Annotated in this window: 208 protein-coding genes and 3 tRNA genes (2 of these 211 only partly in view); 73 read left to right on the top strand and 138 right to left on the bottom strand. The window is 66.1% G+C overall.

The genetic code is table 11. From position 1 onward, the window contains the following. Together V6U71_RS13950 and V6U71_RS13955 are read left to right on the top strand one after the other, a co-directional pair. Positions 1–51, top strand: partial view of a ketosteroid isomerase-related protein gene (locus V6U71_RS13950; RefSeq protein WP_411339015.1) — the 3' end only. 351 nt of this gene lie to the left of the window's left edge; 51 of the gene's 402 nt are visible here — the last part of the coding sequence; its start codon lies beyond the left edge, outside the window; its stop codon occupies positions 49–51. A 10-nt stretch (positions 52–61) separates the two neighbouring features. Then, positions 62–649: a GNAT family N-acetyltransferase gene (locus tag V6U71_RS13955; protein WP_411339016.1), complete on the top strand. Its 588-nt coding sequence runs from the start codon at positions 62–64 to the stop codon at positions 647–649. Between the two features lie 238 nt (positions 650–887). On the opposite strand, the gene tig is transcribed toward V6U71_RS13955, so the two are convergent. Further along, positions 888–2,507 carry a trigger factor gene (tig, locus tag V6U71_RS13960; RefSeq protein ID WP_411339017.1) on the bottom strand — a complete coding sequence of 540 codons (1,620 nt, stop codon included), beginning with the start codon at positions 2,505–2,507 and terminating at the stop codon, positions 888–890. 90 nt (positions 2,508–2,597) lie between these two features. Further along, positions 2,598–2,682, bottom strand: a tRNA-Leu gene (locus tag V6U71_RS13965). A gap of 179 nt (positions 2,683–2,861) precedes the next feature. Between V6U71_RS13965 and V6U71_RS13970 the strand changes: the two genes are divergently transcribed. From V6U71_RS13970 to V6U71_RS13980, 3 genes are all read left to right on the top strand, one after another. Then, a complete protein-coding gene (locus V6U71_RS13970; RefSeq protein WP_411339018.1) occupies positions 2,862–3,080 on the top strand; it encodes a hypothetical protein in 219 nt (72 codons plus the stop codon). Positions 3,081–3,168: 88 nt separating this feature from the next. Then, on the top strand, positions 3,169–4,854 hold the full coding sequence (locus tag V6U71_RS13975; RefSeq protein ID WP_411339019.1) for an amidohydrolase: 1,686 nt from the start codon (positions 3,169–3,171) through the stop codon (positions 4,852–4,854). Positions 4,855–4,894: 40 nt separating this feature from the next. Then, the gene (locus V6U71_RS13980) at positions 4,895–5,653 is read left to right on the top strand and encodes a hypothetical protein (protein WP_411339020.1); all 759 of its coding nucleotides are present in this window, start codon (positions 4,895–4,897) and stop codon (positions 5,651–5,653) included. On the opposite strand, the gene V6U71_RS13985 is transcribed toward V6U71_RS13980, so the two are convergent. The 6 genes from V6U71_RS13985 to V6U71_RS14010 form a co-directional block, all read right to left on the bottom strand. Beyond that, positions 5,650–7,017, bottom strand: coding sequence for an amidohydrolase family protein (locus V6U71_RS13985; RefSeq protein ID WP_411339021.1), 1,368 nt, complete (start codon positions 7,015–7,017; stop codon positions 5,650–5,652). The genes V6U71_RS13980 and V6U71_RS13985 overlap by 4 nt on opposite strands. Next, the gene (locus V6U71_RS13990; RefSeq protein ID WP_411339022.1) at positions 6,995–7,492 is read right to left on the bottom strand and encodes a hypothetical protein; all 498 of its coding nucleotides are present in this window, start codon (positions 7,490–7,492) and stop codon (positions 6,995–6,997) included. The genes V6U71_RS13985 and V6U71_RS13990 overlap by 23 nt, the downstream gene beginning before the upstream one ends. Before the next feature lie 66 nt (positions 7,493–7,558). Further along, the gene (gatB, locus tag V6U71_RS13995) at positions 7,559–9,025 is read right to left on the bottom strand and encodes an Asp-tRNA(Asn)/Glu-tRNA(Gln) amidotransferase subunit GatB (protein ID WP_411339023.1); all 1,467 of its coding nucleotides are present in this window, start codon (positions 9,023–9,025) and stop codon (positions 7,559–7,561) included. A 1-nt stretch (position 9,026) separates the two neighbouring features. Continuing rightward, a complete protein-coding gene (gene gatA / locus V6U71_RS14000) occupies positions 9,027–10,508 on the bottom strand; it encodes an Asp-tRNA(Asn)/Glu-tRNA(Gln) amidotransferase subunit GatA (RefSeq protein ID WP_411339024.1) in 1,482 nt (493 codons plus the stop codon). Next, positions 10,508–10,810, bottom strand: coding sequence for an Asp-tRNA(Asn)/Glu-tRNA(Gln) amidotransferase subunit GatC (gene gatC, locus V6U71_RS14005; RefSeq protein ID WP_411339026.1), 303 nt, complete (start codon positions 10,808–10,810; stop codon positions 10,508–10,510). Before gatC ends, gatA begins: the two co-directional genes overlap by 1 nt. Before the next feature lie 73 nt (positions 10,811–10,883). Then, a complete protein-coding gene (locus V6U71_RS14010) occupies positions 10,884–12,665 on the bottom strand; it encodes a DUF4153 domain-containing protein (protein ID WP_411339028.1) in 1,782 nt (593 codons plus the stop codon). Between the two features lie 72 nt (positions 12,666–12,737). Here V6U71_RS14010 and V6U71_RS14015 point away from each other — a divergent pair, with 72 nt between their 5' ends. The 5 genes from V6U71_RS14015 (at position 12,738) to V6U71_RS14035 (ending at position 17,119) form a co-directional block, all read left to right on the top strand. Next, positions 12,738–14,024: a DUF3089 domain-containing protein gene (locus V6U71_RS14015; RefSeq protein ID WP_411339029.1), complete on the top strand. Its 1,287-nt coding sequence runs from the start codon at positions 12,738–12,740 to the stop codon at positions 14,022–14,024. Positions 14,025–14,120: 96 nt separating this feature from the next. Beyond that, positions 14,121–14,582, top strand: coding sequence for a Holliday junction resolvase RuvX (gene ruvX / locus V6U71_RS14020; RefSeq protein ID WP_411339030.1), 462 nt, complete (start codon positions 14,121–14,123; stop codon positions 14,580–14,582). Then, complete coding sequence (locus V6U71_RS14025) at positions 14,579–14,896, top strand: DUF1294 domain-containing protein (protein WP_411339031.1); 318 nt, start codon at positions 14,579–14,581, stop codon at positions 14,894–14,896. Before ruvX ends, V6U71_RS14025 begins: the two co-directional genes overlap by 4 nt. Positions 14,897–14,909: 13 nt before the next feature. Beyond that, positions 14,910–15,905 carry an aspartate carbamoyltransferase catalytic subunit gene (locus V6U71_RS14030; RefSeq protein WP_411339032.1) on the top strand — a complete coding sequence of 332 codons (996 nt, stop codon included), beginning with the start codon at positions 14,910–14,912 and terminating at the stop codon, positions 15,903–15,905. Beyond that, on the top strand, positions 15,896–17,119 hold the full coding sequence (locus tag V6U71_RS14035) for a dihydroorotase (protein ID WP_411339033.1): 1,224 nt from the start codon (positions 15,896–15,898) through the stop codon (positions 17,117–17,119). The genes V6U71_RS14030 and V6U71_RS14035 overlap by 10 nt, the downstream gene beginning before the upstream one ends. Positions 17,120–17,300: 181 nt before the next feature. Here the strand turns inward: V6U71_RS14035 and V6U71_RS14040 are convergent, their stop codons facing one another. From V6U71_RS14040 to V6U71_RS14055, 4 genes are all read right to left on the bottom strand, one after another. Further along, the gene (locus tag V6U71_RS14040) at positions 17,301–17,534 is read right to left on the bottom strand and encodes a hypothetical protein (protein WP_411339034.1); all 234 of its coding nucleotides are present in this window, start codon (positions 17,532–17,534) and stop codon (positions 17,301–17,303) included. 200 nt (positions 17,535–17,734) lie between these two features. Further along, positions 17,735–19,102, bottom strand: coding sequence for an SPOR domain-containing protein (locus tag V6U71_RS14045; protein WP_411339035.1), 1,368 nt, complete (start codon positions 19,100–19,102; stop codon positions 17,735–17,737). A gap of 2 nt (positions 19,103–19,104) precedes the next feature. After that, a complete protein-coding gene (locus V6U71_RS14050; RefSeq protein ID WP_411339036.1) occupies positions 19,105–19,752 on the bottom strand; it encodes a hypothetical protein in 648 nt (215 codons plus the stop codon). Between the two features lie 15 nt (positions 19,753–19,767). Further along, a complete protein-coding gene (locus V6U71_RS14055) occupies positions 19,768–20,490 on the bottom strand; it encodes a ParA family protein (RefSeq protein WP_054587134.1) in 723 nt (240 codons plus the stop codon). A gap of 269 nt (positions 20,491–20,759) precedes the next feature. Between V6U71_RS14055 and V6U71_RS14060 the strand changes: the two genes are divergently transcribed. After that, positions 20,760–22,142 carry an SPOR domain-containing protein gene (locus tag V6U71_RS14060; RefSeq protein WP_411339037.1) on the top strand — a complete coding sequence of 461 codons (1,383 nt, stop codon included), beginning with the start codon at positions 20,760–20,762 and terminating at the stop codon, positions 22,140–22,142. 198 nt (positions 22,143–22,340) lie between these two features. Here the strand turns inward: V6U71_RS14060 and V6U71_RS14065 are convergent, their stop codons facing one another. From V6U71_RS14065 to V6U71_RS14075, 3 genes are all read right to left on the bottom strand, one after another. Continuing rightward, positions 22,341–22,910, bottom strand: coding sequence for a hypothetical protein (locus V6U71_RS14065; RefSeq protein ID WP_411339038.1), 570 nt, complete (start codon positions 22,908–22,910; stop codon positions 22,341–22,343). Positions 22,911–23,002: 92 nt separating this feature from the next. Then, on the bottom strand, positions 23,003–24,790 hold the full coding sequence (locus V6U71_RS14070) for a diguanylate cyclase (RefSeq protein WP_411339039.1): 1,788 nt from the start codon (positions 24,788–24,790) through the stop codon (positions 23,003–23,005). Between the two features lie 60 nt (positions 24,791–24,850). Continuing rightward, positions 24,851–25,453 carry a TetR/AcrR family transcriptional regulator gene (locus V6U71_RS14075; RefSeq protein WP_411339040.1) on the bottom strand — a complete coding sequence of 201 codons (603 nt, stop codon included), beginning with the start codon at positions 25,451–25,453 and terminating at the stop codon, positions 24,851–24,853. A gap of 115 nt (positions 25,454–25,568) precedes the next feature. Here V6U71_RS14075 and V6U71_RS14080 point away from each other — a divergent pair, with 115 nt between their 5' ends. Further along, complete coding sequence (locus tag V6U71_RS14080; protein ID WP_411339041.1) at positions 25,569–27,011, top strand: carotenoid oxygenase family protein; 1,443 nt, start codon at positions 25,569–25,571, stop codon at positions 27,009–27,011. Here V6U71_RS14080 and V6U71_RS14085 read toward each other — a convergent pair. After that, positions 26,932–27,792: an NTP transferase domain-containing protein gene (locus tag V6U71_RS14085; RefSeq protein WP_411339042.1), complete on the bottom strand. Its 861-nt coding sequence runs from the start codon at positions 27,790–27,792 to the stop codon at positions 26,932–26,934. The genes V6U71_RS14080 and V6U71_RS14085 overlap by 80 nt on opposite strands. Next, positions 27,789–28,817: a D-alanine--D-alanine ligase family protein gene (locus V6U71_RS14090; RefSeq protein WP_411339043.1), complete on the bottom strand. Its 1,029-nt coding sequence runs from the start codon at positions 28,815–28,817 to the stop codon at positions 27,789–27,791. Before V6U71_RS14090 ends, V6U71_RS14085 begins: the two co-directional genes overlap by 4 nt. A 134-nt stretch (positions 28,818–28,951) precedes the next feature. Between V6U71_RS14090 and V6U71_RS14095 the strand changes: the two genes are divergently transcribed. Together V6U71_RS14095 and V6U71_RS14100 are read left to right on the top strand one after the other, a co-directional pair. Continuing rightward, a complete protein-coding gene (locus V6U71_RS14095; RefSeq protein WP_411339044.1) occupies positions 28,952–30,466 on the top strand; it encodes a hypothetical protein in 1,515 nt (504 codons plus the stop codon). 164 nt (positions 30,467–30,630) lie between these two features. Then, entirely contained in the window at positions 30,631–31,614 is a 984-nt protein-coding gene (locus V6U71_RS14100) for a hypothetical protein (RefSeq protein ID WP_411339045.1), read from the top strand. Positions 31,615–31,711: 97 nt separating this feature from the next. Here the strand turns inward: V6U71_RS14100 and rplL are convergent, their stop codons facing one another. Both rplL and rplJ read right to left on the bottom strand, forming a co-directional pair. Continuing rightward, complete coding sequence (rplL, locus tag V6U71_RS14105; RefSeq protein WP_054587123.1) at positions 31,712–32,083, bottom strand: 50S ribosomal protein L7/L12; 372 nt, start codon at positions 32,081–32,083, stop codon at positions 31,712–31,714. A 59-nt stretch (positions 32,084–32,142) separates the two neighbouring features. Continuing rightward, positions 32,143–32,658: a 50S ribosomal protein L10 gene (rplJ, locus tag V6U71_RS14110; protein WP_054587122.1), complete on the bottom strand. Its 516-nt coding sequence runs from the start codon at positions 32,656–32,658 to the stop codon at positions 32,143–32,145. 352 nt (positions 32,659–33,010) lie between these two features. Between rplJ and V6U71_RS14115 the strand changes: the two genes are divergently transcribed. From V6U71_RS14115 to V6U71_RS14140, 6 genes are all read left to right on the top strand, one after another. Further along, positions 33,011–33,454, top strand: a complete 444-nt coding sequence (locus V6U71_RS14115) for an acetyltransferase (RefSeq protein ID WP_411339046.1) — start codon at positions 33,011–33,013, stop codon at positions 33,452–33,454. A gap of 112 nt (positions 33,455–33,566) precedes the next feature. After that, positions 33,567–34,172: a PadR family transcriptional regulator gene (locus V6U71_RS14120; protein ID WP_411339047.1), complete on the top strand. Its 606-nt coding sequence runs from the start codon at positions 33,567–33,569 to the stop codon at positions 34,170–34,172. Continuing rightward, entirely contained in the window at positions 34,172–34,492 is a 321-nt protein-coding gene (locus V6U71_RS14125; protein ID WP_411339048.1) for a DUF2218 domain-containing protein, read from the top strand. The genes V6U71_RS14120 and V6U71_RS14125 overlap by 1 nt, the downstream gene beginning before the upstream one ends. A gap of 174 nt (positions 34,493–34,666) precedes the next feature. Further along, entirely contained in the window at positions 34,667–35,194 is a 528-nt protein-coding gene (locus V6U71_RS14130) for a DUF2975 domain-containing protein (protein WP_411339049.1), read from the top strand. After that, a complete protein-coding gene (locus V6U71_RS14135) occupies positions 35,194–35,403 on the top strand; it encodes a helix-turn-helix domain-containing protein (RefSeq protein ID WP_054729982.1) in 210 nt (69 codons plus the stop codon). Before V6U71_RS14130 ends, V6U71_RS14135 begins: the two co-directional genes overlap by 1 nt. 135 nt (positions 35,404–35,538) lie before the next feature. Then, positions 35,539–35,841, top strand: coding sequence for a zf-TFIIB domain-containing protein (locus V6U71_RS14140; protein WP_411339050.1), 303 nt, complete (start codon positions 35,539–35,541; stop codon positions 35,839–35,841). A 3-nt stretch (positions 35,842–35,844) separates the two neighbouring features. Here the strand turns inward: V6U71_RS14140 and V6U71_RS14145 are convergent, their stop codons facing one another. The 3 genes from V6U71_RS14145 to V6U71_RS14155 are packed head-to-tail and all read right to left on the bottom strand — an operon-like array spanning position 35,845 to position 38,233. Further along, positions 35,845–37,242, bottom strand: coding sequence for an amino acid permease (locus tag V6U71_RS14145; RefSeq protein WP_411339051.1), 1,398 nt, complete (start codon positions 37,240–37,242; stop codon positions 35,845–35,847). Between the two features lie 57 nt (positions 37,243–37,299). Continuing rightward, a complete protein-coding gene (locus tag V6U71_RS14150; RefSeq protein ID WP_411339053.1) occupies positions 37,300–37,941 on the bottom strand; it encodes a YoaK family protein in 642 nt (213 codons plus the stop codon). 4 nt (positions 37,942–37,945) lie between these two features. Next, complete coding sequence (locus tag V6U71_RS14155; RefSeq protein ID WP_411339054.1) at positions 37,946–38,233, bottom strand: 4a-hydroxytetrahydrobiopterin dehydratase; 288 nt, start codon at positions 38,231–38,233, stop codon at positions 37,946–37,948. 51 nt (positions 38,234–38,284) lie between these two features. On the opposite strand from V6U71_RS14155, the gene V6U71_RS14160 reads away from it, so the two are divergent. From V6U71_RS14160 to V6U71_RS14175, 4 genes are read left to right on the top strand one after another with little or no spacing between them, the layout of a single operon-like run. Then, the gene (locus V6U71_RS14160; protein WP_411339055.1) at positions 38,285–38,713 is read left to right on the top strand and encodes a metallopeptidase family protein; all 429 of its coding nucleotides are present in this window, start codon (positions 38,285–38,287) and stop codon (positions 38,711–38,713) included. After that, positions 38,710–39,294, top strand: coding sequence for a heme ABC exporter ATP-binding protein CcmA (ccmA, locus tag V6U71_RS14165; RefSeq protein WP_411339056.1), 585 nt, complete (start codon positions 38,710–38,712; stop codon positions 39,292–39,294). Before V6U71_RS14160 ends, ccmA begins: the two co-directional genes overlap by 4 nt. Continuing rightward, positions 39,291–39,938 carry a heme exporter protein CcmB gene (locus tag V6U71_RS14170; protein WP_411339057.1) on the top strand — a complete coding sequence of 216 codons (648 nt, stop codon included), beginning with the start codon at positions 39,291–39,293 and terminating at the stop codon, positions 39,936–39,938. Before ccmA ends, V6U71_RS14170 begins: the two co-directional genes overlap by 4 nt. Then, on the top strand, positions 39,935–40,345 hold the full coding sequence (locus V6U71_RS14175; RefSeq protein ID WP_411339058.1) for a VOC family protein: 411 nt from the start codon (positions 39,935–39,937) through the stop codon (positions 40,343–40,345). The genes V6U71_RS14170 and V6U71_RS14175 overlap by 4 nt, the downstream gene beginning before the upstream one ends. A gap of 51 nt (positions 40,346–40,396) precedes the next feature. Here the strand turns inward: V6U71_RS14175 and rplA are convergent, their stop codons facing one another. The 10 genes from rplA to V6U71_RS14225 form a co-directional block, all read right to left on the bottom strand. Continuing rightward, positions 40,397–41,095, bottom strand: a complete 699-nt coding sequence (gene rplA / locus V6U71_RS14180) for a 50S ribosomal protein L1 (RefSeq protein WP_411339059.1) — start codon at positions 41,093–41,095, stop codon at positions 40,397–40,399. Between the two features lie 4 nt (positions 41,096–41,099). Beyond that, complete coding sequence (gene rplK / locus V6U71_RS14185) at positions 41,100–41,531, bottom strand: 50S ribosomal protein L11 (protein WP_136173998.1); 432 nt, start codon at positions 41,529–41,531, stop codon at positions 41,100–41,102. Between the two features lie 156 nt (positions 41,532–41,687). Continuing rightward, a complete protein-coding gene (locus V6U71_RS14190) occupies positions 41,688–42,614 on the bottom strand; it encodes an acyl-CoA thioesterase (RefSeq protein ID WP_411339060.1) in 927 nt (308 codons plus the stop codon). A 40-nt stretch (positions 42,615–42,654) separates the two neighbouring features. Next, on the bottom strand, positions 42,655–43,191 hold the full coding sequence (gene nusG, locus V6U71_RS14195; protein WP_054587106.1) for a transcription termination/antitermination protein NusG: 537 nt from the start codon (positions 43,189–43,191) through the stop codon (positions 42,655–42,657). Between the two features lie 44 nt (positions 43,192–43,235). Next, positions 43,236–43,433 carry a preprotein translocase subunit SecE gene (gene secE, locus V6U71_RS14200; protein ID WP_054730026.1) on the bottom strand — a complete coding sequence of 66 codons (198 nt, stop codon included), beginning with the start codon at positions 43,431–43,433 and terminating at the stop codon, positions 43,236–43,238. A 186-nt stretch (positions 43,434–43,619) separates the two neighbouring features. Then, on the bottom strand, positions 43,620–44,936 hold the full coding sequence (locus tag V6U71_RS14205; RefSeq protein ID WP_411339061.1) for an MFS transporter: 1,317 nt from the start codon (positions 44,934–44,936) through the stop codon (positions 43,620–43,622). 85 nt (positions 44,937–45,021) lie between these two features. Then, positions 45,022–45,342, bottom strand: a complete 321-nt coding sequence (locus V6U71_RS14210) for a DMT family transporter (RefSeq protein ID WP_411339062.1) — start codon at positions 45,340–45,342, stop codon at positions 45,022–45,024. Between the two features lie 149 nt (positions 45,343–45,491). Continuing rightward, positions 45,492–47,606 (bottom strand): TonB-dependent receptor, encoded by a 2,115-nt coding sequence (locus V6U71_RS14215; protein ID WP_411339063.1) that lies wholly within the window; start codon positions 47,604–47,606, stop codon positions 45,492–45,494. A 44-nt stretch (positions 47,607–47,650) separates the two neighbouring features. After that, positions 47,651–49,684: a prolyl oligopeptidase family serine peptidase gene (locus V6U71_RS14220; RefSeq protein ID WP_411339064.1), complete on the bottom strand. Its 2,034-nt coding sequence runs from the start codon at positions 49,682–49,684 to the stop codon at positions 47,651–47,653. 115 nt (positions 49,685–49,799) lie between these two features. After that, the gene (locus V6U71_RS14225) at positions 49,800–50,297 is read right to left on the bottom strand and encodes a hypothetical protein (RefSeq protein ID WP_411339065.1); all 498 of its coding nucleotides are present in this window, start codon (positions 50,295–50,297) and stop codon (positions 49,800–49,802) included. 170 nt (positions 50,298–50,467) lie between these two features. Here V6U71_RS14225 and V6U71_RS14230 point away from each other — a divergent pair, with 170 nt between their 5' ends. After that, positions 50,468–51,619: a helix-turn-helix transcriptional regulator gene (locus tag V6U71_RS14230; RefSeq protein WP_411339066.1), complete on the top strand. Its 1,152-nt coding sequence runs from the start codon at positions 50,468–50,470 to the stop codon at positions 51,617–51,619. Positions 51,620–51,736: 117 nt separating this feature from the next. Then, positions 51,737–52,627 (top strand): alpha/beta fold hydrolase, encoded by an 891-nt coding sequence (locus tag V6U71_RS14235; RefSeq protein WP_411339067.1) that lies wholly within the window; start codon positions 51,737–51,739, stop codon positions 52,625–52,627. 29 nt (positions 52,628–52,656) lie between these two features. On the opposite strand, the gene V6U71_RS14240 is transcribed toward V6U71_RS14235, so the two are convergent. Beyond that, the gene (locus V6U71_RS14240) at positions 52,657–53,832 is read right to left on the bottom strand and encodes a helix-turn-helix transcriptional regulator (RefSeq protein ID WP_411339068.1); all 1,176 of its coding nucleotides are present in this window, start codon (positions 53,830–53,832) and stop codon (positions 52,657–52,659) included. A gap of 120 nt (positions 53,833–53,952) precedes the next feature. Here V6U71_RS14240 and V6U71_RS14245 point away from each other — a divergent pair, with 120 nt between their 5' ends. From V6U71_RS14245 to V6U71_RS14260, 4 genes are all read left to right on the top strand, one after another. Then, entirely contained in the window at positions 53,953–55,647 is a 1,695-nt protein-coding gene (locus V6U71_RS14245; protein WP_411339069.1) for a DUF885 domain-containing protein, read from the top strand. 17 nt (positions 55,648–55,664) lie between these two features. After that, on the top strand, positions 55,665–57,731 hold the full coding sequence (locus V6U71_RS14250; RefSeq protein ID WP_411339070.1) for a prolyl oligopeptidase family serine peptidase: 2,067 nt from the start codon (positions 55,665–55,667) through the stop codon (positions 57,729–57,731). 150 nt (positions 57,732–57,881) lie between these two features. Then, positions 57,882–60,011: a TonB-dependent receptor gene (locus tag V6U71_RS14255; RefSeq protein WP_411339071.1), complete on the top strand. Its 2,130-nt coding sequence runs from the start codon at positions 57,882–57,884 to the stop codon at positions 60,009–60,011. A gap of 136 nt (positions 60,012–60,147) precedes the next feature. Beyond that, on the top strand, positions 60,148–61,506 hold the full coding sequence (locus V6U71_RS14260) for an MFS transporter (RefSeq protein ID WP_411339072.1): 1,359 nt from the start codon (positions 60,148–60,150) through the stop codon (positions 61,504–61,506). A gap of 17 nt (positions 61,507–61,523) precedes the next feature. Here the strand turns inward: V6U71_RS14260 and V6U71_RS14265 are convergent, their stop codons facing one another. From V6U71_RS14265 to V6U71_RS14335, 15 genes are all read right to left on the bottom strand, one after another. Next, positions 61,524–62,879, bottom strand: coding sequence for an HlyD family type I secretion periplasmic adaptor subunit (locus tag V6U71_RS14265; protein ID WP_411339073.1), 1,356 nt, complete (start codon positions 62,877–62,879; stop codon positions 61,524–61,526). After that, positions 62,876–64,633, bottom strand: a complete 1,758-nt coding sequence (locus V6U71_RS14270; RefSeq protein ID WP_411339074.1) for a type I secretion system permease/ATPase — start codon at positions 64,631–64,633, stop codon at positions 62,876–62,878. The genes V6U71_RS14265 and V6U71_RS14270 overlap by 4 nt, the downstream gene beginning before the upstream one ends. A 74-nt stretch (positions 64,634–64,707) precedes the next feature. Beyond that, positions 64,708–70,473, bottom strand: a complete 5,766-nt coding sequence (locus tag V6U71_RS14275; RefSeq protein WP_411339075.1) for a peroxidase family protein — start codon at positions 70,471–70,473, stop codon at positions 64,708–64,710. Positions 70,474–70,752: 279 nt separating this feature from the next. After that, complete coding sequence (locus V6U71_RS14280) at positions 70,753–71,163, bottom strand: response regulator (RefSeq protein WP_411339076.1); 411 nt, start codon at positions 71,161–71,163, stop codon at positions 70,753–70,755. 52 nt (positions 71,164–71,215) lie between these two features. Beyond that, positions 71,216–71,971, bottom strand: coding sequence for a LuxR C-terminal-related transcriptional regulator (locus tag V6U71_RS14285; protein WP_411339077.1), 756 nt, complete (start codon positions 71,969–71,971; stop codon positions 71,216–71,218). 188 nt (positions 71,972–72,159) lie between these two features. Then, positions 72,160–73,146, bottom strand: coding sequence for a sensor histidine kinase (locus V6U71_RS14290; RefSeq protein ID WP_411339078.1), 987 nt, complete (start codon positions 73,144–73,146; stop codon positions 72,160–72,162). 38 nt (positions 73,147–73,184) lie between these two features. After that, positions 73,185–73,862 (bottom strand): winged helix-turn-helix domain-containing protein, encoded by a 678-nt coding sequence (locus tag V6U71_RS14295; protein ID WP_411339079.1) that lies wholly within the window; start codon positions 73,860–73,862, stop codon positions 73,185–73,187. A gap of 261 nt (positions 73,863–74,123) precedes the next feature. Continuing rightward, positions 74,124–74,199, bottom strand: a tRNA-Phe gene (locus tag V6U71_RS14300). 95 nt (positions 74,200–74,294) lie between these two features. Continuing rightward, complete coding sequence (locus V6U71_RS14305; RefSeq protein WP_411339080.1) at positions 74,295–74,489, bottom strand: DNA gyrase inhibitor YacG; 195 nt, start codon at positions 74,487–74,489, stop codon at positions 74,295–74,297. Then, the gene (locus V6U71_RS14310; RefSeq protein ID WP_411339081.1) at positions 74,479–75,477 is read right to left on the bottom strand and encodes a ribonuclease; all 999 of its coding nucleotides are present in this window, start codon (positions 75,475–75,477) and stop codon (positions 74,479–74,481) included. The genes V6U71_RS14305 and V6U71_RS14310 overlap by 11 nt, the downstream gene beginning before the upstream one ends. After that, positions 75,470–76,060: a Maf family protein gene (locus V6U71_RS14315; RefSeq protein ID WP_411339082.1), complete on the bottom strand. Its 591-nt coding sequence runs from the start codon at positions 76,058–76,060 to the stop codon at positions 75,470–75,472. Before V6U71_RS14315 ends, V6U71_RS14310 begins: the two co-directional genes overlap by 8 nt. Next, positions 76,057–76,275: a translation initiation factor IF-1 gene (gene infA, locus V6U71_RS14320; protein WP_010162480.1), complete on the bottom strand. Its 219-nt coding sequence runs from the start codon at positions 76,273–76,275 to the stop codon at positions 76,057–76,059. Before infA ends, V6U71_RS14315 begins: the two co-directional genes overlap by 4 nt. Positions 76,276–76,380: 105 nt before the next feature. Continuing rightward, positions 76,381–77,247, bottom strand: coding sequence for a cupin-like domain-containing protein (locus tag V6U71_RS14325; protein WP_411339083.1), 867 nt, complete (start codon positions 77,245–77,247; stop codon positions 76,381–76,383). Further along, complete coding sequence (locus V6U71_RS14330) at positions 77,244–78,440, bottom strand: GNAT family N-acetyltransferase (protein ID WP_411339084.1); 1,197 nt, start codon at positions 78,438–78,440, stop codon at positions 77,244–77,246. Before V6U71_RS14330 ends, V6U71_RS14325 begins: the two co-directional genes overlap by 4 nt. A 252-nt stretch (positions 78,441–78,692) precedes the next feature. Then, complete coding sequence (locus V6U71_RS14335; protein WP_411339085.1) at positions 78,693–79,457, bottom strand: inositol monophosphatase family protein; 765 nt, start codon at positions 79,455–79,457, stop codon at positions 78,693–78,695. A gap of 143 nt (positions 79,458–79,600) precedes the next feature. On the opposite strand from V6U71_RS14335, the gene V6U71_RS14340 reads away from it, so the two are divergent. Then, positions 79,601–81,613: a phytase gene (locus V6U71_RS14340; protein WP_411339086.1), complete on the top strand. Its 2,013-nt coding sequence runs from the start codon at positions 79,601–79,603 to the stop codon at positions 81,611–81,613. 65 nt (positions 81,614–81,678) lie between these two features. On the opposite strand, the gene V6U71_RS14345 is transcribed toward V6U71_RS14340, so the two are convergent. From V6U71_RS14345 to V6U71_RS14405, 13 genes are all read right to left on the bottom strand, one after another. Beyond that, positions 81,679–83,079: a short-chain fatty acyl-CoA regulator family protein gene (locus V6U71_RS14345; RefSeq protein ID WP_411339087.1), complete on the bottom strand. Its 1,401-nt coding sequence runs from the start codon at positions 83,077–83,079 to the stop codon at positions 81,679–81,681. Positions 83,080–83,544: 465 nt separating this feature from the next. Continuing rightward, on the bottom strand, positions 83,545–85,440 hold the full coding sequence (locus V6U71_RS14350; RefSeq protein ID WP_411339088.1) for an XrtA/PEP-CTERM system amidotransferase: 1,896 nt from the start codon (positions 85,438–85,440) through the stop codon (positions 83,545–83,547). A gap of 11 nt (positions 85,441–85,451) precedes the next feature. Further along, positions 85,452–86,969, bottom strand: coding sequence for an exosortase A (gene xrtA / locus V6U71_RS14355; protein WP_411339089.1), 1,518 nt, complete (start codon positions 86,967–86,969; stop codon positions 85,452–85,454). Then, a complete protein-coding gene (locus tag V6U71_RS14360; RefSeq protein WP_411339091.1) occupies positions 86,966–88,171 on the bottom strand; it encodes a TIGR03087 family PEP-CTERM/XrtA system glycosyltransferase in 1,206 nt (401 codons plus the stop codon). Before V6U71_RS14360 ends, xrtA begins: the two co-directional genes overlap by 4 nt. A gap of 12 nt (positions 88,172–88,183) precedes the next feature. Then, positions 88,184–89,230, bottom strand: coding sequence for a FemAB family XrtA/PEP-CTERM system-associated protein (locus V6U71_RS14365; protein ID WP_411339092.1), 1,047 nt, complete (start codon positions 89,228–89,230; stop codon positions 88,184–88,186). Positions 89,231–89,247: 17 nt separating this feature from the next. Continuing rightward, positions 89,248–90,108 carry an XrtA system polysaccharide deacetylase gene (locus V6U71_RS14370; RefSeq protein ID WP_411339093.1) on the bottom strand — a complete coding sequence of 287 codons (861 nt, stop codon included), beginning with the start codon at positions 90,106–90,108 and terminating at the stop codon, positions 89,248–89,250. Positions 90,109–90,157: 49 nt separating this feature from the next. Then, positions 90,158–91,549: an XrtA/PEP-CTERM system-associated ATPase gene (locus tag V6U71_RS14375; RefSeq protein WP_411339094.1), complete on the bottom strand. Its 1,392-nt coding sequence runs from the start codon at positions 91,547–91,549 to the stop codon at positions 90,158–90,160. Positions 91,550–91,585: 36 nt separating this feature from the next. Next, positions 91,586–93,298 (bottom strand): hypothetical protein, encoded by a 1,713-nt coding sequence (locus V6U71_RS14380; protein WP_411342357.1) that lies wholly within the window; start codon positions 93,296–93,298, stop codon positions 91,586–91,588. After that, complete coding sequence (locus tag V6U71_RS14385) at positions 93,298–94,314, bottom strand: P-loop NTPase (RefSeq protein WP_411339095.1); 1,017 nt, start codon at positions 94,312–94,314, stop codon at positions 93,298–93,300. Before V6U71_RS14385 ends, V6U71_RS14380 begins: the two co-directional genes overlap by 1 nt. A 17-nt stretch (positions 94,315–94,331) precedes the next feature. Further along, positions 94,332–95,879, bottom strand: coding sequence for an XrtA system polysaccharide chain length determinant (locus V6U71_RS14390; protein ID WP_411339096.1), 1,548 nt, complete (start codon positions 95,877–95,879; stop codon positions 94,332–94,334). 49 nt (positions 95,880–95,928) lie between these two features. Continuing rightward, positions 95,929–96,585 (bottom strand): XrtA/PEP-CTERM system exopolysaccharide export protein, encoded by a 657-nt coding sequence (locus V6U71_RS14395; RefSeq protein ID WP_411339097.1) that lies wholly within the window; start codon positions 96,583–96,585, stop codon positions 95,929–95,931. 174 nt (positions 96,586–96,759) lie between these two features. Next, positions 96,760–97,989 (bottom strand): pyridoxal-dependent decarboxylase, exosortase A system-associated, encoded by a 1,230-nt coding sequence (locus V6U71_RS14400; protein WP_411339098.1) that lies wholly within the window; start codon positions 97,987–97,989, stop codon positions 96,760–96,762. Continuing rightward, entirely contained in the window at positions 97,986–99,518 is a 1,533-nt protein-coding gene (locus tag V6U71_RS14405; RefSeq protein ID WP_411339099.1) for an acyl-CoA ligase (AMP-forming), exosortase A system-associated, read from the bottom strand. The genes V6U71_RS14400 and V6U71_RS14405 overlap by 4 nt, the downstream gene beginning before the upstream one ends. 74 nt (positions 99,519–99,592) lie before the next feature. Here V6U71_RS14405 and V6U71_RS14410 point away from each other — a divergent pair, with 74 nt between their 5' ends. The 4 genes from V6U71_RS14410 to V6U71_RS14425 are packed head-to-tail and all read left to right on the top strand — an operon-like array spanning position 99,593 to position 102,292. Continuing rightward, positions 99,593–100,555 (top strand): GNAT family N-acetyltransferase, encoded by a 963-nt coding sequence (locus V6U71_RS14410; protein WP_411339100.1) that lies wholly within the window; start codon positions 99,593–99,595, stop codon positions 100,553–100,555. Then, positions 100,552–100,830, top strand: coding sequence for an acyl carrier protein (locus V6U71_RS14415; RefSeq protein ID WP_411339101.1), 279 nt, complete (start codon positions 100,552–100,554; stop codon positions 100,828–100,830). Before V6U71_RS14410 ends, V6U71_RS14415 begins: the two co-directional genes overlap by 4 nt. Positions 100,831–100,847: 17 nt before the next feature. After that, positions 100,848–101,516, top strand: coding sequence for a hypothetical protein (locus V6U71_RS14420; RefSeq protein WP_411339102.1), 669 nt, complete (start codon positions 100,848–100,850; stop codon positions 101,514–101,516). After that, entirely contained in the window at positions 101,501–102,292 is a 792-nt protein-coding gene (locus V6U71_RS14425; RefSeq protein ID WP_411339103.1) for a hydrolase 1, exosortase A system-associated, read from the top strand. The genes V6U71_RS14420 and V6U71_RS14425 overlap by 16 nt, the downstream gene beginning before the upstream one ends. On the opposite strand, the gene trxB is transcribed toward V6U71_RS14425, so the two are convergent. After that, a complete protein-coding gene (trxB, locus tag V6U71_RS14430; protein WP_411339104.1) occupies positions 102,289–103,254 on the bottom strand; it encodes a thioredoxin-disulfide reductase in 966 nt (321 codons plus the stop codon). The genes V6U71_RS14425 and trxB overlap by 4 nt on opposite strands. 95 nt (positions 103,255–103,349) lie before the next feature. On the opposite strand from trxB, the gene V6U71_RS14435 reads away from it, so the two are divergent. Further along, complete coding sequence (locus tag V6U71_RS14435) at positions 103,350–103,976, top strand: class I SAM-dependent methyltransferase (RefSeq protein ID WP_411339105.1); 627 nt, start codon at positions 103,350–103,352, stop codon at positions 103,974–103,976. A gap of 32 nt (positions 103,977–104,008) precedes the next feature. Here V6U71_RS14435 and V6U71_RS14440 read toward each other — a convergent pair whose 3' ends face one another. After that, positions 104,009–104,401: a RidA family protein gene (locus V6U71_RS14440; RefSeq protein WP_411339106.1), complete on the bottom strand. Its 393-nt coding sequence runs from the start codon at positions 104,399–104,401 to the stop codon at positions 104,009–104,011. 145 nt (positions 104,402–104,546) lie between these two features. Between V6U71_RS14440 and V6U71_RS14445 the strand changes: the two genes are divergently transcribed. Continuing rightward, the gene (locus V6U71_RS14445) at positions 104,547–105,143 is read left to right on the top strand and encodes a TetR/AcrR family transcriptional regulator (RefSeq protein WP_411339107.1); all 597 of its coding nucleotides are present in this window, start codon (positions 104,547–104,549) and stop codon (positions 105,141–105,143) included. 18 nt (positions 105,144–105,161) lie between these two features. On the opposite strand, the gene V6U71_RS14450 is transcribed toward V6U71_RS14445, so the two are convergent. From V6U71_RS14450 to V6U71_RS14495, 10 genes are all read right to left on the bottom strand, one after another. Beyond that, a complete protein-coding gene (locus tag V6U71_RS14450; RefSeq protein ID WP_411339108.1) occupies positions 105,162–105,902 on the bottom strand; it encodes a rhodanese-related sulfurtransferase in 741 nt (246 codons plus the stop codon). Positions 105,903–106,051: 149 nt separating this feature from the next. Continuing rightward, on the bottom strand, positions 106,052–108,067 hold the full coding sequence (locus V6U71_RS14455) for a GMC family oxidoreductase N-terminal domain-containing protein (protein ID WP_411339109.1): 2,016 nt from the start codon (positions 108,065–108,067) through the stop codon (positions 106,052–106,054). A 29-nt stretch (positions 108,068–108,096) separates the two neighbouring features. Beyond that, a complete protein-coding gene (locus V6U71_RS14460) occupies positions 108,097–108,903 on the bottom strand; it encodes an SDR family NAD(P)-dependent oxidoreductase (protein ID WP_411339110.1) in 807 nt (268 codons plus the stop codon). 20 nt (positions 108,904–108,923) lie between these two features. Next, complete coding sequence (dmeF, locus tag V6U71_RS14465; protein WP_411339111.1) at positions 108,924–109,856, bottom strand: CDF family Co(II)/Ni(II) efflux transporter DmeF; 933 nt, start codon at positions 109,854–109,856, stop codon at positions 108,924–108,926. A 10-nt stretch (positions 109,857–109,866) separates the two neighbouring features. After that, positions 109,867–110,139, bottom strand: coding sequence for a metal/formaldehyde-sensitive transcriptional repressor (locus tag V6U71_RS14470; protein WP_411339112.1), 273 nt, complete (start codon positions 110,137–110,139; stop codon positions 109,867–109,869). Positions 110,140–110,359: 220 nt separating this feature from the next. After that, positions 110,360–111,610 (bottom strand): N-succinylarginine dihydrolase, encoded by a 1,251-nt coding sequence (locus V6U71_RS14475; protein WP_411339114.1) that lies wholly within the window; start codon positions 111,608–111,610, stop codon positions 110,360–110,362. 3 nt (positions 111,611–111,613) lie between these two features. Continuing rightward, positions 111,614–112,627 (bottom strand): arginine N-succinyltransferase, encoded by a 1,014-nt coding sequence (locus V6U71_RS14480; RefSeq protein WP_411339115.1) that lies wholly within the window; start codon positions 112,625–112,627, stop codon positions 111,614–111,616. Beyond that, a complete protein-coding gene (locus V6U71_RS14485; RefSeq protein WP_411339116.1) occupies positions 112,624–113,835 on the bottom strand; it encodes a hydrolase in 1,212 nt (403 codons plus the stop codon). Before V6U71_RS14485 ends, V6U71_RS14480 begins: the two co-directional genes overlap by 4 nt. Positions 113,836–113,908: 73 nt before the next feature. Next, the gene (locus V6U71_RS14490; RefSeq protein WP_411339117.1) at positions 113,909–114,580 is read right to left on the bottom strand and encodes a spermidine synthase; all 672 of its coding nucleotides are present in this window, start codon (positions 114,578–114,580) and stop codon (positions 113,909–113,911) included. Between the two features lie 57 nt (positions 114,581–114,637). After that, positions 114,638–115,804 (bottom strand): hypothetical protein, encoded by a 1,167-nt coding sequence (locus V6U71_RS14495; protein WP_411339118.1) that lies wholly within the window; start codon positions 115,802–115,804, stop codon positions 114,638–114,640. 466 nt (positions 115,805–116,270) lie between these two features. Between V6U71_RS14495 and V6U71_RS14500 the strand changes: the two genes are divergently transcribed. Continuing rightward, on the top strand, positions 116,271–118,364 hold the full coding sequence (locus tag V6U71_RS14500; protein ID WP_411339119.1) for a malate synthase G: 2,094 nt from the start codon (positions 116,271–116,273) through the stop codon (positions 118,362–118,364). A gap of 18 nt (positions 118,365–118,382) precedes the next feature. On the opposite strand, the gene V6U71_RS14505 is transcribed toward V6U71_RS14500, so the two are convergent. Further along, positions 118,383–118,742, bottom strand: coding sequence for a hypothetical protein (locus tag V6U71_RS14505; RefSeq protein WP_411339120.1), 360 nt, complete (start codon positions 118,740–118,742; stop codon positions 118,383–118,385). A gap of 287 nt (positions 118,743–119,029) precedes the next feature. Here V6U71_RS14505 and V6U71_RS14510 point away from each other — a divergent pair, with 287 nt between their 5' ends. Beyond that, a complete protein-coding gene (locus V6U71_RS14510) occupies positions 119,030–119,278 on the top strand; it encodes a hypothetical protein (protein ID WP_411339121.1) in 249 nt (82 codons plus the stop codon). A gap of 41 nt (positions 119,279–119,319) precedes the next feature. After that, positions 119,320–120,090: an alpha/beta fold hydrolase gene (locus V6U71_RS14515; protein ID WP_411339122.1), complete on the top strand. Its 771-nt coding sequence runs from the start codon at positions 119,320–119,322 to the stop codon at positions 120,088–120,090. Here the strand turns inward: V6U71_RS14515 and V6U71_RS14520 are convergent. The 3 genes from V6U71_RS14520 to V6U71_RS14530 all read right to left on the bottom strand — a co-directional run bounded on the left by V6U71_RS14520 (position 120,026) and on the right by V6U71_RS14530 (position 124,322). After that, a complete protein-coding gene (locus V6U71_RS14520) occupies positions 120,026–121,078 on the bottom strand; it encodes an alpha/beta fold hydrolase (protein WP_411339123.1) in 1,053 nt (350 codons plus the stop codon). The two genes, V6U71_RS14515 and V6U71_RS14520, sit on opposite strands and share 65 nt — an antisense overlap. Before the next feature lie 82 nt (positions 121,079–121,160). Next, positions 121,161–122,828: an MFS transporter gene (locus V6U71_RS14525; RefSeq protein ID WP_411339124.1), complete on the bottom strand. Its 1,668-nt coding sequence runs from the start codon at positions 122,826–122,828 to the stop codon at positions 121,161–121,163. 114 nt (positions 122,829–122,942) lie between these two features. Continuing rightward, the gene (locus V6U71_RS14530; protein WP_411339125.1) at positions 122,943–124,322 is read right to left on the bottom strand and encodes a DEAD/DEAH box helicase; all 1,380 of its coding nucleotides are present in this window, start codon (positions 124,320–124,322) and stop codon (positions 122,943–122,945) included. Between the two features lie 308 nt (positions 124,323–124,630). On the opposite strand from V6U71_RS14530, the gene V6U71_RS14535 reads away from it, so the two are divergent. Then, positions 124,631–126,103 (top strand): glycerol kinase, encoded by a 1,473-nt coding sequence (locus V6U71_RS14535; protein ID WP_411339126.1) that lies wholly within the window; start codon positions 124,631–124,633, stop codon positions 126,101–126,103. 14 nt (positions 126,104–126,117) lie between these two features. Here V6U71_RS14535 and rpmE read toward each other — a convergent pair whose 3' ends face one another. From rpmE to rpsB, 12 genes are all read right to left on the bottom strand, one after another. Continuing rightward, positions 126,118–126,345, bottom strand: coding sequence for a 50S ribosomal protein L31 (gene rpmE / locus V6U71_RS14540; RefSeq protein WP_054587052.1), 228 nt, complete (start codon positions 126,343–126,345; stop codon positions 126,118–126,120). 115 nt (positions 126,346–126,460) lie between these two features. Beyond that, complete coding sequence (fabZ, locus tag V6U71_RS14545; protein WP_411339127.1) at positions 126,461–126,940, bottom strand: 3-hydroxyacyl-ACP dehydratase FabZ; 480 nt, start codon at positions 126,938–126,940, stop codon at positions 126,461–126,463. 5 nt (positions 126,941–126,945) lie between these two features. Beyond that, positions 126,946–127,635 (bottom strand): OmpH family outer membrane protein, encoded by a 690-nt coding sequence (locus V6U71_RS14550; RefSeq protein WP_054587050.1) that lies wholly within the window; start codon positions 127,633–127,635, stop codon positions 126,946–126,948. Continuing rightward, a complete protein-coding gene (gene bamA / locus V6U71_RS14555) occupies positions 127,635–130,337 on the bottom strand; it encodes an outer membrane protein assembly factor BamA (RefSeq protein WP_411339128.1) in 2,703 nt (900 codons plus the stop codon). The genes V6U71_RS14550 and bamA overlap by 1 nt, the downstream gene beginning before the upstream one ends. A 72-nt stretch (positions 130,338–130,409) precedes the next feature. Next, positions 130,410–131,543: an RIP metalloprotease RseP gene (rseP, locus tag V6U71_RS14560; RefSeq protein ID WP_411339129.1), complete on the bottom strand. Its 1,134-nt coding sequence runs from the start codon at positions 131,541–131,543 to the stop codon at positions 130,410–130,412. Beyond that, on the bottom strand, positions 131,536–132,699 hold the full coding sequence (locus V6U71_RS14565) for a 1-deoxy-D-xylulose-5-phosphate reductoisomerase (RefSeq protein WP_411339130.1): 1,164 nt from the start codon (positions 132,697–132,699) through the stop codon (positions 131,536–131,538). The genes rseP and V6U71_RS14565 overlap by 8 nt, the downstream gene beginning before the upstream one ends. A 1-nt stretch (position 132,700) precedes the next feature. Then, positions 132,701–133,375 (bottom strand): phosphatidate cytidylyltransferase, encoded by a 675-nt coding sequence (locus tag V6U71_RS14570; RefSeq protein WP_411339131.1) that lies wholly within the window; start codon positions 133,373–133,375, stop codon positions 132,701–132,703. A gap of 2 nt (positions 133,376–133,377) precedes the next feature. Beyond that, positions 133,378–134,022: a polyprenyl diphosphate synthase gene (gene uppS, locus V6U71_RS14575; RefSeq protein WP_411342358.1), complete on the bottom strand. Its 645-nt coding sequence runs from the start codon at positions 134,020–134,022 to the stop codon at positions 133,378–133,380. A gap of 165 nt (positions 134,023–134,187) precedes the next feature. After that, positions 134,188–134,742 carry a ribosome recycling factor gene (frr, locus tag V6U71_RS14580; protein WP_054587044.1) on the bottom strand — a complete coding sequence of 185 codons (555 nt, stop codon included), beginning with the start codon at positions 134,740–134,742 and terminating at the stop codon, positions 134,188–134,190. A gap of 23 nt (positions 134,743–134,765) precedes the next feature. Next, positions 134,766–135,488, bottom strand: coding sequence for a UMP kinase (gene pyrH / locus V6U71_RS14585; RefSeq protein WP_411339132.1), 723 nt, complete (start codon positions 135,486–135,488; stop codon positions 134,766–134,768). A 381-nt stretch (positions 135,489–135,869) separates the two neighbouring features. Further along, entirely contained in the window at positions 135,870–136,796 is a 927-nt protein-coding gene (gene tsf, locus V6U71_RS14590; protein ID WP_054587042.1) for a translation elongation factor Ts, read from the bottom strand. Between the two features lie 134 nt (positions 136,797–136,930). Beyond that, positions 136,931–137,782 carry a 30S ribosomal protein S2 gene (rpsB, locus tag V6U71_RS14595; RefSeq protein ID WP_054730202.1) on the bottom strand — a complete coding sequence of 284 codons (852 nt, stop codon included), beginning with the start codon at positions 137,780–137,782 and terminating at the stop codon, positions 136,931–136,933. Between the two features lie 309 nt (positions 137,783–138,091). Between rpsB and V6U71_RS14600 the strand changes: the two genes are divergently transcribed. After that, positions 138,092–138,352, top strand: coding sequence for a hypothetical protein (locus tag V6U71_RS14600; RefSeq protein WP_411339133.1), 261 nt, complete (start codon positions 138,092–138,094; stop codon positions 138,350–138,352). Here V6U71_RS14600 and V6U71_RS14605 read toward each other — a convergent pair. Together V6U71_RS14605 and V6U71_RS14610 are read right to left on the bottom strand one after the other, a co-directional pair. Next, positions 138,336–139,118 (bottom strand): CDP-alcohol phosphatidyltransferase family protein, encoded by a 783-nt coding sequence (locus V6U71_RS14605; RefSeq protein WP_411339134.1) that lies wholly within the window; start codon positions 139,116–139,118, stop codon positions 138,336–138,338. The two genes, V6U71_RS14600 and V6U71_RS14605, sit on opposite strands and share 17 nt — an antisense overlap. A 1-nt stretch (position 139,119) precedes the next feature. Further along, positions 139,120–139,854, bottom strand: a complete 735-nt coding sequence (locus V6U71_RS14610; protein WP_411339135.1) for a phosphatidylserine decarboxylase — start codon at positions 139,852–139,854, stop codon at positions 139,120–139,122. Positions 139,855–139,994: 140 nt separating this feature from the next. Between V6U71_RS14610 and V6U71_RS14615 the strand changes: the two genes are divergently transcribed. Continuing rightward, entirely contained in the window at positions 139,995–141,209 is a 1,215-nt protein-coding gene (locus V6U71_RS14615; protein WP_411339136.1) for an NADP-dependent isocitrate dehydrogenase, read from the top strand. Between the two features lie 147 nt (positions 141,210–141,356). Further along, positions 141,357–143,138 (top strand): cation:proton antiporter, encoded by a 1,782-nt coding sequence (locus tag V6U71_RS14620; RefSeq protein WP_411339137.1) that lies wholly within the window; start codon positions 141,357–141,359, stop codon positions 143,136–143,138. 21 nt (positions 143,139–143,159) lie between these two features. On the opposite strand, the gene V6U71_RS14625 is transcribed toward V6U71_RS14620, so the two are convergent. Further along, positions 143,160–146,132, bottom strand: a complete 2,973-nt coding sequence (locus V6U71_RS14625; RefSeq protein ID WP_411339138.1) for a M16 family metallopeptidase — start codon at positions 146,130–146,132, stop codon at positions 143,160–143,162. Positions 146,133–146,229: 97 nt separating this feature from the next. Here V6U71_RS14625 and V6U71_RS14630 point away from each other — a divergent pair, with 97 nt between their 5' ends. Then, the gene (locus tag V6U71_RS14630) at positions 146,230–147,087 is read left to right on the top strand and encodes a carbon-nitrogen hydrolase family protein (RefSeq protein ID WP_411339139.1); all 858 of its coding nucleotides are present in this window, start codon (positions 146,230–146,232) and stop codon (positions 147,085–147,087) included. Between the two features lie 125 nt (positions 147,088–147,212). On the opposite strand, the gene V6U71_RS14635 is transcribed toward V6U71_RS14630, so the two are convergent. Continuing rightward, positions 147,213–147,446: a hypothetical protein gene (locus V6U71_RS14635; RefSeq protein ID WP_054587033.1), complete on the bottom strand. Its 234-nt coding sequence runs from the start codon at positions 147,444–147,446 to the stop codon at positions 147,213–147,215. Between the two features lie 174 nt (positions 147,447–147,620). Continuing rightward, positions 147,621–148,418: an NUDIX hydrolase gene (locus V6U71_RS14640; protein ID WP_411339140.1), complete on the bottom strand. Its 798-nt coding sequence runs from the start codon at positions 148,416–148,418 to the stop codon at positions 147,621–147,623. Positions 148,419–148,522: 104 nt separating this feature from the next. On the opposite strand from V6U71_RS14640, the gene V6U71_RS14645 reads away from it, so the two are divergent. Both V6U71_RS14645 and V6U71_RS14650 read left to right on the top strand, forming a co-directional pair. Continuing rightward, the gene (locus V6U71_RS14645) at positions 148,523–149,179 is read left to right on the top strand and encodes a DUF4126 domain-containing protein (protein ID WP_411339141.1); all 657 of its coding nucleotides are present in this window, start codon (positions 148,523–148,525) and stop codon (positions 149,177–149,179) included. Positions 149,180–149,381: 202 nt separating this feature from the next. Further along, positions 149,382–152,114, top strand: a complete 2,733-nt coding sequence (locus tag V6U71_RS14650; RefSeq protein WP_411339142.1) for an autotransporter outer membrane beta-barrel domain-containing protein — start codon at positions 149,382–149,384, stop codon at positions 152,112–152,114. Between the two features lie 3 nt (positions 152,115–152,117). On the opposite strand, the gene V6U71_RS14655 is transcribed toward V6U71_RS14650, so the two are convergent. The 11 genes from V6U71_RS14655 to V6U71_RS14705 all read right to left on the bottom strand — a co-directional run bounded on the left by V6U71_RS14655 (position 152,118) and on the right by V6U71_RS14705 (position 165,965). After that, positions 152,118–153,344 (bottom strand): NAD(P)/FAD-dependent oxidoreductase, encoded by a 1,227-nt coding sequence (locus V6U71_RS14655; RefSeq protein WP_411339143.1) that lies wholly within the window; start codon positions 153,342–153,344, stop codon positions 152,118–152,120. A gap of 137 nt (positions 153,345–153,481) precedes the next feature. Further along, entirely contained in the window at positions 153,482–154,075 is a 594-nt protein-coding gene (locus V6U71_RS14660; RefSeq protein WP_411339144.1) for a methylated-DNA--[protein]-cysteine S-methyltransferase, read from the bottom strand. 68 nt (positions 154,076–154,143) lie between these two features. Beyond that, complete coding sequence (fahA, locus tag V6U71_RS14665) at positions 154,144–155,454, bottom strand: fumarylacetoacetase (RefSeq protein ID WP_411339145.1); 1,311 nt, start codon at positions 155,452–155,454, stop codon at positions 154,144–154,146. 99 nt (positions 155,455–155,553) lie between these two features. Then, complete coding sequence (locus tag V6U71_RS14670; protein ID WP_411339146.1) at positions 155,554–156,444, bottom strand: ROK family protein; 891 nt, start codon at positions 156,442–156,444, stop codon at positions 155,554–155,556. 161 nt (positions 156,445–156,605) lie between these two features. Then, positions 156,606–157,550: an alpha/beta hydrolase fold domain-containing protein gene (locus V6U71_RS14675; RefSeq protein WP_411339147.1), complete on the bottom strand. Its 945-nt coding sequence runs from the start codon at positions 157,548–157,550 to the stop codon at positions 156,606–156,608. A gap of 4 nt (positions 157,551–157,554) precedes the next feature. Beyond that, on the bottom strand, positions 157,555–160,782 hold the full coding sequence (locus V6U71_RS14680; RefSeq protein ID WP_411339148.1) for an amidohydrolase family protein: 3,228 nt from the start codon (positions 160,780–160,782) through the stop codon (positions 157,555–157,557). 19 nt (positions 160,783–160,801) lie between these two features. Continuing rightward, positions 160,802–161,851, bottom strand: coding sequence for a YncE family protein (locus V6U71_RS14685; RefSeq protein WP_411339149.1), 1,050 nt, complete (start codon positions 161,849–161,851; stop codon positions 160,802–160,804). A gap of 79 nt (positions 161,852–161,930) precedes the next feature. Further along, positions 161,931–162,707, bottom strand: coding sequence for a pyrroline-5-carboxylate reductase (proC, locus tag V6U71_RS14690; protein WP_411339150.1), 777 nt, complete (start codon positions 162,705–162,707; stop codon positions 161,931–161,933). Further along, complete coding sequence (locus tag V6U71_RS14695) at positions 162,707–163,981, bottom strand: amidohydrolase family protein (protein WP_411339151.1); 1,275 nt, start codon at positions 163,979–163,981, stop codon at positions 162,707–162,709. The genes proC and V6U71_RS14695 overlap by 1 nt, the downstream gene beginning before the upstream one ends. Beyond that, positions 163,978–165,357: an amidohydrolase family protein gene (locus tag V6U71_RS14700; RefSeq protein WP_411339152.1), complete on the bottom strand. Its 1,380-nt coding sequence runs from the start codon at positions 165,355–165,357 to the stop codon at positions 163,978–163,980. The genes V6U71_RS14695 and V6U71_RS14700 overlap by 4 nt, the downstream gene beginning before the upstream one ends. Positions 165,358–165,362: 5 nt before the next feature. After that, the gene (locus tag V6U71_RS14705) at positions 165,363–165,965 is read right to left on the bottom strand and encodes an FMN-binding negative transcriptional regulator (protein WP_411339153.1); all 603 of its coding nucleotides are present in this window, start codon (positions 165,963–165,965) and stop codon (positions 165,363–165,365) included. Positions 165,966–166,194: 229 nt separating this feature from the next. On the opposite strand from V6U71_RS14705, the gene V6U71_RS14710 reads away from it, so the two are divergent. The 7 genes from V6U71_RS14710 (at position 166,195) to V6U71_RS14740 (ending at position 175,990) form a co-directional block, all read left to right on the top strand. Then, positions 166,195–167,637, top strand: a complete 1,443-nt coding sequence (locus tag V6U71_RS14710) for a PLP-dependent aminotransferase family protein (protein ID WP_411339154.1) — start codon at positions 166,195–166,197, stop codon at positions 167,635–167,637. Positions 167,638–167,731: 94 nt separating this feature from the next. After that, positions 167,732–168,229 (top strand): hypothetical protein, encoded by a 498-nt coding sequence (locus V6U71_RS14715; protein ID WP_411339155.1) that lies wholly within the window; start codon positions 167,732–167,734, stop codon positions 168,227–168,229. Then, positions 168,229–169,893 (top strand): amidohydrolase, encoded by a 1,665-nt coding sequence (locus V6U71_RS14720; protein WP_411339156.1) that lies wholly within the window; start codon positions 168,229–168,231, stop codon positions 169,891–169,893. The genes V6U71_RS14715 and V6U71_RS14720 overlap by 1 nt, the downstream gene beginning before the upstream one ends. 165 nt (positions 169,894–170,058) lie before the next feature. Then, complete coding sequence (locus V6U71_RS14725; RefSeq protein WP_411339157.1) at positions 170,059–172,233, top strand: TonB-dependent receptor; 2,175 nt, start codon at positions 170,059–170,061, stop codon at positions 172,231–172,233. A gap of 150 nt (positions 172,234–172,383) precedes the next feature. Next, positions 172,384–173,475 (top strand): PepSY-associated TM helix domain-containing protein, encoded by a 1,092-nt coding sequence (locus V6U71_RS14730; RefSeq protein ID WP_411339158.1) that lies wholly within the window; start codon positions 172,384–172,386, stop codon positions 173,473–173,475. 2 nt (positions 173,476–173,477) lie between these two features. Then, positions 173,478–174,788, top strand: a complete 1,311-nt coding sequence (locus V6U71_RS14735; RefSeq protein ID WP_411339159.1) for a putative porin — start codon at positions 173,478–173,480, stop codon at positions 174,786–174,788. Further along, positions 174,788–175,990, top strand: coding sequence for a carbohydrate porin (locus V6U71_RS14740; RefSeq protein ID WP_411339160.1), 1,203 nt, complete (start codon positions 174,788–174,790; stop codon positions 175,988–175,990). Before V6U71_RS14735 ends, V6U71_RS14740 begins: the two co-directional genes overlap by 1 nt. Before the next feature lie 6 nt (positions 175,991–175,996). Here V6U71_RS14740 and V6U71_RS14745 read toward each other — a convergent pair whose 3' ends face one another. From V6U71_RS14745 to V6U71_RS14760, 4 genes are all read right to left on the bottom strand, one after another. After that, the gene (locus tag V6U71_RS14745; protein ID WP_411339161.1) at positions 175,997–178,030 is read right to left on the bottom strand and encodes a TonB-dependent receptor plug domain-containing protein; all 2,034 of its coding nucleotides are present in this window, start codon (positions 178,028–178,030) and stop codon (positions 175,997–175,999) included. 131 nt (positions 178,031–178,161) lie between these two features. Then, positions 178,162–179,268: an HlyD family secretion protein gene (locus V6U71_RS14750; RefSeq protein WP_411339162.1), complete on the bottom strand. Its 1,107-nt coding sequence runs from the start codon at positions 179,266–179,268 to the stop codon at positions 178,162–178,164. After that, positions 179,265–179,681, bottom strand: coding sequence for a PaaI family thioesterase (locus tag V6U71_RS14755; protein ID WP_411339163.1), 417 nt, complete (start codon positions 179,679–179,681; stop codon positions 179,265–179,267). Before V6U71_RS14755 ends, V6U71_RS14750 begins: the two co-directional genes overlap by 4 nt. Continuing rightward, positions 179,678–180,265, bottom strand: coding sequence for a TetR/AcrR family transcriptional regulator (locus tag V6U71_RS14760; RefSeq protein WP_411339164.1), 588 nt, complete (start codon positions 180,263–180,265; stop codon positions 179,678–179,680). Before V6U71_RS14760 ends, V6U71_RS14755 begins: the two co-directional genes overlap by 4 nt. A gap of 55 nt (positions 180,266–180,320) precedes the next feature. Here V6U71_RS14760 and V6U71_RS14765 point away from each other — a divergent pair, with 55 nt between their 5' ends. Both V6U71_RS14765 and V6U71_RS14770 read left to right on the top strand, forming a co-directional pair. Beyond that, positions 180,321–181,934 (top strand): DHA2 family efflux MFS transporter permease subunit, encoded by a 1,614-nt coding sequence (locus V6U71_RS14765; protein ID WP_411339165.1) that lies wholly within the window; start codon positions 180,321–180,323, stop codon positions 181,932–181,934. A 98-nt stretch (positions 181,935–182,032) separates the two neighbouring features. After that, positions 182,033–183,805, top strand: coding sequence for a hypothetical protein (locus tag V6U71_RS14770; protein WP_411339166.1), 1,773 nt, complete (start codon positions 182,033–182,035; stop codon positions 183,803–183,805). 427 nt (positions 183,806–184,232) lie between these two features. Here V6U71_RS14770 and katG read toward each other — a convergent pair whose 3' ends face one another. Then, positions 184,233–186,401 carry a catalase/peroxidase HPI gene (katG, locus tag V6U71_RS14775; protein WP_411339167.1) on the bottom strand — a complete coding sequence of 723 codons (2,169 nt, stop codon included), beginning with the start codon at positions 186,399–186,401 and terminating at the stop codon, positions 184,233–184,235. Positions 186,402–186,753: 352 nt separating this feature from the next. Here katG and V6U71_RS14780 point away from each other — a divergent pair, with 352 nt between their 5' ends. Continuing rightward, positions 186,754–186,909 carry a hypothetical protein gene (locus V6U71_RS14780; RefSeq protein ID WP_411339168.1) on the top strand — a complete coding sequence of 52 codons (156 nt, stop codon included), beginning with the start codon at positions 186,754–186,756 and terminating at the stop codon, positions 186,907–186,909. Positions 186,910–186,980: 71 nt separating this feature from the next. Here V6U71_RS14780 and V6U71_RS14785 read toward each other — a convergent pair whose 3' ends face one another. Then, positions 186,981–189,521 carry a TonB-dependent receptor gene (locus V6U71_RS14785; protein WP_411339169.1) on the bottom strand — a complete coding sequence of 847 codons (2,541 nt, stop codon included), beginning with the start codon at positions 189,519–189,521 and terminating at the stop codon, positions 186,981–186,983. 96 nt (positions 189,522–189,617) lie between these two features. After that, complete coding sequence (locus V6U71_RS14790) at positions 189,618–189,788, bottom strand: YezD family protein (RefSeq protein ID WP_084758162.1); 171 nt, start codon at positions 189,786–189,788, stop codon at positions 189,618–189,620. Positions 189,789–189,978: 190 nt separating this feature from the next. Between V6U71_RS14790 and V6U71_RS14795 the strand changes: the two genes are divergently transcribed. The 4 genes from V6U71_RS14795 to V6U71_RS14810 all read left to right on the top strand — a co-directional run bounded on the left by V6U71_RS14795 (position 189,979) and on the right by V6U71_RS14810 (position 194,619). Continuing rightward, positions 189,979–190,983, top strand: coding sequence for an NAD(P)H-dependent flavin oxidoreductase (locus tag V6U71_RS14795; protein WP_411339170.1), 1,005 nt, complete (start codon positions 189,979–189,981; stop codon positions 190,981–190,983). Positions 190,984–191,015: 32 nt separating this feature from the next. Beyond that, positions 191,016–191,768, top strand: a complete 753-nt coding sequence (locus V6U71_RS14800; protein WP_411339171.1) for a hypothetical protein — start codon at positions 191,016–191,018, stop codon at positions 191,766–191,768. 65 nt (positions 191,769–191,833) lie between these two features. Further along, on the top strand, positions 191,834–194,128 hold the full coding sequence (gene ptsP, locus V6U71_RS14805; protein WP_411339172.1) for a phosphoenolpyruvate--protein phosphotransferase: 2,295 nt from the start codon (positions 191,834–191,836) through the stop codon (positions 194,126–194,128). An 80-nt stretch (positions 194,129–194,208) separates the two neighbouring features. After that, positions 194,209–194,619: a GFA family protein gene (locus tag V6U71_RS14810; protein ID WP_411339173.1), complete on the top strand. Its 411-nt coding sequence runs from the start codon at positions 194,209–194,211 to the stop codon at positions 194,617–194,619. Positions 194,620–194,640: 21 nt separating this feature from the next. Here V6U71_RS14810 and V6U71_RS14815 read toward each other — a convergent pair whose 3' ends face one another. From V6U71_RS14815 to V6U71_RS14875, 13 genes are all read right to left on the bottom strand, one after another. Then, positions 194,641–194,994 carry an MmcQ/YjbR family DNA-binding protein gene (locus tag V6U71_RS14815; protein WP_411339174.1) on the bottom strand — a complete coding sequence of 118 codons (354 nt, stop codon included), beginning with the start codon at positions 194,992–194,994 and terminating at the stop codon, positions 194,641–194,643. Further along, positions 194,994–196,316, bottom strand: coding sequence for a replication-associated recombination protein A (locus tag V6U71_RS14820; RefSeq protein ID WP_411339175.1), 1,323 nt, complete (start codon positions 196,314–196,316; stop codon positions 194,994–194,996). The genes V6U71_RS14815 and V6U71_RS14820 overlap by 1 nt, the downstream gene beginning before the upstream one ends. Positions 196,317–196,323: 7 nt before the next feature. Then, positions 196,324–197,481 (bottom strand): glycosyltransferase family 4 protein, encoded by a 1,158-nt coding sequence (locus V6U71_RS14825; RefSeq protein WP_411339176.1) that lies wholly within the window; start codon positions 197,479–197,481, stop codon positions 196,324–196,326. A gap of 63 nt (positions 197,482–197,544) precedes the next feature. Further along, on the bottom strand, positions 197,545–198,489 hold the full coding sequence (locus tag V6U71_RS14830) for a hemolysin family protein (RefSeq protein ID WP_411339177.1): 945 nt from the start codon (positions 198,487–198,489) through the stop codon (positions 197,545–197,547). 17 nt (positions 198,490–198,506) lie between these two features. Beyond that, positions 198,507–199,013, bottom strand: coding sequence for an rRNA maturation RNase YbeY (gene ybeY, locus V6U71_RS14835; RefSeq protein ID WP_411339178.1), 507 nt, complete (start codon positions 199,011–199,013; stop codon positions 198,507–198,509). Between the two features lie 196 nt (positions 199,014–199,209). Then, positions 199,210–200,433 (bottom strand): thiolase family protein, encoded by a 1,224-nt coding sequence (locus V6U71_RS14840; RefSeq protein WP_411339179.1) that lies wholly within the window; start codon positions 200,431–200,433, stop codon positions 199,210–199,212. Then, on the bottom strand, positions 200,433–201,977 hold the full coding sequence (locus V6U71_RS14845; protein ID WP_411339180.1) for an AMP-binding protein: 1,545 nt from the start codon (positions 201,975–201,977) through the stop codon (positions 200,433–200,435). Before V6U71_RS14845 ends, V6U71_RS14840 begins: the two co-directional genes overlap by 1 nt. Positions 201,978–201,989: 12 nt before the next feature. Next, positions 201,990–203,444: a pyruvate carboxylase gene (locus V6U71_RS14850; protein ID WP_054724515.1), complete on the bottom strand. Its 1,455-nt coding sequence runs from the start codon at positions 203,442–203,444 to the stop codon at positions 201,990–201,992. A 3-nt stretch (positions 203,445–203,447) separates the two neighbouring features. Further along, complete coding sequence (locus V6U71_RS14855; RefSeq protein ID WP_411339181.1) at positions 203,448–204,815, bottom strand: acetyl-CoA carboxylase biotin carboxylase subunit; 1,368 nt, start codon at positions 204,813–204,815, stop codon at positions 203,448–203,450. Positions 204,816–204,818: 3 nt separating this feature from the next. Continuing rightward, positions 204,819–205,313 (bottom strand): acetyl-CoA carboxylase biotin carboxyl carrier protein, encoded by a 495-nt coding sequence (locus V6U71_RS14860; RefSeq protein ID WP_411339182.1) that lies wholly within the window; start codon positions 205,311–205,313, stop codon positions 204,819–204,821. Next, the gene (locus tag V6U71_RS14865; RefSeq protein ID WP_411339183.1) at positions 205,310–206,857 is read right to left on the bottom strand and encodes a hypothetical protein; all 1,548 of its coding nucleotides are present in this window, start codon (positions 206,855–206,857) and stop codon (positions 205,310–205,312) included. Before V6U71_RS14865 ends, V6U71_RS14860 begins: the two co-directional genes overlap by 4 nt. A 285-nt stretch (positions 206,858–207,142) precedes the next feature. After that, entirely contained in the window at positions 207,143–208,018 is an 876-nt protein-coding gene (locus tag V6U71_RS14870) for a sigma-70 family RNA polymerase sigma factor (RefSeq protein ID WP_411339184.1), read from the bottom strand. Beyond that, positions 208,018–208,476, bottom strand: a complete 459-nt coding sequence (locus V6U71_RS14875) for a carboxymuconolactone decarboxylase family protein (RefSeq protein ID WP_411339185.1) — start codon at positions 208,474–208,476, stop codon at positions 208,018–208,020. Before V6U71_RS14875 ends, V6U71_RS14870 begins: the two co-directional genes overlap by 1 nt. A gap of 138 nt (positions 208,477–208,614) precedes the next feature. Between V6U71_RS14875 and V6U71_RS14880 the strand changes: the two genes are divergently transcribed. Further along, positions 208,615–208,992 (top strand): DoxX family protein, encoded by a 378-nt coding sequence (locus tag V6U71_RS14880; RefSeq protein ID WP_411339186.1) that lies wholly within the window; start codon positions 208,615–208,617, stop codon positions 208,990–208,992. Between the two features lie 206 nt (positions 208,993–209,198). Here the strand turns inward: V6U71_RS14880 and V6U71_RS14885 are convergent, their stop codons facing one another. Together V6U71_RS14885 and V6U71_RS14890 are read right to left on the bottom strand one after the other, a co-directional pair. Further along, a complete protein-coding gene (locus V6U71_RS14885) occupies positions 209,199–210,173 on the bottom strand; it encodes a DUF6607 family protein (RefSeq protein ID WP_411339187.1) in 975 nt (324 codons plus the stop codon). Positions 210,174–210,193: 20 nt separating this feature from the next. Next, positions 210,194–212,437: a TonB-dependent hemoglobin/transferrin/lactoferrin family receptor gene (locus V6U71_RS14890; RefSeq protein WP_411339188.1), complete on the bottom strand. Its 2,244-nt coding sequence runs from the start codon at positions 212,435–212,437 to the stop codon at positions 210,194–210,196. 177 nt (positions 212,438–212,614) lie between these two features. Between V6U71_RS14890 and V6U71_RS14895 the strand changes: the two genes are divergently transcribed. Genes V6U71_RS14895 through V6U71_RS14905 form a run of 3 tightly spaced genes read left to right on the top strand, consistent with a single transcriptional unit; the run spans position 212,615 to position 215,334 of the window. Next, the gene (locus V6U71_RS14895) at positions 212,615–213,595 is read left to right on the top strand and encodes a toll/interleukin-1 receptor domain-containing protein (RefSeq protein WP_411339189.1); all 981 of its coding nucleotides are present in this window, start codon (positions 212,615–212,617) and stop codon (positions 213,593–213,595) included. Beyond that, on the top strand, positions 213,596–214,474 hold the full coding sequence (locus V6U71_RS14900) for a hypothetical protein (RefSeq protein ID WP_411339190.1): 879 nt from the start codon (positions 213,596–213,598) through the stop codon (positions 214,472–214,474). 2 nt (positions 214,475–214,476) lie between these two features. Beyond that, on the top strand, positions 214,477–215,334 hold the full coding sequence (locus tag V6U71_RS14905; RefSeq protein WP_411339191.1) for a hypothetical protein: 858 nt from the start codon (positions 214,477–214,479) through the stop codon (positions 215,332–215,334). A gap of 21 nt (positions 215,335–215,355) precedes the next feature. On the opposite strand, the gene V6U71_RS14910 is transcribed toward V6U71_RS14905, so the two are convergent. The 10 genes from V6U71_RS14910 to V6U71_RS14955 all read right to left on the bottom strand — a co-directional run bounded on the left by V6U71_RS14910 (position 215,356) and on the right by V6U71_RS14955 (position 222,329). Then, positions 215,356–215,670 (bottom strand): hypothetical protein, encoded by a 315-nt coding sequence (locus tag V6U71_RS14910; RefSeq protein WP_411339192.1) that lies wholly within the window; start codon positions 215,668–215,670, stop codon positions 215,356–215,358. Next, positions 215,651–216,658, bottom strand: coding sequence for a PhoH family protein (locus tag V6U71_RS14915; RefSeq protein ID WP_411339193.1), 1,008 nt, complete (start codon positions 216,656–216,658; stop codon positions 215,651–215,653). Before V6U71_RS14915 ends, V6U71_RS14910 begins: the two co-directional genes overlap by 20 nt. A gap of 130 nt (positions 216,659–216,788) precedes the next feature. Then, positions 216,789–218,075, bottom strand: a complete 1,287-nt coding sequence (gene miaB / locus V6U71_RS14920) for a tRNA (N6-isopentenyl adenosine(37)-C2)-methylthiotransferase MiaB (protein WP_411339194.1) — start codon at positions 218,073–218,075, stop codon at positions 216,789–216,791. Between the two features lie 70 nt (positions 218,076–218,145). Next, positions 218,146–218,940: a lysophospholipid acyltransferase family protein gene (locus tag V6U71_RS14925; RefSeq protein ID WP_411339195.1), complete on the bottom strand. Its 795-nt coding sequence runs from the start codon at positions 218,938–218,940 to the stop codon at positions 218,146–218,148. After that, positions 218,912–219,337: a Fur family transcriptional regulator gene (locus tag V6U71_RS14930; RefSeq protein ID WP_054586989.1), complete on the bottom strand. Its 426-nt coding sequence runs from the start codon at positions 219,335–219,337 to the stop codon at positions 218,912–218,914. Before V6U71_RS14930 ends, V6U71_RS14925 begins: the two co-directional genes overlap by 29 nt. Before the next feature lie 133 nt (positions 219,338–219,470). Then, a complete protein-coding gene (locus V6U71_RS14935) occupies positions 219,471–219,902 on the bottom strand; it encodes a MucR family transcriptional regulator (protein ID WP_411339196.1) in 432 nt (143 codons plus the stop codon). Between the two features lie 115 nt (positions 219,903–220,017). Further along, positions 220,018–220,488 (bottom strand): GNAT family N-acetyltransferase, encoded by a 471-nt coding sequence (locus tag V6U71_RS14940; RefSeq protein WP_411339197.1) that lies wholly within the window; start codon positions 220,486–220,488, stop codon positions 220,018–220,020. Beyond that, positions 220,485–221,102 carry a tRNA (adenosine(37)-N6)-threonylcarbamoyltransferase complex dimerization subunit type 1 TsaB gene (gene tsaB, locus V6U71_RS14945; protein ID WP_411339198.1) on the bottom strand — a complete coding sequence of 206 codons (618 nt, stop codon included), beginning with the start codon at positions 221,100–221,102 and terminating at the stop codon, positions 220,485–220,487. The genes V6U71_RS14940 and tsaB overlap by 4 nt, the downstream gene beginning before the upstream one ends. A gap of 20 nt (positions 221,103–221,122) precedes the next feature. Continuing rightward, positions 221,123–221,716, bottom strand: coding sequence for a malonic semialdehyde reductase (locus tag V6U71_RS14950; protein WP_411339199.1), 594 nt, complete (start codon positions 221,714–221,716; stop codon positions 221,123–221,125). Positions 221,717–221,753: 37 nt separating this feature from the next. Beyond that, positions 221,754–222,329, bottom strand: coding sequence for a NifU family protein (locus V6U71_RS14955; protein WP_411339200.1), 576 nt, complete (start codon positions 222,327–222,329; stop codon positions 221,754–221,756). Positions 222,330–222,408: 79 nt separating this feature from the next. On the opposite strand from V6U71_RS14955, the gene V6U71_RS14960 reads away from it, so the two are divergent. Further along, positions 222,409–223,281 carry a hypothetical protein gene (locus V6U71_RS14960; protein ID WP_411339201.1) on the top strand — a complete coding sequence of 291 codons (873 nt, stop codon included), beginning with the start codon at positions 222,409–222,411 and terminating at the stop codon, positions 223,279–223,281. A gap of 81 nt (positions 223,282–223,362) precedes the next feature. Then, positions 223,363–223,438: transfer RNA gene (locus V6U71_RS14965), tRNA-Thr, on the top strand. 34 nt (positions 223,439–223,472) lie between these two features. Here the strand turns inward: V6U71_RS14965 and V6U71_RS14970 are convergent. Next, positions 223,473–224,264: a DUF2569 domain-containing protein gene (locus V6U71_RS14970; protein ID WP_411339202.1), complete on the bottom strand. Its 792-nt coding sequence runs from the start codon at positions 224,262–224,264 to the stop codon at positions 223,473–223,475. Positions 224,265–224,765: 501 nt separating this feature from the next. On the opposite strand from V6U71_RS14970, the gene V6U71_RS14975 reads away from it, so the two are divergent. The 6 genes from V6U71_RS14975 to V6U71_RS15000 form a co-directional block, all read left to right on the top strand. Further along, positions 224,766–224,957: a Flp family type IVb pilin gene (locus tag V6U71_RS14975; protein WP_411339203.1), complete on the top strand. Its 192-nt coding sequence runs from the start codon at positions 224,766–224,768 to the stop codon at positions 224,955–224,957. Positions 224,958–225,033: 76 nt separating this feature from the next. Beyond that, the gene (gene cpaB / locus V6U71_RS14980) at positions 225,034–225,984 is read left to right on the top strand and encodes a Flp pilus assembly protein CpaB (RefSeq protein ID WP_411339204.1); all 951 of its coding nucleotides are present in this window, start codon (positions 225,034–225,036) and stop codon (positions 225,982–225,984) included. Further along, a complete protein-coding gene (locus tag V6U71_RS14985; RefSeq protein ID WP_411339205.1) occupies positions 225,974–227,428 on the top strand; it encodes a type II and III secretion system protein family protein in 1,455 nt (484 codons plus the stop codon). Before cpaB ends, V6U71_RS14985 begins: the two co-directional genes overlap by 11 nt. Beyond that, complete coding sequence (locus V6U71_RS14990; protein WP_411339206.1) at positions 227,418–227,681, top strand: hypothetical protein; 264 nt, start codon at positions 227,418–227,420, stop codon at positions 227,679–227,681. Before V6U71_RS14985 ends, V6U71_RS14990 begins: the two co-directional genes overlap by 11 nt. A 16-nt stretch (positions 227,682–227,697) precedes the next feature. Continuing rightward, positions 227,698–228,885 (top strand): AAA family ATPase, encoded by a 1,188-nt coding sequence (locus V6U71_RS14995; protein WP_411339207.1) that lies wholly within the window; start codon positions 227,698–227,700, stop codon positions 228,883–228,885. A gap of 4 nt (positions 228,886–228,889) precedes the next feature. Further along, positions 228,890–229,685, top strand: the 5' portion of a protein-coding gene (locus tag V6U71_RS15000) for a CpaF family protein (RefSeq protein ID WP_411339208.1). It continues 572 nt past the right edge of the window; the window shows 796 of its 1,368 coding nt (coding positions 1–796); it begins with the start codon at positions 228,890–228,892; the stop codon falls past the right edge of the window.

The following is a 229,685-nucleotide window of genomic DNA, read 5'->3' on the forward strand; positions in this document are numbered from 1 at the left end:
GTCACCACCTATTACAACCTCACCGACTGGATGCGGCAGGTCGGCGCATGAGGATCGGCGCATGACCGTCGCGGTCGCGCCGGTGACGGGGGCGGGACTGGCCGAGGTCATCCCCGCGCTCGCCCGGCTGCGCATTACGGTGTTTCGCGACTTTCCCTATCTCTATGACGGCAACGCCGCCTACGAGGCCGATTATCTCGCCGACTTTGCCGCCGCCGACGGTGCCGTCGTGGTGGTCGCCCGCGATGGCGCCGAAATCGTCGGGGCCGCCACCGCCGCACCGCTGGCCGCCCAGGACGCCGCATGGCAGGCTCCGCTCGCGGCGGCTGGTTTCGACATCGCCCGCACTTTCTATTTCGGCGAATCGGTACTGCTCGGGGATTACCGCGGTCAGGGCATCGGCCACGCCTTTTTCGATCACCGCGAAGCGCAGGCGCGTGCCGAGGGCGCCGCGCACGCCGCCTTTTGCAGCGTCATCCGCGCTACCGACCACCCCCAGCGCCCCGCCGGCTATCGTCCCCTCGATGCCTTCTGGCGCGGCCGCGGCTACGCCCCGCTGGAAGGCGTGACGGCATGGTTCGACTGGAAGAGCGTCGGCGGTGCGGCGGAAGAGCGGCACCAGCTTCAATACTGGACGCGGAGGCTCTGACCTCCGACAAAGGCTGAGGCCGCGCGTCTCCGACCGGCCGAAAGCAGTCATGCCCCTTTTCGTCACCCCGGGCTTGACCCCGGGCCTGCCTTGTCTTTCGAGCGTGCCAAGAAAGGCGGGTCCCGGGTCAAGCCCGGGATGACGACTTAACAAGCGACAGTTCCTCACCCCACAGCCGACACTAAAAAAGCCGGATGGATCGCTCCACCCGGCCTTTTTGATTCTTCAGGCGCGAAGCTTATTTCTTCGCGGCGGCCTTCTTGGCCGGAGCCTTCTTGGCGGCAGGCTCTGCTTTTTCAGCAGCAGCTTTCGGCGCCGCGGCCTTCTTCGCCGCAGGCTTTTCCTCGCTCTTGGCGGGAGCCGCTTCGGCCTTCTTCGCCGGCGCCTTCTTGGCCGGAGCAGCAGCCTCGGCGGCTTCTTCCTTCACCGCGTCCTTCTTGGCGGCGGGCTTCTTCGCCGCCGCCTTCTTGGCCGGCTTGTGGTCGTGATCATGGTCGTGACCGCAGCCCGGGCCGTGGACATGGCCATCGTCGTCGGCCTCGATCGCCCCTTCGATCTCTTCGCGCGTCACTTCGCGGTCTGTGATCTCGGCCTTGTCGAACAGGAAGTCGACGACCTTGTCCTCATAGAGCGGGGCGCGGATCTGCGCGGCGGCGAGTGCGTCCTGCTGGACATATTCGACGAAGCGCTGGCGGTCTTCGGGGCGATACTGCTGCGCCGCCTGCATGATCAGCCGCTGCATTTCCTGCGCCGAAACCTGCACGCCATGCGCCTGCCCGATTTCCGAGAGGAGCAGGCCAAGGCGGACGCGACGCACCGCGATCCCGCGATAATCGTCGCGATCCTTTTCGAGTTCGGCCTTCGCCGCCTCGGGATCTTCCTCGTGGCTGACTTCATGCTCGAGCTGCTGCCAGATCTGGTTGAACTCGGCCTCGACCATCGTCGGCGGCACGTCGAAATCGTGGGCGGCGGCGAGCTGGTCGAGCAGCTTGCGCTTCATATAGGTGCGCGTCAGGCCGTTGAGTTCCTGCTCGACCTGATCCTTCATCAGCTCTTTCAGCTTGTCGAGGCTTTCGAGGCCGAGCGACTTGGCGAACTCGTCATCGATCTTCGACGCCGCGGGAACCTTCACTTCCTTCACCTTGACGGCGAATTCGGCGGGCTGGCCCTTGAGGTTCTCGACCGGATATTCGTCGGGGAAGGTGACCTTCAGCACCTTCTCGTCGCCGACCTTGACGCCGACAAGCTGGTCCTCGAAGCCGGGGATGAGCTGGCCCGAGCCGATCTCGACCGCCATGTCCTCGCCCGTGCCGCCGTCGAAGGCTACGCCGTCGACCGAGCCGGCGAAATCGATGATCACCTGATCGCCGGTCGCGGCCTTCTTCGTCTTCGGCGCTTCCTCGAAACGCTTCATCTGGGCGGCGAATTCCTCGATCTTCGCCATCACCGCCTTGTCGTCGGCGGGAACGGTCAGACGCTCGAGCTTCAGCCCGTCGATCGACGGCGCCGCGATGTCGGGCAGCACTTCCAGCGCGACGGTCAGCTCGGCATCCTTGCCGCGCTCATATCCATCGGCGAGGGTAACGGCGGGCTGCAGCGCCGGGCGCAGCTTTTCCTTGGCCATCAGGTCCTTGACGCCCTGGTCGATCGCCTTGTTCAGCGCGTCGGCCGACAGCGCCTCGCCATGCATCTTGCGAATGAGGTTCGGCGGCACCTTGCCGGGGCGAAAGCCGGGCATGCGCACGGTCGGTGCGACCGCCTTCACTTCGTCCTCGACGCGCGCGTCGATGTCCTTGGCGGTGATGGTCAGGCTATATTCGCGCTTCAGGCCTTCGTTCAGCGTTTCGACGGTCTTCATTGCCTTGATCTTATCCTTGCTCAAAATCTCGTATCGACAACCCAGCCGAAATGGCGGAGTTCCCCTGTCCCGGCTTGCTGCTCGCGAAGGTGGTGCGGGCGAAGGGACTCGAACCCCCACATCTTGCGATACTGGTACCTAAAACCAGCGCGTCTACCAATTCCGCCACGCCCGCTTGAGAAGCCTCGGCCGGGTGCACGAAATCGCGCGCTGCCGCGCACGCCCGTGCGGGCCGCGCGGGGCTATAGCAGACGCGTGGCCAAGGGCAAGGGCGGAAAGCCCCCTTTACCTAGGCGCATCCCGCTGTCGGAACATGGCGGCCGGCCGTTCGTTGGTAAAGCAAGGAGAGCCACCATGAGCTTCAAGTCCAACCTTTACGTCCATGCCGCCGATCCGCTTCCCAAGCCGAAGCCCGACGTCATCGATCCGATCGCCCCGCCCGAACAGCCGGTCCAGCCGACGCCGCTCGAGGATCCCGCCGGTCAGCCGCAGGAAATCCCCGGCAGCCCGGGCGGCGGCGATATCGACCAGCCCGGCCGCGGCCCCAGCGAAGTGCCGCCGCAGCAGGTCTGACGCATTGCGCACCGCCGCAGTTCGATAGCATACGAAGCACTTGACCCGTCCCTCCCGCCCCATCACGATGGCGGCGGGGGAGAGACATATGAAATTGACCGCCGCACTCGCCGCGCTGTTGCTGACCGCCGCTGCGCCCGCCGCCGCGCGGGACACGATCCTGTATCGCGGCGGCGCGATCGTCACGATGGACGGCGACACGCCGCAGACCGTCGAGGCCGTTGTCACCCGCGGCGACCGCATCGCCTTTGCCGGTAGCGAAAAGGAGGCGCGCCGCGCTGCCGGCAAGGGCGCGACCGTCCGCGACCTTGCCGGCGCCACCATGCTGCCGGGCTTCATCGACGCCCATTCGCACTTCACGGTGGCGACGATGAGCGCGGGCGGACTCGACCTGCGCGACGGCGCGCATGCGGCCGTCACCGATATCCCCGGGCTGCAGCGGGCGATTGCCGACCATATCGCCGCCAAGGCGATCCCGCCCGGCGGCTGGGTCGTCGTCTGGCAATATGATCAGGAAAATCTCGCCGAAAAGCGCCACATCACCCGCGCCGAACTCGACGCGGTCGCCGCCGACCGGCCGATCGTCGTCCTGCACGTCTCGCTCCACGGCCTTGTCGCCAACAGCGCCGCGCTGGCCGCCGCGAAGCTGACCGATGCCAGCCAGCCGCCGCCCGGCGGCATGCTGCTGCGCGACACCGCGGGCCGCCTCAACGGCGTGCTCCTCGAAAAGGCGACCTTCCTGATGCTCGCCGCGATGCCGCAACCGACCGCGGACCAGAAGCTCGCCGCGCTCGACGCGGCACAAAATGCCTATTTCGCTGAGGGTTATACCCATGCGCAGGACGGCGCGACGCTGCCGCCCGACATCGCCTTTCTCACCTCCCCGCAGGCCCGCGAACGGCTGAAGATCGATCTCGCCCTCCTCCCGTTCTCGCCCGGCCTCGACGCGCTGCTTGCGAACCCCGACATCCGGTTCGGCGAATATCAGGGCCATGTAAAACTGCAGGGGATCAAGTTCGTCCTCGACGGATCGGTGCAGGCGCGCACCGGCTATTTCACCCGCGATTACAAGCGCGGCAGCCCCGAGGGGCACCATCCCTGGCACGGCGAGCCCGTCCTTTCCGAAGCGGCGTTCATCGCACAGGCAAGGAAGGTGCACGAACGCGGCTGGCAGCTGTTCGTCCATGCCAACGGCGACGCCGCGATCGACATGGCGATCCGCGGCTTCGACGCGCTCGGTATCGAGGCGACCGACAACCGCCGCCCGATCGTCATCCATTCGCAGTTCCAGCGCCCCGACCAGCTACCGGCCTACCGGCGGATCGGCGTCGGGCCGTCCTATTTCTCCAACCACAGCTGGTATTGGGGCGACGTCCACCGCACCAACTTCCCCGCCGAGGTCGTCGACTTCATCAGCCCCCTTCGCTCGGCGCGCGCCGCGGGGCTGATCGCATCGAACCACAGCGATTACAGCGTCACCCCGCTCGACACGCGCTTCATGCTCTGGACCTCGATGGCACGCGTCTCGCCCACCGGCGTCGTCAGCGGCCCCGCCGAGCGCCTGAACGCCTACGAAGCCCTGCAGGCGCTGACCACCGGCCCCGCCTGGCAAGTGTTCGAGGAAGACCGCAAGGGCCGCATCAAGCCCGGCCTGCTCGCCGACTTCGTCATTCTCGACAAGAACCCGCTGACCACCCCGGTCGACGGCATCAAGGCCATCAAGGTCCGCGAAACGATCAAGGAAGGGCGTAGCGTCTGGCGCGCGACGCCCTGAGCCGATATCCTCGCGCCGCATCCACAACAGGGGTCTCATCATGCGTCACAGCCTTGCCCTTTTGGTCGCCGCCATCGCCCTCCCCGCGCCGGCGCTTGCGCAGCCCGCATCCGACGTCGCCGATCTCGCCGGCGCCCGTGCGGCGGGCGGCGAAACGCAGCTTCTCGCGCGCGGCTATGTCGCGCGCTTCTCGAACACCGTCGGCGAACAGCGTTACACCTTCTGGTGGAATGCGCGCACCGGCCGCTGCATCTCGGTATCGACCGTCGACGGACGCTATGGCGTGCTGATCGTTGTCCCGGCCGAAAATTGCCGCGACGTCGATGCCGACGCCCCCACCCTCGATCACCATCAACCCGCCGCCGATCCGGGCTATCGCGATCCCGGTTCGCTGGTTCTCGTCTGCTACGGCGCCGGGACGCGGCCGACGGTCCAGAACAATCCGCGCTACAGCTGGAACCCGCACGCCCACAAATGGGAATGGAGCAACGAGCTCAGCAACAGCGCGCAAGGATTTAACAGCGATATCCAGCTCGAACTCTACGGCGATCATGGCCGCATCCACCTCGGCCCGAAACTGGTGCCGCCGATCCATTCGGGCGGCGACAACGGCTGGTGGGATCTCGACAATCTGGTCGTCACCCCCGACCGCATCACCGCCAGCTATCGCCTCAATGGCCTCAACAAACCGAAGCTGACCGTCGATCGCCGCTCGGGCCGCATCACCATCGCAGCGCAGACCAATTTCTCGGGCCAGTGCGATATCGGCGACTGGGGCGCCGGACAAAGGCGCTTTTAGGGAACGGACCGCCGCGCCGCCACTTCGGCCAGCATCGTCTTCAGCGCCGCCGCATCATGCCAGCGGCCGCCCGTCATCACGCCCAGCGGTGCGCGTAACGTCGCGGGTTTTTCCAGCGGATTGTCGGCGACCAGCAGCAGGTCGGCGCGATAGCCCGGCGCCACGATGCCGAACTTCGCCGCGCCCGGCACCGTCTTCGCGATGAACTCCCCCGGGGTGCGCGTCGCCGCGGACAGCGCCTGCCAGGGCGTCAGCCCGGCGCCGCGCATCGCATCGATCTCGTCATGCAGCGCAAAGCCGGGCACCAGCCCCGCAATCGTCGGCGCGTCGCCGCCCGCGATCAGCGGCACCCCCGCATCGGCCATCGCCTTGACGAAGCGCGCCTCGAACGCCACTCGCCGCGACAGGTCGACCGCCTTTTTCTGATAGCCCGACCGCGCCCAGTCGATCCGGTCGCCGGGCGACACATAGCGCGCCTCGGGCGCCGCGAGATAGGCTTTCACGGCCTCGGGCTTGCCGAACTGCGCCGCGATCGTGCGATAGGTGAGCAGGTCGGACGTGACGAATGCACCATGCCCCTTCACCAGCGCGATCGCGTCGGCGATCCGCGCCTCGTCGGGCGGCGCCTGCTGGTCGCCCGCGGGCGGTTCGGGAAAGAAGCCGGTGAAAAATTCCTCGACATGCGCGACCATGACCTGTCCGGCGGCGAGCTGTTTCGCGAGGCCGACCGCCGCGACATTATGCCCGACGACGCCGATCCCCTGCACGCGCGCTTCGTCGGCCAGCGCCGCGAACGCCTCGGCCGACAGGTTCGTATAGACCTTCATGAAGCTGTAGCCGTTCGCCTTCGCCAGCCGCACAATGGCGCGCGCCTCGTCGGGGGTGCGGACGATGAAATGGCCATATTGCGGGTCGCCGTCGACGACGAAGGCGGTGAAGATATAGGGTCCGGGAACGTCGCCGCGGTTCACCGCGATCCGCGTCCGTCCGGCAAAGGCGTTGGTCGCCTCGCCCATGTTGAGCATCGTCGTCACGCCATTGGCGAGCAGCAGCGTCAGGTCGTCGCGCTGCGTCACATGATTGTGCATGTCGGCAAGGCCCGGCATCAGCCACGCGCCCTTGCCGTCGATCACCGGCGTTCCGGCGGGCAGCTTCGCCTGGATCCCGATGCTCGCGATCGCCCCGTCGGTGACGATCACGGTGGTGCGTGGAATCACGCGTTCGCGGTCCATCGGCACGACATTGACGTTTGCGAAGACGATCGTCTCGGCCCGCGCCAGCGCGGCGCAGGCGAACATCATCGACAGCGCCAGCAGCGCGCGCAGCATCCGCCGCGCCGCGTCAGCCGGCGCAGAAAGCGACAAAGCGCGCGATCGCCTGCTTGCCCGCCGGCGTCGCCGCCATATCGGTCGCGGCGCCGTCGGCCGTCATGCGCAGCCAGCCGTTCGCGGCAAAGGCGCGGATGAAGGGTGCATCGCCGGCGATTTCGTCGGTCGACGAGAAATAGGGCATTTCCTCGGCCTCGGTCGTGCCGGCCAGCCGCAATGCCTGGTCGCCCGATACCAGATCGATCGCGGCAAGATCGGGCGAGCCGCCCGAGATCCCGGCAAAGATGCGGTTGCCGCCCTCTTCGCAGGTGAAATTCAGCGGCTGGTCGTCGGTGTCGGCGACTTCATAGGCAAGGATCGCGCTGTCCGCCCGATCTTCGTCATTGACGCGCATCGTCCAGTCATACCCGTCGTTCACTGCGGGCGCGCTCGCAGCGGCCCCCGACACGATCGCCAGAGCACCCCCAACCGAAACCAGAAACCGCTTCATCATCATTCTACCCTTCGTCATCATTATGCATTGATTTCAATGCTTATGACCGCGAAGCGGCTGAATTGCCTGTGAACTGGATCACCGTCAAGCGAGCGCTTTTTTGAGCAGCTCGTTGACGACCTGCGGGTTCGCCTTGCCCTGCATCGCCTTCATCGTCTGACCGACGAAGAAGCCGAACAGCGCTTCCTTGCCGCCCTTATACTGCTCGACCTTGTCGGCATTGGCGGCGAGGACCTTGGCGATCTCGGCCTCGATCGCGCCGGTGTCGCTGGTCTGCTTCAGCCCCTCGCGATCGACGATGGCGGCCGCGCCGTCACCGCTTTCGAGCATCTTCTCGAACACCTGCTTCGCGATCGTGCCCGAAATCGTGCCGTCGGCGACGAGCCCGAGCAGTTCGCCCGCCTGCGCCGGGGTGACCGGGCAATCCTCGAAGCTCTTGCCGAGGCGGTTGAGTGCCCCGAACAGCTCGCTCGATACCCAGTTCGCCGCCGCAGCCGGCTTCGCGCCGGTTTCCAGCAGCGTATCGAACCACAAGGCGCTCTCGACCTCGGCGGTCAGCACATCGGCGTTATACGCCGAAATTCCGGCTGCCAGATAGCGCGCGCGCTTGGCATCGGGCAGTTCGGGCAAGCTCTCGCGGCACTCGGCCAGAAACGCATCGTCGAGTTCGAGCGGCAGCAGGTCGGGATCCGGGAAGTAGCGGTAATCATGCGCATCTTCCTTCGACCGCATCGAGCGCGTCTCGTTGCGGTCGGGGTCGTAGAGCCGCGTTTCCTGCACCACGGAGCCGCCGCTTTCGATCAGCTCGACCTGGCGCCTCGCCTCGCCCTCGATCACCGCCATCACGAAGCGCACCGAATTGACATTCTTCGTCTCGGTGCGCGTCCCGAATTCGTCGCCCGGCTTGCGGACCGACACGTTGACGTCGGCGCGCATCGAGCCTTCTTCCATATTGCCGTCGCACGATCCGACATAGCGCAGGATCGACCGCAGCTTGCGCACATAGGCCCCGGCCTCGGCGGGCGAGCGCATGTCGGGGCGCGAGACGATCTCCATCAGCGCGACGCCCGAGCGGTTGAGATCGACATAGGACATCGTCGGATGCTGGTCGTGCATCAGCTTGCCGGCGTCCTGCTCGACATGGATGCGCTCGATCCCGATCCGCTTGGGCTCGGGAATCCCGGCCTTCTCATCCTCCTCGATCATCAGCGAACCTTCGCCGACAAGCGGATGATAAAGCTGTGAAATCTGGTAGCCCTGCGGCAGGTCGGCGTAGAAATAATTCTTGCGGTCGAACCGCGACCATTTGTTGATCTCGGCCTCGATCGCCATCCCCGTGCGCACCGCCTGGCGGATGCATTCGCGGTTCGGCACCGGCAGCATGCCGGGCATCGCAGCGTCGACGAGCGACACCTGCGTATTGGGCTCGGCCCCGAACGCCGTCGCGGCGCCCGAGAACAGCTTGGCGTTGGAGGTGACCTGCGCATGGACCTCGAGGCCGATCACGACCTCCCACTCGCCGGTTTCGCCCTTGATGCGATAATCGCTCATCTTACCACCACTTCTCGGCGCGCGCGTTGAAGCCCGCCCGCTCTTCAATTGCCAGACCGGCGTTGAGCACGCCCTGTTCGTCGAATGCCTTGCCGATGATCTGCAGGCCCAGCGGCAGTCCTTCGCGGTTCAGCGCCGCGGGGACCGACATCGCGGGCAGGCCCGCGAGGCTCGCGGGCACCGCGAACACGTCGTTCAGATACATCGCCAGCGGATCGGAGGTCTTCTCGCCCAGCCCGAACGCCGCCGACGGCGCGGTCGGCGCGAGGATGACGTCGCAGCTTGCAAAAGCCGTCTCGAAATCGCGCGCGATCAGCGTCCGCACCTTCTGCGCCTGCGTATAATAGGCGTCGTAGAAGCCCGCCGACAGCACATAAGTGCCGATCATGATGCGGCGCTTGACCTCGGGCCCGAAGCCGTCGGCGCGCGTCGCGGCGTACATGTCCTGCAAGCCCGCCTTTTCGGGCAGGTCGCGCAGGCCGTAACGCACCCCGTCATAGCGCGCGAGGTTCGACGACGCCTCGGCGGGCGCGATGATATAGTAAGCTGGAAGCGCATATTTGGTGTGCGGCAGGCTGATCTCGACCACGTCCGCGCCCGCATCCTTCAGCATCGCGATGCCCGCGTCCCACATTGCGTCGATGTCGGGATCGATGCCCTCCAATCGATATTCCTTGGGAATACCGACTTTCTTACCCTTGAGATCGCTTGACAAAGCGGCTTCCCAATTGGGTACGGGCAGATTCAGGCTCGTCGCGTCCTTCGGATCGAAGCCCGCCATATTTTCGAGCATGATCGCGCAATCCTTGACGTCGCGCGCCATCGGCCCCGCCTGATCGAGCGAGCTTGCGAACGCGACGATGCCCCAGCGCGAGCAGCGGCCATAGGTCGGCTTGATCCCGCTGATCCCGACGAAGGCCGCGGGCTGGCGGATCGAGCCGCCGGTGTCGGTCCCGGTCGCCGCGGGGCACAGCCGCGCCGCGATCGCCGACGACGAACCGCCTGACGAACCGCCCGGCGCGAGCGCGGCATTGCCGCCGTCGTTGCGCTTCCACGGGCTGATCACATTGCCGAAATAGCTTGTCTCGTTTGACGACCCCATCGCGAACTGGTCGAGATTGAGCTTGCCGAGCATACCGCAGCCCGCGTCCCACAATTTCTGCGACACGGTCGATTCGTACCGCGGCACGAAACCTTCGAGCATATGGCTCGCCGCCGTCGTCTGGACGCCGTTCGTCGCGAACAAATCCTTCATCCCGATCGGCACGCCCGACAGCGGCTTCAGCGTCCCCGCCGCGCGGTCGGCGTCGGCCTCCTTCGCCGCGGCGAGCGCATGCTCGGGGGTCTCGACGATGAACGCATTGAGCGCCTTGGCGCCCGCGACATTGGCATTGAACGCCTCGGCGACCTCGACGGCGCTGAAATCGCCCGCGCGGTGCCCGTCGCGGATTTCGGCGACGGTCAGGTTCGTAAGCTCGGTCATTATTCGATTACCTTGGGAACGCCGAAAAAGCCGTGCTGCGGCGCGGGCGCATTGGCGAGAATATCGTCGCGGCGGTTGCCGCCGGTCAGCGGGTCGGCGTCGACGACATCGTCGCGCAGCCGCAGCACATTCGGGATCACCGCGGTCATCGGTTCGACCCCGGTCACATCGACCTCGCCGAGTTGCTCGACCCAGCCCAAAATGCCGTTCAATTCGCCTTCCATCGCGGCGGCTTCCGCATCGCTGATCGCGATGCGCGCCAGCGACGCGATTTTCCTTACCGTTGCCTGATCGATTGCCATTCTAGTCGCCTTATCGGGAGAAGCTGCGCCGCTAGCATCCTCCCCCGCGCGCTTCAAGGCAGGCGCGCGATTCTCACTCGAAATCCTCGCCCAGCGGCTTGCCATTGACGAAGAGCTGCCGCCGCTGGACCGGCCGCACCTCGATCACCGCCTTTTCGAGCTCGTCGATCGTCAAACCCTCCGCGATGGCGCCGCCGCGAAACCCTTCATAATCCTCGGCCCATTCGCCGGTCTTCGCATCGCGCGCGAACAGTACGACATTGTTGCCGCGTCCGGCCACGACGATGCGGTCGGGACCCAGCACATAGGCGGCGCACGGCACAGTCTTGCACTGATCGCGCGTATCGAGCGCCGCATAGGCCTCAGGCGGCAACACCTGCCCCGCCGGCAGCACGCGCACCTTGTCGCGGATCGGCTTCGCGCCATAGGTGACGTCGGCGGCATCGACGGCCTCGCCCGCTACATTCAGGTCCCAGCGATTCTTCGCGGCGAGCGCCCATTTCGCCAGATCGGCCCTAGCCTTGTCGGGCGACTTCGCCAGATCGGCGAGCGCGCGCCGCCCCGCAGGCCCGAAATCGAATGCCAGCGCCGCCCAGTCGAATTTCTCGGCCTTTGTCGTGCCGGTTTTCAACCGCGCCAACTGGTCGCGCGTCGAAATCGCGCCGAAATCCATGAGCGGCAGCGCGAGGAACAGCGCCAGCAGCATTAGCCCGATCGCCAGCTTCTGTTGCAACGGCCGCAGCAGATCGTCGAAATCGCGGCGTCCCTTCGCGACCGACCATAGCCCCGCCGCGCCATAAGCGAGCGCGATGATCGCCGCGATCACCCCCCAGATGCGCTCGGGGGTCCAGCCGTACTGAATGACGCGCAAATGCATCGAATAAAAGGCAATGACCGCGAGCGGCAGCACCGCCGCGACCAGCATCGCCGCCGCAATCTGCAGGAAACGGTTCGCGGACCTGTCGTCGCGCCCGTTGCCGATCACCGCATTGGCGAGCAGCACTGCGAACGCCGCTGCCGCCATCATCAGCGCCGCAGTCGAAAACCCCGATTCCCAGAGCGGCGTCAGCCCGGTGCCAAGCAGCGACAGCAGGAACAGCGCCAGCGCGGCCGCCAGCACCGGCGCCAGCACACCGAGCACGATCATCACCAGCCGCTGCAAGGTCGCGACCAGCTTGTCGCGCTCGCGCAGCAGCCCAACCGCGCCGCCGAATGCCGCGCCCGCGAGCATCCAGCCGAACCATTCGCCGTTCAGCAGGCGCTCGATCAGGTCGATCCCGATCAGCTTGAACATCTGCCCGATCAGCACGACGAGCAGGAAGGTAATGCCGACGAAGACCAGCCCCGCCGCGCCGATCACCGCGTCGGTCCACGCGTGGCTGTGCAGCCGTTCGTACGGCATCTGCCACAGTTTCCAGAAACGCCAGTCGGGCGCGACGTCGCGGCGCGTCTGGAACAGCGGCGTCGCGACGAGCACCGCCAGGATTCCCGACCAGAACGGCCATTCGATCGGCGACCCGTTGAGATTGTAACCCGCCGAATAACCGCTGATCAGCCCCATCACCGCGCCCCACAGCAGCGCGAAACCCAGCGCCCAGTGCCAGCGGCGGATTTCGACGCCGAGCAGGAAAACCACCGTCGAAACCGCGATAAAGGCCGCAAGCGCGTCGAGCAGCGGCGCCGGTTCGGCGACATATTGGCGGTCGACAAGCATGTGGAACAACAGCCCCGCGAGCGCCCCGATCGCCGCCATGATCCACGGGCGCAGCGGCCATGGTGCATCATTCTCGTCGAGGCGTACCGAGGCGAGCCGGGGCGAATCGGGGGCGGGCGTGCTTGCGGGGGCGTCGGTCATGCCTAACATCTGGGCTTGTTTAACGCGCCTTCGCAAGCCAGATAGCGCTCAACCTCTCCCCATGGAGCCCCGATGGCCCGCAAATTCCTCTATATCATCGCCGCGATCATCATTCTCGTCCTCGGCGTCGGCATCGCCTGGCAACTCGCACCCGGCTGGTTCGGCCGCGTCGCCTTCGTGCCGTCGACCGAATTCAAGCCGCAGGCGGCGATCGCCCCCAATGCCTATGACGATCCTGCGATGTGGATTTCGCGGCCGGGGATCGAGAACGATCCGTCGGCATGGCGCCCGCCCGCCGACGGCGCCGCGACGCCCAAGACCGGGGACGGCGACAAGCTGATTCCGCCCGCCCGCGCGGCAACCACCGCGCCCCCCGCCGACGGCGCCGCGGCCAAGGGCGACGCCGCGATCTTTTTCGTCCACCCGACCAGCTATTACAGCAAGTCGAGCTGGAACGCGCCGCTCGAGGACCGCGACGCCAATTACCGCACCACCCTGTTCATGCAGGGCATGGCAAGCGCCTTCGGCGACGCCGGCGAGCTCTGGGCGCCGCGCTACCGTCAGGCGACGCTCGGCGCCTTCCTCGCCGAGGATCGGGTGACGGCGGGCAAGGCGATCGACGCCGCCTATCGCGATGTCGAACAGGCGTTCGACGCTTTCCTCGCCGCGCAGCCGAAGAACCGGCCGATCATCCTCGCCGGGCACAGCCAGGGCGCGCTGCACATCGAAACGCTGATCAAGAACCGCATCGCCGGCACCCCGCTCGCGAAGCGCATCGTCGCCGCTTACGTGATCGGCTGGCCGATCAGCGTCGATACCGACATTGCGGCACTCGGCCTGCCGGCATGCCAGACCCCCGAGCAAAAGGGCTGCCTGATCAGTTGGGCGAGCTTCGCCGAGCCCGCCGACCCGATCATGGTCACCGACGCCTATGACGGCACGATCGGTTATGACGGCCGCCCGCGCGCGGGCACGCGCATGCTGTGCACCAACCCGCTCACAGGCATCCCCGACACCGCAGCGGGCCCGGAGGCCAACATCGGCACGCTCAAGCCCGCCGACGGCTTCAAGAAGGGGTCGCTGGTCGCGGGCAAGATCGGCGCGAAATGCGATGACACGCGCGGCCTGCTGATGATCGGCGATGCCGAGGTCGCCAAGAATTATGCACCGAGCTACGTGCTGCCGGGCAATAATTATCACGTCTTCGACATCACCCTGTTCTGGGCGAACGTCCGCGCCGACGTGCTGCGGCGCCTCGCGACGTTCGAAGGTAAACCCTCGCCGGTGCCGCCGCCTGCGGCGCCGATCGCGCCGGCGGTGGCTCCGACGGCCCCACTAGCTGCGGCACCGAAAACCTGATTCCGTTCGCATCGAGCGAAGTCGAGATGCCCCGAAGAAGCGCCCGCTCTCACGGTGTCTCGACTTCGCTCGACACGAACGGGTAGAGAGACGGTAATGATCACTACCGCCGCTCCCGACTTCGCCGCCGCGCTCCCGGACGGCGGCCGCCTGATGGGCCTCGACGTCGGCACCAAGACGATCGGCGTCGCCTTTTGCGACGCGGGCTGGAGCTTCGCGACCCCCGACAAGACGATCGTCCGCAAGAAATTCTCGGTCGACCTCGACGCGCTCAAGACGCTCGTCGCCGCCCATTCGATCACCGGCATCGTCGTCGGCCTCCCCCTCAACATGGACGGCAGCGACAGCCCGCGCACCCAAAGCACCCGCGCCTTCGCGCGTAACCTGGCCCCGCTCGCCCTCCCCCTCCTCCTCTGGGACGAACGCTGGTCGACCGCCGCGGTCGAGCGCGCGATGATCGCCGCCGACGTCAGCCGCGCCAAACGCGCCGAACGCGTCGACAGCGCGGCCGCGGCGTTCATCCTGCAAGGTGCAATCGACGCGCTCGTGCGGGGATGACCGAATATATCCTCTATTGGCTCGCCGCCGCGAACGGCATCGCCTTCGGCCTGATGGTCGCGGACAAGCGCCGCGCCGAAGCGGGCATGCGCCGGATTCCCGAGTCCACTCTGCTTCTCTGGGCCTTTCTCGGCGGCTCCCCCGGCACCGTCGCCGCATCGCGGCTCGTCCGCCACAAGACGCGCAAACAGCCGTTCGCAACATGGATGATGATCTGGCTGTGGCTCGACATCCTGCTGCTCGTCCTCTGGACGCTCGGGATATTGGAACCGTGGATCGCCTCGGCACTTGCCTATTTGCGCGCCGCCACCTAAACGCTCGGCTTTAATGACAAACGCAACCATCCGACCCGCCAGCGATTATCCGCCCGGCGGCGATGCCTTTCGCCATCGCCACCTTACCGGCATCGCCCAGCTCACGCCGTGGGAAATTTCCTACGTCCTCGACGCCGCCGAACAATGGGTCGAAATGAACCGCAGCGGCGCCGCCAAACATGACGACCGGCTCGCCGGGCTGACGATCATCAACGCCTTTTTCGAAAATTCGACGCGCACCCTGCTGTCGTTCGAAATCGCCGGAAAGCGCCTCGGCGCCGACGTCGTCAACATGCACGCGGCGCAATCGAGCGTGAAGAAGGGCGAGACGCTGATCGACACCGCGATGACGCTGAACGCGATGCGCGCCGACGCCATCGTCATCCGCCATCAAAGCTCGGGCGCGGTGCAACTGATCGCCGACAAGGTCGATTGCCCGGTGCTCAACGCCGGCGACGGCCGCCACGAACATCCGACGCAGGCGCTGCTCGACGCGCTGACCATCCGGCGCCGCAAGGGCCGGGTCGAGGGCCTCACCATCGCGATCTGCGGCGACGTCCTCCACAGCCGCGTCGCGCGCTCGAACATCCTCGCACTGACCCTGCTCGGCAACGAGGTGCGCATCGTCGCGCCGCCGACGCTCACCCCGCCGGCGATCGATCGCATGCACGTCACGACCTTCACCGACATGGACGAAGGCATCAACGACGCCGACGTCGTGATGATGCTCCGCCTCCAGAACGAGCGCATGGACGGCGCTTACCTGCCGTCGGCGCGCGAATATCATGCGCTCTACGGCCTGACACCGAAGCGGCTCGAAAAAGCGAAACCCGATGCGATCGTCATGCACCCCGGCCCGATGAACCGCGGGGTCGAGATCGACAGCAGCGTCGCCGACGATCCCGTCCGCTCGACGATCACCGAACAGGTCGAAATGGGGGTCGCGGTCCGCATGGCGTGCCTCGACATATTGACGCGGCGCAAGCGGGGAGTGCCGGGATGGAACTGAAACCGCTCCATATCACCGGCGCGCTGCTGATCGACGGCGACACGCCGCGTCCGGGCAGCCTGCTCGTCATCGATGGCCGCATCGCCGCGCTCGACCCGGCCGAAGTTCCCGAAGGCACCGAAACCGTCGACGCTCGCGGCCAGTGGCTCGCCCCCGGAATCATCGATCTCGGCGTCTTTGCCACCGACAAGCCCGCCTTCCATTTCGGCGGCATCACCCGCGCCGCGCTGATGCCCGACAGCGGGCCGCTCGACAGCGCCGGGCTCGTCGAGCGTGCGGCCAAGGGCGGCAAACCCGACCTCTGGGTCCACCCCCTCGCCGCCGCGACCAAGGGGCTCGAAGGCCGCGAACTCGCCGAAATCGGCCTGATGAAGCAGGCGGGAGCGCGCGCCATCGCGACCGGCCGCAACCGCATCCCCGACAGCGGCGTCATGCGGCGCGTGCTGACCTATGCCGCCTCGCTCGACCTCGTCACGATCATCCATGCCGAGGATGAAGGGCTGACCGCCGGCGCCGTCGCCACAGACGGCGAGATGGCGACGCGGCTCGGCCTGTCCTCTGCCCCCGCCATCGCCGAAGCGATAGCGATCGCGCGCGACCTTGCGCTGGTCGAGGAAACCGGCGCGCCCGTCCATTTCCGTCAGGTCACGACCGCGCGCGGGCTCGACCTGATCCGCGCCGCCAAGGCGAAGGGGCTGCCCGTCCTCTGCGGCATCACCCCCGCGCACCTGTTGCTCTCGGACACGGCGATCGGCGATTTCCGCACCTTCGCGCGGCTGTCGCCGCCGCTGCGATCGGAGGACGACCGTCAGGCGTGCCTCGCAGCCATCGCCGACGGCACGATCGACATCCTCGCCTCGGGCCACGATCCGCGCGGTCCCGAGGACAAGCGCCTCCCCTTCGCCGAGGCACTGCCCGGCATGGCGGGCGCCGAGACGCTGCTCGCACTCGCCCTCAATCTTGTCCGCGACGGCCATATTTCGCCGGGGCGCCTGTTCGAGCTGCTCGCGCGCACCCCCGCCTGCCTCCTCGGCGTCGACGCCGGCCGCCTTGCCGTGGACATGGAAGCCGACCTGATCCTCGTCAACGACGGGACACCGTGGCAGGTCGATGCCAAGAAAATGGCTGCCTGGGCGGGCAACACCCCCTTCGACGGCATGCCGGTGCAAGGCCGCGCGACCGCGATGTGGAAGGGCGGCCAGCGCATCCGCTAGAGTGCGTCCAGCGTCAGAAATCGGCCGGTTCCTGCCATTCTTCTTCCCTCCCTTCCAGGGAGGGGAAGGACTCAAACCCACCCCCAAAGCCGCAACGTCCCAGGGACATCCAGCCCATACGACCGGCACAAAAAAGGCCCCGTCTTTCGACGGAGCCTTTATCATCTGTCCGGCGAAAGGATCAGACGCTCGCCGGATTGTCCTTGTCGTCGAGGATCAGCACGAGGCCGATGATCGCGGCGAGCGCGATCAGACCATAGAGCCAGGTCGAATTGTCGAGTTCGTTCTGGCCTTCGACCGTCGAGGTCGCGCGCGTGCCTTCAACAGCCGCCACGGGCGCAGCCGAAGCCACAACCGGCGCCATAACCATCGAGGTTGCCGCGAGGGAGATCGCAGCCTTCTTCAAAATATTCATAATAAACTCCGTCCACTGTTAGCGGCTGCCGCCTAAGCATCATTTTGTTACTTATCAATATATTTCATCTCAATTCGGCACAAAATAAATTTGGTACTGTTGCGCAACCCTTCGCGCCGGCCGCCGCAATGGGCAAAGCGAAGGGGCGCAGCCTGCCGGCCACGCCCCTTCCTCGGTCCACTCCCCCCAGAGTGTCGAAACTATCGCGACGCGAGCCGCAGCGGGCTCGATTTCGCGGCCCACTGGATGTTTTCGGCGCCGCCCATCTGGCGGATGAAGCACACCTGCCCCTGCGCTTTCAGTTGGCGGCACATCTCGGTCGCGTCGCCGCGCGTTGCCAGGCCGTTGACCGTCAGGCGATAGAAGGTGCGCCCCTTCACGACCGCCGCATGGCTGGACGCCGGGAAGCTGGTGAGCATGCCGTTCCTCTTTTTCAGCACACCCCATTTTTCCCTGGCGATGCCAAGGCTGTCATAGGCGCCGAGCTGGACGGCCCAGCCGTTCGGCTTCTTGGAATTGAAGGCGGCGGGGACGATCCGCGTCGCCAGCTCCAGCGCCTGCGCCTGCGCGGGGCGCACGGTTTCGGCGGGTGCGCCGGGTGCGGCGCGATAGGGCGCTGCGTCGGCCATGATCACAGCCGGAGCCGCTGCCGGCTGCGGCAGTTCGGTCACCGGGACGACGCCATTCTCGTCGCGCTGCGGCATCGGCAGTTCGACCGTACGGATGCTGGTGTCGGCGCTCGCTATCACGGGCGGCGGCGGTGCGAAGCTCTCGACCGGCGCCGGGTCGGCGGCGGCGAGCACGACCTTGTCGTCCGCCGCGGCGGCCATCCGCACCTCGGGCGCATTGGCAAGCGCGAGACGGACCGGCATGCCGGCGTCGGCCTGGGCCTTCGTGCCGATCAGCGTCGCGACACGCAGGCGCGCGTCGGGCTGCGATGCAAGTTTCGACCATTCGCCCATGCGCGCGTCGAGCTTTGCGAGCGACAGATCCTGCGCGGCGAGCACGCGGGCCTGCGCCCAGCGGCCCGACAGCGCAAAAGCCAGCGCCAGATTCTGCCGCGTGCGAGCGCTCGCACCCTCGGCACGCGCCGCTTCGGTCAGGACATAGATCGCCGATTCGCTGTCGCCTGCCAGCGCCAGCGCCAGCCCGGCGTCGGGCGCGGGCACGGTCGCCTGATGAGCATTCAGCAGCGCGACGGCATCGGGCGTCTTGCCCTGCGCAATCTGCGCCAGCGTCAGCGCGAGGATGGTGTTCGCGTCGGTCGCACCGAGTTCCATCGCCTCGGTAAGCGCCGCCGCAGCCGAATCGAAACGGCCGTCGTTGAGATAGGCCTGGCCGAGCAGCGCGCGATAGCCGGCGTCGCGCGGGCTTGCGGCAACCGCGGCTTCGGCATGGCCGACCGCCTTGTTCGCCTTGCCCTTTTCGAGCGCGACGCGCGCCGCGCCCGCCGACTTTTCGGCGACCGTCGGCTTGTTCGAAGCCGAGGCGAGCGTGCCGTTCCCGAAGGTCGTCACGCCGAGGACGAAGCCCGAAATGGCCAGCTTCATCAGCATGTTGCGTTTCATGGTCAGTCCCCCTTGTGCATCGTCCGGCGCATCGGGCGCGCCGCCGGGAGGCGGCTTGCCATCGCGTCGATTTCGGGCAGCGTCGACAGATATTCGTCGAGCAAATCGGTCAGGATCACCTGCGAAGACCGGTTGGTCACCGCGCTCGCCAGCCGCAGCCGCAGATGGCGTTCGGCGTCGAGGCGCAGCGTGAACGCGGCCTTTTCGCGGGCACGCAGCGCGCGCGGCTTGCGCTCGACGGGGCGCTGTTCGACCTTGCGCGCCACCGCGGCGACGCGATCGACCAGCGATTCCTGCTGGCGGACGACCTCGGGGATCGCCGGCAGTTCGGCCAGATAGGCTTCCTCGTTCGCCAGCGCATCGGTGAGTTCGTGGCCGGCGCTTTCCTCGACCGCATGTTCGGCCTCGGCATTGTGCGCGAGCACCGATCCGGCCAGCATCGGCTTCAGGTCGACCATGTTCGTCGGTTCGGTCGACTGGTCGGGATCGACATCATATCCCATGTCGTTCCAGCCGAGGTCGTCGTAACCGGTGGTGTTCAGCGTCGCGGGGCCGCTGCCCAGCGGCTGGCGGCGCATGGCGGGGCGCGCGGCGCCCTTGCGCGCCAGCAGGCCGGCGCTCAGCGATGCGAGGGGTTTGGGTTCGCCCATCATTCCGGCTCCCCCTTACTGGCCCGCGATGCGGCGGCCGAAACCGCCGCCCATCGGACGGACCGCGCCGTAACCCGCCTGCGAAGGCAGCGGCGCCGAGAAGATGGTGCGGCGGAAATTCTTCTCCAGCCGGTCGTTCATATAGGACCAGAGCTGGCGGATTTCTTCGGCAGAACGGCCGTTGGGATCGACTTCCATCACCGTGCGGCCGTCGATCATCGACGCGGCATAGTCGGTGCGGTGATGCAGGGTGACCGGGGCGACGGTGCCATGCTGCGACAGCGCGACCGCGGCCTCGCTGGTGATCTTCGCTTTCGGCGTCGCGGCGTTGACGACGAACACCAGCGGCTTGCCCGCGCGCTCGCACAGGTCGACGGTGGCGCCGACGGCGCGCAGGTCGTGCGGGCTCGGGCGCGTCGGAACGACGATCAGTTCGGCGACGCCGATGACGCTCTGAATCGCCATGGTGATCGCCGGGGGCGTATCGATGACGGCCAGTTTAAAGCCTTGCTGGCGCAGGATTTCGAGGTCGGATGCCAGCCGCGCAACGGTGGTCTGCGCAAAGGCCGGCAGGTCGGTTTCGCGTTCGTTCCACCAGTCGGCGAGCGAACCCTGCGGATCGATATCGATCAGCACGACCGGTCCGGCGCCGGCAAGCTGCGCCTGCACCGCCAGATGTCCCGACAATGTCGTCTTGCCCGACCCGCCTTTTTGTGAAGCCAATGCCAAAACGCGCACGACTGTCCCCCTCAAAACCTCAATCGCGATGGGGAATGCCACGCAGGCCGCTAAAATTGGGTTAACGATGGCAAAAAGAGGGTGAACGACTTCTTCGCACCTATGGTAAACAAGGTCTTAGTGAATAACTGTCCCGGAACGGATCAGGATTCGCGCACCCCTTACCCGTCGCTAACGCGCTGTTAGCCATTTGGGGTTAGGGCAGCTTCGGGACTGCACACCGCCAAGGGATATCGCCCCTGCGCGACGCAAGTCATTGGAGAATATAGATGCGTTCATTCCGCACCGCCCTTTTGCTGGCGCTCCCGCTCGTTTCGGCGGCGATGCTCGCCGCCCCCGCGCACGCCGATGTCAAACAGGGCGTCGAGGCCTGGCAGGCCGGCGATTATCAGGCGGCGGTCGCCGAATGGCGCCCGCTCGCGCTGGCGGGCGATGCCGATGCGCAGTTCAATCTCGGTCAGGCCTACAAGCTCGGCCGCGGCGTGCCGACCGACCTCGCCCAGGCCGAAGCCTGGTACCGCAAGGCCGCCAAACAAGGGCATCTTCAGGCCGAGGATAATCTCGGCCTCATCCTCTTCACCGCCAATCGCCGCGACGAGGCGATGACCTATATCACCCGTTCGGCCGAACGCGGCGAACCGCGCGCGCAATATGTCCTCGGCACCGCGATGTTCAACGGCGACCTTGCCGCGCAGGACTGGCCGCGCGCCTATGCGCTGACCAAGCGCGCCAGCGATGCCGGGCTCGGCATTGCCTCGGCGCGGCTCGCGCAGCTCGACAATCTCATCCCGCTCGAACAGCGCCAGCGCGGCCTCGCGATGCTTCCCGAAATGGAAAAGAACGAACAGCGCGCGCGCCTCGCCGCAGTGAACGCCGCCGCGCCGGCGCCCGTCAAGCCCGCGCCGTCGCCGGTCAAGACCGCCAGCCTGCCCGCATCGCAGCCCGGCACCAGCTACACGCCGCCGCCGGTGATCACGCCGGCCCCTGCTCCGGCGCCTGTCCCGGCTCGCGCGCCCGCGCCCGTCGCCGCTGCACCGGTCGCGGTGCCCCCGGCGCCCGCGCCGCTTTCGTCGCCTGCGGCCGAAGCCGCTGCCGCCGCAGCCGTGCAGGCGACGGCCAACGCCGCCGCCGCGACCGCTGCCGCCCCCGTTCCCGTCCGCGCCGTGCCGGCGCCGATCCAGACCGCCGCGATCCCGCCGTCGCAGCCCGCCGCGGCGCCCGAGCAGCCCGGCACCACCTACGCCGCGCCGCCCGAGAGCGGCGAACTGCCGCCCGCTGCGGCACCGGCGCCCGCTGCGGCCCCAGCGCCCGTGCCTGAGCCCGTTGCGGCCTCACCCGCTCCGGTCGAGGCCGCACCGCCGCCGGACCCCGCTGCGGCGCCTGCCGCCGCGCCGGCACCCGCGCCGGTCCGCCACGCTGCCGCCAGCCCGTGGCGCGCGCAGCTCGGCGCCTTCGGGGTCGAGGGCAACGCCCGCAAGCTGTGGCTCAGCCTCGAAAAGAAGCATCCGTCGTTTGCGGCGCGCCAACCCTATCTGGTGCAGGGCAAGCTCACCCGCCTGCAGGTCGGCGATTTCGCCAGCAAGGGCGAAGCCGAAAGCTTCTGCGCCACCCTCCGCAAATCGGGCCAGGCCTGCCTCGTCGTCGACAAATAGGCGGTCGGGAAATCAATTTGGGGTAGAGAGCGGACATTCGTCTCTTTCTCTCGTCATCCCGGACTTGATCCGGGATCCACAGCCGCGCTGCTGTCATGGACCCCGGATCAAGTCCGGGGTGACGATAATGGATAGATAGCGACCGGTGGTCAGCGCTTATTACCGACGGATCGGCAGGAACCACCTAATTTGGTGTAGTTAACGGACATACGGCACACCGCATTCCAAGCAGTCACCCCACTGCCGGCTTTTTGGTGGGCGAGTTTGGAAACGCCCTTTCCGCTCAGATTCTTCAATGAGGAGGTCGAGTGCTCTCTCCATGGTGACGTTGCCACCCCAAAACTCGACCGACCATTTGTCGGTGACCTCTGCACCATTATCGGCGAATGCGGGCACGAGGACAAGCCGCTCGAAAGACTGGCCCAAGCCATATGTTCGTGGTTCGGGACATGATGAGGGCGGCAGTCGATTAGGGTCGCGCTTTTCATCGCGTCGCTTTCTCGCCTGTTCGAAAAACGACGGCGAACGATAGATCACGAAATCCCTCGGGCTTCCTTCGCCAATGAATATTTGATCGGCGCGGATAATCTCTGGTTGGTTCTTGTCTGGGTCAAACGCCTGAATAATCTGCCCGCTGATCAACATTCCTACACTAGCAACTTTGGCTATCGTTTCAGTCACAGGCGGCGCCCCTAAGGAGCAAGCTTGGGCTGGCATCGATAGCACCGCGCCAAAGGCAACGACCAAGATTGCAAAACTGTTAGCCATTGAGAGAACCTCATTTGGGCGCCTGCATCAGATGATTGCTGAAAATCGAAACTTCCGCAACCGGCCGAAACCCGCCTCCCGGAACGCCCCCCTCACGCCGCCATGCGCAACCGGTTCCGCCCCTCGCGCTTGGCGCGGTACAGCGCTTCGTCGGCGCGGTGCAGCAGGTCTTCGACGCTCGCTTCGCCGCCATAGACCGCCAGCCCGATGCTCACCGTCACGCGCGCCGGGCCGTCGCCCGCCCGATCCTCGGCCTCGATCGCCTTGCGCACCCGCTCGGCGACGATCTCCGCCGCCTGCGCGCTCGACCGCTGGAACACGCAGACGAATTCCTCGCCGCCGAAGCGGCCGACCATATCCTCTTCGCGCAGCGATGCCTTGGCGCGCTGCCCGACGCGGCGGATCACGACATCGCCGACCGCATGGCCGAAGTTGTCGTTGATCCGCTTGAAATGGTCGATGTCGAAGATCGCGACCGCCAGCGGCGCGCCATTATCGCGCGCGCCGACCAGCGCGCGTTCGAGGAAGGCGAGCGTGTGGCGCCGGTTCGGCAGTCCGGTCAGGAGGTCGGTGTTCGCCGCTTCTTCGGCCGAATTGCGCGCCGCCTCCAGCGCGCGGGCATTGTCGACCGTCTCGGTGATGTCCTGGATCGTTCCGAAGATGCCGACCGGCCGTCCCGAGCGGCTGAATTCGATCGAGCCGTGCGACACGATATCGCGGATCTCGTCGTCGTGCGGGCGGATCACCTGTCCGTGATATTCGAACGGCACCCCGTCCCGCACCGCATCCTCGAGCGTCTGACGGAGCCGCGTGCCGTCGCCGGGCATATAGAGGTCAAGGCTGCCCTCGATGCTCATTTCGGTGCCCGGATCGAGCCCGTGGATGCGGTATGCCTGATCGGACCAGTGGATCGTCCAGCGCACCAGATCGACGCGCCAGTGACCGACCAGCGCCGCGGCCTCGGCCTGCAGCAGCCAGCGGTTGCTCTGTTCGAGCCGCCGCGACAGCCGTTGCCGCACGACGAGCAGCGCCGCGAGCGGCAGCACCGTACCGAGCAGGGTCAGCAGGTAGAATTGCAGGAAGAAGACTTTCATCTTCGGCGCCGCGTCGATGCCCGCGATCGGGCCGTAACCCTGCCCGGTCAGCAGCGACGCGATGATCGCGACGACCAGCATGCCCGCCGCGGCGCCGAACGGGCCGAGCCGATAGGCGGCGGCGACGACCGCGACGCAGGGGACGAAGGTCACCGGAAATTGCGACTGCGAAAAGGACGCCGTCGTCACCAGCGCCGCGAGCGTCAGGATCACCATGGCCTCGACGCGCATCGCCAGCGGCATGTTGCGGAGCGCTTTCGATTCGGCGAGCCGGGCCAGCATGATGATCGGCGGCGTGACGATCAGCATGCCGAGCGCGACCGTCGTCAGCCATGACAGGAAGAAGTCAGCGCTGCCGCCGGTAAGCAGCGAGGCGATCGCGGCGCTCACCGTGCTTGCGGACAGCGCCGCGACACAGAAATTGCCGACCGAACGCGGTACCATGAACGACAGTTCGCCAGCCTCGCGGCGGCGCAGCACCCACAGCGCGATCGCGGCCTCGGCGCCGTTGGCGAGCGAGAAGGCGGCCGACGTCCAGAGCGGCGAACCGGCCATCATGTTGGCGGCAACGCTCGCCGCGGCCATCGCGGCAAAGGATGGTAGCCGGGCGTGCGACGGCATCAGCAACAGCAGCGCGAGGAAATAGCCGCTCGGCGGCCAGATCGCGGCGATATTGTCGGCGCCCTTCGTCGCGTACAACGACAGGCTCGCCAACAGATAATAGCCGAGCGCCGTGGCCGAAAACCAGAAAGCCGCCTCGACTCTTGGGGGGAGCGATCGCGTCATGCCCCCAAAATCGCCGAAACTGGCAAATAAATTGCTAAGATTACAAAGGGCGTGGCAGCGTCAGGCGACCCCGCCAAACGTCAGCGCGACGACATCGGCAACTTTCGCCTCGTCCCATTCGATGCGCCGGTCGAGGATCAGCATCGCAAGGCCGTGGACGAGCGACCAGGCGTGGAGCGCCGCGACGTCGGGGTCCTTCACCCCGGGCAAGGCCTCGCCGACCCCGGCGCGCAGCAGGTTGTACGCCGTCTCGCCGCCATCGCTGCCGGTCTCACGATAACGCTCGGGAATCTTGCGCGTGAAGCTCAGGCGGAACAGCGCCGGTTCCTCGTGCGCGAAGCGGACATAGGCGATGCCGGTCGCCTTGAACCCCGCGCTACCGCCGCCCGCTTTCAGCCACGCCTGCGCCTGCAATGCGCCGAGCCGCCGCAGCCCCTCGTCGGCAAGCGCGTCGAGCAGCGCCTCCTTGTCGGGAAAGTGGCGATAGAGCGCGGTCGCGCTCACCCCGACGTCGCGCGCCAGCGCGCGCAGCCCCAGCTCGCGCTCGTCGCCTGCGGCAAGCCGCTCCATCCCCGCCGCGATCACCGCCGCGCGCAGGTCGCCGTGATGATAAGCACCCTCGGCCTTCGGCTTCGCCTCCGGACGCGCCTTTGCATTTTTCATGTTGACACTGTTACCTTTGTTTGTCATATATGTTGTCACTGTAAACATATCGAGTCGTCCGCGCAAGCCCACGCTGTGCGGCACCTTCGCCAACTTCCGCTCGAGGAGCAACATCATGGCCAGCAGCGTCGAAACCCTGATCCGCAGCGCCGTCACCAAGGGCATCGTCAAAGTCGCGGACTTCAACCGCAAGCGCCTCCCCCGCCCCACCGACGCGCACCCCTATCTCACCGGCATCCACAAACCGATGACCGAGGAACTGACGCTCGAAGCGCTGCGCGTCGACGGTGAAATCCCCGCGGCGCTGAAGGGCCGCTATCTCCGCAACGGCCCCAATCCCGCCATCGCCCCCGACCCCGCCAGCTATCACTGGTTCACCGGCGCGGGCATGGTCCACGGTATCCGCATCGAAGGCGGCAAGGCCGACTGGTATCGCAACCGCTGGGTGCGCGGCAGCGAAGCCTGCTCCGCGCTCGGCGAGGAAATCCCGCCCGGACCGCGCAGCGACGGCAACGACGCGCCGAACACCAATGTCGTCGGTTTCGCCGGCCGCACCTTCGCGATCGTCGAGGCCGGCGGCAAGCCGGTCGAACTCAGCGATGCGCTCGAAACCATCGCACACAACCCGTTCGACGGCACGCTCGCCGGTTCCTACACCGCGCATCCGCACCACGACCCCTTCACGAACGAGACGCACGCAATCACCTATGCGGGGAACAATCCGAACCAGGTGTGGCACGTCGTCCTCGACGCCGACGCGCGGGTGATCCGAGAGGAAGCGATCGCCGTCGCCGACGGGCCGTCGATCCACGACTGTGCGATCACCGAAAATTACGTGCTCGTGTTCGACCTGCCCGTCACCTTTTCGATGAAGTCGCTGCTCGCCGGCTATCGTTTTCCCTATGAATGGAACGACGCGCACCCGGCGCGCGTCGGCCTGCTTCCCCGCCAGGGCCGCGGCGACGAGGTTATCTGGGTGCCGGTCGAGCCCTGCTATGTCTTCCACCCCGCCAATGCCCATGAGACCGCCGACGGCAAGGTGATCGTCGACGTCGTCGCGCACGAAACGATGTTCGCGCGCTCGAAACGCGGCCCCGACAGCGAGCGGTCGCGGATGGAACGCTGGACGATCGACCCCGTCGCGGGAACGACGGTGCGCACCGTCATCCACGACCATGGCCAGGAATTTCCGCGCTACGACGAGCGACTGATGACGCGCCCCTATCGCTATGTTTACAGTGTTTCCTTGCCCGAGGGCGAGGCGGTCGAGATGATGATCGCCGACACGCGGCTATTCCGCCACGACCTTGAACGCGGAACCACCGACACGCGCGATTTCGGTCCCGGGCGTCATCCCGGCGAGTTCGTCTTCGTGCCGCGCAGCGCCGAAGGCGCCGAGGATGATGGCTGGCTGATCGGGCTGGTCGTCGACATGAACGACGAGACCACCGATCTCGTCATCCTCAACGCCGACGATTTCAATGGGCCGGCACAAGCCGTAGTTCATCTGCCGCACCGCGTTCCGCCGGGGTTTCACGGCAACTGGGTCGCGGACTGACGAGACCGCGGCGCCACATCAGCATTTCGGTCACCGCCAGCGACCGCGCATTGTCGACATCGATCGCCGTCGCCCCGTCGCTCACCAGCAACGGGGCGATATCGACCTTCAGGTGGCGCGAGATGCGCCGGAAGATATGGTGGACCGGCCCCAGCCCGAAGCGAAAGCGGAGCAGGTTGATCAGCCCGAACGCCTGCATCACGCGGATCGGCTTCTTGACGAACTGCCCGCCACCGCGAAACGCCTCGGCGGCGCGCAGCGCGCCGCGATCACCGATCCAATAGGCGTTGCAGTTCGATACCGCGACGTCGGAAAACTTATAGAAGCGCCGCTGCCCCTCGGGATGCGCGGCCAGCACATCCTCGCGCCGCGCGAGCGCCACCCCGGCGCCGGCGCCCAGCCGCGCCGCCTCGCTGCCGATCTCGGCAATCGTCGCGGGCGTGAGCAGGCAATTGTCGGCGGTCGTGATGAACAACGGAAATTCTGCTCGGTCGGCGACGGCCAGGACCGAGTCCGCCAGATTGTCGGCGGCCGGAACAATGACGAGCCGTTCGCCGAGCCGCTCGACAACGGGGTCGGCCAGATCATCGAGCAAGCTTTCATGATGGGTCGAGACGAATATCCGCGCCGCATCGGTCTGTAGCGCGCTGTCGAGCACATGCGCAATCATCGCCCGGCCTGCCACGGGGACAAGGCATTTGTCGCCGACCCCATGCGCCTCGGCGAGTGCGTCGACGGCACCCGGACGGCGACCGGCAAGGATCAGGATCGAACCGCTCATGCCGCATCCCTCCGCGCAAAACCGACAAGCTGGCGGATCATGCTTTCGGACACGATCGTCTCGATCAGGTCGGCCTGCGTAAAGCCCGCCGCGACCGCCGCGCGGCCGAAGACCTTCTCCGACCACAGGTTGCAGTTGAGATTGACTTCGAGCAGCCGGATCTCGCCGGTCGCAAAATCGACGCGAAATTCGAACCTTCCATAATCGAAAGGCCAGAATATCTCGGCCATCTCCGTCGTATAGCGGGTCAGCCGCGCGCCGATCTCGGCATCGTCGAACAGCTTCAGGCTGTATTTCTGGCTGCGGTCGACCAGATCGCGCTTTTCCTGATAGGTGCGTAAATGGCTCGGGTCGGCCTGCTCGAAGATCATCATCGGCAGCATGGCGGGTGCGCCGTCGATCGTGACGACCGGCACCTCGACGTCGCTGCCGTCGATGAAAGGCTCGACGATCGCATCATGATCGAGCGCCTGCACCTCGGCGATCGCCTGCGCCAGTTCGCCCCGGTCGTGCGCATCGCGAATGCCCCACGACGCCGAACTGTTGTTCGGCTTGATCACCCAGCGCCGCGCCGGCGGACAGCGCGACACGTCGACCGGCGCCCCACGACGAAACAATGCCCAAGGGGCCGTCGGGACGCCCCGCGCTGCGGCTTCGAGCTTGGTGAGATGCTTGTCGTCCGAAAGCCCGCGAACGATCGGCGAGGCACCCACATAGGGCAGCCCCAGCCGGTTGCAGAGCAAGGGCAGCAACATCTCGCTGTTATAGAAGCCGCCACGATTCAGCAGCGGAAAGACGAAATCGGCATCGGGGCGCGCGAAGAGGTCGGCGTAATTGTCGGCAACGACCAACGGCATGCCGAGCCCTTCGAGTATCTCGCGCGTCTCGCGATGGTAAAGCGCGTGATTGCCGTCCTCGCTATGGAGTCCGCCGGTCCATTTCGCATGTTTGGCGATGAAAAGAAGCCGCTGGGTATCGCGCAGGCGATCCGGCAGCCGGGTCGGGGTGAGATCGGTGGTTCGCATATGACGCTCTGACCATAGTCAGGTTTCATGCCGATGACTTTTCGATGACTACCCTGAAACCAAAACGCCAAATCTCTGTCATCTTGGACCGGTAATTCGGAAGGATAGACCCCAATCCGATCGGATCCATCCGCATGCTTTTGAACCCGAAAAGTTTCGACAAAGACGGCTCGCGGTCGCACGGCGAATATGCCGCGCGGCTCGCTTCGGCGCTCGTCAGCGGAGGGGACGGGCGCATCCGGCTCGATGCGCAGGGCCGCAACCAATATTATGCCAGCGCCGCACCCAGCGACGCGCTGGCCTATGGCTCATCGACGATCAGCAGCATTTCGGACCATGCTTTCGAGACGCTGGTCGGCCGGTGGCATGACCGCCTCCACCGGCCGGTCGCGGCCGCCGACTATGCCGCAAAGCTGGACGCAATCCGTTACCGGCTGGGCGCATATTTCGGCCTTGGCGGCGAAGACGCGATCGTCTTCGCCGCGTCGGGAACCGATCTCGAATATGTCGGCCTGGCCGCCGCCTATGATGGCCGTCCGATCACGGCGGTCCTGCTCGGCCGCGACGAGGTGGGCAGCGGCTGCGTCCACAGCGCGGCGGGCCGTTTCTTCGCCGAAGAAACCGCCACCGGCGCCCGCGTCGTTGCCCAATCGGCAATCGACCAGGTCTTTGCCGGGATCGAACTTGTCGATGTCGCGGTCCGCGATGCCGCGGGTCGCCCGCGCGCATCGGCCGCTGTCGCTGCCGAACTGTCGCTGCATATCGAGCGCGCCGCCGCGAACGGCCGGCGCGCCGTCGTCCATGTCGTCCATGGATCGAAGTCGGGGCTGACCCTCCCCGCGCTCGCCGATGTCGAGCGGCTCGTCGCAACGCATGGCGACGCGATGACCGTCGTCGTCGACGCCTGCCAGCTTCGCATCGCACCGCATGTCGTTCGCCGCTATGCCGATCTCGGCTGCGTGGTGCTGATGACGGGCTCGAAGTTTGCCGGAGGCCCTCCCTTCAGTGGTTTCGCGCTCGTTCCCGCTGCGCTGCGCGACCGCGCGCAGCCGCTGCCGCAAGGCTTCCGCCGCCTCGCCAACCGCGCCGAATGGCCCGCCGACTGGCCGGGCGCCGACGGCCTGCCTGCGAACGGCAATTTCGGGCTGTTACTCCGGCTGCAGGCGGCGCTGATCGAAATCGAACGCTTTGCGGCCTTGCCGACAGATCGCGTAACTCACGTCGCGGCGCGGTTCAGCCATCATGTGATGCGCATCGTCAAACGCCTCGAACTTGCCGAAGTCCCGGGCGCCGGCGCAAGCTGCCTCGCCACCGAAACGCTGCGCACCCTCGACCTCTCGGCGCGCTGGCCGCAATGCGATTTCGACACGGCAAAGGCGATGCACGGTCACATTGCCCGTCAGTCCCGCCAATGGTTCGGCCAAGAAATCCGTCTCGGCCAGCCGGTGAAGACACATCCGCTGCTCGATGGCCGTATGGCGGGCACATTGCGCTTGTCGCTGTCGATGCCGCTGATCGTCGAGATGGCTGCGATGGACGATATGGGGCTCGATCAAAGGCTGGATCGCGACATGTCGCTCCTCGGCGCCGCAATTTCTACAGCGGGGGCGATGACGCTCGATGCGCCTCAGCCTGCCCCCATCGGCTGACCGCAAAACAGGTCTCACAACGCGACAAACAGTCCCGAATTCTTCGCCACGCCGTCCCGGCCGCACGGCTCATCGTGGAATCCGTCCTATTTTCGCAGCGCTTTCCGGTCGTGGACCGTTTCCTCTTCACTATGACCCAGAAACTTCCCCTCTCCCGCCCCGCCATGAGCGCGATTGCCGCGTTCCTGGCCCTGTCCACGCCGGCCGCCTTTGCGCAGGAAGCCCCGGTCGTCCCTATGACGCCGCCGGTGGCATCGCCGCCTGTCGCCTCGCCGCCGACCGTAGCGCAGCCGAGCACGACGGCGCCTGTCGCCGCACCGCAGACGGCGCAGCCGCCCACACCCAAGCCGGTAATCCGCGTACCGCTCGATCTTCCTGCAGTTGAAGCTGAGCCGGCTCCCAAGGCCGCCGAACCCAAAGCGGCTGCGGCACCGCAACGCGCCGAACGGCCGGCGCCGCGTCCGGCCGCACGCGCCGCGGCCGAGCCGGCAGCGCCTGAATCTGCAGCCCCGGCCGTTACCGAAACCGCCCCGCTGACGAGCGAAGCAACCCCGGTCGTCGCGCCCGTGATGGCGCCCGCCGAACCCGTTGCCGAACCCGCCGTGCGTCCGGTCGAGACGGCAGCCACGGGCGATAGCCTCCCTTGGGAGCTCGCTGGCGGAGCCGCCGCGCTGCTGATCGTCGGCGGTGCAGGCTTGGCGTTCGCGCGCCGTCGTCGTCGCAGCGAAGTCGACGCTGTCGAGGAGGGCATGAGCTATGAGGCGATGAAAGCCGCTGAGGCGGTGCCTTATAATCCGCCGCGCGAGGAATTGGCGGCTTCGCGCCCTGCGCTCGCCAGTACGCCGTCGTTCGCGGCCGCGCCGAGCGGCAGCATGGGCCGTCACGAAGCGATGGCGCTTGCCGGTCCGACGCCCGACAATCCCTTCGCCACGCTCAAGAAGCGGCTTGCTCGCGCGCGCTTCCTCGATAGCCAGGAACGCGCCGAATATGACGCAACGCTCGCGGCGCAGAAGGATATAGGCCGCAAGCCGGTCAGCGCTTGGGAAATCGCCCAGCGTCCGGCGCCGGCCCCCGCCGAGCAGGAAGTGCGCCGCCCCGAACCGGCTCGCGTCCGCACCAGCTTCCGTCCGGGCTATTCGAAGAACTGACCTCTGACGTTCGCTCAAACAAAAAGGGCGGTGCCTCGCGGCACCGCCCTTTTTTTATCGCAAGCGCGGCGGGCAAGCCCGCCGGCCCCGAACCGAATTACTTCAGTTCGACGGTCGCGCCGGCGGCGAGCAGCTTGGCCTTCAGCTCTTCGGCTTCGGCCTTGTTGACGCCTTCCTTGACGGCCTTCGGCGCGCCTTCGACGAGCGCCTTGGCTTCGCCCAAGCCCAGGCCGGTGATCGCACGGACTTCCTTAATCACGTTGATCTTGTTGCCGCCGTCACCCGTCAGGATGACGTCGAATTCGGTCTGCTCTTCAGCGGCCGGGCCAGCAGCGGCAGCAGCCGGAGCAGCAGCAACGGCAGCGGCAGCCGAAACGCCCCACTTTTCTTCGAGCAGCTTCGAAAGCTCGGCAGCTTCCAGAACGGTCAGCGCCGAAAGGTCTTCAACGATCTTTGCGAGATCAGCCATGTTCATTCTCCATCAGAACCGGGATATCCCGGCAGTAAGTTTCAAGGGTTAGTTCGAAATCACGCTGCTTCTTTGGCGGCATATGCGCCAAAAACCCGCGCCAGCTGGCCCGCCGGGGCTGCGGCAATCTGCGCAACCTTGGTGGCCGGAGCCTGCACCAGACCGATGATCTTGGCGCGGAGCTCGTCGAGCGAGGGAAGCGAAGCCAGCGCTTTGACGCCATTCACGTCGAGGACCACGTCGCCCATGCCGCCGCCAACGATTTCAAGCTTGTCGTTGGTCTTGGCAAATTCCACGGCGATCTTCGCAGCCGAGACCGGATCGGTCGAGGTTGCGAGGGCCGTGGGACCGGTCAGCAGTTCGCCGATACCGGTGTAGGACGTGCCATCGAGCGCGATTTTGGCAAGACGGTTCTTCGTGACGCGAAAGTCGGCCCCTGCATCGCGCATCTGCTGGCGCAGCACCGTCGACTGGGCGACGGTCATGCCAAGGTTGCGGACGACCACAACCGAGGCAGCTGACGACAGCGTAGCGTTCAGCGAGGATACGGCTTCGGCCTTTTCCGTACGATCCATGCCTATACTCCACTCATCTGCCCGAATGCGCGGGCGCCAAAGACGCTCGCGCCGCCGGGCGGCTAACACACGCAAATACGGACGCGAGCCATGGCTCACCCGTCTTTGCGCAACGATGTCCGATGGGGTCGGTCAAGACGCGTCGCCTGATCGAACAGGCGGGCGACCGAAAAAGACTGTTCCCCGTCTCGGCTGGAAATTAAGAAGGGCAAATCCCCTTCACCAACTGTCTCGGACGGAATTGCCACGGCCGAGACCGGGGCAACACGGGGGCGCTAATAGCGCTCGCGTGCGCAAAGTCAAGCCAGCGGGACGCTTGGCGGATGCCACGCGGTGTCATAAGGGCGAAGGCATGCTGGCCATCCGCAAATCCACTTCAGCCGACGCGGTGCGCGTGATCGAGATCTGGCGCGACGCCGTCGATGCCACGCACGACTTCCTCACCCGCGAAGACAGGACGGCAATCGAGGAAGAGGTCCGGTCTTTCCTCCCTGCCGCTCCCCTTTGGATCGCCGTCGATCGCGGCGACCGGCCGCTGGGCTTCATGCTGCTCGACGGGTCCAGCATGGAAGCGCTGTTCATCGATCCCGCGCATCGCGGCCGCGGGGTCGGCCGCATGCTCGTCGAACATGCCCTCACCCTGCTCCCGACGCTGACCACCGAGGTGAACGAGCAAAATGCGCAGGCGGTCGGCTTTTATGAGCGCATGGGTTTTGTGCGGACGGGCCGGTCCGACCGCGACGGCCAGGGCCGTGCCTATCCGTTGATCCACCTGCGTCACGCGCCGCGCGGCTAGATCGCAGCCGCTTCTTTCTTCCATTTCATTCGCCCGTTTCTCCAAAACACCCCTTGCGCATCTTTCTTTAAGATATATCTTAGAACTATCAAGAATCACTCTAAGGAAAGATATGATGCGATTTTACGGACATGTGGGCGGTGGCTGCGGGAAGCGTCACGCCATGCATCGCGGCGGCCGCGGACGCGGTTTCGGTCATGGCTTCGGACGCGGCTTCGGCGGGCGTCACGGCCATGACGACGAAGGACGCGGCGGGCGCCGGCGGATGTTCGACAGCGGCGAGCTCCGCCTCGTGCTGCTCAAGCTGATCGCCGACGAACCCCGCCACGGCTACGACCTCATCCGCCAGATCGAGGAACTGACCGGCGGCGCCTATGCCCCCAGCCCCGGGGTCATCTACCCCACGCTGACGCTGCTCGACGACATGGGCCAGATCGAGGCGCAGCAGAGCGACGGCGCCAAGAAGCTGTTCGCGATTACCGACGACGGCCGGGCCGAACTCGACGCGAACGCCGGACTGGTCGACGGACTGATCGCCCGCCTCGCTGCGATCGGCGAGGAACGGCAGCGCACGGATTCGGCTTCGGTGCGCCGCGCCATGGGCAATTTGCGGCAGGTGCTGGTCGACCGGCTCGGCCATCGCGATGTCGATCAGGAAACCCTGCACGCCGTCGTCGCGCTGATCGACGAAGCGGCGCAGAAGATCGAGCGGCTGTGATGACGGTTTCCGCTACCGCAAATGTGCCGACTGCGCATGCGAGCAAATATCTGCAGCAGCTATGCAAGCACTGGCAGCATAATCTGGCGGTCGAATTCGACGCCGGACATGGCACGGTGACTTTCCCGAAGGACGCACGCGGCGCCGACTGGCCCGGCGACGGACTGGTTACCTTCGATGCCGGACCCGACACGCTCGCGGTCCGCATCGACGCCAGCGTCGACGACCAGCTCGAAGGGTTGAAAGGCGCCGTTGCGCGCCACCTCGTCCGCTTCGCCTTTCGCGAAGCGCCGCTGAGCTTCGACTGGCAGGCCCTCTAGCTATCCGTCATTCCGGCGGATGCCGGAACCTCGGCTTATGCTCCATGATGCAACGGCGAGATCCCGGCCTTCGCCGGGATGACAGATAGATTCATATCGTTTTTCGATATTATCGATTGACGATAAACATGAATCGGCATATTGTTTTTCGATAAACATCCATCGGAGAATGACATGTCGACCGCCAGCCCGGCCCTTCTCGGTGCGACACGCGGCCTGCTCTGGCTCTTCCTCGGGCTGGTCGCCGTCGCCACGCTGCTCGTTCTCGCGATCGGCGTCGCGCTGGCCTTTGCCTGGCCGGAAACGCTCGCCCATTTCCGCGACACCGGCGTTTTCCTCGACGTCGCCTCGGCGCGTGCGCCGCTCGGCTTCATGATGCTGCTGTTTCTCGCCATTCTCCTCGCGACGGCCTTCATGCTGCGCCAGCTTCAGGCGCTGGTCGCCAGCGCCGCGAACGGCGACCCTTTCGCGCCGACCAGCGCGCAACGATTGCGCCGCGTCGGCTGGGCGCTGGTCGTCACGCAGGCGGCTGCGCTGCCGATCCACTGGATTTCCAGCCGCATCGTCGCGACCGGCAGCGACCTCGGCAGTGCCGGCGGCCTGTCGCTCGGCGGGGTACTGGCAATCCTGCTCGCCTTCGTGCTTGCTGCGGTGTTCGAACAGGGCAGCGCGATGCGCGACGAACTCGAGGGCACCGTCTGATGGCGATCGTCGTGAAGCTCGACGATCTGCTCCTCGACCGGCAGATGACGCTCACCGACCTGTCGGAGCGCATCGGCATCACGCTCGCCAACCTTTCGATCCTCAAGACCGGCAAGGCCAAGGCGATGCGTTTTTCGACGCTCGAAGCGATCTGTACCGAACTCAATTGCCAGCCCGGCGACCTGCTGGCGTTCGAATCCGACGGCTGAACACAGCGCGGTTATCCCTCCCCCTCACCCGCCCCGGAATCTTGCGCCGGGGCGGGTTTTCTTTTGCCCGCGACGCGGAACGCAAGACATGGCAGGACGTTGGACCGAGGCGGCCCCGTCGGGCCGCTTTTATCGATGAAAGGAATATCCGTGACCGATGCCCAGGGGCTGCTCTGCCCGACCTGCCGCGTGAATCTCACCATGTCGGAACGCCAGGGGATCGAGATCGACTATTGCCCGCAATGCCGCGGCGTCTGGCTCGACCGCGGCGAGCTCGACAAGATCATCGAACGCAGCGAAACCGCGAGTGCCCCGGCCCCGCGTGCATCCGCGCCGCCGCCGCAGCCCGAATATCGCGAGCGCGGCTATGACGACCGCCACCATGGCAAGCCGTACAAGAAGAAGTATAAAAGCTTCCTCAGCGACCTGTTCGACTGACCGTCAGCCGATGACTGCGTTCCGGCGCGCGTAGAGGAAATAGACGCCGAGCCCGACGACGTTCCAGATCACGAACCAGAACTGCGTCTGGGCCGGCAGGCTGAAGAACAGATAGATGCAGCCGAGCACCGCGATGCCGCCGACCACCCACGGCAGCGGCGTACGGAAGGTGCGCGGCGCGTCGGGCGCGCGGCGGCGCATGATCAGCATACACACCGACACCGCGCTGAACGCGGCGAGCGTCCCGGCGTTGGCCAGCGCCGCCAGTTCGCCGAGCGGGATGAAGCCGGCGAGCACTGCGACGACGAGCGCGGTGAAGATGGTGATGCGCACCGGGGTCCCCCGCGACGACAGCTTGGCGAGGCTGGCAGGCAGCAGTCCGTCGCGTGCCATGGTGAAGAAGATGCGGCTCTGCCCATAGAAAAAGGCCAAGATGACCGTCGGCAGCGCGATGATCGCCGATACCGCCAGATATTGCGCCGCCAGCGGGCTGCCGAGCTGGCGCAGGATCAGGGCCAGCGGCTCGGGGCTGTTGGCGAAACGTGTATAGGCGATGGCGCCGACCGCGGCGACGGCGACAGCAATATAGATGGCGACGCAGGCAACCATCGATCCGACGATGCCGATCTTGAGATCGCGGTCGGGGTTCTTGGCTTCCTCGGCCGCAGTCGCGATCGCATCGAAGCCGTAGAAGGCGAAAAAGATGATCGCCGCCGCCGCCATCACGCCGCGTTCGACGCCGTCGGGACCCATATGCTTGGCAAAGCCATAGGGACTGAAGGGTTCGAGGTTCGCGGCATCGAACGCCGGCAGGGCCACGGCAACGAAGACCACCAGCGCAACGATCTTCACAAGCACCAGAACGGCGTTGAGCGTCGCGCTTTCGCGCGTCCCGACGAGCAGCAGCCCGGCAACGATGGCGATGATCGCGATCGCCGGCAGGTTGACGATCCCGCCGAGTTCGGGCCCCTGCATCAGCGCCATCGGCACGCCCGCCCATGCCTGTAACAGTGGCGCAGCATAACCCGACCAGCCGACCGCGACCGCGCTGACCACCAGCGAATATTCGAGGATCAGGCTCCAGCCGACGACCCAGGCAAGCAGTTCGCCGATCACGACATAGCTATAGGTATAGGCGCTGCCCGACGCCGGGATCATCGTCGCCATTTCGGCGTAGGCGAGCGCGGCGCAGGCACAGATCAGACCCGCGATGCCGAACGACAGGATCACGGCGGGGCCCGCCTTGTCGGCGCCGACACCGATCAGCGTCAAAATACCCGTGCCGACGATCGCCCCGACGCCAAGCGCAATCAGATGCGGCCAGCCGAGCGTCCGCGCCAGCGCCTGCCCCTCATGTGGTTCGGGAATGATCGGTTTGCGGCGAAACAGGCTGTCGGTCATGCGTGGGCTCCCCATTTTGCCCGCTTGTGCGATGGGATGGACCTGAACGCAAGGCGGTCAGGCGGGAATCCGCATGATCGACCGGGCGCAAAGCGACAGGGCGGCGGAAAGCAGCACGGCACAGCCATAGGCCGCCAACGGCCGCCAGCTCGCCATGGCCGCGCCGGCCGATGCACCGGCGACCAGCCCGCCCCACAGCCCGAGATGCGGCAACCAGTGGCCGTCGCCCTCGCGCCGCAGCGCATTGGCGATCTTTTGCCCCATCTGGACCAATGTTCCGGTCATATAGGTTACGCCGACCACCGCCCCGTCGCGTCCCTCGAACGCCGCATTGGCGACGCCCATGGCGAGGGCCAGGCAGGCGACGGCCGGCCACCCCGCATCGGCGAGACGCAGCGCGAAAGCCACGCCCAGCAGTAACGTAACGCATGCGAGCACCAGCGGCGTCCGCACCGGCCGGAAGCGCGCCGCGATCAGCGAACCGGCAACCACGCCGCTCACGAAGATAGCGATGAGCGCGCCCGCGATCAGCGCGGCATCGCGCCACTCCGCCACCCCCACCGCAAAGCGGGTCGAGTTGCCGGTCATGAAGGAAACGAAAAAGCCCGCCGATTCGACGAACCCGGTCGCATCGACGAAGCCGGCAAGCATTGCCGTTCCGACCGCAAGCATCCGAACCCGGCGGTCGAAACGGATCATCGCCTCAGACCAGCGCTTCGATCGCTTCGGCCAGCTTCGCGTCGCGTTCGGAAAGGCCGTCCGCGTCGTGCGTGGTCAGCAGGATGTCAACGCGGTTGTAGACGTTCGACCATTCGGGATGATGATCCATCTTCTCCGCGATGATCGCGACGCTCGCCATGAAGCCGAAGGCCCGCGCGAAATCGGCGAATTTGAACTGACGGGTGATGGCGTCGCGCTGCGGCTCGTGCGTCCACTCGGGGAAGCGGGCAAGGAGAGCGCTGCGCTGCGCATCGTCGAGTTTCTGGACCATGTCTTTTCTCCCGCTGGTCAATATCGTGCGGCCGCCATAAGGAAGGGCGCGATGAGCGACAAGAGTGCCCTTGACCGATTGCCCGCCGGCTGGACCGGCGGCGCACCCGACGCCGACGCGCTGTTCGCGATGGCGGAGGCAGCGCTGGAGACGATGCCCGCCGCTTTCGCGCCGCATATCGCAGGTGTCGTGATCGCGATCGAGGAGTTTGCGGACGACGAGGTGCTGAAATCGCTCGACATCGAACATCCTTATGATCTGACCGGCCTGTACGAGGGCCGGCCGCTGACCGAGCGCAGCATCGACCAGAGCGGCGGCATGCCCGACCGGGTAACGCTCTATCGTGTCCCAATCCTCGTCGAATGGATCGAGACGGGCGAAAAGCTCGAATGGCTGGTGCGCCACGTCCTGATCCACGAAATCGGCCATCATTTCGGCTTCTCCGACGACGATATGCACGCGCTAGAGGATATGGCGTGAACGGGCTTTTGCGGCTCGACGACGTGGCCTGCATCCGTGGCGACCGGCTGCTCTTCGAAAAGCTGTCACTGGTGCTGAACCGCGGCGATGCCCTGTGGTTGCGCGGTCCCAACGGCGTTGGGAAGTCGAGCCTGATCCGGCTTGCCGCCGGGCTGCTCCGTCCCGCCGCGGGTACCGTCGAGCGGCGCGAGCGTGTCGCCCTGATCGACGAGGCCGCCGCGCTCGACGCCGAACTTCCCCTGCGCCGCGCGCTCGATTTCTGGGCGCGGGTCGACACGGTCGATGGGCATGCCGTCGACCGGGCGATGGCGGACATGGCGCTCGCCCCGCTCGCCGAGGTGCCGGTATCGATGCTGTCGACCGGCCAGCGCAAGCGCGCCGCGATGGTGCGGGTGATCGCAAGCGGCGCGCCGATCTGGCTGCTCGACGAGCCTGCGAACGGCATGGACGATGTGGCGCAGTCGCGGCTCGTCGCGGCCGTCGCGAAGCACCGCGCGAACGGCGGCGCCGTGCTGCTCGCCTCGCATTTCGCGCTCGGCATTCCCGACCTCGCCGAACTCGACATGGGCGCGCTGGCGTGACCGCGCTGATCGCCCTGTTCTGGCGCGATCTTCGCCGCGCATGGGGCAGCGGTGCGCTGTGGCTGCCGGTGCTCTTCTTCCTGCTCGTCGCGACCGCCTTTCCCTTTGCCGTCGGCCCCGACGCCCCGCTGCTGCGCCGCGCGGGCGGCGGCATGGTGTGGGTCGCGGCGCTGCTCGCGGCGCTGCTCCCGATCGACCGATTGGTAAAGCCTGACCGGGACACCGGCGTGCTCGACCAGCTTGCGGTGCGCGGCTTCGCCGACGAACTGATCGCGGCGGTCAAGATCGGCGCCCATGCTATTGGTTTCGGGCTACCGCTGCTGATCGCACTTTTTCCGGCGGCGGCGCTGCTCGCGCAGGATGGTGGGCGCGTCGGGCTGCTCGCGACCGGTATTGCGATCGCTATCCCCGCGCTGGCGTCGCTCGCGGTGCTGAGCGCAGCGCTGACCGCGAACCACAGGGGTGGCAGCGCAATCGGCGGGCTGCTGATCCTGCCGCTCGCCGTGCCGCTGCTGATCTTCGGCGCCGGGATGCTCGATCCGTCGGGGCGCGGCGCGGTCAAGCTGCTCGCGGCGACCAGCCTGCTGCTGACTGTCATCGGGCCGTTCGCGGCAGGCGCGGCGCTGCGGGGGCTGCGCGAATGACGCGCCAGTCGCTCGCGCATGTCGCGCTCGTCGTGCGCGACTATGACGAGGCGATCGATTTCTATGTCGGGACGCTCGGCTTCACGCTCGTCGCCGACGACTATCAGCCCGCGCAGGACAAGCGCTGGGTGCTCGTCGCTCCCCCGGGCAATCCGCCGGGCGGCGCGACGATCCTGCTGGCGCGCGCGGCAGACGAACATCAGGCCGCATTCATCGGCGACCAGTCGGGCGGCCGCGTTTTCCTATTCCTGCAGACCGACGATTTCGCCCGCGACTATCGGCGGCTGCTCGACAAGGGCGTCAGGATCGAGCGCGAACCGCTCGAAGCCGATTATGGGACCGTCGCGGTGTTCCTCGACCTCTATGGCAACAAGTGGGACCTGATCGAGTTTCGCAGACCCGAATAAGAAAAGGGCCGGAGTTTCCCCCGGCCCTTCCCTAAATCATGTGCGCTTCGATCAGGCGCCGGCGACGTCGGCCGTGTCGACCTTCACGCCCGGGCCCATCGACGAGGACAGCGCGACCTTGCGGACATACTTGCCCTTGGCGCCGGCCGGCTTGGCCTTGACGATCGCATCGACGAAGGCGTCGAAGTTCTGGCGGAGCTTTTCCTCGCCGAACGACAGCTTGCCGAGGCCGGCGTGGATGATGCCGACCTTTTCGACGCGGAATTCGATCTGACCGCCCTTGGCGGCCTTCACGGCTTCGGCGACGTTCGGGGTCACGGTGCCCAGCTTCGGGTTCGGCATCAGGCCCTTCGGACCCAGCGTCTTGCCGAGGCGGCCGACGATGCCCATCATGTCCGGCGTCGCGATGACGCGGCCATAGTCGAGGTTGCCCGCGAGCATGTCTTCCATCAGGTCTTCGGCACCGACCTTGTCGGCGCCGGCGGCCAGCGCCTTGTCGGCATTGTCGCCGCGCGCGAACACGGCAACCTTGACGTCCTTGCCGGTACCGGCGGGGAGCGTCACGACGCCGCGGACCATCTGGTCGGCGTGACGCGGATCGACGCCCAGGTTCATCGCGATTTCGAGCGTTTCGTCGAACTTGGCGGTCGCCAGTTCGCGAACCAGCTTGATCGCTTCGTCGACGCCGTGGAGCTTCAGCGCGTCGACCTTGCCCTCGAGGACCTTCTGCTTCTTGGTCAGCTTAGCCATGGGTTCAGCCCTCCGTCACTTCGAGGCCCATCGAACGGGCGCTGCCCTCGATGATCTTCGTTGCCTGTTCCAGATCGTTCGCGTTGAGATCCTTCATCTTGATCTCGGCGATTTCGGTCAGCTTCGAGCGCGCGATCTTGCCGCCGCTGATCTTGCCGGGCTCCTTCGAACCCGACTTCAGGTTCGCGGCCTTCTTGATCAGGTAGGTCGCCGGGGGCGTCTTGGTGACGAAAGAGAAGCTCTTATCCGCATAGACGGTGATGATGGTCGGAGTGGGCGTGCCCTTGTCCATACCATCGGTTGCGGCGTTGAACGCCTTGCAGAATTCCATGATGTTGACGCCGCGCTGACCGAGCGCCGGCCCAAGCGGCGGCGACGGGTTGGCAGTGCCGGCGGGCACCTGCAGCTTGATGTAGCCGCTAATCTTCTTGGCCATGATAGCCTCCTATCTTTCTGTCGCCCCGGACCGGATCCGGGGCTCAAAATAAGCGGTCGAACAGAAAGGCATCACCCCTTCCTCCCGCGCGGAATCACGCCCTTATCTGACGCGAAGCGGCGCCGTTAGCCGCAAAACGGCTGCAAAGCAAGGCTTTTACCCCTGCGGCACCAGCCGCAGCAGCCCTTCCTGCATCGCCGACGCGATCAGCGTGCCGTCCTGTCGGTAGATCAGCCCGCGATTGATGCCGCGGCTGCCGCCGGTCCAGTCGCTGTCCATCACATAGACGAACCATTCGTCGACGCGGATGTCGTCGTGAAACCACATCGCATGATCGAGGCTGGTCGAGAACAGGCCGGGCGTCATGAAATTGAGCCCGTGCGGCAGCATCGCCGAGGACAGGAGCCCCATGTCCGACGCGAAGGCCAGGAAGGCACGGTGGACAAGCGGGTCGTCGCCGACCGGTGCCGCGACGCGAAACCATTGATAATGCTGCGTTGCCTTCGCCGACGCGGGCGGGCGATGATTGCGCAGTTCGAAAGGCCGCCGCCGCGCCATATGAAAGAAGGTGTCCTCGGACACATTCGGGTCGGCGGCGATCGTCTCGAGGAAATCGCGGCATTCCTCGGGCGGCAGCAGGTCGGGCATCGGAACCTGATGCGAGAGCCCCGGCGTCGGAAGCTGGAACGAAGCGGTCAGGTTGAAGATCACCTTGCCGTCCTGCCGCACCACGACGCGGCGGTTGGCAAAGCTGCGCCCGTCGAAGTCGCGGTGGACACGGAAATGCAGCGGTTTGGTCTCGTCGCCGCCGCGCAGGAAATAGGCATGCAGCGAATGGACCTGCTTTCCGGCATCGACGGTGCGCGCGGCGGCGACCATCGCCTGCGCGATCACCTGCCCGCCGAAGATGCGGTCGCGCGCCGTGGTGGCCAGCGCGGGAAAGGTGAATTCGTCGGCCTCGTCCGCAGGTTCAAGGTCGAACAGTCGCGCCACGGCGGCGACGACTTCACTTGCATCGACGCTGGCGTTGATCGCGCGCGCGCGTTCGAGACGAGCCTGAACTGCATCGGGAGTCAGGCTCATATGCTCATCCGCCGTTGGGGAAGGATGACGGCGCAGGCCGTCACTTCATGCGTTCGACCTGCTCGAAATCGAGCTCGACCGGGGTGGCGCGACCGAAAATCGACACGCTAACCTTGACGCGCGCCTTTTCGAAATCGAGTTCCTCGACCAGCCCGTTGAAGCTGGCGAACGGACCGTCGAGCACCTTGACCTGATCGCCGATTTCGTAATCGACGCGGATTTCCTGCTTCGGACGTGCCGCGGCCTCTTCCTTGCTGTTCAGGATGCGCGCGGCCTCGGCTTCGCTGATCGCCTGCGGCTTGCCCGACGAACCGAGGAAGCCGGTCACCTTCGGGGTGTTCTTGACGAGGTGATAGACATCGTCGGTCATCGTCAGCTTGGCGAGCACATAGCCGGGGAAGAATTTACGCTCCGCCTGCACCTTCTTGCCGCGCTTCACCTCGGTTACCGTCTCGACCGGCACTTCGACCGCTTCGACGAGCTGGGTCAGCCCCATGCGTTCGGCTTCGGCGATCACCGAATCGCGTACCTTGTTTTCGAAACCCGAATAGGCGTGAATGATGTACCAGCGCGCCATAATCTGCGTGTCCTGTCCCTGTAAGTCCGTAAAGGTCGCGCGGCTCAGCGCGCGAGCGACGTCAGCCAGCCGACGATCGCGTTGAAAACCGTATCGACGCCGACGAAGAACAGCGCGAGGATCGTCGTCATGATCAGCACCATGATCGTCGTCTGCACCGTTTCACGACCGGTCGGCCACACAATCTTGGTGGCTTCCGACTTCACCTGATTGACGAATTCGCCGATGCTGGTCTTGGCCATGTCGATCGTCCTGTCCTTCGTGCGTCCAATAACTGACGGCCAGATGGGTTGCCGCCCCCCGCACGTCAAGCGTGCTTCGGGCAATAGTCCGCCCACCCTCCCCGAGCATGTCGGCGAAAGGCGGAAGGAAAACGGCGCATCTGTCCGAATGGGCGGCCTTTACTTGGGCCGCGCGGCGATTGCAAGTCAAAGGCGGGCCAGTCCGCGCTGCATCAATACGAGCAGTCCGGCCATGACGATCCAGCTCGCCGTCGGCTGGAGCGCGAAGAGGAGATGGAGCTCGCGTGCCGCCGCCTGTCCGTTCTGCGGATCGAAACCGACGATATCGAGCATCGCGTAGCTGACCGCGATCGCAGCGGCGACCCCGAACTTCTGCATCAGGTTCAAGAGCGCGAACAGGAAGGCCGACCGGTTCCGCCCGCACCGTTCGGCATCGTGCGGGATCAGGTCCGCGAGCATCGAATAGGTGAAGAGCAGCCCGACGAAGCCGGTGCCGAGCGCCAGCGAAAAGCCGACCGCCTGCCCGAGCCCCTCCGGCTGCCGGAACAGCGTCGTGACGAGCAGCGCGGAAATCAGCAGTCCCATCGCTATCATCATCGGCGGCTTGCCAAACCGCCGCGCAAGAAATGTCCAGACGGGCGAGGCAAGCGCACCGCCGATAAAGCTCGCGAAAAGCAGCACCGCGCTTTGCGCATCGAGGTCGAGCACGGTGGCAGCGAAGAAGACGAACAGCGAGGTCAGCGACCCGAAAGCGAAGCTGTTGAGGAACTGCACCCCGAGCAGCAACATCAACGGCCGAAAGCCAAGCGACGCGCGGATTTCATGCCGCCAGCCGATCCCCGGTTCGGCGACCACCGGGCGGCGCGGGACATGGCGGATCGCGAACAGTGCGATCGGCACCATGACGAGGAAGATGCTGGCATAGGCAATGATCCTGCCTTGCAGGCTGATACCGGGGATCAGGAGCTGCGCCGCCGCGGGCGCAGCAAAGGCAAGGATCAGCGCGATCTTCGCGAACCAGTCGCGCATCCCGTAAAGCAGCGCGCTGTCGGCCGGCGAACGCACCAGCGCCGCCCCCCATGACAATTGCGCGACCTCATAGAGGCTGTAGCTCGAATAAAAGAGCACCATCATCAGGAATAGCGCCGCGAACGGTAGCAAGTCGCCCACCGTTACCAGCGCGAGCAGCAGCAGCGACAGCGGCACGATCGCCTGCAACATCCAGCGCCGGTGCGCACCGATGCCGGTGCGGACGCGGTCGACCATCGTCCCGATCAGCGGATCGACGACGCCGTCCCAGATCGTGGTCAGCGAAAAGAGCAGCCCGACGAGCGCGACCGAGATCGCCCCGCCCTCTGCGATATAGGGCGGCAGATAGACGCTGAACGGCAGCCCGAGGATGACGGTCGGCCCCGCGGTCGCGGCATAGGCCGCGACGACACGCGGGCGCAGGGCCGTCGTTTCACCGGGCCGGCCGGATGATGGCAGGGCTGTACTGGCCAAGACGCTAACTCCCGCAACGGGATGACTAGCTTCCAGCTATTAACAGCCATGTCAACAAATCGAAGCTCAGGCAGGAAATCGAAGCTCAGGCAGGCGAAGACAGCTTCATCAGCAGCAGGCCGCCAACGATCAGCAGCGCCGCCGCGATCCGCATCGCATTCGCCTGTTCGCCGAGCCACATGATCCCGACAAGGAACGCGCCGACCGCGCCGATCCCGGTCCAGATCGTATAGGCGGTGCCGAGCGGCAGCGATTTCATCGACAGCGACAGCAGCACAAAACTGCCGATCATGGCGACCAGCGTGACGATCGACGGTCCCAATCGGGTAAAACCGTCCGATTGCTTCATCGCAAAAGCCCAGACGATTTCGAGCAGTCCGGCGATACCAAGATAGACCCAGGCCATGGGCAGCCTCCTTCAAAGCCGCCGGGCCGTCCCGGACCTGAAACCCGCGCGCGGCGGGCGAGGACGTGGCCTCCTTTACCGGCCGCCCCATAACGCCCGGTGGCGCGGGCGGCAAGCCTCGCGGCCGCCGCCCGCCCGGCCACCGCCGATCAGAACCGGGCGTTCGCGCCGATGCCGATCACGCGCGGCCGCTGCTCGATATTCTCGCCGATCGTGCCCAGCGGCCCGATGAGGTTGGGCGCATTTTCGTCGAACAGATTGTTCGCGAAAAGCGCGACCTCGACCGGCCCGACGCCGACACCGATGCGCAGGTTGACGAGATCGCGGCCCGGCCGCGGGATGACCGGCGGCACGTTGAAGAGGCGCAGCGTGATCTGCGACGGCCCGGCGTGCTGGTAATCGATGCGGAAGATGCCGGTGACGTCGGCGGAAAGTTGCGGCCGGTAATCGAGCGACGCCGACCAGGATTCGCGTACTGCACCGTCGACCGGATCGCCGACCGCCTTGTCGATCGTCGCCTTGTCGAACTTCAGATTGTTCCAGCCATAAGTCGCGGTCAGCGTCAGCGCCTTGGTCGGCCGCGCCGTCGCCGACAGATCGACACCCCAGCCGTCGACATGGCCGCCGTTGGTCACCGCGGCGAGCGCGCTGCCCGGCACGAAAGTATAGGACTGCACCTTCGACCATTCGCTGCGATAGAGGCTCGCGTCGAGGGTCAGCTTGCCATCCAGAAGCTGGTGCTTCGTCCCGAGTTCATAGGTCCAGATTTCGTCCGAATCATACGTCGGCGGAATGCCCGGACCCACCGAGGTCGCGTTGAAACCGCCGCTGCGGAAACCCTTCGCCACATTGACGAAGACCATCGAACTCGGCGAGAATTCGTAGCTGAGGTTGAAGCGCGGGTTGAACGAGTTGAAGCTGCCGTCGCCGATATCGGTCGTCAGTGCGCCGAAATTGACGCTTTCGATATGCGCCGTCTTGTGTTCGTCGAAATAGCGCAGCCCGACGATCGCCTTCAATTGCGGCGTGAAGGCATAATTCACTTCGCCATAGAGCGCATAGGATTTGTTGCGGAACAGGACGTCGGAGGCGACAAGATCGATCGGCGAGGGGTTCGGCGCCGTCGGGGTCGTCGTGACCGAGTGAAATTTCGAATCGCGGTAGATCGCGCCGACCTGCCAGCCGAAGGGACCGTCGTTTTGCGACGCGAGGCGGATTTCCCCGTTGTAGATGTTGAAATCGGAATCGGTCGCGGTGCCAACGCGGTCGATGAAACCCGGCGGGAAGATCAGGTTCAGCGTCGGCAGATAGAAGGCAGAAACGTCCGACTGACCGCTGTTGTGCCGGTCGATATAGCTCGTCGAAAAGCTGAGAAGCGCGGTATCGAGGTCGTAGCTCGCCTTCCCTTGAAACAGCGTATAGCGATCGTTGACCGGCTGCGGCAGCAGCGCGGTGGTCCGGTAATCGACGCCGAAATCCTGATTGGCCTGTTTCGATTCCTGATAGACGCCCATCAGCGACAGGCTGAGGCGGTCCGTAGGCCGCGCGAGCAGCGTCCCGCGCAGCACATAGATGTCGGCCGAATTGATATTCTTTTCGCCGCTGACGACATTGTCGATGTACCCGCCGATCCGCTCATAGCCCGCGACCAGCCGCACACCGAGCTTGTCGGTCGCGATCGGCAGGTTGAGCACGCCGACCGCCTTGTAATTGCTGTCGCCATAGCGGGTCGACGAATATTCGCCCTCGAACGATCCGCCGACCGCATCCAGCCGCGGTGCTGCCGGAATGTAACGGATCGCCCCGCCCATCGAGCCCTGGCCGTAAAGCGTCGCCTGCGGCCCGCGCAGCACCTCGACCCGTTCCATGTCGTAAAGGCGGACGTTGAACGGGTCGCCCTGCGTATCGAGCCCGAGCGGCGTTTCGTCGAGGTAAAGCCCGACCGTGGAAGAACCGATCGTCGTCGCGAGACCGCGGAGCTGAACGAACTGGCGGCTGACGCCATATTCATAGGTCGAGAGGCCCGGCACCGAATATTGCAGATCCTTGAGATCGGTCGTTCCCCGCGCCGCAAGCTCGTCGGCCCCGATCGCGCTGATCGACAGCGGCACGTCCTGCAGCCGCTGTTCATAGCGCTGCGCGGTCACGATGATGTCGCCCGACGACGCGTCCGGGCCCGCGTCGGCAGCGCCCGTCGCCTGCGCAAAGGCCGCGGCCGGGAGCATCGCCGTGCCCGCCATCAAAGTCATGATCCGTTTTTTCATCTTGCCTCTCCCCTATAGTGTTTCGAGATTTCCGCGATGCCGGGCTATGCGTCCGCCGCGGACAGGCCGATCTGGTCCATCACAAACGCCAGCCATTCGCCGTTCCAGCGCGCGGCATCGGCCGGATCGTGCGCACCGTGGCCGGTATCGCGCCAGACGCGCAGATGGATCGGACGATCGCCGGCGTTTGCCTCGTCGAGCCGCGCGGTGAACTTGCGGCCATGGAAGGGCATGCAGCCGAGATCCTTCTCGCCGAAGACCTGATAAATCGCCGGGTAAGCGACGCCGTCGCGGACATTGTGATAGGGTGACCAGCGCCGGATACTCGCGGCGTGATCGGGCTGTGACGGATCGCCATAATCCTCGAAAAATATGGCCCGCACCCCCGCGACGGCCGCGCTGTCGGGCAGCGGTTCCAGCAGGTCGAAGATCGGCACCGTCGCCACCACCGCGCGCCACAAATCGGGCTGCTGGACGATCGCGACCCCGGCGAGCAAGCCGCCGTTGCTGCCGCCCATGAAGGCCATTTTGTCGGGCACCGCGATGCCGTCGGCGATCAGCGCCTCGGCCACCGCGCGCAGATCGTCGAACGTGTTCTGCTTGTCGAACAATCGCCCGCCGTCGTGCCACGCCTTGCCATATTCGCCGCCGCCGCGCAGCGACGCCTGAACGAAGACGCCGCCCGCTTCGATGAACGGCACGTGCGTCGCGGGAAAGGAAGGGAGCTGCGACAGGTTGAAGCCGCCATAGGCATAGACGAGCGTCGGTTGCGGGCGGCCCGGGTCAACGTCCCTGCGACGGACGACAAAGTAGGGAATGCGCGTCCCGTCGCGGCTGGTCGCGAAACGCCGTTCGGCGATCGCGTCCTCCAGTTCGTGCTTCGCTTGGCCGATCTGCCGCAGTTCGCCCGTTTGCGCATCGTGGACGAACAACAACGAAGAGCGGGTGAAGGTCGTATGCGTCAGCGCGAACATGTCGGTCGGACGGATCGCGCGTTCGGTGAGCATCGATTGCGACGATCCCGGATTTTCGAGCGGGAGCGTTTCGACCAGCCTGCCGGCGAGATCGAAGACCCGCACGCGCAGCGACACGTCGACGAGGTCGCCGACATAGAGACGTTCGCCGACGACACCCGCCCAGCCGATGAAACCCTCGCCCTCGGGGATGAGCTCGCGCCAGGTCGCCATATCGCGCGACGTCGATGCCGGAATGGCGACGACGCGGCCGCGCGGGACGCCGTTGTTGACGCGCGCCACATAAGTTTCGCCGTCGACCCAGCTCCCGTCGCATTCGCCCTCGAAATCCGCGGGCAGGAAAGGCGTCGGCACGAGCGTTTCGAGGTCGACATGGACGAGCGCAACATGCTCGTGCGGTTCGGTGACCGCGACGCCGCGGCGGCCGTCGGGAGAGAGCTGAAGCGTCAGGCCCGAGTGCTTCGCCGCGACGAGATGCTCGGGAAGCGGCACGGCGGCGCGTTCGTTGGCGCCTTCGGCTACCGGCACGAACCGGAGTTGATGGACGCCCTCCTGCGTGCGGCCGTCGAGCCAGAAGCCGCTTTCGTCGGGCAGCCAGCCGGGCCGCGCACCCGAATAGAGGATCGCGGGCGTGTCGAGAATGTGGCGCGCCGTCGCACTCTCATAGACCGACCATGTCCCCATCATGTCGCCATCGACGCCCCAGGCGATCGCGACGAAACGGCCGGCGGGCGACGGCTCCACAAACGCAAGCATCACGTTGCCGCCGCCGTTCGCCGCCGACATCGCCTGCCTCGTTACGATAGTGCGCCCCGGGCCGTCGGGTTCGGCGCTGACGCGCAAAACCTGATCGTCGCCATCCTGCGCATAGCCGAACCAGAAGGCACCGCGTTTGCGCGGCACGAAATAGCCGCCGGCATCGGCCAGCTCGAGCAGCCGGTCGCGAACGGGGGCAAAGTTGGGCGAAGCCTCGGCCGCCTCGCGCGCGATCCGGTCGCGCTCCCACTGCCATTCGAGCGCCTCGGCGGTGTCATCGTGAAGATGCGCGAAGCGATCCTCGAAGGTGACGCCGCCAATGGTCTTGCGGACGGGCTTCGCCTGCATGTCTTTTCCTCTTGCCATGATCGGGCGAGTGTAGTCACCCGCCGGTGCCGCTCCATTCGCGAGCGGACAAAAGCCTTTGGCGATTTTCCAAAATCGCCGGCGGCGCGCGTGCGGATCAGCCCGGCGTTTCGACGCGCGCCTTGATGCTCGCGAGATAGGCGTTCAGGTGCACATCGGCGCCCGAGGTCATTTCGGCGACCGTCGCCGCGAGATCCGGCCCGTCGCCGTCGGCCGGCGCATCGACCTTGACGCTTGTGTGGCAATCGATGACATAGCTGGTGCCGCCCGCGGCTTCGCGTGCATGATAGGTCGCGTAAACGCGCATGCCGCCGGGAACCGAGAGATAATCGGCCATCACGCTCAGGCGGCGCGCGGCGGCGTCGCGCTCGGTGATGTGGACGATGCGTTCATCGACCACGCCATCCTGTTCGAAGCGCATGCGATAGCCGCCGAAGATCGCGGCCGGATCGTCGAGCGGTTCGATCGTGCCGAATTCGCGAAACTTCTTCGCTTCGACATAATCGCTCAGGATTTCGCGCCACACCGCATCGGGCGCGGCGGCCATTTCCAGCGCCACATGATTGACCATCGTCACCGGAACCTGTTCGACCATCCATCATCTCCCATGGATATTACGGCCTGCCCGTTTCGGGCTGTCCTGGCCGCGGCCGGTCTGGAATGCCCGGCCTTCGCGGGTTATAAGGGCAAGGTCTGGACGAGCTCCATTCGATATCGTACAATAGTGTATATTGAGCGTCCAAAATGACGGCGTCAGGAGATGCGATGCAGCAAGCGATTCCTCCCGGTTCCGGCGCGCAGACTGCCGCCGTGACGATTTCGCCGCTCGCCCGCGGCCGCAAAAGCCTTCGGGTGACGGCAGCCGCTGCGCGGCGCCGCTTTCCCGTCGATGCAGACACATTGCCCGCAGTATCGGTCGAGCGCGAAGTGCCGGATTTTCTTGGTGACGAAGACCCCGAGCGGATTCCGGGCGTCGAAACCTTTACGCAGCTTGGCCACCCCGGCCATTTTCGCGTTCACGGCCTGACCGACCATGCGTTCGGGCATTTCGAATTTTGCCGGCTGGACGACGGCTTTTTCGCAGGGATTTGCGACACCACCTACCTCGAACCGCTCGCGACAACGATGGTCGCCGACAATATGCTGCGGGTGATCATCGCGAGCGAGGGCGACGGCGAATATGCAACCGCGCGCGGCGAGATCGTCGACTTCAAGGGACCGGGCGCGGCGATCATCGTCGAGCCGGCCGGCCAGCCGCCGGCCGAGACGGTGTTCTTCGGGCGCAACCTTGGTGTCCACCTCTATATCCACTGCGACGCGCTGAAACGCCTCTACGCGGGCGAGGAAGGCGACCTGCCCGCGCTGCTCAGGGCTTTCATCGCCGGTAGCCTCCCCGCCACGGTCGCGCGCCGCTTGCCGCTCACCCCGCAATTGCTGCGTTTCCTCGAGGATCTGAAGGGCTGCACGCTGGAGGGGCGCAGCCGGCGGCTGCTGATCCAGTCGAAGGCGATCGAGATCCTTTGCCACGCCTTCGAGGCGCTCGATCAGGACGAGAATGGCGAAACGTTCGCGGGTGCGTCGAAGCTCGCGGCCAGCGGCGTGCTGAAAGCGCAACGCCTGCTGAGCGACAATTTCGTGAGCCCCCCGTCACTCGACGACCTCGCACATCAGGTCGGGCTCAGCCGCAGCGGCCTGTGCGCGGCGTTCCGCCAGATCGTCGGCCAGACGGTGTTCGACTATATCGCCGACCTCCGCATGCAGCAGGCGCTGGCCCTGCTCAATGAAAGCGGCGCGACGATCTCCGAAGTCGCCTATGCGGTCGGCTATGGCCACCCTTCGAGCTTTTCGGTCGCCGTCCAGCGCCGGTTCGGAACGACCGCGAGCGAGTTGCGGCGGCGCGGGCTTCCGGCAGCCTGACATCGCGCGGCGGCCGGCGCTTTTCCGACGATTGCCAAACAGTTTTGCACGCGCGCCTAAGCGGGCCGGCAGCGTGCGTCATATGCGGGTTCCGATACAGAAAGCTACGGGGTGCAAATGGAAGATATCGCTCTGATCGATCCGCCGGTGCAATCGATGACGCTTGCCGACGGGCGGACATTGACCTGGCAGGAGTTCGGCGCGCCCGACGGGAGGCCGGTACTCTATTTCCACGGCGGCGGCAGCTTCAGCCTCGAAGCCGGGATTTTCCATCGCGAGGCCGTGCAGAACAACCTCCGCCTCATCTCGACAAACCGGCCCGGCGCCGGGGATTCGTCGCTTTGCCCCGGCCGCCCCGTTGCCGCCTATTCCGACGATTTGACCGAGCTGCTCGAGCGGCTGAAAATCGAAAAATTCGCCTGCCTCGGCGAATCGAACGGCGGCATGATGACGCTGGCGACTGCCGCGACGATGGCGCCGCGCGTTCTGGGTGCCATTCCGATCAATCCGACTGTCCCATGGTTCGACCCGGTGGCAAGGCGGGTTTCGCCGGGTTCGGTGGCCGTCGCCTATCGCCTGATGCGGCACGCGCCGTGGTTGCTCGCGACGCTGGCGAAAGTGGCGGCGGGCCGGATGCAGAAGATGCAGGCCGCCCGGCGGCCAAGCACCGGGCGGTTCGACCGCGCGAACCTGATCGGCCCGCCGCCGGGAACCGAGCCCGATGTCGCCGACCTGCAATGGCGGATCATGGCATGCCACAACCAGGCGGCGCTGCTCGCCGAGGTGCGCTGGGCAGGGGCGGACTGGGGATTCGACCCTCATTCGATCCCCACCCGCCTGGACTTCTTCTGCGGCGTCCATGACGCGCAGGCGCCCTTTGCGCTGGTGCTCGCGGATCATAACCCCGACGCCAGCTTCCACTATTTTTCATACGGGCATAACGCCTTTTCGCACCCCGACGTGCGGCGGCGGATCATGGATATGATCGCGAGCTATTTCGAACGCTGAGCGGAGCGTACCGCAGCGCGCGCCCGCGATCAGATCGCCGGCAGTCCGCGCCGCCGCAATTCGCTGGGCGACGTACCGAAACGGCGCTGCACCGCGAGCGAAAAGCTCGACGGATGGCTGTACCCGACCGCATAGGCAATCTCGGTGATCGAGGCGTCGCGCTGGTTCAGCAAGGCGAGCGCATGCTGCATCCGGAGGTCGGCGATATAGTCGAACACCGTCTGGCCGACGATCTGGCGAAAGCCCGCACACAGGCTACTGCGACTGAGCCCCGCCTCGCGCGCAAGGTCGTCGAGCGACGGCGGACTGGCGAAATTGTCGATCAGCAGGCGCTGTGCCCTCAGCACCCCGCGCGTCATCAGCGCCGATGCCTCGGGCGAACCGAAATCCTCCTCCTGCGCCATCGCCTTGAAGGCATGGCAGAGGATTTCGATCGCCTTCGAGCGGATGAACAGGCGGCGGCTGTGCTCGGTGAGGTCGCAGGCGTGCAGGTCGTCGAGGCAGCGGATGAGCCCCGCCCCGAGCGGCAGGCGCCGCGCGACCGTCTGGCGCAGGTTGCCGGCGATAAAGGCCTGCAACACCGCCGGCAGTTCATGTTCGCGCTGGGCGTAAAGGCGCTGGAGCGCGCTGCGGTGGATATAGACGCTCGCCGTCCGGCAATGGCCGGCGAACACAGCCTGGGCGGGCGGCATGCCGGCGGGTTCGATGATGATCGCGCAGCCGGCACCCTTGAGGTCGAGCCGGTCGCCGCGCGGCGAGACATATTCGGCATCGTCGTCGCTCGCCACGCGCACCCGCAACAGATCGGGGGCCGATATCGTCATCGGATAGGGCGCAGCATGGGTGATATCGTTGAAATGAATCAGGAATCCGTCGGCCAGGCCGCAACATTCGAAATATCCGGTGCCGACATCCGCCGCCGGATAGGCCCGGCAATGATGGGGATCGCCCAAGGGTTCGACCGCCTCGACCTCGCGCTCCGCATTCCGCGCGGCGTCTTCGGCCCACCCCGCAGCCCATTGCTTCATCGCATAGTTCATCGACATGGGAGGAAGGTCGCCGGAAATCGCAAAGCGCCGAAAGCCCAATGCCGTCGAAGATCGCGACACAACCGCGAGCTCGGTGCGCGCGCGCCGTTTGGCCGTTCGCCGGGTCAGCGCCGAATCGGCGGGGTCGGTGCCGGCATCGGCAAGGCTCGATCGCATGACATTCTCCCCGGCAGGCCGTGAATTCGACGATTAACAAACAGTTTTGTACGATAAGCTAAGTCGCCGGTCCAGTCCGCAGTTAAGCTGCCCATCCAGAACAGACGGGAGATGACCGGCGTGCCGACGAATATCGAACAAGCGAAGCAGGCGCTCGACGCGCTTGTCACCGAAATCTGGGAAGCCTTGCTTGAGCGCGACCCCTACACCGCCTCCTCCGCAGGCCGGAAGGTCACGGGGTTCGGCCGCGGCGACCTCGCCGAAGCCGAAGCGGTCGCGGCGGCGGCGCAGGTCCGGCGCAAGCGTCTGGACAGCATCGATGTTTCGGGGCTCGATCGCACCGACCGGCTGACCGCCGCTTTTCTGGCCAACCTGCTCGACACCGAAATCGGCGAACCGCAGCGCTGGTGGACGAGTTTCGGCATTGCGCCCTATTCCAGCCTGTTCCTGTCGATGGTCCCGCAAATGCTGTTCGCGCCGATCGACCTGACCGATCCGGCCGAGGCGGATCGTTACCTGAAGCTGGCCGGGGATTTCACCGATCTGGTCGAGGGGCTACGCGAACGCGTCGAGGCACAGGCCGGGCGCGGCTGGCGGCTGCCCAAGCCCGCGCTTCCCGGTGCCCGCCGCGCGCTCGAAGGCAATGGCTCGATGGCGGTCGCCGCCATCCTTCCCGCCGACGACCGCGCCGCGAGCGACGAGACGCGCGCGGCGATCACGGCGCTGGTCGAAACGCGGCTCAAGCCCGCCTTCGCCCGCCTGATCGACACGATCGGCCCCGATTATGAAGCCGCGGCGCCCGAAGCCGCGGGCATGATGCACCAGCCGGGCGGCGCCGACGCCTATCGCCTGTGGCTGCGCTATCATCTCGGCGCCGACCTCGACCCCGCCGACCTCCACCAGACCGGCCTCGACGAAGTCGCCGCGCTGGCCGCAGAGATGGAGCGCGTGCGAGTCGAACAGTTCGGCCACAACGGCGACGAAGCCTCGTTCCACGAATTGCTGGCGCGCGACCCGAAAGCGAAAGCACCATCGGCCGAGGCGCTCGAGGCAACCTATAACCGCCATCTCGATCGCATGGCGCCGGTCTTCGCGCGCATGTTCCGCAAGGCGCCGCTGGCCAAAGGCATTGTGAAGCGCCTGCCCGCCGAACTCGAGGCGGGAATGACCTTCGGCTATTATTCGCAGCCGAAAGAGATCGGCACCGACGGCATCTATTATTACAGCGGCAACGGCATCCCCGAGCGGATGCAGATGAACGCCGCGGCGCTTATCTTTCACGAGCTGGTTCCCGGCCACCATGTCCATCTGTCGCGTCAGCAGGAGAATGAGGCGCTTCCCGAAATCCGCCGTAATCTGCTGATCTCGACCGCCTTCAACGAAGGATGGGCCGAATATGCGTCGGGGCTCGGTGAGGAAGCGGGCCTCTTCGACGATCCTTATGATTATTACGGTTTCCTGTCGCACCAGCGGTTCGTGTCGCAGCGGCTGGTGGTCGACACCGGACTCAATGCGCTCGGCTGGACGCTCGATCAGGCGCACGCCTATATGAGCGCCAACACGCTCGAAAAGCCCGAACAGGTGACCAGCGACATTTTGCGCTATGCGACCGACCTGCCCGGACAGGCGCTTTGCTATCGCTGGGGCTGCCTGAAATTCCGCGAACTTCGCGCCAGGGCCGAAGCCGCGCTGGGGCCGAAGTTCGACCTCGCCGATTTCCACGAAGCCATCCTCGACCAGGGGGCGCTGCCGATCCCGGTACTCGAAGAGAGCCTCGACCAATGGGCGCGCGAGCGCGCCGGCGTCGCAGCCTGAACGAAGGAACAACGAACATGACCGACACAGTTTCGCCGCCGGCCGTCCGCATCGCCTATCCCGACACCGCGAGCCGTCCCGAAAGCGTCGCCTTCGGCGCTGTACGCTATGACGATCCGTTCCGCTGGCTCGAAGAGGACACCGACCCCGCGGTGGCGGAATGGCAGCGGGCGCAAGATGAACTCGCGCAGGCGCATCTCGCCGCCCTCCCGGCCTTCGGGACCTTCGTCGAACGGCTGCAGGCGATCGGCGAAACCGACGACGTAACGGTGCCGATGTTCGCGGGCGGGCGCTGGTTCCGGCGCCATGTGCCCGAGGATCAGGATCTCGCGGTGGTCGAGGTCAGCTCAGGGCCCGGCGAACCCGGCCGGCGCATCGTCGATCTCAACGCGATGCGGTCCGGCGAACCGCTGCATCTTGCCGGGTTTCACCCCTCGCCCGATGGCCGCAAAGCGATCTTCGCATGGACGGCGGGCGGCCGCGAAGAGCCCGATGTCCGCGTCATCGACATCGACACCGGCGCGACAATCGTCGACGGCCTGCCCCACCGCAAACCGCAGAATTTCGCCTGGCTGCCCGACGGCAGCGGCTTCCTCTATCTCGCGCTTGATGCCGCCCTCGCCGGCGAACCGGCGCTCCGGCGCCTCCTGCTGGACACGCCGTCGGAAGCGCCGGCCGAGGATGTCGTCCTCGACCATCCCGTCGTGCGGCCGATACTGTGCGCCGACCGCCGCCATATCGTACTGGCGCTCGACCATCTCGCGCCGCGGCTCGACTATATCCTCGATACGCAGGGCGACGCGGGTTGGCAGCCCTTCCTGAAGGGGATCCCGGGCATCTTCCGCGGGGATATCCTCGGCGACAATTTCCTTGCCATTACCGACGACGGCGCCCCGCGCGGCCGGCTCGTCGCGATCCCGCTCGCGACGCCGGCCGATCGCGACACGTGGCAGGAGATCGTCCCCGCGTCGGACAATGTGCTGGCGTTCGTGCTGGTGACGGGCGGCCGCGCCGTCCTCCTCGAATGGGTCGACACCTATTCGCGCCTCCGCGTGATCGGCAAGGATGGCGGCATCGAAGGCGAGATCGCCCTGCCCGGCCGCGGCATGGTGAACAGCTTCGGCGCGAACATGGTCCTGCCGACGATGCTCGACCCGATCGCGCGCGCCGCTGATGGCGAAATCCTGTTCGTTTTCTCGGCCTTCGATCGGGCGCCCGCACTGTACAGCGCGAACCTCGCCACCCGCGAAAGCGAGCGGCTGAGCGAGCCCAAACACGGGCTCGCTGTGCAGGTCCGCGATCTCGATTGTCGCAGTGCCGACGGCGCGCGCGTCCTCTATCATGTCGTCGCGCGGGCCGACCTCGATCTCACCAAACCGCAACCGACGGTGATCACCGGTTATGGCGGCTTCAACGTGACGGTGGCGCCGGGTTGGCTCGGGACCCAGTGGGCGGCGTGGATCGAAGCCGGCGGCGTCGTCGCGCTCGCGCATCTGCGCGGCGGCGGCGAGCATGGCACGCCATGGTTCGAACAGGGGCGGATGAAGCTCAAGCAGAACAGTTTCAACGACGTCCATGCGATCGCCGAGAATCTGGTCGCGCGCGGCATCACCGTGGCCGAAAGGCTCGGCGTCACCGGCGGTTCGAACGGCGGCGTCATGGCGTCGGCGGTCGCGGTGCAGCGTCCCGACCTTTATCGCGCCAGCATCCCCGTCGTCCCGATCACCGACGTCCTCGCCCGCGTGCGCGACCCGGTCACCATGGTCTCCTCGCTCGATTATGGCGACCCCGCCGATCCGGAGATGGCGGAGGCGATCCATGGTTGGTCGCCTTACCAGAATGTCCGCGATGGCCTCGCCTACCCGGCGCTGCTGATCGACTGCGGCGCGAACGATCCGCGCTGTCCGCCTTGGCATGGCCGCAAGTTCGCCGCCCGCGTCCAGCAGGCTTCGACCGGCGACCTGCCGATCCTGCTCCGCGTCCGCGCCGACGCCGGGCACGGATCGGTCGGCAAGGCGCAGAAGGTCCGCATGTCGGCGGATAACCTTGCCTTCTTCGCCGCACAGCTCGGGCTCGAAGACTAGGGTTTGTACACGCCCCGAATCCGACGATCTCCGAACAGTTTTGCACGTTCGGCTAAGCGTCGGTGCCGGCCGAAGATTAGCCTGCGACCAGAACCCGGGAACCGGGCCGGTCGACCGTTCGATAATGACAGAAAAGTTGGGGAGTATCTTATGACCAAATGGATCGCGGCATTGATGGCCGGCACAGCATTGCTTCCGGTGGCCGCCCATGCGCAGGACACCGCCGGCGCCGCCGCCGAAAACACCGACAGCCTGCCGGGCGACATCATCGTCACCGCGCAGCGCTACAAGCAGCGGCTGCAGGATGTTCCCCTGTCGGTCAGTGCGGTGAGTGGCGACGAACTGGCCGCCCGCGGCGCGACCGACCTCAAGGACCTGCAATATTCGGTCCCGGGCTTTTCGACCTATGAAACCGGCGCCGGCCGGTCGACCATCCAGTTACGCGGCATATCGACCACGATCGGCTCGTCGACGGTGGGCGTCTATTTCGACGAAACCCCGCTCGCGCTCGATACGATCAGCGACGGGTTCAATGTCCGCATGCTCGACCTCGAACGCGTCGAGGTGCTCCGCGGCCCGCAGGCGACGCTTTACGGACAGGGGTCGATGGGCGGAACGATCCGCTATATTCCCGCTGCCCCGCGGCTCGACGCCGTCAGCGGATCGTTCAACGGCGAATATTCGACGACGCGTTACGGCGCGGACAATTACAAGGCCGTCGGTGTCCTCAACCTGCCGCTCACCACCGATGTCGCGGGCATCCGCCTTGTCGCCGGTTACGAACGCGTCGGCGGGTTCATCGACAATGTTACGACTGGCGAAAACAACGTCAACTCGGCGGATATCTATACGGTGCGCGGCAGCTTCCTGTTGCAGCCGACCGACCGTTTCTCGCTGTCGCTGATGGGCCTCTATCAGAAGATCGATCAGGCCAATCAGGACAATGGCATAAATTACCGGACAAGCGCCGTGGTGCCGTCACCGCTGCGCGATCGCTATACGCTCGTTCAGGGCAAGATCGGCTATGACCTCGATTTCGCCGAACTCACCACGTCGGCAAGCTGGATCGACCGCCGCAATGTGACGCAATTCGACCTTTCGGACGCCTTCGTGCCGGTGCTGGTCGACGTGATTGGCCTGCCGCCGGGTTTCATCGATCAGGTCGGTATCGTCGCGACGACCGATTATGAAATCTTCAACAGCGAAGTGCGGCTCGCTTCGCAGAGCGGTGGGCCGCTGGGTTGGCAGGTCGGCGCCTCGTACAACAGCGTGAACATCCACCAATCTGGCGGGACCTTCACCGCGCCGGGCGCCCTGCCCTTCGCGATCATCGCCAGCGAAGATTTTCGCGAGAACAAGGCCTTCACCCTCTATGGCGAAGCCAATTACGCCTTCACGCCGCAACTGAAAGCGATCGTCGGCGTGCGCTATTATCGCGAGCACAAGCAGCGCGATGTCCTCAGCACCAACTTCGGCCTCACGACATCCGATACCGGCGACGCGACGTTCGAGACGGTCAATCCGCGTGTCAACGTCAGCTATGAATTCACGCCCGATTCGATGGTCTATGCCAATGTCGCCAAGGGGTTCCGCAGCGGCGGTTTCAACCAGACCTCGGCCGGCGGCGGTATCATCGACGTCCCGCCGTCGTATGAGCCCGACAAGATCTGGACCTACGAACTCGGCACCAAGCATCAGCTGTTCGGGAACAAGCTGATCCTCGACGCCAGCGTCTATCGCAGCATATGGTCCGACGTGCAGTCGAACAATTTTGCTCCGGGCGGCGTGCTCCTCATCGTCAACAATTCGGGGCATGTGTCGGGCTGGGGCGTCGATCTTTCGGCTACTGTGCGCCCGGTCCGGGAGTTAACGCTCACCGCGACCTATGGCTGGAACAATCTGAAGTTCGACGAAGCGACCGCCGACAAGGCGCCCGGCGACCCGGTCGACGCGGCGGTGCGCAACAGCTGGTCGGCATCGTTCGATTATCGTCCGCAGCTTTCGGGCAATGTCACCGGCATCTTTCGCGTTGATTACCAGCACGCAGGCAAGGGCCAGTTCACCCTGCGCAACCAGCCGACGCCGATTATCGAACGGCCGCGTCGCGATATCGTCAACCTGCGCGTCGGCGTGGCGGCGGGCCCGGTCGAGGTCGCCTTGTTCGCGAACAACCTGTTCGACGAGAATGCGCCGATCGTCACCGGGCCCTTCTCGCTCTTTTCCGAAAATGTCGAACAGCGTCCGCGCGTGATCGGGATCAGCGCGAGCGGACGATTCTGAACAAGGATAATGCCATCCGGCATCGGTTCCCGGCCACACGGACCCGCTGCATCTGCTAGGGCGGCACAGACGATGAGGAAGGCGAAGGCATGAACGAGGCGGCGAGCGATTCGGGAACGCAGAACGAGTTCCGGTCATGACCGGATTGGCACATCCCGAAATAGCCGCCGTCACAAAAGCCGGCGACCATGCGGACGGCGCGGGAGCGAAGGCGCCCGCGTCGGCATGGTATGCGCTCGCGATCCTGATCGGCACCACCTTGTTCGCCTTCGTCGACCGGCAGATCATCAACCTGATCGCACCGTCGTTGCAACGCGATCTCGATATCAGCGATCTGCAACTCGGCATGTTGCAGGGCCTCGGCTTCGCCTTCTTCGCCAGCCTTGCCGCCTATCCGATCGGCTGGCTTTCCGATCGCTTCGGCCGCCGCCTCGTGCTCGGCTGCTGCATCATGGTCTGGTCGATCTCGACCGCAGCCTGCGCATTCCAGACAAGTTTTACGGGAATTTTCGCAGCCGCGGCAGGCATTGCGATCGGCGAAGCGGCGCTGACCCCGGTGATTTTCTCGATGCTGCCCGACCTGTTCCCCGAACGCCAGCGCAACACCGCGAATTTCATCTTCTTCGCCGTCGCCTTGCTGGGCGCCGCGCTGGGCCTGGCGCTGGGCGGCGTGACGCTGGATCTGCTCGAGACGAACCACGGCTCCCTGCCAGCGTTCTTTGCCAGCATGGATAGCTGGCGGGTCGCGCTGATCCTCGTCGCCGCGCCCGGCCCACTGTTTGTCCTGCTGCTGACGACGATCCGGATGACAAGCAACTCGGGCCGCGTCGCTGTGGAGGGCGAACCCGCCCTGAACAATATCCTGCCCTTCCTCCGCGAGCACTGGCGCGCGATCGCATGCATTTACGGTGCCATTTTTGCTTATGGCATTCCGCTTGGCGCGGTGGGCGCCTGGCTGCCCGTCGCGATGCCGCGTGCTTTCGAGGGGATCGATGCGGCGTCGGTCGGCGTCCAGCTCGGAATCGCGATGGGGGTGGGCTCGATCGCCGGCCTGATCATGGCGCCGATCGGCATCAAACTGCTGCGCGGTGACCCCGACCTCAAACCATTACGTACCGCCCGATTCTATTTGACGGTTGCCAGCCTGCCGACCTTGTTCATCCTGTTCGCCTGGCAGCCGTGGCAAATCTATGCCGCAGTCGGCGTCCAGGTCGCGCTCCTGCTCGCGACGGGCGCCTTGATGCCCGGCGTTTTGCAGCAACTGTCACCGCCCCACCTGCGCTCGCGCCTGCTGTCGCTGCTGGGCATCTCCGGCGCGATCGCGACCGGCCTTGCCCCGATGATCGTCGGCGCCATGTCGGGCCTGCTCGATCCCGATCGGGGGCTGCTGACCGCCATGGTCCTCGTCGGCCTGCCGTCATGGATCGTTGCGGCAATCCTGATGTCGCTGGCGCGTCGCCCGTTCGTCACGACGATCGCTGCAATCCGCGGCTGAATGTCGATTCGACGACGTTAGTTTTCGCGGCCGGCCATCCAGAGTGTTTGTCCGAGGGGTTCGAGGAGATAGGCGAGAGCGGTGCGTTTGCGCAGCGGGATCATGATGTCGACGGGGAGTCCGGCGCGGAGGCCGCCGTCTTTGCGGACCTGGCGGAGTTTGGCGAGTTCGCCGGGCGGTACGATGAGCTGGATGTTGAAGAAGCGCATTCCGGTTCGTTCGTCCTCGAAGCTGTCGGCGGACACTTTTGAAATCTTGCCGAAGAGGATCGGCAGGTTGCGTTCCTGAAGCGCGGTGAAGCGGATCTGGGTGGTCATTCCCGGCGCCAGATCGTCGGCATCGGTGGGCAGGGCCTTGCCTTCGATGACCAGCGCGCGGTCTTGCGGGACGATTTCCATCAGCGTCTCGCCCGGCGTAACGACGCCGCCGACCGTGAAGATCTTGAGGCCGACGACGCGGCCGGTGGCGGGGGCCCTGACCGTCGATCGCGCGAGTTGTTCGCGCACCGCAACCAGCTTGGGCTGCAGTTCGTCGAGGCGGATCTGCCCGTCGCGCATCTGCGTCGCGACCTCTTCCATCATCTGCTTGTCGAGAGCGACGATCTGCATCCGCGCTTCCCCGATGGCCTCGGACGAGCGTGCGATGTCGGCGCGATAGGCGCCATAGCTGCCGTCGAGCGCGGCGGCGTCGCGTTCCATCGCGCGGACCCGGTTGATCGAGACGAAGCCCTTGGGCAGCAGCGTGCGCATCCCGTCGAGTTCTTCGCCGATCAGCCGTTGCTGTTCCTGGTTCGAGCGCATCTGGTGGGCGTAGCCGTTGATCTGCTCCGAATGCTGGCGCATCCGTTGGCCGAGCACGCCGCGTTCGGTGTACAGCGAGCCCCGCCGCGCCTCGAACAACCGGCGCTGGCCGCGCAGGGCTTCTGCGGCGAGCAGGCGGTCGGCGGGCGTCAACGAGGCGAACTCGGCGGGCTCGGCAACCCGCGGCAAGCCGTTCTGCTCGGCGACCAGCCGCGCGCGCTGCGCCAGCAGCGCGACGACCTCGCCGGTCATGCCGCGTTCGGTGGCGATCAGTTCGGAGGCCGATATCTTGAGCAGCGGTTCGCCTTTGGTGACCGACTGCCCCTCGACGACATGCAGTGCGGTGACGACACCGCCGTCACGGTGCTGGACCGCCTGGCGGTTGCCCGACACGGCGACAAAGCCTTGTGCCGATGCCGCGGCATCGAGCGGCGTGGCGGCCGCCCATCCGAGCAAACCGACGAAAAACAAGGCGACGATGGCGGCGCCGAGCCGCAACTCGCGATGCGGCCGGTCGTTGCTATCGTCGTCCATCGCGTGTGCCGCGACCGGCGATGTCGATGGTTCGTTCACGGCCGGACCCCTTCGTTGATCGGAACGACGTTCGGCGGCGGCGCCGATTTCTGCAGCGCGGCGAGAATCTCGCCCCGCGGGCCGACGCCGACGATCTCGCCGCCGGTCAGCACCGCCAGCCTTTCGGCATTGGCGAGGACGGCGGCGCGATGCGCGACGATCATGATGGCGGCGCCCTGCATCTTCGCGGCCGCGATCGCCCGCGACAGCGCTTCCTCGCCGTCGCTGTCGAGCGCCGAATTGGGTTCGTCGAGGATCAGGATGCGCGGGCTGCCATAGAGGGCGCGCGCGAGCGCGACCCGCTGTGCCTGGCCCGCCGACAGCCGGTGTCCGCTGCCCTCGATAGAGGTGTCATAGCCATTGGGCAGGCGCAGGATCAGTTCATGGACGCCGGCCATGCGTGCCGCCTTGACGACCTCGGTATCGATGACCGGCTGCTCGACGCCGCGCGCGCCGGCAAAGCGCGAGATATTCTCGCTGACCGTTCCGGGCAGCAGCGCGCAATCCTGCGGCAGATAGCCGATATGCCGGGCGAGAGCTTCGGGATCCCAGTCGGCGGTGCTGGCATCGTCGATGCGGATCTCGCCGAAGTCGGGCGGCAGGGCGCCGGCGGCGACGCGCGCCAGGGTGGTCTTGCCCGCGCCCGACGGCCCGATGACCCCGAGCACTTCGCCCGGCGCCAGCTTCAGCGACACATTCTTGAGCAGGATGGCGTTGCCCTCGGCATTGCGGACCACCACCCGGTCGAGTTCCACAAAGCCTGCGGGATCGGGCAAGCCCGTGCGCGCTTCGGGTTCGGAGGGCGCATTGGCGAACAGACGATCCAATGTGTGCAGCGCCTGACGCGACTGGACGATGCTGGGCCAGGCGCCGACGAGCTGTTCGATCGGTTGCAGCGCGCGGCTCAGCAGGACCGAGGCGGCGATGATCGCCCCGACCGAGATCTGGCCGTGGATCGCGAGCCAGGCACCGACCCCCAGCGCGAAGGACTGCATGAACATGCGCACGAACTTGACGAGCGAATTGTACCGGCTCCCCGAAAACTGCAGCTCCGCGCTCGCATCGAGCCCGGCGCTCCGCTGCCGGATATGGCGCGCCACCATCGCGCGGCGCATGCCGAGCGCCCGCACCACCTCGGCCTTGCGCAGCGTCGCCTCGTGCGCTTCATAGGCCCGCGCATTGGCCTGGTGCGCTTGCTCCGCCTTGGCCTTGCTGCCCCTCTCGTTGGTGATCGCCAGCGCGACGAGGATCGCGCCGGCCCCGAGCACCAGTCCCCCCAGCATCGGGTGGATCAAAAAGGCGACAAACAGGTAAAGCGGCGTCCATGGCACGTCGAACAGGGCCGTCGCGGCCTGACCGCCCAGCGTCTGGCGCAGCGTGTCGAACTCGCGCATCGCCTGCTGGGTCGAGGGATCGCCGGGCTTCGCCCGGCTCCGCGCGAGCAGGCGGTCGAGGATATCGCCCGACAGCAGGCGGTTGAGGCGCAGCGAAGCGCGCATCATCAGCCGGGCGCGGACCGCGTCGAGCGCCGACAGGGTCGCGATCGCGGCGCCGACGACGAGGGTGATGAAGACGAGGGTCAGGACGCCGTTCGTCGGGACCACCCGGTCATAGACCTGCATCATGTAAATGGTCGGCGCGAGGTAGAGGATATTGATCAGCGCGCTGAAAGCGGCGGCGAGCATGAAGTGGCCCCGGCAGGCCCGGACGGCATTCGTCAGCGCGGGCGGCACCGGCATCCAGAACAGGCGCATCTTATGCTCCCTCGCTTATCGAACGGGAAAATGGCGCCGGCCGGGGGCCATGGGAGGGACCGGCGCCAAGCTCTTTACGCGAACAGATGATCGAGATGCCCGAGGTCGATCTGCCGGAACTCCGGTTCGAACCCGTGATCGCGCAGCGTCTCGAGCAGCCGCACCTGGTCGAACAGATGGCCGCGGTTGAACCATCCACCGAGGTCCGCGAGACCCGCGAAGTCGCCGCGGCCGTTGCCGAGGTCGACCACATCCTGCGGGCGCAGATCCCCGACCACTCGATCGTTGCCGCCGCCCGAGTTGAACACGAGCCGGTGCGCGGAGGTCAGGCCGGAGATATTGACCGTATCGCTCCCCTGCCCGCCGTTCACCGTGATGGTGTTGAAGTTGAGGCTGGTGGGGTTGAAGTCGCCGATCACCTGGATCGTATCGCCGCCGTTCGCGCCCGATCCGCCCGGGGCGACACCACCCGGCGAAGAGACGTTGAGGGCGTTGATGTTGATCTCCTCGATATTGTCGAGTTCGGCGATCACCTGGGCGTTCCCCGTACCGTTGCGGGTGATGACGATCTCGGTGTTGGCATTGAGCCCCGTGATCCCCGCCGCTTCGGCCGCGGCCCGCGCATAGATGCGGAAGGTCTCCGCCCCGGCCACGCCGTTCAGGACATAGGTATCGGTGCCATTGCCGCCGTTGACGATGTCGCGGCCACCCGTACCTCCCGTCTGGTTTATCCGGTCGTCGCCGTCGCCGGTATGGATGAAGTCGTTGCCCGCGCCGCCGTTGGCGACATCGTTGCCGCCAAAGCCGAACACCGCCTGCGACCCCGCCATGCCGTTCCCGCCGTTGAGGTTATTGTTGTTGCCGCCGGTGCCGGCAGTCACGGCATAGTTGACGCCGTTGAAACGCAGCACCTCGACATTGGCGAGCGTATCGACCCCTTCGACCCCCGTATTGTCGGTGACGACGATCGAGGTGCCGACGGTCTCGAAGCCGAAGTTGCCGATCGCCCCGGCGAATATCGCGGTGTCGCTGTTGCCGCCGCCGTCATGGCTGTCGTTGCCGGCGCCGCCGGTCATCAGGTCGACACCGGTCCCGCCGACCAGCGTGTCGTTGCCCGCGCCGCCGTTCAGCGTATCGTTGGCCGCGCCGCCGTTCAGAAGGTCGGCCCCGCCATTGCCGTTCAGCGTGTCGCCGCCGTCGCCGCCGGCGCCGATATCGTCGCCGGCCGTGCCGTTCAGCGTGTTGTTGCCGCCATTGCCGCTCCAGTTGACCCCGACCGGCCCGGTCGCCGCCGAAACCACCTGCTCGGCCGCGCCGCTGCCGTCGGTGAAGCTCACCGCCACCCGCAACTGCTGGCCCGCCTGGTCGCCGAAGACCTGCCCCGGATTATCGTCCGGCGTAAACGTCGACCCCGTCGCCCCGGCAATGTTGATCCACGTCACGCCGTCCACCGACCGCTGCCACTGGTAGCTGAACGCTCCCAGCCCGTTCACATCGCCAATCCCCGTCGTGTTCAGCGTCAGCTGCTGGCCCTCCGTCGGCGTCAAATCACTGATCACAGGCTGACCAGTCGCCGAAGTGTTGGTCGTGACATCTTCGTCGAGGAAACGCATGACCTCGATATTGCGCAGCGTGTCCGTACCGTCGGCCTGGGTACCGCGCGCATGCGCCACGGTGACCGTGCCGTTGGCGTTGTAGGTGATGTCGTAATTTTCCAGCAGGTCCGAAAAGACCGCAACATCGGTATCGCCGGCGCCGTTGGCAGTCAGTATTTCACGTACGATGGTCAACTGGCCGGGATTGAACGTCCGGTTGAACATGCGCGTCACGAGCTGCGTCATACTGTCGGCGGTGGCGATTTCCGCGCCGGTGCCTCCATTGGGACCAACATTCTCGCGAACGCTGATCCGCACGTTCAGCCATTTGTCGCCGTCGATGATATCGTCGCCGCCGTTGCCGCGAATGAGGTCGCTGCCGTCGCCGCCGAGGATTATGTCCCCCGCATTGTACGACGTGACGCCTGCCCCGACCACGGCCTGCAATCCGGCGATCCGCGCGATGCCCGCCGCATCGAGGTTGCTGCCGGTGTAGCCTTCCGACCCGCTGAGCAGCGGATCCGGATTGAACGGCGCCCGTTCGGCCGCGGTGACGTCAGAACCCGACAGGATGTCGTCGAACCGCGACCCCGACAGGCCTTCGACCGATTCATAGGCATCCTGCGTGGCGTTGATAGGCGGCGTGGGGTTCTCGTCGAACACGATACCGCGCGTCAGGTCGGCATCGACACCGAATGTATTATCCTTGTAGATCGCCCAGTCCCAGCCGGACATGCCGGCCAGCTTTCCGCGGCCCGGACTGCCGACCATGATGTCGTCGCCGCCTTCGGCGATGAACTCGTCGAAGCCGCCGAGGCCGAAGAATACGTCGTGGCCGACCACACCGTCGCGCGCGAAAATCTCGTCGAAATTGTCGCCGGGGGCGCCGTCGAACGTGCCGTGCTCGATCCAGTCGTCGCCTTCGTTACCGAGGATACGTTCGGCGGTCAGATTGCCGAGGATGAAGTCATTGCCTTCGCCCGCGAACACTTCCGAACCCGCGTCGTTCCCCAGGACGATGAAGTCCTGACCGGCCCCGCCGAGCACGAGATCGAGCCCGGGCCCGGTGTTGAGCACGTCATGCCCGTCGCCGAGCTTGATATTGTCGTCGCCGCCGAGATCGCGGACGACGTCGTCGCCCGTGCCGGCATTGATGATGTCGTTGCCGGCACCGCCTTCGAGCGTGTCGTTGCCGCCGTCGCCGAAGATCGTGTCGTCGCCTTCGCTGGCGATGATGATATCGCCGGCCTCGGTGCCGCCGAGCACGACATGCTCACCGCCGGTATAGCGGAGATAATTGCTGTCGGGCCCGGCGGTTCCGGGGTTGTTGCGCACGACGAGCGGGGTCAGGATACCGCCCCCGGTCGGGTCGGTGCTTTCCAGCACGCCGTCGCCGTTCAGGTCGTTGAACTGCCGCGACTGGTCGACTTCGAGGATCAGTCCCGGGGTCGAGAAAACATCCGACGGCAAGTGCGTCGCGTCGGTATTGCGCATGATCATCGCGGCGAAGCTGTTCGCTTCCATCTCGCCGAACAGGTGCAGACCGTCGAGGCGCTGGAGGTAATAGAAGCGGTCCCCGTTCTGGAGCTGCTCCATCTGCACTTCGAAGACGAAGTTGAAGGTGGAGCCGAGCATGCCGCCGAACGGCAGGATCTTTTCGGCGAGGCCACCGATCCACAGGTCGACATTGTCGAGACCCGTCGTCGTCACCCCGTCCGGGCCGCTTGCCCAGGCACCCTCGCTGTTGAGGAAGTCGACCGCGTCGGCGGGCGCCGTGATCGTCCGCGCTTCGTTCGCCGCGGTGTCCGGATCGTCGAGAATCTGTTGATCGACGCCGAAGATGATCGCCATCGCCGCAGCGCGCTTGCCCTCGACCGTCGTTTCGCCGGTGATCAGCGGATGCGTGCCATAGGCCGCGATGAAGTTGATGATCGAAGCCTCGTTCTTGAGGTTGCCGGCGTAATCCACCCAGCTTTCATAGGGTTTGAGCACCGCGGCATTGTTGGTGACCTCGTAGAACTCGCGCCGCGCGGCATTGAGCGAGGGTACGCCGGTGTCGCGACCGCGCGCGAGGTTGATCGTCGCAAGGTCGAGCGGCAGGCCGAGCAGATTGTTGCGCAGCGCGCTGGTCACGAACTCGTCGATCTCGTTGCCGACCTGGCGCGTCATCCCGCGAATGATGTCGCCCGCAGCAAGCCCGTCGGCAACCCCGTGGCTCTGGTCGAACGCGACCGGATTGAGGAAGCCCTCGATCAGGCTGATATCGTCTTCGCTAAAGGTCGGATCGAAACGGTCGATCGACTCGGTCAGCATCGAATGGCCGAAGCGATAGACGACGTGCGCGAATTCGGCGACGATATCGGGATTGATCGTCGTGTCGAAGCCGTCGGGAACCACGAAGGGATCGATCTGCGGCTGCACCTTGCGCGCAAACTCTTCGAAGACGAGGTGCTGATATTGCATCTCGGTGCCGAACTTGGCGGCCTGGAACAGGCGTTCGCCATCCCACACCAGGGCATCGATCGCGGCCTGGCCGACCGGAACCGTCGTCACATCGTCGATAAGCCATTCGTTGAGGAACGCCACCGCTTCCGCCTGGGTCGCGCCGTTCGCCAGCATTTGCGCGGCGTCGGCCAGCGTCACGTCCTTCGTATGCTCGACCAGCCGGTTATGTTCCGAATGGAAGACGTGATGGACCGCGGTCAGGCCGATATTCTCGTTCACGCGGCCGTCGCCGGCGATGAAGTGCGCGTCGAGCAGTTCGTTGTCGTACACGAGCGGATTGTTGCCCGGATTGAGCAATCCGATCTCGATATCGCCGTCGGCAAGGCCGTTGGGCACCGCATCATGCGCGATATCGGCAAGGAAGGCATGGCCGGTGCGGATCGCCGCGGTCAGCGCGACGGGCGCATCGGGTGTGCCCGAAACCACGACATCATCGGCCGTATTCGGGATTCCGTCGGCGCCGATCCCGGTGATGACCTGCGCATAACCGTCGGCATTCGGAATGAAATTGCCATATTGGTCGGTGCGCAGCAGCGGGACGCTGCCGACATCCTGATCGGTCAGTTCGATGCCCAGCATCAGCGCCTGCGCCTTGACTTCGCCCCATGTGGCCATGCCTCCGGGCGACGCGCCGCCGCCTTCGATCAGCTTGCCGGTCGCGACCGGGCGGCCGTCGGCGTTCTCGACATATTGGCGCAGGAAGACCTGGTGCGAGGAATGCGAGGTATAGGTCTGGTTCTGGTCGACATAGGAGGTCGTGGTGTTGACCGGTCCGACGTCGTCGGCCGTTCCCATGACACCGTCGGCACCGGCGGAGACCGTCGCGCGCGTCAGCACCATGAAGTTGGTGTGACTTCCTTCGACATAGAGCGGATCGTCGGGCTGGAGCGGAATGAACACGGTGCCGCTGCCGCCCTTGTTGACCAGGTCGAGGCCGTGATCGAAGAACTGGCCGAACAGGGTGAACCACGAGTTGAAGGGCGCCGAAAGACCGCCGTCGGGCGAGGTGTTCGGAAGGCTGACATTGTCACCGTCCATCGTGATCCCGAACGGCTCGACCGCGGCGTCGCGCACTGCCCGCGCCGCGTTCAGATCGGTCAGTGCCGCATCGTGCGCCGCCGTCGCCGCGACAAGCGCCGCTGCGGCGGCTTGCTCGGCCGGAGTGTTGGTGCCGGGATTGCCGTCGTCGGCAGCGGTCACTGCCACCTCCGCATTATCCCTGACCACACGAGCCTGATATTCTGCTTCTGCTGCAGGTTTGAAGGCCTGATAGATGGCGGTGATCGCTGCAAGATCGGTGAAGGGGTCCGCGCTTCCTGCCCGCTCCAGCCCTTCCAGCACCGCGGCCGGATTGCCGAGGGTCTGATCGACGAGCAGGTTCGAGATGGTGCGCAGATTCTGATCGAAAACCAGCGAACCGGGATTGTTGGAAGGGTTATAGTTGGGCTGCGTCGGCATGGCCGGCGCCCCCCCGGGGCCGTCGGGATCGAAGGGAGTGCCGTCGGCCGGCCGGTATGCGGGGTCGAGCAGCGCCGGGAACTCGACATCGGCCGCGCCCCACTTTTCTTGCCCCGGAAGCAGGTGATTGTTGCTGCCATCGACGGTACGCAAGCCAAAGGAGAGATTATAGGCGGGAACAAGGCCGCCCGGTCCGTACAGCGGCTGACCGGCCGCATGGGCTTCGGCAATCTTGATCTGTTCAAGAATGAAATCGAGATCGCTACGGATGTACGTGACCATGGTATTTCTCCCTGATGCGAAGCTGGATCAACGGCCTTCGACTGGCCGCTTCCGCCCGGCACACAGCGCACCGGGTTTCAAATCTAACGGGATGAAACTTATCGCTAATTGCGAAAGGCCGTCGAGTTGGACTGACGGCCTATTACCTTTTCGATTTTCTATATTCCGGCGATATATATATCTATTACTTTCGATATATTACGCTGGCTCTATACAGCGCGCGCGCCGACACCGGCCGACCGGAGATCGCCCCCTGCTGCCATCGTCCTTGCGCGATGGTCAGTAACGCTGAAATTCCGAAAATCCGGGGGCCGGTGCAGACGGGCCCTCCCCGCCGCCCCTGGCCGCCACGATAGCGTCGAGTGCCTGCGACACTGCGTTGACGCTCCAGGGCTTGGAAATGCAGCCCAGGGCAAATTCCGGGATCGGAAATGGCGGCGCATGCCCGGTGACGAACAGACAGACAATGCCGTGGCGGGTCAGATCGCACGCGATACCATATCCGGACGACTGATGCGCGAGTTGGATATCGACGAGAGCGCAATCGATCCGGTGTTCGGTGACGGCGAGAGCCGACGACGCGGCATCGTCGGCAATCGCGACAACGCGAAGCCGTCCGTCGATCTCGACAAGGTCCCGCAATATGGCCGCAACCTCGGCATCATCTTCGACGATAAGGGCGTTCAACATTGTCCATCATCCTCTAGGCGGCCCCCTAGGGAAAGACTGGAGAGCGGCGGGATCAGCGCCGGAACGAAATATGCGCTACATTGTTTTGCGCGCGCTCCAAAATCGGCCTCTTTATCTGTTCGTCGAACAGGCCCGGCAGATAAGTGTCAATCGCGCCATCGTTGGATGCCCGCGCGCGCATCGCTGCTGCAGCACTGACCCGATTATGTACGCCAAGCATCCGGAAAGCAGCCGCGATATGAACCTTCACGGTCCCCTCCGCGATATGAAGCGTGCGCGCGATTTCCTTGTTCGAACGTCCGGCCGCCAGCAGATTGAGCACTTCGAACTGCCGGTCGGTCAGTGGTCCGTCATGCATCGCGACATCGTCACCGTGCCCGTGTTCCTTCCGTGCCGCGAGGTCGGAAACCAGGGCCGGAACGAAAATCTGGCCGGCCACCACCATCTGAAGCGCCGCCAGCATCTCGTCGACCGGCAGGTCCTTCGGAATATAGCCGTGCACCCCTGCGCAAAGCGAATCGAGCACCCGTTCACGGTCGCGGTCGGCCGCGACGACGACGAGCCGCACGGCCGGGAATCTCATCCGGAGATCGCGCAATCCCGCCCCGGCGCGAAGCCCCGGCAAATCCAGATCGATGGTCACCAGACCGATAGAGGGATGCGCCGTGATTTTCGCCAGCACGGCCGAAAAATCCTGCGCTTCCCAGAGCTCCGGAACGCCGAGATCCCGCCTGAATATCGTTGTCAAACCTGCACGGCAGAGCGGATGATCGTCCGCAATCAATACCCCGCCAGAATCATTTGCCATGGTACCGCCCCCAACCGGGTATCCCATTTACCCACGGCACATGTCGCATATCAGTTTTCAATAAGGCCTCTACCCGGCGTTGCGACCCATCCGGGAGGATATTCCTTACACAATACGACTCGGCCAAAGGGTTAACTTAGGCCGCTATTCTGACGCCAACCTGACGGATGTGATTTTATTTGGGACAATTATTGATCCATATCGTCCAGTTCCGGGAACGACAGCCGGATTTCCTGCCGGTGAGGATTGGTCGCCAGTTCCCCGCGATGGATTTCCATGACCCGCGCCACGATCGCCAGACCGAGCCCCGCACCGCTCGCGCTGGCATGATCGCCCCGAGCGAAGCGCTGGCTGAGTATCGCCAGTTCCGTCGGCGACAGCCCGCAGCCCCCATCGTGAACCCCGATTTGCGCCGCCGGACCTACGGTGACGACGACATTTCCGCCGACCGGCGTCACCCGCAGTCCGTTGTCGACCAGATTGCTGACCGCTGCCACGATCGTTTCCCGGATACCGCGAACCACCGGACGGCTTTCGACCCGCAGTTCGATATGCTTGCCCTGCGCCGCCGCAATCGGCGCATAACGGTTTATGACATCCATTACCGCCTGCTCGAGCGACACCCTGTCGCGGGCAATCGGGGCTGCGACATGCGCCTCGACCTGCGCGATCATCATGATCTGGCCGACAAGCCGGTTCATGGCCGCCACATCCTTTTTCAGGCGAGCGGCATCCGGCGATTCCAGCCTGTCGAGTTCCGCCATCAATATTGCCAGCGGCGTACGGAGTTCATGGGCCGCATTGGCCGCGAAAGCCTCGCGCTGCCCCGCCGCGTCATCGAGCCGCCGGAGCAGATTGTTGATCGCGTGCGCGAAATGCTGCGTTTCGACCGGCAGGTCATCGACGTTCAGGCGAAACCCGCGATCGGTGCCCGCGGCGGCATCGATATGCGCGGCAGCGATCCCGAGCGGGGCAAGCGACGTGCGAATGACCCATCGCCCCGCGATGAACATCGGCATCATCAATACGATGAGCGGCAGGACGACATGCTCGGCGATTTCGAGCCATTCGCCGCGCCAGCCCTCTTCGGCCGATCGTTGCTCCAGCATGACCTCGACATCGAAACTGACGAAAATGATCAGGGACAATCCGCCGAACAGTCCGATCCAGCTCATCCCGCGCGTAAGGCGGCGGGTAACGGAAAGCGGCGCGGTCAAGCGCCGCTGTCCCTGATCATATATCCCATCCCGCGCACGGTAATCAGCACGTCGGGTCGATCGGCATCGTTCAGCTTGTGCCGCAGACGCGACACGATCGCTTCCACCGCGTTCGGCGTCACCGCCTCGTCAAATCGATAGAGCGCCTCTTCGATCATCGATCGCCGGACGACTGTCCCCACGCGACGGACCAGCAACTCGAGCAGATCGGCTTCGCGCCGGGTGAGTTCGAGCGTCCGGCCGTCGATCGCCCCCGACCTTGCCGCGACGTCGAACGTCAGCCTGCCGATCCGGATCACCGGCTGTCCGCGCGGTCCCGGCCGGCGGAGCAAAGCGCGCAGGCGCGCCGCAAGCTCTTCGATCTCTACCGGCTTGATCAGATAATCGTCTCCGCCGGCGTCGAGCCCGGCGACACGATCGCCCAGACCGTCCCGGGCGGTCAGAATGAGAACCGGAGGAAGCGGTGCCTTCGAGCGCTCGCGGCGGAGCCACACCAGCCCGTCGCCATCGGGCAATCCCAGATCGAGGATGATCGCATCATAATTGGCGTCCGCCAATGCGGCTTCGGCGTCGCCGATGCTGGAAACGATGTCCGGGCTAAAGCCGCAGTTCGCGATGCCGCGACCCATCAGCTCCGCCAGCCGGAAATTGTCCTCTATTATCAGGACACGCATATCGCAGCCAATGGCGTCAAGGTCCCCACCCCCGTCGACAGGCAGATAAAACCAATTAGCGATGCGACCCAGACAACTAGGTTAAATAACATATTTCAGAATTGGCAGTAAGTATATTTATCCGAGCACCCGAAACCCGAAAACACCCGCCGAATAATGCAAATTATTCAAAAAGAAGGGGGCGTCATTGGCGTTGCCGAAAAAGGGAGCGAACGCGTGAACTGCCGCGCGAAACGTGCCTGAATGTCCTTGGATGGAAAATGGTGCCCGGGGACGGGATCGAACCGCCGACACTGCGATTTTCAGTCGCATGCTCTACCAACTGAGCTACCCGGGCAAGGCCGCTGCGGCCGGTCGACCGCGCTGCGAGCGGCGGCTATAGGCAGGGCTTTCGATCCTGTCCAGTGGCTTTGTGACCGCTTTTTTCGCGGGTCATCCCTCGTCGAAACGATCGTCGTCGGCGGTGCCGTCGGGCGGCTGGTCGACCGGCACGCGATAGCCTTCGCCGAACCAGGTCAGGAGGTCGCGGTCGCGGCAACTGCGGCTGCAGAAGGGCTTGTACGCCTCGACACGCGGCGCTCCGCACAGCGGGCACTTGCGGCGTTTGGCGCCGGTTTCACTGGGCATGGCCCGCTCCTTTCATCGCGACGTCGGCGGCAAGCTCGACGCGCCGTCCGGTCCGTGCCTGCAGCGCATCGATCCACGCGGGGTTCGCGGCGATATGATCGATGACGGCAGGACGCGCGGCGATCCGGAGCGTTCCCGTCCCCGCCGCGCGTTCGGCCTGCCGCAACAGCAGCGCTGCATCGGTCGCGACCGGATCGAACCGGATTTGCTCGATCAGCGACGGCCGTTCGCGGCGGCGGATGATCTGCATGAGGCCGAAGCCGTTGACGGCAGTGCGCTCGAACGGCGGCGGCAGCGCCGCGTCGACCAGCGCGTCGATCGCGTGGCGCCCCGCCCGATCGGGCAAGGACGGGAAATCGATCCCGATCGACCCGCCGATATCGCAGCAACGGATCACCGCGACCGCTGCCTTCGCCCCGGCCCTGGCGAGCGCCAGCGCGTCGCCGTCGCCGTCGCCGTCGATATCGATCAGCACCATCGCCGGGGTCGCGTCGACCCACAGCGCGCCGCCCGCAAACGGCCAGTGCCCGGCCCGGACGTGGTCGATGAGTTCGGACCAGCCCGCCTGTTCGAGCAGGTCGGGGCCGGTCGGTTTCACCTCGACGACCGCATGACCGCTCGCCGCAATGCGCGCGCGCAGGTCCGGCCCGTCGGCGAGCGGCGTGTCCGGCTCCGCCAGCACCGCACGCGCGGGTTTGTCGCGGCCGCGTTCGCGGAGCGCCATGCGGGTGATTTCGACGACCAACCGCGCGCCGGTCGACGTTGCGGGCGGCACCGCAGCAAGTGTCGCCTGCGGCTCGCCGGGCCGGTCGAGCGCGACGAGCGCGCCCTTGCCGCCCCGTCCCGCCTCGACCAGCCGCGCCGCGACGACCGCGCCGACGCGCGGACCGTCGCTATCGCGCTCGATGCGGGCTTCGATGATTGCGCCATCCTCGACGAGCGCGACGCGCGCCTCGCCGATCCCGGCTTCGTACAGCCACTCAGCCAAGTGCGATTCCGGCGCTGGCGAGGAGCGTCGCCGTTTCGAACATCGGCAAGCCGACGACATTGCTATGGCTGCCCGACAGGAAGCGGACAAAGGTTTCGGCGCGGCCCTGGATCGCATAGCCGCCCGCCTTGCCCATCCCTTCACCGCTTTCGACATACCAGTCGATCTCGGCGGCGCTCAGCGCCTTGAATGCGACGATCGTATCGACGACGCGCACCCGCGCCCGGCCGTCGGTGTCGACGACGCACAGTCCCGACCAGACATGATGCCGCCGGCCCGAAAGCAGCCCAAGCATGCGGCGAAGATCGGCCTCGTCGGCGGGTTTTTCGAGAATGCGACGCCCGACAGCAACCGTGGTATCGCCCGCCAGCACGACCTCGTGCGGCGCGCGTTCAATCGCCAGCGCCTTGCCCTCGGCAAGCCTTGCGACATAATCGCGCGGCAGCTCGCCCTTGCGCGGCGTTTCGTCGATGTCGGGCGCAGCGATGCGCGCCGGAATCACGCCGATCCGCGCCAGCAATTCACGCCGGCGCGGCGATGTCGAAGCCAGAACCAGCGCGCGAGGTGTCGCCGCGCCGCTCACTTGAAGCGATAGGTGATCCGACCCTTGGTCAGGTCATAGGGGGTAAGTTCGACGAGCACTTCGTCGCCCACGAGAACGCGTATGCGGTTCTTGCGCATCTTGCCGGCCGTGTGGCCCAGAATCTCGTGGTCATTTTCCAGTTTGACGCGAAACATCGCGTTGGGCAGCAGTTCGACCACCTGGCCGCGCATTTCCAGAAGTTCTTCTTTCGCCATCAATCCTCTATGGGCTCGAAATACAAGGATGGGCGCCCATAGCTCCAAAACGCGCCGATGGGAAGCAATCTGTGGCCTGACGTTTGGCACTATCGTGCAACGGCGTCACTCGACGAGCCGCAGCTTGCGCGCGACCCGCCAGCCGACCGTCTTCGCCCAGGCATAGCTCGGCCAGCGCGGCGGCATCGCGGGGTCGAGCCCCATACGGCGCAGCGCTGCGTTGGCGGCGTGTGCTTCGGATTCGCGGTAGCTCCATTCGCTGCGCCAGGTGATCGACAGCGAGATCGACGGAGCATCGCCATTGGCGACGAAGTGCGGCGCCATCACCGGCATCAGCACCGCATCGCCGGGGGCGAGCGGCACCTGCTGTGCGCCTTCGCGATAGGCCTCGTCCCACGGCAGGTTGCGATGCCCCCCGGTGTGATAGCGCTCATGCTCGCGGCGGTGCGCGAAGCGTTCGTCGCCGGCGGGCCAGACGTTCATCACCTTTGTGCCCCGCAATTGCAGCAGGATATTATGTTCGGGATCGAAGTGGAATGGCGTGATCGATCCGGGCGAGGAAATGAAGATAAAGCCCTGCGGCGTCAGCATCGCGCCGGTGCGCGGCTCGACGACATGCTTGAGTTCGCCGAGAAGGTCCATGAGCAGGGTGCGATAAGCCTCCTCGCTCTCGATATTCTTGAGCACCGCCCAGCTACGGTTGGTGTCGATGGTGCGGATCGTCTCGCCGATCGACAGGCCGTTCGACGGCACATCCTCGGGCAGGATGCCGATTGGCACGTCGCCAGGATTATATTCGACCTGCCCCTCCGGCAGCCCTTCGCCGAGCACCGCGAGCGCCTCCAGCGACAGCAGCGGGTGATCGCGCAGGCCGTGATGAAGCAGTCCCGCCTGCTGCGGATAGAGTTCCTCCATCCGGTCCAGCGTTTCAAAGGGAAATACGGTACGGGCAATCGGCTGGTGCATGGTCATGCGGGGTCCTGTGATTCTTCAACAGCGGGGGCCGGACGCTTCCAGCGCCGCCAGCCGCGTTCGAGTTTCGTGAGAATGGCGAAGCGCAGCCGGTCGGCGGCCCCGGACAATGGCACATTGACCCACAGGAGGTGGCGGCGTTCGCGCCACACGCTGTCGATCATCGGGTGGCCCGGCGCGGCGCAGCTATCGACCCATGCGATCCGGCTGTCCTCAAGCAGGTCGAGATTGGCCTGCTGGAGCAGCACGCCGGGAGAGAAGCGCGCATAATCCTCGTCGAAAGCGGTCTTGAACGAGAAACCGCCCGGCGGGCAGAGGAAATTGACCAGCATCGCGAGCGGCCGGCCGTCGAGATCGAGCGCGCGGAGGTCGAGCTTGCCGGCGTCGGCCGCACCGGTGAGGATCGCGCGGAACCAGGCCTCGGTATCGCCATGGCTCGCGAGCGCCGATCCCGCCCGCCCTTTCCAGCCGCGTGCTTCGAGATCCAAAAAGGCGTCGATCCACGGATCGAGCGGCTCGCCGGCCTGCCAGCGCCGGAACGCAACGACGCCCTGCTCGGCCAGCCGGTTCGCCTGCCGCCGGAGCTCCTTGCGTTTCTTACCGCGAACCGCCGCCTCCCAATAGGCATCGGGCGACAGGTTGCTTTCGAGCAGCGCGCGTTCCTCGCGGTGGACGACCTCGACCTCACCGCCCCGCATCCGGACGACGTCGATGAGGGCGCGGTGGAGCGGCCCGTCCTCGGTCAGCCGCGGCAGGTGCAGCAGGGTCTTCGCCCATGGCGCCGCGTCGCACCAGCCGAGCAGGATGGACCAGAAAAGATTTTCGAACCCGGCGCGAACCAGGGGCGCGCCGTGGAAATGATTGGGGTGCGCCCAGCCATCGACATGGCGCAGCGGCAGGCGGCCATAATGCGCTGCAGGGGCGAGCGGCATCACGCCGATCACCGGCCCGTCGCTGCCGTCGCGGACAAGGATGAGGCGCGCATGGCGGTCGGGATCGAGGAGGTGCAGCGCCGACTGCAGGCACCAGCGCTCGGCAAAGGGATTGGGCTCGCTCGCTTCCACCGCCAGCCGGTCCCACGCCTCGGCAAGCGGCGGCGACAGCGCCAGCGGATCGACGACACGCACGGTCAGCGGCGCGGCGTCGGCAGGCACGGCGATGCCGTTGATCGGAAAGGCGGGATGGACCGTCATCGGCAGCGAGCCTAGCAGCGAAGCGTTAAGGATGGGTGGCAATTTCGATGGGGTCTTCCCGCTTTCGATGGAGATCGGAACGACGGGTTTCGGCCGATAGTTGCCATCAATGCTGTGCGCCCCGGCGAAAGCCGGGGCCGAGGGCGTATTTACGCGAGGCCAGCTTTCCAACGCTCTGGGCCCCGGCTTTCGCCGGGGTACACCAAAGAGCGAACGTCCGTTCCCCCACCCCAAAGCCGTAATCGCGGCAGCCTAAATCCGCGCCAGCGCCGTCAGCAATTCGCCATGAATCGCCGGTGTCGATGCCAGCACGGTGCCGTTCATCAGATCGAGTTCGCTTCCCCGCGTGTCGGTGACGATCCCACCCGCCTCGCGAACAATCGCGACCCCCGCGGCCATGTCCCACGCGCTGACGCTCTGTTCCCAATAGGCGTCGTGGCGGCCGCAGGCGACCCATGCCATGTCGATGGCGCCCGCGCCGAGGCGGCGGATGCCGGTGACGCGCGGGGTCAGCCGTTCCATCTCGGCGTAAAACTGGTCGTGGTCGGGCTTGGTCGCGAACGGGATGCCGACGCCGAGCACCGATTCCTCGATCGTCGTGCGCGGTGAAATTTCGATGCGTTTTTCGCCGAGCCAAGCGCCGTTTCCGGTTTCGGCCCAGAAAAGTTCATTCATCGCAGGAACATAGGTGACGCCGGCGACGACATCGCCCTGCCGCGCCAGCGCGATATTGACCGCGAAGAGTGGGGATCCTGTCAGGAAGTTGGTTGTACCGTCCAACGGATCGACCACCCACACATGGTCGGCGTCGCGGCCGGGCGTCAGCCCGCCTTCTTCTCCGAGGAAGCCGTAATCGGGAGCATGGGCCATCAGGTGTTCGCGCACGGTGGCCTCGGCCCGAAGATCGGCCTCGGTGAACATGTCGGCGGCGCCGGCCTTACTGTGGATCGTGAGCGTCGCAATGCGCTCGCGGTCGGCGATCAGTCCTTCGCCCGCGGCGTGAGCGGCGGCGATCATGGCGGAAATAAGGGGTGACATCGTCATGGAATGAATATACGTTCTGTTTTTAGATAAAGATAGAAAAATTATTCTGAAATGACATTCGGAGCGCGCCATCACGCGGTGAGGGCGCAATAATCGACAACAGAGGGAGGGTTTGAGTGAAAACGAGCTTGTTCGCAATCGCCGCCGTGCTGGCGGGCGTGTCGGCCGCAGGTGCCGCCGCACAGGAAGCCGCACCGGTCCGCACCGTCGCCGCATCGGCGGAGACACAGGCGACGCAGGGATCGGGCGCCGATGGCGCGGTCGTCGTCGCCGATCCGGGCGATCCGTCGCGTTCGCTGATCCTCGCCGGCGCCGAATCGGCAGGCGTCGACGTCTTCGACCTGAAGGGACAGCGCGTCGCGACGCACAAGGTCGGCAATATCCGCGGCCTCGATCTGCGCGCCGGTGCCGCGGCGGGCGGCGCGCCGCTGCTCGCGGCGCTCGACGGCAAGGATAATGCGCCGAAATTCTTCCGCGTCGGGGCCGGCGGCGTGCCGGCGGCGCTGACGCTGGCCGGGATCAAGCCCGAAATGACCGTCGCGAGCCTCTGCTTCTCGCGCAGCCACCGCGACGGGACGCTCTATCTGTTCCTCGCCGGCGACAAGGGCGAGATCGAGCAATGGGGGCTGTCGGCCGATGCGTCGGGGGCGATGAACGGACGGATCGCGCGGCGCTGGTCGCTCGGTTCCGAAATCAAATATTGTGCCGCCGACGATCGCGGTTCGGTTTATTTCTCGCAAGAAGCGGTCGGCGTGTGGCGCTTCGCCGCCGAGCCCGAGGCTGAAATCACCCCCGAGATCGTCGATATCGTCCGCCTTGGCCATATCACCGAGGAAGCGAAAGGTGTCGGCATCGCCGCCGACGGCCGGCTGCTCGTCTCGGACGCCTCGGCGAACCGGCTGAACATCTATGATCCCGCCGACGATTATGCCTATCTCGGCTCGGTCGCGCTGGCGGCGGGGAACGACGCGGTCGAGGATGCGGGGAGTATTACCATCGCCGGGCCCGTCGTGGTCGTCGCCGACGACGATAATTCGCCCGAGCTGCCCAATTTCAAGATCGCGAGCTGGTCCGCGCTGCTCGCTGCGGCGGGGGTAGCCGAACGGCCGGCGATGGCGGCGCCCGAGACGATGCCGCTCGCGCTCGCGACGGTCGAGACCGACCCGGTCGAGACCGGCGGCGATGCGGCCGACGACCCGGCGATCTGGATCAACCCCGTCGACCCGGCGCTGAGCGTGATCATCGGGACGCAGAAACAGTCGGGGCTCTATGTCTATGGCCTCGACGGCAAGCAGATCCAGTTCCTGCCCGACGGGCGGATGAACAATGTCGACCTGCGCAGCGGTTTCGGCCTCGGCGGGCGCGACGTCACGCTGGTGACCGCGAGCAACCGGACGACCAAGGGCATCTCCATCTATACGATCGACCCCGCGACGCGGATGCTGACCGACGTGGCCGACGGGCTGCAGGACACCGGCTTCGACGATCCCTATGGGCTGTGCATGTATCGTAGCGCGAAGACGAAGAAGACCTATGTCTTCGTCAACCAGGGAGACGGCAAGATGCGCCAGTGGGAACTGGTCGAGGGTCCCGCGGGCAAGGTGCGCGCCAAGCTGATGCGCGACCTGCCGTTCGGGACGCAGGTCGAAGGCTGCGTCGCCGACGACGAGACGGGGATGCTCTATACCGGCGAGGAAGATGTCGGAGTCTGGCGCGAGGGCGCCGAACCGCGCGGCGGACCGGCGCGGACGATGCTGGCGAAGGTCACCGACAATCCTGCGCTCAAGGACGATATGGAAGGCATCGGGCTGTACGCGCAGGCGGACGGCAAGGGCTATCTGATCGTGTCGAGCCAGGGCAACGACAGCTATGCGGTGTTCCGGCGCGAGGGCAATAATGACTATGTCGGATCGTTCCGGATCGGCGCCGACATGGCGGCGGGCATCGACGGCGTGTCCGAAACCGACGGGCTCGACGTCACCAGCATGGCGGCGGGTCCAGCCTTCCCGAACGGCCTGATGGTCGCGCAAGACGGCCGCAACGTGTCGCCGCCCGAGCATCAGAATTTCAAGCTGGTGCCGTGGGAACGGATCGCCAAGGCGCTCGGCATCGACGCGGCGCCGCGCTGATTTCCCCCTGCCGCCGCTGCGCCCTTTCCCCTTGGGTGCAGCGGCGGTTCTGTGCAGGCCTAACTTCAGGCGACCGGGTAGGGCGCTAGCGTGCTGCGGTTGTGGTCGACCGCGACCGCGCGGCCGATCGGCGGGAAGGCGCGCTGCGCGCAGCCCGTGCGTTCGCATATCTTGCAGCCGGCGCCGATCGGCGTCGCCGCGGCCGGATCGGCGAGATCGAGCCCGCGCGAATAGACGAGCCGGCCGGCGTGGCGGATGTCGCAGCCGAGCCCGACCGCGAAATGCTTGCCCGGTTCACCATAGCCGCCGCTCGGCGTGCCCACGGTGCGCGCGATCCACAAATAGGTGCGCCCGTCGGGCATCTGGGCGATCTGGGTCAACAGCTTGCCCGGCTGCGCAAAGGCTTCGTGGACGTTCCATAGCGGGCAACTGCCGCCGACGCGCGAGAAGTGGAAGTCGGTTGCCGACTGGCGTTTCGAGATATTGCCGGCGCGATCGACCCGCACGAAGAAGAAGGGCACGCCGCGCGCATCGGGGCGCTGGAGCGTCGACAGCCGGTGACAGATGGTTTCGAAGCCGACGCCGAAGCGCCGCGCCAGCCGCTCGATATCATAGGCCTCCGCCTCGGCGGCCGCGAGGAAATCGCCATAGGGCAGGAGCAGCGCGCCGGCGAAATAATTGGCGAGCCCGACGCGCGCGAGCTGGCGCGCCTCCTCGCCCTGCAGGATGCGGTCGTCGGCAAGCCGGTCGATCGTCGCGGCAAGTTCGATGAAGGCGAGCTGGGTCGCCATCTGGAACGCCTGCTGTCCCGGGGTGAGGTCGGCGGCGATGTGGAGGGTACGGGTCGCGGGGTCGAAGCGGCGCTGGGTGCCGTTGCCGTCGGCGAAGATCGTCTGGATCGCGTGGCGGTCGCGCAGCCAGGTTTGCAGCCCGGCGTGCGCGCCATGCGGGCTGAGCCCGGCGGCGGCGTAGAGCCGCTCGGCGGCTTCGTCGAGCGGTTCGACATGGTTGTGGCGCGCGTAGAAGAAGTCGCGCACCTGTTCGAACGGCATGCGCGCGGGGGCATCGGCGAGCCATTCGTCGCCGAGCTGCGCCGCCATCGCTTCGCTGCGCTCGGCCGCCTCGCGGTAGCGGCGGTGCAGCGCGACGAGCGTCCGTCCGACCGCAGGCATGTTCATCGCGACTTCGCGGACCTCGGCGAGCGAGACGTCTTCGCTTCCCTCGGCGAGCGCATCGCGGAGTTCGGTGATCAGCCGCGCTTCCTCGTCCTCCGAAAAGAGCTGGACGTCGATGCCGAAGACGGCGTTGATCTTGAGCAGCACCGGGACGGTGAGCGGGCGCTGGTTCTGTTCGAGCTGGTTGAGGTAGCTCGGCGAAATGCCGAGCGCGTTGGCAAGCTCCACCTGCTTGAGCTTGCGTTCTTCGCGCAGGCGGCGGAGGCGGACGCCCATGAAGGCTTTACGCATGGCAGACCCTTGTCTTCGCAATCTTTGCAAATCGGGCATATCGTGTTTGCAAAACTTTACAAAATATCAGCTTTTATGCTGATTATTGAGTATTTGGTATTGCGAAATTATTGCGAAGGCAAGGCGAAATGGCGCTTTGCGAAGGCGAGCGAAAAGGATGTTCGGGAATGTCGCCTTTCGCCGATTGCGGGAGGCAGACGATGAATGAGCTCGCGCAGAGGCGCAGAGACCGCAGAGAGGATGGCCTTGCTTCTCTGCGGCCTCTGCGCCTCTGCGCGAATTATTTCGGAAGGCAGGTTTCGGCCGGAAGCTGCCGTTTGGTCCAACCTTACCCGTTCGCATCGAGCGAAGTCGAGATGCCCCTCAGGCTGGGCGCAAGGCCGACGGGTGTCTCGACTTCGCTCGACACGAACGGAAATAGAGGGCGGTCAGAAATCCACCCCAAAACCGCCCTTCACGCCGACTCTAAATCCCGAACAGCTTCGCCAGCGACTTTTCCAGCATGAAGAATTGCCAGATCAGCCGCCCGTGATCGCGGCGTCCCGACTGGTGCGCGGCGACGATACGTTCGATCTCGGCCATGTCGAACCACCCCGACCGGGCGAGGGTCGACGAGGTCGCGAGGCCTTTCGCCGCATCGACGAGCGGGCCGCGGAACCAGTGAGACACCGGCGTCACGAACCCCATCTTGGGCCGATAGAGGATGTCGTGCGGCAGATAGGGCTCCATCGCCTGCTTGAGGATCGCCTTGCCCGTCCCGCCCTTCACCCGCATCGATGCCGGCAGGCTCGCTGCAAACTCGATCAGGCGGTAATCGAGCAAGGGCTCGCGCGCCTCGAGGCTGACCGCCATGCTCATCCGGTCGGTCTTGGTCAGAATGTCGCCGGGCAGCCAGATCATCATGTCGGCATATTGGGCGCGGTCGAGCGCCTCGCGCGCCGGCGCCTCGGCCATTGCCCGCCAGTATCGCGCCTCGGCGACATGATCGCCGAGTGCGTGCTTCGCGGCATCGTTGAACAAACGCGCGCGCTGGTCGGGGCCGGTGACCCCGACCGCTTCGGCATAGCCTTCGGCACCGCTCTTCGATAGGCTGGCGAGCGTCGCGCGCGCGCGGAGCGGCCGCGGCGCCCAGTCCATCTGCGGCCAGACGCGCGCCAGCGGTCCCAGCACGCCGCGGCGCAGGAAGCCCGGAATCAGCCCGCGCAGCCGCTCTTCCTGATGCTGGAAAACGAGGCGGCGATAGCCGGCAAAGGCCTCGTCGGCGCCGTCGCCCGACAGCGCAACGGTCACCTCTTCGCGCGCGAGTTCGCACACGCGATAGGTCGGCAACGCGCTGGCGTCGGCGAAGGGCTCGTCGAACATGTCGGCGATATGATCGACGAGGGCGAAGTCGCCCGCCGCGACGGTACGGGTGCGATGATCGGTGGCGAACCGCTCGGCGATCTGCTGCGCATAGGCGGTTTCGTCGAGCGCGGCCTGGTCGAACCCGATGGTGCAGGTCTTGACTGCCTTCGCGCTCGCCTCTGCCATCAGCGCGACCACCGCGCTTGAATCGACCCCGCCCGACAGGAAGGCGCCGAGCGGCACGTCGGCAACCATGCGGTCGGTCACTGCGGCGCGCATCAGATGGACAAGATGTTCGGCGGCTTCGTCTTCGCTGGCGCGGATACGCTTCGAAAAGTCGGGCGCCCACCAGCGCGTCGGTACTGGAACCGGCTTGCCGCGTTCGAGTAGCAAATAATGGCCCGCGGGCAGTTTCTGTACTCCCGCGACGATGCAATTGTCGTCGGGCACATAACCGAGGGCGAGGAAATCCTCGATCGCGCTGAGGTTGGCTTCCTGCCGCAACAACGGATGCCGCAGCAGCCCCTTGAGTTCGGATGCGAACGCCACCGAACCGTCCGACAGGCGCGCGTGGTGGAGGGGCTTCACCCCCAGCCGGTCGCGCGCGAGGAACAGGCAGCCGCGCGCATGGTCATGGATCGCGAACGCGAACATGCCGTTGAGCCGCGACAGGCAATCGACGCCCCACTGGCGCCACGCCGCGATGATCACCTCGGTATCGCCGCTGGTGCGGAAACGGTAACCGCGATCTTCAAGTTCGGTGCGGAGCTCACGGAAATTGTAGATTTCGCCGTTATAGGTCAGCGTGACGGCCTCGTCGTCGCTGGCCATCGGCTGCGGGCTGCCCTCGATATCGATGATCGACAGGCGCAGATGCGCAAGGCCAACGCCGGGCGCGGTCCATTCGCCCGCGCCGTCGGGGCCGCGATGCGCCATCGGATGGAGCATCGCGCGCAGCCGCGCCGGATCGACCGGCTTCGCCGTTTCGAGATGATAGATGCCTGCGATCCCACACATATCGTCGTCGCTTAGCGGGTTTCGAGCGCGCGGTCAGCCATTGCCTGCGCGCCGCCCGAAGCCGACACGAAATCGGCGATGGCATCGCGCCCGCCGCGCGACTCTTCGGCCGAGACGATCAGCGACAGCGCGCGCGGGTCGCCGCCGAGCAGGCGCGCCTTCAACCCTGCCAGTTTCGCTCCACGCGGGCTGCCCGTCGCGCGGCCATCGACGACATACCAGTTTGCCGCGTCGCGCAGGACCGGACCCGGATGGAGGAGCCGGTCGGTCTTCGCGCCATCGACGGGTTCCAGCGTTGCGCTCCACGCCCATTTGCTGTCGGGATCGACCGCGCCCTGCCCGAAAGCCACAACCTCACGTCCCTCGGCTTGGCGTTCGTATCCACCGATCGCGACCGTTACCCGTCGGCCTTCGGGATCGACGAAATCGCGAATAAGATATTGGTCAGCCCCATCGAAGCGCGGCAGCCACAATGGGTTCACCTCTCTTGGCGCCACCCAGCCCGCAGGCGTATCAACCGCCATCGTGCCCGGCAGCGGCGCCGACCGGCCGCCGACCAGCACCGCCCAGCCGAGAAAGAAGAGCGGCAGCACAAGAGCAGCAGGCAGCACGGCCTTGGCGGGCCCGGCAAAACGCGGCACTCCATCGAGGCCGCGGGTATCGATCGCCGGATCGTTCGCGGGGCGGTCGAACCAGCGCCACGCGACGAACATCACGAGCAGGATGACGAGTCCGAAGAAGATCCAGCCATAGAAGATATGATCGATGCCGCCCGCCGCCTCGATCCCCCAGATCTCGGCCGCGACCATCGTGCCATAGGCGCGGAGCGCATTGGCGACGATCGTCGTCGCGAGCGCCAGCACAACGAAGACGATCCGCCGCGTCCAGCTCCGGAAACAGAGATGCGCCGCAAACACCGAGTAAGCGAGCATCGCGATGAGGAAATTGACCCCCGAACACTCCTCCGCGACCTCGAAAAAGCCGGCCTTTGTGGTGACGAACACCCCCTGCATCTCGGCGGCGATCCCCGACAGATGGAGGAGGATGACGCTGATGTGCGCGGTGAAGGTCTGGAGCATCGGCACCAGTTCCTCGCCGAACGGCACCAGCAGCAGCGCATAGCCGAGCGGAAAGAGCAGCCCGCGCACCAGCTTCTCGCCGAGCGTCGCCGCGACCACGCCCTGCAGCATCAGGACCAGCCCGACCTGCCGGAACAACCCGACGCCTGCCGCTTCGCCGACGAGCCAGACCAATCCGGCCCCGGCGATCCAGATCAGCGCGGGCCACCAGAACGCGGGCGTCAACGTCCTGAGTTGCGGCACGCGCTGCGACACCAGCCAGCCAATCATCGGCACCATCAACAGACAATGGGTGAAGGTCGAGCTGTGCCACCAGATGCCGGCCATATCGGCCGCGTCGCGATAAAAGAGTGCGAGAACCGCCGCCGACAAGGCGACCAGCGCCGCGATATGCTGCTGCCAGCGCGACCAGCCTTGCGGGCGGTCGAGGGCGTGCAAGGACGGGGTCATGCGGCAATTCCGAGCAATTGCCCGAGCGGCGCTAGGCGGGCGTCCCAGCCATAGCGCTCGATCATCCGTGCGCGCGCCGCCGCTCCCATCGCCGCAGCGGCGTTCTGGTCGTCGAACAGCGTACAAACTGCTGCGGCCATCGCCTGCGCGTCATCGGCAACGAGCAGATGCTCGCCCGCGACGGCATCGATTCCGGTTGCGGCCGCCGCGCTCGCCGCCACCGGCCGCGCCATGGCCATCGCCTCGAGCAGCTTGTTCTGTACCCCGCGCGCCAGCAGCAGCGGCGCGACGACCGCGTCGGCGGCTGCCAGCCACGGCCGCACGTCGGGAACCTCGCCGGTCACCGTCACTCCGGCCAGATTTTCAAGCGCCCGCACCTCATCGGTCGGCGCGCGGCCGACGATCGCGAAGCGCGCCGCTGGATGCCGCCGACGAACCAGCGGCAAGATATCCGCGGCGAACCAGCGCACGGCGTCGATATTGGGGCGATAGTCCATCTGGCCGGTGAACACGGCGACCGGCCCCTCGCCCGCCGCCACCGGGTCGAATGCCAGCGCCGGGTCGAACTTCGCCGTGTCGATGCCGTTTTCGACCGCATGGACTTTGTTGCGTCCAAGCCCGCTGCGCGACCGAAACAACGCCGCCTCGGCTTCGCTCACGAACAGGCTCGCATCGGTGCGGCGCGCGATAGCGGCCTCGAACGCGCCGAGCTTCCGCGCCTCACGTTTGTGGATCCAGTGGAGCGGCGGGCGCCGGTCCTGTTCGGCATAGATGGCGAACTTCGCCGAATCGACATCGACGAAATCCATGATCACCGGACCGTCGAAACCGCCGGGCAGATATTGCGCCATCTGGCCGGAGAAAGCGACGATATGGCTGATCTTGCCCTCGCCCAGCAGATCGTCGACTTGGTGCGCGAGCGCGAGGTTGCGGAACAGCCGGTTCGACACCGGCTCGCCATGCAGCAACGCCTGCGCGAGCGCGACCGGCCGCGAAACGTCACGCACTTCGATCACCAAGCTCTTGCAAAGCGGGGCCATTTTATCCCGCGCCAGCGCCGCATCCCCGGCATTGTCGGCGAGCGCCGCGACATGCACCGGCGCGAGTTTCGCCAGCGCTTCGAACATATGCCAGCTGCGGATGCGGTCGCCGCGATCGGGTGGCCACGGCGCCCGGTGCACGAGGAACAGGATTTCGGCCATCACCCCGGAAACCTAACCAAGTCCGCGGGCGATCAGCGGGCCGATCCGGTTTGCCGCCCAGAGCGGCAGTTTTTTCCACAGGTCGACCTGCAGCCGGTATTTGGCGCTGTTCGGATTGGTGTCGCGCGGCTTTTGGCCGGGCGCGAGCCAGCGCGCGTAGACCAGCGGCTCGGGCTCGAAACCCCAGTTCTTCTTGTAGCTATGGGGACCGGTGCCGACCTTCGACCGGCCGAAATCGAAGCGCGTGCACCCGCGTTCGCGGGCATGGCGCATCAGCGCGAAATACATGAGTTCGTTGGCGCGCAGCCCGCGCGCCTCGGCAAGGCCGCCGCCCCAAAAGGGCATGACCGTGCCGCGCCAGTAAAGGCTGAGCACACTCGCCACCGCCCGCCCGCCGCTGCGAACGGTCAGGATATCGGCGTCGCCGCCGAACGCATCGAGCACCGCGTCGAACAGCGCCTTCGGAAACACCGGCGTTCCAAGGTTGCGGACGCTCGTCGCGTAGATGCGGTAATGGTCGCGCCGCTCGACCGTGTCGTCACCGGTGGTGACGGTCAGGTCGCTGCCCAGCGCCTTGCGCACCTCGGCCCGCTGCTTGCGCGGAATGGCGAGCAGTTCGGCTTCGTCGTCGGCAGAAAGATCGCGCGCAAAGCCGGCATAGAGGCCTTCCTCGCGATACCAGCCGGTCCCTTCGGGCAGCGCCCCGCCGCGCAGTTCGACCGAAGGAACGGCCAGCGACGCGGCCATTTCGGCGGCGCCCTGCGCCAGAATGGCGGCCACCGCCGGATCGTTCGCGAGGATGCCGCCATCGACCGCAAAGCCGCTGCCGACCAGCGCCTGCCCGAACAGCGGCGAGCGGACATGGTGAAGCGGGAGGATGCCGGTCAGCATTCCGGCCGCATCGCGCGCGGTGACCAAGTGACAGCGATGCCCGGTCGCCTGGGTGATCGCCTCGCACCAGCCACGGCTGTGAAACGGCGTCGCGTCGGGGTGCGCCGCGACATAGGCGTCCCACGCGGCCGCATCGGACAGCGGCGCGCCGGAAAAACCGGGCTTCATAAGGACGCTCGGCGCATTCACGCCGCCGCGCGCCACGACTGCGCCCGCTGCTGCTGCGCCGGCAACAGCGCGTCGGCGCGCGTCCATTCGAAATCGGCGAGCAGTTTCTTCAGCTTGCCGGCCATAGCCGACAAGCCGCTGTAATGACGTATCTTCGATTTGAGCGGCGCATCGGCGACGCGCGGCTGGCCAGGGTCGATTTCCCACGGGTGGAAATAGAGGATCGCGGGGTGACCCTCGGCATTCATTCGCGCGATCGCCCAGCGCGTGAAGCCATAAGGCAGGAGGCGCATGAAGCCGCCGCCGCCCGCCGCGAGCGTGCGCCCTGCAACGCGCGCCGTCGTCACCGGCCATTCGACCAGATCGCTGTCCGCCAACGGCCGCCACGCATGGCGGGGGCTCGCGGGCCAGCCATAATGATCGTGCACCACCGGCGCGACGCTCGACGAATAGGCATAGCCCTGTTCGGCAAGGATCGGGTGCGCCCAGGGCGTGCGCTGATCGACCGAGAAACTCGGCGCGCGATAGCCGCGGACCGGCACGCCGCCGATATCCTCTAGGATCGCCTGCGTTTTCTTCAGATCGGCGGCAAATTCACCGGCGGTCATCGCAAAAACCCGCTTGTGGTCATAGCCATGGCTCGCGAGTTCGTGCCCCGCGGCGACGATCCGCTTGATCAGCGCCGGATAGCGCTCGGCGACCCAGCCAAGCGTGAAGAAGGTGCCTTGCACGCCGGTCTCGGCAAACAAGGCCAGCACCGCGTCGCAATTCGCCTCGACGCGGCAATCGAGCCCATCCCAGTCGTCGCGGCCGATCGTGCGCTCAAAGGCGCCGACCTGGAACCAGTCCTCGACATCGACCGAGAGGCCGTTCTGCATTGTCTCTCACCTTCATCGGCCCGGTATCGATCCCGCCGGGCGATGGACGTCAGGCGGCCCAGACCTGCGACCGGGCCGGATTGGGCGCATTCTCCGGATCGCGTTCGACCCATTCGATCAACAAATCAAGCACGCGGCGCAGCGCGGCGTCCTGCTCGACCAGCCGGTCCTCGAGACTCGCGATCTGCCGTTGCAGCGCTTCCAGATGCGCGGCATCGACCGCCGGGGGCACTGCGACAGGCGTTTCGGCCGGGGTTTCGATTGCCGTTTCGGCCGCAAGTTCGAAAATGTCGGCCGTATCGTCGGCGTCGGCCTCCACCGCTTCCGCTGCAGGCGCGACACCCAGTTGTTCGGCGACGAGCGAACGCGCTTCGGCGAAGCTCGGGCTGGCATAGGATGGCGGCGAGGTGTCGGCGGGTCCGGCGAACGGCGGGCGTTCGGGAACGGCCGGCGCGTCGTCATAGACCGCCGAAGCGCGCGGCCATTCGAGCGGCCGTGCGATTTCGGCGCTTGCCTCCAGGACAGCGGCCGGCTCAGCAACAGCAGCCGCAATCGGCGCCGCAGCAATCTCGGCCTGCGCCACGACGTCCTCGACCGGCAGCGGCGCGAGCGCGGCTTCGTCGATGCCGCGATCGGCCTCGATCTCGGCGACAACGGCGCGGACCTGCTGCCCGGTGATGCGGGTCATCTGCTCGACGGCGCCATAGAGGAGCAGACGGCTCACCAGCACGTTGAGCTTGCGCGGTACGCCCGCGCTATAGTCGAAAATCTCCTCGAACGCGTCGGGGCTGAAGCTGGGGTTGCCGGTCCAGCCGACCTTGCCGAGGCGGTGCAGGATATAGGGCTCCACCTCTTCGGGCTCCATCGGGTCGAGATGGTGCGTCGCGATCACGCGCTGGCGGAGCTGTTCGAGCGTCGGCGAGTGGAACAGCGTCTGGCGGAATTCGGGCTGGCCGAGCAGGAAGATTTGCAGCAGCGAATGGCCTCCGAGCTGGAAATTCGACAGCATGCGCAGCTCTTCGAGCGCCGAAATGGCAAGGTTCTGCCCTTCGTCGACGATCAGCAGCGTCCGGCGGCCAGCGCGCGCCTGTTCGCGCAGATATTGCTCCATCGAACGCAGCAGTTCGGCCTTGCTTTCGGTTTCCCATTCCAGCCCGAACTGTTCGGCGACGAGGCGCAGCAAATCGTCGCCCTCGACCTGCGTCGACACGAGTTTGACCGCGGTCAGGCGGTTGGGATCGATCGTGTTCATCAGATGGCCGACCAGCGTCGTCTTGCCCGCCCCGACATCGCCGGTGATGACGATAAAGCCTTCGCCCTGTGCGAGGCCGTAACCAAGGTAGGACATCGCCTTGCGGTGCGTGCCGCTCTCGAAATAGAAATGCGGGTCCGGCGTCAGCTGGAACGGGCGGCCGGTGAAGCCATAAAACTGATCGTACATCGCAAAATCCCTGTGCTTGATCGCGCTATAGCCGGATCAGAAGTTATAACGCATGCCGACGAGCGCCGACCCGATGAGTTGACTGTTGAAACCGTCCTGATCGAACGACGTCAGGCTGGCCGCCGCGTGACCGGTCAGGCCGCGCCAGAGGCGCCGCGAATAAGCGGCCGAAATGCCCGCCGACTGGACATTGGCAGCACCGGGCGCACCATTGTCGAAATAGTTGAAATAGGCGGCAAGCGTGAGGTCCGAATCGCGGTCGAGCTGGCGCCCCGCCGACAGGAACAGATAATAATTCTCGTCGATCACGCCATTGAGGTCGGAAATCGCCGACAGGCCCGGCAACAGCAGTTTCCGGCGATCGTAACCGGCGCCGATGCCATAGCTCCAGCCGCCGAGGCGCGACGAGAACACCGCCTGCACGCCGCGATTGCGGAACTGCGCGGTGGTCGTGTTGCCGAGCTGATTGGCAAGACAGCCGCCGCCCTGATCGCCGAACACGCACGGGTTGATGCTGCCGTCGACGGGATTGCGGATCGGATCGAACTGGGTTGGCAGTGCGGCAAGCCCGCTGGACAGGCCGCGCGCAAAGCTCGACAGCCCGTCATAAACGCCGACCGACAAGGTCGCATGATTGGCGCGATAGGTGAAGCTGCCGGTATAGATGGTGTCGCCATAACGGCGGCCGACCTTCGCGGTCAGCGCCGTGCGGCGGTTCGGCTGCCACATCACGCCGGCGTCCCAGATCAGCCCGTCGGTATCGAAGGACAACTCGCGCGGCTTGGACTTGTCGGTGATGAAGCGGCCGTTCGCGTCGCGGACGGGCACACCGTTCGCATCGACCACCGGATCGCGCTGGCCGATCTCGATGTCTTCGTAGCCGACACCGCCGAGCAGCGCCAGCGTCGGCCCGATCGGCACGGTCACGTCGACGCGCGCAAATTTGCCTTCGTACCGTTGATCGAGCTGGCTGGCGTCCTCGCGCTGGTAGCCGCCCGACACCTGCCAGCCGAACGGCAGGTCACCGGGCCTTGCCCCGACGCTGGCCCACGCGACATGATTCGTCGAGCTGTCGAAAATGTCCTGCGCCGTCACGCCGGGGGGCGTCGGGTCGTCGACGTCGATCTTGGTATAGCCGAAGCGATAACCCGCCCCGACATCGAGCCCGCCGATGCGCCTTGCGAAGGTCGGGCCGGCATAGACCGAGTAGAGATTGGAGACGTTGGTTCCGTCGCGAAGGAAGACGCCGGTGTCGCCGCCATAACCATCGGCGCGCGTCCGCGTCGCGAGTGCCCCGGCTTCGAGATTCAGCCCGCGCGCCGCTTCGATCCGGCCGCGCGCAAGACCGCTCAGCGAACTCGAATTGCCGAGCCCGCCCGATTCGCCGATACGATATTCATAGCGGACGCTGCCTGCGAGTTCGGCGCGGCGCGTCACGATCGACGCATCGACCCCGGCCGCCAGCGTCGTATAGGTGAGCACATCCCCGTCGCCCTTGAGATCGGCGGACAGAACCTGTCCGACCTCGAGATAGGGGCTGACATTCACCTGCTTCTTCGCACGCCGACGCTCGGCGCGTGCCTCGCTGCGCCCGCCTTCGCTTGAAGATGCCGCAGGGCCACCCGCCGACGGCGCATCGCCGCTCGATCCCGGATCGCCCGAAAATTGTGCGTGCGCGCTCGTTGCCGTCCCGGCAAGCAGCAAGGCAGCCAGCGTCCCCACACGACGCATGGTGGTTTTGGTGCGCATCACGACGCGCCTCCTTGTCCGTAATAGGTGCCGAAGCGGCGGCCGCCCGGCGAATATTTCACCCCGTTGAGGAGCAGCTGGATATGCGGACACGCGCCCATCAGGCCGATCGCGTCGCGCAGCGCGGATTCAAGCGTTTCGTCGGCGCGCACGACCATGATCAGCTGGCCGACATGTCCCGCCAGCACCGCCGCGGGCGACGCCGCGAGCACCGGCGGCGAATCGAGGATCAGGATGCGACCCGGCGCGCCGGCTTCGAGCTGGCCGAGCAGCGCTTCGGTCCGCGCCGAGGCGAGCAATTCGGTGTCGTGCATATGCTGCATGCCCGCCGGCATCACCTTCAGCCCCGCGATGTCGGTCTGGATCATGCAGTCTCCGAGCGGCAGGTGCGGATCGGCGAGCGCGTCCATCAGGCCGGGACCGTCCTCCAGCCCCAGCGCGTCGAGCACGCTCGGCTTGGCGATATCGGCATCGATCAGCAGCACGTCGTGGTCGGCCTCGACCGCCAGGCTGAGTGCAAGGTTGACCGCCGAAAAGGTCTTGCCTTCACCGGGGTTCGCCGACGCGATCAGCACGCGGTGCCCGCGCGGCACCACCGGGCGGTTCGGGGTGCCGGCAAAATTGCGGATGATCTCGCGCTTCACAATGCGATATTCTTCGGAAATGCCCGTCACCGGCGCACCGGGGACGATCATCCCGCGCGCTGCCAGACGGTCGCGATCGATGCGTCCCTGCCGGGTCGGCACGATCGCCGGAGCGGCGCGCGCGATATCCTTGCGCGGCGACGGTTTGACCGCCGGCGCCGGATCGACGGCAGGCGCCTCGGGGCCGAGGATCTCGACCGCGGGCGTTTCCGCCTTCGGTTCGTCCTTGGCCTTCTTCGCCTTCTTCACCGGCTCGGGCGGCAGGTTCGACACGTCGATCGTCGGCGCATTGGCCGCGGGGTCGATACCGAACATGTCGGCAGCGCGTTCGAGGAGCGAGGGCGGGCGCTTGACGGGGCGTTGATCGGTCATTTTCTTCTTGTCCCCCGTCACGCGACCATGCCGCGCTGAATGAATTCGGCGACGAGCAGCAGCGCATAGAGGCCGACGAGCGCGCCGCCGCCGCCCGCGAGCCAGACGAGCCGCTTCTTGCGCTCGACATGACGTTCGGGGGTAACGACTTCGGTGATCGAACCGATCACCGGCAATCCGCTCGCCCGTTCGAGCTTCGCCGCGGTCGCATAGCTGGTGCGGACCTGACCGAGGCCAAAGGCCACCGCGATCCCGCCGCCGATGCCGGCGAACAGCACGAGCGTCAGGAACAACGGCCGGTTGGGTGCCGCCGGGCTGGTCGGCTTCGACGGCGGGTCGAGCAACTCGATCTTGATCGCGTCGGTTTCGGTCTGCACCTCGCCGCGCATCCGCACCTGTTCGCGCTGGGTGAGCAGCCGGTCATATTGCGCCTTGAAGGCGGTATATTCGCCGTTGATCCGGTCATATTCGGCCGCGATGCCGGGGTTCTGGATCTGCTGCGTCGTGATCTTGGCGATATCGCCGGTGAGCTGCGCCTTGCGCGCCGACAGCGCGCTCACCGTTGCCTGGCGTTCGGCACGCATCGCGGCCAGCGACGCATAGGCCGGGTTCTGCGCATTGCCACCGCCCCCGCCGCCCGTACCTTCGCGATCGGCGATGGCTTTCAGCGACGCGATCTGGCTCTTGAGCGCGATGACGTCGGGGTGCGCATCGGTCAGCCCGCGGGCGCGCATCGCCGACAATTCGCCCTGCGCGCCGGCAAGCTGCTGGCGCGCGACGCCGCCGCCGACGCCGCCCATGCCGGGGACGTTGATCGTCGCGGGGGTCGAAGCGAGCTGGCCGTTCGCTGCGGCAAGCTGCGCCTGCGCCGACACGAGCTGCGAATCGATCTGGTTGAGTTCGGCGCGTGCCGCATCGACGCGCTGTGCAGGCGATCCGGCGCCGCCGGGGATCAGGCCGATATTCTGCGCCTCGAAGGCGGCACGGCGCGCTTCGACTTCGCGCAACGCCTTTTCGCGGTCGGCGATCTGCGAATCGAGGAACTTCAGTCCCTCGCGCGCATTCATCCGGCCACCACGCAACTGGTCGTCGCGGAACACGGTGATCAGGCTGTCGAGCACGCCCGACGCGAGCTTCGCATTATCGGCGTCGGACAGGCTGCCCACGCCGACGCTCGACGTGATCTCGAAGATATTCTGCTGCTGCGGGACGACCTTGATATTCTTTTGCAACATCGCGACCGCACCCGCCTTTTCGCGGTCGGTCGCACCCGCCGGAAGCAGGCCGGTCGTGATCGCGACCTTTTCGAGGTTGCGCGCGCTGGTCAGCGTTTCACGGATCTGGTCGATCTGCTGGCCCGCGCCAAACGACCCTGCCTGCCCGTCGTCGGGCAGGATCTGGTTGATGTCGACGAGCAGCCGGGCGCGCGAATCATAGCGGTTCGGGATCGACGCGATCGCCAGCCAGCCGAGAATGCAAATCCCCCACGCGACGCCGAGCACCAGCCAGCGGCGCGTCCAGACGCTGTGCAGCGCCACCCGGAATTCGTCGTAGAGGCTGTTCATCGATCGGGGTCAGTCCTTGGGGGTTGATCGGGGTGCGCGCCGGGCTGCGTCAGAACATGCTTTCGGGAATGATGATCACATCACCCGGCTGCAGACGGACGTTCGCTTTCACATCTCCGCGCTTTATCAGGTCGTTAAGCCGCAGCCCATATTCATGCTGCTTGCCGCTGCCCTTGTCGTAACGGACCAGCCGCGCCTTGTTGCCGGCCGCATATTCGCCCAGCCCGCCGACCGCAATCATTGCGTCGAGCACGGTCATGTTGGCACGGAACGGGATCGACGCCGGCTTTTCGGTCGCACCGACGACACGCACCTGCTGCGAGAAGGTGCTGTTGAAGCTGGTGACGATCACGCTGACGATCGGGTCGGTGATATATTGGCTGAGCTGCAGCTTGATGTCCTGCTGCAACATCGTCGGCGTCTTGCCGACCGCGGGCATGTCGGTAATCAGCGGGGTGGTGATCCGCCCGTCGGGGCGGACCTGCACCTTGCCGCCGAGTTCAGGGTTGCGCCAGACGAAGATCTGCAGCTCGTCGAGCGGCCCGATGATATATTCCTCGCCGGGCCCTTCCTGATTGGCGACGAAGCTGGCGCTCGGCAGTTGCGGCGCACTGCCAACGCCACCTGCACATCCCGTCAGCGCAGTCGCAGCAATGCCGGAAAGCAGGGCCGCGCGCGCGGCACCAAGCGGGGAGAAGCAAGCCATATTCGTATCACCTTTCGAGCGGCTGGCCCCGTCGCAGCAGGGCAACCCCTTACCACGACAGCCATTGCGTCAGGATCAGCCATGCTCGAAAAGGGTGAACATACCGTTAGTATTGGGATAAGTTTGGACCGCACCCGTCGCAAACTGTGCCGTATTGACACATATCTGTCACGGTCAGACGAGCATTTCGCGCGCCGGCCCCTGCCCGAGGAACGTCGCCGGGCTCGCCGAAGCACCATAGGCCCCGGCCTGGAATACGGCGATCAGGTCGCCGACATCGGCGCGTGGCAGCGCGACCTGGTCACCGAGGCGGTCGAGCGGGGTGCAAAGACAGCCGACGACCGAAACCGTCTCGACCGGCTCGCCACCGAAGCGGTTCGCGACGGCGATCGGATAGTTGCGGCGGATCACCGTCCCGAAATTGCCGCTCGCGGCCAGCTGGTGGTGGAGTCCGCCGTCGGTGACGAGGAAGGTCTCGCCATGGCTGACCTTGCGATCCACGACGCGGGTCAGGTAAACCCCCGCCTCGGCGACGAGCCAGCGGCCGAGTTCCATCGCGAACCGGCTGTCCTCGAGCGCCCGGTCGCGCGCATCGAGCGTCTCGGCAAGCGCCGCACCAACCGCGGCGGCATCGACCGCCTTGTCGCCGGGAAAATAGGGCACGCCCATCCCGCCGCCGAGGTTGACGAGCGGCGGCACCGCGCCGGCCTCGTCGGCCAGCCGCGCCGCCAGCGCGACCGTCTGCGCCTGCGTCTCGGCGATCGCCGCCGCATCAAGTGCCTGCGATCCTGCGAAGATATGAAAGCCCTGCCAATCGGCCCCGGCATCGATCAGGCGGCGCACCAGCACCGGCACCTCGTCGGCATCGACCCCGAACGGCTTGGCGCCGCCGCCCATCTTCATGCCCGATCCCTTGAGATCGAAGTCGGGATTGACCCGCACGGCGAGCTTCGGCGTCACGCCGAGCCGCGCGCCGATCGACAGCGCGCGTTCGGCTTCGCCAGCCGATTCGAGGTTGAGCGTCGCGCCCGCCGCAATCGCCGCTTCGAGTTCGCGGTCGCGCTTGCCCGGACCCGCGAAGCTGATGTGCTCCGCCGCCATGCCGCTGGCGAGCGCCGCCTTGAGTTCGCCGCCCGACGCGACATCGAACCCGTCGACCAGCCGCGCCATATAAGCCAGCAGCGGCGCATAGGGGTTCGCCTTCATCGCGAAATGCAATTGGACATTATCGGGCATCGCCGCCCGCCATTCGGCGACGCGCGCGGTCAGCAGCGCGCTGTCATAGACGAACAGCGGCGTGTCGCCCGCGGCATCGACCAGCGCCTCGGCGCGGTCGCTGCCGATCATCAGCATGCCGTCGTCGTCGGCGTCAAAACCCGGCGGGATCGGCCCGTGCGGCTTCATGCCGTCACCTCCTGCGTCCAGTCGGCGGAGATCGCCACCCGGTCGAGCTTGCCGTTGGGATTGCGCGGCAGTTCGCCCCGCCATTCGATCACCTGCGGCTGCATGAAATTAGGCAGGTTTTGGCGCAAATAGGCTGCCAGCCCTTCCCCATCGGCAACCCCGTCCTTGCCGCGCACAATCAGGATGATCGCGGCGCCCAGCCGCTCGTCGGGGATACCAAACGCGACCGCCTCATAGACAAGCCCCGAAGCCACCGCGACATCCTCGACCTCGGTCGGGCTGACGCGATTGCCCGCGGTTTTGATCATCGCATCGTCGCGGCCGACGAAATAGAGCAGGTGGTTCGCATCGCGGCGCACCGTGTCGCCCGACCAGACCGCCATGCCGCCATATTGCGACGCACGCGGCGCCAGCTTGAAGCGCTGCGCGGTACGCTCCGCGTCCTGCCAATAGCCCTTGGCGACCAGCGGCCCGCAATGGACGAGTTCGCCCGGCTCCTCATCGGCGGTGATCGTGCCGTCGGGGCGGCACACCAAAATTTCCGCATGCGGAATCGCGCGGCCCATCGAGGTCGGATGGTCGGCGACGAATTTCGGATCGAGATAGGTCGACCGGAACGCCTCGGTCAGGCCGTACATCGGATAGATATCGGCGCTGGGGAACGTCGCCCGCATCGCGTCGATCAGCGAAGGCGTCAGCGCGCCGCCGCTGTTCGTCAATCGCCGCAGCAAGCCAGCGGTTTCGGCGGGCCATTCGCTCTCGACAAGCTGCACCCAGAGCGGCGGCACGCCTGCAAGCGTCGTCGCGCCGTGCCGCGCGACCGCCTTCACCACATCGCGCGGGGTGAGGTAGTCGAGCGGCGCGACCGCGCCGCCGGCAAACCAGGTCGAGAGCAACTGGTTCTGGCCGTAATCGAAACTCAGCGGCAGCACCGCAAGCACCCGGTCTTCGGGGACGAGCTTCAGATAGGATGCGACGCTTTCGGCGCCGAGCCACAGATTGGCATGGCTCAGCATCACGCCCTTCGGCCGTCCGGTCGAACCGCTAGTATAAAGGATCGCCGCAAGATCGTCGGGTTCGGCCAGCGACGGGGGCAGCCCCTCGCCATCCGAATCAATCACTTCCTCGGCGATCTTCAAATCCTGCACCGCGCATTCGTCCGGCCGCGTGTCGCCGAGCATATCGGCGCGGGCGTTGTTTGTGACGAGCAGCTTTGCGCCGCTATCGGCAAGAATATGCGCGACTTGCGGTCCCTTCAGCAGCGGGTTGACCGGAACATGGATCAGCCCGGCGCGCGCCGCAGCCAGCGGCATCATGCAGGCCGCCCTCGTCTTCGCGCTCCAGCTCGCGACGCGCTCGCCCGGGCCGCCGGCCTGTTCGAGCAGCCATGATGCGAGCCGCCCGACACCCGCGTCGAGTTCGGCGAAGCGCGTTACCTTGTCGCCGATCAGCAGCGCAGCCGCATCCGGCGCGCCGTAGCGGGCGAGATGATCGATCGGATGCGAGGGCGGTTTTGCGGCTTTGGTCATCGGCTGTTAGGAGACTGGTGATAGAGGCCCGCACCATGCAAGGGAACGGTGAACATCCCGCTAATGATAGCAAAGTGGCAGCGGATGCGCGCGCCACGGGCTTTGCCTCGCCCTTCGACCGCGGCGAATGGTTCGACCTGCTCGAAGCGCATGGCTTCGCGGGCGCGGGGCGCGTCGATGCTCGCGGCACCAGCGATGGCGTCAGCGCCTGGCTGCCGCTTCGCCGCGAAGGACCGGGGCGTTTTGCGGGTCTCACCAGCTGGTACAGCTTCTCGATCCGGCCGCTTTTCAGCGGTTTCGGGGATCGCGCGGCCGCGCTCGCCGACCTGTTCGACAAGCTGCGCGAACAGGCCGCTCGCCTGTCGCTCTACCCCGTGCCCGATGCCGAGCGCGCCGCAATCGCCGATGCGCTGCGTGCCGCCGGCTGGTGGGTGAAAGCCCTTCCGGCCGGCGATCGCCACTGGCTCGACCTCTCCGATATGGATCATGATGGCTGGTGGGACAGCCGCCCCGGCGCGCTCAAAAATACGGTGAAGCGCAAGGCGAAGAAGGGCGTCGTCGATATCGCGCTGTTCGACGTCTTCGATGCCGACGCATGGGCCGCCTATGAGCAAATCTATGCCGCAAGCTGGAAACCCGAGGAAGGCGACCCCGCCCTGCTGCGCGCCTTTGCCGAGGCCGAGAGCGCGCGCGGCACTTTTCGCATGGGCCTTGCCCGGATCGAAGGTGAACCAGTGGCAGCGCAATATTGGACGGTCGAGGACGGCACCGCTTTCATCCACAAGCTCGCGCATGTCGAAGACAGCCTGAAAGCCTCGCCCGGCACCTTGCTCTCGGCCGCGCTCTTCCGCCATGTCATCGAGGTCGACGGCGTCCGGCGCGTCGATTTCGGCACCGGCAACGACGCCTACAAGCGCGACTGGATGAACCGCCACGAACCGCTGTGGCGTATCGAGGCTTTCAATCCGTCGCGCATAGCGGCATGGGGTCCGGCGTTAAAGGCCTTTGGCCGCTCCATGCTGAGGAAAGATACGTGACCGATCACACCCCCAAGGCATCCGGCGTCGATGCCACCTTGCGCGCGCTGCTCGCCGACGTCCTCGGCCTCGGCGAAGAGCGCGCCGCTGCGCTGACCGCCGACAGCGGCCTCTTCGGCGAGTTGCCCGAGTTCGATTCGATGGCGGTCGCGACGGTGCTCACCGAAATGGAGGACCGCCTCGGCATCCTCATCGACGATGACGAGATCGACGGCGAAATCTTTGAAACCTACGGCAATCTCCTCGCCTTCTCCGAACGCAAGGTCGCCGGCTGAGGCCGATGCGGAGCGGCATGGGCGAACAGCAGCTCCGCTTTGATCCCGCCGGGGTGCCGCGCGCGACGATCCTGATCGTGCCGCCGCTGTTCGAAGAAGCGAACCGCACCCGCCGCACGCTGGTGCTCGCGATGCGCGCGCTCGCGGCAGACGGATACGCGTCGTTCCTCCCCGACCTCCCCGGACAGAATGAAAGCCTCGTGCCGCTCGCCGATGTCGACCTCGCACGCTGGCAGGATGCGCTTGCCGAGGTGGTGGCGGGCATCGACGGTCCCGCGATCATCGCGTCGGTCCGTGGCGGTGCGTTGATCGATCATCGGGCGAAGGGGACCGCATGGTGGCGCCTCGCACCCGTCGGCGGCGCCTCGCTGCTCCGCACGCTGATGCGCGCGCGCGTATCGGCCGACCGCGAAGCGGGGCTCGCCACCTCGCTCGAAAGCCTTCAGACCGAAGCAAAGGCCGCGCCGCTGCTGCTCGCCGGCAACCGCCTCTCGCCCGCGATGACGGAGCAGCTCGGTGCAGCCGAGGCCCAACCGCTCGGCCCGCTGCGCAGCATCGGGCTCGGCGCCGACGGCATCGCGGGCACCCCGCTCTGGCTCCGCGCCGAGCCGGGCGAGGATGGCGCGATGGCGCAAGCCATTGCGGCCGACATCTCGGAATGGAGCCGGTCATGCGGCATCGGCTGACCTTTCCCTGCGACGGCGCCATACTCGCCGCGACGCTCGACGAAGCGCCGGGGACGACCGGCCTGCTGATCGTGTCGGGCGGCAATGAAATCCGCAGCGGCGCGCACCGCGGCATGGCAATGCTCGCCCAGCGGGTGGCGGCGGCCGGCCATCCGGTGTTCCGTTTCGACCGCCGCGGGATCGGCGACAGCGATGGCGCCAACGGCGGCTATACGAGCAGCGCGCCCGATATCGCCGCCGCGATTGCGGCATTTCGCGAGGCGGCGCCGCAGCTCACCCGCATCGCCGCCTTCGGCAATTGCGATGCCGCAAGCGCGCTGCTGCTTCATCAGCCGCTGGCGCTCGACGCCCTGCTCCTCGCCAACCCCTGGACTTATGAGAGCGACGAAACCGAGGCGGACGAGCCGGCATTACCCCCGGCCTCGGCGATCCGCGCGCGCTATCTGTCGCGGCTGAAGGACCCGAAGAGCCTGCTGCGGCTGTTCAAGGGCGAAATCGATATCGGCAAACTCTTCCGCGGCCTTTCGGCGCTCGGGAAACCGGCGGCACCCGCCGCCCCGAACGGTCTGCCGGCGCGCCTCGACGCGGCGCTTGCCGGGCTGGCCTGTCCCGCGACGATCCTGCTCGCGACCGGCGACCGGACGGCGCAGGCGTTTATCGAAAATTGCCGGACCGACAGTCTGTCGATCGAACGCCTCGCCAGCCCGTCGCACAGCTTCGCCGGCGACGACGCCGACTGGCTATTCCAGCGGATTCTCGGCGTCCTCGCGGACTAGGCGTCCACCAGCGCGTGATATTCGGCTTCGGCGAGGAAGCGCTCGGCGTCGAGCGCGGCCATGCAGCCCATGCCCGCCGCGGTCACCGCCTGCCGGTAGACCTTGTCGGTGACATCGCCCGCCGCGAACACCCCCGGGATGCTGGTGAGCGAAGTCCCCGGCGTGACCTCCAGATAGCCGTCGGCATCGAGCGGCAATTTGCCTTTGAACAGCTCGGTCGACGGGCTGTGGCCGATCGCGACAAAGCCGCCGTCGGTCGGCTCGTGGCTTGCTTCGCCGGTCACCGTGTCGATCAGATCGACGCCGACGAGCCCCGACACGCCTTCGCCCGCAACAAAACGGTCGACGCGCTTGTTCCACAGCACCTTGATCTTCGGATTGGCGTGCAGCCGGTCCTGCAAAATCTTTTCGGCGCGCAGATGATCGCGGCGATGGATCAGCGTCACATCGTCGCTGTGGTTGGTGAGGTAAAGCGCCTCCTCGACCGCGGTGTTGCCGCCGCCGATCACCACGACCTTCTTGCCGCGATAGAAGAAGCCATCACAAGTGGCGCAAGCCGACACGCCCTTGCCGCCCAGTTCCTGCTCGCCCGGAACGCCCAGCCATTTCGCCTGCGCGCCGGTCGCGATGACGAGGGTTTCGGCCATATAGATGTCGCCGCCGTCGCCGGTCAGCTTGAAGGGGCGCTGCGACAGGTCGACGTCGACGATCGTGTCCCAGATCATGCTGGTGCCGACATGTGTCGCCTGCGCCGTCATCTGTTCCATCAACCACGGGCCCTGGATCACCTCGGCGAAGCCCGGATAATTTTCGACGTCGGTGGTGATCGTCAGCTGGCCGCCCGGCTGCAGCCCCTGCACGACGATCGGCATCATGCCCGCGCGCGCAGCATAGATGGCGGCGGACAGGCCGGCGGGACCGGAACCGAGGATGAGCATCTTGGTGTGGTGGACGGAGGCCATGATTTTCCTTTGCAGCGCGCTGGGCGGACAAGACAAATGGGTGTTGCCAACCGCGCTAGCAAGGGTCACCTTCCGCGCCAAGGGGAGTCGGAAAAATGGCGAGCTGGTGGGAACGTCATGGGGTGCCGCGGCTGATCAAATGCGCCTGCTCGCAGGGGCAGATCATGAAGCTGCGCAGCAAGATCGTGCCGCATGCAGAGGGCGACGTGCTCGAACTCGGCTGCGGCGGCGGCATCAACATGGAATTTTACGATCCTTCGCGGATCGCGAGCTTTACCGGGCTCGACCCCTCGCCCGAATTGCTGGCAATGAGCCGCGCGGCGGCGCAGGCGCGCGGCATGACCGCCGACATCCGGGGCGGCGTCGGCGAAGCGATGCCGTTCGAAAGCGCGCGCTTCGACACCATCATCACCACCTTCACCCTCTGCTCGGTCGCCGACCAGGCCGCGGTGCTCGCCGAGATCCGCCGCGTGCTGAAGCCCGGCGGCACTGCGCTGTTCCTCGAACATGGCGGGGCGCCCGACCCGGGCGTCGCGAAATGGCAGCGCCGAATCGAGCCGCTATGGAAGCGGATCGGCGGCAATTGCCACCTGACCCGGCCGATCGCCGACGCCTATGAACGCGCAGGGTTCGCGGTCGACCGGCAAGCCGCCGCCTATGTACCCAAGACGCCCCGCCCCTTCGGCTGGACTGAATATGGCGCGGCGCGCCCGCTGGGTTGATCCGCCGCTTCGCAACGCCCTCCCCGCTATGGTCAGCCGGGAATGCGGGCGATGACCTTGATCTCGAAGTCGAAGCCGGCAAGCCAGTTAACGCCGATCGCGGTCCAGTTCGGATAAGGTGCCTGCGGGAAGACCTCGCTTTTGATCTGCATGATCGTGCCGAACTGATTTTCAGGATCGGTATGAAATGTGGTCACGTCGACGATATCGTCGAGCCCGCATCCGCCCGCCTGCAGAGTCGCCTTGAGATTCGCGAACGCCAGGCGGACCTGCGCCTCGAAATCGGGCTCGGGCGAACCATCGCTGCGGCTGCCGACCATGCCGGATACGAAGAGGAGATCGCCCGATCTGATCGCGGCGGAATAGGTCTGCGACGTATAGAGGTCATGCCGACCGGCAGGGAAGACAGGGTCACGCTGAGCCATGGAAATTCTCCTTTTGCGGGGCGCTGGAAAGCGATGCCAAGGGGGGTTGAATGTCGATTGCATATTTTTCATATACGGGACGTATATAGAATTCCTCTGGCGGCGTTCAAGTGACATACGCTGCGTATTTGAAATGGAGTCCATCATGGCTGCGCGGCGCCGGGCTGAAACAATGAAAGAAAACCGCGGCAAACTGATTGCCGCCGGACGCAAAGCCTTTGCGTCCGAAGGCTTCGCTGCGTCGTCGATGGACGAGATGACCGCATCCGTCGGTCTGACACGCGGCGCGCTATACCCTAATTTCGGCGACAAGAAGGGGCTGCTCGCGGCGGTCGTGGCAGAAGTCGATGGCGAAATGGCGGCGCGAGCCCGGGCCGCCAGCGCCGATGCGGGCGATGACTGGGAGCGGCTCCTCGCCGAAGGCGAAGCCTATATCGCGATGGCGCTTGACCCCGAGGTCCGACGGATCGTGCTTCTCGACGGCCCCGCCTTCCTTGGTGACCCGTCGCACTGGCCCAGCCAGAACGCCTGTCTGGAGGCAACGAAGCAGGTCGTCGAAAAACTGATTACCGGCGCTGTCATGAAGAGCGTCGATATCGAAGCCGCCTCACGCCTCCTCTGCGGTGCGGCGCTGAATGCCGCCCTGTGGGTCGCGGCCAGCGACGATCCGCAATCGGTCCTGCCCAGGGCCGTCGGCGCCTTTCGGCTCATGGCAGAGGGTTTTCTCTCGCGGGAAGGCTGATTTTTCCCGCGCGCTCGGTCAAGGGACCGGCTCCTCCTTCTCGCCGACCTCGACGAGGCCGTGTCCGACGCTCACCCGTTCGTCGAAGACGAAACAGCTCCCGTGCCATCGGCTCTCGGTCTCGGGGACCTGTTCGAGATAGGCGAGAATGCCGCCCTTCAGGTGGACGACGTCATCGACGCCCTCGCTGCGGAGGAATGCCGTCGATTTCTCGCAGCGGATACCGCCGGTACAGAACATCGCAATGCGCTTGCCCGCGAACTCGGCAGCATGGGCACGCCACCAGTCCGGGAAATCGCCGAAGCTTCCGGTCTGCGGGTCGACCGCGCCGGAAAAGCTGCCGTAGCCGACCTCGAACCCGTTGCGCGTGTCGATCAGCACCGTATCGGGATCGTCGACCAGCGCGTTCCAGTCGGCGGGATCGACATAGGGCGCCGCATTGCGTGCGGGGTCGAGCCCGGGCACCTTCATCGTCACGATTTCCTTCTTCAGCCGGACCTTCATGCGCTGGAAGGGCATCGCGGCGGCCGAAGAATATTTGACGTCGAGGCTGGCGCAATCCGGCAGTGCCCGGATATGGGCGATCACCGCGGCTATTCCTTCCGCGCTGGCCGCGATCGTGCCGTTGATACCTTCGCGCGCCAACAGCAGCGTGCCCTTGACGTCATGCGTAGCGCAGAGGTCGAGCAACGGCTGGCGCAGCGCTGCGGCGTCGTCGAACGGCGCGAAACGATAAAGGGCGGCGACGGTGTATGACATAATCGGCCGCGCTTACCCGCTTACTCCTTCGAACAAAAGCGACGTCATTGCGAGGAGCCGAAGGCGACGCGGCAATCTCCAGCTCTCATCCGTCGAACCGTGGCCGATGGCTGGAGATTGCTTCGCTCCGCTCGCAATGACAGAGAATCTCATCCGAAGGGATCGCTCCGCCCGGTCGCATATTGCGCCATCGCCATCGTCGTCCACTGCGCATTGACGCGAATGCAGCTCGGGAAAACGCTGGCGTCGGTGACGAGGACATTGGTCGTCCCGTGGACCCGGCATCGGGGATCGACAACGCCATATTGCGGGTTCTCGTTGATCGCATTGCCGCCGTGCGGGTGGCTGCTCGACAGGGTGATATCGTCCTGCTCGCGGATCTCGCGCGCGAAGAAGGCGTCGATATCCATATCCGCCGTCACCTTTCGCCCGCTCGCCACCGCCGGATAGCATTCGATCGCGCCGGCGGCGAAATGCACCTTGGTCAATGTCGCCATCGCGCGGCGCAGCACCGGCAGGTCGTCGGTCGTATCGAGCCGGAATTCGAGCTTGTCGTCCTTCACCCGCCCGCGCCGGTCGGCAGGAAACAATATGCCCGCCGAATGGACGCGGCCGAAATTCTGCATCCGCGCCGCATGATCGGCGAACCAGCCGGGCATCAGCGACGCCATCGACATCGGCGGCTGAAAATGGCTTTCGAGCAGAAAATCACCGCAGTCGACATAGCTCGCCATCTGGTCCTCGTCCCATGCATCGCCGCCGACGCCGTCGGGCATCAAGGCGACGACCGGCGAAGCGACGTTCAGCGAGACCTGATAGCCGGTGCCGTCGATATCGCTGCGGTCGAGCAGCTTCGACGAAGCGATCGTCCCGCACGCGACGACCACCCCGACGCGCGCGCGGACGAGCCGCTGCGACCCGTCGGGGAGGATCAGCTTCACCGCCTCGGCCTCGCGCCGCCCGTCGATCGCGGTCTGCCAGACGATCCGCTCGGCCTTTGTCCCCGGCAGGATGCGCGCGCCGTGATCGCGGCACGCCTCAGGCAGATAGGTCTGCGCGATCCCCATCCGGCGGCCATAGGCGCAGCCCGAATTGCAATAGCCGCAATAGGCGCAGGCGGTCGGCGTGAAGGGCGGTCCGAAATTCTTCGCGAACCAATCGGCGACCGCGCGCTGCTCGCGCGGGTCCGAAGAGGCGGCAGCATAGGCGGCCCAGCCGTTCAGCAGGTGCGGGCCGTTGTGCCGCCCGCTGCGCGGTTCGATCTTCGCGATGCCGAGCTTTGCCTGTACCGCGTCATAGCTGGCGTGGAAGGCCGCGGCGTCCACCGGCGCCCCGATGCTCGCCCATTTCGCCAGCACGTCGAGCGCGTCGGGGTGGGTGCGCCCCGGCTCGTTGACGCGCAGACATATCCCGTTGTTGATCGTCGACGATCCGCCGACGCAGCGCCCCTGAAAAACCACGAAATCGCGGTTGGTCGAGGTCTGCAGCGCGCCATGCTTGTAAAGGCTGGCGACCATGTCGAGTTCGTGATGGGTGATCGCGTGGCTGGGGTAGAAAGGGCCCGCCTCGACGACCAGCACCTTGTACCCCTGGGCCGCGATGTTGAACGCCGCGACCCCGCCGCCGGCGCCCGACCCGAGAACGATCACGTCATATTCGTCGCCGAGCGTATCGGCATCGAGGATATGCGCCGGATCGATCTCGCGCCCGTGCACGGCTTCGATTGGCATCTCGCCCGCGCCGCGCTGGCGGAATTTGGGCAGGGTGAAGCCGATCTGGCGATGCACCGGGTTCGCCGCATTCGCATCCTGATCGCCGGGTTCGAGCCCCGGCTGCCAATGGCCGTAATAGCAGGCGTAGACGATGCCGCGCAGCCGGGCCATGTCCTGAAACAGGTCGATCTGGCTGTTCTGTAATCGGTCCCTGACCTTCTCCGCGCGTCCTGCGATATCGTCTTCGGTGAAGAAGGGGCCGCCGAGCACGAGCTCGGTCGCGGTCAGCGACAGGCGGATTTCGTCGAGCTTGGTGCCGCCGACCTTGGCAAACAGGTCGCAGATGTTGGCGACGACCTGATCGGCCGAAATCACCATATCGGCGTCGTGAAACAACGCCTCGGTGAGCGCCTTCAGAAATCTGAGTTGCCCGAAATTAAACGGTGCCGTCATCGCCGCTGCCCCCTGTTTCGGGGACCGTCTTACGCGATCTGGCTGCCTCCATCCACCGGAACGAGCGCGCCGTTGATATAGCTCGCGCGCGCAGAAAGCAGGAAGACGATGGCGTCGGCATATTCGCCGGGTTCGCCCATGCGCTGCCCCCAGAAGGCCGCGCCATGCCCGGCCATCATCCGCCGCTCGATCTCGCGCGGCGGCACGCCCGCCGCCACGGCCTCGTCGGCGATCGCAGCGTCGAGCCGCGCGGTGCGGATCCACCCCGGCAACACAGCGTTGACGCGCACGCCGCTGCCCGCAACGTCGCGCGCGAGATTCTTGACGAGATGCGCGAGCGCCGCCTTCATCGCGCCATATTGCGCGGTGCTTTCGCTGTAATGGCGCACCGAATTGGCCAGCACATTGACCACCGCCCCCTGTCCCGCCGCCTTCATCGCCGGGATCACCGCCCGATTGAGCCGCGCGGCGGTCAGGAAAATCCCCTCGAAGGCTGCGATCCACGACGCGTCGCTGCCATAGGGCGGCGCGGCATCGGCTTCGCGCGCCGGAAAGGGCCCGACGGTGTTCGCGAACAGGTCGATCCGGCCGTGCCGTTCGAGCATCGCGCCGACCGCCGCGGCAACGCTGTCCGCATCCGCCGCGTCGAAGGCATGGACGGTGGCCTTGCCGCCCGCGTCGCGGACCATCGCCGCGGTTTCCTCAAGGCTGTCGGCGCTGCGCCCGCCGAGCAGCAGATGCGCGCCCTCGCGTGCGAGCCCGAGCGCGGCCGCCCGGCCGAGGTCGCGCCCCGCGCCTGCGACCAACGCGATCTTTCCGTCGATGCCAAGATCCATCGTCCCGTCCCCGCCGCCTGTCAGCGCACCGCGATCGTCAGATGCGCGATCGAACCGAGGTCGCCGAGCCGGGCGCGAAGCTCGGCCGCCGATAAAGCGCCCTCGACCTCGACGATCGCGGCGCGCGCCTCGGGGCCGACGCGCCAGACGTGCAGGTCGGCGACGCGCAGGCCGTCGATCGCAGCGATCCGGTTGCGCAGTTCTGCCACCAGCCGGTCGTCGGTCTCGTCGAGCAATATCGCGGCCGTGTCGCGCATCAGACCCCACGACCAGCGGGCGATCACCAGCGCGCCGACGATCCCCATTGCCGGGTCCATCCACCCCAGCCCGAGATAGCGGCCCGCGAGCAGCGCCGCGATCGCAAGCACCGACGTCAGCGCATCGGCGAGAACGTGGAAATAAGCCGAGCGAAGATTGTTGTCGTGGCCGTGCGTGCGATCATGACGATGGCCGTGATCGTCACCATGATCGTGGCCGTGGTCATGACCGTGATGATGCCCGGCCATCAGCAACAGCGCACTGACGATATTGACCGCGAGGCCGAGCACCGCGACCAGCGTCGCGCTCGCAAAATCCACACGCACCGGATCGACCAGTCGCAGGACAGATTCAAAGGCGATCCCGACCGAGAAGATGCCGAGAATCACCGCCGAAGCAAAAGCGGTAAGGTCGCCGACCTTGCCCGTCCCGAAGCTGAACCGCGGATCGTGCCGGTGCCGTTTGGCATAACGATAGGCGAGCGCCGCGAGCCCGAGCGCGCCGGCGTGGGTCGCCATATGGAAACCATCGGCCAGCAGCGCCATCGAGCCGGTCCAGTAACCGGCCGCAATCTCGCCGACCATCATCACCGCGGTCAGCGCGACGACCCACAGGGTGCGCTTGGCATTTTCGTCGTGCGCGGAGCCGAGGAAGTCGTGCAGCGGCTGCGTCGCCGCGGATTCGGTCGTCGACATCGCCCGCCCCCTATTTGGAATAACGGCGGATGACCGCCAGCAATTCGTCAGCCCCCGCCTTGCGCTCCGCAGCGGCGAGATCCGGTGCCGCAACATGCGACTCGAGATGTTCGGCGATCACCTCGTCGAGCAGGCCGTTGACCGCGCCGCGCACCGCGGCGACGCGGTGCAGGACGGTGGCGCAGGGTTCGCCCGCGACGATCGCCTTCTCGACCGCGCCGACCTGGCCGGCGATGCGGCGGACGCGGGCAAGCAGTTCGGGGTTTGTGGATGTGTGGCCCATATCATACCCCCCTATCCTATTCTTTGATGTCGCACAAGCGTTCGGAAGGCGGATATGTGTCTGCTCTGGGGTGGGGAGCGGACGTTGCTTCACACACTTTCGTCATCCCCGCGAAGGCGGGGATCCCGCTGAACGATGATCAAAGGAAAAGGCGGGATTCCCGCCTTCGCGGAATGACGAGATAAAAGCGTATGAAAGTGCCGCCTTCGGCCGAAACCGGTCACGCCAGTTCGTTCAGCCCCAGCGTCTCCAGCAACGCGGTCCGCGCGCGGCGCACGTCGGCGGCGAGACCCGGCGAGCCGAGGTCGGCGGCGGAAATCGCTTCGGGCCAATGGCCCGCGATGACGTCGGCGATCCGGTCGAGCTTCGCCTCGTCAGCCATGAAGCGCGGATCGACCGCCCCCGGATCGGCAACGACCCGCAGGCGCAGGCAGGCGGGACCGCCGCCGTTCGCCATCGACTGGCGGACGTCGACCGGGAACAGCTTGCGGATCGGCCCGTTGCCCGCGACATGCGCCTCCAGCCAATTCCACACCGACGGCGTTTCGCGCGCTTCGGTCGGCAGCACCAGCCCCATGCCCGCGCCATCCGGCAGGCTGACGAGCTGCGCATTGAACAGATAGGATTTGATCGCGTCGGGCAGGCTCACGGCATTCGCCGGGACCTCGACGATTTCGACCTCGGGAAAGGCGGCGCGGATCTGCGCATGTGCGTCTTCGCGATCCTCGAACGCGGTTTCGTGGGTGAAGAGGACGCGTTCGTTCGCGACCGCGACAACGTCGTTATGGAAGGCGCCGCCCTGGATCGCGGTGTCCGACTGACGGATGAACAAAGTCCGCGCCGGATCGAGCCGGTGCCGCCGCGCGATCGCTTTCGAGGCATCGAGATGCTGGCGCGCCGGAAAGCGTCCGCCGCTTAGCCCATAGACGAAAATCTCGACCCCCGCCGACGCGTGGCCGTCGCAAAGCCGCATGTGATTCGCGGCGCCCTCGTCGCCGAAGGGAGCGGGCACGGGCGCGTGAACCGCAAAGGCGGGGTCCGCGAAGGCAAGGCGAAGCTGCGCCAGCGTGCCCTGCCATTCGTGGCTGCGGTGCGGCATGGTGACGAGGTTCGCGACGGTCAGATGGCATTTGCCGTCCCCGCTGTCGGCGGCGGGCGAAACGGTCGCGGCGTTCGCCGCCCACATCGACGATGCCGACCACGCCTGTGCACGCAGGTGCGGCTCGGCGGCATCGAGCGTGGTCGCGAGCGTTTCGAGCCAGGCCGCGTCGGGGCGATCGAGCGGCACGAAAAAGCCCTGCGGCAACCCGAGCGCGAGGTTGTGGCGCATCTTGTCGATGCCCTGCAGTGCCGCCGCGCGCGGCTGCGACACGTCGCCGGCATTACTGGCCGACGCGATATTGCCGCGGCTGAGGCCGGCATAATTATGCGTCGGGCCGATGATGCCGTCGAAATTGATTTCGGTCGTCATGGCTCAGCGTCCGATCCAGCTGATCGCGTCGCCCTTGCCGACGCCCAATATACGCGCCGCCTCGGCATCGATCGTCCCGTCGGTGCCGACCTTTCCGAAGCAGCAGCGGAAACCGGCGAGGCGGCCGGTCGCGATCAACGCATCCTCGCCGGCACCTTCGTCGATGGGGGCAATCCCCGTCACCTCGACATGTCTTGCGTTGCGGATGCTCGCCACCTGGTCGGTGCGCGCGGTCATCGTCGGACCGCCGTCGAAGATGTCGACATAATTTTCGAACGCGAAGCCCTCGTTCTCCAGCATCCGCATCGCGGCACGGCCGGTCGGATGCGGCACGCCGATGACGCTGCGCGCATGTTCGCCGAGCATCGCGATATAGACGGGATGCTTGGGCATCAGGTCGGCGATGAACTGGTTGCCGTGGACGGCGTTGAACTGGTCGGCTTCCTGGAAATTCATCCCGAAGAACTTGCCCGCGACCCCGTCCCAGAAGGGCGAGCCGCCGGCTTCGTCGATTACCCCGCGCAGTTCGGCGAGGATGCGGTCGCCGAAGCGCGCGCGATGGCAGGCGATGAACAGGTAGCGCGAGCGGGCAAGCAACAGCCCAAGGCCCCCGGCGCGTGCCGCGGGGTGCAGGAACAGGCCGCCAACCTCGCTCGCGCCGTTGAGGTCGTTGCTCAGCATCAGCACCTGCGCATGGAAGGTGCGACCCAGCTGTTCGCTATGCTTGCTGTCGGTCCCGATGCGATAGCTGTAAAACGGCCAGCGCTGGCCGACCTGCCCGAAAATCTGGCACGTGCCGCGCACCTCGCCACTGTCGAGATCCTCGAGCACCATCAGATACAGTTCGTCGGCGGGATATTCCTTGTCGGAATTGAACCCCGCCTCGGCGCGCTCGAGCTTGGCGCGAAGCGCCTTCTTGTCGGGGGGGAGGTTGGTAAAGCCGCCGCCGGTCAGCTTCGCCATCTCGTAAATGCTCTGCAAATCGCCCGGCTTGGCCGCCCGGATCACATAGTTCACACAGTCCCCCGTTCCGCTATTCTCATCATGGTGAGCGCCGACAGTTGCGCGCGTTCGGCAAGGCTGTCGACGATCAGAAATTCGTCCGGTGAATGAATCGCGCCGCCGCGCGGCCCCATCGTATCGACCACCGGAATCCCGCACGCCGCGATATTATTGCCGTCGCAAACGCCGCCGGTCGCATTCCAGCCGATCGACGGCAGGCCGAGCGCGGCGCCGCAGTCGCGGACCAGTTCGAACAGCCGCGTGGCGGCCGGGTCGAGCGGCTTGGGCGGGCGGTTGAAATTGCCGTGAAGGTGGCAATGAACGTCGTGCTCGCGCGACACCGCCGCGACCGCATCGCGGAGCGCCGCCTCGGCCGCCGCCATGGCATCGGGCGTCGACGGCCGCATGTTCACACGCAAAATCGCCTGATCGGGCACGACATTGTTCGGGCCGCCGCCGTCGATCTTCGCCGGATTGACCTTGAGCTCCACCGATTTCAGTGCGTTCAATCGCAGTGCAAGATCGGCCGCGGCGATCAGTGCGTTACGCCCCTCCTCGGGATTGCGCCCCGCGTGCGCCGAACGGCCGTGAATGAGGATCGAGAAATTGCCGCTTCCCGGCCGCGCGCCCGCGAGCGTGCCGTCGGGGAGCGCGGGTTCGTAGGTAAGCGCCGCGGTCTTGCCCTGCGCCAGCTCGGCGATCAGCGCCGCCGAGGCGTGGCTGCCGGTTTCCTCGTCGCTGTTGATCATCACGTCATAGCCGACGCGTGCGGCGAAGGGCGAGGCTTCGAGTGCGCCGAGCGCGGCAAGGATAACCGAAATCCCTGCCTTCATGTCGGCGGTACCGGGGCCGTTCAGCACACCGTCTTCCAGCCAGCGCAGCGACTGGAACGGATGATCGGCAGCAAACACCGTGTCCATATGGCCGGTCAGCAGCAATTGCACCGGCGCTTCGGGGCGGACGCGGACATGCAGATGGTCGCCGCGCTGGATCGTCTTCACATGGCCTGCGGCGTCGACATTTTCGACCGGCTCGGGTGCGACGAGCCGGACCTCGCCCGGCAAGGCGGCAAAGGCATCGGCGAGCAGTCCGGCGACCGTACTGAGGCCCGCGAGATTGCCGGTGCCGCTGTTCACCGCGGCCCATTGTTCGACCTGCGCCAGCATCGGGGCATCGGCGGCGCGTTCGAGCGTCGCGCTTTCACTGGCGGTGAGGCTGGTCATCCACCGCCTATAGCTAGCCCGAGGGCGCTTTGCGACCCCCCTCGCCGCTGCCGATGGTTTCCAGCGTAACCGGTCAGGCGGTGCGCGCGAACCAGATCAGGTGGCGCGGCCCCTTGCCGCTCGCCCGCGCACGGACGGTCACTTCCTCGACCGCAAAGCCCGAATCCTTCAGCCGGCGCGTAAACCGGGCATCGGGGGCCGCCGACCAGACCGCCAAGATTCCGCCGGGACGGAGCGCCGCTTTGGCGCGGGCGAGCCCGCCCATCGAATAGATGCGGTCGTTCCCTTCGCGGGTCAGCCCGTCGGGGCCATTGTCGACGTCGAGCAGGATCGCGTCATATTGCCTAACCGCACCCCCGATCACCCCCGAAACATCGGCCAGCCGCAACTCGACGCGCGGGTCGTCGAGCCCACCGGCGGTCAGCGCCGCCATCGGCCCGCGTGCCCAGTCGATGATCTCCGGTACCAGTTCGGCAACGGTCACATGGGCGTCCGGACCAAGCCGGGCCAGCGCTGCACGCAAGGTGAAGCCCATCCCGTAACCGCCGATCAGCAGGTGCGGAGCGGCATCGCTGCGCAAGCGGTCGCAGCTCATCTCGGCAAGCGCTTCCTCGGACCCGCTCATCCGGCTGTTCATCAACTCGTTGCCGCCGATCGCGATGATGAAATCCCCGCCGCGCCGGTACAGGCGCAACTGTTCGCCGCCGGGGACATTTGCGGTGTCGATGAGTTCGCGGGGTGTCATCCCCGTCCTATAGGTGGCCGTCTGGAAGATTCCACCGGCGATTTCGGCCTCGCCGCCTTATCGGGCAGATGGCCTTAGCAGCGCGGTATAGCCCTTTAGCTGAAACGCCATCCGCGGCGACAGGTCGGCGGCGACGCGGTCGAGTTCCTGTGTGGCCGCCTTGTCCTTCCCTTGCGCCAACAGGCTGCGCGCTAGTTCGATCCGGGCGCGGGCGCGGACGTCGAGGTTGCCGAACGGATCGAAGAAGGAATCGATCCGCGTCCTGTCCTGCACCCCGTTCCAGGTGAAGGGAACGGCGGCGGCCGGATCGTCGGCGATCGCCGTATAGCGCCGCGCGGCCTCGGCTGGCGAAAGCTTGCCCGTCAGCACCGCATGCCGCGTCCGGAACAATTCGGCCTCGCCCTTATTCTTCCCTGCCGCGAAATCGCCGAGCACGCGTTCGATCCAGCCCCAGTCGACATTGCCGGTCGCCGCCTGCATGCCGAGCAGGTTGAAGGCGAGGATGGCGGCGCGCTGTTCGTCGGTCGTCGCTTCACGGACCTGTTCCGGTGTCGGCCGGCCGAAGCTGGCGGGCGACACCAGTTCGATGTCGGCATCATGCTTCAGGATCGCCTCGATATCGGGCTTGTGGAAATAGCCGACAACGACGAGCAACGTCTCACCGCGATGCGCGCGAGCGGCAGCGCGGATATTCTGCGCCTGCATGAAGGTGCGATAGAGATAGAGGCGGCGCGGCAGGTCGCGATCGGCGCGCGGCGCGGGCTCGCGCGCCCATTGCTGCTGCGCTTCGACCGTCTTCGGATCTTCGGCAGAAAAGAAATCCCACGCCAGCACCTTCTTGTCGGGGAAAGTGAGAAAGCCCTGAAACCCCTGCGCCTTGCGAATTTCGGGCGGAGTTTCGACATCGAGGCCGAAGCCCAGCTTCTGATCCTCGATCGGCGGCATCCAGTCGATCGGGCACAGCGCGGTTGGATGCGTTTTCGCAAAAGGCAGGATCACACCCTGGACCTCATAGGTATATTCGTAAAAGTCGCCGCGCGCCGCCGGCGCGGGCGGACGCTCGATGCAGATCGCCGTCGGCTTCACCAGCGTCAGATAGGCGGCGAGCATCGCCGGCTGGTCCTTTTCGGACACCAGCTGTGCGGCGTGGTCGACGCCGAGAATCGCGACCTTCGTCCGGGACGTCTGTGCGAATGCCGTCGCGGCCGAAAGAAGGAGGGCCACCAACATCGCCATATGCCGCACCATGATCCGCATCCCCTGCTCCAATTGCTGTCCAACCCGATGACGACGCGGCCGCGCCGAACCCGTAGGGTCAGGACCCATTAATTCCGCGTTCGAGGTTTGAAGCGATTTTGCTCAGTGCGAGGAGAAAAGGCGCAGGAATATGTCGATATTTCAAGACTTTTCGACGAAGCAATGGGCAAAATCGGTCAAATCCCGCAGGGACGCCGAAATGGCTTCGATCTCAGGCCCGCGCGGCCTTGCGGGTAGCGATGCTACCCGCTGCGCCCACTCAGGCCCGATATCTTCGCCATTTCGACGCCTCGAACGTGCAATTAATGGGTCCTGACCCTAATGGCTGTCGCATGACGGCAGGCGGTTGCCAACGCTCGCCGATCACGGCATAGGGCAGCGGCCCTTTCCTCCCCGGGTTCACTGGCGCGGCGCGCCGACCAAAGGGTGTTTCATGACTGATTTTCTTGATCGCAGTGGTTTGTCCGTCGATTCGCGCCTGATCGATTTCGTCGAGCAGCGGGCGCTTCCCGGTACGGAGCTCGACGCGGCCGCTTTCTGGAGCGGCTTCGCGGCGCTGCTCGGCACATTCGCGCCCGAAAATGCGGCGCTGCTACAAAAGCGCGAAGATTTGCAGGCGCAGATCGATGCGTGGCACCAGGGGCGCGAGGGGCAGGCGCACGACCCGGCGGCCTATCAGGCCTTCCTGCGCGAGATCGGTTATCTCGTCCCCGAACCCGCGCCGTTTCAGGTCGGCACGGCGAATGTCGACCCCGAAATCGCGACGATGGCGGGACCGCAGCTTGTGGTGCCGGCGCTCAACGCGCGCTTCGCGCTCAACGCCGCCAATGCCCGCTGGGGCAGCCTTTATGACGCCTTCTACGGCACCGACGCGCTCGACGCGCCGCCCGCCAAGCCCGGCGGTTATGACGCGGAACGCGGCGCGGCGGTAATCGCGCGGGCGAAGGCCTTCCTAGACGAAACGGTGCCGCTGGCGTCGGGAAGCTGGGCCGACTGGCAGGGCGGCGAGCCGGCACTGGCCGACCCGTCACAGCTTGTCGGCAGCAAGCCCGGCGGCATCCTGCTCCGCCACAATGGCCTGCACATCGAACTGGTGATCGATCCCGCCAGCGCGATCGGCAAGACCGACCCCGCCGGCATCGCCGACGTCCTCCTCGAAGCGGCGCTGACGACGATCATCGACCTCGAGGACTCGGTCGCCGCGGTCGATGGCGAGGACAAGGTGCTCGGCTATACCAACTGGCTCGGGCTGATGCGCGGCGACCTCACCGAAAGCTTCGCCAAGGGCGGCACGACCGTCACCCGCGCGATGGAGCCCGACCGCGCGTGGACTGCGCCGGATGGCACAGCTCTCACCCTGCCCGGCCGCAGCGTGATGTTCGTCCGCAACGTCGGCCATCTGATGACGACGCCGATGATCAAGCTGCCGAACGGCGCCGAAGCGCCCGAGGGGCTGTGCGACGCGGTGATCACCAGCCTTTGCTCGCTCCACGACCTCAAGGGACTCGGCAGCCTGACGAACAGCCGCGCGGGCAGCATCTATATCGTGAAGCCCAAACAGCACGGCCCCGAAGAATGCGGTTTCACCGACCGGCTGTTCGACGCAGTCGAGGATATGCTCGGCCTCGCGCGCCACACGATCAAGGTGGGCGTGATGGACGAGGAGCGCCGCACCAGCGCGAACCTCGCCGCCTGCATCCACGCGGTGAAGGACCGTATCGTCTTCATCAACACCGGCTTCCTCGACCGCACCGGCGACGAGATCCACACCTCGATGCGCGCGGGCCCGATGATTCCGAAGGGCGAAATGAAGGCGAGCGACTGGATTGCGAGCTACGAAGATCGCAACGTTCGCATCGGTCTCGCCTGCGGCCTGTCGGGCAAGGCGCAGATCGGCAAGGGCATGTGGGCGATGCCCGACCTGATGAAGGCGATGCTCGATGCGAAGGTCGGCCATCCCAAGTCGGGCGCGAACACCGCGTGGGTGCCGTCGCCGACCGCCGCGACGCTGCACGCGCTGCACTATCACGCGGTCGACGTGTTCGAGCGGCAGAAGGAAATCGCCGGCGAGGCGGTGCCGTCGCTCGACCGGTTGCTCAATATCCCCGTCGCCACCGGGCGGAACTGGAGCGAGGCGGAAATCGCGCGCGAACTCGACAATAATTGCCAGGGCATCCTCGGCTATGTCGTGCGCTGGATCGATCAGGGCGTCGGCTGCTCGAAGGTGCCCGACATCGACGATGTCGGCCTGATGGAAGACCGCGCCACGCTGCGCATTTCGTCGCAGGCGCTCGCCAACTGGCTGCTCCACGGCGTGTGCAGCGAAGCGCAGGTCGATGCCGCGCTGGCGCGCATGGCGGCAAAGGTCGATGCGCAAAATGCGGGCGACCCGCTGTACGAGAAGCTGTCGCCCGACGGGATCGCCTGGCAGGCGGCGCGCGCGCTGATCTTCGAGGGCGTCACGCAGCCGTCGGGTTACACCGAGCCGCTGCTCCATAAATACCGGCAGGTGAAGAAGGCGGCCTGAGCGCAGCGCCAACCGTCGTCAGCGGCCGATACTTTTCGCGGCCGCGGCGGCTTGAGCGCTGCCCTTGGCAAACAGGAAGGCTTCGGCACACGGACGCTGCAAAACGGTGAAAACGCCGCGCGCCGCGTTGCCCGAAATGGCGTCCGAGCCCGGATGGCGCAAGGCGATCAGGAACGGACCGGCCGGCATCGCTTCCGGCAGGCCGAAGGTGGAATTGTCCCAGGTCGCGGTGACCCGATCGGTCGCCGTGCCTTTCAACACATCGTCGACCAATATGTCGAAACGGGCGTGCCTACCCGGATTTCGTTCGTTCGGGACGATGGCATAGTTCGAGATGCGGCCCCACAGAACGACGTCCGCTTCCGCCAGATCGGCCATTTCAGCGGGATCATGGACCCGGCACGCGAATGCCGGGGTCGCGACGCCGGCAAGCGCCGACAACAGAAACAGATGGACAAGGTGGTTTCGCATGGACCTCTCCCTGGCGAAGGCATCGCGCCGGGCCGGTGATGCGGTGCGACCGCTTAACGAGCAATGAGCATTTTTCCAGCCTCGCACCGGTAAGTATTCCCTCGCCTGTCGGATTAACTTACAGTTTACCATAAGCGCGGCGCAGCGAATCGCGCTTTTGCGCCACTGGCATGGCTCTTGCCTAGGATATGGCAATGCTGAAGAAAATCGGACGCCTGTTCGTCATCAAGACCCGGTTCGAGGCGTGCCTCATCATCTATGCGCTCGCGCTCGGCGCGATGGCGCGGGGCCATGCCTATCTCGACCAGTTCCCGGGGTTCGGCGGCAAGCTGTTGATGGCGGCGTGCAGCGGCGCGGTTTTCCTTGCCGGGGCCAAGATTTTCGACTGCCTCCGCTACGAGCAGGCCGCAAAGGCGGCGGCGCAAAGCGACACGCCGGCCTGACGGCCTTTCCCCCGTAACCGAAACATGCCAAGGCGGGCGCCATGACGAGGATCAGCGGGCGCCCCGCCATCAGCATGGAACATGTCTATGGCATGACGCTGCGCGTCGCGCGCTGGCACGTCGGCGAGGCGGGCACGCCCTTGTTGTTCCTGAACGGCATCGGCGCCGATATCGCCGCGGCGGCCCCCCTGCTCGCGCAGATTGCGGGACGCGAGGTGTGGACGCTCGACATGCCCGGCGTCGGTGGATCGCCCGACGCGCTGCTGCCCTATGGCGCCCCGACGATCGCGGCGGTGGTCATGGAGATCGCCGGCCGGCTGGGGCACAAGACGCTCGACGTCGCCGGCTTCAGTTGGGGCGGCGCGCTGGCGCAACAGGTGGCGATCCAGTTTCCCAGCCGGGTCCGCCGCCTTGTCCTGATGGCGACGACCCCGACGGTGACCGCGCCCGGGATCGGCTGGGCGGCGTTGCTCGACGAAGACATGCTTGCGAGCGGGCTCAAGCTGCCGACCGCGACCCCGCTCGGCCTCGCTTACCAGACGATGGCGATGGCCGGCTGGACCAGCGCGGCGATGTTGCCGCAGCTCAGGAACGTGCCGGTGCTGGTCCTGATGGGCGAACGCGACGGCGTCGTCCCCGCGTGCCATGGACAGGCGATCGCCGAACTGGTCGACGGTGCGCTGCTCGAGGTGGTGCCGGGATCGCACCTCTTCCCCTTTACCCACGCCGCCGCGACGGCCGAGCGGATCAGCGTGTTTCTGGATCAGCAGCCCGCGCAGCAGCCGCATTCGGGGCAGCAAGCCGCCGCCTGAGGAAGTCGGCGATCGCGTTGGCGGTCGCATCGGGCGCTTCCTCCATCGGCAGATGCCCAATATCGTCGAGCAGCACGACCTCCGACCCCGCGATGCGTTCGTGGAAGGTCTGCGCCGCGCTCGGGTTGATCAGCCGGTCCTGTTTGCCGAAGAGGATCAGGGTCGGAACCTTGATGTCGCCGATGCGGTCGGCCATCGCGGGTTCGCGGTCCAGCGTCGCGCGCAGCGACGTCGCCTCGCGGTTGCCGGGGAAGCGCAGCAATTGCCAGTAACGATCGACCATCGCATCGTCGACGATGTCCTGCCGTTCGACCGACCCGCGCAGCGAGCTTTCGACCAGCGCGCGCGGCGTAATCTGTCCGGCGAGCCAGCGCCCGGCGGGATATTTGAGGATGCGGAAGCCGATGTTCGACGGCGGCGGCTTGTCGCCCTTGCGCGGCGGCATACCGGCGGCGTCGAGCAGCAGCAGCGCGTCGATCCGCGCCGGTTCGGCGAGCGCATAGCGCCACGCCACCCAGCCACCCATCGAATTGCCGCCGAGGGTGAAATGATCGAGCCCGAGCTTCGCCGCGACGACATCGACCGCGGCGATCATGCCATCGGCGCTGTAATCGCGATCGGGCGTGCCGCCGGTCAGCCCGTGCCCCGGCAGATCGAGCGTGACGATGCGATAGCGGTCGCCGAGCCGCTGGACGAGCGGCTCCCAGGTGTGGAGGCTGCTGTTCGATCCGTGGAGCAGGACGACGACGGGTGCGCCGCGCGGTCCCTGATCGCGATAATGGATGCGCTGCCCCGCCGGTCCTGCGGCAAATTCGGAGGTGTCGCCGCCATATTTGGCGATCATTTCGTCGCGGTCGGTGTCGGGGGTCCGCAGCATCAGGAAAAGGATGACGAGCGCAACAAGCAGGCCGAGCGGGATGAGCACCCGCTTGCGGCGAAGCAAAGGGCGCCGCGGCGGCAGCGGCTCAAACTCGTCCTGGTCGATCATCGCGTCATCGTCCCCCAACGACCCGATGCAAACCTAGCCGCGCGGCGCGCCGGCCGTCAACGTCCGTGGTCCGTTTCCGACGCTATTGATGGATTGAGCGGCGGAAGGTTTCCGGGAGGAACAGCAGGCCGACGATCACCGTGATCACCGCGACGACCACCGGATACCAGAGGCCGTAGTAGATATTGCCGGTCGCCGCGACCATCGCGAAGGCCGTGGTCGGCAGGAAGCCACCGAACCAGCCGTTGCCGATGTGATAGGGCAGCGACATGGCGGTATAGCGGATCCTGCTGGGGAACAGTTCGACCAGCAGCGCCGCGATCGGGCCGTAGACCATCGTGACGAGCAGCACGAGGTAGAAGAGGATCGCAACCACCAGCGGCTTGTTGATCGCCTTCGGATCGGCGGCGGCGGGATAACCCGCCGCCGCCGTCGCGGCAGCCAGCTCCTCGCGGAAGACTTCGATCGCGCCGGCGCGTTCGCTTTCGGCGAGGCGCCATGGTTCGGGCGCGATCAGCATCCGCTCGCCGATCCGCACCTGCGCCGGCTGCCCCGCCACACGGGCGCGTGTATGGCTTGTGTAGCTGACCCCCGCCTTGGCCAGCGCCGATTTGGCGATGTCGCAGCCGGTGCTTTCGAACTTCTCCTTGCCCACCGGATCGAACTGGAACGCGCAGGCACCGGGATCAGCGGTGACCGACACCGCGGCGCGCGTCTGTGCCTTCGCCATCGCCGGGTTGGCGGCGGCGGTCAGCATCTGGAAGGCCGGGAAATAGGTGATTGCGGCGAGCGCGCAGCCCGCAAGGATGATCGGTTTGCGTCCGACCTTGTCGCTGAGCCAGCCGAAAAAGATGAAGAAGGGCGTGCCGAGCGCCAGCGCAATCGCGATCAATATGTTCGCGGTCGCGCCGTCGACCTTCAGCGTCTTTTCGAGGAAGAAGAGCGCATAGAATTGCCCCGAATACCAGACGACCGCCTGCCCCGCGACCGCCCCGAACAGCGCGACGATCACCCATTTGAGGTTTGTCCAGCGGCCGAAGGCTTCGGTCAGCGGCGCCTTCGACGTCGTGCCTTCTTCCTTCATCTGCTTGAAGACCGGGCTCTCCTCGAGCTGGAGGCGAATCCACAACGAGACGCCGAGCAGGATCACCGAGATCAGGAACGGCAGGCGCCAACCCCAGTCGGCGAACGCCTCTTCACCGATCGCCGAGCGGATCGCGATGACGACGCCGAGCGCCGCGAACAGGCCCAGCGTCGCGGTGGTCTGGATGAAACTGGTGAACAGGCCGCGTTTACCCTCGGGCGCATGTTCGGCGACATAGGTCGCGGCGCCGCCATATTCGCCGCCGAGCGCGAGCCCCTGGACGAGGCGCAGCAGCACGAGCAGGATCGGCGCCGCGACACCGATCGACGCATAGCTGGGCAGCACGCCGACAAGGAAGGTCGAAACCCCCATGAGGCCCATGGTGACGAGGAAGGTGTTCTTGCGGCCGACCAGATCGCCGATGCGGCCGAAGACGAGCGCCCCGAACGGGCGCACGGCAAAACCCGCGGCAAAGGCCGCGAGCGCAAAGATGAAGCCCGTGGTTTCGTTGACGCCCGAGAAGAATTGCGCCGAGATGATCGTCGCGAGCAGGCCGTAGAGGTAGAAATCATACCATTCGAACACCGTGCCGAGCGACGACGCAAGGATGACCTTGCGCTCGCTCTGCCGGGTGCCGGCCGCTACTGCCGCCTCGCCGTTCATCATCCCCTGCCCCTTCCTGTCGTTGGTGGCGGGAAGGTAGACGGTGCGGACTCGGCGTCAATGGGCCAGATGCAGGATGCGAGGGCGTCCAAGCCGCCCTCGCACCAATTCGGCCGATCAGCCGACGCGCTTCACCGCGCCCTTGTGCGCACCGACGCTCTTGTTGCGGGGCCGGAAGCGGCGCTTGCGCTGCGGCTGGCCGTCGGCCGTCGCTGTGCCCTCGCGGCGTGGGCCGCGTTCGCCGCGCGGCTGGCCGCCGTCGCGCTGGCGCAGCGCGTCCTCGCGTTGGCGTTGCGGGTTGCGGCCCTGGCTGCCGGTGTCGCGCGGCGGCTGCGCCGGCTTCGGCAGGTTGCGCACCAGCTCGTTGAAATTCTCGGGCAGCGGCATCGGTTCAGACTTGCTCCGCGTGACGCGTTCGATGTCGCGCATGTACGGGCGCTCATCGGGCGCGATAAAGCTGATCGCCTTGCCCTCGGCGCCGGCGCGCGCGGTGCGGCCGATGCGGTGGACATATTGTTCGGGTACGTTCGGGATCTCGAAGTTGATCACATGGCTGACCCCCGACACGTCGATGCCGCGCGCCGCGATGTCGGTCGCGACGAGCAGCTTGATATCGCCCGATCGGAACGCCTGCAGTGCTTGGGTGCGCTGCGACTGGCTCTTGTTGCCGTGGATCGCCATCGCCTTGATCTTCGCGCCCGCGAGATGGCGCACGACGCGGTCGGCGCCATGCTTGGTGCGGGTGAAGATCAGGGCGCGGTCGATATCTTCGCTGGCAATGACCGAATGGAGCAGCGCCTGCTTTTCCTTCTGTTCGACGAAGGTCGAATATTGGCTGATCTTTTCGACGGTCGTCGCGGCGGGCGTCACCGACACGGTGACCGGATCGTTGAGGAACTGGTCGGCAAGCCCGGCGATTTCCTTCGGCATCGTCGCCGAGAAGAACAGGTTCTGGCGGCGCGACGGCAGCAGTTTGGCGATACGGCGCAGCGAGTGGATGAAACCCATGTCCATCATCTGGTCGGCTTCGTCGAGGACGAAGATTTCGACGTCGTCGAGACGCAGCGCGCGCTGGTCGATCAGGTCGAGCAGGCGGCCGGGAGTGGCGACGAGAATATCGACGCCGCTCGACAGGTCGCGAATCTGCTTGTTGATCGGCACGCCACCGAACACCGTCGTCACCGACAATTTGGTGAAGCGGCCATAGTCGCGGCAGCTCTGCGCGATCTGCGCCGCGAGCTCGCGCGTCGGGGCGAGCACCAGCATCCGGCAGCTGCGCGGATTGGCGCGATGCGGATAGGTCAGCAGGTGATGGATCGAGGGCAGCGAGAAGCCAGCGGTCTTGCCGGTACCGGTCTGCGCGATGCCGCACAGGTCGCGGCCCTTCATCAGCGGCGGGATCGCCTGCGTCTGGATCGGGGTCGGTTGGGTATAATCCTTGGCGGCGAGTGCGCGATTGATGTCGGCGTGCAGGCCAAAGTCGTTAAAAGTCGTCATATTCTACTCACAATGGGCGACGCGCACAGCGTCCGTTCGCATCGAACGGACGGCGCACGGCCGCGGGTTCGAAACGACCCGCGTGAAAGGGTGCCTCTGGGGACAAAGCGCTGGTCCGGCTCGTCCCGCGCCTGAAACGGGCGGGAAAATCACGCTGCCGGTGGTTGCGGCGGATCGGTCCGCCATGCTGCGCTGCACCATCATATGGCACGGGTTGCGCGAAATTGCAAGATTATTGCGCTGGGCGGGATTGCCCCCCTTCTCCGTTCGTGCTGAGTTTGCCGAAACACGAAGAAAGGGAGGGCAGCATGGCCGAGAAGATCATCGTCATCGACGAGGGCACCACCTCGACCCGCACGATGCTTTTCGCCGCCGACGGCACCCCGCTCGGCAGTGCCCAGCGCGAGTTCCGGCAATATTATCCGGCGCCCGGCCGCGTCGAGCATGATGCCGCCGAAATATGGGAGGCGACGCTCGCCTGCACGCGCGAGATGATCGCGCAGGCGGGTGGTGCGGCGGCAGTGGCGGCGATCGGCATCACGAACCAACGCGAAACGGTCGTCTTCTGGGACCGCAAAACCGGCGAACCGCTCGCGCCCGCGATCGTCTGGCAGGACCGCCGCACCGCCGCCGACTGTGCCGCGCTCAAGGACGCGGGGCATGAAAAGGCTGTGCAGGAAAAAAGCGGCCTCCTGCTCGACCCCTATTTTTCCGGCAGCAAGATCGGCTGGGCACTGAAGCACTGGCCGCAGCTTGAAGAAGCAGGCGAACGGCTCGCGGTGGGCACGATCGAATCCTATCTCGTCTACCGGCTGACCGGCGGGGTGCATGTCACCGACGCAAGCAATGCGTCGCGGACCCTGTTGATGGACATCAACGGGAATGGCGGCTGGGACGCCGGTCTTTGCGACCTGCTTGGCGTTCCGATGCGGCGGCTGCCCGAGATTGCCGGCTGCACCGCGACGGTCGGCACGACCGACCCCGCGCTGTTCGGCGGCGCGATCCCGATCACGGGAATGGCGGGCGACCAGCAGGCGGCGACGATCGGGCAGGCGTGCCTCGCGCCCGGGCAGACCAAAGCCACCTTTGGAACCGGGGCCTTCATCCTGTCGGCGAGCGGCACCGAACGGCCGCACTCGAACAACCGCCTGCTCGCGACGGTGCTGGTGCAGGAAGGCGACGTCCGTTCCTACGCCCTCGAAGGATCGGTGTTCGTCGCCGGCAGCCTGATCAAATGGCTCCGCGACGGGCTTGGCCTGCTCGCCAGCGCGGGTGAAAGCGAGGGGCTGGCGCGGTCGATCGACGACAATGGCGGGGTCTATCTGGTCCCTGCCCTGACCGGCCTTGGCGCCCCGCACTGGCGCCCCGATGCGCTGGGCGCGATATCAGGGCTGAGTTTCGCCAGCAGTAAGGCGCATGTCGCACGCGCCGCGCTCGAGGCGCAGACCTATCAGGCCCACGACCTCAAATCGGCTTTTGCCGCCGACGGGGTCGACTGGGCCGAACTGCGTATAGACGGCGGCATGGCCGCGAACGACTGGATGGCACAGGATCTGGCCGACATGCTCGATCTGGTGGTCGAGCGGCCGGGCTTCGTCGAGAGCACGGCGCTGGGCGCCGCTATGCTCGCGGCGACCGGCGCCGGAATTTATCCCGACCTCGCGAGCGCGACGGCCGCGATGCGCGGCACCGCGACGCGCTTCACCCCCGCGCTCGATGCCGCAAAACGCAAAACGCGCCTTGCCGGGTGGCAAAGCGCGCTTGCAAAAGTCCTCGGCTGACGCCGAAGCGCGATTTAACGCTTGAGGGTGAGACCGCCGAAGCGCTTGTTGAACTTCGCAACCTGACCGCCCGCGTCGAGCATGCGGCCCGTGCCGCCGGTCCATGCCGGGTGCGCCGTCGGGTCGATTTCGAGCGTCATCACGTCGCCCTCTTTGCCCCAGGTCGAGCGCGTCTGATATTCGGTGCCATCGGTCATCTTGACCGTGATGGTGTGATAGTCGGGGTGAATGTCTTTTTTCATCTCTTGGCTCCTGCGCCACTGGTTTCCGACCAGCGGCTGAGTCGATGCTGTCCCCGCTATGGGGCCCGCGAAGCGGTGGCACCTAACGGCGAACGCCTGATTTTGCAAGTCTTGCTTAGTCGCTGGGCGGATCGGCGATCATGGCGGTGAACTGGCATTCGGTCGCCAGTTGCCCGCCGAGCATCGCCTTGCCTTCGAACTTGCAGATATTCCGCTTCGCCTGAAGGATGGTGACGTGGAGGTCGAGCAGGACGCCGGGTTCGACCGGCTTCCTGAACTTCACGCCATCGATGCCCATGAAATAGACGAGCTTGCCCGAACCGCCGAGGCCGAGCGATTCAACCGCCAATATGCCGCCGGCCTGTGCCAGCGCCTCGACGATGAGGACGCCGGGCATGATCGGCCGGCCGGGGAAATGGCCCTGAAAAAAGGGCTCGTTCATCGTCACCGCCTTGACCGCGTGGATCGAGGTGTCCTTCACCATCGATTCCACCCGGTCGACAAGCAGCATCGGATAACGATGCGGCAGCAGCGTCAGAATCCGGCGGATATCCACCGGACCCAGTGCCCCCGCGTCCTTTTCCCCGTCAGCCATCAGGATCAGCGCGTCGTCGGCGGCGTGCCGGTCGCCGGGGCGGCGGGAGCGGGCGTGCCCTGTGCGGCGCGCGCGGCATCCATCAGCTGCTGGTTGCGCTGCTGGACGAGCTGGCCCGGCTGGTAGCCGGCCGGCGCTGCGGTCGACACGCTGGGCAGAATCCGGTTGAGTTCGGTCACCACCGCGTCGGTGATGTCGACATTATTTTCGCGTGCCAGCACCGCGTCGGGGTTGAGCAGCAGGTCGACCTTCTTCGCGGTCATCGCCGCCTTGATCGCCTCGTTCATGCGAACGCTGATCTGGTCCTCGACATAGGCGATGGCGAGGTCGACCGGCGCGCTGATCTTGGCGAGCTCGGTCTGCGCAGCCTGACGCTTGTCCTGCACGGCCTTGGCGGCCGCCTGCAGCGCAGCCTGATTCTGCGGCGTCTTCTTCGCTTCTTCGTTATATTTGGCGATCAGGACGTTGATTTCGGCCTGCAGCGTCTGGCCGCGCGACTGCTGCTGATCGATCTGCGCCTTATAGGTCGTCTCGATCTGCTGCGTGGCGGTCTGGAAGGCGGCCGAGCGCGCGGCGGCGGCACGGACGTCGGCGACGGCAACGGCCTTTGCCTGCGCGAAGGCGGGGGCCGATACGACGGGCGAAACCGACAGCGCGGCAAAGGCCAGCGCCGAAGCGACAAAAATTTTCTTCATCAGAATTGGGTTCCTACGTTGAATGAGAAGCGTTTGGTATCATCGCCCTCTTCTTTGCGAAGGGCGTAAGCGAAGTCGATCCGGAAGGGACCGAAAGGCGAGTTCCAGTTGACACCGGCACCGATCGAGACGCGCGGCATCCAGCTATCGCCGAAATAACGTTCCTCGAACGGGGAGAGATTGGACGTCGTGCCGGTCGGGCAGCTGCTGTACGATCCCTGCGGAATCGGCGGCGTCGCGGCGTTATTGTCGTGGTCGACCAGCGCCTGCGTGCCGAAGCTGATCGCACCGGTGGTGCCGTTGCGGCAGAGATTCTTGGTCAGACCGTCGCCCGGGTCCTTGAAGTCCGCGAGCGTGGTGAGGTCGGGGCGCTTGACGCCGAAGACCGAACCGACGTCGAGGAAGACCGACGGCCGCAGGCCGAGTTCCTTGGCCCCGGTGCCGAGCGGAATATCGATCTCGAGCCGCCCCTGATAATAGGCGCGCCCGCCGAGCGCGTCGTCGATGCGCTGCTTCGTCGTCGTGTCGAGGATCGGGTTTGCGGGATCGGTCACGTCGACCGACGCGTAGCGGATAACGCGCGGACCGACGCCGCGGATGTCGAAGCCGCGCATCTGCGGCTCGCCGAGGAAGAAGCGGTCGGTCAGGCGGACCTTGTCGCTGGTCGGGGTCGGGCGCCCGCCGAGCGGGTAGATATAACCGCCCTCGGCCGAAACATTGAGGATGAAGCGGCTGCCGAGGTTGAAGTGCTTGCTCGCCGCGGCGCGGGTACGGACATATTTGACGCTGCCGCCGAGGCCGGCGAAATCCTGGCTGAGCGACAGCGACTGGCCGCGCGTCGGACGCAGACGGTTGTCGCGGTCGTCATAGGCGATGGTGAAGCCGAGCAGCGAGGTGGTGCGCTTGCCGATCGCGTCGCAGAGGTAACGGCCGGCGACCAGCGGGTCGCACTGGTCGCGGAAATAATAGAGATTCTTGTCGAGCGACACATCGTCGAAGTTCAGGCTGTAACGCGTGAAGAAGGACAGGAATTCGGTGAGCGGCACACCCGCGTTGATCTGGAAGCCCGTGGTCGACTGTTCGAACGTCGTGCGGCGGTCGCTGCCGATAAAGTTGAACGAGTTCAGATCGCGGCGATAGACGGTGCCGCCGACCGAGATGTTGCGGTCGAACAGATAGGGCTCGGTAAAGCCGAGTTCGACCGACTTCGAATAGCTCGAATAGTTGACCGACGCCTGCAACTGCTGGCCGAGGCCGCGGAAGTTGCGCTGGCGGATCGATCCCTGTAGCAGGAAATTCTCGATCGACGAGAAACCGGCCGACAGCGAGAGTTCGCCGGTCGGCTTTTCCTCGACATTGGTTTCGAGGATGATGCGGTCGGGGGCGCTGCCTTCCTTGCGCTCGATCTCCAGATTCTCCTGGAAATAGCCAAGGCTGTTGATGCGGTTCTCGGTGCGCTTGACGCCGAAGCTGTTGAACGCATCGCCTTCGTTCAGGCGGAATTCGCGGCGCACGACCTTGTCGTGGGTCAGCGTGTTGCCGTTGACGTCGATGCGCTCGACATAGGTGCGCGGGCTTTCGGCGACGTTGAAGGTGATCCCCATCGTCCGCGTTTCGGGATCGCGGCGGAATTCGGGGCTGATGTCGGCAAAGGCGTAACCGAACAGACCGGCGGTCTCGCTCAGGCTTTCGACGGTATCTTCGACCAGCTTGGCGTCGTACCAGTCGTCCTTCTTCATCGGCAGCAGCGTCTTCAGCGTTTCCGGCCGGAAGTCACGGATTTCGCTCTTCACGTCGACGTCGCCGAACTTGTAGCGTTCGCCTTCCTCGACGACATAGGTGATGATGAAGTCCTGCTTGTTGCTGGTCAGCTCGGCGACCGCCGAAATGACGCGGAAGTCGGCATAGCCGTTCTGCAGGTAGAAAAGGCGCAGCTTTTGCTGGTCATAGGCGAGACGGTCGGGGTCGTAGCTGGTGTTCGACGACAGGATCGTCAGCAGGCCCGACTCCTTCGTCGCCATTTCGTCGCGGAGATCGCCGTCGCTGAACTTCTCGTTGCCGATAATGTTGATCTGGCGGACCTTCGACTTCGGACCTTCATTGATTTCGAAGACGACATCGACGCGGTTCTGGTCGAGCGACACCATCTTCGGCTCGACGGTCGCCGCGAAACGGCCCTGGCGCTTGTAAAGTTCGATGATCCGCGCGACGTCGGCGCGAACCTTGGAACGGGTAAAGATCTGGCGCGGCGCGAGCTTGATCTCGGGGCGGATCTTGTCTTCCTTCAGGCGCTTGTTGCCCTCCAGAATAACGCGGTTGATCACCGGGTTTTCGGTGACCTGGATCGTCAGCGCACCGGCATTGTCGGTGATCTGGAAATCCTTGAAGAGTTCGGTCGCGGCAAGGTCCTTGAGCGCCTGGTCGAGCACCGACCGGTCATAGGGCTGGCCGACGCGCAAACGCAGATATGACAGGATCGTCTGCGCCTCGAGCCGCTGGTTGCCGGTGACGGTGATCGACTGGACGGTCGTCGCCGACGGCACAGCCTCGGGCGCGGGGGGTGCCGGGACGGTCGGCACGGTAGCCGGCGGTGCAGCTTCCTGCGCCATGAGCGGCGCGACGGGAGCCAGCATCGTTCCTGCCATGAGGAGTGCCGACAGCTGCATCCGCGCCGAAATTTTGTGTGAAGCCACGCTGTTCATCCCGCAAAAATAACCCACAAGCGGCGAACGCCCTTTTTCGGCAGTTCGCGCGCACTCCCTGCCCCAGTCCGGCTATCCAATCAAGCGGGCGATCCGGTCCCACAGGCCGAATGAGCCCAAATCATTGAAAGTCACGACCAGCATCAGCGTTACGACCGCCGCAAAGCCGAATCGGAACGCCCATTCCTGCACCTTGGCGGGCGCGGGACGTCGCCTGATCGCCTCATATCCGTAAAAAAGCAAATGACCGCCATCGAGCATGGGCAATGGCAACAGGTTTATGAACCCCAGATTGATGGAGATCAGCGCGATCAGGAAGATCAGCGACGCAATCCCGAGGCTGGCCGCCTCGCCCGACACCTTCGCAATGTTGAGCGGCCCGCTCAGATCCTTGACCGAGCGGTTGCCGGTCAGGAGCTGGCCCAGCACTTCGCCCGTCTGCCGGACGATCTGCGCGGTCTGCTTGAGCCCGATCAGCGGCGCCTCGACGAGCGACACCTTCTCGAACACCACCTCGCCCGCCGCGATGCCGATGACGCCGCGTTCGAAGCTGTTGCCGAACCGGTCCTGCTCCTTCGCCAGCCGTGGGGTGAGCCGCAGCGTCTCTTCGGCGCCGCCGCGTTCGATCCGCACGTCCATCGCCTCGCCGGGGCGGTGCGCGACCGCCATCGGAATATCGGTAAAGACGTCCATGGCGCGGCCGTCGATCGAGACGATACGATCGCCCTCGCGGATGCCCGCGGCGGCGGCGGCGGAACCCTCCATCACCGAGCCCGCGACGGGGGGCGTGGTCGGCGTGCCGCCGATCCAGGCGAAACCGGCGAGGATCAGGATCGCGAACAGGAAATTGGTCACCGGCCCCGCGAGGACGATCAGGGTGCGTTTCCACACCGGCTGGGCGGGAAAGCTGTGCGAGCGCTCGGCTTCCGGCAGCTTCTCCCATTCGGCGTCCGGCTGACTGACCGCATCGCGGTCGCCCGCGAACTGGACATAGCCGCCAAGCGGCAGCCAGCCGATCTTCCATTCGGTGCCGCGTTTGTCGGTCCACGCGAGGATCTTGCGGCCGAAGCCGATCGAGAAGGTATCAGCCTTCACGCCGCACCAGCGCCCGACGATATAATGCCCATATTCGTGCACGAACACGAGCGGGCCGAGCACCAGCAGGAAGGCCAGAATCGTGAAAGGAATGCCGGGGGCTTCAAGCATGTTCGTAATGGTCCACAAAATGCTGCGCAGCCGCGCGTGATGCGGCGTCGACGCTGAATATGTCGTGAAGCGATACCGGCACCGGCGGCGCTTCGGCGTCGATCACCCGGCGTACCGTGTCGACGATGGCGGGAAAGGAAATGCGCCCGGCGAGGAAAGCGGCGACCGCCACCTCGTTTGCGGCGTTGAGTTGCGCCGGGCGCGCGCCGCCCTCGGCGATCGCGGCGCGGCACAGCGCGGTCGCGGGGAAGCGTATTTCGTCGGGCGCCTCGAAATCGAGCCGCGAGATCGTCGCAAGGTCGAGCGGCGCGCACGGCGTCGCCATCCGTTCCGGCCACGCAAGAGCGCTCGCGATCGGAATGCGCATGTCGGGCGAGCCGAGCTGTGCCAGTGTCGAGCAGTCGATATATTCGACGAGGCTGTGGATCACCGACTGCGGATGGACGAGAATCTCGATGCGATCGAGCCCGACCGGGAACAGATGATAAGCCTCGATAAGTTCAAGGCCCTTGTTCATCATCGTTGCCGAATCGACGCTGATCTTCGCGCCCATCGACCAATTGGGATGCGCAACCGCCTGCGCCGGCGTGACGCGCGCCATGTCGGCGGCGCTCATGGTGCGGAACGGCCCGCCGCTCGCGGTCAGGATGATCCGGCGGACCTGATCGATCTTGCCGCCAGCGAGACACTGGAAGATCGCATTATGCTCGCTGTCGACCGGCAGCAGCGTCGAACCCGAGGCGCGCGCCGCCGCGGTCATCAGCTCGCCCGCCGAAACGAGCGCCTCCTTGTTCGCCAGCGCGACATCGGTGCCCGCCTCGATCGCCGCCATCGTCGGCGCGAGGCCGGCGCAGCCGACGATCGCCGCCATGACAAGGTCGGCGGGGCGCTTCGCCGCTTCGACCAGCGCTTCGGCGCCGGCGCTCGCCTCGATCCCCGTCCCGGCCAGCGCCTCCTGGAGTTCTGCATAGCGGGCTTCGTCGGCGATCACCGCGATATCGGGGCGGAATTCCTGCGCCAGCTTTGCCAGCTCGGCGACGTCGCTGTTCGCGGTCAGCACCCCGATCTGCCACGCCTCGCCATCGCGCCGGACAAGGTCGAGGGTCGATTGGCCGACCGATCCGGTGGCGCCGAACAGCGAGAGGCGCCGTGCCATGTCAGCCGGCCGCGCGCACGGCGATCTGGCCCGCAACGGCGAGGCCGCCGAGGATCAGCGCGACGGGCAGCAGCCCGTCGACGCGGTCGAACAGGCCGCCATGGCCCGGAATCAGCTTGCCCGAATCCTTGACCCCGGCGCGGCGCTTCATCCAGCTTTGCGCCAGATCGCCAAGCTGGGCGGCGAGCCCCATGAACAGGCCGACCCACAGCGGCACGCCGATAATACCGCCACGGTCGCCGATCGTCGCACTGGCGACGAGCGCCGCGATCATGCCGCCGATCAGCCCCGACCAGGTCTTCGACGGGCTGATCGTCGGCGCGAGACGCGCACCGCCAAAGGCACGGCCGGCGAAATAGGCGCCGATGTCGGTCGCCCAGACCATGCCGAACACCCATAGCGCCGCAGTGACACCCAGATGGTCGCGAATATACCAGAGTCCGGCCATCGATCCCGCGACGAGCAGCGGACCGAGCAGCAGCAATGCCTTTTTCGTCCCGCCGGGAACCGCCATCGCGCGGACGAGCGAGAACCATTCGACGAGCACCAGCGCGCCGCCGACCAGCAGCAACAGGCCGAAGGCGATGCCACCGAACCACAGCGCGGTCCCCGCGATCGCGAACATCACGATCGCCGATCCGATCCGCACCCACAGGTCCGATTTGCCAGATGCCATGCTCATAATCCCCCGTAACGGCGATCGCGCCGCGCAAACTGGTCGAGCGCCGCCTTCAGGTCGGCGGGCTTGAAATCCGGCCACAATGTGTCGGTAAAGTAAAGTTCGGCATAGGCCGACTGCCAGAGCAGGAAATTCGACAGCCGCACCTCGCCCGACGTGCGGATGAGCAGGTCGAGCGGCGGCATGTCGGCAGTGTCGAGATGCGCGGCGATGCTGTCCTCGGTGATCGGCCCCTCCGCCGCTGCCGCGGTCGCCGCGCGCACCAGTTCGTCCTGCGCGCCGTAATTGAGCGCCACCGCCAGCGTCGTACGCTTGTTGCCCGACGTGCGCTCGAGCGCATTGTCGATCAGCGCGACGACATCGGGGGCGAGCGCGCGCCAGTTGCCGATCACTTTCAGCTTCACGTCATTGGCGGCGAATTCATCGAGGTCGGAGAGGATGAAGCGCTTCATCAACCCCATCAGGTCGCTGACTTCCTCTTCGGGCCGCTTCCAGTTTTCGGAACTGAAAGCATAGAGCGTCATCGCCTCGATGCCGAGGTCGCCGGCGGCGCGGACGATCGTGCGCACCGCCTCGACGCCCGCCTTGTGGCCGGCGACGCGGGGCAGCAGGCGCTTCTTCGCCCAGCGGCCGTTGCCATCCATGATGATGGCGACATGGCGCGCACCGTGATCCGAAACACTCACAGGAAGAACCTCAAAATCCGTTCGCATCGAGCGAAGTCGAGATGCCCCTCGGCCCGGCTCCAGTCCGATGGGTGTCTCGACTTCGCTCGACACGCGCGGAGGAGAGATTAGCGCCCAAAAGCACTAGCCCAGGATTTCCTTTTCCTTGGCGGTCGCGGCGGCGTCGAGTTCTGCGATCGTTGCGTCGGTCAGCTTCTGGACATCGGTTTCGGCGCGCTTGCGCTCGTCCTCGCTGATTTCCTTCTTGTTTTCGTCGGCCTTCAGATTGTCCATGCCGTCGCGGCGGACGTTGCGCACCGCAACGCGGGCCTTTTCGGCATATTGGCCGGCGAGCTTCGACAGCTCCTTGCGGCGCTCCTGCGTCATTTCGGGGATCGGCAGGCGCAGCGTCTGGCCATCGACGATCGGGTTGAGCCCGAGGCCCGCCGAGCGGATCGCCTTGTCGACCGGGCCGACGTTCGACTTGTCCCACACCTGCACCGACAGCATGCGCGGTTCGGGTGCGCTGACCGAGGCGACCTGGTTGAGCGGCATGTGGCTGCCATAAACCTCGACCGTTACCGGGTCGAGCAGCGCGGTATGCGCGCGGCCGGTACGCAGGCCTGCGAGGTCGTGCTTCAGCGATTCGACCGCGCCGTGCATGCGGCGTTCGAGGTCGGCCTTGTCATATTTCGCCATCTGTCTTTCCTCTCTTGATTCTGTCAGGCCGCGTCGCCGACGACGGTAGAAACGCCCTCGCCCGCCAGCACGCGCGCCAGATTGCCCGGCTCGCGGATATTGAACACGACGATCGGGATATGATTGTCGCGGCACAGCGCCACCGCACTGGCGTCCATCACCTTCAGATTGTCGGCGAGCACGCGGTCGTAGCTGAGCGTGTCATAGCGGACTGCCGAGGCATCCTGCTTCGGATCGGCATTATAGACGCCGTCGACGCTGGTGCCTTTCAGCAGCGCGTCGCACTTCATTTCGGCGGCGCGGAGCGCGGCGCCGCTGTCGGTGGTGAAATAGGGCGCGCCGACGCCGGCGGCGAAGATCACCACGCGGCCCTTTTCCATATGGCGCTCGGCGCGGCGGCGGATCACCGGCTCGCACACCTTGTCCATCTCGATCGCCGACTGGACGCGCGTTTCGACGCCAAGCTGCTCGAGCGCATTCTGCATCGCCAGCGCGTTCATCACCGTCGCCAGCATGCCCATATAATCGGCCTGCGCGCGGTCCATGCCTTTCGCCGCCCCGGCCATGCCGCGGAAGATGTTGCCGCCGCCGATAACAAGGCAGATTTCGAGGCCGCTCTCCTTCGCCTGCTTGACCTCCGCCGCCATGCTCGCGACCGTTTCAGGGTCGATGCCGAAAGGACTGGAGCCCATCAGCGCCTCGCCCGACAGCTTGAGCAATATGCGTTTCAGGCCGGGCAATGCCATGATCGGGGGAACCTCTTGTAAACAGCAGATACGCGAATGGCGCGCACCCTAGAGCCAGTCCCAGCCAATTGGAAGATCGGGATCGGCGTGAGAAGCGCTTCGGGTAGGAGGAGCGCGCAGCGCGGGCCGGTAGCCCATGCAAGCGATCCGACGCCCTCCGAAGCGCTTCTCACGCCGACCGCGAAGCGGCGGGCCGAATTTGCTCCATCGCTTCGTTGCTCGTCGGTCACGATGGCATTCCATCGCTCCCTCCTCGCGCCTAGCGCTGGAGCAAATTCGGCTCCGTCACGACACTTCCAATTGGCTGGGACTGGCTCTTCAGGCGCGCGCCATTGCCAAGCGGACTGCGGCGCCTGACGCGCAGCAATCCGGTTCTTCTTTTTAGACGCCGGCGGCCGCCGCGACTTCCGCCGCGAAGTCGCTTTCTTCCTTCTCGATGCCTTCGCCGAGCTGGAAGCGGACGAAGCCCTTCAGCGTGATCGTCGCGCCGACATCCTTGCCGGCGGCGGCGACGACTTCGGCGACCGGGGTCTTGCCGTCCATCACGAAGAGCTGCGACAGCAGCGCATTTTCCTTGCGGTACTTGGCGATCGCACCGTCGACCATCTTGCCGACGATCTCGGCGGGCTTGCCCGACTGGGCGGCCTTTTCCTCGGCGATCGCGCGTTCGCGCGCGACGAGGTCGGCGTCGAGGTCGTCGCCGTTCAGCGCCAGCGGGTTCGCGGCGGCAACGTGCATCGCGAGCTGCTTGCCGAGCGGTTCGAGAACATCGGCACCAGCGGTCGATTCGAGCGCGACGAGCACGCCGATCTTGCCCATGCCGGGCGCGGCGGCGTTGTGGACATAGCCCGTGACGACGCCCGAGTTCACCGAAGCGATCGCGCTGCGGCGCAGCGACTGGTTTTCACCGATCGTCGCGATGTTGCTGGTCAGCTTCTCGGCGACGGTGCCGCCGGTCGGATAGGGTGCGGCGTTCAGCGCGTCGATGTCGGTGATGCTGCCGGCAAGCGCGACCTGCGTCACGTCGCGGACGAATTCCTGGAACTGCTCGTTCTTGCCGACGAAGTCGGTTTCGCTGTTCACTTCGACGAGCGCACCCTTGGTGCCGTCGGTGGCAAAGCCGACAAGACCTTCGGCGGCGACGCGGCCGGCCTTCTTGGCAGCGGCGGCGAGCCCCTTGGTGCGCAGCCAGTCGATCGACGCTTCGATATCGCCGTTGTTTTCGGCGAGCGCCTTTTTACAGTCCATCATGCCTGCGCCCGTGCGGTCGCGCAGTTCCTTGACGAGAGCGGCCGTAATCTCAGCCATGGGAAAATCCTTTCAAAAGGGGCGAGCCCATCTGGCCCGCGGGACGCCCGCGCGCATGGCGGGGCGATAAGTCAAAGCGATGACAGGGACGGCGCGAACCTGTTGCCGCGCCGTCCCGTCATGCCCGAGGACGCTTAGGCGTCGCTCTGACGTTCGGTTTCGGCCGCGGCTTCCGCCGGGACCTGTTCGTCTTCGGTCACCGGAGCGGCGACGTCGGCAGCCGGAGCGGCTTCTTCGGTCAGCACGGCTTCGGCGGCGGGCTCGACGGCCGCGCCAAGGTCTTCGCCGCGGTTCGCGCGGGCCTGCTGGCCGCCACGGGTCGCCGCCTGGGCCACCGCATCGCAGTACAGACGGATGGCGCGCGCGGCGTCATCGTTCGCCGGAACCGGGAAAGCGATGCCGTCGGGCGAGACGTTCGAATCGAGGATCGCGACGACGGGGATGCCAAGGACGTTGGCTTCCTTGATCGCCAGCTCTTCCTTGTTCGCGTCGATCACGAACATCACGTCGGGAATGCCGCCCATGTCGCGGATGCCGCCGAGGCTGAGTTCCAGCTTGTCGCGTTCGCGGGTGCGGTTGAGCACTTCCTTCTTGGTGAGGCCCGAGGTGTCGCCCGAGAGCTGCTCTTCGAGCGTCTTGAGGCGCTTGATCGAGTTCGAGATCGTCTTCCAGTTGGTGAGCATGCCGCCCAGCCAGCGGTGGTTGACGAAGTGCTGGCCCGAAGCGCGGGCCGCATCGGCGATCGGGCCCTGCGCCTGGCGCTTGGTGCCGACGAACAGCACCTTGCCGCCGGCGGCCGAGGTCGAGGCGATGAAGTCGAGGGCGCGCGCGAAGAGCGGCACGGTCTGCGACAGGTCGAGAATGTGGATGCCGTTGCGCGCGCCGAAGATATACGGCTTCATGCGCGGGTTCCAGCGGTGGGTCTGGTGGCCGAAGTGGGCGCCAGCCTCGATAAGATTCTGCATCGTGACGACAGGGGCCGCCATGGTCTTTCTCCTTCCGGTTGGTCCTCTGGAAAGCAAGAACCGGGATCCGCAAGCGGACGATCCGGCACCGGTTTATGTGCGCCTTCCATGTGGAATGGGCGGCCCGTTAGCTGCCCCGGCAGCAAAAAGCAAGGGCTGGTCCGCCGTTTTGACGCGCGGAATTACGACGCGCGCGCCTCATCCCGGCGACAAACTGACTCCGTTCGTCGCAAAACGGTTGAGAACAAAACGAGAACATGGAACGAAGAGCCAACGGAAACCGTCCCAGGATGAGAAGGTTTCGCACAAAGAAGCCGGAAGGACAAGATCATGGTTCAGGTCGCAGCCGCACTCCTTTTCGCCCTCGCCGCCGGGCTAGGCATCACGGTCATTCTGGCGATGTTCCGCAGCAACGAAGACGCGATCCTTTCGGCGCTCCTTGGCGAAGGCGCCTTCCCCGCCCTTGCCGGCCCGCAGCCCGATCCGGCGTCGCAGAAACTGACGCTGCGCCGTTCGCCGGCCCGCCGCGACGCTCCGCGTCCTGTCCGTACCGCCACCCGCGTCCAGCCGCAGTTCAGCCGCGCCGCTTGACCCTTGCATAGCTCGCGAGACCGAAAGGCAGCGTCGCGGCATAAACTGCGCACACCGCGAGCAAGGTCAGCCAAGGCGCGGTAACGAGCGCCGCGCCCAGCAGGCCGACTCCCGCCAGCGCGAACAGGCGCCACGAACGGCGCAGGCGGATCGATGCCCAGCTATAAGTCGGGATCGCCGAGATCATCAGCATCGCGATTCCGAGCGCCCAGGGCATGACGACATACCATTCGCGAAACAGGTCGTTCGCCGTCACCAGCCACAAATAGACCGGCACGAACGCCATCCCTGCACCCGCTGGCGCGGGAATGCCGGTATTGAAGCCCGCTGACTTGTGCGGCTGGAAGTCGGCATCCATCCGCGAATTGAAACGCGCGAGCCGCAACGCGCAGCACACCGCCAGTGCGAGCGCGGCGGTCCAGCCGAATTTCGGCGCATTGTCGAGCGACCAGAGAAACAGGATCATTGCCGGCGCGACACCGAAGGCGATGACGTCGGACAGCGAATCGAGTTCGGCGCCGAACTTGCTCTGTGCGCGCAGCAGTCGCGCGATCCGCCCGTCCATCCCGTCGAGCACCCCGGCGAAGATGATCGCCGCGAGCGCCTTTTCCCATTCCTCGCCGATCGCGAAACGGACGCCGGTTAGGCCGAAGCACAGCGCGAGCGCGGTGATCGCATTGGGCGCGAAGGCGCGCAGCGGGATACCGCCGATGCGGCGGCGCTCGACTTCGGCGTCCTCGGCGGCAGGCGACGCGTCGTCGGCCATCCTATTGCCCGATGCCGTCGATCATCTCGGCCTTGCCGATCCGCGCGACGATGGTTTCGCCCGCCAGCGTGCGCTGGCCGAGCAGCACCTGCGGCGTCGTTCCCGCGGGGAGATAGACATCGACGCGGCTGCCGAAACGGATGAGGCCGACGCGCTGGCCGGTCGACAGCTCGGTGCCCATGCTGACGAACGGCAGGATGCGCCGCGCGACAAGCCCGGCGATCTGGGTGAAACCGACGCGCACGCCATCGGCGCGCTCGACGACGAAATGCTGGCGCTCATTCTCCTCGCTCGCCTTGTCGAGGTCGGCGTTGAGGAATTTCCCGGGAATATAGACGAGCTTGCGCAGCGTCCCCGCGACCGGGGTGCGATTGATGTGGACGTCGAACACGCTCATGAAGATCGAGACACGCAGCATCGTCGGGGCGACGAGGCCGTCGGGCCCGGAAATCTCGGGCGGCGGCGCGACTTCGGCGATCTGCGTTACCAGCCCGTCGGCGGGCGCAACGATGAGGTCGCTGCCGGTCGGGGTGATGCGAACGGGATCGCGAAAGAAGGTGCCGACCCAGATCGTCACGCCGAGCATCAGCCAGCCGGGGATCGTCCAGCCGAGCAGCCAGAAACACAGCGTGACGATGCCGGCGATCAGCAGGAACTTGCGCCCTTCGGGGTGAACCGACGGCCAGCGCCACTTGATACCGCCGCCGGGGCGGTTGGAAGAGATGGTTGTGGACATGGCGATCTTTCTAGGGTGCGTCCCCGGCACTGACAATCGAATAAGGCGAAGGTTCCGCATCCGTCAGGGCCATTGATCAATCGCCCCGCTTTGCCTAAGGCCCCTCGCAACTCCGACTCCCCAAGGAAAAAGGCGAAGATATGGGCAAGATCAAGGTAGCCAACCCGGTCGTCGAACTCGACGGCGACGAAATGACCCGGATCATCTGGCAATGGATCCGCGAACGGCTGATCCTGCCCTATCTCGACATCGACCTGCATTATTACGATCTCGGCATCGAGGAACGCGATCGCACCGACGACAAGATCACCGTCGAAGCCGCCAATGCGATCAAGAAGCACGGCGTCGGCGTGAAGTGCGCGACGATCACCCCCGACGAAGCCCGCGTCGAGGAATTCGGACTCAAGAAGATGTGGAAATCGCCGAACGGCACGATCCGCAACATCCTCGGCGGCGTCGTCTTCCGCGAACCGATCGTGATGCGCAACGTCCCCCGCCTCGTTCCCGGCTGGACCGACCCGATCGTCGTCGGCCGTCACGCCTTCGGCGACCAGTATAAGGCGACCGACTTCCGTGTCCCCGGCCCCGGCAAGCTGCGCCTGGTGTTCGAGGGCGAGGACGGCACGCTGATCGACGAGGAAGTGTTCCACTTCCCCTCGTCGGGGGTCGCGATGGGGATGTACAACCTCGACGATTCGATCCGCGACTTCGCGCGCGCCAGCCTGAACTATGGCCTCTCACGCCAGTGGCCGGTGTATCTGTCGACCAAGAACACGATCCTCAAGGCCTATGACGGCCGCTTCAAGGACCTGTTCGAGGAAGTCTTCAACGCCGAGTTCAAGGCGCAGTTCGATGCGCTCGGCATCGTCTACGAGCATCGCCTGATCGACGACATGGTCGCCTCGGCGCTCAAATGGTCGGGCAAGTTCGTCTGGGCCTGCAAGAATTACGACGGCGACGTCCAGTCGGACACCGTCGCGCAGGGCTTCGGCTCGCTCGGTCTGATGACCAGCGTGCTGATGACCCCCGACGGCCAGACGGTCGAATCCGAAGCCGCGCACGGCACCGTCACCCGCCACTATCGCATGCACCAGCAGGGCAAGGCGACGTCGACCAACCCGATCGCGTCGATCTTTGCCTGGACCGGCGGCCTCAAGCACCGCGGCAAGCTCGACGGCACCCCCGAAGTGGTGAAGTTCGCCGACGACCTCGAAAAGGTCTGCGTCGCAACGGTCGAAAGCGGCAAGATGACCAAGGATCTCGCGCTGCTGATCGGCCCCGACCAGAACTGGCTGACCACCGAAGGCTTCTTCGAAGCAATCGTCGAGAATCTCGAAGCCAAGATGGGCGCCTGACCCTTTTTCGTCATCCCGGCGAAGGCCGGGATCTCACCGGTGCGTCATGATGTCAGGTCGAGATCCCGGCCTTCGCCGGGATGACGGTAAAATGTGGTTCCATAACCACCTAGCCAATCGGGGCCGGCCTGCATAAGGTCGGCCCTTATGGTATCGGAAACAGAAACCTCCCTCATCGGCGACGCGCTGGTGGTGCTGGGCGCTGCGGGAATCGTCATTCCCGCCTTCGCCCGCTTCCGCCTGCCGCCCGTGATCGGCTTCATCCTCGTCGGCCTGCTCGTTGGCCCGTCCGGCCTGGGATCGCTGACCGGCGATTATCCATGGCTGCGCCACGTCACCATCGGATCGGCCGAGGAAATCGCCCTGTTCGCCGAGCTCGGCATCGTGCTCCTGCTCTTCTCGATCGGACTCGAACTGTCGTTCCGGCGCCTGTGGCAACTGCGCAAGCTGGTGTTCGGCATCGGCGCCGCCGAACTCGGGCTGGGCGGGCTGATCCTCGGTACCGCATTGCTCCTGCTCGGCGACCTTTCACCCGCCGCCGCCTACGGCCTCGGTATCGCGCTTGCCCTCTCCTCGACCGCCCTCGTTCTTCCTATTGCCGGCACCAAGTCGGCCGTAGGAAAATCGGCCTTTTCGATGCTGCTGTTCGAGGATCTGGCGCTTGTCCCGATCATCTTCATCCTCGCCGCACTGTCCCCGACGGCATCGGGCGACAGCGCCGAATTGCTGCTAACGACGTTATGGCAAGGCGTCGTCGTCGTCGCCGGACTGGCGATCGGCGGCTGGTTCCTGTTGCCGAAAATCTTCGCCCAGGCTGCGCGCGCCAAGGATCCCGAGCTGTTCCTCGCCGCCAGCCTGCTTGTCGTCATCGTCGCCGCGCTGGCGACGGCGGCCGTCGGTCTGTCGCCAATCGTCGGCGCGCTCCTCGCCGGCCTGATGATCGCCGAGACCGAATATCATAACGAGGTCGAAGCAATCACCGCGCCCTTCAAGGGTCTCGCGCTCGGCGTGTTCCTGATCAGCGTCGGCATGGGGCTCAACCTCAAGACGATCGCCGCGCTGTGGCCGCAACTGATTGGCGCGGTCGTTGGTGTCGTAGTCGTCAAGGCGGTCGTAACCGCCGCGTTGCTGCGCTTTTCGGGGGTCGCCCGGCGCGGCACCGCCGCCGAAGTCGGCCTGTTGATGGCGAGCCCGTCGGAAACCACCTTGATCGTGCTCGCCACCGCACTGCAAGCGCAGCTCATCAGCCGCGACACCGCCGAATTCTGGCAGCTCGTCACCGCGATCGGCCTGACGATCACCCCGCTGCTGGCGCGCGTCGGCCACGACATCGCGCGGCGGATCGAGATGCGGACCGGCGATGCGCAAAGCGAGGAAACGCCCGAAGGCCGCACCGTCATCGTCGGCTTCGGCCGCGTCGGCCACACCGTCGCCGAGCTGCTCCGCGAGCATGGGCGCCCCTATGTCGCCGTCGACGCCGATATCGACACCGTCGCCGCAGCTCGGCGCGACGGCTTTGCCGTCCGCTTCGCCGACGTCGCGCGGCCCGGCAGCCTCGACAAGCTGGGCATCGAGAATGCGAAGGCGATCGTGCTCACCATGGACGACCCGGTTCAGCAGCTCAGGATGACGCGGCAGTTGCGCCAGAAATATCCCGAACTGCCGATCATCAGCCGCGCGCGCGACGCCGACCATGCCGGGGCGCTCTATCAGGCCGGCGCCTCCGACGCGGTGCCCGAAACGCTCGAGAGCTCGTTACAGCTCGCCGAGGCGGTGCTGATCGACCTTGGCGTCGCCATGGGGCCGGTGATCGCGTCGATCCACGACGTCCGCGCCAAGATGCGGCAGGACATCATGACCAAGGGCAAGCTCGACCACGAACCGCGGATCCGCCGGACCCGGCGGCACGCGACGGGCAGCGACAGCTAGAGTCTGTCCGCCGGGCGCAGGTCAGCGCGAGGCGGCAACCGGCGCCGAGGCCTGCGATCCGCCCGCGGCCGCCGCTCCCGCCGCCGAGGCATCGGCCAGCGTCATCCCCTTGGGCAGGATCGCCAGCGACCATTGGCGTGCCGGCGTCAGGTAAAGCTTGGCAAGGCGCTGGATATCGGTGGCGGTCACCGCTGCGATATCATCCTGGATCGACAGTGCCGCCGCGGCAACGCGCGGATCGCGCGTCGCACCCTCGAGCAGGAACATCCAATAGACATTGCCCGTCGAGGCGCGCGCGACCTGCTCGCGGATCGGCCCGGCGTTGCGCGCGAGTTCGTCGGCGCTAACCGGGTTGGCGACGAGGTCGGCCGCAATGTCCTTCGCGATACCATAGAAGCGGTCGATGTCCTTCGGCGCCAGCAGGCTGCCGACGAGCAGATAACCGCCGCTATTGTCGAACCCCGTCGGCCAATGGCTGTCGACGACGGGGCCATAGCTGGCTCCCTGTTCGGCGCGCAGCCGGTCGAACAGGCGGTCGTTGAAAATCGCCGCCAGCACTTCCAGACCCCGCGCGTCGCGCGGGCTGGCGAGGCCGCCGCTCGTCGGCCAAGCGGTCATCGCGGCCGCCTGTCCCTGTTCGCCGCGATGATAGGCAACTTCGGGCACGGTCACATGCTTGGCAAAGGCGACCTTCTGGCCGCCCGCCGGCGCCAGCGGGGCGCGCGGCGACAGAGCGCCGAACGTCTCGGCCAGGATCTTGCGATAGTCGATCGACGCCATGTCGCCGAACAACTGGACCTCGATCGGCCCGCTCGCGAGGCGCGGTTCCCAGAAGGCGCGGAATTTTGCCGGGGTCAGCGCCTCGATTTCGGCCTTGTCGGGAGCCGACCAGCGCGCGTCGTTGCCCGAGAGCCAGCCGCGCAGATTGCGGTCGAGCACCGCGTTGGGGGTCGCGTCGTTGAGGTCGTAGCCGGTGAGGAAACCGACACGCAGGCGGTCGACGGGCGCCGTATCCCAGCGCGGCGACGCCAGCTTGCCGGCCAGCAGCTTCATCTGGTCGGCAAGGTCGGCAGGCTTGCTTTCGGCCGACAGCTCGAACGCGTCATCGTCGATCGCGAAGTTCATCTGGATCTGACGCCCGTTGGTGAGCTGGTCGATCTCATTCTGGCCCCACGGACCGATGCCGCTCGCGATCAGGGCATAATCGCCCGTCCACAGCAGGTTGGGTGCGTCGGCGGCGACGCTGCGGTTGCCGGTACCGAAACGGACGTTGACGCGCACCTTGCCGGGTTCGACCTTGTTGTTCGAGACGAGCGCCGTCACGCCGTTGGCGAACTCGATGCGCTCGGCGCGCAGCCCCGGAACCAGCGTCGTCGATGCGATCGTGCCCGGCGTGCCGATCGCCGGTAGCTGGCTGAAATCGGCCTTGATCGCCGCCAGCCGGTCGTCGCGGACCAGCGCCGGCGCCGCCAGCGCGGCGAGCAGCGCGCCGTCGCCGCCGTCGATTGCCGTCGGCGTCGTCAGTACGACGCGCGTCACCGGCGCACTGAAGATCGCGCGGCTGATCTCAAGCATCGCCTGCGGCGTCGCCGCGGCGCGGATCGACCGGAACATATCGACCTGCCCCTGCGGGCTGGTCACCGTTTCGCCGATGTCGACCGCGCGCACCATGTCGTCGGCGAGCCGCGCGCCCGGCTCGTTGCGCGCGTTTTCGAGTTCCTTGCGCAGGAAAGCTTCGATCTCGTTCGCCTCGCGGTCGATATCGGCTTGCGAGGGCGGCGTTTTCATCGCGTCGGCGATCACCCCGCGTACATCGGCGAGCGCCGGCTTCCAGTCGCCCAGCGGCACGATCTGCGCCATCGTCACGTCGACGCTGCGGCTGACATATTCCTGCTCGACCGTCGCGACGAGATAGCTGCCGCCCGCGCGGGCGCGGTTTTCGAGGCGGCGGTTGACCAGCGCCTGCGCAATGAACTCCATATAAAGCCGCCGGGTGTTTTCGACGGTGTCGATCCGTTTCTTCCACGGCCGGACCATCGCGAGCGACAGCGCGACCGGCTGGTTCGCCTCGACAATCGCGCGGGCCACCGGCGCCTTAGGGTTCGGTTTGCCGAAATCAGGCTGCGCCGGATTGGGGCCGCTGGCGCGCCAGTCGCCATAATATTTCTCGATCAGCCGGGCGAATTCGGCGGGGTCGCCGTCGCCGACGATGACGACCACGGCGCGGTCGGGGCGGTACCAGCGGTCGTGGAACGCGGTCACCGTGTCGGCGCGCGCTGCGCCGAGCGATTCGACGGTGCCGATCGGCGAGCGGTCGCCGAGCAACTGTCCGGCGAACAGATGCGCGCTGGTCGCATCCGAAATCCGCTTTTGCGGGCCGTCCGATTCGCGCAGTTCGGACATGACGACGCCGCGTTCGGCGGTCACTGCGGCGTCCGAAATCCGCGGTTCGCGGACCATCCCGGCGAGCAATTTCATGCTCTCGTCAAGATTGGCCGGCGTGATGCTGGGCAGGTCGAGCTGGTACACCGTCTGGGTCGGCGTCGTCTGCGCGTTCGAATCGCTGCCGAAAGTGACCCCGAACCGCTGCCAGATCCGCTTCGCTTCGCCGTCGGGGATATGTTCGCTGCCGCGAAAGGTCAGATGTTCGAGCAGGTGCGCAAAGCCGCGTTCCTTTTCGGTTTCGAACAGCGATCCGACGTCCATCCGCACGCGGATCGAAACCTGCCCCGGCGGGACGCCGTTGTTGCGCACGGCATAGCGGACACCATTCGGCAGGACGCCGAAGGTCCATGCGGTATCGCGCGGGATATCGCTGCCGACATAGAGCCAGTCGTCGGCCTTTGCGGTGCCGGCCGTTGTCTTGGCAGAAGGTGCAGCCGTTCCGCCGGTCTGCGCCGCGACAGGCGGCGCGAGCAGCAGCGCGGTCGCCGCACAGGCCGGAAGCAGAAATCGGAAAAGCGAGAGCGTGGTCGACGCGGGAGAATAGGACATCGGCCCATCTTATCGCCATCGAAGCTTGCTGGCCACTGAACTGTCACGCCCCCGCGCGCCTCTTGTCCTGCCTGCGCCAGCAGACTAGCCAGACGCGATGGACAACATCTCTCCCTCACCCGTCGCGGCGCTGATCCAGATGACCAGCGGCATCGATCCGGACGCCAACCTCGCGACGATCGATCGCGCGATGGCCGAAGCCGCCGCGCGCGGCGCCGCCATGGCCTTCCTGCCCGAAATGTCGCTGCTGCTCGATCGCGACCGCGCGCGTTCGGCGGCGCATATCCTGCGCGAAGCCGACAGTCCGTGGCCCGCAGCGCTACAGGAGATGGCGCGGCGGCACGGGCTCTGGCTGCATTCGGGGTCGATGCCGCTGCTCGCCGACGATGGCGAGCGCCGCGTCAACCGCAGCCATATCATTGCCGCCGACGGCAGCATCCGTGCCCGCTACGACAAGATCCACATGTTCGACGTCACGCTGCCGTCGGGCGAGAACTGGACCGAATCGGCGGCCTATGCCGGCGGCGACGCGATAACGGTTGTCGACACGCCGCTCGGACGGCTCGGCCTCAGCATCTGTTACGATGTCCGCTTCCCCGAACTTTATCGCGCCCTCGTCGACCAGGGTGCCGATATCATCGCTGTCCCGGCCGCCTTCACCGTATCGACCGGCGAGGCACATTGGCATGTCCTGCTCCGCGCCCGCGCCATCGAAACGGGTTGCCATCTCCTGGCGGCGGCGCAGAACGGCACGCACGCCGACGGGCGGGCAACCTATGGCCACAGCCTTGCCGTCGATCCGTGGGGTGCCGTCATCGCCGATGCAAGAAACGGAACGGCGGCCAATCCGGGTTTCGATCTGGCGCTGGCGCCGATCGAAAAGGACGCGGTCGTCCGGGCAAGGCAAGCGATCCCGCTGGCGCGATCGCGCAGCGTGCGCGCCATCACGTTATAGTAGGCTCATCGAGAACCAGGCTTCGCGCCTCCGGCGCCAGCCGGCACCTTTTCGACTTCACCGGACGCACAAAAGGCCCCGAGCAAATGCTCGGAGCCCTTTGGTATCTTTAGCTCAGCCGAAGCTTACGGGCTGGTCGGCGAGTCGTTGTTGTTGTCGACCAGGAAATAGACGCCCAGGCCGAAAGCAACCAGCGCCAGCAGACCGAGAAGCCAGCCATTGCCTTCCATCTCGTTCTGGTCGCTGACAACCGACGTCGCGCGGGCGCCGTCGAGGGCGGGCGCAGCCGATGCCGCAACCGGCGCAACGATCATCGATGTCGCCGCAAGGGAGACAGCGGCTTTCTTCAGCAGGTTCATCTTATTCTCCGTCCACTGGAACTTTGTCTTCTCGAATCACACCAGAGAATCGTCCCCGATCTGCTTCTGCGCAGCCGTCTTAGGGTTTGGTATTCGCAATTGCAATATATTTTGCCTCACTTATCGACGACTAGAAAACTGCAAAATTGGCGAAAAATTGACCCAGATCAAATTTTACCCCCGCCGCACGCGTTCGAAGCTTTCGCTGGTCACCGGGTAGCCGAGATGACCGGGTATGCAGAGATGGGTCTCTCCTCCCCGTTCCTCGAGCCACGGCGTGACGAGTTCGACCGGAAATTGCCGGGAATAGGATGAAAACCCTTCGAAATCATCTGCTTGTGACAATTTCTCCAGATTACGGCGGGTCGGGAAGATCACCGACACCTCGCCGTTGTCGGCCATCGCCAGCGTGTGCTTCGCGCTGGCCCAGAAAATATGGCTGTGCTCGGCCTCCTCGACGGTGAGCTCGTGGCCGTGCAACGGCGCCGCCACCGCATAGAAACGCGTGTCGAAGGTCCGCGCTTCCTTGAAATTGGGGCACCAGCGCGCAAAGGGCACCAGCGCGTCCAGCACGAGTCGCTCGCCGCGTTCCGCCAATATGTCGGACAGCAGGACGTCGCTGAGCAGCGCCTGCCGCACGCCCGCCACATCTGCCTCGGCCAGTCCCGGCCAACCGACCGCGAGCCCCGTTTCCTCCAGTGTCTCGCGGAGCGCCGCGACGCGCGCCGCGCCATCGGCCTCATCGTCGGCAAAGCCGTGCCGGCGCGCGACGAGATAGTCGTCGGGGTCGACCCGCCCGCCGGGAAATACGACGGCGCCCGCCGCGAAGGCCATGTTGCTCGACCGCTTTACCATCAGGATTTCGTCGGGCCCGCCGTCTTCGGAGGGGCGCATGATGACGAGAGTCGCCGCAGGGATTGCCCCGTCGGGAAGGCCCGCGACGGCGCCGGGCGATGAAGCTGTATCGGTCATGCCCATGGCGATAACTGGCCCGCGGCGGCTTGTCATCCGGCCATTGCAGCGACCCGCCCACCGGTGCAAGATGCCGGATTGCTGCAAGAACCGGGAGCACGGCCGTGGGGATTGTCGAGATTTTGGGCGTTGCGGGCAGTCTCAGTCTGCTGGCCGGCTGGCGGCTCTACCTCACCATCCTGGCGACGGGCATCGCGATGCATTTCGGCTGGCTGCCGCTTCCCGAACATCTCGCGGCGCTCAAGGTGCTCGCCAATCCGTGGGTGCTCGGCGTCGCGGCGATCGGCACGGTCGCGGAATTTACCGCCGACAAGATCGCGTGGGTCGATTCGGCGTGGGATACGGTGCACAGCGTCATCCGCCCGCTCGGCGGCGCGCTGCTGGCGCTGGCGCTCGTCGACTCCTCCGACCCGGCGTGGCAGGTCGTCGCCTTCCTGCTCGGCGGCGGCGGTGCCCTGCTCAGCCACGGCGCCAAGGCGACGACGCGGGCGGTCGTCAACGTCAGCCCCGAACCCTATAGCAACGCCGTGGTTTCGACGGGCGAGGATGTCGCGACCGGAGGCCTGCTGGCGCTCGCCATCGCCTTCCCGCCGCTGGCGATCGCGATCGCCATCGTCATGGCGGTCGCCGCCGTCGTGGTGATCATCGCGCTGCGCCGCCTGCTCCGCAACATCAAGGCGACGCTGAAAAAGGCGCTCGGCGATGCGCCTGCATCTGCGGCAGGTGAATTGCCGCAGGCCGGCACCAGCGCCCCGGATTAGCGATTTGGCAACCACTGCGGCATAGGCAGCTATTTGCAAACCGCGCATTTTTCCGCCGAACGTTTGCGGAAAACAGGGACCAGGCTGCGCCCCGCACGAAGGGAAGCCTATGCCTCGGAAATCGAAAACCCCCGCATCCTGTCGCGCATTCGGCGCGGCGCCGTCCTCGCAAACCCGCCGGCGGCTGCTCCTTTCGTCGGCGATGGCGCTCGCGCTTGGACAGGCGGCACCGGCTTTCGCGCAATGCGACCTCGTGCCGACCCCCGGTGACGACAGTTATGTCTGCGACAGCGGCACCACGCCGGGCGGCCTTACCGATCCCGGCGGCAACAACCGGCTCGACCTCCCGTCCGGCGGGACCGGAATTATCGACGGCAACGTGACCTTCGGCGCGGGCACCGACACCGTCGTCATGGGATCGGGCGAAATCCGCGGCATGGTCGATCAGGGCAATGGCGACGACCGCTTCGAGATTACGGCAGGCACGGTCACCGGCAATGTCCAGCAGGGCGAAGGGCTCGACGACTTCCGGATGACGGGCGGCGAGATCGGGTCGCTGAACCAGGGCGGCGCGCTCGACAGCTTCTTCATGTCTGGGGGCCGCATCGTCGATGCGTTCGACGACGGCGACAGCGCCGTGATGACGGGCGGGCGCATCGGCCGCGTGAACATGAAACTCGCCGACAATCTGTTCGACATGTCGGGCGGCACGATCGATCGCAACCTCGTCACCGGTTTCGGCAACGACACGATCATCCTGTCGGGCGGAACGATCGGGGGCAATATCAGCGTTTCGGGCGGCACCGACAGCCTCACGGTCACCGGCGGTTCGGTCGGCGGCGAGGTCCGGATGAGCAGCGGCACCGACAGCTTCGTGTGGGACGGAGGCGGCGTCATCCACGGCGCCATCGACCTTGGCGACGACGACGACAGCGCCCGCCTCGCAAATCTCACCGCCGCGAACATCGGCGCGACGCCGGCTGTCGGCGGCGGCGACGGCACCGACGCGCTGACTTTCGACAATGTCACGACGGACGATGTCGCACGCTTCACCGGATGGGAGACGATCGATGCCGTCAACGACACCGAATTGACCTTCGGCGATGTCCTGACCCTCGGCGATGCGGGCACCGGTACCGGCACCCTGCGGATCGACGCGTCGAGCACGATCTTCGGCGGCGGCGCGCAGGGCGGCGTTATTGCCTTCACCGCCGGCCAGCGCGCGACCGTGATCAACGCCGGCCGCATCGATCTGACCAACGGCGGCAACCTGCCGGGCGACAGCTTCACCATCGCCGGCGACTATGTGGGCAATGGCGGACTGCTGCTCATCGACACGGTGCTCGGCGACGATGCTTCGCTGTCGGACAAGCTGGTGATCGATGGCGGCTCGGCTTCGGGAACGACCGGGGTAACGGTGCTGAATGCCGGAGGAGCCGGCGCCGCGACGGCGCAGGACGGCATATTGATCGTCGAGACGCTGAACGGCGCGACCACGGCAAGCGGCGCCTTCGCGCTCAATCACCGCGTCGCGGTCGGCGCGTTCGAATATTATCTGTTCCGCGGCGGCGTTTCGGCCGACAGCGAGGAAAACTGGTATCTGCGTTCGACGCTGGTCACGCCGCCCGCCGCAACGCCGCCGCCGCAGCCCGCGCCCGCCCCGCCACCGCTCGAACCCGCGCCGCCGCCGCCTCCCCCGGTGGCGCCCGAACCGCCGGCGCCGCCGCCTCCCCCTGCGCCGCCCCTGCCACCCTTGCCCCCCGAGCCGACCCCGGCCGATCCCGACCCGGTCGACCCGTCACCGCCGGTGGTCATCGACGATCCGGCACCGCCCGAAGAGCCCGCCCCGCCGCCCGCGCCCGAACCCGAGCCGCCGGCACCACCCCCGGCACCGCCGACCGAGCCCGCCCCGGTTCCGGTGCCCGATACGCCGACCCCGCCGCCGACTCCCGGCGCGACGCCGGTGATCGCCGAGGTCGTGCCGCTCTATCGCCCCGAGGCTCCCGCCTATGTCGTTGCCGTACCCGTCGCGCATTATCTGGCGACCGCGGCGCTCGGCACCTTCCACGCGCGCCGCGGCGAGCAGGCACTGCTGCGCGGCGGCACATTGCTCCCCGCGACATGGGGCCGCATCCTCGGCGAGGACAGCGAACTCAAATGGCAGGGCGATGTCGCGCCGTCGTTCGACGGCGATCTCAAGGGATTCCAGATCGGGCAGGACCTGTTCGGCCAGGGCGATGCCGAAACCACGAACATCCGCGCCGGCATTTTCATCGGCCGCGCCGAGATGGACGGCACGACGCGCGGCCGGTCGCTCGGCTGGAACGACCTGACCGTCGGCCGGATCGACACCCGGAGCACCAGCTTCGGCGGTTATGCGACGCTGAGCGGCGCGAACGGCTGGTATGTCGACGCCGTCGTCATGCATAGCTGGTTCGACGGCGAGGCGTCCGCCGACAGCGGCCTTGCCATCGACATCGACGGCACCGGCTGGGCCGCGTCGCTCGAAGCCGGCTATCCGCTGGCGTTATCGGGGCGCTGGACGCTCGAACCACAGGCGCAGATCGTCTGGCAGAAAGTGTCGCTCGACGATCGCGCCGACATGTTTTCGACGATCGATTTCGCGTCGGACGATACGCTGACGGGACGCTTCGGGCTACGCCTGCACGGCGACTTTGCAAGCGGGAACAGCCGTTTCCAACCCTATCTTCATGCCAGTTTGCGCCACGGCCTGTCGGGACGACAGACGACCCGCTTCGGCACCGACCCGATCCGCACCGATCTCGGCCGTACCGAGTTCGAGGGCGGCGCGGGGCTGGTCGCCCGCCTCGGACAGAATGTCGGCATCCACCTGAAGGGCGATTATGCGGTCAACGCCGACGGCCCGCGCAGCCGGCGGCTGGGCGGAACGGTCGGCCTGACGGTCAACTGGTAGGCGTCAGGCCGGCAACAGCTCCTTGAGCGGCGTTTCGGCGTCGGCAAGCTGTTCTGCGGTGGCGCGGAGCCCGGCGGTGACGATCATGCGGCCCTGGACATAATCCTTGGTCGCGTTGACGCAGTCGATCGCGATGACCTTGCCGGCCTTGAGATAGACGACCGAGAAGCTGCGCGTCGCGGGGTCGCCGCGGAGCACCGCCTGATCATGCCCGGTCGACAGCCCCGCGGTCTGGAGCTTGAGGTCATATTGGTTCGACCAGAACCACGGGATGGCGTGATAGGGTGCTTCGTCGCCGACGATGCCCTTGGCGACGACATTCGCCTGATCGTTGGCATTCTGCACCGATTCGAGCCGGATGCAGGCGCCCTCGGCAAAATGATTCTCATGCGCCGCGCAGTCGCCGATCGCATAGATGTCGGGCAGGCTCGTCTTGCACAGCCCGTCGACGAGCACGCCGTTGCCGCCCTCGGCACCCGCCGCGACCAGCGGTTCGACCGCGGGGACGATGCCGATGCCGACGATGACGAGGTCGGCGGGGATGACCTCGCCGTCCGCCAGCCGCACCCCGGTGACCCGGGTCTCGCCCTCGATCGCCGCGACCGAGACGCCGAGCCGCAGGTCGACGCCATGCTCGCGATGTTCCTTTTCATAGAAGCGCGACAATTCCTCGCCCGCGACGCGCGCCAGCACCCGGTCGAGCGCTTCGAGCAGCACGACCTTCTTGCCCGCCTTGGTCAGCACCGCCGCCGCCTCAAGCCCGATATAGCCGCCGCCGATCACCACGATCTGGCCCGCAGTCTCCGACGCCGCCTTCATCGCATCGGCATCAGCGCGGGTCCGCACGCCCTGCACGCCGGGAAGGTCGCCGCCCGGGATCGGCAGCATGCGCGGAGCGCCGCCGGTAGCCCAGACGAGCTTGCCGTAACCGATCGTCTCGCCGCCGTCGGTCGTAACACTATGGCCGACCGGATCGACCGACACGACGCGCTTGCCGAGCAGCATCGTCACCTCGCGCTCGTCCCAATATTTGGCAGGGCGGAGCTGGATGCGTTCGAATTCTTTCTCGCCCGCGAAATATTCCTTCGACAAGGGCGGGCGCTCATAGGGAAGCTCGGGCTCGTCGCCGATGATCGCAATGCTGCCTTCGAACTTCTGCGTCCGCAGCATCACCGCTACCTGCGCCCCGCCATGCCCAGCACCAACGATCACAACGTCGAATCGCATCATCCTTGCCCTCTCGCGTCTCTTGCCGATTTGCGAGCGCGTCCCTCGCACGCGCGGCCCCGCGATGGCAAGGGACCTTGGCCCGGGATTTTCCACCAGGCCGTAACGGCGATCGGCCGGGCTGATACGCGCATCGCCGGTTATGAGAAGTCGAAACCGGTCTGAGCATCGTCCTGACCGCGCGGCGACTTTTTCGCGGGTGCCGGCGGCGCGACCGTCACCCCTTCAAGTTCGAGCATCCGTGCTTTCGACAGCGATCCGCCGGGCGCGGAAAAGCCGCCGATCTTGCCGCCGGCGCCGGTCACGCGGTGGCAGGGAACGATCAGCGGAATCGGGTTGCTCGCCATCGCCTGTCCGACGTCGCGCGCAAATTCGGGCCCGGCGCCCAGCGCCTTTGCGATGGCGCCATAGGTGGTCGTCTCACCCCACCCGAGATCGCGGACACGGGCGTAAACCTGCCGGAAAAAGGGCTCCTGCTCGCCCATATCGACCGGCACGGCAGCGAAGTCGACCTTCTCTCCGGCGAAATAGCGTCGCACCGCGTCGACGATGGCTTGGACCGGCGGCGGCGGCGCGGACCGCAACGCGCCGGGCAGGCGGCGGAGCAGCGCCCGCTCTGCCTCGCCCGCTCTGGCGGCGGGCAGGCGAAGCGCCGAAATCCCCTTATCGTTCCAGCCGAGCGCGACGAACCCCGCCGCGGTTTCGAACAGGTGATAGAAGTTCTGCGTTGTCATTCGGCCTATATTTTATCGCCGCCGGCCGAATGCAACACCCGCTCTGACCGGCCGCGCGGTGCCGCTTGTCAGCCGACCGCCGGCAGCACCACCGCGCGGCAACTGCCGAAACCGATCGGGGCATAGCCGTCCTTGCGCGCGCGCGCCGACAGCAATATCTCGTCGCCGTCTTCGACAAAGCGCCGCGTTTCGCCGTTCGGGAGCGCGACCGGATCGCTGCCGCCGCGCGTGATCTCGAGCAGGCTGCCGAACCCGTCCCTGTCGGGGGCCGAGATCGTCCCGGTGCCGAGCAGGTCGCCGGGGTTGAGGTTGCAGCCGCCCGAAGCATGATGCGCGACCATCTGCGCGACCGTCCAGTACATGTTCGACGCCGGCCCGCAGCTCAGCCGGTGCGGCGCCAGACCAGCGGCGCGCATCGCCCCGGTCAGCAACGAGACTTCGAGTTCGAGGTCGAGCGCCCCGCCCGCCTGATCGGCCTCGTCCCACAGATAGGGCAGCGGCCGCGGATCGCCCGCGCGGCGCGCGGGCTGCGCGCAGCGGAACGGCGCCAGCGCCTCCGCCGTCACCACCCACGGCGAGATCGTGGTCTGGAAATTCTTGGCGAGGAAGGGGCCGAGCGGCTGATATTCCCAAGCCTGGAAATCGCGCGCCGACCAGTCGTTGAGCAGACAGAAGCCCGCGATATGCTCGGCCGCCGAAGCGATCGGGATCGTCGTGCCGAGCGCATTGCTTGCGCCGATCCACACCCCCAGCTCGAGTTCGTAGTCGAGCCGCTGCGACGGTCCGAAAGCGGGTTCCGCCGCATCGGGCGCCTTGTGCTGGCCGACCGGCCGCACCACCGGCACGCCAGAAGGCCGGACCGACGAGGCGCGACCGTGGTAGCCGATCGGCACATGCTTGTAATTGGGCAGCAGCGGATTGTCGGGACGGAACAGGGTGCCGACATTGGTCGCATGATGGATGCCGACATAGAAATCGGTGTAGTCGCCGATCGTCGCAGGCAGGTGCAGTTCGCAGTCGTCCGCCGGATGCAGCGCCGGTTCAACGGCGGCACGATATTGCTCGTCGGACAGCAGTTCCGACAGCCGCTGGCGAAGCGTCACCCGCATCGCGCGCGGCAGCGCGAACAGAGCGTTCAGCCTATTCCCGCCGCACGCCGGGACGACATCGGGGGGCAGCATCGCCGCGACTGCCGCGAGATCGAGAATCTGATCGCCGATCGCCACCCCCGCGCGCGCAACGCCGCCCTGTGGCGAGAAAATGCCGTAAGGCAGGTTCTGGACCGGGAAGTCCGGGTGGCCGTCGGCGCCCGGCACCCAACTCGTCCGCCGGGCGTCATGGGTCTCGTCGATCGCGTGGCGATCGGCTGCATCCGTCATGTCAGTCGCCTATTTAGTTTCAATTGAAACCATATAGGCGGGCCGAGAAACGCGTGTCAACGACCGCGTACCAAGGTTGGCGTGCGGCGGCGTTGCGGCCTATTTGCCCGCTGTCGCCCGCGCCATCAGCATCGCGCCCTCCAGCCCCGCGTCGGCGAGCGCCGCCGGCACCAGATAGGTCGCCGGATCGATGTCGGCGGCGGCGCCATAGGTGCCGAGTTGCGCCTGCAATTCGATGCGGACGGCATCGATAAGGCCGTGGGCGCCAAGCACGCCGCCACCCAGTACGATGCGATCGGGCGACCAGGCGAGCGTCAGCGTCGCGCAAAGCTGGGCGAGATAATCGGCGGTCAGCGCCAGCACGTCGGGCGCATCGGCAAGATCGGCGATATCGCCCAGCCGGCGCCGGATCGCGGGCCCCGCAACCAGCCCTTCGGCGCAATCGGCATGGAAGGGGCAGCCGCTTGCGAAACGATCGCCCGGACGGCGAACCATCCGGATATGCCCGATTTCGGGATGCGGGTTACCCTTGAGCGTTTCGCCTGCAATCGACAGCCCACCCCCGATACCGGTGCCGACCGTCACATAAGCGACAAGCCGCTGGCCACGCCCGGCGCCGACCTGCTGCTCGGCGAGCGCCGCCGCATTGACGTCGCTGTCGACCAGCACGGGCGCGCCAAGTTCGGCGGCGATTGCGCCGCGGAGGTCATAGCCCGACCAGCCGGCCTTGGTGGTGGCGAGCATCCGGCCGTAGCCCGGGCTCGCCGGATCGACGACGATCGGGCCGAAACTCGCCACCCCGACCGCAGCGAGCGCCGCGCCGGGGGACATCGCCTGGCGAACCGCGCCGGCCAGCAGGGCAACCGAGGCGTCGGGCGTCGCGGTATCGAACCGCCCTTCCCCGATCACCGCGCCTTCGGCGTCGGCCAGCCGATAGAGCAGCTTGGTGCCGCCGGTCTCGATGGCCGCAATGAGATGCTTGTGGGTCATAGCGAGGCGGGACGCGCGCCCGGATCGCGCGGGAAACCGGGCGAGGCAAAGTTCATATCGGCGTCATCCTGGTCCATGGGCTCCGACATCGCCGCTACGCGATAAAGCGTTTCCCGTCCACGAAACGGCGACGGTGCAACCTTCGAATGCCGATGGGCAAATCAGCCCAGCCGGTCGCGAATGAAGGTGGCGCCGTCGCGGATCGCTTCGCGCGCCACCGCCGCGACCGACATCGCCTCGAGGAAGCTGTGCGTCGCTCCGGCATAGATTTTCGCCATCGCCGCGACGCCCGCCTGCTCGAGCCGCGCTTCCATCGCCAGCGACTGTTCGGTCAGCAGGTCGCATTCGGGGATCACGAGGAACACGGGCGGCAGACCGGCAAGGTCGGCATGGATCGGACAGGCGAAGGGATCGCGCTGGCCCGCGTCCCAGTCGGCGAGGTAATTGACGTAATAGCTCTGCGCCTCGGCGCGATCCATGATCGAACCCGGACCGCCGAAGCGTTCCTCGGCGCGATCGGAGACCTCGGGCGTGAAATAGCCGTAATTGGCGAGGATCGCCCGCACGAGGCCGCCTTCGCCGCGCTCGCGAAGGCGAAGCGTCGCCGCGAAGGAAAGATTGGCGCCCGCGCTGTCGCCGCCCAGCGCGAGCCGCGCCGCATCGACGCCAAGCTCGCCGCCATGTGCCTTGAGCCAGAGGATCAGCGCCTCGATGCGGTCGAGCGCGACGGGATATTTATGTTCGGGCGACAGCGGATAATCGACGCCGATCACCGCGAACTCGCCCGCCGCCGCATATTCGCGCATCAGCCGGTCGTGCGTATCGATCGAAAACAGCGTGAAGCCGCCGCCGTGCAGATAAACGAGCGCCGGGGCGGGCGTCGCGGCGCCTGCGGGGCGATAGACGCGGATACGGAGTTCGCCCGCACCGGGATCGAAAGTCCGTTCGACGGTTTCGGCCATCGCCGGGCCGCCCTCGGTCCAGCGCGCCCGCACCTTTTCGGACACGGCGCGCTGTTCGGGAAAGCCGAGCCCGCCGAAGGGCGGGTGCTCCGCCCAGCGCCGCTTCATTTCATCGAGAAAGGCCTGGATTTCCGGATCGATCATCGCCCTATTTCCCTTCCGCCACCGGCAACCACTGGCTTGGACGCTGCTCGCCCGCGAACCAGCTCGGCGGCGACTTGCGCGCTTCGGGCCACAGTTCGTCGAGCGTATCGGCGTCGAACAATTGCCCGCCGCGCATCACCAGCTTGACCGACCGTGTGTTGCGGATGTCGGCCAGCGGATCGCGTTCGAAGACGACGAGGTCGGCATATTTGCCCGGTTCGAGCGTCCCCATGTCGCCGAGGCGGCCGATCGTCTCCGCCGCGCCCGCGGTCGCGGCATGGAGGACTGCCATCGGCTTCATGCCGCCTAGCGCATGGGCTTCGAGCTCGTAATGATAGCCGATGCCGGGATCGTCGCCGTGCGACCCTATCCCCACCAAGGCGCCGCTTTCGGCGAGCCGCGCCGCGTCCGCCGCCAGCGCCGGCAGGCGCGAGGCATCGAGCGAGCTCCATTCGCGATGCGCCAGCTTGTGCGCGATCGCCGGTGGCGACCAGAAGCGCTTGACCTTGGCATCGAGCGCCGGGTCGTATTTGGCGACAAAATAATGGCGCGCCGACGGCCCGTTGGTGTCGATGAGCAAAGTCGCGACATAGCTCGTCCGCATCAGCCGGTAGAGGGTCAGCACATCCTCCTGGAACGGCGAGATCGGCAGCGCATGCTCGTTGCCGGCGTAACCGTCGATGGCCTGGGTCAGCATCAGCTTGGGATTGAGGCTGCCCTCGGTCGTCGGCAGCAGGCCGAGTTCGCGGGCGGCGATCGCGATCCACTGACGCACCGTCCGGCTCTCCCCGCGATACTGCTTGATGTTGCGCAGCCCCCAGGCGTCGCGATAGCGGCGCAGCACGTCGCGCACCTGATCGAGCGAGGTGAAACGCTCCTTCGAGAAGAGCGCCGGCCCCGTGGAGCGGAGCCGCGGTCCCACGACCAGCCCGGTATCGATCAGATCCTGATAGGCGATCTGGTCGATGCCCAGCGTCGAGGGATCGAAGGAGGTCGTGACGCCGAAGGCCAGCCGCGCCCGCAGCCCCCATTCGTCATAGCCGATGACGTTGCGGCGAACGCCGCCGATATGGTCATGGTCGTCGATGAAGCCGGGGCCCACCGTCTGGCCGCCGAGCTCGCGGGTCGGGGTTCCGGCGGGAACCGCAAAGCTGCCGCGCGGCCCGATCGCCGCGATGCGGTCGCCCTCGATCAGGATATCGGCGTCGTCGATCATCCGGTCGCCGCCCGCCATGGTGAGCGCGCGCGCACCGCGGAGCAGCAAGCGACCCGTGGGCCGCGCCCGCGGCAGTTCGGCGACCAGTTCGATCCGGTCCTTGGGCGCCGCCGTGGCGCCGGGCCCGGGCAAGATCTCGACATAATTGCCGACCGACCAGAGCAGGCTGCCGTCGCGGCGCCAATCGAAGAAGTCGGCGCCCATCGCGGTGACCTTGCGCGCCGGGTTGCCGGGCGCCGTCAAATCGATCGCGCCGCCCTCGGACGGCGGCACGGGCATCACGTAGAGCTGTTCGCTGGTCTGGGCGGCGAGCCACTTGCCGTCGGGGCTGATACGAATGTCATCGGCGGCGGCGAGCTGGTCGGTGAAATAATAGCCCTGTCCTTTCACCGATGCGACGGAACGCCGGGCGCCCGAAGCCAGATCGATGGCGACGAGGCCGGTGTCGCCGAGCAGAAAGGCGGTGCCGTCCTGACCGTCGACGAAATGGGGGCGACCGCCGAGCTGTCCCGATGCCACGACGCGCGCGGTCCCGCCACGCGCCGGAAGGGCGACCAGTTCGGCAGGCCGTATCGTCCCGAACTCGAAACTCGTATGCTGGCGCGCCGCGGCAGGCGAGCGCACTGCGAGAATCGACCCGCCGTCGGGGGTGAAGGCGGGATGCGTATAGAAGGCGGCGATGTCGCTGATCTTTGCGGCTTCCCCCGATCCATCGGCAGCGATCGTCCAGATCGCGCCGCCCGCCGTCTCGCTCCACGTCACATAGGTCAGGCGCTCGCCGTCGGGGCTCCATGCCGGCAGCGACGCCGGATCGCCGCTGATCGGCAGGCGCAACGCCTTGCCGCCATCCAGCGGCTGGACATAGAGGCTGCCAAGCGCGGCAAAGGCGACGCGCGCGCCATCGGGTGACGGCGCGGTTCCCTGCGGCAGTTTCGCGCGGACCGCGCCGGTTTCCTCGCGAAAGGCGATCCGCGTCGTCGGTCCGACTGCCAGTTGGAGCCGCGCGGTGAACGGAATGCGCGATGCGGCCGAGCCGTCGACCGGCCGGCGCTCGATCTTGCCTTCATAGGCGATCAGGATCGCCTTGCTGTCGGGGGTGAAGGCATAGCGCGGGATAAGATCGAGCCACGCCGCGCCGTTCATCAGGTCGAGCGGCGCCGGCCCCAAATCGCGATCGATGCCGGTCGCCAGTTCGCGGACGCGCAGGTTCGTCCGCGCCATTTGCCGCGTCGCATAGGCAAGCAGCTTGCCGTCGGGCGAGATTGCCGGGCGGAAAAAGGTTTCGCCGCCGGCTTCGCGTCCACCCGAGCTCTCGATCACGGTCGTTTCGGCGCCGGTAGCAATCTCGCGACGGACAACCGTCCACGACACGGGTCCGTCGAAGGAAAGATCGCCGGTCTGCCGCGCATAATAGAGATATTTGCCGTCGCGCGACGCCGAGGCGCCGAGCGTGCTTTGCCACGCCGAACGCGGCGCATCCTCGGCGGGCTTCGCAGGCGCGACGATTTCGCCGGGCGATCCGTCGACCGGATGACGCCAGAGTTCGTAACGATCGATGCGGATGCGATAGCGGCTGACATAGACCGACTTGCCGTCGGCGCTCCATTCGGGCGAGGTGCGCACCTCGCCCTCGTCGCCGGTGCTGATCCGCCGCGCGCCGCTGCCGTCGGTTCGCGCGATCCAGACATTGTCGCCGCCCGACCGGTCGCTGACATAGGCGATCCATTTGCCGTCGGGCGAGAAGGTCGGCTGCACTTCGAACGCCATGCCGGTCGCGACCGGCACCGCGCGGCCGCCCTTGATCGGCATCGCATAGATTTCGCCGAGCATATCGAAGAGGATCGTCCTGCCATCGGGCGAGACGGCGAGCGACATGAAGGTCCCGCTCGACACTTCATAGTCGAGCGTGCGGGCGGGCTGCATCGGCAGGCCACCCCCTTCGTCGGCGTGCAACAGCGGAACCGCCAGCGCCAGCGCTGACACCAGTCCGCACAGCCCCCGAACCATCTGCTTCATAACGCCTCCTCTCCCCGCCTCAATTCGGCTGCCACGTTTCCACCCGGAAGCTGTCCGGATGATAGCGCGTCACCTCTTCTTCATCGCCCTTGCCGGGGAAATCGGTCGAATCCGCGTTGACGAGATAGAGCCGCCCGGTGCGGTGATCCATGTCCATCATCCGCGCGCCATAGGCCGTGCGGACGGTCGCGACGAGGCGCAGGCTGTCCGGCCCTTCGCGCTGGATCACGGTCATCGATCCCTCGTAATTGCTGCTGACGATCCGTTCGCGTTCGTCGTCATAGGCGAGCGCGTCGAGCCCCTTGCCGATCGTCACCCGTGACAGGATTTTACCGCTCACTGGATCCATCAGGAAAACGGCGGGCTTGTCGCCGGTGCAGGCGCCGAGCAGCCGATCGGTCGCGGCCAGATATTTCATCTTCGACACGTTGCAGCCGACATCCCAGCGCGCCTGTTCCGCAAGCGTGCGCGAATCGAGCTTGAGCACGATCCCGTCGAGGCGCGCCGGCGCATAGAGGTGCCCTTTGCCATCCGCCGCCGGGTCGTCCATCTTGCGGAACGGGAAACGCGTCGTCGCGAGCAGCTTGCCGGTTGCGGCATCGATGCTGAACCAGGTCGCTTCGCTGGGCCGGGTGCCGGTGATGACGTGCAGGCGGCCCGTCGCGGGGTCGAGCGAGCCACTGTTGAGCCCGCCGTCGCTCGCGAGCTTGGTGCGCGCGATGACCGTCAGCGTCTTGAGGTCGAAGCTCAGCAGCGAACCATCGTCCATCGCGACATAGCCGCGGTTATATTTGGGAAGCAGCACCGGCCCGTTGGCCCCGCGTGAATTTTCCATCGTCTTGATCGGCTGTCCGCGATCGACGTCGTAAACGGTCAGCCCGTCGCCCAGCCGCCCCATGAACAGGCGCGCGCTGCCCGGTTCGAACTTCACATAATCCCAACCGGTGTCGGTGCTGGGCAAGGTAACGCTGCTGGTCATCGCATAGGGAAGCTCCGGCCCGGCCTCCTGCGCAAAGCCCGGTGCGGCGACGAGCAGCGCAGCAGCAAAGACAGAAAGAACCGGTTTCATCGGAAAGTCTCCATTTTCCAGAAATCACCAAAGACAGAGCAGACCGCGCTGGTCGGTCCGGCCATCACCCGGCCGTTTTTCAGCCGGCAAGTTCGCGCGACCGCGCCGCCGCCGCGTCGACGACAGCACGCAGCAGCAGATCGATTGTGCCCTCCGCATCCATCTGCGCCAGTCCCGCCGCGGTCGTGCCGCCGGGGCTCGTCACCTGTTCGCGCAGTGCCGCGAGCGAGGACCCGTCGGCTTCGGCGAGCGCCGCCGCACCGGTAAAAGTGGCGCGCGCAAATTCCATCGCGAGCGGAGCCGGCAAGCCCGCCGCGGCTCCGGCGGCCGCAAGCGCTTCGGTGAACCGGAAGAAATAGGCGGGGCCGCTGCCCGACACGGCGGTCACGGCGTCGATGAGCGCTTCCTCGTCGAGCCAGACGACCGTGCCCGCAGGCGCGAGCAAGCTATCGATCGCCCCCCGATCTTCGACCCGCAAATCGGGTCCCGGTACGGCCGCGCTGATTCCTCTGCCGATCGCGGCCGGCGTGTTCGGCATCGCCCGCACGACGCGGCCGGTGCCGAGCGCCGTTTCCAGTCGCTGAAGTGTGATCCCCGCCATGATCGAGAGAAAAAGCGCGCCGCGCTCGGCGAGCGGCCGTAGCGCGTCGGCAACCGCATCGAACGCCTGCGGCTTGATCGCAAGAACGACCGACAGCGGTCCATCGACCACGATATCGGCGAGCGATGCGACGCGCTCGGCTCCGTCGGGCAGGTCGGCGGCGAGCGGATCGTGGACGAGCACGCGGCGACTGCCGACCCAGCCGCGCGCCATCGCGCCGCCCATGCGTCCGCAACCGATAAGGAGCACCGTCATCAGCGAACCTCCCGATAACGCTCGGCGAGTTGGTCCTGCCGCGACCGGATCGCCGTCTCGCGACCCTCGACGATCACCGAGAGCGCGTTGGTCGAGGGCTCGAGCGGGTCGCCGTCCCAGATCACCAGATCGGCGTCGGCGCCCGGCGTCAGCGTGCCGCCGCCGCGGCCCCAGATGGCGAGCGGGTTGACGGTGACGGCCTTCAAAGCCTCGGCATAGGGCAAGCCGTTGGCGACCGCGATCCCCGCCCCCTCGCGCAGCCCCATGCCGGCATTGTAATTGGTATGAATGACGCCGCCGGCCTGTCCCACCGCGACCATGACGCCCGCCTTGGCGAGCAGCGCCGCATTGTCCTGCCGCGCACCGAGCTGGTCGAAATTGAACGGCAGGTTGACCTGCGGGTCGACGATCACCGCCACCTTGGCGGCAGCGAGCTGGTCGGCGACGCGCCATGCCTCTGCCCCGCCGACGATGATGACGCGGATACCGAAATCCCCGGCGAGCGCCGCCGCCTGACGGATGTCGGATTCGCGATGCGTCTGGATCGCCAGCGGCACCTCGCCGCGCAAGACCGCCGCCAGCAGTTCCTCGCCGCCACGACGTCCGCCGGGTCCGCCGTGCGGCGGCGGCGATGGGCGCTTGCGATCCTTCTTGCCTTCGGCGGCGGAAGGGCCATCGGCACCGCGTTTCGCCTCGGTGAGGGCCTTGCGAAGACTGTCCCACTGCGCGCCGCGCGAACCGATCCGGTCCCATGCGCCGCCACCGATCACCGTATAGACTCCGACGTTGGCGACATCGAGGATATCGACGCCGTCGCGAAGCCGCGCGAAGGCGGGTTCGCCGTTGAACGGCGCGCGCCGCGATGGCGACGGATAGACGAGCGCGCGGGTCAGACCGTCGGCGCGCGCGAGGCTGACCAGCGTCGAATTGCCGTTGAGCGCGCGGCTGACGTCATAACCCGGATTGCGGTCGTCGGCCGAACTCGTGTCGACGGTATCGGATGAGCCCGCGATCTCGACGAGGCCGATCTGGGTCGCGCCGTTGACGAGGCCGGGGGTCACCGGCTTGCCGCGCGCATCGATGACGCGCGCGTCTGCCGGCGCCGCGCCGCCCGCCGCGACCGAGACGATACGGCCGTTCTCGATGACGATCGTCGCGTCCTTCACCGGCGCATCGCCTTCCATCGTCCACGCCTCGGCATGGGTGACGGCGAGCGTCTGCGCCGCGGCGGGCATGGCGAGGGCGAGCGCGATCAGGCTGGCGAGCGTCTTCACGGCCGTACTCCCCCACGCCCGAGTTCGAAGTCCGAAACCGGCCCCGCCGGCGGCTTCGCGCGATCCCAAGCCACCGCGCCGCCGATCAGCACAAGGTCGGCGTGGGTGTAGATGCTGAACGGATCGCCCGACCAGACGACCAGATCGGCCTGCAATCCCGGCGCGATGGTGCCGACCTGCTTGTCGAGCCCGAGCAGCTTCGCAGGGTTACCGGTCGTCCATTTGATCATCCGTTCGGGCGGGATGTCGACGCCGATGCGGCGTCCGGCAGCGGCAGCCTTTGCTGCGGCGACGTTGAGCCGCTGGCCGTCGGCGGGCGAGTCCGAATGCATCATCACGCACACCCCCGCCTGTTCGAGCAGCGGCGCCTCGGCGCGGATCGCGTCCTGCGCCTCGACCTTGAACCCCCACCAGTCGGCCCATACCGCCGCGCAGGTGCCCGCTTCGCGCAGCAGGCCGGGAATCTTGTATGCTTCGGTCGCATGGTGGATCGCACCGATGCGGAAACCGAATTCCTTCGCGACACCCAGCGACGCCGCGATATCGCCGGCCCGATAGCAATGGAGATTGACGCGGACGTCGCCCGCAAGGATGCCGGCCAGCGTCTCGAGCTTGAAATCGCGCGGCGGCATCGCCCCGGCCCCGGCGCGCGCCTGCTCGACCGCGCGCTTGTAGCGCTGCGCGTCGGCGAATTGCTGCCGCATATAGGCGATGACACCCTGCCGGCTCGTCGGCCCTTCATTGTCGTCGTCGGCGCCCCAGCTCTTCGGATTCTCGCCGCACGCCATCTTGAAGCCCTGAACGCCGCCGGCCGCCTTCATACCCCATACCGTCGGCGCGCGGACCGGCTTCACGACGACCGAATGGCCCGCGAAGATCGGCGTCGATCCGGGCAGGATCTGGAGCGTTGTCACCCCGCTCGCCAACGCCCGGTCGAACGCCATGTCCTGTGCATTCACCGCCGTCTCGATCCACGTGTCGGCGCTGTTCGGCGTCGCGACTTCGGCGACGTCAGAGGCTTCGCGATCGATTTCGGTCAGTGGCAGAACATAAGTCCCGTCATGGCTGTGCACGTCGATCACGCCGGGCGTGATCCAGCGGCCCGTGGCATCGACCTCGGGCACGCCGGGGTTGACCAATTGCTTGCCGACCGCCGCGACCTTGCCGCCGCGGACAAGGACGTCGCCGCCATCGATGCGCCCCCCGGCGCCATCGAGGATCGTCGCGCCGCGGAGCAGCATGTCATTGGCAGCCGGGGCCTGATAGCGGCTCGGATACGGATCCTCCTGCCAGGGGAGCGGCGCCGATCGCTGTGCGTCTGCCGGCGCTGCGAACAGCAATGCGCCCACCATGACCGAGAGACCGAGCTGTCGCATCCTCATCATTCCCGCCCCTTGTTGAACCGCCGCATCCATGCCGTCGTCGGTGCGTCGGGCAGCATCGCCACGATCGACGCGAATGTTTCCGGCTTTTCGTCCTGCCCCAGCTTGAACTTGCCCGACAGCGAGGTCACCGAGGCCCGAAAGCCGATGATATGGCCCAGCATCGCGCCATATCGCTCGCCCAGCTCGCTGACGTCCCACGGCTCGGTACGCCCCGATTCCATGGCGGCAACGAGCAGTTCGAGCGACCATTCGGTGAGCCCCGCATCGAAGCGGACCTCCGCCCCGATCCTGAGCTGCGCATAATTCCACGTCGGACCCCAATTTTTGAGCCCGGCATGTTCGGGGCTGACATAGGCGTCGGGGCCCTTGAACAGGATCGTCGCGCGCGGGTCGGCCTCAAGCGCCTGCAAAAGCGGATTGGAGCGCATCAGGTGACCGACCAGTTCGACGAGCCGGCCGTCCGCATCGAAGACACCGACCAGCGGCAACAGGCTTGCCTCGACCGCGCCTGCCGGCCCGCCACATACCCAGGCGAGCGGATATTGCTCCACCAGCGCGCGAACGTCGGCATTGTCGAATGTGTCGAAGAGCCCCACCATACCCCCTGAAAAATCATGCGAAACCGAAAATCGTCGCCCGCCTGCGGGCACACCGGTCCCGGCACCGATACGATGATTGTTCCCCAGCCTTGGCACTCCGGCAAGCACCAAAAACGAAAAGTGCGGGGGACCAGTGACGGTTGCGGCCCGGAAAATATCGCGATAGACTTGGCCCCATCGTTCGCGAAAATTTTTCAGTGAGACAGGTCCAATGCTGCGTCCCTTACAAGTGAGCCTGGGCGAACGGATCGATCCGTCGCGCGACGTCCCCATCTATATGCAGATCATCCAGGCGGTCATCCGCGACATCGAGCGCGGCCGGCTGGCGTCGGGCACCTATCTGCCGAGCAGCCGCGAACTGGCGCAGACTTTGGGGGTCAATCGCAAGACGGTGGTGATCGCCTATGAGGATCTGATCGCGCAGGGATGGCTCGATTCGGCGGGCACCCGTGGCACGATGGTTGCCGCCTCGCTTCCCGACCCGGTCATCCGCCACCATGGCGAGGCCGAAGCGACGATGAGCAGCGCCGTCATCGACTATCGCTTTGCCGCGCCGCCCGAGCGGTCGCTCGCGGTGCCGGGCGGGCCGGGGCTCAAGGTCGACGAGGGCGCTCCCGACGGCCGCCTCTTTCCCGTCGAGCTGCTGGCGCGCGCCTACCGGCTGGCGGCGCTCCGCGCGTCGCGCGACAATGGCTTCCAGTATCGCGATCCGCGCGGCTCGCCGGCGCTGCGCGAAGCCATCGCCGCAATGCTGCGGAGCCAGCGCGGCCTGCCGGTCAGCGCCGAAAATATCTGCATCACGCGCGGCAGCCAGAACGGCATATTTCTCGCGGCGCAGGTCCTGCTCGGCCGCGGCGATTCGGTGATTGTCGAGAAACTGACCTACGAACCCGCGGTCGCCGCGTTCCGCGCGCTCGGCGCCAATATCGTGCCGGTGGGACTCGACGAGGACGGCATCGACATCGAGGCGGTCGAGCATGCCTGCCGGCGCAACGCGGTGCGCGCGGTCTTCGTGACCCCGCACCACCAGTTCCCGACCACGGTATCCCTGCGTCCCGAACGCCGTCTGCGTCTCCTCGACCTCGCCCGCCAGTTCGGCTTTGCGATCATCGAGGATGATTATGATCACGAGTTCCACTTCGAATCGCAGCCATTGCTGCCGCTCGCGGCCTATGGTCCCGGCCATGTCCTCTATGTGGGATCGATGTCGAAGCTGCTGCTGCCCGCGCTGCGCATCGGCTATGTCGCCGCGCCGCCCGCCGTCGTCGAGGCCATTGCGCACCGCGTGTCGCTGACCGACGGCATGGGCAATGCGCTGACCGAGGATGCCGCCGCCGAGCTGATCGAAAGCGGCGAACTCCGCCGCCACGGCCGCAAAGTGCTCCAGATCTACGCCAAGAGGCGCGCCAATTTCGCGGCCGAAATCGACCGTACGCTGGGCGACATCGCCGAATATCGCCTGCCCGACGGCGGCCTTGCCTTCTGGCTCAAGGTCAACACCGATCTCGACAAGATGGAGGAGCGCGCCGCGGCGATGGGGCTTCGCTTCGCCTCATCGCGGTCCTTCATGACGACCGACGATGCGCCGCGCGGCCTGCGCATCGGTTTCGCCAGTCTCAACGCGCACGAAGCACGCACCGCCCTGTCGGCGCTTCGCAAGGCGGCGGGATAGTCTTTCCGACTGGCCCCGTCCCTCTCCCGCTTATTGGATGTTTTGCGATCCACCCCGGAAGCGGATCGTATGGCCGGTTCAGGAGGGAGATATCATGAAATACGCATTTGCCTTGACGATCGCCGCAGCGGCCCTGCCGTTCTCCGCCGTCGCGCAACAAACGCCGGCCCCCGCCGCAGCCCCGGCCGCCGCCGACGCGCCCTGGCCCGAAGCGTGGTTCGAAATCTTCAAGCTGGCGCCGGGCAAGCAGGAACAGTTCATCCGCGAACTCGCGCTCGCCGACGAAGTCGCCGCCGCCGGCGGTTTCCCGCCGACGCAGCTTTTCTTTCATGAAAATGGCGCCGACTTCGACGTCATCCTGTTCAAACCGGTGACCGGCATCGAACCGACCCCCGAACAGGCGGCGGCAATGGAAAAGAAGAGCAAGGAACTCGGCCTGCCGAGCGGCCCCGCCTATTTCGTCAACATCCGTGCACTCGTTGCCGAGCACACCGATTCGAAAACCTATGGCCCACTATCGGCCGCCGCCTGGCTCGCAAGGCTCGACACATGGCGCGCCGCGAATCCGCCGCATAAGCCGGCGGGCAAGTGATGCTCGGCCGCCGCACGCTCCTCGCCCTCGCCGGCGGCACCGCTGCGGCGGCCGCTACGCGCGCCTTCGCCCACGCCGAGGGTGACCTCGACGCCGCCTATATCAACGCGACAGTGTGGACGGGGGCCGGCCCCACAGCCCGCACCGATGCGATCGGCATCATCGACGACCGGATCGCCGCGATCGGCGCCGACGCGGTGCGCGCCCGGACCGGCAAGCGCACGCAGATCATCGATCTTGCGGGCGCATTCGTCACGCCGGGCTTCATCGACCCGCACGTCCATTTCGTGACCGCGTCGACGATGCTGTCGCAGCCTTCGCTGCGCGACGCCGCCAATCCGCAGGAATTCGTCGCCCGCATCGCCGCGGCGGCGAAAGCGCTGCCCAAGGGTCAATGGCTGGAGGGTGGCAACTGGGATCAGGACCGCTGGGGCGGCGAGATGCCGCACAGGGACTGGATCGACGCGGTCACCCCCGACACGCCTGTCGCGGTCATCCGCTACGACCTCCACATGCTGCTGCTCAATTCGCTCGCGCTGAAGCTGGCGGGGATCGACCGCAACACCCCCGATGTGCCGGGCGGTGTGATCGAACGCGACGCCAAGGGCGAACCGACCGGCATCGTCAAGGATGCCGCGAAGGATATGGTCGTCCGCGCGATCGGCGCGCCTTCCGAAACGCAGATCGACGCCGCGACGCGCAAGGGTATCGAACTTGCGCTGAGCAAGGGCGTGACGCAGGTCCATCCGACCGAACTCGAAACGATCAGCTTCGATTCCACCCGGCGGCTGCGCGCGCTCGGCGAGACGGGGCTGCGCTTCCGCCATTATCTGCCGCTCAAGGATTGGGAGGCGCAGGTTGCGCTCATCGCGGAACAGGGGCGCGGTGACGACTGGGTGCAATGGGGTGCGTGCAAGGTCGTGTTCGACGGTTCGCTGGGATCGCGAACGGCGCGCTTCTACGAACCCTATAGCGACGATCCGGCGACGCGCGGCATCGTCGTCACCGACCCCGCCGATCTCCGCCGCTGGATCGAAGGCGCCGACAAGGCCGGGCTGCAGGTGACGGCGCACGCGATCGGCGACGAAGCGAACGATATCGTGCTCGACACGATGGCGGCGGTGGCAAAGGCCAGCGGCCCGCGCGACCGTCGTTTTCGGATCGAGCATGTGCAGCATATGAAACCGCATGCGATCGGCCGTTTCAGGGAACAGGGCATCATCGCGTCGGTGCAGCCCTATCATGCGATCGACGACGGCCGCTGGGCGGTGCGACGCATCGGCGAGGAACGGCTGAAAACCAGCTTTGCCTATGGGTCGCTCGTCGGCTCGGGCGCCCATGTCTGCATGGGCTCGGACTGGCCGGTCGCGCCGATCGATCCGCTCACCGGGCTCGACGCCGCGGTCAATCGCGAGACGCTCGACGGGCAGAATCCGCAGGGCTGGCACCCCGAACAGCGGGTCACTCTCGCGCAGGCGATGCACTGTTACACGCAGGAAGGCGCCTTCGCCGGGTTCAACGAAAAGAAGCTCGGCCTGATCGCGGCTGGCTTTCTCGCGGACTTTGTGGTCTGGGATAGCGATCTATTTGCTATCGATTCGCATTTACTTGTAAAGGCCAAGGCATTGAAAACGGTCGTCGGCGGGATTGTCCGGTTCGGATAGTCCCGTCGCAGGCCGAAAACTGGACCCGCCTTGGTCCCCAGTCGCTACGCAAATTGGATGTTTTACGGCCCAACCGGGTCAAACATGTTACGGTTCCGATTATGGGCTTGGCAACCGCCTCGCTCGATCGGACGGGAATTCGGACACCATTTCGGGGGAAATATCATGGTTGCAATTCGGGGCTTCGTGCGGGGGACCAGCCTCCTGACGCTGGGCGCTACGCTGGCGGTTGCCGGGCCGGCTTTTGCGCAGGATGCGGCGGACAGCGAAAGCATCGTCGTCACCGCGCAGCGCAACAACCAGACCAAGGTGACCGGCGGCGGCAATGTCGGTGTCTTTGGGACCAAGGCGGCCGAAGATATCCCCTTCAACATCCGCAGCTACAACGAGGCGCTGATCCTCAACCAGCAGCCCGACACGCTGGGCGAAGTGCTGGAAAACGACCCGACGGTCCGTACCACGCTAGGCTTCGGCATCGCCGGCGAAGTCTTCGTCATCCGCGGTTTCGAACTGGATGCCAGCGATGTCGGCTTCGACGGTCTCTACGGCATCACGCCGCGCCAGCTCGTCGCGCCCGAACTTTTCTCGTCGGTCCAGGTGATCAACGGCGCCAGCGCCTTTCTGAATGGCGCCGCGCCCGGCGGCAGCGGCATCGGCGGCAGCGTCAACCTGATCCCCAAAATGGCCGAGCGCGACATGACCCGCGCAACGCTCGGTTACACGTCCGCCGCGCATTTCTCGGGCGCAGTCGACGTTGCCCGCCGGTTTGGCGCCAATGACGAATGGGGCCTCCGCGTCAACGGATCGGCGCGCCGCGGCGACATCGCGATCAACGACGAATTCCACTCGAGCTATGTCCTCGGCGCCACGCTCGATTATAACAACGGCCCGCTGCGCAGCTCGCTCAATCTCAACTACCAGCGGCTCAACCAGTCCTATTGGCGCGGCCAGGTGGGTATCGGCGCGGTCATCCCGCGCGTGCCCGATGCCGACACCAACTATTCGCAGCCGTGGAGCCAGATCCTGACCAAGGACTTCTTCGGCACCTTCAGCCTCGAATATGACGTGTCCGAAGAAGCGATGGTCTATGCCAAGGTCGGCGCCCGCGACGGGCGCGAGGATCAGACGACCGCCAGCATCACCGTGCTCGATGCGGTGACCGGTGCCGCGTCGGGCGCCGGCTCCTACGTCCCGCGCGAGGATAATAATGAATCGGCCACCGCCGGCATCCGTATCAAGCTGGAAGGCGGCGGCATGAGCCACGAGGTCAACGCCGGCGTCGCGGTGAGCTGGCAGGTCAATCGCAACGCCTATGATTTCGATTTCGTCGGCTACGCGACCAACCTCTACGATCCCGTCGTCGCGCCGCGGCCGGCCCCGAACCAGTTCGTCGGCGGCGACCTCGACAATGTGTTCCCGATTTCGCGGACGCGCGTGTCGAGCGCCTTTTTCTCGGACACGCTCGGGCTGTGGGACGACCGCATCCTGATCACCGGCGGCCTGCGCCTGCAGGAAATCAAGACCACATCCTATTCCTACGCCGACGGTTCGCGCACCGGCGGCTATAAAGAATCGGCGATAACCCCGGTCGTCGGCCTCGTCGTCAAGCCCGTCGAGGGCCTGTCGATCTATGGCAACCGGATCGAGGGTCTGCTGGCGGGCTCTACCGCTCCGACGACGATCGACGACGGCCAGGGCGGCTTTATCCCGGTCGTCAACGGCGGCGCCGTGCTGCCGCCGGTCAAGTCGACGCAATATGAAGTCGGCGGCAAACTGAACTTCGGCCGCTTCAACGCGGGTCTCGCGCTGTTCCGGATCGACAAGCCGAACAGCTTCGTCGACCCGGTCACGCTGATCTATGGCAATTACGGCGTGCAGCGGAACCGCGGCATCGAAATCACGCTCGACGGTGAGCCGGTCGACGGCCTGCGCATCATCACCGGCCTGACCATCAACGACGCCAAGCTGCGCCGGACCGAAGGCGGCATCAATCAGGGCAACGACGCGATCGGCGTGCCCGAAGTGCTCGCCAACGCCAACGTCGAATGGGACCTGCCGTTCCTGCCCGAACTGACGCTGGTCGGCCGCGTGGTCTACACCGGCAAGCAGGCAGCGAATGCGACGAACACGCTCGAACTCGATAGCTGGACCCGCTTCGATCTCGGCGCGCGCTATGTCGCGCTGATCGGCGAAACCCCGCTGACGCTGCGCTTCAACGTCGATAACGTCGCTGACAAGCGCTGCTGGGCCTCGGCCTATAACGTCTTCAGCGCCTTCGGCACCCGGCTGCTGCAGGGCGGCCCGCGCACCTTCAAGGCATCGGCCTCGATCGAATTCTGAGCCGACAGCAAAGACGCCTCAAAGCCCGGCCGGCGACGGCCGGGCTTTTTCTTTGTCCGGCGGCGCCCGTCGGCACGGCGATGCTTGGACCCATCGATACACCGAAAAGTGGATGTTTTTTGGACCGCGCCCGCGCGGCAACAAGCGAGGATGACCGAAACATCCCGCACGACGCGACCGCCGCTTCGCCGGCAGATATTGACGGCACACCGATGGCTCAGCCTGGGCGCCGCCCTGTTCTGGCTGCTCCAGGCGCTCACCGGCATCCTGATCGTCTTTCACTGGGAGATCGGCGACGCGGCGCTGAGCGATATCCACCGCAAGACCGACCTCGCCGCGATCGAGCGCCGCATCGATGCGATCGCGCCTGCCGGCGGCGACAGGACGGTGACGACGATCTGGACAACCGCCGGGTTGCCCGACCGGTACACCATCTATTTCGACGAAGCGGGCGGCGATGGCGGCAAGGTCCGCATCGCCGGCGACGGGACGGTGATCGACGTGCCGAAGCCGGACGAGACGACGCTGATGGATTTCCTCGTCGGGTTCCACCACGACCTGCTCGGCGCATGGGGGAACTGGATCGTGTCGATCAGCGGCCTGCTGCTTTGCTCCAACCTCGTCCTCGGCCTCATCGCCGCATGGCCGCGGCGCGGGACGTGGCGCGCCGCGCTCGTCCCGGCGCGGCGCGGTCCGGCGGCGGCGCGGCTCTATTCCTGGCACCGCGCGGTCGGCCTGTGGGCGGTCGTTCCGGCGCTCGTCATCGCCGCGACCGGCACGATGCTGAAATTCGAGGACGGCGTCGGCACCACGCTGGGCGCCGAAAGCGTCGCGATGGCCGCCAATCCGCAGACCGGCGCCCCGGTCGGCTTCGCGGCGGCGGCCGGCGCGGCGCTCGGGGCGATCCCCGGCAGCAGCCTGTCCCAGGTCGCCTGGCCCGAAGCCGACGACGCCACCTATCGCATCCGCGTTCTCGCGCCCGGCGAAATCCGCCGCGCCTACGGCGGCAGCATCGTCCTCGTCGACGCCAATGATGGCGCCGTCCGGGGGGTATTTCCGATCGCCGAAGCCGAACCCGCCCGCGCTTTCATGAGCGCATTGTTCCCGATCCATACCGGCGAGGCGGGCGGGTTGATCGGACGGCTGCTGTCGATCGCGATCGGCCTGTGGCTGGTGACGATGATCGTCGCCGGCCTGCTGCTTTGGTTCAAGCGCCGCAAGCCGGCGACAAGGAAGAATTGATCATGAAAATCCGCGCTCTCCTCCTCGCCGCGACGGCGCTGTCGATCGCGCCTGCGGCCCAGGCGCAGGAAGACCGGCTCGGCGCGCTCGAACGCAAGCTCGCCGAACAGCAACAGCGGATCGAGCAGCTCGAAAGCCTCGTCGCGCGACAATCGCAGTTGCTCGAACAGGTCGGCACCCCCGCCCCTGCCCCCGCCCCTCAGGTCGCGCCGCCGGTAGCGACAGCGCCCATTGCGGCGAGCACACCCGCCGCGGCACCGCAACTCGCGGGCGCCGCACCGGCACCGGGCGGCGAGTTCGGCATCGCGGGGCTCGACGTCAGCGGCGACATGCGGGTGCGGCAGGAATGGAATTACGGCACCGCGCGCGACCGGTCGCGCAGCGCGGTCCGCGCCCGCCTCCGCGCCACCTACAAGATCGACGATCATTTCGCGGTCGGCACCCAAATCGCGACGGGCGATCCCGACGATCCCAATTCGACCGACGTGACGCTGGGCAATTTCGTCGACGACTTCGCGGTCTCGCTCGATCAGGCGTGGGTGCGCTACACCAATGGCGGCCTCACCGCCTATGCCGGGAAATTCCCCCAGATCTTCCAGCGCACCGACACGCTGTGGGACGGCGACGTCTCGCCGCAGGGCGTCGGGGTCAGCTATGGCGCCGGCCTCGGCGGGGCGCGCGTCGACGCCCGCGGCATCTGGTTCGTCATCGACGAAGCGGCGGTCGCACGCGACAGCGACATGCTCGGCGGACAGCTCGCGCTCTCGGCGCCGCTCGGCGCGACGCTGAAGGCCGGGCTGACCGGCAGCTATTATCATTACCGCCTCGGCTCGGTGGCGAGCGCCGATGCCGGGGATTTCCGCGGCAACCTCATTTCGGGAGGCCGCTACCTCTCCGACTTCCACCTGATCGAGGGCATCGGCACGCTCGGCTGGTCGGGCCTGTCCGAACGCTGGCCGCTGGCGTTCACCGCCGATTACGTCAAGAATCTGGGGGCAGCCGTCGCAGGCGATACCGCGTTCAACCTCGAACTGGCGGCGGGGCGCACCGCGAAGCCCGGCGACTGGCGCATCGCCTATAATTATTCGGAAGTTCAGGTGGACTCGGTGCTCGCCGCGTTCAGCCACGACAATATCGACCTGTCGACCAACTACAAGCTGCACGGGGTCGGTATCGGCTATGTCCCGGCGCCGCATCTGCAGCTCGATCTGCTCTGGTATCATTACCGCCCGCTCGACCCGGCCTATGCCGGCGCGTTGCCGCCGCGCGAGTGGCTCGACCGTATCCGCCTCGCCTTCATGGTCAGCTTCTGATGCTGACCCCGGCGCTCGCACTCGCCTTCTCCGGCGCGCCGGCGGGGGACGCCCCTGCCCCGCACGCCGGCGGCCACGCACCGCACGGCCACACCCACGCTGGCGGCGAGATCGTCGAGGATCACGGCCCCATCCTGCTGCAACTGACCTATACCGGCGAGGTGATGGGCAATGTGTCGGGGGGCGTGCGCAAGGGCGCGCGTTATCTCGATAATCTCGACATCGTGTTCGAGGCCGATCTGGACCAGCTCGCCGGCTGGACGGGCGCCCAACTCCATCTCTACGGCCTCTACAATAACGGCCGCTCGATCGGCGCGCTGGCGGGCGACACCCATGGCGTGAGCAATATCGAGACCGGGGTTTCCGCACTGCGGCTCTACGAGGCGTGGATCGACCAGAAGATCGGCGAGCGCGTGTCGGTGAAGGCGGGTCTCTACGACCTCAATTCGGAGTTCGACTCGCTCGACGCCGCGGGGCTGTTCGTCAGCAGCCCGCACGGGATCGGCACCGACTTCGCGCAAAGCGGCCGCAATGGCCCATCGATCTTTCCGAGCACCTCGCTCGCCGCCCGCTTCCAGGTCGAACCGGCCGAAGGCTGGGCGGTGCGCGCGGCGGTGCTCGACGGCGTACCGGGCGACCCCGACCATCCGCGGCGGACCGCGATCAAACTCGGGAACGGCGACGGCGCGTTGCTGGTCGGCGAGGTGCAAGCGCCGCTGAAGGACGGCAAGCTGCTGCTCGGGCACTGGCGATATACCGCGGCGTTCGAGCCGAACGACGGCGGCGCCGCCGCGAAAGGCAATAGCGGCACCTATTTGCGCGGCGAGATGCCGATCGTCGTGCACGGCGACCGCCGCACCGATCTGTTCGCGCGGATCGGCACGGCAAAGGGCCGGTTCAACATGTTCGACGCCTTCGCCAGCGGCGGGGTCAAGTTCGCCGGCTGGATCCCCGGCCGCGAGGAAGATGAATTCGGCCTCGCCGTCGCCGCAGCCTTCACATCGAACAGCTACCGCGCGGCGGCCGGTGCCAGCGCCTCGGAAATCGCGATCGAGGCGACTTATCGCGCGCCGCTGACATCGTGGCTGACGCTCCAGCCGAGCCTCCACTATATCCGGCGTCCGTCGGCCGACCCGACGATCCCCGATGCCTTGGTCCTCGGCCTGCGCGCCGAGACAAGCTTCAGCCCGATCGGCTTCTGATCCCGGTCAGCCGCCAAAGCTGCGCTGGATATTGATCCCCGCATAGCGGCCGCTGCGCAGCGTGCGGACTTCGCGATAGCGAAAGGCGCTGTCGCCGCGAATGCCGGTATAGATGTCGCGCGTCCGTACTGCGGCGCTGTCGGTGAGGTTGCGGCCGAAGAGGCGGATCGTCCAGCGCGCGTCGGGCTTATATTCGACGAACAGATCGAGCCGCCCGCCGAGCCGCTCGGTCTCGATCTCCTCGATCTTGAAGCTGCGCTCCTCTTCGGCGACGACAAAACTGCCGCCCCACCGCAAGTGCCAGGCGGGGAGGTCGTGCGTGAGGCTGATCTTCGCCTCGATCGGGACATCTTTCGAGATGCGCCGCCGTTCGCCGGTCGACGGATCGGTCGCGCGGCTCCGCCGCGCCGTCGCATCGGCGGTGACGAGGACACCCTTCAGCCCCGCCGCGTCGAGCGGCAGCTTGAGCGACGCCTCGATCTCGTCCCGGCGCGCGCTGCCGATATTACCGACCCCGTCATAGATCGCCCCGTCGGCAAAGATCGGCAGCTGGTCGACCAGATCCGATATCCACTCGCGGCGCGCCGTCAGCACGACCGAGCCGGCGCCGAAGCGATGCTCATAGACGGCCTCGGCGCGCCACAGCGTCTCGGGCTCGAGGTCACGGTTGCCGGCGCTGATGGTCCCCGCGTTGAGCGACGCCGCACCGACGAAATCGTCGAAGTCGAGCTGTCCGACTTCGCGTTCGACGAGCAGCCGGATTTCGTCATGCGCGCCCGGCGACCAGTTCAGCCGCGCGCGCGGTTTGACGAACGCCAGCGATTTGGCGAGATCGCTGTCGCCTTTCTGCGTGAGGCGCGAGATTTCGTAGCGGATGCCGGCCTCCGCGGTCAGGTGCGGGCCGAGCGTCCAGCTCGAATTGGCGAAGAATTCGCCGCGATGCTCCTCGACGCGCACCTGCGCATTGGGGAGCGGCACCGCGACGTCATCCTCGAACAGCAGGTTGCGGCTGTCGAGAATATTGATCGCCCCTTCGCCGCCGACCTCAAGCGCCAGCGCGCCGCGATGATGCCGCCACGCCGCACGCAGGATCGATTCGCTGCTCGTCGCGCGCTCGTCCGACAGGTCGCTCGACGCGCCCGAGATTTCGCGATCGATCCCGGTTTCGCGTTCGGCGCGATGGTTGGCGACCAGCTCGATATCGTCGGCCGCGCCGAGCGTGCGTTCGTAACGCAGCCCGGCCTCCCAGGTCCGCGTGTGGTTGCGCTCGCTGCCGGTGATCGTTTCGGGGGCGGGAAAGCGAATGTCATAGCCGATATCGGCGAACATCCGCACATCCTTGAACAGGCCGTTGAGGCGCAGCGTGCCGCCGAACAGCGGCGTGCGATAGCCGGCGCTCGTTTCGACCACCGTCTCGCCTTCGGGCTGTGCATAGCCGGCCAGCCGCAGCGGCGTGCCATCCGCCGCAAAGCGGTCGCGGGTGCCGAAGCCATGCTCGTCGTCGATCGTGCGATAGACGGCACCGAAGAGATTGAGGACATGGCCGCCACGGTCGAGATCGACCTGCACCGACCCGCGCGGCGCGCTATACCCGTGGCGGAACAGGGCATTCTCGGCCTCAATCCGGCCCGCAAGGCGGCTGTCCGAGCGCAGCACGACATTCGCGAGCAGCGCAAAGCCCTGCATGTCCATCCCCGGCGTCCCGGCGCGGACGAGTTCGATGCGCGCGACGCGCGCCGCCGGAATGCGCTTCAGCATGTCTTCGAGCGTTTCCGCCTTTCCCGCCGGACGCTGGCCGTCGATCAGGATATTGCCCGCCGCGCCCGAATAGCCGCGAACGTCGGTATTGCCCTCGACGAGCCGGAAACCCGGCAAAATCGCCAGCATGTCGAACGCCGTCGTCGGCTGCACCCGCGCGAAATATTCGGGCGTATAGGCCGTCCGGCCTTCGCTCGCCGCATCCTGCGCGGCCGCAGGACAGGCCGCGATCACCACCGTTAAGAAGAGCCCCGCAGCAAAGGAGACATGATGAAGGCGCACCGGCGGTTCCCCGTTCGTCGGGAGGACCGTCCTCCGCTCGCCGCCCTATGGAGGAGCGTCGCTGACGGGAGGCCCGCGCACAGTGTCAGGCTGGTGTCAGTTTCGTTGCAATTCAGCGCCGTCGCAGCGCGTTAGTGCAAACGGACCTTCGCGGTTACTGACAGTCCGGGACGGAGGCGCTGTAGCGCCGCTTGCCCCGGATCGAGGCGGATGCGCACGCCGACGCGCTGGACGATCTTGGTGAAATTGCCCGATCCGGGCTCGAACGGCAGCAAGGTGAATTCGCTACCCGATCCCGGCGCGAGGCTTTCGACCGTCCCGGCCAGCGTCTGCCCCAGCGCGTCGACATAGATATCGGCCTGCTGCCCCGGCCGCATCTCGCGCGTCTGCGTTTCCTTGAAATTGGCGACGACATAGATCGAACGCAGCGGCACGACCGACAGCAACCGCGAGCCCGGCTGGACATAGTCGCCGACCTGGATGCGCCGGTTGCCGACGACGCCGTCGATCGGCGCCGCGACCAGCGTATGGCCGCGGTCGAGCTTTGCCAGCGCGAGCGCGGCGCGCGCCTTCGCCGCCTCTGCTTCCGCTGCCTTGACCTGTGCCGCGAGGATCGGGCCCTTGGCGCGCGTCACCGCCGCAGCCTCGACGCTGGCGCCGAGATCGGCGCGCGAACGGCGGGCGGCCGACGCTGCACCGACCGCAGTCGCCGCGACCTGTTCGGCATCGCGCTTCGTCACGAAACCATCGCCGAGCAGCGCATCGTAGCGCCGCCGGTCCTCGGCCGCGCGCGCATATTCGGCATCGGCGGCGGCGATCTGCGTGTTCACCGAACGGATCTGCGCCGCCGCAAGCTTCTGCTCGGCGCCGAGCGAGGCAAAGGTCGCGCGCGCGGTCGCGACCTGCGCATCGGCGTCGGCGACCGCCGCCTCGGCGGCGAGGACGCGCGTGTCGTAATCGCGGATATCGATGCGCACCAGCGGATCGCCCGCCTTCACCGCCTGGTTGTCGCGCACCAGCACCGCGGTGACCAGCCCGCCGACGCGCGGCGCGACCTCGCTTGCGTCGGCTTGCAGATAGGCGTTGTCGGTCGATTCCGCCGTGCGCGGCGCGGTCAGCCACCAGATGCCGAGCGCCGCAGCGATCAGCGCTAACAGGCCGACCTTCCATGCCTTTTTCGGCAAAGCGATTCGGCGGCGGACCGCCGTATCGACCTCGATGGCGACCGGCGCGTTCATGTGTTGATGACCAGCAGCGTCGAGGTAGCGGTGGCGAGCAGCCGCCCCGCTTCGTCGGTCAGGCTCGCCTCGGTATAGGCGACGCGGCGCCCGATCGAGATCACCCGCCCCTCGGCACGCACCTTTCCAGTCGTACCCGTCATCGCCTTGAGGTACGAGGTCTTGAGTTCGAGCGTCGTCATCGCCTGATCGTCGGCGAGCTTGGTTACGACCGCGATGCCGCAGGCGGAATCGAGCAGCGTCGCCGCATAGCCGCCGTGGACGGTGCCCATCGGATTATAATGTTCGGGACCCGGAACGCCCTCGAACGCCGCCCAGCCGTCGCCGGCATCGACAAGCCGGAAACCCAGCGTCTCGCCGATCGGTGGGGTGCCGCCCGACGCGATCAGCCCCTGCACCTTCGCGAGCGTCATTGCGCGGCCTCCAGACCGTAGCGGGCGACGATGCTGGCGTGGGTGTCGGCGAGCAACATGTCGGACAGCGCCGGATCGCCCACCGCGCGCGCCAGCGCCACCCCACCGACGAGCTGCGCCAGCAGCGCACGCGCCTCGCTCGCGGGATAGCCGAGCTGCGCCAGCGGCGCGGCAAGGCGGCCTGCAATCCCTTCGACCCCCGCGCCGAAACGCTCCCGCGTTGCGGGCTGCGCGCGCGCGAAATCGCCCGACAGCGTCGGCAGCGGGCAGCCCCGGTCACGGCTGTCGCGGTGCGCGGGCGACAGGTAGAAATCGACATAGGCGCGCAGGACGCCGCGCGGGTCGCCCTTCGCGTCGATCTCTTCGGTCCGCGCCCGCGCGTCGGCGAACATCGCCCCGATCGCTTCCTTCACCAGCGCGTCTTTCGATGCGAAATGAGCGTAGAAGCCGCCATGGGTCAGCCCGGCGCGCGCCATGATGCCCGCCACCGCGACATTGTCGGGGCCCTTCGCCCGGATTTCCTTCGCGGCCTCCTTGATTACCCGCTGCCGCGTCTCGGCCTTGTGCTCGGTTGAATAGCGCACTTGCGTCTCCTTTTATATGACGCATATAATATAAAGACGACAGGACACAAGACCCATGGCCTCCATCCCGCTTTCCCCCGCCGCTGCCGCCAAGGACGATGACGCGCCGTTCAACCCCGCCGCGATGCCCGACGCGCGCAAATATCTGATCTTCGCGGTGATGGCGTTCGGCCAGTTCATGGCGCTGATCGACATCCAGATCGTCGCGGCGTCGCTCAATGAAGTGCAGGCGGGCTTAAGCGCCGGGCCCGACGAGATCAGCTGGGTACAGACCGCCTATCTGATGGCCGAACTCGTCATGATCCCCTTCTCCGCGTTTCTGGCCCAAGCGCTTTCGACGCGCTGGTTGTTCGCGGCGTCGGCAGGGCTGTTCACGATCGCGAGCATCCTCTGCGGGCTCGCGTGGAGCATCGAATCGATGATCCTGTTCCGCGCCGTGCAAGGTTTCGTCGGCGGCGCGATGATCCCGACGGTGTTCGCGACCGGCTATATGCTGTTCGAGGGCAAGCAGCGCGCGATGATCCCGGCGATCCTCGGCATGGTATCGGTGCTCGCGCCCACCTTGGGCCCAACGGTCGGCGGCTGGATCACCGACGCGATGGGCTGGCGCTGGGTCTTTTTTATCAACGTCCTGCCCGGAGCGATGGTGACGCTCGCGATCCTCGCGCTGGTACGGATCGACAAGCCGAACCTGCCGATGCTCCGCCGCATCGACTGGGTCCACCTCGCCTCGATGGCGGTGTTCCTCGCCGGGCTCGAGTTCGTCCTCGAGGAAGGTCCGAAGCACGACTGGTTCAGCGAGCCCGAGATCGCGATCGGTGCGTGGCTGTCGTTCGTCGCCTTCGGCCTCTTCCTCGAACGCTCCTTCCGCTCCGACGGGCCGATCGTGAAGCTCACGCCGTTCCGCAAGCCGACCTTCGTCTTCGCCTGCGTCTTCAACCTCGTGATCGGCTTCGGCCTCTACGCGAGCACCTATCTGGTGCCGATCTTCCTCGGCCGGGTGCAGGGCTATAATGCCGCGGAGATCGGCACGACGGTCTTCGTTTCCGGCCTCGCGCAATTGCTCGGCGTGCCGATCGCCGCCGCGCTGTCGCAGAAGGTCGACCAGCGCATAGTCATCACCTTCGGCCTCACCCTCTTCGCGATCGGGCTCTGGATGTTCAGCTTCATGACCCCCGAATGGGGCTTCGCCGCGCTGTTCTGGCCGCAGGTCGTGCGCAGCTTCGCGATCATGCTGTGCATCGTGCCGTCGGTCGGGCTCGCGCTCGGCAATTTCGAGGGGCCCGAACTGCGCTACGCCTCGGGGCTGTTCAACCTGATGCGAAACCTCGGTGGCGCGATCGGCATCGCGCTCGTCAACACCTGGCTCGGCGACAATATGCGGCTGCACATGCTGCGCCTGTCCGAAGCGCTCGGCCGCTCTGCCGACGCCGCGAACGAAGCGGCGGCGGGGCTGGCCCGGCATATCGGGCGCACCGTGTCCGACCCTGCCCTCGCGCAGCAGATGGCCGAGGGCGTGCTCGGCCGCATCGTCGGCCGCGAAGCGCTGACCCTCGCCTTCGACGACGTCTTCCGCCTGATGGCCTATCTCTTTCTAGCCGCGCTGGTGATGGTGCCCTTCTGCAAACCCCCGCCGATCGGTGGCCCGGCACCGCCGGACGCGCACTAGCGGCCTGCCACGTCCCCGCGGGATCGGAGTTGGGAAACGCACGGTTCCGTGGTAGTCTCGCGCGGTTGTTTCTGGTTCGCCTTGGGGAGGGCAGGATTATGATACATCGACCCGGCCGGATCGCCGTCCTTGTCGGCATCGGCTTTTTCGCCGCCGGCGACAGCGCCTTGCCCGTCTTTCCGGTTGCAACCCTCGAAGCGCTCGACCCGAGCCGCCTCGCCGGTTTCGTCTGCGGCGCGCGGCGTGCCGGCTCGTCGCTCGCGCAAAATCTGCTCGTCGCCGCGGCGTTCGCTGCGCCCGCCAGCGAAGGCCGGCCCATCCCACTCTTTGCCGATCTTGCGAAGTCCCCCTTCCCCGTTTCGACCGCGAACGGACAGGCGCGCAGCTATTTCAGCCAGGGCCTGTTGATGACCTATGGCTTCAATCATGCCGGCGCGGTGCGCTCCTTCCGCACCGCGCAGCGTCTCGATCCGGGCTGCGCGATGTGCTGGTGGGGCGAAGCGGTGGCGCTCGGCCCCAACATCAACGCGCCGATGGACGAGCGCGACCGCGACGCGGCGCTGGCGGCGATGGACCGCGCGATGGCGCTCCGCGACACGGCGACGCCGCTGGAGCGGGCGCTGATCGAAGCCGTCGCCCACCGCTATTCGCGCGATCCGGCGAGCGATCGCGCCGCGCTCGACGCCGCCTATGCCGATGCGATGCTCGACGTCGCGCGCCGGTTTCCTGCCGATGACGACGTCGCCGTGCTGGCGGCGGAGGCCGTAATGGATACCAGTCCCTGGAATTACTGGATGACCGACAAGCTGACGCCGGTGGGCCGCAGCGGCGAGGCGGTGCGGCTGATCGAAACCGTCCTCGGCCGCAATCCAGCCCATGTCCAGGCGAACCATCTCTATATTCACCTGATGGAATCGCGCGATCCCGCGCGGGCCGAGGCGGCCGCCGACCGGCTCGCGCGCCCCGACGCGCCCAGCGCCGCGCATCTGGTGCATATGCCCGGTCATATCTACCAGCTGCGCGGCCGCCATGCGGATTCGATCCGCGTCAATGTCGCCGCCGCGCGCGCCGACGAGGCCTATATCCGCCGCGCCGGCGATCAGGGCCTCGTGCGCTACGGCTATTATCCGCACAATGTCCATTTCATCGTGACCTCGGCGCAGATGGCGGGCGACATGGACACCGCGATCCGCGAGGCGAAGCGGCTGCGGACCCTGCTCGATCCCGAGACCTCGGCGCAGATCGGCTGGATTCAGGCGATCGACGCCGCGCCCTATTTCGCCATGGCCCAATTCGCCACGCCGAAAGCGATATTGGCGATGCCGGCACCCGATGCCCGCCTCGGCTATCCGACGGCGATGCGGCATTATGCCCGCGCCATTGCCTATGCGGGGCTTCGCGACCGCAACGGTTTCGATCGCGAGATCGCCGCGATGGCGGGCCTCAGAACGTCGGGCGCACTGCAAAGCCTGGTCGATCAGGGCATGCCGGCCGCCGACCTCGTCATGCTGGCCGAAGCCGCAGCGCAAGGCCGCTTCGCATCGGCGCTCGGCCGCCACGACGACGCGATCGGCTTCTACCGGCAGGCGGTCGAGATCGAGACACGCCTTCCCTATCAGGAACCGACCTACTGGTATTATCCCGTACAGCAATCGCTCGGCGCGGCGTTGTTCAGGGCAAAGCGCTATTCCGAAGCGAGCAACGCCTTCCGCGCCGCGCTGACGCAGGCGCCTAACAATGGCTGGGCGCTCTACGGGCTGGGGCAGAGCGAAGCGGCGCAGGGCAAGAAGCTGGAAGCAGCCGCCGCGAACCGGGCCCTGTCGAAGGTCTGGCTGGGCAACACCCGCTGGCTGCGGATGGACCGGCTGTAGCGTTGGGGCCGTCGGCTTTGGGGTGGGGAGCTGTCGTTGATTATCTCACCTTCGTCATCCCGGACTTGATCCGGGATCCACTGCGGCTTCGAAGTCATGGACCCCGGATCAAGTCCGGGGTGACGAAGAGGGAAATCTCCGCTTCCGGCCGGTAGCCACCCTCCCTCCTTCCCCGATAGCGCCGAGCGCTTCGCTAACGCGACAAAGGAGACATTCTGAAGGCGCGCATGCGAATCTTTTGTCGCTTGAAGCCGAATTTCCCGTGTCCCCGCGAGGGCGGGGGCCCAGAGCGAAAATATGCAACCGCTGGTTCGTATCGCTCTCGGTTCCCGCCTTCGCGGGAGCACCAGAATGCCCCAAAAAAGAAACCCGCCCCCGGGCCCATGTCCCCGGGGGCGGGTCCTTGCGGCCCGTCGGCGCCGGCCGATCAGGCGAGGTCGAAACGGTCGGCGTTCATCACCTTGGTCCACGCCTTGACGAAGTCCTTGACGAATTTTTCGCCGCTGTCGGACTGCGCATAGACCTCGCCGACCGCACGGAGTTCGGCGTTGGAGCCGAAGATCAGGTCGGCCCGCGTCGCACGCCACTTCTCGCCGCCATCCTTGCGGTCGGTGGCGACATATTCGTCCTCGCCCGCGGCCTTCCACACGTTGGTCATGTCATAAAGATTGACGAAATAGTCGTTAGTCAACTGCCCCGACCGGTTGGTGAAATGGCCATGGCCGCGCTCGCCATGATTGGCACCGAGCACACGCAGCCCCCCGACCAGCACGGTCATTTCGGGCACCGACAGGCCGAGCAGCGAGGCGCGGTCGAGCATCATTTCCTCGACCTTTACCGCCAGCTTCTTCTTGCCGACATAGTTGCGGAAGGCGTCGGCCTCGGGCTCCATCACCGCGAAGCTGTCGGCGTCGGTCTGCTCGGCCGTCGCGTCGCCGCGGCCGCCGGTGAACGGCACATTGGTGGCGCCCGCCTTCTCCAGCCCGACCACGCCGCCGAGCACGATGGCGTCGGCGAGCGACATCGAACCGCGCAGGCCGTTCAGCGTATCGATCACCTTGGCGAGCGCGGCCGGTTCGTTGACCTCCCAGTCCTTTTGCGGCGCGAGTGCGACGCGTGCGCCATTGGCACCGCCACGGAAATCCGACTTGCGATAGGTGCTCGCCGAGGCCCAGGCGGTCTTGACGAGCTGGCTGACGGTCAGGCCGCTGTCGGCGATCTTCGCCTTCACGGCCGCAACATCGGCATCCGAGGGCTTGGAACCCGCAGGGATGGGGTCCTGCCAGATCAGGTCTTCGGCGGGAACTTCGGGGCCGAGGTAACGGACCTTCGGACCCATGTCGCGGTGGGTCAGTTTGAACCACGCCCGCGCGAAGGCATCCTTGAATGCTTCATGGTCGTCGCGGAACTTCTCGCTGATCGCGCGGAATTCGGGGTCGCGCTTCAGCGCCATGTCGGCGGTGGTCATCATGGTCGGCACTTTCTTGCCGGGGACATGCGCGTCGGGCGCCATATCCTCTTCCTTCTGGCCGATCGGTTGCCACTGGTTCGCGCCTGCGGGCGATTTCACCAGCTCGTAATCATAGTCGAACAGCAGCCGGAAATAATTCTCGGTCCATTCGCGCGGCGTGTTCGTCCACGCGCCCTCGATGCCGCTGGTCACCGTATGCTCGCCGATGCCGCCATGGTCCTCGCCGCTGACCCAGCCGAAGCCTTGCGCGACGAGATCGCCGCCCGACGGCGCATTGCCGAGCGTCGAGGCGTCGCCATTGCCGTGCGCCTTGCCGAAGGTGTGGCCGCCGGCGGTCAGCGCAACGGTTTCCTCGGAGTTCATCGCCATGCGATCGAAGGTTTCCTTCATATCGCGCGCCATGCCCTCGTCGTTATGCGGATTGCCCTGCGGCCCCTCCGGATTGACGTAGATCAGGCCCATCTGGATCGCGGCCAGCGGGCCCTCGATGACCATGTCCTTGTCGGGGTCGATGCGGGTCTGAACGCCTTCGTTCACCCACTTGTCTTCCGAACCCCAATAGATGTCGCGTTCGGGTTCGAACACATCGACGCGGCCGCCGCCGAAGCCGAACACCGGCCCGCCCATGCTCTCGATCGCGACATTGCCGGTCAGGATGAACAGGTCGGCCCAGCTAATCTTGTTGCCATATTTCTGCTTGATCGGCCAAAGCAGGCGGCGCGCCTTGTCGAGGTTGCCGTTGTCGGGCCAGCTATCGAGCGGCGCGAAGCGCTGTTGCCCGCTGTTGGCGCCGCCGCGGCCGTCGGCGGTGCGATAGGTGCCCGCCGCGTGCCACGCCATGCGGATGAAGAAAGGCCCGTAATGGCCATAGTCGGCCGGCCACCACGGCTGGCTGTCGGTCATCAGCGCAGTCAGGTCATCCTTCAGCGCCTGATAGTCGAGCGACTTGAACGCGGCCGCATAATCGAAGTCGTCGCCGAGCGGGTTCGACGAACCATTGGGGTTGAGGATCTCGGTCGCCAGCATCTCGGGCCACCAGTCCTTGTTGGTGCGGCCAAGCAGGGCGCGGACGCCGCCGGGTTGATGGACCGGGCAACCGCTGCCGATGGGGGTCTGGTCGTTCATGCAGTCTCTCCTCTTTGTTATGGTTGGATGCTGGCGTGTCAGGATGACGGGCGCGTGACGCAGGCGCGGCCGCAAGGTCGCGGTGGACGGTCGGCGCGGGCAGGCGTCGAGTCGATGGCGTCATCCTTTCGTTCTGACCGGTCGAGGATAGGCCGCGCCCTCCAATCGACCTAAACGAATAAGCCGGATATAGTCATCGAACGAACCGATCATTGGCAGGTTCCGTTGCGGTCTATTGGGGGACCCATCCCGTGTCCGCCACGCCTCGGCGAACATCGGCAACATGTTGATCCGTAGGGGGTTGCTTCATTGTCGCGGCATGATGGCATGACGCGGCAAAAGGAGATGGAAAGTGGCTAACACCCCCAACCAGCAGAACCAGAAAAAGCCGCAGGCGGACCGCGACGAAGAGCAGCGCCGCCAGCAGCAGCAGCAGGGCGGCCAGCAGCGCCAGCCCGGCAGCGATCAGCGCCCCGGACAGGGCCGCGAGAACCCGCAGCAGCGCTGACCCACGTCAACCTGCATGAGAAAGGGCCGCCCCCACGGGGCGGCCCTTTTCTTTATACCGGCGGCGGAGGATCAGAAGTTGAACTTCACCGTGCCGCCCCAGGTCCGCGGGTCGCCGACGGTACCGGCGATCAGGCCGGTGTTGCCGGGGGCGACCTGCAACAATTCGATATAGTTGACGTCGAAAGCGTTGCGCACCCAGCCGAAAACGTCGAAGCCCTCGGCCCGGAAGCCGACCCGGAAGTTGGTCAGCGCATAGCCCTTGACGTTGGTGTAGATCGACGGCGACGCGTTCGAATTCCAGTGCGAGCGATAATTGCCGTCGATGCCCAGATAGACCTGCCCTTCCTTCGCCAGCAACGTCACCGGAACATTGGTCTCCGCACCATAGGAAAAGGCCCATTTCGACACGCCCGGCAGACGCTGGCCCGAAATGTCGCACTGCCGCGGACTGAGCGCGCCGGGAACGCCGGGCTGCGAATAATCGGGTTCGGCGCCGTCCGGCTGGAGCGTGCCGCCCGACAGTTCGGGCGGACACGGCGCGTTGGTGAACTTCTTGTACTTCGCGTCGGTGTAGGCGCCGTTGGCATAAGCGGTGAAGCGATCGCTCGCGACGATCTTGAGGTCGGCTTCGATACCCTGCGTCCGGACCTTGTCGGCGTTGGCGAGATAGCCGCGCACCGTGCCGAACTGGCCGCCGTTCACCGTCGCCTGGAAATTCTTGATGTCGGTGCGGAACGCCGACAGGTTGAAGGTCGCCCGGCGATCGAGGAACTGCGTCTTGAGCCCCACCTCGAAGTGGTTGATCGATTCGGGCTTCACCGTGCTGGCATCGTAGTTGACGCTATTGTCGGCGTTGAGCGGCAAGCCGTTCTGGTTGATGCCCAGCGTCTTGAAGCTCTTGGCATAGGTCGCATAGGCGAGGATGTCCGGCGCAACCTTGTAGTTCACGTTGAAATCGTAAGTGAAGTTCCAGGCACTGTCCGACGGCGTGCTGAGTTGCGGCTGATAGACGCCGCACTGCGCCGAAAGTCCTGCCACCGTGCCGGGCGCCGGAATGGGCGTGCAGCTGATGATCTGGCCCTGACCGTTGGTCACGACGCGCTCGTAAAAGCCCGACTTCTTGTCATAGTTGACGCGCACGCCCGGCTGGATGGTCAGGGCGTCGGTCACCTTCCAGCTAAGCTGGCCGAACAACGCGGCGCTGGTGCTCTTGAGATATTGCGTGTTGGTGGCGGTCAGCCCTTCGAGGATGGCCGGATTGTCGGCATTGGCGCCGGTCAGGCTCCACTTGCCGGCGTCCGCACCCTGCTGCTCGGTACCCTGCGTATCGATGCGCTGCTTGAAGCCGAACAGGCCGACGACGAAATCGAGCTTGTCGCTTTCATAATTGTAGCGGAACTCCTGGCTGTACTGGTCCTGCTGCGACGGATTCTGCGATTTCGAGACGATCGACAGCCCCGTGAAGTCGCGATCATTCTCGGGCTGCCAGTCCCAGAAACGCCATGCGGTGATCGAGGTGAATGTGCCCGGGCCGACGTCCCACTTCACTCGCGCCGAAACGCCGCCGATCTTGTTCCCGGCGCTGAGGCTGGCGTCGAGATCGGTCAGGCGGTCGTAGGGATTGGTGCTGGGCACCGCATAGTTGCGACCGGGATTGGCGGCGTTGATCGCGGCGACCAGCGCGTCATATTGGCGGCCGGGGGCGCGCTGGGTCGTACCGACGCGGACATAGGTCGTGCCGCAGCATTCGGGATCCTGCCGGCTGTAGTCGCCCGCAAGGGTGATGCTGAGATCTTCGTTGGGCTGGAACAGGAGCTGACCGCGCAGGCCCAGATTATCCTGTTCGTTGATCCAGCGGTCGCTGGTGACGTTGTAGAGGGTACCGCGCCGGCTGGTCGCGGCGATGGCGATGCGCGCGGCGATCTTGTCGGTCAGCGGGCCCGAGATGGCGGCCTTCGCCTGCCGGTAGTTGAGGTTGCCGACACTGAGCTCGGCCCTGCCCTCGAAATCGAAGGTCGGCTGATTGGTCGTGATGTTGATGGCGCCGGCCGTGGTATTCTTGCCGTACAGCGTACCCTGCGGGCCGCGCAGCACCTCGACCTGCTCGACATCCAGAAAGTCGAAGGTCGCGGCGGCAACACGCGAATTATAGACGTCGTCGACATAGATGCCGACGCCCTGCTCGAAGCCATCGCTGGTCAGGCCGAACGGCACGCCCATGCCGCGAATGTTGACCGACGTGTTGCGCGGGTTCGAGGTATAGACCTGCAACGTCGGCGCGAGTTGCTGAAGCTTCACGACGTTGAAATTGCCCGTCGCCTCGATCGAATCGCCCCGAATGACCGAGATTGCGACCGGCACTTCCTGCGCGGTTTCCTGACGGCGGCGGGCGGTGACGATGATCACGTCGCCGCGGCTGGCATCGTCGTCGGCCGCTGCAGAGGCATTAGCGGTAGCGGCGGTGGTCGTGGCAAGGGCCACACCGTTCGCAGCACTGTCGGCGGACGCTTCTTCGGCCGCGGCCGGGGTCGCGCCGAGCGCGAGGAGAAGCGAAAGCGTGACGGAAGACGCCTGCACACGGCGGCGGACGGACGGGTATTTCGCGGTCATGGTTATTTCCTGTTGCAAGAGAAATCACCACATCCGGTCGTCCGGTCTGCAGCAGGTAGTGCGAGGGACGCCTGTCCCCCGTCGGGAGTTTTGAATTCAGTTGGGGTAGCGGTGCCGCTCGGTCACATCGACCTGCACCAGCCGGCCTTCGTGAACGGTCAACTGGATCGCCCCGAAGCGCAGCTTTTCGAGCGCGTCGAGCACGGTCTGCACCGCGCGCGGCGTCGCCTCCTGCGCGCTTTCCGCCTCGGTTTTCGGATGGGTCATCTTGTCCTTCCCTTCGTTTTTGAGTCGGCGCGCAACCTATATCAAGTTTTTTAGTAGACAATGATTGATTTGCTTTCTGCGCCGAAAGGTTCGGTTGCTGCGCCAAAGCGATTCAGGGGTGCGACGGGTCGACAAGGGTGCGAACGCCAGGGATTGCGCGCGAGTCCCAGTGCTGGCAAAGGCGGTTTCAATGAGCAAAATTAACGATCTGATGGCGCGCGGAACCGCGCTTCTGGGCAGCGATTACGCCATCCTTTGCGGCGCGATGAGCTGGGTTTCCGAACGAAGCCTCGTCAGCGCGATCAGCAATGCGGGCGGTTTCGGCGTCATCGCCTGCGGCGCGATGACGCCCGAACTTCTCGATACCGAAATTGCCGCGACCAAGGCGCTCGCAACGCGCAATTTTGGCGTCAACCTGATCACCATGCACCCGCAATTGTTCGACCTGATCGACGTGTGCGCCAAACATGGCGTTGGCCATGTCGTGCTCGCGGGCGGGCTGCCGCCCAAAGGCAGCCTCGAAGCGATCAAGGCATCGGGCGCGAAGGTCATCTGCTTCGCCCCGACCCTCGCGCTCGCGAAAAAGCTCGTCCGCTCGGGCGTCGACGCGCTGGTGATCGAGGGGATGGAAGCCGGCGGCCATATCGGCCCGGTGTCGACCAGTGTCCTTGCGCAGGAAATCCTGCCCTCGCTCGCGGACGAAGTGCCGATTTTCGTCGCTGGCGGCATCGGGCGCGGCGAGGCGATCGCCGCCTATCTGGAAATGGGCGCGTCGGGCGTCCAGCTCGGCACGCGCTTCGTCTGCGCGACCGAAAGCATCGCCCATCCCAATTTCAAGAAAGCCTTCATGCGCGCATCGGCGCGCGAAGCCGTGGCGAGTGTCCAGATCGACCCGCGCCTGCCGGTGATCCCGGTTCGCGCACTCAAAAATGCCGGGACCGAGGCGTTTACCGTCAAGCAGCGCGAAGTCGCGAACCGCCTCGACGGCGGCGAGGTCGACATGGCCGAGGCGCAGCTCGAGATCGAGCATTATTGGGCCGGGGCTCTGCGTCGTGCGGTGATCGACGGCGACGTCGAAAATGGTTCGTTAATGGCAGGGCAATCTGTCGGTATGGTAACGCAGGAAGAGAGCGTCGCCGATATTATCGCGGCTTTGGTGCAACAGGCCGAAGCCGCCTTGCACGCTCGGGGTTGAGGCCGCATGCTGGTGCGGTTGGGGAGAATATGATGAATTTGTCGCGTAAGATCGTTGTGGCCGGGCTTTTGGCGAGCGTCGCCGCCTGCGCACCCAAACCGCCGCCGCCGCCGCCGCCCCCGCCGCCCCCGCCGCCGGTGATCGTCGTCCCGCCGCGTCCGATGCCGCCGGGCAGCGCCGCGCTCACCCAGATCCTGCCGGGGCGCGGGATCGACGGCCGCTTTGTCACGGCGAACAGCCACATGACCGGCGACCGCGCCTTCTGGCAGATGAAGATCGGCCTCAACGTCGCGGCGATCGGCTGCCGCGGGCTCGAGGAAGCCACGATGGTGTCGGCGTACAACAATATCATCAAGGCGCATGCCAAGGTGATCAAGGCGACCGAAAAGACGGTGATCAAGGATCTCGGCAAGGAAAACGGCAACAACGGCATCGCGCCGCGCGACCGGCTGTCGACGCAATTGTTCAACTATTTCGCCCAGCCCCCCGCGCAGCGCGAATTTTGCGCCCGCGCGAACGAGATCGCGCAGATCGTGTCGTCGACACCGAGCGCGCAGGTCGTCGAGCAGGCACCCGCGCATCTTGCGCGGCTCGACCAGCCCTTCATCGACTTTTACGAAGCCTATGCGAAATATCAGGTCGATGTTGCGGCGTGGGATGCCAAATATGCTGCGCCGCCGCCGGTGACCAGCGCGCCGGCCCCGCTGACGACGACGGTGCCGACGGACACGTCGGTTACCGTCGGCCCGCCGGCGATCCCGCCGACGGGCGGCACCAACCCCTGAGCATCGTCCGACAAAATCACGTGCGGCCTTGGCGTTGACCCCCTGCTTCTGATAGCAGGGAGTCAATGACCAACGCCCCACCCCCGCCCTCGACCGCCGCCCAGTCAGCGCGCACGATCCTGACCCGGCTGCACGAAGTGATGGCGGCGCGGACCAATGCGCAGAGCAAGCTCAATCAGGTCGTCGGCATCATTGGTGAATGCCTCGATAGCGAGGTCTGCTCGATCTATCTGTTGCGCGACGGATCGCTCGAACTCTATGCAACGCGCGGACTGAAACAAGAGGCGGTGCACGTCACCCGGCTGGCGCTCGGCGAAGGCCTTGTCGGCACGATCGCCGACCAGATCGAAACGCTGAACCTCGACGAAGCGGCGGCGCATCCCGACTTTTCCTACCGCCCCGAAACCGGCGAGGAATTGTTCCACAGCTTCGCCGGCGTGCCGATCATCCGCCGCGAACGCGCCGTCGGCGTGCTCTGCGTCCAGCACAGCGATCCGCGCCGCTATGCCGATATCGAGATCGAGACACTGCAGACCGTCGCGATGGTGTTGTCCGAACTGATCGCCAACGCCGACCTCGTCGACACCGCGGCGCGCATCGACGCAGCAGCGACCGACCAGTCGGCGCAGCGGCTGGCCGGACAGAAGCTCGTCGACGGCATGGGGGCGGGGATCGCGGTTTTCCACCAGCCGCGCATCACCATCGAACATACGGTCGCCGACGATATCGAAGCCGAACGGCACCGGGTCTATGCCGCGTTCGACAAGATGCGCGAACAGATCGACCGCATGACGAGCCAGGCCGAATTCGGCGTCGGCGGCGAACATGAGGAGGTCCTCGAGACCTACAAGATGTTCGCCTATGACGAAGGCTGGTCGCGCCGGATCAACGAGGCGATCGACAGCGGCCTGACCGCCGAGGCGGCGATCGAGCGCGTCCAGCAACGCACCCGGATGCGCATGCGCCAGATCGACGATCCGCTGCTGCGCGACCGCATGCACGATCTGGAGGATCTGTCGAACCGGCTGATCCGGATCGTGTCGGGCCAGATGGGCACCGCCGCGCAAATGGGCCTGCGGCAGGATTCGATCCTGATCGCGCGCAACCTCGGCCCCGCAGAATTGCTCGAATATGATCGCCGCCGCCTCAAGGGCGTCGTGCTCGAGGAAGGATCGCTGACCGCGCACGTCATCATCGTCGCGCGCGCGATGGGGGTCCCGGTTCTCGGCCGAGTCCGCGATGTGCGCACCTCGATCCGCGAAGGCGATCTGCTGCTCATCGACGCTGGCGCTGGTACGGTACAGGTCCGGCCGACACAGGCGGTACTCGACGCTTTCGACGCAAAGCTCGAAATCTCGCAGAAGCGCCGCGCCAACCTCGCCGCGCTGCGCGACCTGCCTGCGGTGACGAAGGACGGCGTGCCCATCGAACTGATGATCAACGCCGGTCTCCGCGAAGATGTCGCAGCGCTGGACCTGACGGGCGCGCGCGGCATCGGGCTGTTTCGCACCGAATTCCAGTTTCTCGTCTCGGCGACCCTGCCCGCACGCGACCGGCAGCAACGGCTGTATCGCGATGTGCTCGACGCCGCGGGCGACCGGCCGGTGATCTTTCGCACTGTCGACATCGGCGGCGACAAGGCGCTGCCCTATATGAACACCGACACCGCGCTGGAGGAAAATCCGGCGATGGGGTGGCGCGCGCTGCGCCTCGCGCTCGAACGTGAGGGGTTGCTCAAGGTCCAGGCGCGCGCGCTGATGGAGGCGGCAGCGGGACGGACGCTGAATGTGATGTTCCCGATGGTGTCCGAACCGTGGGAATATGAAGCAGCGCGCGACCTGTTCGTCGGCCAGCGCGCGTGGCTCGCCAGCCACAACAAGAAGCTGCCCGTCGCAATCCGCTATGGCGCGATGCTCGAGGTGCCGGGACTGGTCGAAACTCTCGACCTGATGCTGCCGCACCTCGATTTCCTGTCGATCGGCACCAACGACCTCACCCAGTTCCTCTTCGCTGCCGACCGCGCCCACCCGCGGCTTGCGGAACGGTACGACTGGCTGTCCCCGACGGTCATGCGTTACCTGTCGCGCGTCGTCAAAATCGTCGCGGGCAGCAAGGTGGCGCTGGGCGTGTGCGGCGAAATGGGCGGGCGCCCGCTCGAGGCGATGGCCCTGCTCGGCGTCGGGATCGAGCGGCTGTCGATCACTCCCGCGGGCGTCGGCCCGGTCAAGGCGATGATCCGCTCGCTCGACCTCGGCGCGCTGCGTGCCGCAATGCCTGCCATCCTCGCGCAGCCGGCGGCCGACCCGCGCGGGCAGTATCAGCAATGGGCGAGCGCGCATGGCGTCGACTTGGGCGATTGATCTGGGGCGATTGACCGCCGGGGTAATTGCTTTTGTAAAAATGTTTATGATATGTTCTCCCCATATATGAGGAGAGCGACATGAGTGATTCTGCTGCACGTGCCCCCGGCCAATGCCATTGCGGCGCGATCCGTTATTCGATGCCGACCGCGGTCGAACACCACGCCCTGTGTCATTGCCAGGATTGCCGCCGCCATGCGGGCGCGCCGATGGTCGGCTGGGCGCTCGTTGGCCGCAATGCCCTGGAGATGAGCGGCGAGCCCAAAGTCTATGCCTCGTCCGAACATGGCCGCCGCCATTTCTGCGGCGACTGCGGCACCGGGCTTTTTTATACCAACGAAGCAATCTTCCCCGGCCAGATCGACGTCCAGACCGCGACGCTCGACGATCCCGACCTGATCCCGGCACAGGTGCAGATCCAGACCGCCGAACGCATCGGCTGGATGGAAAAGCTCGACCAGATGCCGGCGTTCGAGCGCTATCCGGGCTAAGCGGCGCGAGCGCCCCTGCCCTCAGGGTCGCTCGCCAAAGTCCTGACGCTGCGCCTTCTTCGCGCGGTCCCACCAGGCGCGGCGGATGACGTCGGCGATACGTTCGGGATCGTCGGCCCCGAAGCGGACGAGCAGCGCGTGCCAGCCTTCGTAATGCGGCGTCTGCCAGAAAGTGGCGGGGTCGGTTTCGAGCAGGATGTCCTTCTCGTCGGGCTTGCACATCACGGCAAAACTTCCCGCCTCGCGCCCAGGCGACGCCAGCGCCTTGCCGTTGAGCTTGGGACAGGGGGTACCGTAGAAGGGCAGCATCTCGACATCGGGCAAGGTGCAGGCAAAGCGCACCACATCGTCCCAACTGTCGAATTTAGATGCCATCATCCGCCCTTGGCCCGCCGCTGCTCGTCCCACCAGGCGATCCGCTCGGCGATGCGCTTTTCGAACCCGCGGTCGGTCGGCCGGTAATAGGTTTGCGCGCCCATGCCTTCGGGCCAGTAATCGGCGCCCGAGAACCCGCCCTCGGCGTCATGGTCATATTCATAGCCCGCGCCATAGCCGAGATCCTTCATCAGCTTGGTCGGAGCGTTGAGGATATTGGCGGGCGGCGCGAGCGACCCGGTGTCGCGTGCCGACGCAAAGGCCGCCTTTTGCGCGGCATAGGCGGCGTTGGATTTGGGTGCGGTCGCGAGATAGAGGCACGCCTGCACGATCGCGAGTTCGCCTTCGGGCGAGCCGAGGAACTGATAGGCATCCTTGGCGGCGAGGCATTGCACAAGCGCCTGCGGATCGGCGAGGCCGACATCTTCGCTCGCGAAGCGGACGAGCCGCCGCAGCACATAAAGCGGCTCCTCGCCCGCGACGAGCATGCGCGCCATATAGTAAAGCGCCGCCTGCGGGTCCGACCCACGCAGCGCCTTGTGGAGCGCCGAAATCAGATTGTAGTGCCCGTCGCGATCCTTGTCGTAGACGGGCATGCGACGATGAAGGAACTGCGCCAGTTCAGCCGGATCGAGCGGCGCGTCGATCGCGGCCGAAAACAGCGTTTCGACCTGATTGAGCAGGAAACGCCCGTCGCCGTCGGCACTGGCGATCAGCGACGCCCGCGCTTCGTCGGTGACCGGCAGCGCCCGGCCGACCTCGGCCTCGGCACGCTCGACCAGTGTCGCCAGCGCCGCCTCGTCGAGGCGGTGGAGCACCAGCACCTGCGCGCGCGACAGCAGCGCGGCGTTGAGCGCGAAGCTGGGATTCTCGGTCGTCGCGCCGACCAGCACCACCGTGCCGCGCTCGACATAGGGCAGGAAACCGTCCTGCTGCGCGCGATTGAAGCGGTGAATTTCGTCGACGAAAAGCAGGGTGCGCTTGCCCGCCGCCGCCATCTTCTCGGCGTCGGCGAAGGCCTGACGAAGATCGGCGACGCCCGAAAAGACCGCCGACAGCGGCGCGAAGCGCATGCCAACCGCTTCGGCAAGCAGGCGAGCGATCGTCGTCTTGCCCGTCCCCGGCGGTCCCCAGAGGATGATCGACGACAATTGCCCCGCCGCGACCATTCGCCCGATCGTCCCCTCCGGGCCGGTCAGATGCTCCTGCCCGACGACGTCGGCCAGCGCGCGCGGGCGCAAACGTTCGGCAAGCGGCACCGCCCCCGTCGCGCCGCCGCCCTGCTCTGCAGGCGCGTCCTCGCCAAACAGGTCGCCGGCCATCGCGGGCTCAGCCCCCGTGCCGCTGTTTCTGGCGGATCAGCCGCAAATAGGTGTCGGCGACCGTCTGGTTGATCGCATCCCACTGATAGGTTGCGCTCTCCTGCAGCGCCGCCGCGCCGTGCGCCGCGCGCAGGGCGGGATCGCGGCAATAGCGTTCGAGATCGTCGGCAAAGCTGGTGATCGACCCCGGCGTCACGAGATAGCCCGTCTGGCCGTGCTTGACGATGCTCGCGCTGCCGGTCGCGCGCGCGGCGACGACCGGCAGCCCGCACGCCATAGCCTCGAGAGTAACATTGCCGAAGGTCTCGGTAACCGACGGGTTGAACAGCATGTCGCACGACGCCAGCGCTCGGGCGAGGTTGTCGCCGCCCTGGAAGCCGACGAACTTGGCGCGCGGCAGCCGCGATTCGAACCAGTCGCCGGCCGGCCCCTCGCCGATCACGACGACCTCGTGCGGGACGCCGCGGCGGCCGAGCTGGTCGATCGCATCGGCGAAGACATCGAGCCCCTTTTCCATCACCAGCCGTCCGAGGAAGGCGATCGCCGGTACGTCGTCGGCCATCCCCCACGAACGGCGCCACGTCAGATCGCGGCGTCCGGGGTTGAACACATCGCGCTCGACCCCGCGCGTCCAGATGCCGATATCGTAATTCATCCGCTGCTGGCGCAAGACCTGCGCAAAACTTTCCGACGGCGCAATCAGCGCATCGCACTTGCGGTACAGCTTGCGCAGCCAGGCGACGATGACCGGTTCGAGGAAGGACAGGTTGTAATAGCGAAAATAGGTTTCGAAGCGCGTGTGCACCGAGCAAGCGACCGGAATCCGCCGCCGCCGCGCCCATGCCGCCGCCTGCCGCGACACGCGGTCGGGACTGGAGATATGGAGGATGTTCGGCGCGAACTGGGTGATATCCTCGCGAACCCGCGACGAGAAATGGAGCGGAATGCGATATTCGGGGCGGTTCGGGATCGCCATCGACGGCACGCTGACCAGGTCGCCCGTCGGCTCGAAATCGGGGTTGGCGACGGTCGGCGAATAGACGCGCACCGCCGCCCCCTGCGACAGCAGATAGCCGACGAGGCGGTTCAACGCCTTGTTCGCGCCATCGACCGTCATGTTGTAATTGCCGCTGAAGAGGGCGATGCGAAGGTCCGAAACGTCCATCCGGCCTCAGCTAGTCCGATCGCGGCTCAAAGGCAATCGGGCGCAGGCGTCCGCCCTCCCCGATCAATAATCCTCCGGCCGTTCCGGCGGGGCTTCGAGATCGACCTCGACCGGCGGATGGAGGCGCAGGTGATGGACGCGGCGCTCGTCGGCCTCGGTCACCTCGATCCGCCAGCCGCTCGGGTGGAGCAAGATCTCGCCGACCTCGGGCACATGGCCGGCAAGCACAGCAGCGAGGCCGCCGAGCGTGTCGACATCCTCGTCGACCTCGGCAAGCCGCGGGTCGATCGCCTCGCCGATATCGTCGAGTTCGGCGCGCGCGTCGGCCTCCCAGCAGCCATGTTCGCCCGCGACGATCAGCGGTTCGGGCTCGTCGTCATGTTCGTCCTCGATCTCGCCGACGATTTCCTCGACCAGATCCTCGATCGTCAGCAGTCCTTCGGTGCCCGAATATTCGTCGATGACGATGGCAAGATGGGTCCGTTTGGCGCGCATTTCGGCGAGCAGGTCGAGCACGCCCATCGACTGCGGGACGTAGAGCGGCTGGCGGATCAGGTCGAGCAGCGGCGGCGGCGCCCGTCCCTCGGCCAGCACCGCGAAGACATCCTTGACGTGGATCATGCCGACGACCTCGTCGAGCGTCTCGCGATAGACCGGCAGGCGGCTGTGGCCCGCTTCGGCAAAGAGCGCGACCGCCTCGGCAAAACTCGCGCTTTCGGGAATGGCAATGATGTCGGCGCGCGGCACCGCGACATCGTCGACCGTCTGCTCGCCGAAATGGAGGAGGTTGCGGAGCATCTTGCGCTCGATCGGCGACAGGTCGCCGACGATGCTGCTCCCCCGCCGCTCCTGGCCTTCCTCCTCGGCCTCGTCGATGACGTCTTCGATCTGTTCGCGCAGCGACGGCTCCTTGTCGCCGCCGAACAACAGGTTCTTCAGCCCGGACAACAGTCCGGATCTACTACTGTCCTCTTCCGATCGGTTCGAAGACCCCTGGTCGTCGGGCATATATTGGCTTTTCCCTGTTAATCCTGCTCCGCATATGGATTGGCGATGCCCAGCGATGCAAGCGCTTTCACTTCCAGCGCCTCCATCGCCGCGGCGCTGGCATCGTCCATATGATCGTAGCCGACCAGATGGAGCGTACCATGGACGATCAGGTGCGTCGCATGATCGACGAGCGGAATCCCCTTCTCTTCCGCCTCGCGCGCGCAGGTTTCGCGGGCGAGGACGATGTCGCCGAGCAGGATTTCGCCATCGTCGCTGTTCGCCAGCCCTTCGAGCAGGTCGTCCTGTACCTGCGGAAAGGAGAGGACGTTGGTCGGTTTGTCCTTGCCGCGAAAATCGCGGTTAAGCGCGTGCACCTCGGCATCGTTGGTCAGGCGCACCGCGATCTCGACCAGCGGCGCGGCGTTGGCGAGCGATGCATAGGGCGTCAGCGCGAGCGCCGCAGCGGCGGCCTCGCCGGCGCGCACCTCCCACTCGATCGCATCGGGCCACGGCGTCGCAGCATGGGTTTCAACGCTCAGCACGAAAAAACTCGCGAAGGAAAATCCCCAGAAAACTGGGCAACTTCACACTGAAATCGCGTTTTGCGCGTAGGGGACAAGGCAGATGACAGGGCAAAGCGGATCATGGCGCGACGCTATCGCGGTGGTGCAATGTAGGACAGCAAAAAGTTGACAGGAGGCCCCGCCGGGCGGCGCAGGCGGCATTCGCTTCAGATCGTCATCTTGCCAATATCGTCACCGCCGACATGCCGTCTTCGACCCCGTAGAAGCCGCCGCTGTTCTCGGCGATCGCGATGCGCGCGCCTTCCACTTGCCGCGCACCGGCATCCCCGCGCAAATGGGTGACCAGTTCAAAAATCTGCCCCAGCCCCGTCGCGCCGAGCGGGTGGCCTTTCGACACCAGCCCGCCCGAGACATTGACCGGAATGCGCCCGCCGAGCGCCGTCTCGCCGCGTTCGGCGGCGATGCCCGCCTCGCCGGGGGCGCAGAGGCCGAGCGCTTCGGTCTGGATCATCTCGCCGATCGAGCTGGCGTCGTGGACCTCGGCGATGTCGATATCCTTCGGACCGACGCTCGCCTTTTCATAAGCGCGCGCGCCGACGATGCGCGTGACATGGTTGGCATAATCGTCGGGCGCGCGTTCGCTCCCGGTCTGCGATTCCGCCGCCAGCACGCGTACGGCGCGCGCATCGGGAAAGCGCCTTGCCCAATCGGCGCTGCACACGATCGCCGCCGATGCACCATCGCTGATCGGCGCGCACATCGGATTGGTCAGCGGCCAGGCGACGGTCGGCGCCGCGAGCACCTCGTCGACCGACATCGGCTTGCGATACTGGCTGAGCGGGTTGTGCACCGAATGGCCGTGATCCTTCGCCGCGATCGCGGCGATCTGGCGCTGCGTCGATCCATAGGTCGCGATATGCAGCCGCGCCTGCGCGGCATAGGCCTGCATCAGCACATTGGGACTGTCGCTCTCGCCGCCCGGCGGCACCGGTGCGAGCAGGCCGGCGGTCTTCGCGAGATAGGCCTCGGCCTCGACGATGTCGCGCGGCTGCTGGAACACCGCGAACTTCTTGGCGCGGTCGTCCGAATAGAGCTTCTCGACCCCGACGACGAGCACGGCTTCGGCGAGCCCGGCGCGGACATAATCGACGGCGACGTGCAGGCCCATGGTCGAGCTGGCGCACGCTGCCTCGACATGCATGGCGCGCACGCCCGAAATGCCGAGCGGGCGCAGCGCATATTCGCCGGGGATCGACATTTCGCCGGCAAAAAAGCCCTGGATGACATTGGCATAGACCGCCATGTCGATCGCGCTCGCCGGTACCCCGCTGTCGGCCAGCGCATCGCGCACCGCCCATTGCGTGAGCTGTTCGTGGCTCTTGTCGAGATGCCGCCCGAAGGGCGTCATGCCGATGCCGAGGATCACGGCATCGCGCATCAGATCGTCCTTCCGGCGGCGGTCCAGCGCTCGCGGCGCAGTTCGGCGCGGAGCACCTTGCCCGCATTGCTGCGCGGCAGCGCCGCGATGACCTCGATCGCCTTGGGCGTCTTCACCGGCCCCAGCGCCTCGCGGGCGGCGGCGAGCAGCGCATCGGTATCGATGCTCACCCCCGCGCGCGGCTCGACCACGGCGACCACGGCCTCGCCCCATTTGTCGTCGGGCACGCCGATCACGGCGCAGTCCTGGACATCGGGATGCGCGAGGATCGCCTGCTCGACCTCGGCCGGATAGATGTTGAATCCGCCCGAGATGATCATGTCCTTCTTGCGGTCGACGACATAGAACCAGCCGTCCGCATCGCGCACCCCGATGTCGCCCGTATGGTGCCAGCCGAAGGTGGACACTTCGGCCGTCGCCTCCGGGTTCTTGTAATAGCCCGCCATCACCAGCGGCCCGCGCACGACGATCTCGCCGCGTTCGCCCGGCGGGAGGATGTTGCCCTCTTCATCCATGATCTCGACGATCGACAGCAGGTTGGCGCGGCCGCAGCTCCCCGGATGGGCAAGTTCGCCGGCGGCGTTCAGATGCTCGTGCGGCGGCATCGCGGTGACGCACATCGGCGCCTCGGTCTGGCCGAAGCTCGCGTTCATCACCGGGCCGAGCACCGCAATCGCTTCCTTCAGCCGGTCGAGCGACATCGGCGCCCCGGCGTAGCTGATATATTCGAGGCTCGAGAGGTCGGCGGTCCGCACGCTCGGCTCGGCGAGCAGCATGTAGATCGCGGTCGGCGGCAGGAACATATAGGTCACGCGGTGGCGCTCGATCGCCTCGACCACCGCGGGCGGATCGAATTTCGGCAGCACCACCACCGTCCCGCCGAGCGCCATGCTGGCGAGCGCGAGCGGCCCCGCGGCGTGGGTCATCGGCGCGGCGACGAGGTTCACCGGCGGTACCTTCATGGGCATCGATGCGACGAGGCTCGACACCAGCGCCTGCCAGTTGCGGTTCGACAGCATCACCCCCTTGGGCCGCCCCGTCGTCCCGCCAGTGTTGCCAAGAAACGCCAGCTCGTCCTCATGCCCCGGGCGCCGCTGCGGCGCCGGTTCTTCCGCGCCGTCCAGCATATCCTCGAGGAAGATATCGGCTTCGGGAAAGGGCCGGTCGAGCGCGACATAGCGGCGGATGTTCGGGCATTCGGCGCGGAAGGTCGCGATGCGGTCGGCGACCTCCGAATGGACGAACAAAGTATCGACGTCGAGCAGGTCGAGCAGATAGGCATTCTCGCCCACCGCGGCGCGGTTGTTCGCCATCACCCACACGCCGTCGGCGCGCAGGATGCCGAGGATCGCCTCGAACGCGGCCATCGCATTGCCGCTCAGCACCGCCGCATGCGCGCCCGCCGCGAAACCGTCGGCGATCAGCGCACGCGCGATGGCGTGGCTGCGCGCCGACACCTCGGCATAGGTCCGCATGCTGTCGCCCGCGATCATGCACGGCTTGTCATGCGCCATCCGCGCGCCGCGATCGAAATAGTCGATCATCCGCATCGGCGGCTATCTCCGCATCACCAGATCGAGTTCGGCCGACTTGATCTGCACGAACGGGGTCTTCGCGACCTGCATCAGCCGCCGCACCTGCTCCATCTCGGGCGACGAAAGCGTGGGATAATCGCGCTTCAGCGGGCCAGCCGCGCGCATCCGTTCGATATCCGACGCCGGCACCAGCGCGCGCAGGATCAGTTCGTCCTCGTCGTCGGTGCCGTGCTGGCGCTTCAGTTCGGCGAGGTCGGGTTCGGGCGGCGGATTGCCGAAAATCTCCTTCGCGCGCGGCGCCGCGGCGATGCGGTCCATGACGTCGGGATCGATCGGGGCCGGCGGCTCGCCATAATAGCCGGCGGCATATTGGATCACCTCGTCGGGGATCGCGCCATAGCGCTTGCCGGTGACGATATTGAGCACCGCGAGCGTGCCGACGAGCTGCGCGAAAGGCGTCGCCATGCCGGGATAACCAAGCTCGCGGCGCACCGCGGCGACCTCGTCGAGCACCTGCGGCAGCATGTCGAGCATATTCTGCTGGATGAGCTGGTTGCGCAGCGTCCCCATCATCCCGCCCGGGATCTGGGTGGTCAGCGAGGTGACATCATATTCATAATGCTGGTCGTGGAGGTAACCCGCAGTCTTCGCCACCTTGCGGAAATGCTCGGACACCGGCTGCAGTTTCGACACATCGATGTCGTGGGTGTGGCCGAGCGCCTCCATATTCTTGACCATGATGTCGATCGACGGGATCGACGGACCGTTCGCCATCGAGCGCGCCGCGGTGTGGAGCACGGTCACGCCATATTCGACCGCGTCGCAATAGGCCTTCGCCGATTGCCCCAGCATATTGTTCGAATGCATCTCGACCGGCTTGCCGCGCGCATTGGCGACGATCGCCGGCACCAGCGTCTTGATCCGGTCGCGGTCGAGCACGCCGCCGGTGTCGTAGAGCAAAAGGCTGTCCACTTCCGGGATCGCCGAGAGCTTGTCGGCCTTGTCCGCCCAGAAGGCATCGTCATGGACCGGCGACAGGGTGAACAGCATCGTCGCCGCGACCTTGCAGTCATATTTCTTCGACAGCTTGGCGAGCCGCGTCATCTTGTCGATGTTGAACAGCACGTCGTAGATCCACCAGCTCCGCACGCCATGGACGCAGAGCCGCTCCATCCACAGGTCCATCAAGACCTGCGGCGTGAAACCGAAGGTCACCGACCCGTTCGAGCGGATGCCGCCGCGCACCGGGGTATTCTTGATCTGGCTCATCATCAGGTCGAACCCCGCCCAGGGATCCTCCTGGCAATGGCGGACGAGCACTTCGAACAACGACGACCCGGCAAGGCTGATCGTCGAATAGCCGGTCTGGTCGATCGTCGGCAGCGCCGGATAGGCCTGCCCCGCCTGCATCCGCATGCCCCACAGGCTCTGCTGGCCGTCGCGGCAGGTTTCGTCGAGGAATTTGATGTGCGCCATGGGCTACTCCGCTGCGATCGCCGGTTCGGCGAGCATCACTTGTTCGAGCCAGCGCGTGTGGAAAGCGTTGGCGATGAAATCGGGGTGGCGGACGATCTGGCGGTGCAGGTCGATCGTCGTCGGCACACCTTCGACGGTAAAATCGTCGAGCGCCTGCGTCAGCCGCGACACCGCCTGCGCGCGGTCCTTGCCATGGACGATCAGCTTGCCGACCATCGAGTCATAGAAGGGTGGGATGGCAGCGCCGCTGCTCATATGGCTGTCGAGCCGGATGCCCTCGCCTTCGGGCGGCGCCCAGCGAGTGATCGTGCCGGGAACGGGGGTGAAACCGCGCGCCGCATCCTCGGCATTGATCCGGCATTCGATCGCATGGCCCGACAGCACGACATCGTCCTGCGCCATCGACAGCCCCTGCCCGCCCGCGACGCGAAGCTGCTGCTGCACCAGGTCGACGCCGCTCACCATTTCGCTGACCGGATGCTCGACCTGGATGCGCGCGTTGACCTCGATGAAATAGACTTCCTGCCGCATCACGTCGTAGAGGAACTCGACCGTGCCGGCGTTGCGGTAGGCAACGCTCGCGGCCAGATCGACCGCCGCCTTGTGCAGCTCGGCGCGCAGGCTGTCGGGCATCGCGACGCTCGGCGCTTCCTCGATCAATTTCTGGTAGCGGCGCTGCACCGAACAGTCGCGCTCGCCGAAATGGACGACCTTGCCCTGTCCGTCGCCGATCAGCTGCACCTCGACATGGCGCGCTTCGGGGACGAAGCGCTCCATGAACAGCGTGCCGTCGTTGAACGCCGCCAACGCCTCGGCGCTGGCGCGCCCGTAACCCGCCTCGACCTCTTCGCCGTTGTTCGCGATCACCATGCCGCGTCCGCCGCCGCCCGCCGCGGCCTTGAGCAGCACCGGATAGCCGATTTCGTCCGCGATACGCCGCGCGTCGGCGGCGCTGCCGATCTCGCCGCTGCCGGGGACCAGCGGCACCCCGGCCGCCGACGCCATTTCGCGCGCGCGAAGCTTGTCGCCGAGCGCGTCGATGATGTCCGGCTGCGGCCCGACGAAGATGATGCCATGATCTTCGCAGAGCTGCGCGAACATCGCGCGCTCGGACAGGAAGCCATAGCCCGGGTGGAGCGCGTCGCAGCCGGTCGCCTTCGCCGCCTGCACGACGAGTTTCGCATCGAGATAGCTGCGCGCTGCGGGACCCGGCCCCAGCACGACGGTGCGGTCGACCAGCCGCGCCGCGGCGCTGTCGCGGTCGGCTTCGGACACGCCGAGCACGGTTTCGATGCCCAGCGCCTGCGCGGCGCGCGCGACGCGGAGCGCGATCTCGCCGCGGTTGGCGATGAACAGGCGGCCGATCGCCATCGGTCAGCCCTTCACGATCACGAACAGCGGCTGGTCGGCCTCGACCAGCGCCCCGTCGGCCGACAGGATGGCGTGGACGATGCCATCGCTGCCGGCACGGACGGTCGTGAACAATTTCATGACCTCGACGAGGCAGAGTTCCGATTCTGCGGTCACTGCGCTGCCGACCTCGACATAGGCCGGCGAACCGGGCTTCGGCGCGCGATAGAAGGTACCGAGATAGGGCGCCCGAACGATCTCGGCGCCTTCGGGCCATGTCTCCGCCGCGGGCAAAGGGTCCGCCGCCGGCTTCGGGGGTACCGTACCGGCGGCGGCAGGGGAGACTGGCGATGAAGGTGCGGGGGCGGCGGGCACTCCCGTGCTGAGCCCGATGCTGCCCGCGTCGTTCGACAGATAGATTTCGACGCCGTCGCGCACGACGTGCAGTTCGCGCAGCCCCGACTTTTCGAACTCGGCGATCAGTTGCTCGAGTTCGGCGGTACGATCGGCGGCGCTCATTGGCCTGCTCCCCGCAAGGCTTCGATGTCGGCGCGGCTCAGACCCGCCCCCTTGCCGGCGAGCCGCGACCCCTGCTGCTCGTCGCGGTACATCGCCTGCACTGCGGGGTCGTCGCTGCGATATTTGACCGTCGTGTCGCACAGGAAACGGTAATCGGGCGCCATCTGCCGCGGCACGAATGCTGCGGCACGCGCGTTATATTCGGCCAGCGGCAATACCCCGGCGGTGGTCGTATAGCGGTCGGCCTTGGCGCCGAGATGGGTGACCCCCTCGCCGATCGGCGCCAGCTTCGGTGCCTCGCCCTCGTGGCCGAGCGTGCTGTACGGGATCTGCGAGATATAGCGCACGGGATTATTGTTATGCTGCATCATCGCATAGTCGCTGATGCGCTGGCTCGGCAGGTCGACAAGACCGACCAGTTCGCCGAGGAAGTCGCGCCCGAACTCGTCGTTGAGCAAGGGGCGGAAGCGGTCGGCGCGCGGGTCGATCGTCATCCAGTCGTTGACGTCGTAAACCCCGGCGATGTGCGCGAAATCCTTGGCCATCGAGAAATAGACGAGCGCCCCGGCGTCCATCATCTGGTCGCGGCTCCAGCCCGCGACGCGTTTCCACAACGCGACGGTTGCGACGCGGACCTTCTCGGTCAGCTCCTCGAACGTGTCGGCGAGTTCGTCGGCCGACCCCATGCCGACCGGCACGAAGCCCTCCGACAGCACGTCGGAGGTGTAGAGGCCGACGCCGGTCAGCTTGTCGGCGGTAAATTCGGGACGCGATTCAAAGCTGCCCCAATCGTCCATCAGATAGAAATGGCACCCCGTCGCTTCCATGGTGACGGTCAGGTTGTTATATGGAATGTCGCCCGCGATCCCGTCGAGCCAGGGATAATCCCCCTCAGCGAGGTCGGTGAATTCGCGAACGATGAGCTCGCGGCCGTCGCCGAGGTTATAGGGGCCGTTGTTGTTGAGCGACACGCGGCTCTCGCAAGACACGAGAAAGCCATATTGCGACACGGTGGCGAGGAACGCCTGCGCCGCCTTGTGCAACCGGTCGCCGACCGCGCAGGCGTGCAGGTCGGCGTGGAAGCGCTGGACCCGGCGTTCGGGCAGCAATTGCACGCGCTGGCCGAATTCGCGCGCGTTGAGGTGCCCGTCCTCGCGCTGCTGCGCCAGTTTGAAGCGGCGCCAGAAGTCCATGACATAGGCGACGTCCTCGGCGGCGTCCTCGGGCGCGAGCATCCCGAAATTGATCAGCATCTCGCGGCCGAGCAGATAGAAGGTCGGCAGGCCCCAGCCCGGCAGGTTTCCGAATTTCCCGCCCATCGCGCGGGCGCGGTCGCCGATCTCCTCGGCCGACATCTTCGCCTCGACCTTTCGCAGCAACTCGGGATAGCGATAGAAGCAGCAGAGATAGGACAGAAGCATATAGGACGGCACGGGGAACAGTTTCGATTCCTGCACCGTCCGCGTCACGCACAGCCAATAGGTATCGTCGCCCAGTGTCTGGATCGCATTGTTCGCTTCCAGCAATCGTGCGTAGCTCAACATCACTCACCCCTTGCCCGCCCCCTGTCGACCGGGGACTCGTTCGCTGACCTCCGGTTAGCACCGTCGGACGCGCAGGGAAAGAGTGTTTAGGCGAAATCGTCGAACGAAATTGCACGGCGACGATCGTAGTCGGGTTAGATTGAAGCATGGCCCTCCTTATCTTGTCATCCCGGCGAAGGCCGGGATCCCGCCATATCGTCCTGACGCATCGGTGAGATCGTGTTTCAGAGTCATGTGCCTCTGAACACCCTTCGCCGGGATGACGATAGTAAATGGTGACCACGCTCAATGCATGTGCTTGAGCTTGTCGGGATTTCGCATCACATAGATGCCGGTGACCTTACCGTCTTCGATCTCGAGCGCTGTCGTCTGCAATTCGCCATCGGCTTCGCGCGTCACGAATCCCGGCAGGCCGTTGATCATGCCGGTGTGGACGAGCGTCGAGCCATATTTGCCGAACAGCACCGCAAGGCTGCGATGAAGCTTCAGCACCGTGTCGAAGCCAAGCACCGGCCCCATCGCGGCGGGACGCTTGCCGCCGCCGTCGGCCCACATGCCGACATCGGCGGCAAGCAGCGCGCCGAGCGCGCTCATGTCGCCGCTGCGCGAGGCGGCGAAAAACGCGTTGGCGATTTCCATCCCCTGCTCTTTCTCGAGCTTGTAGCGCGGCCGCGCGTCGCGAACGTGGCTGCGCGCGCGCGCCGCGAGCTGGCGCGTCGCGGCGGCGTCGCGGCCGATCGTCGCCCCGACCTCGTCGAAACCGACGCCGAAGACGTCGTGCAGGAGGAACGCCGCGCGTTCGAGCGGGGAGAGGCGTTCGAGCGCGAGCATCAGCGGCAGCGTGACGTCGTCGGCTTCCTCTTCCTCGACGAGCGGATCGGGCAGCCAGGGACCGACGTAGGTCTCGCGGGTGCGGCGCGCCGACTTGAGCTGGTCGAGGCAAAGCCGCGTCACCGTCCGCCGCAGGAAGGCGGCGGGCTCGCGCACCTCGTCGCGGTCGGTGCCGAGCCAGCGGAGGAAGGCATCCTGCACCACATCCTCGGCATCGGCGACCGAGCCGAGCATGCGATAGGCGACGCGGATCAGGAGCGGGCGCAGCGGATCGAAACTCGCCGCCGCGTCCGCCGTACCCGTCTCGCCGTGGGTGCCTTCGCCAGTCATCAGGCGGCCTTCGCGGGCGCGCCGCCTTCGTACCAGAGGTCGAAGCCGACCGCGATGCGGTTCCAGCCGTTGATGACGTTGACCATCACGGTGAGGTTCATCTGTTCCTCCGGCGTGAAATGCGCTTCGAGCGCGGCGCGCGCGTCCTTCTGTGTGTGCCCTTGCGACAGGCGGGTCAAGGCGTCGGTCCACGCCAGCGCCGCGCGCTCGCGATCGGTATAAACGGGAGCCTCGTGCCACGCGGCGAGCAGGTAGATGCGCTGTTCGGTTTCGCCTTTGGCGCGCGCTTCGTTGCTGTGCATATTGATGCAGTTGGCGCAGCCGTTGAGGATCGACGAGCGGATCTTCACAAGCTCGATCAGGCTCGGCTCGAGGCTGTTCTGCGCGGCGAGCGACACCGCCATCCACTGTTTCATCAACTGCGGCGAGGCGGCGAAGGGGTCGGTTATCCGCGTCATGTCATGCTCCTTTTCACGGGTTGTGCAGACATGACGAGACAGGATCGGCCGATGTGACATGGGCCGCGAAAAAATTCGCCTTCGCCGAAAATTTCGTTAGCCTGCCCGCCTCGACAACCGGAATGAGGGGGAGCGATCATGAAATTTCTCGATGGTTATGGCGCACAGGCCTACGCGCTGCTGCGCATCGTCGCCGGGCTGCTGTTCCTGGCGCATGGCGTGCAGAAATTCTTCAATTTTCCGGTGGCATTTCCGATGCCGCTCAACCCGATGCTCTATGCCGCGGGGGCGATCGAGCTGGTCGCGGGGGGATTGATCGTCATCGGCCTGTTCACACGCCCGGCGGCCTTCCTCGCCAGCGGCATGTCGGCAGTCGGCTATTGGGTCGCGCACGGCAGCCAGGGCGCCTTTCCGATCGCCAACGGCGGCGAGACAATCGCGCTCTATTGCTTCATCTTCCTGTTCATCGCGACGCACGGCGCCGGGATCTGGAGCGTCGAGGGCGCGAGGAAGTAGGATCGCGGGCTGGCGCTGCTTCAAGGACCGCGAGGTTTCGCGGGCCGCATTGGCGTGAGGAGCGGACGTTTGCGCCTCCTATGTGATCCCCGGCGAAAGCCGGGGCCCATGGCGACCAAAGCTGCTTTACCCTTCTGGGCCCCGGCTTTCGCCGGGGATCACGAGAGCAGCAACCAACCGCCAGCCACCCACAAGACGCGCGCCCGTCAAAGCTTCCGCGTATTCGCCTCGATCAGCTTCTTCGCTTCGGCGATGGCCTTGGCCGTCGTCAGCTTCTTGTCCTGCACCTCGTCGGCCATTTCGAGGAGGCGACCGCTGATTACGGTACCCGTTTGGGCCTCCTCGTCGATCGCGATACCGCCCTTGGCCGTAGCGACGCGGTCCCATTCGGCACGAACGGCGGCCCAGTAGTCCCTGGTCGCGGCCCAATAATCGTCGGCCGCCTTCACGTCATACTGATCGTATTTGATATAGGTGTTGAGCACATATTCCTGGACGATCGGCACCAGCTTGCCGTCCTTTGTCCCCATCTTGGTATTGTCCTGCCAGTGGACCCAGCCGTCGGGGCTCGGCTGGTGGCGGTTGATCGACAGATAGCGGTCGTAGACGGGGTTGCGCACAGCATCGCGGCGCGCGAGCGGGCGCCAGGTCCAGTTCGACCGCCAGCGGCGGACGCCGCCCTGCGTTTCGAATTGCCCCCAGCCGCCGTAACGCGGTGAATCATCGACCTGCCAGACGGTCTGCGACCAGCGGCCGGTGCGCGTCTTTTCGGGGACGTCCTCCCACTGCCATGTGTTGCGGTCCGAATAGACGAGCAGTTTCGCGGGTTCATATTCCCAGTCCTGCCGCCAATGCTTGATGATCATGCTCTTGTCGTCGTCGCCGGTGATGACGAGCATGTGCTGCAGCACGATCTTACGGCCGGTGTCCTCGATGACGCGGACGACCTCGTTGCCGCCCGAGCGCTTGGGTTCGAGCACTTCGTAATCGGGGTCCCAGCGCGTCGATTCCTGCATGTTGAAGCTGACGCGGTAATTGCCCGCCATCGCAAGAATGTCGGCGCGGTCCTGCTCGAAGCTCGCCGCGGCGGCTTCGGCGGCGATCGGCGGATGCGCCGATACACCGGCGGGAAGTGCGGCGGACAGGAGGAGCGCGGCGGCGACGGTGCGGAACGTTTTCATGGTGCAGTCCTTCGGTTTTTCTAGAAACGGAAGCTCAGCGACACGCTCGCGCTGCGGCCGGGCTGGGTATAGGCGTCGGTCACGGTCGAGGCGGCGCCGAGACCGCGTACGTCGCTCCACCAACTGTATTTCTTGTCGAGGATGTTGAAGACGCCGGCGCGCAGCGTCAGCGCGTCGACGATGCGAACGAATGCAGTCGCGTCGAGGATGGTGAAGCCGCCGGGACGGAAGCAGTCCGCGCCGCTGCAGATCGTCGTCGGATCGCCGTCGGTGTCGGTGCCGACGGTGCGCGACACCTCCTTGCCCGCGCTGTGCGTCATGACGAGCTGGCCGCCGAAACGGCCGCCCGGTGCGCGATAGCCGATGCCGGCGACGAGCTTCAGCGGATCGATCGACGACAGCGGCAGCCGCTCCAGCCCGGTCCCGCGCACGGTGCCGGTCGCATAGGATAGGGCGAGCGTCGTATATAGGCCGGACGACGCTCGCCCCTCGAACCGCGCCTCGGCCCCCTTGACCCTGACGCGATCGAGATTGACGAATTGATAGATGGCGGGGTCGGCGAAGGTGCCGCTGCCGTCCACCACTTCCTGACTGATGAAATCCTTGTAGCGCGCCGAAAAGGCGGTGACGTCGAGGCTGACCGCATCGGATGCGAAGCGCACGCCGCCCTCGAAGCTGGTGCTGCGTTCGGGCCCGAGATCGGGGTTCGGGCGCGAGGTGTAGCCGAAGGCGAGGTTTTCGAAGAACTGGTTCACCTGGCTTGGCTCGGGTGCCTTGAAGCCCGTGGCATAGTTGGCGAAGAGCCGGATTTCGTCGGTCAGTTTCCACACCGCGCCGAATTTCGGCGATACCCGCGAACCGCTCTGGTCGGCTGCCCCGGCACCGGGGAAGAGCGGGTCCTTGCGCGGCGACAGGTCGTACCAGTCGAAGCGCAGCGCCGGGTAGAGCAGCAGGCGGCCGTCGGCGATGCCGATCTCGTCGCCGACGAACAGGCCGCCGCGCGTGAAATCGGTGGTCGGGAAAGCGCGCGACGGGAAGACGTCGGGCGGGGTCGGCAGCACGCCGTCGCGCAGCCCGCGCTGGCGCGTCTTGCTGATGTCGCCGCCAAAGACGATACGGTGGGTGATTGCGCCGGTATTGAAATCGGCGCGGGCATCGGCCGAGGCGCCGATGACCCGGTTCTCGAAGGTGTTGAGCCGTTCGCGGTCGGCGGCAGGGGTGCGGTCTTCGTCGGTGAACTGGACATCCTCGCCATCCTGCCAATAAAGCGCGACGCGCGCGAAATCGATCACGCCCTCGCCTTCCCAGCTCCAGTCGAGCGACACGCGCTTGCGCTTGCCGGTATCGACGGCCTCGAGCAGTTCGACCGTGGCGCTCTGTCCCGTCAGGCCTTCGGTGAACAGGCGGGTATCGAGATATTCGCCGGTCAGGCGCAGCTTGTGGCCGTTCGCGGGGTCGTAGACGAGGCGGGCGAGCGCGGCGTTCGAGCGGCCGTCCTGCGGATTGGGCCTGGTGCGGAGCGCACCGGTCCCGCCCTCCGCCCCCTTGTTGTCGAGTTCGTTGTAGTCGCGGCGGGTATAGGCGCCCATGATCGACCAGTCGCCGCTGCGCCCGGCGACGATCGCTGTTTCGCTGAACTCGTTGTCGGCGCTGCTGTACGACGCACGCAGAAGGCCGCCGACATTGTTGCCGTTTTCGAGGAAATCGGCCGGATCGGCGGTGACGAAGCTGACCGCACCCGCAAGCCCGTCGCTGCCATAGAGCGCCGACGATGGGCCGCGAAGGATTTCGACCGACTTGATGAGGCCGAGGTCGACATAATCGCCGCGCCCCGCCGCCTGCGCGCCGAAGCTGAACCCATCGGGCACGCGCACGCCGTCGACCTGGATCAGCACGCGGTTGCCGCCGATGCCGCGGATGTTGAAACCATCGTTGCCGGCGCGGCCGGTGGCGCTGAGTGCGGCGTTGAAGCGCGCGGGCTGGCGCTGGACGCTGACGCCGGGTTCGAAGCGGACGAGGTCGCGGATGTCGGTGACGAGTTCGTCGGCAATCTGCTCGGCGGTCTTGACGGTGATCGTCACCGGCACATCTTCGGCCAGCGCCTCGGTGCGCGTCGCGGTGACGACGATCTGGTTCTTGCGCGCCGCCCAATAGTCGCCGTCATTGTCCTGCGCGACCGCAGGCTGGGCGCCGGCCGCGAGCGCGAGGCCGAGTGCGCTGCCAGCGGCGAGACGGGACGCGAACGACGAACGAACGATAGTCAAATTTCTTCCCCTTGTTGATTGCGACTGACTCGCAATAGCGGCGCAGTAGGGGTGTCGGCACACAAGGTCAAGAGTTATGATATTGCGAGTCGTTTGCACAATATTTGGGCCGCTTGACAGGGAAGTAGCGCATTGCCCTTCCCTCCCGCGCACGCCATGATGGTGGCGGGGGAAGCCATGCCGGCACAGGTTTTCATCAGCTATTCGTCGAAGGATCGCACCGTCGCGAACATGGTGTGCGCGTTGCTCGAAGAGCGCGGGCACCGCTGCTGGATCGCGCCGCGCGACATCCTGCCCGGCGCATCATGGGGCGAAGCGATCATCGACGGGCTGAAGGAGTCGGCCGTGTTCGTGCTGGTCTTTTCGCAGAACGCCAATGCGTCACCGCAGATCCTGCGCGAGGTCGAGCGCGCGGTGCACCTGGGCCTGCCGATCATCCCGTTTCGCATCGAGGATGTGCTGCCCGAACGCAGCCTCGAATATTTCATGAGCGTGCCGCACTGGCTCGACGCGCTGTCGCCGCCGGTCGAGGACCATATCGTCCGGCTGGGCGATGTCGTCGGCCAGTTGGTGAACGGCGCGGCAGGCCGCGGTGATTATATCCCGCGCAAGCCGCGCGGCGCGAAAAGCGTGAGCTGGAACAACGCGCTGGTCCGCGCGGGCGCGGGCGGCGCAGTGCTGGCGCTGCTGCTGCTCGCCGCCTGGCTGGGCGGGCTGGCGCCACCGGAATCGCCGGTCGGCTGGCTCGCCGCGCTGCTCGCCGTCGCGATCCCCGTGGGGACGATTGCCGCCGGCGGCGCGAAACTATGGACCAGAGGCTGGGTGCGCGGCGTGCTGCTCGCGCTGCTGCTCGCCGCCGCAGCGGGATATGGCTGGACGCGCAGCGCCTATGTCATCGCCGGCGAGAATGCCGCGCCGCTGGTGCGGGGCACCGAGTGTACGCCCGATGCGAAGCTGGTGTTCGAGGCCGAATGCCCTGACCTGCCATCCGACGCGCTAGCCGATGCGGCCTATGATCCGGCGATGCTGTGGACGGCGGCGTCGATCGGGCGGGTGAAGCTGATGCTCGCCGCCGCCTGGGCGCTCGCCGCCGCGGCGGCTGCACTGCTGGTGGCAGGATGGATGGGCGGCCCGCGGCGGTTGAAACAGGAGGGATAGATGGGCAAAAGGGCAATATCGATCGCGCTGGCAACGCTTATGCCGGTGACGGCGGCGGCACAGACACCGCCCGACGCCGCGGCGCTGCACGCGATCGAGGCAAAGGTGCCGCCACAAGGCTGGTATCCCGAGGGCTATTACGACGTGCTGATTGCCGCCGAGGCCGACCAGGCCGAAATCCGGCGCCCGACGAAGGAGCTTGCAAGCGACTGGGGCGATGGCGACGGCCGGAAATATGATGTCGTCGATTGTACCACCGAAGGCCCCGACCCCGCTGCAGTCGACCCGTTGACCGCGCGCTATGGTTCGGTCGCGAGCGAGGTCGCGCGGCTGCGTTCGGAACTGTCGCGGTTGGGATTACCCGAGGCAGCCTATGCCGCGCCGCTCGCTGCATTCGAGAAAGCGAAGGTCGAAGAAGCGGCGAAGCTGACCGAGGCGCAGGTCATGGGCACCGAATATGCCGAGGACGATGCCGAAGCGAGCGAGCAGGAAGATCCCTATTTCACCCTTGCGAGGGAAGTCGAAAGCAACCGCCAGCGCCTTGCCCTCAAGACGCCGAAGGTAATCGCGGAGGGCGGCTGCGGCGCCGGCGAAGGCGGTCCCGTCATCGTCAGGACATCGCCGCCGGGCGGCGAAGTCCTGCTCGTCAATGCCTTTGCGTTCAAGGTTTGCACGCGGCGGCTGCCCGACCCGTGGGACCGCTTCAAATGCAAATGGACCGAAATCGAGACCGGCGCGCAAAAGCAGCTTTCCGGCCGCTACGTCTATCAGGTCAAATGGCCCGACGGGACGGTGCGCAAGGGAACCCGCGACATCGTCCCCAATTACGAAGATGAGGCGGTCGCGGCCGTGGTGACCTTCAAGAAAGTCGGAAGCTGACGATGGGCGGTCGGGCGATTGCGGCGCTGCTGATGCTGGCGAGCCCGTCGGTTGCCGTGGCGCAGGACGCCGCCGCCGATGACGGTGCAGCCATGAAGGCGCTGGAAGCCGATGTGCCGCAGCAGTCCTGGTACCCCGGCGGCTATTACGACATCCGCATCGCGGCCGAGGCACAGGTCGCCGAATTTCCGCGCCCGGCGAGCGACCTGCCCGCGGCGCCCGAACAATCCTATAATCTCGTTGCTTGCGATGTCGAACGGCCGGGGGACGAGACGTCCGATCCGCTGCTGGAGCGCTATGGCTATGTCGCGCTGGAAACCGCACGGCTGCGTGCCGAGCTGCGCCGGATGCATTATCCGGCCAGCATCTATGCCGAACCGCTGCTGGCTTTCGAACGCGAATCGATCGCCAGAGCCGAGGAACGGGCGACGAACGGCGATCCCTATACGTCGCTGGCCGAGGCGCTGGAGGCCGCACGCGCCGGCGCCAAGGCGCCTTTGTCCCCGGTTTTCGAATATCGCGACTGCACGCCGCCGCCGATGGCCGCGCCAAGCCGTCCCCGGTTGGGCGCGGTCCGCTCGCCGCCTGCCCCCGGCGTCAAATTCCGCACCGAGCCCCCAGCCGGCGAGCTATGGATGATCAGCGCCTTCGCCTTCAAGGTTTGCGTTCGCAAGCAGCCCGATCCGTGGGACCGCTTTGCCTGCAAATGGAACGAGGTCGAGACCGGCGTCACCAGGAACATCTCGGGCCGCTTCGTCTATCAGGTGCGCTGGCCCGACGGCACCGTGCGCAAGGGCACACGCGAAATCGCGCCCGCAAGCGGGTCGACGCCCGTAACGTTCAAGAAGGTCGGGAGTTAGTTTCTCCAAGCCATTTTGGTTTCACGGCTCATCCGTCGGTGTCCAAAGCCATCGCTGTGCGAGGTAAACCATCGTCAGCCACAACGCGGAATAACAGCACGCGGTCAGAATCCGCCCCGGTACGGTAACGAAAAACATCACTTCCGAATCAGGATTGAAAAAGGGCGGGCCGATCCAGCTCAGCGGCGCGTAATAGAGCTGGTGCGCTGCAAACCACAGGAGAGGGGCGAAGGACCCATGAACCAAAAGGGCCAGAGCGGCTGGTAAAAGCGCAACGAACAGCAAACCGCCGAGGCGCAGGCCTGTCACCCCCCGTTTAACTTCCCGGCCCTTCATAGGCATCGACGATCCGCCCGACGATCGGATGACGGACGACGTCGGCGCTGGTGAAATAGCTGACGTTGATGCCCTCGACGCCCTCAAGGCGCCCGACCGCATCGGCGAGCCCCGAGCTGGCGGGGAGCGGCAGGTCGACCTGCTTGGGGTCGCCGCAGATCACCATGCGGCTGTTCATGCCGAAGCGGGTGAGGAACATCTTCATCTGCGGGATCGTCGTGTTCTGCGCCTCGTCGAGGATGATGAAGGCGTCGGCGAGCGTGCGGCCGCGCATGAAAGCAAGCGGCGCAATCTCGATCTCGCCCGATGCGATGCGGCGCTCGACCTGTTCGGCGGGCAGGCAGTCGTGGAGCGCATCGTAGAGCGGGCGCAGATAGGGATCGACCTTTTCCTTCATGTCGCCGGGCAGGAAGCCGAGCTTCTCCCCGGCTTCGACCGCGGGGCGCGACAGGATCAGGCGCTGGACGCTGCCGGTGATGAGCTGCGCCACGGCCTGTGCGACCGCGAGATAGGTCTTGCCCGTCCCCGCCGGGCCGAGCGCGAAGATGATGTCGTCGCGGGCGAGCGCCTGCATATAGGGGACCTGGGACGGCGCGCGCGGGACGATCGTCTTCTTGCGCGTGCGGATCATCACCGTCGGCGCTTCGTCCTTGTCGTGGCGGATGATGCCGGCGAGCGTCGGCTGCGCCGACATCGCGATCACCCCGTCGACCAGCCCGGCGTCGACCTCCTGCCCCTGTTCGATGCGGTTATAGAGTTCGGTGAGCACGTCGCGGGCGCGCGCCGCGGCCTCGGCCTCACCCTCGATCTGGACGCGGTTGCCGCGCGCCGAAATATAGACGCCGAGACGGTTTTCGATCGCGACGAGGTTGCGATCAAACTCGCCGAAGAGGAGGCCCAAAAGCTGCGTTCGCTCAAATTCCGCCGTCAGTCGGACGCGGTCGCCGGGTTCGGCGGGGGTGGAGGCAGTCAGCGGGCGTTTGGACATATGGGCAAGGCTCCTTCGATCGACGACATGACTGTACTCCCGCCATGACGGGAGTCCATGACTTGCAGGCTGCGAATGCGACGGAAGGAGGCCGGGTGTGTCTTCGCGGAGACACACCGCGCCGGTCGCACTAGGCGACCTCTTCCATCAGGGCTTCGGCGCCGACGCTGTTGGCGCCGGCCGAGACGATGCGAACATCGATCATGTCGCCGATCTTGAGCCCCGGCGCGATGACATGCACCGACTGGAGCCAGGGCGACTTGCCGATGAGCTGGCCTTCGAGCTTGCCCTTGCGTTCGAGCAGCAGGCGCGTCGTGCGGCCGACGGTCGCTGCGTTAAAGGCGTGCTGTTGTTCGTTGAGCAGGGCCTGCAGCCGCTGGAGACGGTCGTTCATTACGTCTTCGGAAATCTGGCCGTCCATCGTCGCGGCGGGCGTGCCCGGGCGGCGCGAATATTTGAAACTGTACGCCATCGCATAATTGGTCGCGCGGACGATATCGAGCGTCGCCTGAAAATCATCCTCGGTCTCGCCGGGGAAGCCGACAATGAAATCTCCCGAGATGGCGATGTCGGGACGCGCGGCGCGGACGCGCTCGATCACCTTCAGATAGCTGTCGACCGAATGGCTGCGGTTCATCGCCGCGAGGATGCGGTCGCTGCCCGCCTGCACCGGCAGGTGGAGGAAGGGCATCAGCTTGTCGACCTCGCCATGCGCGGCGATCAGCCCGTCGGTCATGTCGTTCGGATGGCTGGTCGTGTAGCGGATGCGTTCGAGCCCGTCCTCGCGGGCGAGTTCACGGATCAGCCCGTCGAGGCCGATCGCCCTGCCCTTCTCGTCCTCGCCGTCCCAGGCGTTGACGTTCTGGCCGAGCAAGGTGATCTCGCGGACACCGCCCGCGACCAAAGCACGCGCCTCGGCGATCAGGTCGGCAAAGGGCCGGCTGATCTCCGCGCCGCGCGTATAGGGAACGACGCAATAGGTGCAGAATTTGTCGCAGCCTTCCTGCACGGTCAGGAAGGCGGTCGGGCGCTGGCCGCCGGCGCGCTTCGGCAGGGCGCCGAACTTGCTTTCCGCCGGCATGTCGAGATCGACCGCTTTCTCGCCCTTCGCGGCGCGCGCGATCAGGTCGGGCAGGCGGTGATAGGCCTGCGGGCCGACGACGACGTCGACGCTCGGCGCACGGCGCGCGATCTCGGCGCCCTCGGCCTGCGCGACGCAGCCGGCGACGGCGATCGTCGGGCGGCTGCCATCGGCGCGTTTCAGCCGGCCGATGTCCGAATAGACTTTCTCGGCCGCCTTTTCGCGGATGTGGCAGGTGTTGAGCACAACCAGGTCGGCATCGGCGCCATCGGCCGCGGCGACATAACCCTCGGCGCCCAGCATCTCGGCCATCCGTTCGCCGTCATAGACGTTCATCTGGCAGCCGAAGGATTTGACGTGGAAGGTCTTTGGGGAATTTTGGGGAGAGTCGGACTTCATCGGCGCGCTATAGGCGATGCAGCGCGGCGGCGGAAGGGCGGCCGACCTCGGCCATGCGGCGGGCGATCGCGGCGCGCGCGGCCTCGCTGATCGCCTTGCGATCGTGCATCACCTCGGTCGGCAGCGGGTCGAGATAGTGAATGGTCAGCGGAATCGACCGCTTGCGCGCGATCAGCCGCTTGAAATTGTCGAGGCCCGATTCGGGATCCTGCCAGGCGATGGCCGTCGCTTCGTCGCCATAGTCGAGGAAGACGGGCTGGATGCGCAGGTTGGGCGGCGGCGGGACGACCGCCTGGAACAGCGAGCCACGAAACGGCAGTAACCCGTCGCCGGGCCCCGTCGTGCCTTCGGGGAACAGCGTCACCGGGCGCCCGCGCGCCAGCGCACCGCGCAGGCTGTCTGTCTGGGCATGGATGTCGCGCCGCGCCTCGCGCTGCACGTAAATCGTGTGGTTCTGGTCGGCGAGCCAGCCCACCAGCGGCACATCCTCGACCTCCGCCTTCGACACGAAGGCCGAGCGCGCCGCGCCCCCGAGCGCGAGGATATCGAGCCAGCTCAGATGATTGGCGGCGAACAGCACGTTGCGGCGGAGCCGGGTGCCGGTGGTGCGGACGCGCAGTCCGGCGATCCAGCCGACGGCGTTGAGGAACGCCATCACCATCGGCGACGGGCGCCCGACGGCGCGATAGCAAAGATGCGGGACGATCAGGAACAGCAGCGCCAGGACCATCAGGGTCAGGCGCGCGACCGAGCGCCAGGTGATCGAGGCGCGATCAGTCGCGCTTGCGATCGAGGGAGACACCATAAAGCTCCATGCGATGGTCGACGAGGCGGAAGCCCAGCCGTTCGGCGATCACCTTTTGCAACGCCTCGAGCTCGGGATCGACGAATTCGATCACCTTGCCCGTTTCAACGTCGATCAGATGGTCGTGATGCGCCTCGGGCGCCGCTTCGTAACGCGAGCGGCCGTCACCGAAATCGTGGCGGTCGAGGATGCCCGCTTCTTCGAACAGGCGGACGGTGCGGTAAACGGTGGCGATCGAGATGCCGCTGTCGATCTTCGACGCACGTTCGTACAGCGTTTCGACGTCCGGATGATCCTCTGAATCGGAGATCACGCGGGCAATGATGCGGCGCTGCTCGGTGATGCGCAGCCCCTTTTCGTGGCACAGGGCTTCGAGGTCGATGGAACCGGTCATGCTGGCCTTTCCTGCAATATGCAGCCATGTCTTTGTTCTGCGAACTGTATAGGGTCGCACCGCCGATAGGACAAGGGCGGCACCCACTGGTCCCGCCCTTCCCTGCCCGCATGGGGCCAGATGACCGCAGGTCTTAGACCTTCTTGCGCTTGCGGCCGCCACCGCGCCCCTTCGTGCCGAGACCGATTTCCTTGGCCAGCGCGCGGCGGCGCTCGGCATAGTTCGGCGCAACCATCGGATAGTCGGCGGGCAGCCCCCATTTGGCGCGATAGTCGTCGGGGGTCATCCCGTAATGCGTCATCAGGTGGCGGCGCAGCATCTTCAGCTTCTTGCCATCCTCGAGGCAGACGATGTGATCGGGCTTCACCGACGACCGGATCGAAACCGCAGGCACCGGCTTTTCCTCCGGAACTTCCTGATGACCGAGGTTGGAGAGCGCGGCGTGGACATTGTTGATCAGTACCGCGAGATCGGAGATTGCGACGCTGTTGTTGCTGACGTGCGCCGCGACAATGTCGGCGGTCAACGTCACAAGCATTTCAGAAGTATCGGCTTGATCCGACATGAGAGCGTATCCTTATCATTTTCCCAGAAGAGCAGGCAAGAATATCAGCGTTATTCTTCCGCCTGTCGATTATCCTGCCAGACAAATGCCGGAGCCGCAACGGTAGAATACTAAGTTATAACCGTACGCCCGACCGCCGCATGGTAATCGCGTCGCGCAGGACGCCGTCGGCGCCGCGGTAATAGGCCGGGCGGCGCCCGCACTCCGAAAAACCGGCGCTCTGGTAAAGATGAACAGCATCATTGTCGGCGCGCATTTCGAGGAAATAGTCGTCGGCGCCTTCAAGCAGCGCCCATTGCTGCCAATCGTCCATCAACAACTTGCCGACGCCCCGCCCCCGCGCGGCAGGATCGACCGCGAGCAGCAAAAGCTCGCTCTCCGGCCCCCCGACGCGCGCGGCGGAAAAGCCGCACGGCCGGTCACCGTCCCACGCGAGCGAAACGCGCGCCGACGGCAGGGCAAAGAGCGTCAGCAACTGCGCTGCGCTCCACGCTTCGCCATAAACGGGATCGAAGGCGGCCTCCATCACACGCATCACGGCGGGCAGGTCGGCGACCCGCGCGGTGGCAAGGCGGATCGCCGTCACGCCGCCCCCATCGGCTTGGCGTCGGGCGCGCGGCCATAGATCGGACTGGGATCGTCGAACAGCGCGCTGCCCGGGAGCCCGATGAAAGCCGCCGCATCGGGTAGCGAAGACAAGGCGCGCCCCGAACCGCGGCGCGCGACGAAAGGTTCGGCCCGATTGCCGACGACAAGCGTATCCTCGATCAGCACCGCGTCGTCGGGGAGCAACGATCGCACCGCAGCGCGGGGCGACAGGTCGGCGGCGAAAGGCTGGACGAACCATTGGCCGTGCCCGCCCTCCATCACGACAAGGCCGCCGTCGGCAGCCGCGATCGCATCGGCGGCGCCCGCCGCGACGAGGGCGAGGGTCGAAAAGCCATGCACCGGCACCTGCCAGCCGAGCGCGAGCCCGCGCGCCGCCGCGACGCCGATGCGCACGCCGGCGAAGCTGCCGGGCCCACAGCCGACGAGGATCATATCGGCGCGGCCACCGTCCTTGAGTTCGGCGATCAGCGGCACCAGCCGTTCGGCATGGCCGCGGCCGATGACCTCGTGACGGCGATCGACGATAGCGCCCTCCTCCAGCAACGCCACCGAACAGGCCTCACTCGCCGAATCGATGACCAGTTGCCGCATCGAGGAGCCGGAACGTCCGCTCAGGCGATGCGGTTGAAGCGGCCGAAGTCAGGCCGCGGGCTGCGTTCGAAAACGCTCGCCGGATCGCCGTAACCGAGCGTCGAGATGAAGTTGCTCTTCACGTTCGGCTGGTCGGCGAAGAAGGCCGCATCGACTGCGGCATTGTCGAAGCCCGACATCGGGCCCGTGTCGAGGCCGAGCGCGCGCGCCGCGAGGATGAAATAGGCGCCCTGGAGGCTCGAATTGCGGAAAGCGGTCGTCTCGGCATGCGCCGCGTTGCCCGCGAACCAGCTCCGCGCGTCGGTATGCGGAAACAGCTCGGGCAGATGCTCGTAAAATTCATTGTCCATCGCGATGATCGCGGTCACCGGCGCCGCGAGGATCTTTTCGGCGTTCGCGGGCATGGTGAGCGGCGCGAGCTTTTGCTTCGCTTCATCCGAAACGCACCAGATGATCCGCGCCGGCAGCGCATTGGCGCTGGTCGGACCATATTTCATCAGGTCCCAGATCGCGTGCAATTGCGCTTCCGATACCGGCTTGTCGACATAGCCGTTATAGGTGCGCGCGGTACGAAACAGCTGGTCGAGGGCGCTATCGGAAAGCGGCTCGCTCATCGGGCATTCTCCTGTCGGGATGGGCTGGTCGGGGTCCTCAGACGGCGTGGACGGCCGTCACTTCGGGCACATAATGTTTGAGCAGCGATTCGATGCCGTTCTTCAGCGTCGCGGTCGACGACGGGCAGCCGGCGCAGGCACCCTGCATCTTCAGATAGACATTGCCCTTGTCGAAGCCGCGATAGACGATGTCGCCGCCGTCGTTGGCGACCGCCGGGCGGACGCGCGTTTCGATAAGTTCCTTGATCTGCTCGATGATGTCGGCGTCGGCGGGGTCGTCGGCGAAACCGGCCTCATCCTCTGGCGGCACCGAAAAGCCGGCGGCGGCCGGGTGGAACAGCGGCAGACCGCCGAGGAAATGATCCATGACGATGCCGAGCACGTCGGGCTTCACATCGGCCCATTCGGCGCCCGGCGCGATCGTCACCGAAACGAAGTCGCGGCCGAAGAAGACGCCGGTGACGTCGCCGAGCGTGAAGAGCGCGCTCGCCAGCGGCGACGCCTCGCCCTCTTCGGGGCTGGCAAAGTCGCGCGTCCCCGACTCCATCACGGCCCGGCCGGGCAGGAATTTGAGCGTCGCGGGATTCGGCGTCGATTCGGTTTCGATCAGCATGGGGTGCATGTGGGACGCCACGGCCCTTTGTGCAAGATAACATAGATGCGCCGCACCATAGATGCGCTAGGGACGTGCGATGCGCCGCTTCGCCCATTTTGCCGCCCTCGACTGGTCCGGCGCGCGTGGACTGCGGCAGCGCGGGATTGCGCTGGCGGTAGCGAGCGGCGCGGCTGCCCCGGCGCTCGTGCGGCCGGGACATGTCTGGTCGCGCGCCGAAATACTGGACTGGCTCGAGGCGATCGCAGCGACGGGTGAGGACATGCTGATCGGGTTCGACTTTTCGGCCGCCTTCGCCTTTGCCGACCGCGGCGCCTATTTCCCGCTCTGGGACGACAGCCCCGCCGACCTGCCGGGCCTGTGGGCGCTGGTCGAGCGGCTGGCCGCAGGCGAACCGCATTACGAGATCGGTGCCTTCCTCGCCCATCCCGAAGCCCGGCGCCATTTCCGCCACGCCCGCGGCGACACCGGCGACCTGTTCGAGCCCGGCGCGGGGCGACTGCGCCTCGTCGAGCAGCATCAGCGTGCGACGAAGCAGGCGGCGAGCGTCAGCAACTTCAACCTCGTCGGCGCGGCGCAGGTCGGCAAGGCCAGCCTCGCGGGGATGCGGCTGCTCCACCGGCTGCGCGGGCGCATCCCGCTCTGGCCGCTCGACCCGGTGCCCGCGCAAGGTCCGCTGCTCGTCGAAATCTACACCAGCCTTGCGGCGCGCGCCGCCGGGATGGCCGCGGGGCGCAGCAAGATCCGCGACGGCGCCGCGCTCGACGCCGCCCTCGCCACGCTCGGCTCGCCGCCCGCCGGCATCCGCGGCCCGGTCAGCGACCACGCCAGCGACGCGCTGCTCGCCGCCGCCTGGCTTCGCGCCATCGCGCCCGCGCCGGCGAGCTGGTCCCCTGCCCCGCTGACCGACGAGCTTGCCCGTACCGAAGGCTGGACCTTCGGCATCGTCTGACGCTTTTTCGCGGGGCGACGGTTTCTGACGATCGGATGTTTCCATCCGGCCGGAAAATGCTCTAGGGGGCGCAAATGGCGCGCCGGCTTAGCTCAGTTGGTAGAGCACCTGATTTGTAATCAGGGGGCCACGGGTTCGAATCCTGTAGCCGGCACCAGTTCCGCCTTCTTCGCCATCGACCGCCACCCTGACTAGGCAGGCTGGCGCCAGCGGTAGGTGACGTTCACGCGCTCGGACAGCAGCAGATAGGGCATCCACACGACGATGCTGATGAATGCCTTCTGGAGGTTGCTGGTCAGCAGCGGGACGATCGCCGCCGCGACCTCGGCAGGCAGATGGGGGGCGCCGCTGACATATTCGGCGATGGAAATCTGCGAGGCTACATCGACGCCCCACGTCAGCAGCAGCATGCGCGGGAAAAAGGGCATCCGGCGCAGCGCCATGAAGAAACAGAAGGCATAGAGGAAATTCATGACGATCAGGTCGGTCGCCATCGCGAAATAGATCATCTGGCCCCAGACCGGCGACGATCCGGTCATCGCCGGTACCCCCGCCATGAATTCGGCGGTGCGCACGGGAATATTGAGCAGCATGCCGAGCAGCAGCGACGCCATGACCCCGACCGGGCCAAAAGCGGGATGCTCGCGCGCCGCCAGTGCGCCCAGTGAGCGCCAGTTGCCGATGCGCGCGAGGCGGATTTCGGGCTGCGCGAAATCGGTACCACGCGGGAAAAGCGCGTTCGCCGCCCAATAGGCAAGGAACGGGCTGGCGAGGATCAGCATATGCGGGACGAGCAGCACCAGCAGCGACGACAGGCCGGTTGCGGGCGTCGCGGGGAACAGGATGCGCGCGAGACAGATCAGCGCAACGACGACGGTCCAGCCGAGCAACAGGCCGCGAACCTTGCTTTCCAGCGGCGCGACGAAACGCACGCTCTGGCGGAACAGCCGCTCCCTGATCGTCCGGATTGCCGCGCTGGTCATGCTGCAAAGCGTCTCCTGCTGCGGCGTTTATGTATAACCGGCATGGTTAACAAATGATTTGAAGCCCGATCGGTTGCAGCGCCCCATGCAGCCACTGGCTGTTACCCACCGGTCGAGATGGACGTGCTGCAACGCCGTTTCGGCGAAAAGCGCCAAGGTAACCGGCGGTTACGAATCGGCACCTGCGACTCGCAAGGAAATCAATTGATATGAACTTTGAATCGCGTTGAAGTTGAAAATGGTTAATGCAAAATACTTACCAAGCCCTTGCTAACATAGGTTAATATTCTGTTGACCGTCGGATGCAAAAGGGATTGAATCAACTGGTTCCTGAGGGGGGGCCGCATTGACAGGTTGAACCGGCGCAAGCCGCAGTTTCAATACCGGGTCGCGTCGGTTCTTGTGCACTCCTTCCCCCGGGAAATGTCTGGCCGCCTCCATGGGGGGGGAGGGCAGACATCGCCGCTTTCCTGACCCGGAGGCGGTAACAGGAGTCAGACCATGAAGAATTTTCTGAAGAATTTCGTGCGTGACGAAAGCGGCGCTTCGGCCGCTGAATATGTCCTCATCCTCGCAATCGTCGGTTCGACTATTGCTGTTGGCGCGCTTGCGCTGGGCGGCGCTATCAGCGATTCGCTGACGGCCGCTGGAACGGCGATTGAGAGCTACGAAATCGAGCCCGCCGCGGGCTAAGTCCCCAAATGTCTTATCGGCCGGACATTAGATAAGTGTCCGGCCGATATTGTTCAGCTCATTGGGGGTGGGCCAAATGTTTTCGGGACGAAATGGTATAATCGCCGGGGCGGCAATCATATTGGGTTTGTTCGTCGTATTTTTGGCGAACTCCTTTTTCAGCGGGGTCGAAAAGCAAAAGAAGCTGCAAGCCGAGCAATCGCAGCTCGTCCAGGTTCTCGTTGCATCACAGCCTCTGGATTTCGGTTCTGTCCTGACCCCTGAAAATACAAGATTGGTGCCTTGGCCAGCCGGTTCGCTGCCCGAAGGCGCGTTCAAAACATCCATCGGCGTCGTCAACAATCCCCGCGGCTCGCGCGTCGCGCTACGGCCGATTGCTATCGGCGAACCCATCCTCGCTTCCAAGATCAGCGGTATCGGAGGGCGCGCAGCGGTTTCGGCGCTGCTGCCCGACGGCATGCGCGCAGTAGCAGTCGGCGTCAACGCGGTAACCGGAGTCGGCGGCTTGGTGACGCCCGGCGATGTCGTCGATGTGCTGGTGACCCGTGAAATGGGTGGTCAGGATGCCAACGACAAAGACCAGATGACCGACATCGTGCTCGAAAAGGTGCGGGTGATCGCGATCGACCAGGTGTCCGACGAAGACAAGACCGATCCCAAGGTCGCGAAGACCGCGACGCTGGAGGTCGATGCCGTCGGCGCGCAGAAACTCGCCTTGGCCACCGAGATCGGGACGATCTCGCTCGCGCTGCGCAATGTGACGAGCATCGAGGATGGCGCCAACATGACGGTGACCCAGCAGGATCTGGGCAGCGGCTGGCTCTCGGCACCGCGCCGTTCGCAGCCGCAGTCTTCGCCGGGCCTCGCCGGACTGCCGCCGGGCTTCCTGAGCGAAGCGCCGATGGCCGCGCCGCGCTATGCCCCGCTTCGCGCACCCGCCGCGCCGCCGCGCCCTGCCGGCCCGTCGGTCGAGATCGTCCGCGGCACCACGCCGACAACCTATGAGGTCAAACGCCATGGCTCGTGATTATCGCCGCGGCGCCATGCGCCTGATCCTGCTGCCGCTGGCCTTCGCGGCAGCGCTTCCCGCCGCACAGGCGCAGATGAGCGCCGCCGGCATCCACGCCGGCCAGCTCGACGTGCCGCTGAACAAGAGCCAGACGGTGACGCTCGACCGTCCCTTTGGCCGCGCGATGATCGGGTCCGACGAGATCGCCGACATCATGCCGATCTCCGACCGCTCCATCTATGTCCTCGGCAAGAAGATGGGGACGACCAGCCTGACCGTCTACGACAAGGGCGGACGCGTCATCACCATCGTCGATGTCGCGGTCGGCCCCGACGTGCTGTCGCTGCGCCGTCAGCTTTCCGAACTGATGCCGGGCGAGCCGATCGACGCGCGCATCTCGAACGACGCGGTCGTGCTGTCGGGCGTCGTCAGCAGCGCTTCCGCGGCGCAGAATGCGGTCCAAATCGCCGGGACTTATGCGGGCGACAAGGTCGTCAACATGATGGGGATCGGGTCGAGTCAGCAGGTGATGCTGGAGGTCCGCTTTTCCGAGATCAACCGCCAGACCGGCAAGGAAATCGGCGTCAGCGGCTTTTTCCGCAACGGCTCGGGCAGTTTCGACGGTGTGATCGGCAACGGCGCGTCGCTGATCCCCGATGTCGATACGGGCAACGGCGTACTGAAACTGGGATCGATTACCGACAGCTTCGGCATCTTCCGCAAAAGCTTCAGCCTTGGCGGGCTCGACATATTGGGCGTCCTCGACAGTCTTGAGAACAAGGGTCTGGCCAAGACGCTCGCCGAACCGACGCTCGTCGCGCTGTCGGGCGAAAAGGCAAGCTTCCTCGCCGGCGGCGAATTTCCCATCCCCGTCGTTCAGGGCGGTGGTGGCATCGGTGGCAACAATGGCGCAAGCATCACGATCGAGTTCAAGCCCTTCGGCGTCAGCCTCGGCTTCACCCCGACGATCCTCGCCGACGGGGTGATCAACATGATCGTCGAGCCCGAAGTCAGCTCGATCGATCCCAATAATTCGATCGTCCTCAACGACATCACCATCCCCGGGCTGCAGACACGGCGCGCGTCGACGACGCTCGAACTGCGCGACGGCGAATCCTTCGCCATCGCCGGGCTGATCCGGCAGGACTTCGCGACCACGGTGCGTCAGGTGCCGCTGCTCGGGTCGATTCCGATCATCGGTTCGCTGTTCCGCTCGTCGGGCTTCAAGCGCGGCGAGACCGAGCTGCTGATCGTCGTCACGCCGCGCCTCGTCCAGCCGATCCGGCCGAACCAGGTCGCGCTGCCCACCGAACGCGTCGGCGACGCGAAGGAACTCGACCTGTTCCTGCTCGGCCGCACCGACGGCGCGGTGCCCGCCGTGCCGCCGATCGACCAGACCGCGCCGCCGGCAAAGCCGCGCGCCCCGGCGACTGCCCAGGAAGGAAGCGGTTATGAATATTGATCGTCGCATCGCCGCCGCAGCCGGCCTCGCGCTGATCGCGGCGGGCTGTACCCCGACCGATGCCACCTTCGGCAATGCAGTGCGGCAGACGATGGCGGCGCAGGTCGTCAATCCCGACCCGCAATATGACGATCCGGTCCCGACGACCGAGGGGGCCAAAGGGGCCGAAGCGGTCGAGCGATACCGGACGGACAAGGTGAAAAAACCCGACACGATCCGCACGACCGACACCGACACCGGCTCGCCGCGATAAGACGAGGGGTGGTTCCGTGGGCAAGAATATCGACATGGGACCGGCCGCCAGCGATGGATTTCTGCGCTTGAACTGCAAGATCAAACTGCTGATCTCCGACGAGGAATTCGGACGGTCGGCGCTCTCCCGCGACGAGTTTTCGGATCTGTCCTTCGAACTGGTCAGCCTCGGCGCCGATGCGCCGGTGCGGCCCGACATGATCGGCGATGCCGAATTGCTGGTCGTCGAGCTGCACGCCGGCGATCCGCGCTCGATGCAGCGGCTGACCGCGCTGCGCGCCCGCTATCCCGCCATGCCGCTGATCGTCGCGATGCGCGACGGCGACCTCGCCACCACGCGTGCGCTGATCCGGCAAGGCGTCGACGATGTCATCGCGCTGCCGATCCAGCGCGCCGAGTTCGACGACGCCGTCAACAATCTGCTTGCCGCAACGGCAAAGGAAGCGACGCGCGAAGCAGGACTGGCGCCGGTCATCGCGGTGGCGCAAAGCGTCGGCGGGATCGGCGCAACGACGGTGGCGACCCACCTCGCCCACTATCTCGGCGCGATCGGCGAAGGCGGCTGCTGCCTCGTCGACCTCGATCTCCAGTTCGGCAATGCCGCCTCCTATCTCGGCCGTTCGTCGGGGCTGACGATGGACGACCTGCTCGACGCCGGCACGCGCGCCGATGGCGAATTGCTGCGCACCGTCGCGGCGGCCGACGAAGGCATCGCGGTGATCGCGGCGCCCGAAAAGATCGCGCCGCTCGAGGCGGTCGAGGTCGACCAGCTCATGCGCGTGCTCGACCTTGCGCGGCGGCAATATGGCCATGTCGTGCTCGACCTGCCCGGCAACTGGGCGAACTGGACGCTGTCGGCGATCGACAAGGCCGACCTGATCCTGCTCGTCGTCGACCTGTCGATCGGCAGCCTGCGCCAGGCGCGGCGGCGGCTGACGCTGTTCGAGGAAACCGGCATCGACCCGGCGCGCATCCGGATCGTCGCCAATCGCATCGAAAAGCGCATGTTCCGGACGATCGGGGTACAGGACGCCGCCGACGCGCTGCACTACCCCGTCTTCGCGACCGTCCACAGCGACTATGCCGTCGTCCAGTCGGCGCAGGATCAGGGCGTGCTCGTCGGATCGATCGCGCGCAAGAACAAGGTCGCTGCCGATCTGGCCGCGCTGGCGGAACAGGTCGTCGGCGCACTGGGCGGGGGCTGAGCGCATGTGGCAGGTCCAGAAGCGAAAGAATGCGGGCGCCGAAGAAGCGCCGGCGCCGGTGGCGGGTCCCGCCGGCGCGGAGAATGGCGGCGACCGCGCGGCCGCGCTGCTCCTCCTCAAAGTACAGGTCCATCGCGAGTTACTCGACGAAATCAACCTCGCCCAGCTCGACAAGATGTCGCGCGCGCAGATCGAGGCGGAAGCCGGCGACGTCATCACCAATATCCTCGGCCGGCACCAGATGGCGCTGACCGCCGCGGAACGCAAAATGCTCGTCAGCAACGTTCTCGACGAACTCCTCGGCCTCGGCCCGCTCGAACCGTTGCTGCAGGACGAGACGATCACCGATATTCTCGTCAACGGTCACGCCACGGTCTTCGTCGAACGCATGGGCCTGCTCGAACGCGTCGGTACGCGTTTCAAGGACGAACGGCATCTTTTCCGGATCATCCAGAAGATAGCGAGCGGGGTGGGACGCCGCATCGACGAGTCCTCGCCCTTCGTCGACGCGCGCCTGCCGAACGGATCGCGCGTCAACGCGATCGTGCCGCCGCTGGCACTCGACGGCTCGCTGCTCTCGATCCGTAAATTTTCGCACATCCCGATCAACATGGCGAAGCTGGTCGAATTCGGCAGCGTTCCCGCCGCGATTGCCGAGGTGCTGGAGGGCGTCGTCGCGGCGCGGCGCAATATCCTGATCTCGGGGGGGACGGGCTCGGGCAAGACGACGCTGCTCAACGCGGTGTCCTCGTTCATCGACGAGCGCGAACGCATCGTCACCATCGAGGATTCGGCCGAAC

The organism is Sphingopyxis sp. J-6 (assembly GCF_046603995.1).
GTDB lineage: Bacteria > Pseudomonadota > Alphaproteobacteria > Sphingomonadales > Sphingomonadaceae > Sphingopyxis.

Bases quoted from the DNA above. Each gene is read 5' to 3' on its own strand.
- V6U71_RS13955 (WP_411339016.1), top strand. From the start codon at position 62: ATGACCGTCGCGGTCGCGCCGGTGACGGGGGCGGGACTGGCCGAGGTC.
- tig (WP_411339017.1), bottom strand. From the start codon at position 2,507: ATGAAGACCGTCGAAACGCTGAACGAAGGCCTGAAGCGCGAATATAGC.
- V6U71_RS13970 (WP_411339018.1), top strand. From the start codon at position 2,862: ATGAGCTTCAAGTCCAACCTTTACGTCCATGCCGCCGATCCGCTTCCC.
- V6U71_RS13975 (WP_411339019.1), top strand. From the start codon at position 3,169: ATGAAATTGACCGCCGCACTCGCCGCGCTGTTGCTGACCGCCGCTGCG.
- V6U71_RS13980 (WP_411339020.1), top strand. From the start codon at position 4,895: ATGCGTCACAGCCTTGCCCTTTTGGTCGCCGCCATCGCCCTCCCCGCG.
- V6U71_RS13990 (WP_411339022.1), bottom strand. From the start codon at position 7,492: ATGACGAAGGGTAGAATGATGATGAAGCGGTTTCTGGTTTCGGTTGGG.
- gatB (WP_411339023.1), bottom strand. From the start codon at position 9,025: ATGAGCGATTATCGCATCAAGGGCGAAACCGGCGAGTGGGAGGTCGTG.
- gatA (WP_411339024.1), bottom strand. From the start codon at position 10,508: ATGACCGAGCTTACGAACCTGACCGTCGCCGAAATCCGCGACGGGCAC.
- gatC (WP_411339026.1), bottom strand. From the start codon at position 10,810: ATGGCAATCGATCAGGCAACGGTAAGGAAAATCGCGTCGCTGGCGCGC.
- V6U71_RS14010 (WP_411339028.1), bottom strand. From the start codon at position 12,665: ATGACCGACGCCCCCGCAAGCACGCCCGCCCCCGATTCGCCCCGGCTC.
- V6U71_RS14015 (WP_411339029.1), top strand. From the start codon at position 12,738: ATGGCCCGCAAATTCCTCTATATCATCGCCGCGATCATCATTCTCGTC.
- ruvX (WP_411339030.1), top strand. From the start codon at position 14,121: ATGATCACTACCGCCGCTCCCGACTTCGCCGCCGCGCTCCCGGACGGC.
- V6U71_RS14025 (WP_411339031.1), top strand. From the start codon at position 14,579: ATGACCGAATATATCCTCTATTGGCTCGCCGCCGCGAACGGCATCGCC.
- V6U71_RS14030 (WP_411339032.1), top strand. From the start codon at position 14,910: ATGACAAACGCAACCATCCGACCCGCCAGCGATTATCCGCCCGGCGGC.
- V6U71_RS14035 (WP_411339033.1), top strand. From the start codon at position 15,896: ATGGAACTGAAACCGCTCCATATCACCGGCGCGCTGCTGATCGACGGC.
- V6U71_RS14040 (WP_411339034.1), bottom strand. From the start codon at position 17,534: ATGAATATTTTGAAGAAGGCTGCGATCTCCCTCGCGGCAACCTCGATG.
- V6U71_RS14045 (WP_411339035.1), bottom strand. From the start codon at position 19,102: ATGAAACGCAACATGCTGATGAAGCTGGCCATTTCGGGCTTCGTCCTC.
- V6U71_RS14050 (WP_411339036.1), bottom strand. From the start codon at position 19,752: ATGGGCGAACCCAAACCCCTCGCATCGCTGAGCGCCGGCCTGCTGGCG.
- V6U71_RS14060 (WP_411339037.1), top strand. From the start codon at position 20,760: ATGCGTTCATTCCGCACCGCCCTTTTGCTGGCGCTCCCGCTCGTTTCG.
- V6U71_RS14065 (WP_411339038.1), bottom strand. From the start codon at position 22,910: ATGGCTAACAGTTTTGCAATCTTGGTCGTTGCCTTTGGCGCGGTGCTA.
- V6U71_RS14070 (WP_411339039.1), bottom strand. From the start codon at position 24,790: ATGACGCGATCGCTCCCCCCAAGAGTCGAGGCGGCTTTCTGGTTTTCG.
- V6U71_RS14075 (WP_411339040.1), bottom strand. From the start codon at position 25,453: ATGAAAAATGCAAAGGCGCGTCCGGAGGCGAAGCCGAAGGCCGAGGGT.
- V6U71_RS14080 (WP_411339041.1), top strand. From the start codon at position 25,569: ATGGCCAGCAGCGTCGAAACCCTGATCCGCAGCGCCGTCACCAAGGGC.
- V6U71_RS14085 (WP_411339042.1), bottom strand. From the start codon at position 27,792: ATGAGCGGTTCGATCCTGATCCTTGCCGGTCGCCGTCCGGGTGCCGTC.
- V6U71_RS14090 (WP_411339043.1), bottom strand. From the start codon at position 28,817: ATGCGAACCACCGATCTCACCCCGACCCGGCTGCCGGATCGCCTGCGC.
- V6U71_RS14095 (WP_411339044.1), top strand. From the start codon at position 28,952: ATGCTTTTGAACCCGAAAAGTTTCGACAAAGACGGCTCGCGGTCGCAC.
- V6U71_RS14100 (WP_411339045.1), top strand. From the start codon at position 30,631: ATGAGCGCGATTGCCGCGTTCCTGGCCCTGTCCACGCCGGCCGCCTTT.
- rplL (WP_054587123.1), bottom strand. From the start codon at position 32,083: ATGGCTGATCTCGCAAAGATCGTTGAAGACCTTTCGGCGCTGACCGTT.
- rplJ (WP_054587122.1), bottom strand. From the start codon at position 32,658: ATGGATCGTACGGAAAAGGCCGAAGCCGTATCCTCGCTGAACGCTACG.
- V6U71_RS14115 (WP_411339046.1), top strand. From the start codon at position 33,011: ATGCTGGCCATCCGCAAATCCACTTCAGCCGACGCGGTGCGCGTGATC.
- V6U71_RS14120 (WP_411339047.1), top strand. From the start codon at position 33,567: ATGATGCGATTTTACGGACATGTGGGCGGTGGCTGCGGGAAGCGTCAC.
- V6U71_RS14125 (WP_411339048.1), top strand. From the start codon at position 34,172: ATGACGGTTTCCGCTACCGCAAATGTGCCGACTGCGCATGCGAGCAAA.
- V6U71_RS14130 (WP_411339049.1), top strand. From the start codon at position 34,667: ATGTCGACCGCCAGCCCGGCCCTTCTCGGTGCGACACGCGGCCTGCTC.
- V6U71_RS14135 (WP_054729982.1), top strand. From the start codon at position 35,194: ATGGCGATCGTCGTGAAGCTCGACGATCTGCTCCTCGACCGGCAGATG.
- V6U71_RS14140 (WP_411339050.1), top strand. From the start codon at position 35,539: ATGAAAGGAATATCCGTGACCGATGCCCAGGGGCTGCTCTGCCCGACC.
- V6U71_RS14145 (WP_411339051.1), bottom strand. From the start codon at position 37,242: ATGACCGACAGCCTGTTTCGCCGCAAACCGATCATTCCCGAACCACAT.
- V6U71_RS14150 (WP_411339053.1), bottom strand. From the start codon at position 37,941: ATGATCCGTTTCGACCGCCGGGTTCGGATGCTTGCGGTCGGAACGGCA.
- V6U71_RS14155 (WP_411339054.1), bottom strand. From the start codon at position 38,233: ATGGTCCAGAAACTCGACGATGCGCAGCGCAGCGCTCTCCTTGCCCGC.
- V6U71_RS14160 (WP_411339055.1), top strand. From the start codon at position 38,285: ATGAGCGACAAGAGTGCCCTTGACCGATTGCCCGCCGGCTGGACCGGC.
- V6U71_RS14175 (WP_411339058.1), top strand. From the start codon at position 39,935: ATGACGCGCCAGTCGCTCGCGCATGTCGCGCTCGTCGTGCGCGACTAT.
- rplA (WP_411339059.1), bottom strand. From the start codon at position 41,095: ATGGCTAAGCTGACCAAGAAGCAGAAGGTCCTCGAGGGCAAGGTCGAC.
- rplK (WP_136173998.1), bottom strand. From the start codon at position 41,531: ATGGCCAAGAAGATTAGCGGCTACATCAAGCTGCAGGTGCCCGCCGGC.
- V6U71_RS14190 (WP_411339060.1), bottom strand. From the start codon at position 42,614: ATGAGCCTGACTCCCGATGCAGTTCAGGCTCGTCTCGAACGCGCGCGC.
- nusG (WP_054587106.1), bottom strand. From the start codon at position 43,191: ATGGCGCGCTGGTACATCATTCACGCCTATTCGGGTTTCGAAAACAAG.
- secE (WP_054730026.1), bottom strand. From the start codon at position 43,433: ATGGCCAAGACCAGCATCGGCGAATTCGTCAATCAGGTGAAGTCGGAA.
- V6U71_RS14210 (WP_411339062.1), bottom strand. From the start codon at position 45,342: ATGGCCTGGGTCTATCTTGGTATCGCCGGACTGCTCGAAATCGTCTGG.
- V6U71_RS14215 (WP_411339063.1), bottom strand. From the start codon at position 47,606: ATGAAAAAACGGATCATGACTTTGATGGCGGGCACGGCGATGCTCCCG.
- V6U71_RS14220 (WP_411339064.1), bottom strand. From the start codon at position 49,684: ATGCAGGCGAAGCCCGTCCGCAAGACCATTGGCGGCGTCACCTTCGAG.
- V6U71_RS14225 (WP_411339065.1), bottom strand. From the start codon at position 50,297: ATGGTCGAACAGGTTCCGGTGACGATGGTCAATCATGTGGCGCTGGAA.
- V6U71_RS14230 (WP_411339066.1), top strand. From the start codon at position 50,468: ATGCAGCAAGCGATTCCTCCCGGTTCCGGCGCGCAGACTGCCGCCGTG.
- V6U71_RS14235 (WP_411339067.1), top strand. From the start codon at position 51,737: ATGGAAGATATCGCTCTGATCGATCCGCCGGTGCAATCGATGACGCTT.
- V6U71_RS14240 (WP_411339068.1), bottom strand. From the start codon at position 53,832: ATGCGATCGAGCCTTGCCGATGCCGGCACCGACCCCGCCGATTCGGCG.
- V6U71_RS14250 (WP_411339070.1), top strand. From the start codon at position 55,665: ATGACCGACACAGTTTCGCCGCCGGCCGTCCGCATCGCCTATCCCGAC.
- V6U71_RS14255 (WP_411339071.1), top strand. From the start codon at position 57,882: ATGACCAAATGGATCGCGGCATTGATGGCCGGCACAGCATTGCTTCCG.
- V6U71_RS14260 (WP_411339072.1), top strand. From the start codon at position 60,148: ATGACCGGATTGGCACATCCCGAAATAGCCGCCGTCACAAAAGCCGGC.
- V6U71_RS14270 (WP_411339074.1), bottom strand. From the start codon at position 64,633: ATGCGCCTGTTCTGGATGCCGGTGCCGCCCGCGCTGACGAATGCCGTC.
- V6U71_RS14275 (WP_411339075.1), bottom strand. From the start codon at position 70,473: ATGGTCACGTACATCCGTAGCGATCTCGATTTCATTCTTGAACAGATC.
- V6U71_RS14280 (WP_411339076.1), bottom strand. From the start codon at position 71,163: ATGTTGAACGCCCTTATCGTCGAAGATGATGCCGAGGTTGCGGCCATA.
- V6U71_RS14285 (WP_411339077.1), bottom strand. From the start codon at position 71,971: ATGGCAAATGATTCTGGCGGGGTATTGATTGCGGACGATCATCCGCTC.
- V6U71_RS14290 (WP_411339078.1), bottom strand. From the start codon at position 73,146: ATGAGCTGGATCGGACTGTTCGGCGGATTGTCCCTGATCATTTTCGTC.
- V6U71_RS14295 (WP_411339079.1), bottom strand. From the start codon at position 73,862: ATGCGTGTCCTGATAATAGAGGACAATTTCCGGCTGGCGGAGCTGATG.
- V6U71_RS14305 (WP_411339080.1), bottom strand. From the start codon at position 74,489: ATGCCCAGTGAAACCGGCGCCAAACGCCGCAAGTGCCCGCTGTGCGGA.
- infA (WP_010162480.1), bottom strand. From the start codon at position 76,275: ATGGCGAAAGAAGAACTTCTGGAAATGCGCGGCCAGGTGGTCGAACTG.
- V6U71_RS14325 (WP_411339083.1), bottom strand. From the start codon at position 77,247: ATGACCATGCACCAGCCGATTGCCCGTACCGTATTTCCCTTTGAAACG.
- V6U71_RS14330 (WP_411339084.1), bottom strand. From the start codon at position 78,440: ATGACGGTCCATCCCGCCTTTCCGATCAACGGCATCGCCGTGCCTGCC.
- V6U71_RS14335 (WP_411339085.1), bottom strand. From the start codon at position 79,457: ATGATCGCCGCCGCTCACGCCGCGGGCGAAGGACTGATCGCCGACCGC.
- V6U71_RS14345 (WP_411339087.1), bottom strand. From the start codon at position 83,079: ATGCGTAAAGCCTTCATGGGCGTCCGCCTCCGCCGCCTGCGCGAAGAA.
- V6U71_RS14350 (WP_411339088.1), bottom strand. From the start codon at position 85,440: ATGTGTGGGATCGCAGGCATCTATCATCTCGAAACGGCGAAGCCGGTC.
- xrtA (WP_411339089.1), bottom strand. From the start codon at position 86,969: ATGACCCCGTCCTTGCACGCCCTCGACCGCCCGCAAGGCTGGTCGCGC.
- V6U71_RS14360 (WP_411339091.1), bottom strand. From the start codon at position 88,171: ATGGCCGAAATCCTGTTCCTCGTGCACCGGGCGCCGTGGCCACCCGAT.
- V6U71_RS14365 (WP_411339092.1), bottom strand. From the start codon at position 89,230: ATGAAGCCCGGTTTTTCCGGCGCGCCGCTGTCCGATGCGGCCGCGTGG.
- V6U71_RS14370 (WP_411339093.1), bottom strand. From the start codon at position 90,108: ATGCAGAACGGCCTCTCGGTCGATGTCGAGGACTGGTTCCAGGTCGGC.
- V6U71_RS14375 (WP_411339094.1), bottom strand. From the start codon at position 91,549: ATGTACGATCAGTTTTATGGCTTCACCGGCCGCCCGTTCCAGCTGACG.
- V6U71_RS14380 (WP_411342357.1), bottom strand. From the start codon at position 93,298: ATGCGCACCAAAACCACCATGCGTCGTGTGGGGACGCTGGCTGCCTTG.
- V6U71_RS14385 (WP_411339095.1), bottom strand. From the start codon at position 94,314: ATGACCGATCAACGCCCCGTCAAGCGCCCGCCCTCGCTCCTCGAACGC.
- V6U71_RS14390 (WP_411339096.1), bottom strand. From the start codon at position 95,879: ATGAACAGCCTCTACGACGAATTCCGGGTGGCGCTGCACAGCGTCTGG.
- V6U71_RS14395 (WP_411339097.1), bottom strand. From the start codon at position 96,585: ATGGCTTGCTTCTCCCCGCTTGGTGCCGCGCGCGCGGCCCTGCTTTCC.
- V6U71_RS14400 (WP_411339098.1), bottom strand. From the start codon at position 97,989: ATGAAGCCGCACGGGCCGATCCCGCCGGGTTTTGACGCCGACGACGAC.
- V6U71_RS14405 (WP_411339099.1), bottom strand. From the start codon at position 99,518: ATGACCAAAGCCGCAAAACCGCCCTCGCATCCGATCGATCATCTCGCC.
- V6U71_RS14420 (WP_411339102.1), top strand. From the start codon at position 100,848: ATGGGCGAACAGCAGCTCCGCTTTGATCCCGCCGGGGTGCCGCGCGCG.
- V6U71_RS14425 (WP_411339103.1), top strand. From the start codon at position 101,501: ATGCGGCATCGGCTGACCTTTCCCTGCGACGGCGCCATACTCGCCGCG.
- trxB (WP_411339104.1), bottom strand. From the start codon at position 103,254: ATGGCCTCCGTCCACCACACCAAGATGCTCATCCTCGGTTCCGGTCCC.
- V6U71_RS14435 (WP_411339105.1), top strand. From the start codon at position 103,350: ATGGCGAGCTGGTGGGAACGTCATGGGGTGCCGCGGCTGATCAAATGC.
- V6U71_RS14440 (WP_411339106.1), bottom strand. From the start codon at position 104,401: ATGGCTCAGCGTGACCCTGTCTTCCCTGCCGGTCGGCATGACCTCTAT.
- V6U71_RS14445 (WP_411339107.1), top strand. From the start codon at position 104,547: ATGGCTGCGCGGCGCCGGGCTGAAACAATGAAAGAAAACCGCGGCAAA.
- V6U71_RS14450 (WP_411339108.1), bottom strand. From the start codon at position 105,902: ATGTCATACACCGTCGCCGCCCTTTATCGTTTCGCGCCGTTCGACGAC.
- V6U71_RS14455 (WP_411339109.1), bottom strand. From the start codon at position 108,067: ATGACGGCACCGTTTAATTTCGGGCAACTCAGATTTCTGAAGGCGCTC.
- V6U71_RS14460 (WP_411339110.1), bottom strand. From the start codon at position 108,903: ATGGATCTTGGCATCGACGGAAAGATCGCGTTGGTCGCAGGCGCGGGG.
- dmeF (WP_411339111.1), bottom strand. From the start codon at position 109,856: ATGTCGACGACCGAATCCGCGGCGACGCAGCCGCTGCACGACTTCCTC.
- V6U71_RS14470 (WP_411339112.1), bottom strand. From the start codon at position 110,139: ATGGGCCACACATCCACAAACCCCGAACTGCTTGCCCGCGTCCGCCGC.
- V6U71_RS14475 (WP_411339114.1), bottom strand. From the start codon at position 111,610: ATGACGACCGAAATCAATTTCGACGGCATCATCGGCCCGACGCATAAT.
- V6U71_RS14485 (WP_411339116.1), bottom strand. From the start codon at position 113,835: ATGACCAGCCTCACCGCCAGTGAAAGCGCGACGCTCGAACGCGCCGCC.
- V6U71_RS14490 (WP_411339117.1), bottom strand. From the start codon at position 114,580: ATGACACCCCGCGAACTCATCGACACCGCAAATGTCCCCGGCGGCGAA.
- V6U71_RS14500 (WP_411339119.1), top strand. From the start codon at position 116,271: ATGACTGATTTTCTTGATCGCAGTGGTTTGTCCGTCGATTCGCGCCTG.
- V6U71_RS14505 (WP_411339120.1), bottom strand. From the start codon at position 118,742: ATGGCCGATCTGGCGGAAGCGGACGTCGTTCTGTGGGGCCGCATCTCG.
- V6U71_RS14510 (WP_411339121.1), top strand. From the start codon at position 119,030: ATGCTGAAGAAAATCGGACGCCTGTTCGTCATCAAGACCCGGTTCGAG.
- V6U71_RS14515 (WP_411339122.1), top strand. From the start codon at position 119,320: ATGACGAGGATCAGCGGGCGCCCCGCCATCAGCATGGAACATGTCTAT.
- V6U71_RS14520 (WP_411339123.1), bottom strand. From the start codon at position 121,078: ATGATCGACCAGGACGAGTTTGAGCCGCTGCCGCCGCGGCGCCCTTTG.
- V6U71_RS14525 (WP_411339124.1), bottom strand. From the start codon at position 122,828: ATGATGAACGGCGAGGCGGCAGTAGCGGCCGGCACCCGGCAGAGCGAG.
- V6U71_RS14530 (WP_411339125.1), bottom strand. From the start codon at position 124,322: ATGACGACTTTTAACGACTTTGGCCTGCACGCCGACATCAATCGCGCA.
- V6U71_RS14535 (WP_411339126.1), top strand. From the start codon at position 124,631: ATGGCCGAGAAGATCATCGTCATCGACGAGGGCACCACCTCGACCCGC.
- rpmE (WP_054587052.1), bottom strand. From the start codon at position 126,345: ATGAAAAAAGACATTCACCCCGACTATCACACCATCACGGTCAAGATG.
- fabZ (WP_411339127.1), bottom strand. From the start codon at position 126,940: ATGGCTGACGGGGAAAAGGACGCGGGGGCACTGGGTCCGGTGGATATC.
- V6U71_RS14550 (WP_054587050.1), bottom strand. From the start codon at position 127,635: ATGAAGAAAATTTTTGTCGCTTCGGCGCTGGCCTTTGCCGCGCTGTCG.
- bamA (WP_411339128.1), bottom strand. From the start codon at position 130,337: ATGAACAGCGTGGCTTCACACAAAATTTCGGCGCGGATGCAGCTGTCG.
- rseP (WP_411339129.1), bottom strand. From the start codon at position 131,543: ATGCTTGAAGCCCCCGGCATTCCTTTCACGATTCTGGCCTTCCTGCTG.
- V6U71_RS14565 (WP_411339130.1), bottom strand. From the start codon at position 132,699: ATGGCACGGCGCCTCTCGCTGTTCGGCGCCACCGGATCGGTCGGCCAA.
- V6U71_RS14570 (WP_411339131.1), bottom strand. From the start codon at position 133,375: ATGGCATCTGGCAAATCGGACCTGTGGGTGCGGATCGGATCGGCGATC.
- uppS (WP_411342358.1), bottom strand. From the start codon at position 134,022: ATGGATGGCAACGGCCGCTGGGCGAAGAAGCGCCTGCTGCCCCGCGTC.
- frr (WP_054587044.1), bottom strand. From the start codon at position 134,742: ATGGCGAAATATGACAAGGCCGACCTCGAACGCCGCATGCACGGCGCG.
- pyrH (WP_411339132.1), bottom strand. From the start codon at position 135,488: ATGGCATTGCCCGGCCTGAAACGCATATTGCTCAAGCTGTCGGGCGAG.
- tsf (WP_054587042.1), bottom strand. From the start codon at position 136,796: ATGGCTGAGATTACGGCCGCTCTCGTCAAGGAACTGCGCGACCGCACG.
- rpsB (WP_054730202.1), bottom strand. From the start codon at position 137,782: ATGGCGGCCCCTGTCGTCACGATGCAGAATCTTATCGAGGCTGGCGCC.
- V6U71_RS14600 (WP_411339133.1), top strand. From the start codon at position 138,092: ATGGTTCAGGTCGCAGCCGCACTCCTTTTCGCCCTCGCCGCCGGGCTA.
- V6U71_RS14605 (WP_411339134.1), bottom strand. From the start codon at position 139,118: ATGGCCGACGACGCGTCGCCTGCCGCCGAGGACGCCGAAGTCGAGCGC.
- V6U71_RS14610 (WP_411339135.1), bottom strand. From the start codon at position 139,854: ATGTCCACAACCATCTCTTCCAACCGCCCCGGCGGCGGTATCAAGTGG.
- V6U71_RS14615 (WP_411339136.1), top strand. From the start codon at position 139,995: ATGGGCAAGATCAAGGTAGCCAACCCGGTCGTCGAACTCGACGGCGAC.
- V6U71_RS14620 (WP_411339137.1), top strand. From the start codon at position 141,357: ATGGTATCGGAAACAGAAACCTCCCTCATCGGCGACGCGCTGGTGGTG.
- V6U71_RS14625 (WP_411339138.1), bottom strand. From the start codon at position 146,132: ATGTCCTATTCTCCCGCGTCGACCACGCTCTCGCTTTTCCGATTTCTG.
- V6U71_RS14630 (WP_411339139.1), top strand. From the start codon at position 146,230: ATGGACAACATCTCTCCCTCACCCGTCGCGGCGCTGATCCAGATGACC.
- V6U71_RS14635 (WP_054587033.1), bottom strand. From the start codon at position 147,446: ATGAACCTGCTGAAGAAAGCCGCTGTCTCCCTTGCGGCGACATCGATG.
- V6U71_RS14640 (WP_411339140.1), bottom strand. From the start codon at position 148,418: ATGACCGATACAGCTTCATCGCCCGGCGCCGTCGCGGGCCTTCCCGAC.
- V6U71_RS14650 (WP_411339142.1), top strand. From the start codon at position 149,382: ATGGCGCTCGCGCTTGGACAGGCGGCACCGGCTTTCGCGCAATGCGAC.
- V6U71_RS14655 (WP_411339143.1), bottom strand. From the start codon at position 153,344: ATGATGCGATTCGACGTTGTGATCGTTGGTGCTGGGCATGGCGGGGCG.
- V6U71_RS14660 (WP_411339144.1), bottom strand. From the start codon at position 154,075: ATGACAACGCAGAACTTCTATCACCTGTTCGAAACCGCGGCGGGGTTC.
- fahA (WP_411339145.1), bottom strand. From the start codon at position 155,454: ATGACGGATGCAGCCGATCGCCACGCGATCGACGAGACCCATGACGCC.
- V6U71_RS14670 (WP_411339146.1), bottom strand. From the start codon at position 156,444: ATGACCCACAAGCATCTCATTGCGGCCATCGAGACCGGCGGCACCAAG.
- V6U71_RS14675 (WP_411339147.1), bottom strand. From the start codon at position 157,550: ATGATCGATCCGGAAATCCAGGCCTTTCTCGATGAAATGAAGCGGCGC.
- V6U71_RS14680 (WP_411339148.1), bottom strand. From the start codon at position 160,782: ATGAAGCAGATGGTTCGGGGGCTGTGCGGACTGGTGTCAGCGCTGGCG.
- V6U71_RS14685 (WP_411339149.1), bottom strand. From the start codon at position 161,851: ATGAAACCGGTTCTTTCTGTCTTTGCTGCTGCGCTGCTCGTCGCCGCA.
- proC (WP_411339150.1), bottom strand. From the start codon at position 162,707: ATGACGGTGCTCCTTATCGGTTGCGGACGCATGGGCGGCGCGATGGCG.
- V6U71_RS14700 (WP_411339152.1), bottom strand. From the start codon at position 165,357: ATGCGACAGCTCGGTCTCTCGGTCATGGTGGGCGCATTGCTGTTCGCA.
- V6U71_RS14705 (WP_411339153.1), bottom strand. From the start codon at position 165,965: ATGGTGGGGCTCTTCGACACATTCGACAATGCCGACGTTCGCGCGCTG.
- V6U71_RS14715 (WP_411339155.1), top strand. From the start codon at position 167,732: ATGAAATACGCATTTGCCTTGACGATCGCCGCAGCGGCCCTGCCGTTC.
- V6U71_RS14720 (WP_411339156.1), top strand. From the start codon at position 168,229: ATGCTCGGCCGCCGCACGCTCCTCGCCCTCGCCGGCGGCACCGCTGCG.
- V6U71_RS14725 (WP_411339157.1), top strand. From the start codon at position 170,059: ATGGTTGCAATTCGGGGCTTCGTGCGGGGGACCAGCCTCCTGACGCTG.
- V6U71_RS14730 (WP_411339158.1), top strand. From the start codon at position 172,384: ATGACCGAAACATCCCGCACGACGCGACCGCCGCTTCGCCGGCAGATA.
- V6U71_RS14735 (WP_411339159.1), top strand. From the start codon at position 173,478: ATGAAAATCCGCGCTCTCCTCCTCGCCGCGACGGCGCTGTCGATCGCG.
- V6U71_RS14740 (WP_411339160.1), top strand. From the start codon at position 174,788: ATGCTGACCCCGGCGCTCGCACTCGCCTTCTCCGGCGCGCCGGCGGGG.
- V6U71_RS14750 (WP_411339162.1), bottom strand. From the start codon at position 179,268: ATGAACGCGCCGGTCGCCATCGAGGTCGATACGGCGGTCCGCCGCCGA.
- V6U71_RS14755 (WP_411339163.1), bottom strand. From the start codon at position 179,681: ATGACGCTCGCGAAGGTGCAGGGGCTGATCGCGTCGGGCGGCACCCCA.
- V6U71_RS14765 (WP_411339165.1), top strand. From the start codon at position 180,321: ATGGCCTCCATCCCGCTTTCCCCCGCCGCTGCCGCCAAGGACGATGAC.
- V6U71_RS14770 (WP_411339166.1), top strand. From the start codon at position 182,033: ATGATACATCGACCCGGCCGGATCGCCGTCCTTGTCGGCATCGGCTTT.
- katG (WP_411339167.1), bottom strand. From the start codon at position 186,401: ATGAACGACCAGACCCCCATCGGCAGCGGTTGCCCGGTCCATCAACCC.
- V6U71_RS14785 (WP_411339169.1), bottom strand. From the start codon at position 189,521: ATGACCGCGAAATACCCGTCCGTCCGCCGCCGTGTGCAGGCGTCTTCC.
- V6U71_RS14790 (WP_084758162.1), bottom strand. From the start codon at position 189,788: ATGACCCATCCGAAAACCGAGGCGGAAAGCGCGCAGGAGGCGACGCCG.
- V6U71_RS14795 (WP_411339170.1), top strand. From the start codon at position 189,979: ATGAGCAAAATTAACGATCTGATGGCGCGCGGAACCGCGCTTCTGGGC.
- V6U71_RS14800 (WP_411339171.1), top strand. From the start codon at position 191,016: ATGAATTTGTCGCGTAAGATCGTTGTGGCCGGGCTTTTGGCGAGCGTC.
- ptsP (WP_411339172.1), top strand. From the start codon at position 191,834: ATGACCAACGCCCCACCCCCGCCCTCGACCGCCGCCCAGTCAGCGCGC.
- V6U71_RS14810 (WP_411339173.1), top strand. From the start codon at position 194,209: ATGAGTGATTCTGCTGCACGTGCCCCCGGCCAATGCCATTGCGGCGCG.
- V6U71_RS14815 (WP_411339174.1), bottom strand. From the start codon at position 194,994: ATGGCATCTAAATTCGACAGTTGGGACGATGTGGTGCGCTTTGCCTGC.
- V6U71_RS14820 (WP_411339175.1), bottom strand. From the start codon at position 196,316: ATGGCCGGCGACCTGTTTGGCGAGGACGCGCCTGCAGAGCAGGGCGGC.
- V6U71_RS14825 (WP_411339176.1), bottom strand. From the start codon at position 197,481: ATGGACGTTTCGGACCTTCGCATCGCCCTCTTCAGCGGCAATTACAAC.
- V6U71_RS14830 (WP_411339177.1), bottom strand. From the start codon at position 198,489: ATGCCCGACGACCAGGGGTCTTCGAACCGATCGGAAGAGGACAGTAGT.
- V6U71_RS14840 (WP_411339179.1), bottom strand. From the start codon at position 200,433: ATGCGCGATGCCGTGATCCTCGGCATCGGCATGACGCCCTTCGGGCGG.
- V6U71_RS14845 (WP_411339180.1), bottom strand. From the start codon at position 201,977: ATGATCGACTATTTCGATCGCGGCGCGCGGATGGCGCATGACAAGCCG.
- V6U71_RS14850 (WP_054724515.1), bottom strand. From the start codon at position 203,444: ATGGCGCACATCAAATTCCTCGACGAAACCTGCCGCGACGGCCAGCAG.
- V6U71_RS14855 (WP_411339181.1), bottom strand. From the start codon at position 204,815: ATGGCGATCGGCCGCCTGTTCATCGCCAACCGCGGCGAGATCGCGCTC.
- V6U71_RS14860 (WP_411339182.1), bottom strand. From the start codon at position 205,313: ATGAGCGCCGCCGATCGTACCGCCGAACTCGAGCAACTGATCGCCGAG.
- V6U71_RS14865 (WP_411339183.1), bottom strand. From the start codon at position 206,857: ATGTTGAGCTACGCACGATTGCTGGAAGCGAACAATGCGATCCAGACA.
- V6U71_RS14870 (WP_411339184.1), bottom strand. From the start codon at position 208,018: ATGACTGGCGAAGGCACCCACGGCGAGACGGGTACGGCGGACGCGGCG.
- V6U71_RS14875 (WP_411339185.1), bottom strand. From the start codon at position 208,476: ATGACGCGGATAACCGACCCCTTCGCCGCCTCGCCGCAGTTGATGAAA.
- V6U71_RS14880 (WP_411339186.1), top strand. From the start codon at position 208,615: ATGAAATTTCTCGATGGTTATGGCGCACAGGCCTACGCGCTGCTGCGC.
- V6U71_RS14885 (WP_411339187.1), bottom strand. From the start codon at position 210,173: ATGAAAACGTTCCGCACCGTCGCCGCCGCGCTCCTCCTGTCCGCCGCA.
- V6U71_RS14895 (WP_411339189.1), top strand. From the start codon at position 212,615: ATGCCGGCACAGGTTTTCATCAGCTATTCGTCGAAGGATCGCACCGTC.
- V6U71_RS14900 (WP_411339190.1), top strand. From the start codon at position 213,596: ATGGGCAAAAGGGCAATATCGATCGCGCTGGCAACGCTTATGCCGGTG.
- V6U71_RS14905 (WP_411339191.1), top strand. From the start codon at position 214,477: ATGGGCGGTCGGGCGATTGCGGCGCTGCTGATGCTGGCGAGCCCGTCG.
- V6U71_RS14910 (WP_411339192.1), bottom strand. From the start codon at position 215,670: ATGAAGGGCCGGGAAGTTAAACGGGGGGTGACAGGCCTGCGCCTCGGC.
- V6U71_RS14915 (WP_411339193.1), bottom strand. From the start codon at position 216,658: ATGTCCAAACGCCCGCTGACTGCCTCCACCCCCGCCGAACCCGGCGAC.
- miaB (WP_411339194.1), bottom strand. From the start codon at position 218,075: ATGAACGTCTATGACGGCGAACGGATGGCCGAGATGCTGGGCGCCGAG.
- V6U71_RS14930 (WP_054586989.1), bottom strand. From the start codon at position 219,337: ATGACCGGTTCCATCGACCTCGAAGCCCTGTGCCACGAAAAGGGGCTG.
- V6U71_RS14935 (WP_411339196.1), bottom strand. From the start codon at position 219,902: ATGTCGGATCAAGCCGATACTTCTGAAATGCTTGTGACGTTGACCGCC.
- tsaB (WP_411339198.1), bottom strand. From the start codon at position 221,102: ATGCGGCAACTGGTCATCGATTCGGCGAGTGAGGCCTGTTCGGTGGCG.
- V6U71_RS14950 (WP_411339199.1), bottom strand. From the start codon at position 221,716: ATGAGCGAGCCGCTTTCCGATAGCGCCCTCGACCAGCTGTTTCGTACC.
- V6U71_RS14955 (WP_411339200.1), bottom strand. From the start codon at position 222,329: ATGCTGATCGAAACCGAATCGACGCCGAATCCCGCGACGCTCAAATTC.
- V6U71_RS14960 (WP_411339201.1), top strand. From the start codon at position 222,409: ATGCGCCGCTTCGCCCATTTTGCCGCCCTCGACTGGTCCGGCGCGCGT.
- V6U71_RS14970 (WP_411339202.1), bottom strand. From the start codon at position 224,264: ATGACCAGCGCGGCAATCCGGACGATCAGGGAGCGGCTGTTCCGCCAG.
- V6U71_RS14975 (WP_411339203.1), top strand. From the start codon at position 224,766: ATGAAGAATTTTCTGAAGAATTTCGTGCGTGACGAAAGCGGCGCTTCG.
- cpaB (WP_411339204.1), top strand. From the start codon at position 225,034: ATGTTTTCGGGACGAAATGGTATAATCGCCGGGGCGGCAATCATATTG.
- V6U71_RS14985 (WP_411339205.1), top strand. From the start codon at position 225,974: ATGGCTCGTGATTATCGCCGCGGCGCCATGCGCCTGATCCTGCTGCCG.
- V6U71_RS14990 (WP_411339206.1), top strand. From the start codon at position 227,418: ATGAATATTGATCGTCGCATCGCCGCCGCAGCCGGCCTCGCGCTGATC.